We start from the raw sequence: 228,512 nt of genomic DNA on the forward strand, positions 1-228,512 counted from the left end.
CTGCTCGGTGTCGAGCCCGTCGAAGACGAAGGCGCGCACTGCGTCCATGTAGCCGGGCGCGGCCTCGACTACCTTGCGGTAGCCGTCGTCGGTCAGCGTCGCCTGCACGCCGCGGCGGCCCGCGGTGGCACTGCGCTGCGCCCACCCCATGCGCTCCAGTTTGGACACCACGTGCGACAGGCGGGATAGCGAAGCATTTGCTTTGTGGGCCAGCTCACTCATCTGGAGCCGGTGCCCCGGCTCCTCGGACAGCAGCGTGAGCACCCAGTACTCGAAGTGCGTCACCCCCGACTCGCGCTGCAACCTCGTATCGAGAGCACTCGGTAATCGCGTCATCAGGGCCACGATCGAACGCCACGATCGCTGTTCGACGGGGTCGAGCCACTTCGTCACCATGCGCCTTCTTTCGAGCTGAGTGACGCGGGTCGTCATGGCAATGTCACTCGCGACAACCGAGTTTGCCACGACTTCGCTCGACCGTCATGACGATCGGGAATGTCGTGAGTTCATTCACATTTGGTCGGCCCTCGGGGCGGGTGTCTCAGGGGCGGTCGCGGCGGGCGGCGGGGTGACGGGCTTGCCCGCCTCCAGCTGCTTCTCGGCCTTGCGGCGGCGCAGCGTGCGCCGCGTCACGAAGAAGACCGCGACCAGGAAGACGGCGGCGGCGATCAGCGCGCCCACCAGGGCGGCGCCGCGGAAGGCGGGCGCGTCGACGTCGAGGATGCGTTCACCCGCGTGCGCGGCGTTGCTGTTGCCCAGCACGATGGTGAGCGTCATCAGGTTCGGCACGGCCACCAGCAGCGCCACCACCACGGCCGCGCCGGCGAAGAAGCGGCCCGCGCGCTTGCGCCACACCACCACCGCGAACAGCAGCAGGAACAGGGAGATCGCCGTGGTCAGGCCGCCGAAGAACAGGCCCCAGCCGATGCCTTTGGAGAAGCTGCCGTTCACCATCTCCGCCAGCCGCTGCGCCCACCAGCGCGGGATGAACGCGGCCAGGATGAAGTAGGCGATGACCAGCACGACCACCAGCGCGAGACCACCGATGATCCGGTTGCGCCAGACGGTTGCCGTGGGTTTCCGATCTGCGGGAAGAACCTCGCTCGAAGTCATGAATCCAGCGTAGGTGGACCGGTCGGTTCCATGCCGGTGCCGCGTCGGCGTTTCGATCACCCGCGCCGTGGGTCAGCGGGCGCGCAGCACCTCGAGCGCCTCGTCGGCGTGGGTGTTCGCGCGAAGTTCGCTGCTGATGACCGAGAGGACCGTCCGGTCGGTATCGATGACGAAGGTCTGCCGCTTCACCGGCGCCAGCTTGCCGAGCAATCCGCGCTTCACGCCGAACTGCGCGGCCACCGCGCCGTCGCGATCCGACAGCAGCGGGTAGCCCAGTCCTTGTTTGGCGGCGAAACCGGCCTGGGTGTCCACCGCGTCGGTGCTGATGCCGACGCAGGTCGCGCCGAGGGCGGCGAATTCGGCGGACAGATCCCGGAAGTGGCACGCCTCCGCGGTGCAGATCGGGGTGTTGGCGGCCGGGTAGAAGAAGAGCACCAGCGGGCCGTCGGCGAGCAACGCGCCGAGCGAGCGAACGGTGCCGGACTGATCGGGGAGCTCGAACTCGGGAGCGAGCTGACCTTGCTGCATGAGGGGGACAGTACCGGGCATCCGTGACACCCGGTACCGCGCGCCGACGGCGCCGGACGCCCCCGACGGACGCCCGGAGACTCAGCTGTGCGCGACCAGCGCGGCGACCTCGGGGTTCTTGATCTGCATGACGTCGAGGATGCCGTGCGCGCGCAGGAACGGCTCGAGTTCGCGGATGCGGTCGCTGTTGATCGCGTACTCGTCGGGGAAGTGGTTGCGGTCCAACGACTCCAGCGCCTTGGCGTAGGTGACGAAGGAGGCGATGGCGTTGTGCGTGCCCAGTCCCTGCGGACCGATCGGGGCCGGCCCGCCCACCCGCGGATGCTGACCGAGCGTGGTGCCCGGACCGGCGGCGCGACGGCCGTCGTGCGCCACCGTTTGCGAGGGGTACATCTGTTGGTCTCCTCTCGAAAGTGATACCGCGACATGGAACGTGGCGAGTGTAGTGATGGCCGCCACAGGGGCGGGGTGGGGGTAGCCGCAAGCGGCCCGGTCGCGCTTGGAATGATGGGGAGATGCCTGGCGCGTCCACTCCCACCACCACGACCCGCGAGCAGTTCCGAGAACTGGCCGCGGAGCACCGGGTGGTCCCCGTGACCCGAAAGGTGCTGGCGGACTCCGAAACTCCGCTGTCGGCCTACCGCAAACTGGCCGCCGACCGAGCCGGCACCTTCCTGTTCGAGTCGGCGGAGAACGGGCGGTCCTGGTCGCGCTGGTCGTTCATCGGCGCGGGCAGTCCGTCCGCGCTGACCGTGGTGGACGGCGAGGCGGCGTGGCTGGGCCACATCCCCGCCGACGCGCCCTCGGGCGGCGACCCGCTCGCGGCGCTGCGCGCGACGCTCGAGCTGCTGCGCACCGAACGCCTGCCCGGCCTGCCCCCGCTGACCGGCGGCATGGTCGGCTACCTGGGCTACGACGCGGTGCGCCGCATCGAGCGCCTGCCCGAACTGGCCGCCGACGATCTGCGCCTGCCCGAGATGGTGCTGCTGCTGGCCACCGACCTGGCTGCCTTCGACCACCACGAGGGCGCCATCACGCTCATCGCCAACGCCGTCAACTGGAACGGCACCGCCGAGCGCGTCGACGAGGCCTACGACGACGCCGTCGCCCGCCTGGACCGGATGACCGAGGCGCTGGCCGCGCCCGCCCCGTCCACGGTGTCGGTGTTCGACCAGCCCGAGCCGGTCTATCGCCGTCAGCGCACCGCCGACGAGTTCGGCGCGGGCGTGCGCCGCCTGGTCAAGGAGATCGAGGCGGGCGAGGCGTTCCAGGTGGTGCTCTCGCAGCGCTTCGAGATGGACTACCGCGGCGAGCCGATCGACCTGTACCGGATGCTGCGGGCCTCGAACCCGAGCCCGTACATGTACCTGATGCACATCCCCGACGGCGACGGCGGCACCGCGTTCTCCATCGTCGGGTCCAGTCCGGAATCGCTGGTGACCGTCAAGGAGGGCGTGGCGACCACGCACCCCATCGCGGGCACCCGCTGGCGCGGGGCCACCGAAGAGGACGACCTGCTGCTGGAGAAGGGGCTGCTGGCCGACGAGAAGGAGAACGCCGAGCACCTGATGCTGGTCGACCTGGGCCGCAACGATCTGGGCCGGGTGTGCCGGCCGGGCACGGTGCGCGTCACCGAGTACCGCCACATCGAGCGCTACAGCCATGTCATGCACCTGGTGTCCACCGTGTCGGGGCGGCTGGCGCCCGGCAGGATCGCCCTCGACGCGGTGAGCGCCTGCTTCCCGGCGGGCACGCTGTCGGGCGCGCCGAAGGTGCGGGCGATGGAGCTGATCGAGGAACTGGAACCCACCCGGCGCGGCATCTACGGCGGCGTGGTCGGCTACCTGGACTTCGCCGGCGACGCCGACACCGCCATCGCCATCCGCACCGCCCTGCTCAAGGACGGCGTCGCCTACGTCCAGGCGGGCGCGGGCGTGGTGGCCGACTCCGATCCGGACTACGAGGACACCGAGTCGCGGAACAAGGCCATGGCGGTCCTCAAGGCCGTGGCCGCCGCGCAGACCGTGCGCGCGTACGGCGCGAACGGCGGCGCGTGATGGCCGAGGACCCCGACTCCGGTACCGCCCCCGCGCAGGCCGCCCCGCGCGCGCAGCGCCCGATCGGCCCGATCGTGCTGCTCGCGCTGGCCGCCGCCCTCATGTGGGGCGCGTCGCGGCTCACCTGGGTGACGGTGCGCTCGGAGGACGGCCTCACCGCGCCGCGCACCGACGAGCTCGAGGGCGCCGTCTGGTTCGGCGCGCTCACGCCGTTGGCGCTGGTGCTGCTCGCCGCCATCGCCGCCGTGCTGGCCACCAAGGGCTGGCCGCGCCGGGTGGTCGGCGTGCTGGTGGCGCTGGTCGCGGCCGTCACGGCGGTGCCCGCGTTCGCGGTGCTCACCGGATCGGGCGCCACCGACCAGCGCGCCGCCTCGCTCGCCGAACTGCCCGGCCGCGCCACCGTGATCGAGGTCACCACGGCCGCGTTTCCCGCGATCGTGACCATGGCCGCCGCGCTCGCCGCGTTCGCGGCCGGTGTGCTGCTGGCCAGGATGCCGCGCGAATCCGCCGGGCTGTCCGGCAAATACGACAATCCGGTCGCGCGCCGGGCCGCCGCCACCGAACAGGTGGCCGACCGCGGCACCGACGAACAACTCTCCGAGCGGGTGCTGTGGGACGCGCTGGACGCGGGCGCCGACCCCACCGAGGACGACCGCGACGAGGACGACGGCGCCTCCCGCGGCGGCAAGCGCGGCACCCCGGGGGCCGGTGCGCAGTGAGATGACCGCGCCCCACCCGCCCCGCAAGTTGCCGCCGGTTTGCGGCCGCTCCCAGCGAGCGGAGCCCAACCCCGGCGCGAACGCAAGAGGTAGAGCCATTTATTCTTTGTCAGCATCGGTGAGACAGCGCCTGGGGGGATTCTCAGGCAGCAAGTCCGTCTCCCCAGAAAGGATTCGAGCCAGATGACGGTACTCGACTCGATTCTCGACGGGGTCCGCGCGGATGTGGCCGCTCGGGAAGCCCTCCTGGATTTCCACGCCGTGAAGGCCGCCGCGGCCGCCGCGCCCGCCCCCCTGGACGCGCGCGCCGCACTCCTCCAGGACGGTATCGGCGTCATCGCCGAGGTCAAGCGGGCCAGCCCCTCCAAGGGGCCGCTGGCCGACATCCCCGACCCGGCGAGTCTGGCCAAGTCCTACGAGGACGGCGGCGCCCGCGTCATCAGCGTGCTCACCGAGGGCCGCCGCTTCGGCGGTTCGCTCGACGATCTGGACGCCGTGCGCGCCACCGTCGACATCCCGATCCTGCGCAAGGACTTCGTGGTGGGGCCGTACCAGATCCACGAGGCCCGCGCGCACGGCGCCGACGTCATCCTGCTGATCGTGGCCGCGCTGGAACAGGACGTGCTCGCCTCCCTGATCGACCGCACCGAATCGCTCGGCATGACCGCGCTGGTGGAGGTGCACACCGAGGAGGAGGCCGACCGCGCGCTGGAGGCCGGCGCGTCGGTGATCGGCGTGAACGCCCGCAACCTCAAGACGCTCGAGGTCGACCGCGACGTGTTCGCCCGCATCGCCCCCGGCCTGCCCACCGAGGTCATCCGGATCGCCGAGTCCGGCATCCGCGGCACCGCCGACCTGCTGGCCTACGCCGGCGCGGGCGCCGACGCGGTGCTCGTCGGCGAGGGACTGGTGACCAGCGGTGATCCGCGCGCCGCCGTCTCCGAGCTGGTGACCGCGGGCACCCACCCGTCCTGCCCGAAGCCGGCCCGGCGGGGCCGGTGAGGGGCGTGGACGCACTGCCCAGGGCCAGCGTCGGGGTCGCGCAGCCGAGCGCGCACGAACCCGATCTGGGCGGTCACTTCGGCGTCTACGGCGGCAGGCACGTGCCCGAGGCGCTGATGGCGGTGATCGAGGAGGTCACCGCCGAATACGAGAAGTGCCGGGGTGACCACACCTTCCTCGACGAGCTGGACCGCCTCCAGCGCGACTACACCGGCCGTCCGTCGCCGGTGTTCGAGTGCACGCGGCTGGCCGAGCACGCGGGCGGCGCGCGCATCGTGCTCAAGCGCGAGGACCTGAACCACACCGGCTCGCACAAGATCAATAACGTGCTGGGCCAGGTGCTGCTGGCCAAGCGCATGGGCAAGACCCGCGTGATCGCCGAGACCGGCGCCGGCCAGCACGGCGTGGCCACGGCCACCGCGTGCGCGCTGCTCGGCCTGGACTGCGTGATCTACATGGGCGCTGTCGACACCGCCCGCCAGGCGCTGAACGTGGCGCGGATGCGGCTGCTGGGGTCCGAGGTGGTCTCGGTGACCACCGGTTCGCAGACGCTCAAGGACGCCATCAACGAGGCGCTGCGCGACTGGGTGACCAACGCCGAGGAGACCTACTACTGCTTCGGCACCGCCGCGGGCCCGCACCCGTTCCCGCTCATGGTGCGTGACTTCCAGCGCATCGTCGGGCTGGAGGCGCGCGAGCAGATCCAGGATCTGGTGGGCAGGCTGCCCGACGCCGTCACGGCGTGCGTGGGCGGCGGCTCCAACGCCATCGGCATCTTCCACGCCTTCCTCGACGATCCCGGGGTGCGCCTGATCGGCTACGAGGCGGCGGGCGACGGCGTCGAAACCGGAAGGCACGCCGCCACATTCACCGGCGGCACGCCCGGCGCGTTCCAGGGCGCGTACTCGTACCTGTTGCAGGACGAGGACGGCCAGACCATCGAATCCCATTCCATCTCGGCCGGTCTGGACTACCCGGGCGTCGGCCCCGAGCACGCCTACCTCAAGGACATCGGGCGCGCCGAATACCTGCCGATCACCGACACCGAGGCGATGGACGCGCTGCTGCTGCTCAGCCGCAGCGAGGGCATCATCCCGGCGATCGAGTCCGCGCACGCCGTGGCGGGCGCGCTGAAGCTGGGCAAGGAGCTGGGCGAGGGCGCGGTCATCCTGGTCAACCTGTCCGGTCGCGGCGACAAGGACATGGACACCGCGGCCCGCTGGTTCGGGCTGTTCGACGCACCGCAGGAGACGCAGTCGTGAAGGAGCGTCAGCGAGTGAACCATCAACACAGCGTCGCTTGGCGAACGGCGGAACCGAGCGCCAGCGAGGTGAAGCCGTGAGCCAGCAGTCCCGCCTCGCCAATACGTTCGCCGCGGCGCGTGCCGAGAACCGGGCCGCGCTGATCGGCTACCTGCCCGCGGGCTACCCCGACCTGGCCGGGTCCATCGATGCGTGCCGCGCCCTGGTCGAATCCGGGTGCGACATCGTGGAAGTCGGCGTCGCCTACTCCGATCCGGTGATGGACGGTCCCACCATCCAGGCCGCCGCCGAACAGGCGCTGCGCGCCGGGGTGCGGGTGCGCGACGTGTTCGCCGTCGTGGAGGCCATCACCGCGGCGGGCGGCAAGGCCGTGGTGATGAGCTACTGGAACCCGATCCTCAAGTACGGCGTCGACCGCTTCGCGCGCGATCTCGCGGCCGCGGGCGGCTCGGGCATCATCACCCCGAATCTCATCCCGGAGGAGGCCGATGACTGGTTCGTCGCCTCCGCCGCGCACGATCTGGACCGCATCTTCCTGGTCGCGCCGTCCTCCACCGAGGAGCGCCTGGTCAAGACCCTCGAGGCCTCGCGCGGTTTCGTGTACGCGTCCTCGACCATGGGCGTTACCGGCGCGCGCGACGCGGTGTCCTCGGCGGCGCCCGCCCTGTGCGCGCGCATCCGCGCCCACTCCGACATCCCGATCGGCGTCGGTCTCGGCGTCCGCGACGGCGCGCAGGCGGCCGAGATCGCGGCCTACGCCGACGGCGTGATCGTGGGTTCGGCACTGGTGTCGGCGGTGGCGCAGGGGCTCGACGCGGTGCGCTCGCTCACGGCCGAACTGGCCGAGGGCGTGCGGTCGGCGGCGGTCGTCTCGCAGTAGCCCGGGCGATCCGCGGCACCCCGCCGCGGACGCACGGCACCGCCGGATCTCACCGTCGGCGCGTCCTCGACTACGGTTGGCCCCGTGACCTTACGAAGCGATGTGCTGGCCTACATTCCCAGCCCCCCGCAGGGCGTGTGGCAACTCGGGCCGATCCCGTTGCGGGCCTACGCCCTGTGCATCATCCTCGGCATCATTGTCGCCATCTGGTGGGGTGAGCGGCGCTGGCGCGAGCGCGGCGGACAGCAGGGCACCGTGCTCGACGTGGCGATGTTCGCCGTGCCGTTCGGATTGATCGGCGGGCGGCTCTACCACGTGGCCACCGACTGGCAGAAGTACTTCGGCGAGGGCGGCAAGCCCATCGAGGCGCTCTACATCTGGCAGGGCGGCCTCGGGATCTGGGGCGCGGTGCTGCTCGGCGGCCTCGGCGCCTGGATCGGCTGCCGTGTCTACAAGGTCCCGCTACCCGCGTTCGGCGACGCCATCGCCCCGCCGATCCTGCTGGCGCAGGCCATCGGCCGCCTCGGCAACTGGTTCAACCAGGAGCTCTACGGTCGCGAGACCACCGTGCCGTGGGGTCTGGAGATCTACCCGCGCTTCAACTCGGCGGGCGATCCCGATCCTATGAGCGGCGTCTCCAACGGCGTGGTCGAGAAGGTCGTGCATCCCACCTTCTTGTACGAGATGGTGTGGAACATCCTGGTCGTGGTGTTGCTGGTGCAGATCGACAAGCGCTGGCGCATCGGCCACGGCCGCCTGTTCGCGCTCTACGTCGCCGGTTACAGCTTCGGCCGTTTCTTCGTGGAGCTGATGCGCGACGACGAGGCCACCACCATCGCGGGCATCCGCATCAACTCGTTCACCTCGGCGATCGTCTTCCTCGCGGCCATGGCGTATTTCGTGTTCGCGACCAAGGGGCGCGAGGCCGCCGCCCTGCTGCAACCGGGTGCCATGACGCGGCCGTGGCCGTGGCAGTTCGGCAAGCTGCGCGAGGTGGGGGAAGCCGCGTCGGCGGCCGGTGCCGTGGAAGGCGCGACGCTGACGAAAACCGCTGTCTCCGAGAAGGATTCGGAGACCGGGGGAGACAGCGCGGGGAAGGACGAGTCCGGTGGCGGGAAGCCGAAGCTGGACAAGGACGAGTCGGCTTCGGCGGCAGCGGATTCCGGCGACGACGAATCGGCGGGCGAGACCGGCGATTCCGGGTCGGCGAAGGGCGACGGGTCCGACGCAGAGAAGGGTGCGGACGCCGAGTCGGGTGCGGATGTCGAGCCGAAGTCCGTAACCGAGTCGAAGTCCGAGACCGACACCAAGTCGAAGTCCGAGACCTCAGAGTCGGACGCCGAGGCGGCCGCCACCGACGACCCCAAGGCCGACGAGCCGAAGAACGGCACGGCGACCCCCGCGAAGTCCAAGGCCGCCGAGTAACCACCCGCCCGGCCGAATCGCGCGCGGACGTGAACGAATCCACGCCCGCGCGCGATAACGACTCGGAGCCCGCCGCCGGAACGTCTCGGCGGTGGACACGACAAGAACGCTCGCCGCGGCGAGAATGACTCGGGATCGCCGCCCGTCCGGCGGTGATCCCGATCGGGGCCAGCACCTGGTTGCCCGCAGGATGAGGAGGACGTGAGTGACCGACCCCTATCAGAACCAGCCGGGCGCCGGCGGCCCGCAGTACGGCCCGCCCGGTACGGGCCCGAATCTGGGCAAGGATACGAGCCAACCGCACTACGAGCAGGCCCAGTACGGCCAGCAGCAGCCGTACCCCCAGCCCGGCCCCTACGGCCAGCCGCCGCAGGGCGCGTATCCGCCCCCGTATGGTCCGCCCGGCTACAACCCGGCCGACCCCGAGGCGCCGTTCGGCCGTGACTACTACGGCGTGCCCTACTCCGACAAGCAGAAGATCATCGCGGGCATCCTGCAACTGCTGATCGGCACCCTCGGCATCGGCCGCTTCTACTTGGGCTACACCACGATCGGCATCCTCCAGATCATCACCTGCGGTGGTTTCGGCATCTGGTCGCTCATCGACGCGATCCTGATCTTGATGGGCAAGGTGCCCGACGCCAACGGGCGTCCCCTGCGGGACTGAGCACGACGCGGGCGTCGCCGGAGCGCGGCGCCCGCGGCATTTCCGGCCGGGTTTTCATTCCGCATGATTCGAATACTGGCCATTCGGCCCGCAGGGGCGTATGTTTCCCCGGTCCTGTGTGTCGCGTTGGGGGTCCCGCCCCGCGCAGAAGAGAGGGATCTCCGTGCGTCGCAAGCTGTTCGCCGCCGTGTTCGCCGTCGTCGCCGCCACCGGCCTCACCGCGTGCGGTGGTTCCGACGACCCGTCCGTCCTGAAGATCGGTACCGAGGGCACCTACGCGCCCTTCAGCTTCCAGGGCACCGACGGCGCCCTGACCGGGTACGACGTGGAAGTGGCCCGCGCCGTGGGCGACAAGCTCGGCCGCACCGTGGAATTCGTGCAGACCCCGTGGGACGCGATCTTCGCGGGTCTGGAGTCCAAGCGCTTCGACGTGGTCGCCAACCAGGTCACCATCACCGACGACCGCAAGACCAAGTACGCCTTCTCCGCGCCCTACACCGTGTCCCAGGGCGTGGTCGTGACCCGCGCCGACGACAACTCCGTCGCGAGCCTGGCCGACGTGGCGGGCAAGACCTGCGCGCAGACCGTCACCAGCAACTGGGGCGCCGCGGCCACCGAGGCCGGCGCGAACGTGGAGGGCGTCGAGGGCTGGGTGCAGGCCATCCAGCTGCTCAAGAGCGGGCGCGTCGACTGCACCCTCAACGACAGCCTGGTGGTGCGCGAGTATCTGAAGACCTCCGGTGACGCGTCGGTGAAGATCGCCACCGAGACCGGCGAGACCAGCGAGATGGCCTTCGCCGCCCGCCAGGACGACCCGGTGGTCGCCGAACTGGACCGCGCGCTGTCCGAGCTGCGCGCCGACGGCACGCTCGCGCGGATCTCGGAGAAGTACTTCGGCACCGACGTGAGCCAGTAACCGTCCGTGGACGCCGCCACCTGGGAGCTGATCCGGCGCAATCTGTGGCCGATGCTGGAGGCCACCGTCACCACGACGATCCCGCTGACCGTCATCAGCTTCTCGATCGGCTTGGTGCTGGCGCTGTTCCTCGCGCTGGCGCGGCTGTCACCGCTGTGGTGGCTGTCCGCGCCCGCGCGGTTCTACATCTCGATCATCCGCGGGACGCCGCTGCTGGTGCAGTTGTTCATCGTGTTCTACGCGCTGCCGCAGATGGACATCGTCATCGATCCGTTCCCTGCGGCGGTGATCGCGTTCAGCCTGAACGTGGGCGGGTACGCGGCCGAGGTCGTGCGCGCGGCGATCCTGAGCGTCGCGAAGGGACAGTGGGAGGCGGCGCAGGCGCTCGGTATGACCTACCCGCAGACGCTGGGGTTGATCATCCTGCCGCAGGCCTCGCGGATCGCGGTGCCGCCGCTGTCGAACACGCTGATCTCGCTGGTCAAGGACACCTCGCTGGCCTCGACCATCCTGGTCACCGAACTGCTGCGCACCGCGCAGCTGGCCGCGGCGCCGACCTTCGACTTCTTCGCGCTCTACGGCGTCGCGGCGCTCTACTACTGGGTGATCTGCCTGATCCTGGGGTTCGCACAGACCCGGCTGGAGACGAAGTTGTCCAAGCACGTCGCCGTCTGAGCCCGGCGAGTCCGCCCGGAATCCGGCCTCCGGCGTTGTTCAATGGGTGACATGTCCGGTTTCACGGCGCGCGTGCGGGTCGGGGCGGTGGTCACAGGCCTGATCGCCGCGTCGGCGGTGTGGGCGGCCGCGCCGGCCTCGGCGCAGCTGCCGGACGAATGCACGCGCGACGGCCGCACCGTCACCTGCGTCTTCGACACCCCGGGCACGGCCTACACGCGCGGCGGTGTGCTGTTCACCCTGCCGTTCCCGGTCACGAACGTGCACATCCTCGCGATCGGAGGTCGCGGCGGCGAGAGCTGCTGCCACGTGGTGGCCCCGGGCGGGCGCGCCGCCGTGGCGAGCGGGTCGGTGCTGGTGCCGCCCGGCGCGACGCTGTTCGTGGACGTGGGCGAGAACGGCGACGATCCGGTGCCCGCGAACGCCACCATGCGTGGCGGCGGGGCGGGCGGCGGCGCGTGGAGCGGTGAGGTGGTGGACGGGCGCTACGACCCGCACCCGCATTTCGAGCACCCGTTCGTGCATGGCGGGCGGGGCGGCGGAGCCTCGTCGGTCGCGGTGGCCGTCAATGCCGCTGACATCGAGGCGTACGGGGTGGCGCCGCTGGTCTCGGCGGGTGGCGGTGGCGGCGGCGCGGCGACCTGGTCGGGCATCCTGTCGCCCGGCGGGGACGCGGGCGCGCCGGGCGCCGGTCCGCGCGGCGGCGGCGCGGGGCCCAACACCTGGCCGCTCGCCAGCCTCAACCCGTTCGCGGCGGGCATCGCGCCGGGCGGCGCGGCCGGGGCACCAGACATCATCGAGCAAGGGACGACGCATACCTGCGCCGCCGGGTGCGGCAAGCCCGGCTGGGGCACGCGCGGCGGCGCGGGCGGCCTCGTCATCGCGCCCGGGCAGGTAATACCTTGGGAAGGCTCGCTTTTCGCGCCGGAGGGCGCGGCGCACGGTGCCGGCGGCGGGGGCGGAGGCGGCGGCTGGTACGGCGGCGGTGGTGGCAGCGCGGGAGGGCGGTTCAACCCGGTCGTCGACCCCGCCGACGGGGGTGTGCCGCCCGGTGGCGGCGGTGGCGGTTCGTCGGTGATCCCGGCGGGTGGCGCCCTCACCCTGGCCGCCCCTGATTCGGCGCCGCGCGTGGTGCTCACCTTCGACGTTCCGGCCTGATCACCGGTGCGCGCTCGGCGACACCGACCTGTGCGAACTGGTTTACCGAACGGTCACCCCGTCGCGGTGAGCTCTCGCGCTCCGACAGGACTAGGCTCGACGTGTGATGCGACGGACGAAGATTGTGTGCACGCTCGGCCCGGCCACTGCCACCGAGGACCGTATCCGCGAACTCGTCGAGAGCGGCATGGACGTGGCCCGGCTCAACTTCAGCCACGGTGAGCACGCCGACCACGCGGAGAACTACAAGAAGGTGCGCCAGGCCTCCGACCACGTCGGCAGAGCGGTCGGCATCCTCGCCGACCTACAGGGCCCCAAGATCCGGCTCGGCCGGTTCACCGAGGGCCGCACGATGTGGGCGACCGGCGAGGAAGTCCGCATCACCGTCGACGATGTCGAAGGCACGCGCGACCGCGTGTCCACCACCTACAAGGAACTCGCCAAGGACGCCAAACCCGGCGACCGGCTGCTCGTCGACGACGGCAAGGTCGGCCTGAGCGTCACCGCGGTCGACGGCAACGACGTGGTCTGTCGGGTGACCGAGGGCGGTCCGGTCTCCAACAACAAGGGCGTCTCGCTGCCCGGCATGGACGTGTCGGTGCCCGCGCTCTCCGAGAAGGACATCGAGGACCTCGAGTTCGCGCTGAAGCTCGGCGTCGATTTCATCGCGCTGTCGTTCGTGCGCTCGCCCTCGGACGTGGAACTGGTGCACGACGTGATGGACCGCGTCGGGCGCCGGGTGCCGGTGATCGGCAAGCTGGAGAAGCCGGAGGCCATCGACAACCTCGAGGCGATCGTGCTGGCCTTCGACGCCATCATGGTCGCGCGCGGCGACCTCGGCGTGGAGCTGCCGCTCGAGCAGGTGCCGCTGGTGCAGAAGCGCGCCATCCAGATGGCGCGCGAGAACGCCAAACCGGTCATCGTGGCCACCCAGATGCTGGAATCCATGATCGAGAACTCGCGCCCCACCCGCGCCGAGGCCAGCGACGTGGCCAACGCGGTGCTCGACGGCGCCGACGCGGTGATGCTGTCGGGCGAGACCTCGGTCGGCGCGTACCCGATCGAGACGGTGCGCACCATGGCGCGGATCGTGCACGCGGTCGAGGCCGAGTCCTCCACCCGGGTGCCGCCGCTGACCCACGTGCCGCGCACCAAGCGCGGCGTCATCTCCTACGCCGCGCGCGATATCGGCGAGCGGCTCAACGCGAAGGCCCTGGTGGCGTTCACCCAGTCCGGCGACACCGTGCGCCGCCTGGCCCGCCTGCACACGCCGCTGCCGCTGCTGGCGTTCACGCCGCTGCCGGAGGTGCGCAGCCAGCTGGCGCTGACCTGGGGCACCGAGACGTTCATCGTGCCGACGGTGGACAGCACCGACGCCATGATCCACCAGGTGGACCAGTCGCTGCTGTCCATGGGGCGATACACCAAGGGCGACCTGGTGGTCATCGTCGCGGGCTCCCCGCCCGGTACTGTCGGGTCCACCAACCTGATCCACGTGCACCGCATCGGTGAGGAGGACCATTAGAGTGAGCGCTTCGCTACGCGACACCGTCGGCACCGAGGAGCCGGCGCGGCGGTCCGATCTGGAGGTGTTGCTCGGTCTGCTCGACCTCGAGCAGATGGACGAGGACGTGTTCGTCGGACACCATCCGGAGAAGGTCTGGAGCAGGACCTTCGGCGGTCAGCTGGTCGCGCAGGCGATCATGGCGGCCGGTCGCACCGTCGGCGACCGGCCCGTGCACGCGGTGAACGCGCATTTCGTGCGCGGCGGCGACACCAAGAAGCCGATCGAGTACCGGGTCGACCGGCACCGCGACGGCCGCGCCTTCGCCAACCGCACCGTCACGGCGGTGCAGGACGACCAGGAGCTGTTCGTCATGCTGGCGGCGTTCCAGGACTGGGGCAAGGGGCTCGAACACGCCCACGCCCAGCCGGAGGTGCCCGATCCGGAGAGCCTGCCGCGCGTGGAGGAGAGCTTCGAAGGCTTGGAGGACAAGCTGGAGATGTTCGTCAACGCGCCGCACCCCATCGATATGCGGTACACGAACGATCCCGCGTGGATTCTGAAGGGCACGGGGGAGAAGCTCAATCACAATCGCGTCTGGATGCGGGCCGACGGCACCCTGCCCGACGATCCGCTGATTCACGTGGCGACGCTGGGTTATTCGTCGGACACCACGGTGCTCGATTCCATCATCACCACCCACGGCCTCTCGTGGGGCCTGGACCGGATCGTGGCGGCCACCGTGAACCATTCCATCTGGTTCCACCGGCCGTTCCGCTTCGACGACTGGGCGCTGTATTGCACGGAATCGCCGGTGGCGGCGGGCTCGCGCGGATTGGCGACGGGGCGGTTCTATTCGCGTTCGGGTGAATTGCTCGCGACCACCGTGCAGGAAGGGTTGATCCGGCACTTCCCGTCGCGGCGGTGAGTAGCGCGGCGCACCGCGGAATTCGGGTGGGCGCCGAATCACCCGGACGCTAGAGGATTTCGCGTTCGGTGTCGAAATCGAAGCTGTCGCGGCGCTGCACGCGAATCGTGCGCGGCACGTCCAGATCGGCCGTGCCGCAAGACGTTTCGAGTTCGCGTTGCAGCGCGGCAAGTCCCTGCACGGTGAGGGCGCGGGGCGCGCCGACGAGGCTGAGCGCGATCTCGTAGGTGCGCCGGGTCCCCGGGTGCAGGCCGGGATGGTCCACGCGCCACTGGGTTTCGAGCAGCGCGTGGGCGGGCGTGTCGGCGTCGACCGGCAGCGTGAAACGCCAGGCGAACACGTCGCGGTCCTGGAGGTGGTCGTCGACGACCGCGCGCACCGACTCGACGACCCGGTCGAGCGTTTCCGGTGTCACATAAACATGAAGCGAAACATCCGAAATAGTGCGTTTCGGCATGCCTGATTCCTGTCCTGTGTCGAACCATCAACGGCGGAGTTGTCGGGGAGTGTAGTGCCTCGGTGGGGTGGTGCGACACAGTTGGTGGCGCGCGTCCCCGTTACCGGACGCGCTGCGCCGCCAGGAAAGCCGACAGCGGAGCCGGTCCGCGACCGCCGGGTTGCAGCACCAGCCCCGGTCGCTCGTCGTCGGCGCGGCCCGTCTCGTGCGGGGCCAGCGCCAGCAGCAGCGGCACCAGCGCCTCGGCGATCCGGTCGCCGACCTCGCAGTACGCCGCGGGGGACAGGCCGACCGGATCGGCGATGTTCTCCCGCCCCACCAACGCCAGATCGTTGCGCGCCTGATGCAGTTCGGCCACGGTGCGGGCGCCGGTCACCTTGGCGATGCGGCGCGCCTCGAGGAGCGTGAACGTGCGCGAGGCCGCCCCGAACGCCATCTCGCTCGCCTGGTCACGGATCTGCTCGGTCATCGTCAGGACCAGGTCGGCGCGGTCGATGTGTTCCGGTTTGAGTTTGCGCGCCCGGAATCCTTCCGGGTCGGCGCCGAGGCCCGAGATCGTCTGGGCGGCAAGTGGTTCCACCGGGAAGCCGACGAGCGCGCGGGTGCCCGCGCTGTCCGCGGTGAGGCCCGGCAGGGGATGTTCGACGGCGAGGGCGCGGGCGAGCCGCTCGGCGATCGCCGAACGGCAGACGTTGCCGTTGCAGACGAACAGGACGTGCATGCGTTCACGGTAATTCGGCCGTTGCCCGTTCAGAAGTCCGAAAAGACCGGATCACACCCGCGCGGACATATATTCATCCGCGCGTCGCATGTTGTACACGAACCTCACCGGAGAATCAATCGCGCGGCGCGAGGAATATCATGTGCGAGCGCTGTGCCTATGGCGACAGTACCCGTGCGCTTCGAGCTTCAATCATCGGGGTGCGCGTGCACACGGTTATTCCTCGGACGAATAGGTGGACCCGGCAACCATCAGGGGTTTTCCGGAGCGCGGCCGAGGGCGTGATGAACCCGCAATACCCATTCGGCATGAATTGTGTTCGCTGCGACTCCTGTTCGGATCGGCGACGTTTCGTGGTTTTCGGCGGCGGATTCGACAGCGCCCGGCCGAATCGAGCAGGCCGAGTCGGCGGTTCGCGATGTCGCGGAACGAAGCCCGCGCACCGGGTCCGAGATTCCCGCGAACACCGCGACATGCGCGTGCGCCGGGGCTAGAGTGTCGTCGGTTGCCGGGTATCGGGCACTCGATCATGTTCGCGCGGAAGGGGATTCGGTGCTCGACAGGGCGAATCACCAGGGCAAGTTCGGCACCGACTACGTGCGCGTGCTGGCCTCGGCCGCCGGGCTGATCTGGTCGCAGGACGACGTGGACCTCGACGGCGTCGACCTGTGCCTGAAACTCCCCGGCCGCACCCCGAGCGGCTTCTCCCCGCGCATCGACGTCCAGGTGAAGACGGTGTCGCGGCTGCCGGTCCGCGGCGGCCACCTCGATTACGACGGGCTCGGCCGCGCCCAGTTCGACAAGTTGGCGGGCACCGGCTCGACCGTGCCGCGCTACCTGTTCGTGATCCACGTGCCGCCGCGCGCCGGTGAATACGCCGACCTGCGCACCGCCGGACTCCTGCTCCGGCACATCGGCTACTACCTGCCGCTGCACGACCGGCCCCCGCTGCCCGCGACCGACGCGCGCGGCCGAGTTCGCGTGCACATCCCGGTGGGCAACGTGCTCACGGCGGACGGGTTGCGCGCGCTGGTCGCCGGTTCCGCGATCGTCCCGGCATGACCGGCGCCCAGGTGCCCCGCGTGCGGGCGGTGACGGCGTATCTGAGCGCCCACGGCTGGACGGTCACCGCCGGCTGGCGGGACGCGCAGGTGTGGAGCCTGCGCGAATTCGACGTCCTGGTACCCGCTTCCGACGAACTGGCCGACACCCCGAGCCGGATCCGCGACCTGGCCCGGTGTGTCGCGGACGCCGAGGACCGCTCGCCGCGCGCGGTGTGGCGCGATCTGAGTTCCCCGCCCGCCGACCTCCTCTTGTTCCGCGCCCGCGACGACATCGACGCGGTGCCGCTGCCCACCGGCGCGCGCACGGTGGGCGCGCTGCGCGATCTGCTGCTGCACTGCGCGCGCGAGGCCGCCGACGAGGCGCGACCGGGGGACGCGCGCGCCCTGCTCGACCGCGCGCGGCTGTCGTGGAGCGACCGGCCGTTCGGCGTGGATGTCGCGGTGCCGCACGCCGGGCCGGACTCGCTGGGCAGGCGGACCGCCCTGCGCGTGTGGCACAGTTCGGCGGCCGCGTCGGCGGCGGCGCGCCAGGACGCCGATCCCGCCGCACACCTCGCGGACCTCTCCGATGCCGTGTGCCGCGCGCTGGCCGATCTCGCGGGCCCGGACGGGGTCAGCCTCGGATTCCGCTGGGTGGGAACGGATTCGCCCCCACCGGACACCGTGGAGCTGCCGGGCGGCGCGGGCGAGGTGCTCCGCGCGGAGGTCCGCGCGCGTGGTCGCCGAGCGGAGCCGGTCCCGGATCGCGAGCGCCCCGTCCCGGGTGTCGTGGAGGGCGTGGTGGTCGGGCTCGCCGACGACGCGGAGGGCGACCGGCGGCGGATCACGGTGCGCGGCGTCCTCCGGTACGCGGGCGCACCGCACGCGCGCCGCCGGTCGGTGCGCGTGCGCCTGCCCGGCGACGAGGACTACCGCGTGGCGCTCGACGCGCACAGCGCGGGACGGGCCGTCCGGGCCGAAGGCGAGGTCACCGGCGCCGGGCGCGCCCGCGGGATCGTCACCGTGCCGGGCGGTTTCACAGTGATCGACGAGTCACACGGGTGACAGAACGGGGACGGCCATGACCGAGGTCCGATTGAACACCGTCGAGCGGTGCGTGCTGCTCGTCCTGATGGCGCAGGCCAGGGAACTCACCAACGCGGAACTCCTCGCGCTGGCGGGTCTGAAACTCGACGGGAAGGACCGGGTGCGCCTCAACGCTCTCGGGTTGGTCGACAGCGTGAAGGTGGGCCGCGCCTACGTGCACGAGCTGACCGATCGCGGCGCGGTGTGGTGTCGCGCGGAACTGACGGCCGAGCGCCCGGCCCGCTCCGGTTCGGCGGGCGGCGCGCTCTACGTCGTGCTCGCCGCGCTGAGCCGCCATCTGGACGGCACGGGGCAGTCGCTGGCGGAACTGTTCCGGCCCGACGTGGCCGGCCAGGTCGAGGCCGCCTACGCCGCCGTCACCCAGGGCAGCGGCGCGCCGGTACGCCTGGCGGTGCTGCGGGACCGGCTCGACGGGTTGTCGCGCGGCGAGTTCGACCGCGCGGTCGAACTGCTGTCCCGGCGCCGGGGCGTGCACGTGCGTTCCGAAGCGGACCAGAAGATCCTCACCGACGCCGACCACGACGCGGCCGTGGTGCTGGGCGGCACGCGGCGGCATCTGCTCACCGTCGAGGTGCCACGGTGAACGAGGCGCAGCGGCACGCGCTGGCCTCCATCCAGTTCAGCAGCGTGCTCGGCGCGAACGAGATCTGGAGTCCGCTGAGCCATCACGTCGACGGACTGCATCCGCACGCCTTCGCCGAACTCACCCGAGCGGTCGCCGCCGCCGAGGCGCGGCCCCGCAGCACGCCGACCGGTCTGGTGCTGAGCGGGGAGAAGGGCGTCGGCAAGACGCACATGCTCGGCTGGTTGCGCCAGCACGTGCAGGATCGGGGCGGGGCGTTCTTCATGCCCAAGCTGATCGATGGCGCGTCGTTCTGGTCGGGGGCCGTGCACGGCGTGGTCACCCGGCTGCTCGGTGCGGACGGCGGGCAACTCGGGCGGATGCTCCACACCCTCACCACGCTCACCGGCTGCGACCGCGAACTGGGACTGCGCGTGCGGGGGATGATCAAGATCGACCCCGCGGGGTTGCGGGCCTTCGCGGAGAAAGTGGAGGAACTCGACGCCGAGGTCGCCGAGACCTGCCGCGACACGTTGCGCGCGCTGATCCTCTACCAGGCCAAGGGCGAGGAACGCGAGATCGGGCACAGCTTCCTCGTCTTCCCCGACGGCATCGAGGAAGCCGACCGCGCCGAGTGGGGCTTCCGCGAGCGGATCAAGCCGCCGCAGCTCATCTTTCACGAACTGTGCCGGTTGTTCGCGCTCACCGGTCCGGTGGTGCTCGCCGTCGACCAGGTCGACACCGTCATCGCCCAGTCCGCGCGCACGGTGGGCGACGGGCTGGCCGACCGGTTGGCCGACGGACTGATGAACCTGCGCGAGGAAACCGTGCGCACCCTCGTCGTCGCCGCGTGCATCCCGAAGTCGTGGGAGCTGATCACCTCGCGGGCGGTGAACTCGGCGGCCGACCGGTTCACCGTGCTCGAACTCGCCACGGCGATGCCCGACGCCGCGGTGGCCTCGGCGATCGTGGAGCGCCACCTCGGCGGTCTGTTCGGCGCCCTCGGTTTCGTCCCGCCGCATCCGACCTGGCCGGTGCTGCCCGTCGCCTTCGACGATCCGGAGGTCGCGTCCTTCACGCCCCGTCGCCTGCTGCAACGCCTGGACACCCATGTTCGCGCGTGCCTGGCGCGGGGACGAGTCGACGAGCTGACCCGTTTCGCGGGAGCGGCCGAGGACAATCCGACCCCACCGCCGGCCACCCCCTCCGACGCCGCCGTCTTGGACGCGCGCTTCGAGGCGCTGCGGGCGGCCGTGGACGTCGAGGCCCCGCTCGATCCCGCGCACGAGGACGAGCGGATGTCGGCGCTGCTCGACGCCGGTCTGCGCGCCTACGTGCACGAACAGAACCGCCAGGACCTGACGGTCGACACCGACGTGCAGCCGTCGCTGCACGCGCGCCTGCGGTGCACGCTGGACGAGGCGACGGAGTCCGAGGAGCACTGGAGCTTCCGCGCCATCGCCCACCGACACCATCGCGCGGTGCAGGCGCGGCTGCGCTCGGCGACGCTGGAGTCCGGCATCCAGCCCGGTGTGTCCGTGCGGCACCTGGTGATCCTGCGCAATATCCCGTTCTCGCGCGGGCGCGTGACCGCGGACATGCTGGAGGCGCTGGAGTCCGCCAACGGCCGCGCCCTCCCCGTCCAGACCGAAGACCTCCGCACCTTCGCCGCCCTGGGCACGATGCTCGCCGAACACGCTCCGGGACTGATCAATTGGCTCGTTTCGCGGCAGCCCGCGAGCAGGACGCAGTTGTTCACCAAGATCCTGGGTGGGGCGAACGGGGGTGTCGCGACTGCGCGCACGACGCATCCGACCGGCCCGCAGGATGGGGAGGACGCCGTCGCCACGGGGAATTCCGATGTGGGGCTTGCGGAACCGACCGGCCTTTCGCCGAACGGCGAGGCGACCGCGTCGTCCCAAGCCATCTCGGCCGGCACTGATCCGAGCTCCTCGGCGAACTCGGACCCAACCCCCCCGATGGTCCGTGAGTCGGTGTCCGCTGTCGAGCCGCCGACCACGGGAGTCGCGGAAGGCTCCCCGGTGCGGTCGTCCGTCCCGGATCGAGGAGGGGAGTTCGGGCCGGTGTCGCCGAGTGCGGGATCCGGCGCGGAAGGTCCGGCTGCTGATCAGGTGCCGACCGCCCTGGCGAACGCGGTGGGAGCGGCTGCCGCTCCGGGCAATTCGGCGCCGTCACCGACGTGGGGTCATCCGGCGTCACCCACCGCGCCGGCCGTTGCCGTCGAAGCGAAATCCGCGCACACCCCGGCACCTCCGGCGGAATCGCCCGAGCCGACGATCACCGTCGGCCGCTATCGCGACACCGGTCGCGAGTTCCGCCTCCCGCTCGTCCTGCTCCGCAAGCACGTCTCCGTCTTCGCGGGCTCGGGTTCCGGGAAGACGGTGCTGTTGCGCCGGTTGGTGGAAGAGGCGGCGCTGCACGGTGTTTCGTCGATCCTCGTCGACACCAACAACGATCTGGCCAGGCTCGGCGATCGCTGGCCCGCGTCGCCGCTCGGCTGGAATCCCGGCGATGCGGAGCGCGCCGAGCGGTACTTCGCGGAGACCGAGGTGATCGTCTGGACCCCGCGCCGGGAGGCGGGACGCCCGCTCTCGCTGAATCCGCTGCCCGACTTCTCCGGCGTGCTGGACGACCCCGACGAATTCCGGATCGCCGTCGACGCCTCGGTGGCCGGTCTGCTCCCGCGCGCCGGGCTCACGGCCAGGAAGCTCGCCACGGGGCAGGCGGTCCTCACGCAGGCGCTCACGTTCTTCGCGCGGGAGGTCGGCGGTGATCTGCACGCGTTCGTCGAACTGCTGGCCGATCTGCCCGACGAAGCGAGCACGCTGCGCGACGCCCGCCCACTGGCCGCCGCGGTGGCGACCGAGTTCACCGCGGCCATGATCAACGACCCGGTGTTCGGCGGCGCGGGCACGCGGCTCGATCCCGGTGCGCTGCTCACGCCTGCGCCGGGCAAGCGGGCCCGGGTGTCGGTGATCAGCTGCATCGGCCTGCCCACCTCCGCGCAGCAGCAGACCTTCGTCAACCAGCTCCAGTTGGCGCTGTTCGCGTGGATCAAACGGAATCCGGCGGGCGACCGTCCGCTGGGCGGTCTGCTGGTGCTCGACGAAGCGCACACCTTCGTCCCCTCGCGCGGCACCACCGCGTCGAGCGCGAGCAGCCTGCAACTCGCCGCGCAGGCCCGCAAGTACGGCCTGGGCCTGGTGTACGCGACGCAGGCGCCGAAAGCGTTGCACAACATGGTGACCGGCAACACCGCCACCCAGTTCTTCGGACGACTGAACGCCTCGGCTCATATGCAGACCGCCACCGAATTGGCGCGCGCGAAGGGCGGCACCGTGGACGACATCTCCCGCCTCGCCGCCGGACGCTTCTACGGCGCGACCGAGGGCGCCGCCTTCGGCAAGCTCGCGGTCCCGATGTGCCTGAGTCACCACCCGTCGAGCGCGCTCACGGAGGAAGAGGTGATCCGTCGCGCCATTGGCGAGGAATACTAGCCGCTGAGCGGCAGCTGCCTACGCGTGCGAGATCTGTTGCGAGGCAACGCCTTCGGATGTCCGCGGATGTCGATCAGGTGGCATCCGTCATTCGGGCGCGATTCCGGCGCTACGCGAACCGGGCCCGCGCACGCGTCGCCCCACCCGCCATGTGAGCGGCCGGGTGAACAGCGGACCGAGGCGGCGCGCACCGAATCCGAGGGCGGTGAACCACAGCACGCTGGCGACCACCTGGGTCCGGCGCGATCGACGGCGGCGTCATCCACGACGTGCCGCGAAGTGATCCGAGGGAACGCTCACCGCCCGGCTTCGGATCGAAGCGAGTCAGTCGGATTCGCTTCGGTAGTAAGCGGATTCGGTGACCACCGGCGGCGCCTTCGGCTGTTCGCCGTGCACCCGCCCGCGCGTGGAGAACATCGGTCCGCGCGAGGCGACGACGGGCGCGAAGCGGGCGAGGCCGGTGGCGGGCGCCATGTCGTCGTACATGGCGTCGATGCCGCCGCGGGCGAAGTACGCCTCGTGCCAGAACCCGGTGCCGCCGGAGTCCTTGAGGAATTGGGTCCACCACTGCCGGTGCGGGTCGGAGCGGGTCCAGCGTTCCAGGCTGTCCAGATCGCGCCAGTACTGGCGCGCGCCCCAGTGCGGTGGGAAGAGTCCCCAGACCACGTCTTCGTGCGCCAGCAACCCGTCGGGCCGGTCCTTGTGCGACCGGTACAGCTTCGGCCCGATCCCCAGGAGCCGCAACATCCCCCGCGGCTTGCGCACCCGCATGCCGAGATATACGACAACGAGGTCGGGATACCCCGCCAAATCCACGGTCGTCCTGTTCACCCGCATAGCCGCAACCTCCGCACTCGGGCTCTCTTCCACCCTACGTCCGTCCACGTCCCACACCCCGCCCCGGTTCAAAACCCCCACCCACCCCGTCCAGCCCCACTGACAAACCGGAAGGGCAATCCAGAGGCAACCGCCACCACCCCGCCCGCCGCCGGGCACCCGAACAATGGACTCTCGGCGCGGCCCACACGACACGATCGGCCTCCGCCCAGCACAATCTGCGCCATATGGAGCGGCCCCGCCATGAGATCAATGAACAAAAGCCGACAGCCATTGCCACCCGATAGGAAAGAATGCCGGCCAAAAGTCCGGAATCCGAACACTGGCGAAAGAAACGTACTAAACCGGACAGACCCACAATGGCGGTCGGAATCCAACGCCGACACCCCGACGGCGCAGATGACAATTGAGCAGTCCTGTCGGTGTTGAACAGGCGTTCGGGTGCAGTCCAGAAACGCGACTTACCCGCCAACGCAACCACCCACCAAGGGGGGTCCGGGGGCGAAGCCCCGCCGGGCGGGGCCCGGGGGTTGCACCCCCGGAGAACACGACCAGACGAGAACGGCTCGCGCTCTCCGCGAGCGCGAGCCGGCTACGAGGCTGGTGCCGAGTGTGGGACTCGAACCCACACGTCCTTTCGGACAACGGTTTTTGAGACCGTCGCGTCTGCCAGTTCCGCCAACCCGGCGCACCGGTTGAGAACTATAGCCGGTGGCGGGCCCCCGGAGCCAAACGGGTTGTGGCGCGCGCCACGGTATGGGTCTTTACGCAGGGTATATGCGTTGCGGGGTCGGGTGAACGGTACTCTCTACATCACTCGACGGCGTGCCGGGTGGGGCGAGGCGGTGAAGGAGATCGTCTCAGCCCCATTCGCGTGTGTCGGGACAGGCATCGCAACCAGAGGGGTCTACCTATGAGCACAGCAGCAGGGGGCGCCGGCACGAAGAAGGACGCCGGGGCGAAGCGGGTCGTCGTGGCCGAGGACGAGGCGCTCATCCGCATGGACCTGGTGGAGATGCTGACCGAGGAGGGCTATCAGGTCGTCGGTGAGGCGGGCGATGGCCAGCAGGCGGTGGATCTGGCGGTGGAGCATCGCCCCGACCTGGTGATCATGGACGTGAAGATGCCGCGCCGCGACGGTATCGACGCCGCGGCCGAGATCGCGTCGAAACGTGTTGCGCCGGTGGTGATCCTGACGGCGTTCAGCCAGCGCGACCTGGTGGAGCGGGCGCGCGACGCGGGTGCGATGGCGTATCTGGTGAAGCCGTTCACGAAGTCGGATCTGGTGCCCGCGATCGAGTTGGCGGCCAGCCGTTTCCACGAGATCACCGCGTTGGAGAGCGAGGTCGCCAATCTGGCCGACCGGCTCGAGACCCGCAAACTGGTGGAGCGCGCGAAGGGCGTGCTGATGCAGACGCAGGGCCTGTCCGAACCGCAGGCGTTCAAGTGGATTCAGCGCACGGCGATGGACCGCCGGACTACGATGAAGGCGGTTGCCGAGGTCGTGCTGGAGAATCTCGCACCCAAGTGAGGTGCGCCCCCTCGGCGGTGTCCGGCTGTGGTGATTTAACGCGACCGAAACCCGATCGACAAAAAGAATTCGACACGAAGCCGTCCGTATGATCCGAATGTGATGCGGAACTAACGTGCCGACGCTATGTTCTGACCGGGCCGACGTGGTCGGCCCCCTCGGGTTTGCCGGGGGAGCACAGGACGTAGAGGTGAGACGTGCTTAGTTCGACATGGCGCAGTCGTTCGACGCGGAGCGTTTTGGTCATCGGTGCCGCTGCGGCGTTGGCGTTGACGGGATGCAGCGAGAAATCGACCGGAAGCGATTCCGACGCCACGGGCTCGGGCGCCGGCGGGCTGTCCATCCAGCCGGTGGTCCAGGTGGATTCCGAGGGCAAGGAAGTCCCGGCGGCGGACGCCTCGAACGCGGCCGACCCGGCCGGTGACGGTTCGGCGACCTGCCCGGCGGGCACGTCCATCGCGATGGCGGGTGCGCTCACCGGCCCCGACGCGGCGCTCGGCATCAATATCGTCAACGGCGTGAAGCTGGCACTCGACCAGCACAACAAGGCCAATGCGGGATGTCAGATCACCCTCAAGCAGTTCGACACCGAGGGTGACCCGCAGAAGGCCACCTCGGTGATCCCCGAGATCATCAACGACCCCACCATCATCGGCCTGGTCGGCCCGGCGTTCTCGGGTGAGACGAAGGCGACCGGCAACCTGCTCAGCGACGCGGGCCTGGTGGCGGTGTCGTCGTCGGCGACCAACGAGACGCTCACCAAGAACGGCTGGACGTCGTTCTTCCGCGGCTTGGCCCACGACGGGGTGCAGGGCCCCTCGGTGGCCAAGTACCTGGTGAACACCGCGGGCTACGGCAAGGTCTGCGTCATCCAGGACAACACCGACTACGGTGTGGGCCTGGCGGCTTCGATCACCGCGGGCCTGGGCGCGGCGGCCGACGCCTCGTGCTCGGCGAGCATCAAGAAGGGTGACAAGGACTTCTCGGCGACCGTCACCAAGGTCGCGGCGGCGAATCCGGACGCGGTGTTCTTCTCCGGCTACTACGCCGAGGCGGCGCCGCTGGCGCAGCAGTTGAAGTCGGGCGGCGTGGACGCGGCGTTCGTGTCCGCGGACGGTACCAACGATCCGCAGTTCGTGGCACAGGCGGGCAATTCCGCGACGGGCGCGACGCTCTCCTGCCCCTGTGGACCGGCCCCGGAAGAGTTCACCAAGGAGTACGAGGCCCTGATCGGTCAGGCGCCCGGCGTCTACTCGGTCGAGGCATATGACCTGACCACGATCCTGGCCAAGGGCATCGACGGCGGTAAGGTCACCCGCCCCGATCTGCTCGAGTACGTCCGCACGTACCAGGGCGCGGGTCTGGCGCGCGACTACCAGTGGAACGCCGATGGCGAATTGTCGAACGCGCTGATCTGGATCTACGAAGTCAAGTAGGGACAAGGGAACTCGCGGCACGTACCGGGACGTGCGTCCCGGTACGTGCCGCTGTCTTCAGGGGCATCAGGGTGTGAGGGCGAACGACGAATGACATCGACAGCTGCGGCGAGCACGGCCTTGTTGGCCAGCTCGATCGAGTTCAACTTCCAGGGCGTGGTCGACCAGTTCTGGCGACTGACCGTGGACGGCGTGACCTATGGATCCATCTACGCGCTGGTCGCGGTGGGTTACACCTTGGTCTACGGCGTGCTGCGGCTCATCAACTTCGCCCATTCGGAAATATTCATGCTGGGCATGTTCGGGCAGCTGGTCGGCCTGATGCTGCTCGGCTTCGCCGCCGGACCCGACGTGTACGACCAGGGCGTGTTCCTGACGGTCGTGTACCTGGGCACGGCGATGATCGTGGGCATGCTCGTCTCCGGCGGCGCGGCGGTCGGCTTGGAGCGGGTGGCGTATCGGCCGCTGCGTAAACGCGGCGCGAAACCGCTGGCCTTCCTGATCACGGCGATCGGCGCGTCGTTCGTGATCCAGCAGTTCGTGCTGTTCGTGCTCCCCAAGATCAACTCGGATCTGGGCGGCCCGAACGCCCAGCAGCCGGTGCGGCTGGTGGAGCAGACCACGCTGTTCAGCTTCGGCGGCGCCGACATCACCAATATCGCGATCCTCATCGTCGCGGCCGCGGTGGTGCTCGCCCTGACCACCGAAATGCTCATCAACAGAACGAAATTCGGCCGCGGTATCCGCGCGGTCGCCCAAGACCCGGACACCGCGACGCTGATGGGCGTCTCGCGGGAACGGGTGATCATGCTGACGTTCCTCATCGGCGGTCTGCTCGCGGGCGCGGCGGCCACGCTGTACGTCATCAAGATCCCGTCCGCGATCATCTACTCCGGCGGGTTCATCCTCGGCATCAAGGCGTTCAGCGCCGCGGTGCTCGGCGGCATCGGCAACCTGCGCGGCGCGCTGCTCGGCGGTCTGCTGCTGGGCGTGGTCGAGCAGTACGGGCAGATGTTCTTCGGCACCCAGTGGCGTGACGTGGTCGCGTTCGTGGTGCTGGTGGTGGTGCTGATGGTGCGCCCGACGGGCATCCTCGGCGAGAGCCTCGGGAGGGCACGAGCATGACCGACACCACCACCGCCATCCCGGCGCCGATCGAACCCAAGCAGCCGCCGCCGCGCGGCGTCGGCGATGCCATCCGTTCCTGGTGGGACGGGCTGAGCAGGCCCGCGCAGTGGGCGGTCGGCGTGCCCGCGATCATCGCGCTCGCGCTGCTGCCGCTGTTCCCGCCGCCGCTGCTGGACACCCCCGGCTACAACTTCGGCCTGGTCATGGCGAAGGTCGCGATGTTCGCGCTCATCGCCATCGGCCTCAACGTCGTGGTCGGGCAGACCGGCCTGCTCGACCTCGGCTACGTCGGCTTCTACGCCGTCGGCGCCTACACGGTCGCGCTGCTCACCAGCCCGAACAGTCCGTGGAACCAGACCGACGGCGGCTGGCTGAACCCGAGCTGGGCGTGGCTGGCCTGCCTGCCCATCGCGATCGTGGTGACCGGCATATCCGGTCTCATCCTCGGGTCACCGGCGCTGCGCGTGCGCGGCGACTACCTGGCCATCGTGACGCTCGGCTTCGGCGAGATCGTGCGCCTCATGGCCGACAACCTGGGCGAGATCACCAACGGCAGCCTCGGCCTGTCCGAGGTCGCCTACCCGCGCATCGGCGAGTCCGAGGCACACCCCAACGGCGTGTTCTCCGCGGGCAACACCGGCGACCCCGACAGCGCGAACCTGTTGGATCGGGCCAGCTACGGCACCTACTGGTACTGGTTCGGCATCGCGCTCGTGGTGATCGTGCTGCTGGTGGTCGGCAACCTCGAGCGCAGCCGGGTGGGCCGCGCGTGGGTGGCCATCCGCGAGGACGAGGACGCCGCCGAGATCATGGGCGTGCCGACCTTCAAGTACAAGCTGTGGGCGTTCCTCATCGGCGCGGCCGTCGGCGGCATCTCCGGCGCGCTCTACGCCGGGCAGGTGCAGTTCGTGAGTCCGTCGCGGTTCGACATCATCAACTCGATGCTGTTCCTCTGCGCGGTCGTCATCGGCGGCCAGGGCAACAAGCTGGGCGTCATCGTCGGCGCGTTCCTGGTGGCCTATCTGCCCGACCGGTTGGCCTCGGTGCGCCTGGTCGACGACGAGACCACCGGCTACATCCTGTTGATCCTGGACGTGGCCGTGTTCATCGGCCTGATGGTCGTGTGGCAGCGGATGGGCCAGAAACTCAGTCCGTGGCCGAGACGCGGGGTGATAGCCGGGCTGGTGTTCACCGGTATCGCGGGCGCCTTGCTGATCGGCAGCGTGCTGCTGTTCCGGATGGGCGGCGCGCAGTCGCTCGGCGACCTCAAGTATCTGTATTTCGGTGTGGCACTGATGGTGATGATGATCCTGCGTCCGCAGGGTCTGTTCCCGGTGCGGCAGAAACTGCTCACCTACGGCAGGCAGGTCTACCAGGCCGTGCGCAAGCCCGAGGTCGAGCCGATCGGAGTGGGCAAATGACGGGGCCGGGCGCGGGTGACGCGCTGTTCGACAACGAGGACATGGCCGCCGGTTACCAGAAGCCGCCGGAGGTCGAGAGCGCGGGCGAGGTCGACGTCACCGCGGTGCTGCCGTCGCTGGCCGACGAGGAGACCGTCGCCGAGGTCGTCGCGCCGCACCGCGAGATCGAGACCGCCGTCGGTGAGCCGCTGCTGCGCACCGAGGGGCTCACGGTCAAGTTCGGCGGCCTCACCGCGCTCGACAACGTGAGCTTCGAGATCCGCCGCGGGGAGATCCTGGGCCTGATCGGGCCGAACGGCGCGGGCAAGACCACCTGCTTCAACGCCATCACCGGCGTGTACCGGCCGACGGCGGGCACGGTGATCTTCGACGGTCAGCCGCTGGGCAAGACCAAGCGCAATGTCATCACCCGCCTCGGCATCGCCCGCACCTTCCAGAACGTGCGGCTGTTCGGGGAGATGACGGCGCTGGAGAACGTGGTGGTGGGCACCGACGCCCGGCACAAGACCTCGGTGCCGGGCGCGATCTTCCGCACCCCGCGCCACCGGGCCGAGGAGCGCGACGCCATCGAGCGCGGTATGGCGCTGCTCGAGTTCGTCGGGATCGCGCCGCGCGCGGTGGAGAAGGCGCGCAACCTCTCCTACGGCGATCAGCGCCGCCTGGAGATCGCCCGCGCGCTGGCCACCGAGCCGAAGCTGCTCTGCCTGGACGAGCCCGCCGCCGGGTTCAATCCGGCCGAGAAGTCGGCGCTGATGGACCTGATCCGCAAGATCCGCGACGACGGCTTCACCGTACTGCTCATCGAGCACGACATGCGGCTGGTCATGGGCGTGACCGACCGGATCGTGGTGCTCGAGTTCGGGCGCAAGATCGCCGACGGGCTGCCCGCGGAGATCCGCGAGGACCCGTCGGTCATCGCGGCGTATCTGGGTGTGCCGGACGAGGAGGCCGAATCCGGTTCGGCGGCTGGGGAATCGGCGGGTGCCGGGAGTGAATCGGCTGGCGCCGAGGGTGATTCGCCCGAGGGCGAATCCGCTTCGGCCGACAGCGAATCGGTGGGTCCTGCCGGCGATTCCGGTACTGCGGACTCCGGCGATCAGCCCTCGAAGCCCACCGGGGGAGCGGTCAGCGTCACGAAGGAACCGTCCACCCCGGAGGAGCCGTCCACCCTCACGGAGAGCACCGGAACCCCGCTGCTCGAAGTCGAGGACATGGTCGTCAACTACGGCAGAATCCAGGCGCTGCACGGGGTTTCGCTGCGCGTGGCCGACGGCGAGCTGGTCACCCTGCTCGGCGCCAACGGCGCGGGCAAGACCACGACCATGCGCGCGCTGTCGGGTCTGCTGCCGCTCACCAAGGGCACCATCAAGTTCGAGGGCCGCGACATCACCAGGATGAAGGCCCACGAACGCGTCGGTGAGGGACTGATCCAGGCGCCGGAAGGCCGCGGGGTGTTCCCCGGCATGACGGTGCAGGAGAACCTCGACATGGGGTGCTACGGGCGCACATTCGCGCAGAAGGCCGAGTACCGGAGGACGCTGGACTGGGTGCTCGAGCTGTTCCCGCGTCTCCAGGAGCGCCGCAAGCAGGTCGGCGGCACGCTCTCGGGCGGTGAACAGCAGATGCTGGCCATCGGCCGGGCCCTGATGGCGCGCCCGCGCCTGCTGCTGCTGGACGAACCGTCGATGGGCCTGGCGCCCATGGTGATCCAGCAGATCTTCCGGATCATCGGCGAGATCAACCAGCAGGGCACCACGGTGCTGCTGGTCGAGCAGAACGCCCAGCAGGCGCTGGCCCGCAGCGACCGCGCCTACATCCTGGAGACCGGCGAGGTCACCAAGACCGGTGCGGGCAGGCACTTGCTCACCGACCCCGCGGTGAAGTCGGCCTACCTGGGCGTGGGGTAGCGAAAAGCCGGTGCCGCGGCTCGTCGTCTCGAGGGAAGATGCCCGCATGGACGACGAGCTGCGGACACTGGCCGATCGCTACTGGGACGCGACGCTGGCGGCGGCGCCGAGCCTCGCCACGCTGCTCGGCGACCACCGCTTCGACGACCGCGTCGAGGACCTGTCGGTGGACGCCGAGCGCGCTCATCTCGGCGAACTGCGGGCCGTGCTCGCGCGCGTCGACGCGCTCGACACATCCGGATCGACGCCGCAGGACCGCACCACGCACGCGCTGCTGCGGGGCGAATTGTCCACGGCCGTCGCGCATCTGGAGTGGCGGCCGGTCGAACTCGCGTCCGGCCAGATGGCGGGCGTGCACGCCGAACTGCTCACGGCGGCGCCCCAGATGAGCGCCCCGGAGCCCGAGCACGCCCGCGCGCTGGTGCGGCGGCACCGGCAGTTCGGCACCATGCTCGACCAGGCGACCGCGCGGTTCCGCGACGGACTCGCGGCGGGGCGCACACCGGCGCGGATCGCGATCGAACGCTCGGTGAACCAGCTCGACGGTTACCTCGCCACCGATCCCGCCGCCGACCCGTTCGTCACGCCGGCCGGGCCGCCGAACTGGGACGGGGAAGCGCAGTGGCGCGCCGAATTGGCCGAAGTGTCCGCCGAGGTGATCCGGCCCGCCCTCGCTCGCTACCGAGCCGTACTGGCCGGCGAACTGTTGCCCGCCGCGCGTCCCGATGAGCGTCCCGGTCTGTGCTGGCTCGGTGACGACGGCACCGACATCTACGAGCGTCAGCTGCGCCGCCACACCACCCTGTCCGACCTGGGACCGGAGCGGATCCACGAACTCGGCCTCTCCGAGATCGACTCGCTGCGTGCGGAATACGCGGCGATCGGTACGCGCGTGTTCGGCACCTCCGAGCAAGCCGAGATCTTCGCCAGGCTGCGCGAGGATCCGGACCTGCGCTACGTCAGCGGTGACGAGATCATGGCCGACGCCCGCCGCTGCCTCGCCGCCGCGGGCGCGGAGATGGGCGACTGGTTCGGGCGGTTGCCGAAGCAGGACTGCGAGATCGTCGCCGTCCCCGACTTCCTGGCCGCCGACACGCCCGCCGCCTACTACTTCCCGCCCGCCGCCGACGGATCGCGCCCCGGAACCTATTTCGTGAATCTGCACGAACCCACCGACCGGGGCCGCTTCGAAACCGCCGCCGTGGCGTATCACGAGGCGATCCCCGGCCATCATCTGCAACTCACCATCGCGACCGAACTCGAGCACCTGCCGCGTTTCCAGCGCCAGTCTTTCGCCAACACCGCGTTCGTGGAGGGCTGGGCGCTCTACACCGAACGCCTGGCCGACGAAATGGGTTTGTACGAGGACGATCTCGCGCGCATGGGCATGCTCGCCGCCGATTCGTGGCGCTCCTGCCGGCTGGTCGTGGACACCGGCCTGCACGCGATGGGCTGGAGCAGGCAGCGGGCCATCGACTTCATGGTCGCGAACACGCCGGTCGGGCTCGGCGAGATCACCGTCGAGGTCGACCGCTACATCGCCATGCCGGGACAGGCGGTGAGCTACAAGGTCGGCCAGCTGGAGATCCGCGCACAGCGGGCGGCGGCGCGCGAGCGGCTGGGCGCGGCGTTCGACATCAAGGCGTTCCACGACGCGGTGCTGGGCTCGGGATCGGTGAGCCTGCCGGTGCTGAGGGAACTGGTCGCCGCGCTCTGATGGTGTCGGCGGCGCACGGTGGTGATCCGGGTGTGGCCGGGCGAGGTGCGTGCGGTCCGCACGGGGGTGATCCGGGTGGGACGGCCGCCGGCGTTGCGCGGTCCGGCAGCGGCGGCGCGATCCCGTGCGCCGCGCGGCCCCCGGTCAGCGCACTGATCCGGACGTAGGAGTTGCGGGCCCGGGGTTCGTCCGGTTCCATATATGAAGTTTGACGCCTGACATCGGGGGGAACATGAACAGGCCGTTGACGATTCGATGGCGCAGACCCGGGCGCCCCGGGGCGCTGGTGTGGGCGGTGTGCGCCGTGGTGGGGCTGGTCGTGGCCGTGAGTGTGGTGGTGCGCGACGGCGGTCCGCCCGAGGCCGACGCGCTCGCGGCGTCGCTCGGCTCGGCCGCCGCGCAGTCCTCGGGTCCCGGTTTCCCCGGTGTGGTGTCGGATTCGGCCCCGCCCGTGGGCGACGCCGCACCGGCCGCCCCGCACGCGCCGCTGGCCGGTCCGGACGGCACCGGGGCCGCGCCCACCCGTCCGGTGTACGCGCTGGCCGACCATCCGCTCTTCGCCCAGCACGCCGGGCTCGGCCGCGTCGACTGCGCGCTGCCCGCGTGGCGCGACACCTCCGGCGCGGCGCAGGCCTTCTACACCGCGGCGCTCACCTGTCTGGACGCCGCGTGGGAACCGGCGCTGCGCGGGGCGGGCCTGCCGTTCCGCGCCCCGCGCCTGAACGTGCCCAACTCCGCCGAGGTGGCGCGCGCCTCGTGCGGCGCGGACCGGCCCGAGGCCTTCTACTGCGCGGTGAGCGAGACCATCGTCATCCCGCTCGACGCGTCCCGTCCGACGGTCGCCGGTTCGCGGCGCGGCGCGCAGCTGGCGCTGCTCGCCCACGAGTACGCCCATCACGTCCAGAACCTCATCGGCGTCGACCGCGCCTACCGGGACCACCGCACCGACCTCGGCTGGGAGGGCGGCGAGGGCGCGCTGCTCGGCCGCAGGCTGGAACTGCAGGCGGGCTGCTTCGCCGGCATGTTCTTCGGCGTCAACGACGGCCGCGGCGACCTGGACCGCCCGACCTGGCAGGAGGCGGCGCGCCACACCCGCGGCGCGCGCGACGACAACGCGTGGGGCTGGTGGAAGTGGGGCTCGGACAAGGGCGACGCCTTCGAGTGCAACACCTGGTACGCGGCCGAGCAGAACGTGGCGTGACCGGCGCGGCACACCGGTGCGGCGGCGGCGTTCCGGCTTGTCGGTGCCGGTCCCTACACTCTGGTGGGTGAGCTCACCCACAACCGCCTCGCGTCCCACCGCCGCCTCCGACGCCTCCGGCGCCTCCGGCTCGGGGGACCGGCCGACCCTGCTGTTGCTGGACGGGCATTCGCTCGCCTACCGCGCGTTCTTCGCGCTGCCCGCGGAGAACTTCAAGACCGTCACCGGCCAGACCACCAACGCCGTGTACGGCTTCACCGCCATGCTCATCAACCTGCTGCGCGACGAGAAGCCCACGCACGTCGCGGCCGCGTTCGACGTGTCGCGCAAGACGTTCCGCACCGAGGCCTACCCGGAGTACAAGGCGAACCGCTCGCAGACGCCCGACGAGTTCCGCGGCCAGGTGGAGCTCACCAAGGACGTGCTCGGCGCGCTCGGCATCCCCGTCATGGCCATCGACGGGTTCGAGGCCGACGACGTGATCGCCACGCTCACCACCCAGGCCGTGCCCGAGGGCTTCCGCGTGCTCATCGTCACCGGCGACCGCGACTCCATCCAGCTGGTCACCGACGACGTCACCGTGCTCTACCCGCGCAAGGGCGTCTCCGACCTCACCCGGTTCACCCCCGAGGAGGTCATGACCAAATACGGGCTCACCCCGGCCCAGTACCCCGACTACGCGGCGCTGCGCGGCGACCCGAGCGACAACCTGCCCGGCATCCCGGGGGTGGGCGAGAAGACCGCCGCCAAATGGATCCGTGAGTACGGGGACCTGACGAATCTGGTGGACAAGGTCGACCAGGTGAAGGGCAAGGTCGGCGACGCGCTGCGCGCCAACCTGAGCAGCGTGGTGCTCAACCGCCAGCTCACCGAGATGGTCAAGGACGTGCCGCTGCCGTACACGCCGGAGCAGCTGGCGCAGGGACCGTGGGACCGGGAGAAGATCCACCAGCTCTTCGACGACCTCGAATTCCGCGTGCTGCGCGACCGGCTGTTCGAGACGCTGGCCCCGCCGGAGCCCGAGGCCGAGTCCGGTTTCGAGATCTCCGGTGGCGCGCTGGCCGTGGGCGCGGTCGCCGAATGGCTCGCCGAGCACGCGAAAGCCGGTGCGCGCCACGGTGTCTCGGTGGTCGGCACCGGTACGCCGGTGCACGGCGACGTGAAGGCGCTGGCCATCGCCGCCGCCGACGGGGAGAGCGGCTACATCGACGTCACAGTCCTCACGCCCGAGGACGAGGCGGCGCTCGGCGCGTGGCTGGCCGATCCCGCCGTGCCCAAGGCGCTGCACGAGGCGAAGGCCGCCGGGCACGCGCTGCGCGGGCGCGGCTGGACCCTGGCGGGCCTGACCTCCGACACCGCGCTGGCCGCGTATCTGGTGCGCCCCGGCCAGCGCAGCTTCAACCTCGACGATCTCTCGCTGCGCTACCTGCACCGCGAGCTGCGCGCGGAGACCGAGGCCGAACCGCAGCTGTCGCTGCTGGACGACGAGGAGACCGTCGACGCCGAGGTGGCCAGGGGCGAGATGCTGCGCGCCCGCGCCGTCCTGGACCTGGCGGCCGCCCTGGACGAGGAACTGGAGCGCATCGAGTCGACCGCGCTGCTCACCGATATGGAGCTGCCGCTGCTGGGTGTGCTGGCCACGCTCGAGGAGGCGGGCATCGCCGTCGACGTGCCGCAGCTCGAGTCGCTGCAACGCCGTTTCGCCGACAAGGTCGGCGAGGCCGCCGAGGCCGCCTACGGCGTGATCGGCAAGCAGATCAACCTGGGGTCGCCGAAGCAGTTGCAGGTGGTGCTGTTCGACGAGCTCGACATGCCGAAGACCAAGCGCACCAAGACCGGGTACACCACCGACGCCGACGCGCTCGAGTCGCTGTTCGAGAAGACCCAGCACCCGTTCCTCGAACATCTGCTCGCGCACCGCGACGCCACCCGCCTGAAGGTCACCGTGGACGGCCTGCTCAAGTCGGTCGCCGACGACGGCCGTATCCACACCACCTTCAACCAGACCATCGCCGCCACCGGACGGCTCTCCTCCACCGAGCCGAACCTCCAGAACATCCCGATCCGCACCGACACCGGTCGCGAGATCCGCGACACCTTCGTCGTCGGCGCCGGCTACGCCGAACTGATGACCGCCGACTACAGCCAGATCGAGATGCGCATCATGGCGCACCTGTCCGGCGACGAGGGGCTGATCGAGGCGTTCAACTCCGGCGAGGACCTGCACACCTTCGTCGCCTCCAAGGCGTTCGACATCCCGCTGGCCGAGGTCACCCCAGAGCTGCGCCGCCGCATCAAGGCCATGTCCTACGGCCTCGCCTACGGTCTGAGCTCCTACGGCCTGTCGGCCCAGCTCAAGATCAGCACCACCGAGGCCAAGGAGCAGATGGACATCTACTTCTCGCGCTTCGGCCGCATCCGCGACTACCTGTACGAGGTGGTCGAACAGGCGCGCAAGGTCGGCTACACCGAAACCCTGTTCGGCCGCCGCCGCTACCTGCCCGACCTGGACTCCAGCAACCGCCAACGCCGCGAGGCCGCCGAGCGCATGGCCCTGAACGCCCCCATCCAGGGCACCGCCGCCGACATCATCAAGGTCGCGATGATCAACGTGCACAACGCGATCCGCGCGGCGAACCTGCGCTCCCGCATGCTCCTCCAGATCCACGACGAGCTGGTGTTCGAAGTAGCCGACGGCGAGCGCGAGGCCCTGGAATCCCTCGCCCGCGAGAACATGTCCTCGGCCATCGCCCTCTCCGTCCCCCTGGACGTGTCCGTGGGCACGGGCCGCAGCTGGGACTCCGCGGCGCACTAGACCGAGACGGCTCCGGGTCGGTCCCCGGAGCCGCCGCGCTCGCTCGAAATACGCGGTGGAACGGGCGCTTTCGCCTCACGGCAGGTTGGTTCAGCGTGTCGGTTGCTCCGGCGGCCGCGTAGCGGTGCTGTGCCCGGTGCTGTCGGACTTCGAATCCCTTGGGGGCCCGTCGAAGGGGTCATTCCAGGACGCAGGGGTCGGTGGGGTGAGCGGCAACGGGTTGAGTGCGTGGCCGTGGCCGGTGCGTGCGCTACAGAACTTGAACGTGCCGCGCCGGTCGAACAGTTGGCGCATGTGCGGGTCGACGTGATCCAGGAGCCAGGTGCTCACGCCGGTCTCCTCGTTCGAGCGGTGGCGGTCCCAGGCGCGCCGCAGGGAATCGAGGCGTGTCACCGCTTCGGCGTGCATCCACCACCGGGGGCACCATACGGTGTCGCCGCTGTCGAACACCTGTCGACGGTACACCTGGCTCAGATACTTCTCGACGAATTCGGCGACGTCGTCGTAGGCCGATATCGGCACCGCGGCAACGGGAATGTTCGTTTCCGATGCGTCCGCGACGGTTTCGGGCTCGGCGTGAGCGACCAGGAACATCTCCGGCGGCGGCGCCTCCACCGGCAGGGGCCTGAGCCGGTCCTGGTGGCCGGTGTGCAGGTGGCAGTATCGGAACGGACCGTATCGGTCGAGCAGCGTATTCATATGCGGGTCCGCGTGATCCAGCAGCCAGACGCTCATGCCGGGTCCACCCGTCGAGCGAAAGTGCTCCCAGGATTGCCGCATCGCCTCCAGCCGCGCCACGGCTTCGGCGTGCTTCCACCATTCGGGGCACCACCGGGTGCCGGCATCGGTGATGCGTTCCCGATACACCGGGATCAGATAGTCCACGCCGAATCTTATTGCGCCGGTGTGGATGTGGTCCTGTTCCGCATCAGGAGGGGGTGGTTTCGGCGGCACCGGCGCATCCTGGTGGCTGCCCCGGATGCCGCACAGCTTGAACGGACCCGCCCGATCGAGCAGTGCGGCCATGTGCGCGTCGGCGTGGTCCAGGAACCAGAGGCTGAGTCCCTGCGTGCGATCGTGGCGGTAGTACTCCCAGGAGCGCCACATCGCGTCCAGCCGAACGGCGGCCTCGGCATGCCGGTACCACTCGGCGCACCAGGCGGCCTCGCCGGCATCCCCGACTTTGCGCCGGTAGACCGGGCTCAGATAACCCTCGACCCACGCCATCAGATCGCCGAAGATGTCCGAATCCTGCTCCCGCACAGCGCTCGACCTCCCCATGCCCCGAACGGACACCTCTCGGACAAGTATGCCGGGCAACCGAACTCGGCGATACCGCGTGTTCTCCCGGCCCGGCCGTGGGTTGCCAGGCGCGGTGGCATCCGACCGGCGACCCCGCGCCACCGACGCGGTAGATCACGAACTCGTCGTCGTGAGGGGTAGGTCGAGTCGGGTGACCTGCCGATCGAGGGGCGCCAGGGCCGCGTAGGAGGAGTCGCTCGCCGCCGCCCTGCCGAACGCCGAAATCGCCTGGGTGGACGACAGTTACACGCTGATCCCGCTCGACCAGCCCGCCGCGCTCGCCCGCCGCCTTCGTGACTTCGTGCTCGCGCGGTCGGCATCGGGGTGAGGTCCCGTGGCGCCGGGAACATCCCCTCGCCGGTGATCGGCCTTCACGGCGTGACGATATCGAACCGCGGATCCGGCGTCTCCAGCAGCGACAGCAAGGTACTGAGCAGCTTCTCGTCCCCTTCGACCTCGATCCCGTCCATCCCCTGACCCGTCAGCGCCGCGACCAGGCTCGCTTTGGTGAGCGTGAGCGTGACGTCAGGATCGCCACGCAGGGGAGCGTTCGGGCTCGCCGTGCGGTGGGTGAGCGCGCCGTGGGAAAGCCGCAGGCGCACAACGCGATTCTCGTCGGTGAGATGCCAGTCCATGACGAATCCGGTGTCGGCGGCGCGGGGCCCGTCGATGCGCACGGCCATGGAGTCGATGATCATGTCGACGGTCAGCGCCATCATCATGGCGGGATCGGTGGTGTCGATGTCGACCGGCGTGGGCCCGGAACGCAATTCGGCCGCGCCGACGAGATAGAAGTTGCGCCAGGGGCCGTTCTCGGCGCCGTGGCCGAGCTGATCGTAGACGTCGGCCAGCGCCCGGCGGGCGCCCTCGTTGCCCGGTTCGGCGAACACCGCGTGATTGAGCAGGGTCGCCGCGAATCGTGGGTCGCCGCCGCGCGCGTACTCGGTGGCCTTGTCGATCACCGCCGGGATCCCGCCGTAGTCGGCGACGTATCGCCGCGCCGTCTCGACGGGCGGGTGCTCCCACAGGTGGGCGGGGTTGCCGTCGAACCACCCCATATACCGCTGATAGACGGCTTTCACGTTGTGACTCAACGAGCCGTAGTAGCCGCGGTTGGCCCACAGTGCGTCCAGCGCGGGCGGCAAGGTCAGCTGTTCGGCGATCTCGGGACCGGTGAGGCCGCGGTTGGTCAGGCGCAGGGTCTGGTCGTGCAGGTAGGCGTACATATCGCGTTGTCCGGCAAGCCATTGCGTCCACTCCCGCTGCCCCCACGTGGGCCAGTGGTGCGAGGCGAACGCGACGTCGGCGTGGTCGGCGAACAGCGCGATCGCCTCGTCGAGGTAGGCGGCCCACACCCGGGAGTCGCGCACCAGCGCGCCGCGCAGGGTGAGCACGTTGTGCATGTTGTGGGTCGCGTTCTCCGCCGTGCAGAGCGCGCGCCGGTCGGGGAACAGGAAGTTCATCTCGGCGGGGGCCTCCGTGCCGGGCGTGAGCTGGAAGACGATGCGCACGCCGTCGATCTCCTCCTCCTGCCCGGTGCGGGTGATGTCGAGGGTGGGCGGGATCAGCGTGACGGTGCCCGTCGAGGTGGTCATCCCGAGGCCGCATCCGATCTGGCCGTCGGGCGCCTTCGCCAGTCCCGCGCCGTACATGAAGATCGCCCGGCGGGTCATCGCGTTGCCCGCGTACACGTTCTCGCTGGCCGCGTGCTCGAGGAAGCCCGCGGGCGCCACGATCGGCACGGGCGCGTGCCCCTCCGGGACCACGCCGCGCGCGCCGCCGAAGTGATCGGCGTGCGAGTGCGTGTAGATCAAGCCGGTGACCGGCCGGTCGCCCCGGTGCCGCCGGTAGAGATCCAGCGCGGCGGCGGCGGTCTCGGCAGAGATGAGCGGATCGATCACGATGACGCCCTCGCGCCCCTCGACCAGCGTCATGTTCGACAGATCGAGGTTGCGCACCTGGTAGATGCCCTCGGTCACCTCGAACAGTCCCTGCTCGTTGCACAGTTGCGCCTGTCGCCACAGGCTCGGGTTGGCGGTGGGCGGACAGTCCCCGGTGAGGAAGTCGTAGGCCCGCACGTCCCAGATCACGCGCCCATCGGCGGCGGTGATCGCCGGGGGGTCGAAGCGCGCGACCAACCCTCTGGTGGCGTTGGCGAAATCGGTGGTGTCGCCGTAGTCCAGATTCGCGGTCATCGCTGTCTCCTGTTCAGTGTCGGGACGCTGCGCTGCTCCGTCCGCGTGCGGCGCGCCGGCGCCCGGACCGCGCGGGACCTGGTCCGGGCTCACGCTACGACCGGGCACGCGCTCCGGGATCACCTCTCACGGGTGATTTCGCGGCCGGTGGGTCCCGGCACGATGAAGTCCGTGAGCAGCCGCACCGAGGGATGGCGCGCGACGCGGAATCTGATTCCGCCGGGTCAGCGCCGCACGCTGGACGAGCTGACCGATCGCCTCGACCTCGCCGCAGGCGACACCCGGGCCAAACGGTCGGCCTTCTGGATCATGCTGGTGCTGTCGGCGGTGATCGCGATCTCGGGGGTGATCGGGGACTCGACGGCGACCGTGATCGGCGCGATGATCGTCGCGCCGCTTTCGGTGCCGATCCTGGGCGTGGGGCTCGGCATCGCCACCGGCCGCGCGTCGCTGATCGGCCGGAGCATCCTGCTGGTGGTCGCGGGGGTCCTGCTCGTGGTCGCGTTGGGCGTCCTGATGGCGCAGTTCCTGCCGAATCCGGTGCACGTGCTGTCGAACGCGCAGGTCCTCGGCCGGACCTCGCCGAAACTGATGGACCTCACCGCGGCGATCGCCACCGGACTCGTCGCGGCGGTCGCGGCCACCCGCCGCGACGTCGGCGATGTGCTGCCCGGCGTCGCGATCGCGATCTCGCTGGTGCCGCCGCTGGGCGTGGTGGGGGTGTGCCTCGGCTCGGGGGCGCCCGCGCTGGCGGTCGGCGCGTTCGTGCTGTTCGCGTCGAACGCCGTCGCGATGATCATCACCACCACGGTGGTGCTGGTGGTCGCCGGCTATCCGGGCGAGGCGGGTGCGGGCACGGCGCGGCGTGGACGGGCGTACGCGGTGCTGGCGGCGGCGTTGGTGCTGGTCGCCGTGCCGATGGTGCTGAATTCGCTGTCGACGCTGTGGGCGAGCCAGATCGCCGACGCCGCCCGCGACTGGTTGCGCGAGGCGCCCGGCGCGGAGGTCGTCGACGTGACGCTGTCCGGTGACACGGCCACCGTGTCGATCCTCGGACCCGAACCGCTGCCCCCGCTCGCCGACCTGCAAGGCGCGGTCGACGATCTGGTGCCGTGGGACCCCACGGTCGTGATCGTGCACACCGTGGGGCGGCGGGTCGGCGGGTGAGCTCACCCGATCCGGGTGAGTCCGGGCCGCGCCGGGGGGGACTACATCTGATCCGGTCGCCAGGTGGACAGCGCCCAGATCACCACGACGTCGAGCACGATCACGGTGACCGACCACCACGGGTAGTAGGGCAGCCACAGGAAATTCCCGACGATCGAGAGCGCCGCGAGCACGATCGCGATCACCCGCGCCCACGCCCGGCCCACCAGCAGCCCGGCGGCCGTCAGGATGAACAGCCCGCCGAGCGCCACATGAATCCAGCCCCACGTGGTGACGTCGAACCGGTACAGGTACCGAGGCGCCGCCGTGAAGATCCGGTCGTCCGCGACCGCCGAGATCCCCTGGAACAGTGACAGCAATCCGGCCGCCAGCAGGAACGACGCCGCCATGACCGAGACGACGGCCGCGATGCCTCGCCCCACGGGCTGCTGCTGAGGTTGCGCCGCATACGCCATGATCAGCCTTTCACCGAGGAACGGGTAGACCTCGCAGCCTCCCAGCCCCGGACGGCCCCCACCTCATCCGGCGCGGATGAAATCGGGGATCGCGGCGGGTCAGGGCGTTCCTTCCTGGATCGAGCCGTAGCGGTCAGCTGTCCTGTATACATACCGGCTCCGGCCACCTGGGATCGCGGTTCGACGCGGCCCTTCGGTTCACTGTCGCGCCTGAGCCTGGGTCAGGAAGGCCGTGTTCAGTGACCGCGCGAAGAAGGCGGAGTCGGCGGTGATGCCCCGGCCCACGTTCTGGTTGTGCTGGATCCATTCGGCTTCGCGCACCAGCAAGGTCGTGAGTTCGTCGTCGAGACGGGGTGTAGTCGTAGTTCGCCCACATCCGGGCGAGTAGCGCGGGGCTCGTGCTCGGCGCTCGGGAGGACTACCGCGCGCCCTGCTTCGCCTCGTCCGTGCGCGGGCTCAAGAAGGTGGGGCGGTGGTGATCGCGCGCCGTCGCCGTGTAGGGCTCGGGCGGGGTGGGGACGTGGCTGAACAAGGTGGTCTCGTCGTGTTCGTTCACGGTGAGTCCTTTCGGTATGGCGATTCGTGTCGCCGACTAGGTGGCCGCTCAGGGCCGGTTCGGATGCGCGGGGCATTCGAGGTGCTCCGCGGTGTGGTGCGTGTCCGCGCGGGGCGCGGAGGTGGGTCATGGTTCCCGAGGTGGTCCCCGGGTCGGCGCTGCTACGGGATTCGGCAGTGCGCTAGTCGCCCGCACGGCGATGGCGTGCGCAGTGTGGCGGGCCGGGCCGTGATATCGCTGATCCGCGGTGGAAACGAGGCGTGTATCCCCACTCGCCCCGGTCCGCGTTCCCCGTGACCGCTCGCGTCCACGCGGCGCGGTCGACGGCTCCAGTAGACACTGCTCGGCGGCGTATGTCAACGTTGTAGATCTACAACAGGAGGTAGCGCGCACCCATGGGCCAGACCGAATCGCCGAGCACATCCGTGTCGTCCGCCCGCCGTGGCGACAAGCGCGCCGCCCGTCGCCCGGTCACCCGCGACGCCGTGCTGGCCACCGCGCTGCGCCTCATCGACCGCGACGGCGTCGACGGTCTGTCGATGCGCAGGCTGGCCGAGGCCGTGGACCGCGATCCGATGGTGATCTACCGGCACCTGCCCAACAAGGCGGCGGTGCTCGACGGCGTCGCCGAACTGGTGCTGGCGGATCTGACGGTCGACGTGGACGATCCGGACTGGGCGCACCAATTGCGCGTCGTGGCAAGGGAATTCCGGCGACTGGCGCTCGCGCACCCGAACGTGGTGCCGCTGCTGGTCACCCGGCCGCTCGGCACGCCGCTGGGATTGCGGCCGCCGTCGGTGACCCGGCCCCTCGAGGGGGTGCTCACCCTGCTCGTGCGCGCGGGCTTCGAGGACGCGGCGGCGTTGCACGTCTACCGCACCCTGTTCGCGTTCCTGTACGGACACATCCTCAACGAGTTGCAGGAGGTCGTGGAGAAGCCCGAGGAGACCGACGAGGTGCTGCGGCTCGGCCTGTACCGGCTGCCGCTGGCGGAGTTCCCGACGGTGCGCAAACTCGCACCCGTGCTCGCCGTGTACGACGGCGCGGCGGAGCTCGAACGCGGCCTCGACATCCTGCTGACCGGCCTGAACGCCACGATTCCGGTCCGGGGCGCCCGGCGCCGGTAGCGGCGTCAACGTGGTTCGTCTACGCTGTTGACATGAGGGCGGTCGTGGCAGGTGCCACGACCGACGCGCATGCCGCCCCGGCCGATGCTCACCGCCGATCGCGCGCTCGCAGGACAGGAGCATCCGATGGGTATCGCCTTCGTACGCAGGATCTTCCACTCGTTCGGTGCCCGGTTGCGCGCATTGTTCGCCGCACCCGACGAGGAAAGCCGTGCCCGCGCCGACCGCGCGGGCAGACCGCCGTTCGGCGGACGACGCACCGGGGCCGCCCCGCGCGGCCGTTGACGCCACCGCACCCGGCGCTGTCGCCCCCCGAACTCACAGATCCGAGGACACGCCCGTGGCGATCACCGATATCAAGACCTACGCCCATCTCGATGCGGCCGACGTCGAATCCCTGGGACGGGAACTCGACGCGATCGAGCGTGAGGTCCGCGAGAGCCTCGGCGCCGCCGACGCCTCGTACATCCGTCGCACCATCGCGTTCCAGCGCTTCCTCGACGTGGGCGCGCGGTTGATCATCGCGCGGAGCAGGACGCGCCGCGGCTGGCTGGCGGGTACGCTGGCGCTGGCCACAGCCAAGAGCATCGAGAACATGGAGATCGGCCACAACGTCTCCCACGGGCAGTGGGACTGGATGAACGATCCCGAAATCCATTCCAGCACGTGGGAATGGGACATGGCCGGCCTGTCTTCGCAATGGCGGTACTCGCACAACTACCGCCACCACGTCTTCACCAATATCGTGGGCATGGACGACGACATCGGCTTCGGCGTCATGCGGGTGACACGAGATCAGCCGTGGCAGCCCCGTTTTCTGCTGCAACCGTTCCAAAACCTGTTGCTCGCGGTGACTTTCGAGTGGGGCATCGCGCTGCACGGCCTGTACTCCGAACTCGACCGGACCACGTCGGCGTCCGAACGGCGCGCGCATACCAGGGCGATGGTCGCCAAGATGGCGCGCCAGGCCCGCAAGGACTACGGCGTGTTCCCGCTGTTGAGCGGCAGGCGGTGGCGGCGCACGCTGGCCGCCGACGCGTCCGCCAACGTGCTGCGCAACGTGTGGGCCTACCTGGTGATCTTCTGCGGGCACTTCCCGGACGGTGCGGAGAAATTCACCCCGGAAGTCCTCGGGGCGGAGACCAGGGGCGAGTGGTTCCTGCGCCAGATGCTGGGCACTGCCAATTTCGACGCCGGCCGCGTGCTCGGTTTCCTCAGCGGGCATCTCAGCCATCAGATCGAGCACCACCTGTTCCCCGATCTGCCGAGCAACCGCTATCCCGCCATCGCCGTGCGCGTGCGGGCACTCTGCGAGAAATTCGATCTGCCTTACACGACGGGCCCGCTGGCGCGGCAATACCTGCTCACCCTGCGCACCGTCCACAAATTGGCCGCGCCGGATCGCTACCTCACGGCCACTTCGGACGACGCACCGGAAACCGCCTCGGAGCGCAAGTTCGACGGTCGCGCCATCCCCGAATCGAACGGACAAGACAGGGCCGGCCGCCGGGGACTTCTGACCGCGTTGCGGGACATGCCCGGCAGGCACAACCGGAAACGGTGACCGAAACGAGAACGACCCCGCACCGAAGTGCGGGGTCGTTCACTCTGTCACGCCGTGTCAGAGGGCGCGGACATCCTGGGCCTGCGGGCCTTTCTGACCCTGGCCGACCTCGAACTCTACGCGCTGGCCCTCTTCGAGAGACTTGTATCCCGAGCCGCTGACGGCCGAGTAATGCACGAAGACGTCAGGGCCGCCTCCGTCTTGGGCGATGAAGCCGAAGCCCTTTTCGCCGTTGAACCACTTCACACTGCCTTGAGCCATGTTGTGTGCTACTTCTTTTCTTGTAGGTGAGCCGTGCGGATCTCTGTGATGAGCACGATCTCGCTGTCCACTATGCCATGGGTCGGTCGACTCGCGCGCATCGGGGCGGCGCGGGCCCCCACGCGCAGCGAGAGCGCGCCCGGCCCGGCCGTCCTTCAGGTCGGCCGCGAACGACGCCGATCTGCCCGCCGGTGGGCGGTGGTGTCGACTCGCCGCCGCGGGCGCGACGCCGGTGCGGTCGCGTTCGCGTCAGGTAGAGACCATTGGTCCCCTGGACCATGGCCCTTCGCACGTATCGGACACTGATGCGAAGAGAGGACCGTAGGGGCATGAACGCTTCTCTTGTCCTCAGCGTCGCAGCCGTCTGGATTCTCACGGGGTTGGTGACCGGATTATGGATGGTCCGCCGCGGGCACGATCCGATGTGGATTCCCTTCGCCGTATTGTTCGGGCCGCTGTTCGTGCCGATCGCGCTGGAACGAGTGGAGCGCCATCCCAGGTTGGCCACCTCCGGGCCCGGCGGAGGACCGGCGGCGCGGTCGCGAACGCCGGACGGGCCCCGGGTGCTGGTGGGGCTGAATGGGTCGGCGGAGTCGGAACGCGTGCTGGCCGCGGCGCTACGGTTGTTCGGGTCCCGGTGCGGCGTGCTGGTGCTGGCCGAGGTGGTCGGCTACGACGCGACCTCGGACGATTCGCAGTCGGCGGTCGATGCCGCCGCCAGGCGCCTGGCCGCCGCGGCGGCGGTGGCAGGCGGCGTGGGCGAAACCGTGCGATTCGAAGTGCTGGCCGGTCCCGCGGGTGAGGCGTTGCGGCGCTTCGCGGCGGAGCAGGACATGGATGTGCTCGTCGTCGGTCGGCGCCGGCCCGGGTTGTCGACGCGGCTACTGGGCAGCGTCTCCGCTGACGTGGTCCGCCACTCTCCGGTCCCCGTACTCGTCGTCGAGCCCGGGAACAATCCGGCCCCCGCTCGTCGGACGGCATCCGCGCAGGGGGCGTCGCGATGAACCCTGGCATGAGGGACGGCGCGCGCACGACCGCCCCGCGCCGCTGATGCGGCGGGATCGCGCACACCCACCCGGCGACCGAGCCAGTCGTTCCCACCGCTGATCGGCGGCCGCACTTGCCCGCTGCCCGGCACATGCCGGCCGCGACCGGCCGGTAGAGTGACGGTGATGGCGACCGCACCGCCTCGCCGAAAGCTCGCCGTGACCGATGTGTCCGACCTGGCGGGCCGCGCCGTGTGCGGGGTGGCGCCGGTCGAGGCGCAGCACGGCACCGATCCGGTGGCCTCGTGCGTACTGCCCGCCGTGCGGGCCGCGGGGCGGGGCTGATCGTGGAGCCGCACGCGTTCCAGCTGGTCGCGATCATCCTCGTCATCGCCGCAGCGGCCGGGATGGTGGCGGTCCGGCTGCGGCAGCCCATGATCGTCGCGTTCATCGGCGTCGGGATACTGGTCGGCCCGGTCGGCACCGGCTGGGTCGACGCCGACAGCACGATCGAGCTGCTGGCCCGGCTGGGCATCGCGATCCTGCTGTTCCTCGTCGGGCTGCGGCTGGACATGCACCTGATCCGCAGCACCGGGCCCGTCGCCCTGGCCACGGGTCTCGGGCAGATCGTGTTCACGTCCGTGTTCGGCTATCTCATAGCGATCGCGCTCGGCATGGACAGCGTCACCGCGCTCTACGTGGCGGTCGCCCTCACCTTCTCGTCGACGATCATCATCGTCAAACTGCTGTCCGACAAACGTGAACTCGACCAGCTCCACGGGCGAATCGCCGTCGGTTTTCTCATCGTCCAGGACATCGTCGTGGTCCTGGTGATGATCGCGCTCACGGCCTTCGGGCAGCCGGCCGGCGACAACCTGCCTTCGAGCATCGCCGCGACCCTGGGCAAGGGGCTCGGCCTCCTGGTCGGCACTGGCCTGCTCATGCGCTACGTCCTGCCTTGGCTGCTGCACCACATCGCGCGGTCTCAGGAATTGCTCGTCCTGTTCGGGGTCGCTTATGCCGTCGCGATCGCCGCACTCAGCGAATGGCTCGGCTTCAGTTCCGAGGTCGGTGCCTTCCTCGCCGGAGTTTCGCTCGCCCAGACCGCCTACCGCGACGCCCTCGGCGCCCGGCTGGTCAGCCTGCGCGACTTCCTGCTGCTGTTCTTCTTTCTCGATCTCGGTGCCAAGCTGGAGTTCAGCAACGCCACTCAGCAGATCACCGAAGCCGCGGTCTTCTCTCTGTTCGTGCTCGTCGGCAACCCGCTGATCGTCATCGCGATCATGAGCGCCATGCGCTACCCGGTTCGTGTCGGGTTCCTCGCCGGGCTCACCGTGGCCCAGATCTCCGAATTCTCCCTCATCCTGGCCGCGCTCGGGCTCGGGCTCGGGCACATCACCAACGCCACGGTCAGCCTGATCACCGTCGTCGGGCTGATCACCATCGGCGGCTCCACCTACCTGATCACGTACTCACATCAGATCTACCAGCGCATTCACCGCTGGCTCGGCGTGTTCGACCGCACCGGGACCCGAGCCGGGGAGCTTCCCGCCGAAGCGGGGGACTACGAGGTGATCCTCTATGGGCTGGGTCGATTCGGCAGCCATGTGGCCGCTCGCCTGGCCGAGACCGGCCACCGCGTCCTCGGGGTCGACTTCGATCCTCGGACGATCGCCACGGTCAAGCGCGACGGGGTCACCGCGGTGTTCGGCAGTGCGGACGATATCCACTTTCTGGAGCACCTGCCGCTGGCCCGCGCGCGGACGGTCATCAGTGCCATCCCCACGCTGGAGATCAACCTCACGTTGCTGCACAACCTTCGCCACCACCGGTACGACGGCCTCGTCGTGCTCACCGCGCACACCCGGCACGATATCGACCAGCTCCGCGCCGCCGGCGCCGACGTGATCCTCACCCCTTTCGCCACCGCGGCGACCTCGATCGCCGACGCACTGCACCGGTTCCTCGAGACGGGTGACCACTCCCACCTGGACGAGGGCCGGTGACCCTGGGGCCGTCCCATCGCCCGGTTCGACGTGGCTGGTCGGCATGTCGTACGTCACGGCGTGCGTCTACGCCGTGGTGCGCACCGGTGTCTCCCGTGCGGCTGGTGCCCGCGGCCCGGGCGATGGCCGGTGAACAGATCAGGGCCGCGGGCGTAATCCGTCCAGCATGTGCCGGGTGGTCTCGTCGAGCAGTTCGTCGGCGGTCTCGGCCGTCACCACCCCCGACCCGACGAACGTCGCCAGACCCTGCAACGCGGCCACCGCTGAGAGCGCGATGCGGCGCGGGTCGCCCGCGACCACCTCGCCGCGCGCCTGCGCCTCGGTGATCAGCGCGACCGGCGCGGCGAACGCGCGGTCGACGGCCTGCGTCATGGCCTCGGTGGCGGCGGGGCTGTGCCTGCGGGCGAACATGACGGCCAGTAGCGCGGCGTTCTCGGTGGCGAACCGCAGGTAGGCGCGCGCCATGGCGCGGACGCGTCCACCGATCGAATCCTCCGCCTCGATCGACTCGATGGCCGCGCCGAGGCGTTCGAATCCAGAGACGGCGAGGGCGTCCAGCAGCGCCTGCTTGTCCTTGAAATGCCGGGTCGGCGCGCCGTGGCTGACGCCGATGTCGCGGGCCAGCCCGCGCAGTGACAGACCGTCCACCCCCGACTCCCGCAGCGTCGCCTCGGCGCGCGACAACAACTCGGCGCGCAGGTCGCCGTGGTGGTAGGAGCGGGTCCGGGTGATCGTCATGGTGTAGGCAGGATAACAACATGTTGGCATTGACTACTTTGTAGGCACTGCCTACATTTGCCTGCATGAAGAGTCGGATCTTCACCGCCCCCCTCGCGGTGCTGCTGGTGTTCGCGGGACTGCTCGCCACGATGTACCTCGGCTACGCGGGCAACACCGAGAAGAACCTCCACGACTTCCCGATCGCCCTGGTCAACCAGGACGTCGGCGACGTCGGTCCCGACGGCGCGTCGCGCAATGTCGGCGCGCAGGTCGCCGACGCGCTGGTGGCCGGAATCCCTTCGGACAAGGTCGATCTGCGCGTGCTCGGCCTCGGCCCGGCCCGCGCGCAGCTGGGCAGCGGCGAGGTCTACGGCGCGATCGTCATCCCGTCCGATTTCACGAAACGGCTGTCCATCCTCGGCGCCTCGGCCGTGGTGCCCGGCGACGTGGAACGCCCGATCATCACCCTGTACACCAATCCGCGCGTGGGCCCGTTCACCACGGGCATCACCCAGCGCATCGCCGACCGCGCGCTCGACCAGGTCAACACCACCGTCGGCGCGACGCTGGGCGAGCAGGTCCGCGCCGCGCTGCCCGACCGGGCTGCGGCCGACATGCCCGGCGCCGCAAGGCTTGTGCTCGCCGATCCGGTCGAGGTCGTGACCAGTCCGTACCGCCCGATGCCCGACGCGGCCGGGGAAGGGCTCGTCGCGTTCTTCTACGCGCTGATCCTGCTGCTCGCCGGCTTCACCGGCGCGATGCTCATCCACACCCTCACCGACTCCGCCCTCGGCTTCACGCCCACCGAGTACGGCCCCTGGTTCGTGCACCCGCCGGCCACCGGCATGTCCCGTTTCCGGACGCTGCTCGTGAAGTGGGCGGTGGCGGCCGTCGGCGCGCCGATCCTCTCGGGCGTATTCGTCGGTGTGGCAACGGCATTGGACATCCCGCTCGGCAACGGCCCGCTGCTGTGGCTGTACGGCACGCTGGCGATCTTCGCGGTCGGCTGCACCGCGCTGTCGGTGCTCGCGGCGTTCGGCACGGCCGGTTTGATGGTGAACCTGATCGTGTTCGTCGTGCTGGGCCTGCCCTCCTCGGCGGGCACCATCCCGCTGGAGGCCACGCCGGAGTGGATCGCGAAGATGGCCGCGTTCGAGCCGATGCACCAGATCTACCTGGCGGTGCGCACCATCCTGTTCTTCGACGCCGACTGGTCGGCGGGTCTCGGGCAGGGGCTGGGCATGACGCTCGCGGGTCTGCTCATCGGCGTCGCGCTCGGCGTCACGGCCACCGTGGGGTACGACCGGTGGGGTTGGCATCGCGGCGCGGAGGCCCCGCGTCCCCCGAAATCCGACACGCCGGAGGATTCGGACACGCCGGACAATGCGCCGAATCGCCGGAATCGGGACGAACTGGTCGCGGCGACCTGATTTCGCCCCGCGGACACCGGCGCGCCACGCACTCGTCAGGGGTGCGTGGCGCGCCGGTCGCCGGAGAGGCGCCCGTCACGCCGCCGTTCGCGGATTTCGGCCGCGAGCTGCGGCGATGGTACTCGCGAGTAGACGAACGCGGCGCGAAATGAGGTTGCTATCGGGCCCCGGAGTGCCTATTCTCGATCGCGTGCCGAATCCCGCCTACCGCCACAGCGCAGCGCTCCGTGTCGCAGACCGCGACCGCGCCGCGCTTCTTCCGCTCACCGCGATGGTGGCGCAGGCGCGACTTCTCGTAGTAACCCGCCGTAGCGGGGTCTGATTCGGACCGGCCCCCTCGCTGCGGGCTGTTTTTCTGTGTTGCCGCTGGTCCCCTCCGCCGACACTCTCTTCGGGAAGACCTGACCTGACCATGACCACCCTGACCCTTGACACCCACACCTTCCTCGCCGCCGCGCCCAAGGGGCTGCGCGCGGAAGCCGCCGGCCTGAGCCCGGCGGAGTTCTACGACCGCTACTGCGGGCACGCCGGCCCGATCCGCCTCGGCGATTTCGCCCCCGGCGCCCGCAACGCCGAATACATCGCGACGCTCGAGTTCGCCGACCGCCTGCGCACCGTGGCCACCACGGGCAGCCCGGTGGCGGCGCTCACCTCGGCGCTCTACGACGAGGGCTATCCGGTCGAGATACTGCAATTCCACCAGCGCCGCACCGCCGAGGGCACCGCGACATTCGTCCGGTGCGAGATCAACGGCAAGCGCGGCTGGGGCGCGGCCCTGGCCGGCGACGGCGCCGAATCCACCGTCCGCGCAATGCTTTCCGGGATCAACCGGCTCGGCTCCTGACACGCCGCGGGCCGCGCACCCGGTGGGGTGCGCGGCCCGCGGCGTGTCACGGTGCGGCGTTACTCCGCGGCGGGCTGCTGCTCGGCGATCTGCTTGCGCACCTCGTCCATGTCCAGGCCCTTCACCTGGGTGACGAGGTCCTCGAGCGCGGCGGGCGGCAGCGCGCCCGGCTGCGCGAACACCAGCACGCCCTCGCGGAACGCCATGATGGTGGGGATCGAGCGGATGTTCGCGGCGGCCGCGAGGCCCTGCTCGGCCTCGGTGTCCACCTTGCCGTGCACCACGTCGGGATGCTTCTCCGAGGAGGCCTCGAACGTCGGCGCGAAACTGCGGCACGGACCGCACCACGACGCCCAGAAATCGACGAGTACCACGTCGTTTCCGGTGACGATCTCATCGAAATTCTGCTGGGTCAGGGTCTGGGTGGCCATGACGTCCTCTCGTGTCGTGTGTCGCCAGCTGTAACGCCCGGCGTGTCCCTTATCTTCCACGGGCCACCGGCCAGGCGCGCCGATGGTCGCCGTCCCACCGCCGGATACCCACGATCGTGGCGGTGAAATCGCGATCCGCGGCCACGGCGTGTATCGCGTCGCCGAGCAGGCGCGCGGGCACCCGCCGCGCCAGCGTGAGGTGCGGGGTCCACGCGTCGGGCCGCAGATTCCCCGGCACGCCCGGACACGGCGCGACGATGCCGGACACCCGCCGGTGCACCGCCAGCAGCTGTTCGCTGGGCACCACCGCCCGCACCAGGATCGGGTGGCGCGCCCCGAACACCAGCACCCCGCCGATCCGCACCGGGAACGGACGGAACTCCATCCGCTCCAGCTCGGTGTCGAGGCGCGGCCAGATCTGCTTCGCCACCGCGACCGTGATGTGCGGGCGATGGGTCTCGGACTTCGTCGCCGCCAGGCTGGTGACGCCCGCCTCGGCGAGCAGGTCCCATTGGCGCCGGATCTCCGCCTCGGCCGCGTCGTCCACCAGCAATTCGACCGACTGCACCATGATGCTCACAAGGTAGCGTTTCCGGCCCGCCCCGGTGGGCCGGTTCGGTGACGCCGAGGCACGGGCGGGAGGATGACGCGGTGAGCGGTGCGAAGGGTGTCAGGCGGCTGGGCCTGATCGAGGGTGACGGGATCGGTCCCGAAGTGGTGCGCGCGACCAGGGCGGTCGTGGACGAGGCGATCGCCGTGACGGGCGCGGCGCCGATCGACTGGGTGGAGCTGCCGATGGGCTTGCGCGCCATCGAGGAGTTCGGCGACCCGCTGCCCGAGCACACCCTCACCGCGCTGGAAGACCTCGACGCCTGGATCCTCGGCCCGCACGACAACGTCGCCTACCCGCTCGAACACCGCGGCGGCGTCGCGCCCGGCGGCGCCATTCGCAAACGGTACGGGCTGTTCGCGAACATCCGCCCGGCCCGCGCGTTCGAGGGCGTGCGGGCGATGTCGCCCGATATCGACCTGGTGATCGTGCGCGAGAACAGCGAAGGCTTCTACGCCGACCGCAATATGTTCGCCGGCTCCGGTGAGTTCCGTCCGACGCCCGACGTGGCGATGTCGGTCGGCGTCGTCACGCGGCAGGCCTGCGAGCGGATCGCGCACGCCGCTCTCCGTTTGGCGGCGACGCGGCGCAAGCGCTTGACCATCGTGCACAAAGCCAACGTGTTGCCGATGACGATGGGGTTGTTCCGCGACGTCTGCTACGAGGTCGCGCGCGGTTACCCCGAGGTCGCCGTCGACGACGAGCACGTCGATGCCGTCGCGGCGCATCTGGTGCGCGCGGCCGCCGACTACGACGTGCTGGTGACCGAGAACCTCTTCGGCGACATCCTCTCCGACCTGGCGGGCGAACTGAGCGGATCACTCGGCACCGCCGCCTCGCTGAACTGCTCCGACACCCGCGCGATGGCGCAGGCCGTGCACGGCGCGGCGCCCACCCTCGCCGGGCGCAACCGCGCGAACCCGGTGGCGCTGCAACTGTCCGCGGCGATGTTGTTGCGGTGGTTGGCGACTCGCGACGACGACGCCGCGCTGCGGGCGGCGGCCGATCGCATCGACCGCGCGGTGGCCGCGACGTTCGCGGCGGGCATCGCGACGGCCGATCTGGGCGGGCTCGCCACCACGGGCGAGTTCACCGAGCACGTCCGCGCGCGGGTCCACCGGCGGTAAAACGCACTCACTATCTGAGTCACTTTCTCGCGATCCGCACGGTCGCGTCTTTCTCGTGCCTTGATCGGACCTGTTCTCGTCGATTCGGGGTAGCGGTCACACCACTGCCTTGTTATTGTCTGAGTCACATTTCTACGGTCGCGTAGCTATTGAGTACTACGGAGCCGTAGCTCCTGGGATGTCCCGCCGCGGCGCGGGCGCCCGCGTGCTCCGACGGAGGGGACTGGTCCGGTGACTGTGCCGATCTACACCGATCGCGAACGCGTGCTGAACTTCGGGCGCGACTATTGGCGCGACCATCCCCGTCGCTCGGTACGGACCGCGGGCAGGCAGCTGATCATGACGGGGCGGGCGTCGGCGGAGGTCGTCACCTCGATCGCCCGCCGTCGATTTCCCTTGCGGGAGTTCGTTAAACAGTTCGCCTTCATGGCGAACGTGGCCGCCACGCCGACGTTGCTGGTGGCCGTGCCGATCGCCGTGGTGGTCTCCATCCAGGTCGGTTCGCTGGTGAGCCAGGTCGGCGCGACCACGTTCATCGGCGCGGTCAACGGGCTGGGCATCATCCGCCAGGGCGCGCCGCTGGTGACCTGTCTGATGATCGCGGGCGCGGTCGGGTCCGCGATCTGCGCGGATCTCGGGTCGCGCACCATCCGCGAGGAGATCGACGCCATGGTCGTGATGGGCGTCGACCCGATCCGCAGGCTGGTCGCCCCGCGCCTCGCCGCGGCGGTCCTGGTGAGCGCCTTGTTGTGCGCGATGGTGGTGTTCGTCGGCTTCGCGACCGGCTACGCGTTCAACGTCTACATGCAGTCTGGGACACCTGGCTCCTATATCAGTACCTTCGCGTCGTTCGCGGTCGCCGCCGACCTCGTGGTGGCGATCGTGAAGGCGATGATCTTCGGTGCGCTGGCCGCGATCATCGCCTGCGATACGGGCCTGCACACCCAGGGCGGGCCGGGCGGCGTCGCGAACGCGGTGAACTCGGCGGTGGTGAACTCCGCGATCGTGCTGTTCGCGGCGAACATCGTCCTCACCCAGCTCTACAACACCTTCTTCCCGAGCCGGGTGATCTGAGATGGCGAATTACGTTCCGCCCGTGGCCCGTCCGCTGCGGTGGCTGCGCCCCGTGGCCGGCGTCCCGTACGGCGCCGCGGTGCGACTCGGGCACCAGGGCCTGATGCTCTGGCAGACCGTGGCGGCGATCCCGTTCGTGCTGCGGCACTACCGCCGCGAGGTGCTGCGCCTGATCACCGATGTCACCTGGGGCAACGGGTCGCTGGTCGTCGGTGGCGGCACCGCCGGAGTGGTGCTCATCCTGTGCGGGTTCGGCGGCATCACCGTCGGGATGGAGTCGCACACGGCGCTCGATCTGCTGACCATGAGCCCGCTCACCGGCGCGGTCTCCGGTTTCGCGACCACCAGGGAACTCGCGCCGCTGCTCGCGACGCTGGCGTTCGCCGCGCAGGCCGGATGCCGGTTCACCGCCCAGATCGGTTCGATGCGCATCTCCGAGGAGATCGACGCGCTCGAGTCGATCGCGATCCGCCCGCTGCCGTACCTGATCACCACCCGCATGCTGGCCGCGCTGGTCGCGATCCTGCCGCTGTACAGCATCGGCCTGGCCGTGGCCTACCTGACGACGAAGGTGGCGGTGTATTTCCTCGGCGGCACCACGCTGGGCACCTACGACCACTACTTCCACCAGTTCCTGAACCCCGCCGACATCGCCTGGTCGGCGCTCAAGGTGGTGGTGTTCGTCCTGCTCACCACGTTCATCCAGTGCTATTACGGCTTCGTCGCCGCGGGCGGGCCCGAAGGGGTCGGCGTGGCGGCGGGGCGGGCCATCAAGGTGGCGATCATCGTCGTCGTCTTCGCGAATCTTCTTCTCACGCTGTCGATCTGGGGGATCGACCCCGGTATACGGATCTCCGGATAGGGAGTGACCATGATCATCGATCCGAGCGGACGGGGCCCGTCGGCGGTCCGGCTCGCGGTGCTCGGTGTCGCCGCCGCGACCGCGCTGAGCGCGGTGGTGGCCGGACTCGGCCTGCGCTACACGGGCGCGTTCACCGACGACATCTCCGTCACCGCGGTGCTCACCGGCACCGGGGACGGACTGCCCGAGCATGCGGACGTGAAATTCCGCGGCTTGCTCGTCGGGCGCGTGGACGAGGTGGGCATCGTCGCGAAGGGGGAACGCCTCGAGGTGCTGCTCGCGCTGAAACCCGAAGTGGTGTCCTCGATTCCGGACACCGTGACGGCGCGGGTGGTGCCCGCCAACATCTTCGGCGTCACCGCGATCGAGCTGGTCGACAACGGCGCCGCCCCCGCCGGGCTGCGGGCGGGCTCGACCGTCCACGAGGACACCGGCGAGGCGACCACCCAGCTCCAGACGACGCTCACCACGCTGCGCACCGTGCTGGACAGCATCCAGCCCGAGCGGCTCGGCCGGGTCCTCGCGACGCTCGCGGACGCGCTCGATCCCGCCGCGCGGGTGCCCGGCTCCACCGTCGAGCGCCTGGACCGGTGGACCACCGAGGTCCGCGCCGCGCCCGGGATCGGTGATCTACTCGGCGATCTCGGGGCGGCCGCCGCGGCGGTGAACCGGTCCGCGCCCGAATTGATCGACGTGCTGGGCGAATCCGTCACCGCCGCCCGCACGATCACCGAACGGCGCGCGGCGGTGATCGACCTGCTCGCGACCGCGGGCGGCACGGTCGACACCGTCAACGCCCTGTTCGCCGCCAATCCCGACGCGGGCAAGGAGCTGGTCACCGGGCTGGACGAGACCTTCGGCGCGCTGGCCGCCGATCCGGACGCCCTCGCGGTGACCATGGCCAATCTCGACGACGCGCTCGGCAGGCTCGCGACGGTGTTCACGTGGGGCCCGAACAACCAGATGAACTGGTCGATCGACGTGACGTTCACGCCGTTCCGCCGCTACACCGCGGCCGACTGCCCCCGCTACGGCGAGCTGAGCGGGCCGCGCTGCGGTGGGCCGACCGTGCCGGAGACGGAGGTACCGCAGGAGTTTCCGCCGCAGTTGCTGCCCCGGCGCGTGGAAGCGGCCGGGCCGCAGGGGGTTCCGGCCATCCTCGTGCCGGGCGCGATTCCCGGATTGCCCGGGGCCCTCGCGCCACCAGGGTCCCCCGAGGCGCCCGGGGAGATTCCAGGCGCACCTGGGATGCCCGAGACGCCGAGTGCGCCCGACGTACCGGCGATTCCCGGCCTCCCGCCGATACCGGGTCTGCCCGAGATCCCCGGCCTCACCGCGCCCGTCCGCCCCGCTGCCGCCACCGGCCCGGTCCGCGGCACGGAGGCGATGACCACCTTGCTCGGCCGCCGTCCGACGACGGCCCAATGGTTGCTGCTCGCACCGGTCCTGGCCGACGGAACCCTCACCGTCGACGCCCATCGGACGGGGGAAGCCCGATGATGACCATGCGCAACGCCGTGCTCAGCATGGCCCTCTTCGTCGCCGTCGCGCTGGTCGCCGGGTACACGATCTGGTCCACGCTTCAACGTTCGGTTCCCGGCGAAACACACACCTACACCGCCACGTTCGGTGATGTGCTCGGCCTGCGCGTCGGCGACGACGTGCGGGTGGCGGGTGTGCGGGTCGGCCGGGTCGACGAGATCGGACTCGACGCCGACCGCGAGGCGCGGGTGGTGCTGCGGGTGCGCGCCGACCAGCGGCTCACCACCGCGACGAAGGCGCTGATCCGCTACCAGAACCTCATCGGCCAGCGCTACGTGGCGCTGGCGCCCGGCGACGGCGAGGGCGAGCCGCTCGCACCCGGCGGTGCGATCCCGTTGGCGCGCACCGAATCCTCCTTCGACGTCTCGACCCTGCTCGCCGGGTTCGAGCCGCTGTTCAGCGTGCTCCAGCCCGAGGAGATCAACTCGCTGTCGGAGACCCTGGTCCAGGCCTTGCAGGGCGACAACGTCTCGCTGAGCGCGCTCATCACCCAGGCGGCCGGGCTGGCGAGCACCTTCCGGGAGCGCGACGAGATCATCGGCGCGGTGATCACCAATCTCACCGGCGTCGCCACCGGACTGGCCCACCGCAGCGGCGAACTCGAAACGCTCATCACGCAGTCGCGGACCCTGGTCACCGGCCTCTACGAGCAGGGGGAGGTCCTGAAGGATGCCTTCCACCGGATCGCCGAGTCCACCGACGATCTCGCGGCACTGGTCGCGCAGATCCAGCCCGGGATGGCGCGCGCCCAGCGCGACGCCACGACCGGGGTCGAGCTGCTGCTGTCGAACGGCGCGCGACTGGACCGGGCCGCTGTCGAATTGCCGTACGTCCTGGCGGGATTGGCGCGCATCAGCGGCAACGGCGCCTACATCAACTCCTACATCTGCGGTCTGGACGTGTCGCTATGGGGCGTGCTGTTCCCGCCCGGCGTGCTCGCCCGGATCGGCGGGAACACGCACTCGGAGGTGTGCCGATGAGACAACGATTCACCGACAGGCAGTTCTGGCTCGGCATGGCCGGCGGCGTGGTGGTGCTGGCGCTGCTGATCGGCTCCGGTCTGCTCACCAGGGCGGGCATCGGGCAGCGCACCGTGTACGCGGAGTTCGCCCAGGCCGCGGGATTGCGGGTGGGCAACAGCGTGGACGTCTCGGGTGTCGCAGTCGGCACGGTGAAATCCACACGGTTGCAAGGAGACCGCATCGTGGTCGGTTTGTCGATCGACCGGGGGCTGGCGCTCGGGCCCGACGCGAGCGCCGCCATCGAGATGTCCACGATCCTCGGCAAGATGCACGTCGAGCTGGAGCCGGGGACCGGCGACGGCCTGCCCGGGGACCGTATTCCCCTGGAACGCACCAGGGTTCCGTACAACCTGTCGAAGGTGATCCGGGATCCGCGGTACAAGGACTCCTTCGAACACATCGAACGTCTCGATCCCGACGCGCTGCGCGAATCGCTGGAGGCGGTGAACCGGCAGATGGGTGATTCGCCGCGGCTCACCGCGCAGGCGCTGGACGCGGTCGGGGTGCTGGCGAAGGTGGTGGCCGACCGCCGCGACGAGGTGGACAGCCTGCTGCGCGGCATCGACGCCGTCTCGAACCTGGTGGCCGAGAACCAGAACGGGGTGTTGCTCCTGCTCACGCGCGGTCAGGCCATCGGCGACGCCATCGGCGCGCGCCAGGACCTGCTGCGCCAACTGCTCGACAACGTGGCCGCGGCGTCACAGGCGTTGCGGGACATGGGTGTCGAGAACGACGGGCAACTCGGCCCGCTCATCCAGAGCCTGAACACCATGTCGGAAGGGCTGGAGAAGAACCGCGAGAACCTGGACCGCCTCTACCAGCTGATGCCGGTCACCTTGCGGCAGTTCACCAATACGGTCGGCAACGGCCCCTACGGAGAGGTCTACATGCCGTGGCTGTTCCCCGACAACTGGTTGTGCCTGGTGCACGTGGTGGAGGGGTGCCGATGATCCGCGCGGTCGTGCTGTGCCTGGCGGCGACGGTCGCCGCAGCCTGCGCCACCCTGCCCGGCGACCTCGGCGCGGTGCTGGGACGGTCGATCCACGTGACCGCCGATTTCGACAGCGTGGCCGGGCTCTACGTCGGCAACGAGGTCGCCGTGCTCGGCCTGCCCGTCGGCGAGGTGACCGCGATCGAGCCGAAAGGCGACTACGTCCAGGTGGTGATGCGAATCGACGGTGACGTGCCGGTGCCCGCCGACGCCATGGCCGCGCTGATCTCGCCCCAGCTCATCACCAACCGGCACGTCGAGCTCAACCCGGGCTACACCGGGGACGGGCCGACCTTGACCGACGGCGCGCATATCCCGTTGGCGCGCACCAGGACTCCGGTCGAACTGGACCGCATCCTGCGGAACTTCGAAGAGCTCGGCGCGGCATTGCAGGGCAGTGCCACCGAGGGCCCGATGGCGAGCCGCGTGCTGTATCCGCTGCTCGACGGCAACGGCGACCGGATCCGGGAGACCCTGGACGCGCTCGCGTCCGCGTTCGAGGTGTCGCTGGCGAACAAGGACCAGATCTCCAACACCATCACCAAACTCACCGAGATCACCACTGTGCTGGCCGAGAACGACACCACCGTGCGGGAATTCAGCGCGCGGCTGACCGAGCTCATCACCCTGATGGCCGACCAGGCGCCGGGCCTGCGGGCGGTGCTCGCCCAGATCGACGCGTTCGTCACCAATACGAGCGCCGTCGTCGCCGAGAACCGGGTTCCGCTGACGGCGGCGCTGAATCGTTTGACCACCATCACAGCCCAGATGCGTTCCAACGCAAGGGGTCTCACCGAAGTGGTCGATGTGGCGCCGCTGTTCTTCGAGAACTTCGCCAACGCGGTGAGCACCGAGAATCGCGCCCTGCGACTGCACCTGCTGACCGATAAGTCGTTGCTGGACAACGAACTTCTCGCCCTGTTCTGCGAACGGGTGCAGATGCGGTCCGACGGGTGCCGCACCGGGAAGCTCACCGATTTCGGGCCCGACCTGGGCCTGACCCTCGCGCTGACGGGACTGCTCCGATGAGGCGCCGGGCCGCACGGGCTCTCGCGGCGCTCGGAGTGTCCCTGTCGATCGCCGGGTGCGCGGTCACCGTGGACACGGTGCCGCTGCCCAAACCCGGCGTGGAGGGGCCCAGCTATCGGCTGCGCGCCATCTTCGACAACGCGCTCAATCTCCCCGAGCGCGCCCGCGTGAAGATCGGCGGCACGGATGTCGGTGTGGTGGAAGAGATCCGGACGGTGAACTTCCTCGCCGAGGTCGATCTGGCGATCCGTGCCGACATCGCCCTGCCCGAGGGCACCCGCGCGGAGCTGCGCCAGGCCACCCCGCTCGGGGACATCTTCATCGCCCTGACGCTGCCGGAGCGCGGTCCCGACACCGAAGTCCTCGGCGACGGCGATCTCATCGACCGCGCGCACACCTCGGCGGGCGCGTCGGTCGAGGAGCTGATGTCCTCGCTGTCGATGCTCATCGGGGGCGGTGCGCTCAACCAGGCGGCGCGCATCACGAGCGAGATGAACGCGATGGTGGGCGGGCGCGGTCCGCAATTGGCGCACCTGCTCACCGAACTCACCGCCACGCTGTCGGCGCTCAACGCGCGCACCGGTCAGATCGACGGCCTGCTCGACGGGCTCGGCGCCCTGACCACCACCCTGAATCAGCGCAAGGAAGAGCTGGGACGCGCCGCCGAGACCTTCCCGCCCCTCATCGGCGTCCTGGCCGAGAACAACCGCGCCATCGCCGATCTCACGGCGAAGGTGGCGGTGACCATGGACGCCCTGGGCGATTTCACGGCGACCACCGGACCGGAGTTCGTCTCGCTGTTCGACAGCGTGCAGGCGCTGATGACCGGATTCACCCGCATGGGCGACCATCTCGCGGGGACGCTGGAAGGCCTGCACACGATCTATCCCTCGCTGCTGGCGAGCACGGAAGGCAACACGCTGGCGATCGGCGCGACCATCTCCTATCTGAGCCTGAGCGCGCTCACCGACCCGGAGGCGGGCAAAATGCCCGACGTCGGCGATGTCGGCGCGTTCGCGGGCAGTCTGGCCGAGGTGCTGGCCCGGGTGCTGGCGCGGGTGCAAGGCGGGCACCGATGAACGAGCGGCGCGAACAACTCGTGGCGCTGGCCGGATTCGCGGCCGACCTCGCCGCCGCGGCGGTGGTGGCGCTGGCGGAATGGGCGCGCCGCCACACGACGGCGTTCGCCCTGCTGGGGCTGATCGGTATGTTCCTGCTCGGCTGCGGCTACCTCGCGGTGGACGTGATCCGGGTGGACCCGTTGCGCGAGACCTACCGGGTGCGGGTGGCATTGCGCGAGTCGGGCGGTCTGTTGCCCGGCAACGATGTGACGGTGCGCGGCGTGCGCGTGGGCACGGTGCGCGCGGTCGAACTGACGCCCGGTGGCATCGAGGCGACCGCCGAGATCGACAGCCGATTCCGGATCCCCTCGGAGGGAACGGCTTCCGTGCACCGGCTGTCGGCCGCGGGGGAGCAGTACCTCGACTTCCGGCCCGCGACGGGCGGCGGCCCCTTCCTGGCGGACGGGTCGGTGATCGGTGTCGATCGCACCGCCACGCCGGTGACGATCAACTCGTTCCTCACCAACACGGGCGCGCTGATCTCGGGACTGAATCCGGAGCGGCTCAACGTGATCGTGGCCGAACTGGATCGTGCCCTCGCCGACGGGCCCGACCGGTTGCGCACGGTGATCAGCGGGATCAGCCAGGCGATGGCCGGGCTCGACGGGAGGTTGCCGCAGACGAAACAGCTGATCGCGAACCTGTCCGTCATCGCCGAGACCACCACGCACGCCCAGCCCGATCTCGGCACCCTGGTGCGGGGCTCCGGGGCGCTGTTCGAGCAGCTCACCGCCGCCGACGCCGAGGTGCGGCGCCTGCTCGAGCTGGGCCCGGGACAGCTCGCCACGCTGGGCGGGGTGGTGGCCGAGACCAGCGACCCGATCACGAACCTGGTGACCAACTTCGTCGCCATCACCCGGGCGGCGCGGTTGCGGACCCCGGCCATGCGGGCGCTGTTCCCGGCCATGCGCGCCGGATCGGCCGTGATGGGTGTGCCCGCCCACGGCAACGCCTTTCACACCATGCTCGACATCTGGCCCCGTCCCACCTGTGAGTACGAGACCATCCCGGTCTCGCCGGCGCAGGTCAGCGACGGACGGGTGCGACTGCACAACTACTGCGTCCTGGCCGATCCCGGTGCGCAGGTGCGCGGTTCGGCGAACGCGCCGCGACCCGCGCTGCCCGACAACGGTTCCGGGCCGCCGCCCGATGTGACCGGCGACGAACTGTCGGTGCCGTTGCCCGCCAAGTGAACTCCCCGACGAAAGCAGCGCGAGTGACCAGCGAATCAGATCTTCCCGAGAAGTCCACCTCCCGCCGCGCCCACGCGCTACCGGTCGCCGGTGTGGTCGCCGGACTGGCTGGCCTGGGCGCCGCCGCCTGGTTCGGCATGCAGAAGGCGCAGACCGACGCCCTGTCCGAGGCCCGGGACGCGGCCCGGCGGGCGGCCTGCGCGTACGCGCCCACCCTGGCCTCCTACGACGCGGCCAACCTGGACACCTATTTCGCCGCCGTGCTGGCCGGCGCCACCGGCGCGTGGCACGACGAATTCGACGCCACCAGCCGGGATCTGCGCGAGGTCCTGGAACAGGGCCGGGTGGTGTCGACGGTGGATTCGGTGCAGTGCGCGATCGAGTCCGCCGACGAGTCCGCGGCGCGCGCGGTCGTCGTGATCGGCCAGACCATCACCAGCGCCGGCACCGCGGGCGAGCCGCGGCCGGGACAGCTCGCGGTGGGCCTGTCGCTGCGCAAGGTCGGCGACGCCTGGCTCGTCGACGAAGTCAGCTCACCGGCCCTGCCGCGTCCGTGAAAGACGCTGCCGGGCACTCCGATTCCGCCCACCGACAACCACCGAACCGATCGGCCGCACTCATGGAGAAACGTTCACTCATGGTCAGACTCGTCATTCTCGCCCTCGTCGCCGCGGCTTTCGTGGCCGCGCTCGTCGCGCTCGTCACCGCGCTCGTGCTACGCCGCCGTGCCCAGCGGGTGGTCAGGAACGAGATCGCGCCCTTCCCGGACCGCACCGTCGCCGAATTGGCCGAGCTGCGCCCGACATTCACGATGACGACCGACGTCCACCTCGATTCCCCGCCCGAGCGGATCTGGACGGCGTTGGAGGAGGGCGCGTTCTCGTGGATTCCGTTCATCCCCGGTATCCACTACCGCGGCGCCGACCGCACCCCGGGTGCCGTCCGCACCCTCGACGCCGTGTTCTTCGCCGCCGACGAACAGGTGCTGCGCCGGGAAGAGCATCGCAGGCTCACCGTCGTCGGTATCCGCACCTCCGTGCCGCTGTTCGTGCAGAGCTACGTGGCCGACTTCCGCTTGACCGCGACATCCGACGGCGGCACCGACCTGTCCTGGACCGTCGGCGGCCGGCCCGCCCTGTTCGCGTTCCTCCCGCTGAGCTGGACCGCGCCGTTCATCCGTCCGTTCGCGAAGGTCGTCCTGCGCAGGCTGACCACCGCCCTCTGAAAATCTGTGAAAGGCAAGCCATTCCATGGACAGAACAACTCACCACCGACACGGCCCGGCCGGTCGCACCGGTGACCTGAACGAGGCGCTGCTACGCGTGAGCGCACCGGTGCGCCGGCGCTGGCGTCGCTTCCGCGCCGACCTCGTCGACGCCGCGAAACTGGCCGTGCTGGGCGCGCTCCTGCTCGGCTTCGCCGGTCTCGCGGTCCTCAGCGGCGGCTATCTGCTGGTGGGCTCGGGGATCGAGGCCCTCGCGCAGTGGATGCCGCACTGGCTCGCCACGCTGACCTGCGCGCTGGTCCTGCTGCTGACCAGCGCGGTGAGCGCGGGCCTGGGACTCCTGGCGATGAGCCGGATCCGCCGGCGGTGAGCCGCCGTGGCCCGCACCGTTCGCGCCTGTCACTGTCGCGAAGTCCTGAACTACTTCGGGCACTGCGCCGCCTGCGGGTATCCGGCCCGCGCCGACCTGGTCACCACCGTCTACACCGACGGCTCGCAGACCGCCACGCTCGTCGCCACCTGCGGTCTACCGTGCGGGTGGAGCGGCCCGGTGCCGCTCACCACCATGACGCCGCGCGATCCCTCGGTCTAGTGCGTCAAACACGCTGGGAGTCTTGGGATCCGGCGAGAGCGGCGTGGTCCAGCCGGAACACGCAGCGGGTGCCGGTGTAGATGGTCGGCATACAGCGGTTGCAGTGCGTGCACGCCGAGCGCGTGGTGGCGTCGGCGCGAATGCGGTGCAGCAGGCCCGGTTCGCGCAGCAGCGCGCGGCCCATCGCGACGAACTCGAACCCCTCGGCGCGGGCGAGGTCCATGGTGTCGAGGTCGGTGATGCCGCCGAGCAGGACCAGCGGCATCGACAGTTCGCGGCGGAACTGACGGGCGCGCTCCAGTAAATAGGCGTCGTGGTACGGGTATTCGCGCAGGAAGCCACGGCCCACGAGTCGGAAGCCCCAGCGCGCGGGTCCCGGAAGCACCGCCCCGAATTCGCGGCGCGGGGCGTCGCCGTGGAAGAGCAGCATCGGGTTGAGCAGGGAACTGCCCGCCGTGAGTTCGAGGGCGTCGAGGGACCCGTCGGCCTCCAACCACGCGGCGACGCGCAAGGATTCGGGCACGGTGAGGCCTCCGCGCACACCGTCCTCCATATTGAGTTTGGCCAGAACGGCGAGGCGCCCGCCGACGGCCTCGCGGACGGCGCGGGCGATCTCACGGGCGAATCGCGCCCGGTTCTCCGGTGATCCGCCGTACCGATCCTTACGGCGGTTCAGCAGCGGGCTCAGGAACGCGCTGGCCAAGTAGTTGTGGCCGAAATGTATTTCCACCGCGTCGAATCCGGCCTCCTCGGCGAGCAGCGCCGCGCGAGCGTGCGCTTGGACCAGCTCGCCGATCTCGGTTTCGGTGGGCACGTGCATCGCCCGCATCGAGAGCGGACTGAACATCCGGCTCGGGGAGAGCGCGGGCGCGCGGTTGGAGGCGGCGTTGGCGACCGGGCCCGCGTGGCCAAGCTGCGCGCTCGCCGCGGCCCCCTCGGCATGCACGGCGTCGGTGAGCGCGCGGAGTCCGGGTATCGCGTCCGGGCGCATCCAGATCTGTTTGCGGTCGGTGCGACCGCCGGGTGCGACGGCGCAGTAGGCGACGGTGGTCATCCCGACGCCGCCCGCCGCGACCTCACGATGGAACCGGATCAGTTCCTCGGTGACCAGCGCGCCGGGCGTGCGTCCTTCGAAGGTCGCGGCTTTGATCACCCTGTTGCGCAACGTGATCGGGCCCAGGCGGGTGGGGGTGAAGATATCGGACATCACGAATCACCTTCCGGTGCGGTCAATCCCGCGATCACGAAGTCGCGCAGTGCGGCGCGCGCCCGCTCGGACGGCCCCTCCGGTTCCGTGCCGAAACGCAGGATGATCAGGTCGAAGGCGAGCGACCAGCGCCGCCTGCTCTCCGGCTCGCGTAGTCCCGGCAGCAGTCCGGTCCAGGAGTCGAGCCGGAACCAGGGCTGTCGCCACAGCAGCGGGTGCCGCCCGAGCACCAACTGCGCCAGCAACCGCAGGTGCAGCCGCCCGGCCGGATCCGCCGCCAGTTCGGTGAACGGCGCCAGGATCGCGTCGACCACCGCCTCCACCGTGGCCGGACCCTCGGTCGCCGCCGCCAGCCGGTCCGCCCACAGCGGCCCGAGCCGATCTTCCAGCAGCGCCGCGACCAGCGCTTCCTTCGAGCCGAAGTGGTAGTGCACCGCCGCCGGATTCATCCCGGCCTCCGCGCACACCAACCGCACCGACACGTCCTCGTACCGCTCGGTGAGCAGCAACCGCTCCGCCGCGCTCAGCAACCGCTCACGGGTGCCCACCGAAACCTTCCCAGCCATGCGCCCTAGTAGAACGCGTTTCAATCGATATTTCAAGCAGTGATGGAAAATGAGTTCCTGGACTGCCGCTCACCGGCCCTGTAGGGGGCGCACCTGACCTCTCCGGCCCGCACCGAACGAGTCCGTCGCGCGGCTCACCACCGGACTGGTTCCGAGTGACGACGCCCGGCGAACCATTCCGATCACCCTGATCGTGGTGGCGGATTGTCCGCGCGCGCCCGGTGCCAGCGGCGGTTTTCCCGCGCGCCCGGTGGCGTAGCAATTTCGCGTGCCTTCGGGAAATCCGGGCGTAATGGCCGCTGCTTATAAAGTTCGCGACGCAGAAAGGTGAATGGCGTGAGCACGGAGACACTCGACGGACCGGCCGTCCTCGTACGCCCGGCCGTCCGGCAGGCGGTCGGGAGAAGATTGCGCGAGCGAGGAATTCAGCGCGGCGCGGGGAAGATCGTCTCCGCGGTGGCGGGCGTGGCGCTCGTCGCGGTGATCTGGAGCGCGATCCGGGCGGCGGGCGTCTTCCCGCCGGTGCTGTTCCCCGGACTCGCCGATGTCGGCCGCGCCGGTCTGGCCATGTGGCGCGACGGCACGCTGGCCGCCGATATCGGCACCAGCCTGACCAGGGTGGTTCGCGGTCTCGCGGTCGGGTCGCTGGCCGCCGTGGCGGTGGGCACGCTCACCGCCACCACCGCGTTCGGCCGCCTGGTGATGCAACCGGTCCTGCGGTTGTTCGCCCCGATCCCGACGGTCGCGCTGGTGCCCCTGGCGATCCTGTGGTTCGGATTGGGCGAGCAGAGCAAACAATTCGTCATCGCGCTCGGCGTATTCGTCCCGGTGTGGATCAATACCCATTCCGGGTTGTCCACCACACCGGCAGACTATTTGAAAGTCGCGCGCTGCACCGGCGCGTCCCGCACGGCCACGCTGACGCGCATCGTGCTGCCCGAGGCGCTGCCCGATATCGTCACGGGTCTGCGGGTCGGCGTCGCCACCGCGTTCGTGCTCATCGTCGTCGCCGAAATGACCGGGACCACCTCGGGATTGGGGTACCGGATCGCGCAGGCGCAGTTGTTCTCCCAGGTCGACCGGATGCTGTTCTGCCTCGCGGTCCTCGGCCTGGTGGGCGTGCTGTGCGACCAGATCGTCGCGACGGTCGCGGCCCCGTGGATCCGTTGGGCGCAGGTGCAGCGATGACCGGCGAACTGCGGGCCGAACACCTCACCGTGCGCTTCCCCGGACGGCGCGACCCGGTGCTGCGCGATGTCTCGCTGCGCGTCCCGGCCGGGTCGATCACCGTGCTGGCCGGGCCGTCCGGCTGCGGCAAATCCACGCTGCTCGACTGCTTCGCCGGCCTGCTCACACCGTCTGACGGCGCGGTCACCGAGGACGGCGTGCCCATCACCGGCCCGGATCGCCGTCGCGGCGTGGTCTTCCAGCGCGACGTGCTGTTCCCCTGGTGTAGCGTGCGCGCCAATCTCGGCTTCGCCCTCGCGGCGGCCGGCGTGCCGCGCCGCGAGCGCGCCGGGCGGGTGGCCGAGCTGCTGCGCACCGTGCACCTGTCCGCCGACGTGGCCCGCCGCCACCCGCACGAACTGTCCGGCGGGATGCGCCAGCGCGTCGGCGTCGCCCGGATGCTGGCCTGCGCCCCCGAGGTGATGCTCATGGACGAGCCGTTCGCCGCGCTGGACGCCCAAACCCGTTTGCACATGCAGGATCTGGTGCTCGAGATCTGGGCGGCCTCGGCGCGCACCGTCGTGTTCGTCACCCACGACGTGGACGAGGCCATCCGGCTCGGCGACCGCGTCGTCGTCCTCGGCGACGGCGGTGTGCGCGCCGAACTCGGCAACCCGCTGCCGCGCCCGCGCCCGGCCGACCGCCTCGCCGAACTCCCCGGGTACAGCGAAATGCGCCGCACGCTGCACCACCACATCGGCGGCGTCGCCGTCTCCTGAGTTTCCCCGGCATCCATCACACGGAGGTTGTCCCATGTCCAGATCGAAGGTCAGGGGTGTCGCCGCGGCGCTCGCCGCCGCGCTCGCCCTGCTGTCCGCGTCCGCGTGCGCGAGCGACACCGCCGGGAGCGAATCCGACACGCTCACCGTGGGTTTCGTGGTCGACCCGTCGTGGGCGCAGATCCCGGTGGCCCAGCGCGGCGGCGCGTTCGAACGCCACGGCGTGCGTGTCGAGGTGGTCAACTTCTCCACCGGCGTGCAGGCGTTGCAAGCCTTGCAGGGCGGGCAGGTCGACATCGCCACCGCCGCCGACGTGCCGTCGGCCAGTGCGCTGGCGAAGTCGCCGGAGCTGCGCGTGGTGGGCGACGGGTCGCGGTGGACCGGGTCGCGGATCGTCGCCCGGCCCGGTATCGCTGATCTGAACGCGTTGGCGGGCAAGAAGATCGGCACTCCGCTGGGCACGAGCGCCGCCTACTTCGCGGCCAGCGCGCTCGACAGCGCCGGCGTGACCGCCGAACTCGTGCAGGTCGCCCCGTCGGCCATGACCACCGCCATCGCCAAGGGCGACGTGGACGCGGTCTCGATCTTCCAGCCCTACCAGGCGCAGGTGATCGACGTGCTGGACGGCACGGGCGTCGAGATCGACGTCCCCGCCACCGGATACCGGCAGCACAGCCTCTACCTCGCCGCCGCCGACACCGCCCAGCGCAAGGCCGACGCGTTCCGGAAGTTCTTCGCCGCGCTCACCGAAGCGGGCGCGCAGTTGACCGCGCACGAGGAGGCCGCCACCGCCGCGGTGGCCGAGGCGACCGCGCTCGCGCACGATCTGGTCGGAAAGGTGTTGCGCGAGTTCGACTTCACCCTCCAGCTGCCGCCCGATCTGGCCGCGAAGCTGACGACACTGGCCGACTGGGCGCGCGCCAGGAACTACCTCGATCCCGGAGTGCCGCCCGTGGACTACGCCGCCCGGCTCGACGCGTCCGCGCTGGCGGAATCATGAGCGCGGTCACCCTTTTCGCGCTCGGCGGCACCATCGGCATGCGGGTGTCGGGCGGTCTCGCTGTGCCCGCGCTCGATGCCGCCGCCATCGCCGATCTGCTCGGCCCGGACCACGGGGTGGCGGCGGTCGACGTGGCGCGGGTCGGTGGGTCCGAGGTCGATTTCACCCACTTGCGCGCGCTGACCGAGGCCATCGCCACCGCGCTCGCGGGCGGCACGGCGGGTGTAATCGTCACCACCGGAACGGATTCCATCGAGGAGACCAGCGCATGGCTCACCTACACCGGCCCGTGGCCGGTGCCGGTGGTGGTCACCGGATCGATGCTCCCGGGCGGCGAACCCGGCGGGGACGCACCGGCGAACCTCGCCGCCGCCCACGCGGTCGCCACGAACCCGGTGACGACCGAGCCCGTGGTGGCCTTCGCGGGCAAGGTCTGGCTCGGCAGCCGCGTGCAGAAGGTCTCGGGCACCGGCGTGGAAGCCTTTGCCACACCGGGACTTCCACCGCTCGGCGGCGTGCTGAACGGCGTGGTGCGGTCGTTCACCCCGGCGCCCGCCCCGGCCCGCCCGCTCGGCCCGGCGGGGGATGCTCCGGCGCGCGTCCCGCTCCTGGTCGCCGCCCTCGGGGCGGACGGTGACGTCGTGAAGTACGCCGCGGAGAACGCCGACGCTCTGGTGCTGGCGGGCAACGGCGCGGGCAATCTGCCACCGGCCCTGGCGGATGCGGCGGTCGAGGTGGCCGCGTCCGGCACGCCGGTGGTGGTTGCCACCCGCGCCGCCGACGGCCGCACGAGTCCGATGTACGGATATCGCGGCGGTGGGGGAGTGCTCGTCGAGTCCGGCATCCTGCTCGCCGACCGCATGAGTCCGCACCAGGTGCGCGTCTTCCTCACCCTCGCCGTGTCGCGCGGCCTGTCCGGCGCGGCGCTGCGCACCGCCCTTCTCGACCACCTGGAGTCCCTGTCATGACCACCGTCGGAACACCCCGCCTGATCACGCACACCGCCGCCGAACTCACCGCACTGCTCGTGCCCGCCGGGCAGCCGTGGTGTGAGAACAGTCTCGACGGCCCGGCTCGTCCACCGGAGGAGACGCGAGCGGCCCGGTTCATCGAGCCCTTCCTCGCCGAACTCGGCTTCGACACCCGGCTCGTCGGCCGCACCGAGACGCGCGCGAACCTGGTGGCTGCCAAGGTGTTCGGTCCGGGCCCGACCCTGTTGCTCAACGACCATCTCGACACTTACCCGGCAGGACCGCCGAGCCGCTGGACCAAATGCGCCGATCCGTTCGCCCCCGTGGTCGAGGACGGGCGGGTGTACGCGCGCGGAACATCCGACACCCGGGGCAATCTCGCGACGCTGCTGCGCGCGGTGGCCGAAGTGTGCGCGGACCCACCGGAATCCGGCACCCTCACCGTCGCGCTCACCGCGGACGAGGAACGCAACGGCGTCGAGGGCGCGCTCTACCTGCTGGAGGAGCACGGACTCACCGCCGACGCCGCCATCACCGTCGAACCGACGGCGTGGACCGAGGGCGGGGCCACCGGCGTCGCGATCGCGACCAGCCACACCGGCCACGCGCTGCTCGACCTCGCCGTGCACGGCCGCTCCAGCCACATCTGGCGTCCCGACACCGGCGTGAACGCGGCCCACCTGCTGCTCGAAGTGCTCTCCGCGCTGCGCGACCTGCCCGACGGCTGGGGTGCGAGCACGGTCGGTCTCGACGCGGGGGAGCCGGGGATGGCGCAGTTCACGCCGTTGCGCGCGAGCGCGCGGGTCGCGATCGTCGGCCTCGGGCCGGACGTGACGAAAGCGCTTGTGCTCCAGCGTGTCACCGACATCGCGCGCGACCTCACCGGCGTCACCGCGACCGTCGACGTGCGGTTCGCGCCCGGCCCCACGTTCGTGCCGGGCACCGTCGCCCTGGACGCGGACGAGCCGATCGTCGCCGCGCTGCGCGACTCCTACACCGACCACGACCCGAGCCCCGCCCGCCTGTACGCGAAGCCCGCCTACTGCGACACGATCCGCTTCCGGCACGCGGGCATCCCCGCGGTGACCTTCGGGCCGGGCGACGATGGGTGGGCCGTCTACGACGAGAGCATCAGTGTGGCGGGCATGGAGTTCGCCGCCCGCGTGCTGGCCGGGGCGATACGGCGGTTCCTGCGCCGATGACGCGCGTATGCTCGGCGGCCATGACGCCACCGCCCGACCTCAGCCGCGCCCATCCGGGCCGCCGGCTGCGGTCGGACCTGGCGCGCCAGGTCGCCGACGTGCTGCGCGGGCAGATCGCGGCGGGCGCGCTCGGGCCGCGCCTGCCCGACGAGCCCGCGCTGCAACGCGAGTTCAGCGTGTCGCGCAACAGCGTGCGCGAAGCCCTCGACATCCTGCGCTCCGAGGGGCTGGTCGAGCGGTTGCCCGGGGTGGGCACGGTGGTGCGGATGCCCAAGTTCGCGCACACCGTCGACGCCATCCGCGGCCTGTCGGAATCGTTGCGCGAGCACGGGGCGCTGCGCAACGAGGTGCGCACCGCCGGACGGGTCCGGCCGCCCCGCAGCGTGGCGGCTGCGTTGCGGGCCGAGGGCGATGTGCTCTGCATCGAGCGGTTGCGCAGGCTCGACGGCGTGCCGATCGCGCTGGACCTGACCTATCTGCCGGTCGCCGTCGGCCTGCCGCTGCTCTCGGCCGACCTCGAGGACGAAGACCTGTTCACGCTGATCGAGCGCACTTCGGGCAAGCGACTGCGCGCCGACCAGGTGTCGGTGGACGCCGTCACCGCCGACGCGCCGTCGGCCCGGCTGCTGGGCGTGCGGACGGGCGCGCCGCTGCTGGTGCTGCAACGACTCACCCGGTTCACCGACGGCACGCCCGCCGACCTGGAGTTCGTGCGGATGCGCGGCGACCGCATCACGGTGCGGATGACGCCTGAGCGCAGTTAGAGGACTGAGCGCAATTGGAAGCCTGAGCGCAGTGAGAAGCCCGAGCGCGGTTAGTTGAGCCCGGTGGAGAACTTGATGACGACCTTCTCCTCCGACACCTCTTGTACGGCCACGTCGAGGCCCTCGGCCTCCCTGGTCTCCCCGGCGGGGATGTTCAGCTCCTGGCCCGCGACCCGCAGCGTCACCAGGTTCCCCTGCACCGCAACGAGTTCCGCGTCCACGCCGAGGATGCTGGCCTTCGCGTCCACGCCGCGCGTGAACGTCACCAGGCAGCCGGACACATCGCATTCGCTCCGGGTGCCCGCACCTTCGATGGTGCACGCCACCGCGCCGAACGACGCGGACGCGGCGATGAGGGCGGCGGCTATGGCCTGTCGTACTCGCACGCCGACAGTCTAGGCCGAACCGTCGCGAATCGGACATCCCCGAGCCCCGGCGCGGGTGAGCGGCCCGCGCCGGGACCCCCTCAGCTGCCCGGGAAACCCGGGGGCAGCGGCTTGAAGTCCGCCTTGAACTTCGGGCCGGGCGGCAGGCCGCGCAACAGCGCGCTGGTCCAGGCGACGCCCGGAATCCAGCCGGTCGTGGCGTTCACGATGTGCTCGGGGACCGGCACCGTGTAGAAGCGCAGATCCGCCCCACGCGCCCAATAGGATTCGACGGTCGGCAGCACCGTCGACGGCGGGATCAGCTCGTCCCATACGCCGTGCCACCACAGCACCGGCGTGTCGGGGATGTGCTTGCCGAGGCTGTTCTCGTCGAGCACCCGCAGGATCTCCGGTTCGGTCTCCAGCGACTTGCCCGGGAGGTAGTACTCGCTGACCGGGCGGTAGAAGCCGGTGAGCGCGGCGGTGTAGACGCAGCGGTTCTGCACGTCGTGCACGAGTTGGATGCCCTCGGGGGTGAGCAACTCGTCCAGCTTGAACACGTCGGGGTACTGCTTGGCGAACGAGGCCAGGCCCAGCCACATGGTGAAACTGCTGAGGCCGGTGGCGCCCGGTTGCGGTTCGGTGGCGTAGCGCGCCAGATCCACCAGGTTGCCAGGCGTGCCGCCGGCGGTGGTGCCGAGCAGGTGCACGTCGGGGGCGTAGGTGCGGCGCAACTCGGCGGCGCGGAGCGAGGCCGACCCGCCGCCGGAGTAGCCGTACAGGGCGATGCCCGAGTCCGTAAGTCCCAGCGTCGCATCGTTTTTCACGGCGCGCAGGCTGTCGAGGACCATCTTGCCCTCGTCGTAGGTGTTGAACGTGTTGAACTTGCCGTCGAAGTCGGGGACGTTGATGGCGAAGCCCTGCATCAGCCAATACACCGCCAGCGCGGACTCTTTCATGGTGCCGACCTGCAACGTGTAGGACGGATTGCACGAGGAGTCGCTGGAGTCGATCGCCTCCTGGAACGAGAGCACCGGGCGCGGGCTGCCCTGCCAGGGGATGCCGGGGATGATCACGGTGGTCGCGGTGACGATCGGATTGTCGCGAAGATCGTTGGTGCGGTACAGGATCTGCTTGGTGTAGACCGGGAACGGCAGCCCGAGCAGTCGCGTCTGCACCTCGCGGGTGCGCACGATCTGGCCGGGCGCGTACGCGGCGAGATCGGCCGGATCGTCGTACCACGGGTCCCTGTCCGGCGGCAGGATCGGCAGCAGATCGTAGAGTTGCGGCTCGGACGGCAGCCGCGGCAGCTGGTTCTGGTCCGGCGGGAACGCGGGTGGGAACCCCGGATCCGCCCCCGCGGCGCCCGCGATCGATGCCGTCAGGCAGACCGACGTGCAGAGCACGGCCATCCGCCGACGCAGAGTCTTCCTCATCGAAGCACCTGTTCGTGTCGGATCGCGGCGCCCGGTGCGGCCGCGACTGACTCTCCATTCCACTGTCCGGGACATCGGATTCCTACCGCCACGGGACCAGAGAGTGCGCGGGCGGTTTGGCGGAGTGCACAAATCGGCGCGGCGGAAAGCCGCCGGTGCCGAGGGGTTCCGAACGGTGTACAACCCGCATAATGGACGCTGTTGGGCGAAGCCCACCCGAAACTCCGCGCACGGCCGGAGCGAAGGCGGAGGTACGCATAATGTGGTTGGCGGACACCAATGTCGGTGAAAAGGAGAGAGAACGTGTCGGTGGCGACGGCGGTCAAGGATCAGATCCAGCAACTGGGCGGGGCGTTCATGTTCTCCCGGGAGGCGAAGGCGTTCGGGCAGGCGTGCGGGGCGGACGCGTTCCTCGGCCCGTATGTGCGCGGGCGCGGCGGCGTGCTCGGGGAAGTGGACGCCGACGTGGTGACCGCCGCGTTCGGGTTCTTCCCCGGCGACACGATCCGCCCGGCGTGGGAGTCGGTGTCGATGCCGGCCGCCGACGCGGCCGTGGGCTATATGGAGGCGTGTCGCGAGTTCGGCCGTCGCAAGCTCGCCGATTTCGCCGATGCGCGGCAGTTGGCGGATCTGCTGGAGAAGGTGGCGGCGGCCGCCGAACCGGCCGGTGTGCCGCTGTTCGCCGGCTGGCGCGCGCTGCCGCTGCCCGAGGACGGCCCTGCCCGTCTGAGTCAGCTCACCCACGTGCTGCGCGAACTGCGCGGCGGCCTGCACCTGATCGGCGTGCTCGCCGCGGGCCTCACCCCGCTCCAGGCCGTCCTCATCTCCGGTTCCCCCATCAAGACCGGCCCGCAGCAGGCCGGCTTCTACGGCTACCCCGAACCCTACGAGGAAGTCACCGCCGACCACCGCGCCCGCTGGGAACAGGCCGAAGCCATCACCGACGCCCTCATCGCCCCGGCCTTCGCCGCCCTCACCCCCTCTGAAGCCACCACGCTCACCGACCTTCTTCCCAAGGCCCATGCCATCGGCCTGAGCCGCTGAAGGCAGGTCGAGATTGCCTGCGCGGCAATCCTTTCCGGCTGTAGCGAGGACCATGGTGTCGTGGCTGCGGTGCCCTCGTACTCAGGCCGGGCGGGCGTCCTCGCCGGAGTGGGTCCGCGGGGTCGCGCGGCGTTCGCGTTTGCCTCGGGCGACCTCGGTGGCGAGGGCGTCGAGGGGTTGGGTGAAGGGGGCGAGGGGTTCGGCGAGATGGGTGAGCCAGGCTCGGGCGATGTCCAGGCCGGACGGGGCGAGGGCGTAGAGGCGGCGGGTGCCCTCGGCGCGGACGGTGACCAGGCCCGCGTCGCGCAGCACCTTGAGGTGCTGGGAGACGGCGGGCTGGGAAATCGGGGTGTGCGCGCGCACGCTGTCCACGAGCGCGCCCGCCGGCTGCTCACCGGTCGCCACCACCTCCAGGATGCGGCGGCGGACCGGATCGCCCAGCGCTTCGAAGATCCGTGCGGGAGAAGCCGACATCAGCCCTGCTGATCGTCCTCGGGGACGGTCGTGTAGAAGACGATCGTCTGCTCGGCGGCGGTGTGCGCGGCCTCGGGGTCGTCACCGTCGGCGACGGCGGCGTCGGCCCAGCCTTCCGCGGCGATCCGGGTGAACCGCAAGCCGTCGGGGGTGGTTGGGAAGTTCATGCCCTCTTCCGGGTCGACGGCCGCTCCGGTCTCCAGGTGCACGCCCAGCCCCATCAGCGCCAGGTCCCAGCCCACGCCGACCGCGCCGGGCCCGTACTGCGACCAGAACTCCGGATCGACGCCCGCCTCGTGCACGAGTTCCAGCGCCGTGCCGCCCTCAGCGGGGGACAGGCCGACCTCCAGCCACGAGACCTGCCCGCCGAACTCCCAGGTCACCGCGAACCGCTCCGGCTCCTCGCAGCGTTCGACCGTGCCGCCGGCGTTGCCCTCGAGCTGGTATTTCCCGCCGACCTTCAGCTCCCCGCTGACGGGCAGGAACCAGCGCGGCAGCCGTTCGGCGTTCGTCAGCGCGTCCCACAGATCCGCCTGATCGGTCGGGTAGACCCGCCGCGCCACCGCGATCCGGGTCACCTCCCCGTCGCGCTTCCCGGTCCGCACCTCGCGCGTGACCAGCCCGGCCACAGCCACGGGATCGTTCACCCATGCCATCACAACCTCCTTTAATAAGTTTGAACTTATATTAGCGCGGAGGGGTCGGGACGGCACGCCAAAGCTCCGCGCGCCGCCCGGCCGGCGAAGGACCTCAGTCGGCGAATCGGGTCTCCGGCACGATGTCGTTCGCATGAGATTCCCGCCCCAACCCCCGGATCGCCGATTCGATGTTGTCGATCCGGGACGCGAGCAGACCGAGCGCCCCGATGGCGCGGACGAGGGGATCGTCCTCGGCCCCGCCGAGCGCCTGTTCGCGCAGGTACGCCGACTTCACCTCGGCCCAGCGCCGCGCGCGCTCGGCAGTGAGGCGCCCGCGCAGCTCGGCGAGCTTGAGCAGGTTCGCCTCGGCGCCGGCCGCGAGGGTCTGCGCCTCGCCGGTGTAGTGATCGTCGATGAGCGTCTCCAGCTCGGCGTCGTTCATCACCGGGACGATGCGCTCCGACAGGGCGTTCATATCGCGGTAGGAGCCCTGGAGGCGGAACGGCGGCTCGGTGCGGCTCGCGTCGGCGGTGGCCGCGGAGGCGATGTAGGCGCGGTTGGCCGCCAGCACCACCTCTTGCACCCGCAGCATCTTGCCCAGCACCGACACCGCATCGGACAGTTCGGCCGCCGAGTACGGGTGCGCGAGCTGATCGGCGCGCGCCGACTCATCCCCGTGCGCCATTCGCAGCAGCACGTCCAGATCGCCGCGCTCGCGCGAGGAGAGCGGCGCGAGAACGGGATTCGCGGTGAGCGCGTTCTCGAGGTAGCTGAGCGCGAACAGGTCGTCGCGTCCGGAGAGCACGTCGCCGAGATTCCACACGTCGGCGCGGTTGGCGAGCATGTCCGGGATGCGGAACCGCTTGCCCTGCTCGGTGTAGGGGTTGCCCGCCATACACACGGCGAACCGCTTGCCGCGCAAATCGTAGGTGCGGGTGCGGCCCTCCCACACGCCCTCCATCCGGCGCTGCCCGTCGCAGAGGGAGATGAACTTCTGCAACAGTTCCGGCGAGGTGTGCTGGATATCGTCCAGGTACAGCAGCACATTCGAGCCCATCTCGAGCGCGAAGTCGATCTTCTCCACCTCTTGGCGCGCCGTCGCGTTGGGGGCGTCGTCGGGGTCGACCGAACGGACGGCGTGCCCGAGGGCGGGCCCGTTCACCTTGACGAATACCAGCCCCAGGCGCGCGGCCACGTACTCCATGAGCGTGGTCTTGCCGTAGCCGGGCGGGGAGATCAACAGCAGCAACCCGGACTGGTCGACACGTTTGCCGTCGCCGGTCGCGCCGAGTTGTTTGGCGAGGTTGTCGCCGATCAACGGCAGGTAGACCTCGTCCAGCAGCCGGTTGCGCACGAAGCCGTTGGGTACCTGCGCCCGGTATTCGGCCAGCCGCAGGCGATCCCGTTCGCGGGTGACCAATTCCGTGCGCCGCCGCAGATAGTCGCGGAACCCCGGCACCCGCTCGGCGCGGAACCACCGGCAGCGGGCCAGCAGCTCGTCCAGCCGGAAGGTCAACGAGCGCTTGGTGATTCGCGGGTGAGTGCCGAGCAACCCCGGCACGGTGGCGTCGAGTTCGGCGGCGGAATCGTGGCGCGGCAGGTCCGCTCCGCACAACTCCACCGCGATCGCCTCGGCCAAGTGCGGAATCAGCGACGGGTCCGCGTGCCGCTCGGCGTAGGCCGTGAGCCAGGTGGTGACCAGCTGATGCCGCAGCGGTAGATCGGTGGCCAAGGAGCGCAGGTCACGCATGTAAGTGTCACGGCCCGAGGCGGTTTCGAGGTGGTTGTGGAAGCGGTCGAGCAAGGTGCGCGCCGCCCGCGCGGTGACGAAGCCGTCCGCCCCGTCGGCGATCTCCTCGAACAGATACTCACCGGCGAGTCCGCCGTCGACACCGAGTCCCAGCGCGTCGGCGAATGCACCGATAGCCGCGCCCAATTCGTCGCGCAACGCTACGACCGACGCCGTGGTGTCGAACAGCGCCCGCGCCCGCGCGAGCGAGCCGATCCGCGTGGCCCAGCGCTCCCGCGCGGCCGGCTCGCCAGCGCCGAAACGCCACCACAGCTGCGCGGCCGCCCTTTCCGCCGGCGGGTACCGCAACAGTCCCGCACCGGCGTGCAGGCGCAACAGTGCCCCGAGAACGGCGGCGGCGTCGTGATCGTGCACGCCGCGCTCGTAACCCTCGTCGTAGCGCTGCGCGGCGGTGGCCGTCACCAGGGCGGTCAGCTCGCCCTCGGTGAGTGCGGCAGTGTGCAGGGCCGCCAGCGACCCGTCCGCCTCGGCCTCGGCCAGCATCGAGGCCGCCAGGTACTCCGCCCGATACACCTCGGGCGTCTCCGATACCACCAACTGCGACCAGTAGGGCGCGGTGTCGGCGAACTCCGCATCGGCAAGCGGCGCGCGATAGTCGGTCCCCGTGATGGTGTACGCGATCGAATCACCTTGTGGCACAAGGGCGAGATCGATCGGCCCGGTGGTGACCGCGAACCGGTGCCTGCCGAGCCGGATGGTCGCGCCTCCGTCGTCGAACAGATCCCGGCGGTCCCGCAGCGAGCGCGCCGCCTCCTGCCGCGCGGCCTTCAGCAACCCGTCGAGTTCCTCGGCGCGCACCGATTCCCCGATCGCGCGCAGTTCGCCGATCGCGGCGCGCAGCCGGGTGACCATCGGATCGGCGGCGAAGTAGGTGCCCACCTCGTCGGCCGAACCCATGCTCGCGCACCGGCGTTCGATGCTCGACAGCATCCGCCGCGCGGACTCGGCGATCCGTTCGGCCCGCCGCGAGCGCTCGTCCAGCAGCGCCTGCTTGCGCGCCGCGAACGCCTCGTACACCTCCTCGCGCTCGCCGGCCAGGCGGGCGGAGAAGTCGTCGAACTCGCCGAAGCGCGCGTCCAGGTTCTCGAGCGTCAGCAGCAGTTTGGCCAGCTGGTCGTCGCAGTCGTCGGGCGTGGTGGCCGTGGCGATCGCGCCGGTGACAGCCTGCCCGAGCAGGGCGAATTCGGCGGCGAACTCCGCGCGCCCCTCGGCGGCGGCCAGTTCGGTGCGGCGGGTCTCGAGCGTCGCCCGCGCCCGGTTGACAGCGGCCGAGACGCCGCCGATCTGCTCTAGGATGCGGGTGCGCACGGTGGCGTCGGCGATGTCGAGCGCGGCCACCACCTCGGTGATGGTCCGCAATCCCTCGGTCTGCTCGGCCAGCCACCGCTGGATCGGCTCGCTCTCGGCGACGCCCGAGATCTGATCCGCGCGCGTGGTCGCTTCGCCGATCTCGCGCTCGTAGTTCTCGAAAGCATCTGGGCCGCTGAGGAATTCGATCGCGCGGCGACCGGTGTCGGTGAGCGCGTCGCGCACCGTCCGTTCGAGTTCGTCGATGCGCGCGGTGTCGGCGTAGCGCAGCTCGCGCAGTGTCGACAGCGTGCCCTGCGCACGATGGAGTTCGGCGAGCAGGCGCACCCAGCCGTCGGCATCGGTGTGCGCGGCGGCGCGACCGGTGCGCACCAGCGTGCCGATCCCCTCGGCGGCCTCGTCCACCGCGGCGGCCGCCTCGGCGGTGCGCGCGGTGACCTTCTCGAATTCGTCCAGTACCTGCCCCGCCGTGTCGCGCAGCGCGGTGAGCGGTTCGGCGAGAGCGCCGAATTCGGCGTCGCCGAGCCAGTGGTGCTGGTCGGCGGCGCGGGTGCACGCGGCGATCAGCGCCTCGAACACCGGCGCGGCGGGCGCCATGTCCTCGACCATCCGGTTCAGCGACAGGCAGTCCGAAATGCCGCGCACCAGTTCGCGATTCCCGACCCGCGCCAGCGGCCCGGCGCCCGCGGGCCGCGCGGCCTCGTACTCGTCGGACCGGAACGGCGTGCGCCACACCTGCATCGGATGCACCCGCGTGGGCTCCTCCGACAGTGCGCGGAACACCACCATCGTGCCGTCGTCGAACAGTGAATAGCCATGGCAGACCAGGGGATTGGCCACCTGCTTGCGTATCACGTGGTAGGGCAGCAGCAGCGTGCGGCCCTCGGCGCGGGCGTGGAAGACGTAGAGCACGTCCTCGCCGCCCGCCGCGTGGATGGTCCGCTCGTACTCCAGATCGTCGATATCGGTGTCGAACGTCTTGTGCGCGCCGGTGCTCAGATAGTAGCCGCCGGGGAAGAGGATGCCCTGGTCGTCGGGCAGCAGGCGGCAGGCGCGGCCGATGCCGTCCAGCCGCACCACGCTCTTGGTGCGCGTGTTGAAAACCAGGTGCCGCCACCGGGTCTCGTTGTAGGGGAGGATGCGCAACAAGATCAGCGGGCCGATCCGCGCGTACCGGATGTCGGCGTCGGCCAGGCTCTGCAACGGCTCGTCCACCGGCTCGGAGTACACTCCCTCGCCGGTCTCGGTGTTGTTCTCCAGCTTGATGGTGAGCGTGCCGCCCAGCGTCTCGACGAACACCTCGCCCAGGATGTTCAGGTGCGGACGCCGACCGGGCACCTGGTCGTCGCGGGTGGTCTCGATCCATTCGAACTCGTGCGCGGGCGGGAACACGTGATCCTGCTCGCCCCGGTTGTCCAGGTAGCGCACGGTGCCGTCGGGCTCGGCCTGCCAGCGCAGCACTTTGATGTCGTCGGTGCGCTGGCCGGTCTGGAAGACGGCGAGCAGCCGCGCGTCCACCCACCGCAGCTGCAGCAGCTTCGTTCGCGCGTAATATCGGTAGAGCTCGTCGAAATCGCGGCGGAACCGCGGATCGTCGAGCAGATCGGCCGAATCCGCCTCGGCGAAACCGAATTCGGTGCCCTCGGCGTGGAACCGGCGCAGCGCGAACACGTCGCCGACCTCGGTCTGCGGCTTCATGCCGATGAAGACGTTGTAGCCGAACATCATCCGCCCGTCGGGCAGCGCGACGATATCGCGCGGCACGCAGTTGTTGGCGGTGCGGACGCGTTCGGTGCCCAGCAGCGTCAGCTCGATGCCGCCGAACTCCTCGACCCGGCGGTCGTTGAGATCCTCGCAGCGGCGGGCGAGTTCGGCGGCGTGCGCGCGCAGGCGAGTGCGCAACACGTCGTAGGTCGACCCTTCGAGGGCGGAGTCGGCGGGCGGGGCGGCGACCGCCCCGCCCGTCTCCTCGCGCCGCGGTGGCGCTTCGCTCATGTGGTCAGGCTGACGTCGTCGGCGGCCGCATCACCCGCCGCGTGCCCGCCGGAACCGTTGCGGGTGAGCAGGGTGCCCACCAGTTCCGTTGCCGCGGCGCCGGTTTCGGACTGGAGCAGCTTGTCGAGCCCCTTGCCCAGCCCGATCGCGCCGACCAGGCGGTCCAGGAATACCGACTCGCCGCCGACGATGTCGATGTTCGCCTTCTCCAGCCCGGCGGCCAGCACCATGGCCTGCGCCTCGGCGACCTCGCGGTGCGCGCTGACCTTGGCCAGCTCGACCTCCTTCTCCAGCTCCAGCCGCAGGCGGTACTCCTCGTGGTCGCGGGTGGCGTCGTCCAGCGCCGCCATGGCCCTGGCCTTCTCCTCGAGCCCCTCGGCCTCGCCCTTGAGCTTCTCGCGCAGGCCCTCGGCCTCGGCCAGGCTGCGCTCGCGCAGGCCCTGGGCCTCGGCGACGGTCTTCTCCCGCAGCGCGGACGCCTCGGCGCGGCCGACCTTCTCGATCGCGTCGGCCTCGCGCTCGCGCACCTGCGCCTGTCCGAGCCCGTAGGCGGCGGACTCGGCCTGCGAGGCCTCGGCCAGCCGGATCTTGGCGCGCGCCTGCAACTCCGCGGCCTGCTGTTCGGCCTCGGCCAGCGTCAGCGATTCCTTGGCGCGGAACTTGGCCGCCGCGTCGGCCGCCTCGGCCGCCTTGATGTCCTTGACCAGGTGCTCCTGCGCGTCGGCCTCGGCGCGGATGATGATCGCCTGGCGCTCGCGCTCGGCCGCCTCCACGGCGCGCAGCCGGTTGATCTGCTCCTCCTGCTCGGCCACGGTCTTGTCCACCGCGACGCGTTCGCGCACCACCTCGGCGACGGTGCGGCGCTCGGTCTCCACCTCGCGCTCGTTGGCCATCCGCGCCAGCGCGACGGCGCGGTCCCGGTCGGCCACCTCGAGCTGGCGGTCCTTCTCGATGCGCTCGGACTCGATGGCGATCACGCGCTCGCGGTTCTTCTCCGCGACCGCGATCTCGCGCTGCTTGTTCTGCTCCTGGATGCCCAGCGCTTCCTCGGTGCGCAGCGCCGCGGTGTTGGCCTTGAGATGCTCCTCGGCCTGCACGCGCAGGATCTCGGCCTCCTCGCGGGCGCGCAGCGTCTCCACCTCGCGCCGCTGCCGGTTCTCGGCGTCGGCCTGCTGGCGCTCCAGCGCCAGCACCGCCTCGCGCGCCTCCACGTTCTGGCGGGTGATCTCCTTCTCCTCGTTGCGGCGGAACTCGTTGGTGCGCACGTGTTCCAGCGCGGTGAGCTCGGTGATCTTGCGGATGCCCTGCGCGTCGAGGATGTTCTGCGCGTCCAGCTGCATCAGCGGGGTCTGCTCGAGGTAGTCGATGGCGGCGTCCTCGAGGCTGTAGCCGTTGAGGTCGGTGCCGATGACCTGAATGATGCGGTCGCGGAACTCGTCGCGGTGGGTGTAGAGGTCGACGAAGTCCAGATGTTTGCCGACGGTCTTGAGACCCTCGGAGAACTTGGCGCTGAACAGCTCCTGGAGCGTGGACTGGTCGCTGGCGCGCTGGGTGCCGATGGCCTGGGCGACCTTGATGACGTCCTCGACGGTCTTGTTGACCCGGACGAAGAAGGTGATCCGGATGTCGGCGCGGATATTGTCGCGGCAGATCAGCCCGTCGCGGCCGAGGCGGGCGATCTCGATGGTCTTGACCGAGATGTCCATGAACTCGGCCTTGTGCAGCACGGGCAGCACGACGGCGCCGGTGAACGTCACGTCCACCTTGCGCATCTTGGAGATGATCAGCGCACGCCCCTGCGTCACCTTCTTGAACAGGCGGCTGACCAGGAACAACCCGGCCAGCGCCACCAGCAGGACGACGGCGATGAGCACGCCGAGTCCGATCGCGATCGTGGACATTCAGATCCCCTCTGTCGGGGCCACCCAGAACGTCTCGGAGGCCCGGTCGTAGTCGTAGACGACGGCGGAGTCCCCGTGTTTCAGGGGAGCGGTCGCGGCGTGCCGTTCGGTCTGGCGCACCTGGATGATGGCCGACGAACCGTCGGCGGAGACGAGTTCGGCCTGCCCGAACTCCTCGTCGACCCGGCCGGTGCGGATGACGCAGATCCGGCCGACGAAATCGGTGTGCGACGGCGCGGGCTGCTCGCGGAAGAAGCGGCGCAGCGGGATCACCACCAGGCGGGTACCCGCGACGGCCGCGATCAGCGCCAGCGGCACCACGGTGATCGCCGCGGCGACGGCCACCGCACCGCCGAGGCCCGTCGCGGCGAGGGCCACCGTGCCGACGAGGCTCGCGAACCAGGACAGCGTGACCAGCCCGCTGACCGCCACCGTCACCGGTACGCCGCCCAGGCCCAGCGCGCCCAATCCTGAAGCGGTGGAGGGTGATTCGCCGCTCACGTCGCCGTCGAGGATGTCGATCTCCGTGCCGCCGACCAGCACGAGCAACCAGTACGCGATCACCACGACCAGCGCGAAGGTGAACAGCACGGTGGGAAACGACAGCGTGGCCGCGACGAATTCACCCATCGGCCCGCGCGCTTCCGGCGCGGACGAGCCCGTTGCTTGCCATGACCAGACCACCCTCCCGTTGTGCTCCGCGTCCCGCGATCGGCGCGCATGCCCGTCCCGAACGTCGATCGCGTGGATCCCCCGACCCACTTGAAGGATGCCGTAAAGATTTCTGGACCGCAACTGATATCGGTGCTATAAGCCCGCTGCGGGGCGCGTTTGCGGGGAGTTCGCGAGTCGCCGGTTCCGGGGCGCCCGGGGGAGTAGGCTGCGAAGACGGCGTAGGTTCTCGACAGCCCGGGAGCACTGTGCACGAGATGGCGATTACGCAGAGTGTCGTCGATGCGGTCTGCGAACACGCGGCGGGCCGCACCGTGTATCGCGTCGTGCTCGAGGTCGGCGCGCTGTGCGCCGTGGTTCCCGACGCGATGGACTTCTGCTTCGAGTTGGCCACCGAGGGCACGGTCGCGCAGGGGGCACTGCTGGACATCCACACCGTCGCCGCGCGGGCCCGATGCCGTTGCTGCGACAGCGAATTCGAGGTGGCGGGCTTTATCCTGCTGTGCCCGTGCGGCAGCGCCGACGTCGAGATCACCGCGGGGCGGGAACTCCGAATCCGGTCGATGGAAGTGAGCGAACAATGTGCGCCACCTGCGGATGCGAAGGCGATGGACCCGCGCTGATCACCGTGCCCAACGCGCGCGGTGCGCGCGCGGGTCGGCCGGGCGGTGCCGGCGAGTTCGGCGATGCGCGGGCCGGCGCGGGGGAGGGGCACGCGCACTCGCATCCCCACGAGCACGTCGATGCGGAGGGCCGCGTGTACACGCACGAGCATCCACACTCGCATGATCACGCACACGACCACGGTGCCGAGCACGAGCATTCGCACCCGCATCAGCACGTCGACGCGGAAGGGCACGTATACTCGCACGACCATCCCCACTCGCACGGCCACGCGCACGATCACGCTGCGGGACAAGAGTTTTCGAGCGAAGGCGCGCAGGCGGCTCCACACGGTGACGTCCACGCCCACGCACATCCCCACGAACATGTGGACGCCGAGGGCCGCGTGTACTCCCACGAACACCCGCACACCCACGACCACGCGCACGATCACGGAGATGGGCACGCCCACTCGCACCCGCACGAGCACGTGGACGCGGAGGGCCGCGTGTACTCCCACGAACACCCGCACACCCACGATCACGGGCACGAGCACGGCGAGGGCGGCGCCCCCGAGCACTCGCACGGCCACGAGCACTCGCACGGCCACGAGCACTCCCATGCCCCCGAGCACTCGCTCGACCATCCGCATTCCCACGCTCACGAGCGCTCACAGGCCAGCGACCACTCCCACGACCACACGACCACCCTCACCCTCGAACAAAAAGTGCTCGCCAAGAACGACCGGCTCGCCGAGGAGAATCGCGCCTGGCTGCGCGAGCGCGGCATCCTCGCCCTGAACGTCACCAGCTCGCCCGGCGCGGGCAAGACCACCTTGCTCGAGCGCACGATCCGCGATCTCGGCGACCTCCCGATCGCCGTGGTCGAGGGGGATCAGGCCACCCTGCTGGACGCCGAGCGCATCGAGGCGACCGGGGTGGGCGTGGTGCAGGTGAACACCGGCGCCGGGTGCCACTTGGACGCCGAGATGATGCGCCGCGCGCTGGACGCGCTCGACCCCGCCCCGGGCACGCTGCTGTTCGTCGAGAACGTCGGCAACCTGGTCTGCCCGGCCCTGTTCGACCTCGGTGAGCGCGCCAAGGTGGTGGTCATCTCGGTCACCGAGGGCACCGACAAACCGCTGAAGTACCCGCACATGTTCGCCGCCGCCGAACTGGTGCTGGTGAACAAGATCGACCTGCTGCCCTACGTCGATTTCGACGTGGCGCGCTGCGCCGAGTACGCCCGGTCGGTGCACCCGGGCGTGCGGATCATGCCGGTATCGGCCACGACGGGCGAGGGTCTGCCCGAGTGGTACGGCTGGCTGACCGGTCAGCTAACGCCCGGCGTCGTCCGGGCTTGAGGTGCCGACCCCGCACACCTAGACTGATGTGATCGAGATCACAAGAGGCCCGATCATCACTCAGCCCAGGTCGGACCCGTCTCCGCTGCGGAAGGTGGCATCCGATGCCCACTCGAGAAGCAGTCGAAGCCGAGGAAACGTTGATCCACGTCCTGTGGATCAACGCGGGACTCAGTTGTGACGGCGATTCGGTAGCACTCACCGCCGCCACCCAGCCCAGCGTCGAGGAAATCGCGCTGGGATCGCTACCCGGCTTGCCCAAGATCGCCGTGCACTGGCCGCTCATCGATTTCGAGTGCGGACCCACCGGTGGCGCCGACGACTTCCTGGCATGGTTCTTCAAAGCCGACCGTGGCGAATTGGACCCGTTCGTCCTCATCGTGGAGGGCTCGATCCCCAACGAGCAACTGCACGACGAGGGCTACTGGTGCGGCTTCGGCAACAACCCTGCGACCGGTCAGCCGATGACGACGAGCGAATGGCTCGATCGGCTGGCGCCGAAAGCGACCGCCCTGGTCGCCGTCGGCACCTGCGCTACCTACGGCGGCATCCACGCGATGGCGGGCAACCCCACCGGCGCGATGGGTGTGCCCGATTACCTCGGCTGGGACTGGAAGAGCAAGGCCGGCATCCCGATCGTCTGCGTGCCCGGCTGCCCGATCCATCCCGACAACCTGTCCGAGACGCTCACGTATCTGCTCTACATGGCCACCGGCCAGGCCCCCATGATCCCGCTGGACGACGCGCTGCGGCCCAAGTGGCTGTTCGGCGCGACGGTGCACGAGGGGTGTGATCGCGCGGGCTACTACGAGCAGGGCGATTTCGCCGAGAACTACGGTTCGCCGAAGTGCATCGTCAAGCTCGGCTGCTGGGGTCCGGTCGTGAAATGCAATGTGCCCAAACGCGGTTGGATCAACGGCGTGGGTGGCTGCCCGAACGTGGGCGGCATCTGCATCGGCTGCACCATGCCCGGTTTCCCGGACAAGTTCATGCCGTTCATGGACGAACCGCCCGGCGGCAAACTGTCCTCGACCGCCTCGGGCCTGTACGGCTCGGTGATCCGCAGTCTGCGCCACATCACCGGTCGCACCGTGGACAAGGAGCCGCGCTGGCGGCACAAGGGCCAGAAGCTGGAATCCGGCGCGACACGCACCTGGTAAGGGAGATATTCGATGACCGCGATCATCCCCGAGCCGTCGCACCGCACGATCGATCCGGACCACCTGGTGGAGATGGCGTGGGACCCCATCACCCGGATCGTCGGCAGCCTCGGCATCTACACCAAGATCGACTTCGCCAACCGGCAGGTGGTCGAGTGTCACAGCACCTCGTCCATCTTCCGCGGCTACTCGATCTTCATGAAGGGCAAGGACCCGCGCGACGCCCATTTCATCACCAGCCGCATCTGCGGCATCTGCGGTGACAATCACGCGACCTGCTCGTGTTACTGCCAGAACATGGCCTACGGCGTGAAGCCGCCGCACCTGGGCGAGTGGATCGTCAACCTCGGCGAAGCCGCGGAATACATGTTCGACCACAACATCTTCCAGGAGAACCTGGTCGGCGTGGACTTCTGCGAGAAGATGGTCTCCGAGACCAATCCCGGCGTGCTGGCGCGCGCCGAGAACACCGAGGCGCCGCACGCCGGCGAGCACGGCTATCGCACCATCGCCGACATCATGCGCGCGCTCAACCCGTTCTCCGGCGAGTTCTACCGGGAGGCGTTGCAGGTCAGCCGGTACACGCGCGAGATGTTCTGCCTCATGGAGGGCAGGCACGTGCACCCCTCCACGCTGTATCCGGGCGGCGTCGGCACCGTCGCGACGGTGCAGCTCATGACCGACTACATGTCGCGCCTGATGCGGTACGTGGAGTTCATGAAGAAGGTCGTGCCCATGCACGACGACCTGTTCGACTTCTTCTACGAGGCATTGCCCGGCTACGAGCAGGTCGGCCTGCGCCGCACGCTGCTGGGCTGCTGGGGCTCGTTCCAGGACCCGGAGGTGTGCAACTTCGCGTACAAGGACATGGAGGACTGGGGTCGCCGGATGTTCGTCACGCCCGGCGTGGTGGTGGACGGTGAACTGGTCACCACGTCGCTGGTGGACATCAACCTCGGCATCCGGATCCTGCTCGGCAGTTCGTATTACGACGACTGGACCGATCAGGAGATGTTCGTCGAGACCGATCCGCTGGGCAATCCGGTGGACCGCAGGCACCCCTGGAACCAGCACACGAATCCCCGGCCGCAGAAACGCGACATGGACGACAAGTACAGCTGGGTCATGTCCCCGCGCTGGTTCGACGGCACCGATCATCTCGCGCTGGACACCGGCGGCGGGCCGCTCGCGCGGCTGTGGTCGACGGCGCTGGCGAAGTTGGTCGACATCGGGTACGTGAAGTCCACGGGCCGCAGCGTCGAGATCAACCTGCCCAAGACCGCGCTGAAGGGCCCGGTCACCCTGGAATGGAAGATCCCGGCGCACGGCAGCAACACGATCGAGCGCAACCGCGCCCGCACCTACTTCCAGGCCTACGCGGCGGCGTGCGCGCTGCACTTCGCTGAGCAGGCGCTGGCGGAGATCCGGGCCGGGCGCACCGATACGTGGGAGCCGTTCGAGGTGCCCGACGAGGGCATCGGCTGCGGGTTCACCGAGGCCGTGCGCGGTGTGCTGTCGCACCACATGGTGATCAGGGACGGCAAGATCGCGAACTACCACCCGTATCCGCCCACCCCGTGGAATGCCAACCCGCGCGACAGCTTCGGCACGCCGGGCCCGTACGAGGACGCGGTGCAGGGGCAGCCGATCTTCGAGGAGAACGACCGCGAGCACTTCAAGGGCATCGACATCATGCGCACCGTGCGCAGTTTCGATCCCTGCCTGCCGTGCGGGGTGCACATGTACCTCGGCGACGGCGTGGTGCTCGACACCGTGCACTCGCCGACGCAGACGCTGACCGCGCAGTGACGGCGGGAGGTCGAGTCGTGCCGGATCGCCCGGGTGAACGGGAGGCGGGCGGCGAACAGTGGCGCGGTGCGGGTGAGCGCATCGACACCCTGCTCGACGCGTGCGCCGCGGGCGGCCCGGCCGCCCGCGACCGCGCCGAGCGCCTCGTGCGCGAGGTCGTCGGCCTCTACGGCGCCGGTCTGGCCCGCGTGCTGGACCGGCTGGACCCCGGCGTGGTCGACGAGCTGGCCCGCGACGATCTGATCGCGAGCCTGCTGCTGGTGCACGGCCTGCACCCGCACGACGTGCGCACCAGGGTGGCGGGCGCGCTCGACAGCGTGCGTCCCTATCTCGGGTCGCACGGCGGCGACGTCACGCTGGTCGACGTCGCCGACGGGGTGGTCCGGCTGGAGCTGGCGGGCAGCTGCCGGACCTGCCCGTCCTCGTCGGTCACGCTGGAGTTGGCGGTCGAGGACGCCGTCCGGGCCGCCGCGCCGGAGATCGAGACCATCGAAGTGGTTGCCGCCGAACCGGATTCGCCCGGCGGGGTGATCCCGGCGGAATCGCTGTTCGCGCGTGTGCACCCGGCCGAGGCGCACGCGGGCAGCTGGATCGCCGTGCCCGAACTGGCGGACCTGGCGCCCGGTGAGGTCGGCGGGTTCACGGTGGGGACGCTGGTGGTGCTGGCCTGCCGGGTCGGCGACGACCTGTTCGTCTACCGGGATCGCTGCGCCGCCTGCGGGGAGTCGATGGCGGGCGCGGCGCTGCACCGCAGGCCGGGACATCCGGTCGGCGACGCCGTACTGCGCTGCCCGCGCTGCCGCGCGCACTACGACGTGGTGCACGCGGGGGCGCGGCTGGACGGCGACGAGCACTTGGAGCCGTTCCCGGTGCTCACGCGCTCGGGTGCGCTGTCGGTGGCCGTGCCGGTGGAGGTGGCCGGATGACACGGGGTTTCGGCGCGCTGCGCCGCATCGCGACCGGCGATCCGCCACCCCTGGCGGTCGAGGAGCGCTGCGAGATGTGCGCCGATCCGATCGGCGCGGCGCATTCGCACGTCGTGAATCTCGAAGGCAGACAACTGATGTGCGTCTGCCGGATGTGCTATCTGCTGTTCACCGACCAGAACGCGGAACTGCGCTACCGGGCCGTGCCGGACCGGTACGTGTCCTTCCCGGACTGCGTGATCACCCAGGACGAGTGGGACGCGCTACAGATTCCGGTCGGCCTGGCGTTCTTCTTCACCAACTCGGCGCTGGGCCGCACGGTCGTGTTCTATCCCGGACCGGCCGGGGCGACGGAATCCGAACTGCCGCTGGATGGTTGGCACGCGATCCTGGCCCGGCACCCCGAGCTGGACATCCTCGCCGACGATGTGGAGGCGCTGCTGATCCGCATGCCGGAGCGCGGGGGCGAGGGCGCCTGCCTGCTGCTGCCGATCGACGCCTGTTACGAGTTCGTCGGCCGGATGCGCCTGCTGTGGCGCGGATTCGACGGCGGCGCGGAGGCCAGGGCCTACCTGGCGGACTTCTTCGCCTCGATGTCGGCGCGCGCCCGCCCGGAGGTGGCGTGATGCCCGCGTACTCGATGACGTTCGCCGTGTTGGAGATCCGGCCCGAACCCTACGCCGCCGGCCCGGTGCTCTCCGCACGGGTCGGCATCGCCGCGCTGGGGGAGGAACCGGTGCACGCCATCGCTTTACGCGCGCAGGTGCGCATCGAACCGTACCGGCGCTCCTACACGGACGAGGAGGGCGCGGGCCTGGTCGACCTGTTCGGCCCGCGGGAGCGCTGGCAGGAGACGCAGAAGTCGTTCCTCTGGATGCACTGCGCCACCATGGTTCCCGGCTTCTCCGGCGGCGCCGAGGTGGAGCTGCCGATGCCGTGCACCTACGACTTCGAAGTGAGCGGCTCGAAATACCTGCACGCCCTGAGGGAAGGGACGGTGCCGCTGGTGTTCCTGTTCAGCGGCACCGTTTTCATCAAGGGGCACAGCGGTTTCGCGGTGCAGCAGGTCCCGTGGGACCGGGAGGACAAGTTCGACATGCCGGTCTCGGTGTGGCGGGACCTGATGGCCGCGCACTACCCGAACGCCGGCTGGGTGCGGCTGCACCTGGAGACGGTGGAGGCGCTGGCCGCCTACAAGTCCTCGCACGGCCTGCTCGGTTTCGACGACGCCGTGAACCGCCTGCTCGCCCAGGAGGAGGTGCGATGACGGCCGCGCTCGCCCGTGCCCGCGCCGTCGCCGACGCGGTGCTCTACGAGGGCTATCTGCTCTACCCGTATCGGGCGGATTCGCGGAAGAACCGCTCGCGCTGGCAGTTCGGTGTGCTCGGACCGGTGGGTGCGGCCGAGGCCGGGGTGGGGGAGGAGCCCTCGCTCGAGGGGCAGTGCGTGGCGCGCGCGCAGGCCGGCGCGACGCTGACGCTCACGGTGCGGTTCCTGCAACTCCAGCGCCGCGCGGTGGAGCGTGGCGGGGAACCGGTGCCGGAGTTGGTCATCGGGGAGACCACGTGGATCAGCTGGGACGAAACCGTCGAGCGGGAGCTGGTTTTCGGACCGGTGCCGATCGCCGACGCCGCTTTCCCGGTGGTCGCCGAACCGGCCCGCGATGTGGAGGAGTTGCCGGGGGACGCGCGGATCGTGCGCACGCGAAGTGAGGTGACCGGTGAGCTGACGTTGACCGTACATTCCGAAGGTTCGTATCAGCGCGTCGCTGTGTCGTTGCGCAACACGGGCATTCTCCCCGAGCCCACGGACAAGTCCACCGCCGCCGCGCGGTCGTTGCTGGGCGCGCACGTGATCGCCGAAATCCACGACGGAGCCTTCATGTCGCTGCTCGACCCGGAACCCGCTGCCGCCGAAGCGGTGACGCACTGCACGCAGCACCGCTGCTTCCCGGTGCTCGCCGGACCGCCCGGTGACCACGGCGTGGTGCTGGTCTCCCCGATCATCCTCTACGACCACCCCGAGATCGCCGAGCAGAGCAAGGGACCCCTGTTCGACTCCACCGAGATCGACGAGATCCTCACCCTGCGCGTCATGACGCTCACCGAGGACGAGAAAGTGCGCGCCCGCGCCACCGATCCGCTCGCCGCGGCCGTCATCGACCGCTGCGACAGCATGACGCCCGAGGAGATGCGCGCTTTGCACGGCGTGCTGCGCGATCCGGAGCGCCGCGTGGCGGCGACCGTCCCGGTAGCTCCGGGTGGCGCGGCCACCGACGGTCTGCCGCCCGGTGATCCACCGGACTTCGTGGGCGAGCACTTCGACATCGCGGCGTTCGGTCCCGACTCCGAGGGCGTGGTGCCGCCCGAATCCGGACTCGTCGAGGGTGAAACGCCCTCTCGTGCCGAGGAATCCGCGCCGGTGCGCCTGGTGCCGGAGGTCCCGCCCGACGTGGATTGGTGGGATCCGGAGGCCGACGGCGCGGTGCGCCCGGAATCGGACGCCGTCACGGTGGGCGGTGTCGCGGTGCGGCGCGGCAGCCGGGTGCGGCTGCACCCCTCGCGCCGCGCGGACGCGCACGATCTGTTCTACGACGGCCGGGTCGCCACCGTCGCCTCCGTACACGCCGACGTGGACGGCGAGACGCACGTGGGCGTGGTCATCGAGGACGATCCGGCGGCCGACCTGCACGCGTGGTACGGGCGCTACCTGTATTTCGCGCCCGATGAACTCGAACCGATCGTCAACGGCGACAAGTGAAAGGAGCGGGTCATGGAAGTAGTGGGTGTGGTGGCGACGGTTGTCGTCGGCCTCGCCGTGGCCGCCGGGGCGTACCTCGGGCTGCGGTCGATCCCCGATCTCCGGCGCTACCTGAAGATCCGGCACATGTGAGATGAGCGCACGCGTGCTCATCGCCGGGATCGGCAACATCTTCCTCGGCGACGACGGGTTCGGACCCGAGGTGGTGCGGCGGCTGCCCGCCGATCTCGGCGGCTCGGCGCGGGTGGTGGACTACGGCATCCGCGGGATGCACCTGGCCTACGACCTGCTCGAGCCGTGGGACGCGCTGATCCTGGTGGACGCGCTGCCCGACACCGGCGAACCCGGCCGCGTCGAGGTCATCCGGGCCGAATCCGGCGGCGGCGCGGCGGGACTCGACGCGCACGCCATGAACCCCGAGGCCGTCTTCGCCGCCGTGCGCGCGCTCGGCGGACAGATGCCGCGCACCGTGGTGGTCGGCTGCCAGGTCGAAACCCTCGCCGAGGGCATCGGTCTCAGCGACACGGTGGCCGCGGCGGTCGGCCCCGCGGCCGACGCTGTGCGCGCGCTGGCCGCCGAACTCGCCGTCCCCCAGGAGGCGTGATGTGCCTCGGCATCCCCGGACAGGTCGTGGAGATCCCCGACGGGTACCACGGCCAGATCGCCGTGGTCGATGTCGAAGGGGCGCGCAGGCAGGTGAATATCGGCCTGCTGGAAGACGATCCGGCCCGGCCCGGGGATTGGGTCATCATCCACATGGGCCTGGCGGTGGAGAAGACCGACGCCGAGGGCGCGGCTCGGGCGTTGTCGGGGTTGAAACTGCTGGGGCGGGGTGAGGTTCCGTGAGTGCGCGGGTGCGCCGCCGCCTCCGTGTGCGAGGCGTGGTGCAGGGCGTGGGTTTCCGGCCGTTCGTGTACACGACGGCGGCCGAACTGGCGCTCACCGGCACCGTGGCCAACGATCCCGACGGCGTGCTCATCGAAGTCGAGGGCGCACCGGCCGCCGTGGACGAATTCGCCAGGCGGGTAACCGAACAGCCGCCGCCGCTGGCCGTGGTGGCGTCGGTCGAAGCGCAACCGATCGAGGTGCGGGGCGGTACGGGGTTCCGGATCGCCGACACCGCAGGGGGTTCCGGCCGCACGCTGGTGTCCCCGGACGTCGCGATCTGCGCGGACTGCGCGCGCGAATTGCGCGACCCGGCCGACCGACGCTATCGGCATCCGTTCGTCAACTGCACCAACTGCGGGCCGCGCTTCACCATCATCGCCGGGCTGCCGTACGACCGGGAGCGCACGTCCATGGCGGATTTCGCGATGTGCGCGCGGTGCGCGGCGGAGTACGCCGACCCTGCGGACCGGCGGTTCCACGCGCAGCCGGTGGCGTGCCCGGAGTGCGGGCCCACGGTGCGATTCTTCGAGGCTGCCGAGTCGACCGCCAACACTGCCGATCCGATCGCGGCGGCGCGCGTATTCCTCAGCGGCGGAGGCATTCTCGCGGTCAAGGGCATCGGCGGCTACCACTTGGCCTGCGATGCGGACAACGACGAGGCCGTACGCACTCTTCGAGCGCGAAAGCGGCGCGGGGACAAGCCATTCGCCGTCATGGTCGCCGATCTCGACACGGCCGCCGAACTCGTGCGGGTCGACGCGACCGCCGCCGCGTTGCTCTCCGGCGCGCAGCGCCCGATCGTCCTGCTGCCACGCGGAAGCCGTTCCGTCGCACCGTCCGTCGCCCCCGGCAACCCCGACCTCGGCGTCATGATCGCCTACACGCCCCTGCACCTGCTGCTGTTCGGCCTGCCCGGCGACCCGCCCGGCCCGCGCGTCCTGGTCATGACCTCGGGCAACCTCGGCGGCGAGCCCCTCTGCTACGAGGACGCCGACGCCCGCACCCGGCTGGCCGGGCTCGCCGACGCCTTCCTCACCCACGACCGGCGCATCCTGGTCCCCTGCGATGACTCCGTGGTGCGCGTCCTCGACGGTGCGGAACTGCCGGTCCGCCGCTCCCGCGGCTACGCACCGCTGCCGCTCGCGCTGTCGTTCCCGGTGCCGCCCACCTTGGCCGTCGGGGCCGACCTGAAGAACACCTGCGCCGTCGCCGAGGGCCGCTACGCCTGGCTCAGCCAGCACGTCGGCGATATGGACGACCTGGCGACCCTGCGCGCGTTCGACGCCGCCCACACCCACCTCGAGGAACTCACCGGCGTGCGCCCGCGCCGTCTCGTCGCCGACGCGCACCCCGGCTACCGCTCCACCGCCTGGGCCCGCGACCACGCGGGCGACCGGCCCGTGCAGACCGTGCAGCACCATCACGCCCACATCGCGGCCGTGATGGGTGAGCACGGGCTCGCGGTGCACGACACGGTCCTCGGATTCGCCTTCGACGGAACGGGTTACGGCCCCGACGGCGCGGTGTGGGGCGGGGAGATGCTCGTCGCCGGATACAAGGGATACCGGCGGATCGCGCACTTGCGCTACGTCCCCCTCGCGGGTGGCGACGTGAGCGTGCGCAGGCCCTATCGGATGGCGCTGTCGCACCTGCGCGCCGCGGGCATCGACTGGACTCCCGAGATTCCCTCCGTCGCCGTCTGCCCCGAATCCGAAAGCGCCGTGCTGGCCCACCAATTCGAGACCGGGCTCGGCTGCGCGCCGACCTCCAGTATGGGCAGGCTGTTCGACGCCGTGGCGTCGCTGGCGGGCGTGCGCCACGTCGTCGACTTCGAGGCCCAGGCCGCCATCGAGTTGGAAGGCCTGGCCCGGCGCGAGACCTGTTCGGGCGGTTACCGATTCGCCTGGCATAACGGCGATCCGGCGGCCGTGGACGCCGCACCCGTGATCGCGGCCGTGGTCGCCGACGTCACGGCGGGCGTCGCGCCCGGCGTGATCGCCGCCCGATTCCACCACGCCGTCGCCGATCTGGTCGCCGAGACGGTGCGCAGGCACGCGGCACCGCACCTGCCGGTCGCCCTGTCGGGCGGCGTCTTCCAGAACGCGCTGCTGCTCACCATGACGCGGGAGCGGTTGCGCGGCGACGGTATCCGCGTCCTCACCCATCGCCGGCTGCCACCGAACGACGGCGGACTCGCGTTCGGTCAGCTCCTGGTCGCCGGCGCGGGATGAACGGAAGGAGAAGACCATGTGCCTTGCGGTACCCGGCAGAGTGCTCAGCGTCGACGAACGCGACGGCACGCTGATGTCGGTGGTCGATTTCGGCGGCGTCCACAAGGACGTGTGCCTGCAGTACATCCCGGACGTCGCCATCGGCGACTACGTGGTGGTGCACGTCGGATTCGCCATCCAGCGTCTCGACGAGGAATCCGCGCTGCGGACCCTGGCCGAGTTCGAACACCTCGGCGTGCTGGCCGAGGAATTCGGCGACGGGTTCGCCCTCGCCGCCGCCCAGGCGGGCGTCGCGAATCCCGCCGCACCGCCGGAGGACGCGAAGCCCTCCGCCCCACCGCGACCCGGCGACGCCACAGCCCAGGCGTCCGGCCGCGCCACCGACCGGGAGGCCACGACATGAAATACCTCGACGAATTCAGCAACCCCGAGCTGGCGCGACGCCTGCTGGAACGCATCCGCTCGGCCACCAGCAGACGGTGGGCCATCATGGAAGTCTGTGGCGGGCAGACGCATTCGATCATCCGCCACGGGATCGACCAGTTGCTGCCCGACCGGATCGAGATGATCCACGGCCCCGGCTGCCCGGTCTGCGTCACACCGCTCGAGGTGATCGACAAGGCACTCGAGATCGCCGCCCAACCCGGGGTGATCTTCTGCTCGTTCGGCGACATGCTGCGGGTGCCCGGCAGCCACAAGGACCTGTTCCGCATCAAGAGCGAGGGCGGCGACGTGCGCGTGGTCTACTCGCCGCTGGACGCGCTGCAGGTGGCCAAGGCCAACCCCGACCGGCAGGTCGTGTTCTTCGGCATCGGCTTCGAGACCACGGCCCCCGCCAACGCCATGACCGTGTATCAGGCCAAGCGCCTGGGCATTCCGAACTTCTCGCTGCTGGTCTCGCACGTGCTGGTGCCGCCCGCGATCGCGGCCATCATGGAGTCGCCGGACTGCCGCGTGCAGGCCTTCCTCGCGGCCGGACACGTCTGCACCGTGATGGGCACCGGTGAGTACCCGCCGCTGGCGGAGAAGTACCGAGTTCCCATGGTGGTCACCGGATTCGAGCCGCTCGACATCCTCGAAGGCATCCGCCGCACCGTCGAACAACTCGAAGCGGGGCGCCACGAGGTGGAGAACGCCTACCCGCGCGCCGTCGCGGCGGAAGGCAACCCGGCCGCGAAAGCCATGCTGGAGGACGTCTTCGAGGTCACCGACCGCGCGTGGCGGGGCATCGGCGTGATCCCGCGCAGCGGCTGGCGACTGTCGGACGAGTATCGCGAGTACGACGCCGAGCACCGGTTCCGCGTCGGCGACCTGCACACCGCCGAATCGAGCGTGTGCCGTTCGGGCGAGGTGCTGCAAGGACTCATCAAGCCGCACGAGTGCTCCGCGTTCGGCACGCTCTGCACGCCGCGAAACCCGTTGGGCGCCACTATGGTCTCCTCGGAGGGCGCGTGCGCCGCCTACTACCTGTACCGGCGTCTGGATCTGCCCGCGGAGGTCGCTCATGCGTGAGGAGAGCACGCCGCCCACCATCGATATGGACGGCTGGGTGTGCCCGATGCCGCTGCGCGACGCGCCGAACATCGTCATGGGGCACGGCGGTGGCGGCGCCATGTCGGGCGAGCTGATCGAGCACCTCTTCCTGCCCGCGTTCGGCGCGGCGGCCGACGCCGGGATGGGCGATTCGGCCGTGCTCACGCTCGGTGGGGCGCGGCTGGCCTTCTCCACCGACTCGTTCGTGGTGAAACCGATGGTGTTCCCGGGCGGGTCCATCGGCGATCTCGCGGTGAACGGCACGGTGAACGACCTCGCCATGTCGGGCGCCCGGCCGATGGTGCTGTCGACCGCGTTCATCCTGGAGGAGGGCACGGCGCTCGCCGAGATCGCGCGGGTGGCCGAGGCGATCGGCACCGCCGCGCTCGCCGCGGGCGTCACCTTGGTGACCGGCGACACCAAAGTGGTGGACAGTGGCCACGGCGACGGCGTCTACGTGAACACCGCCGGGATCGGCCTGGTGCCCGACGGGGTGGACATCGGTCCGCGCCGGGCGCGGGTGGGCGATGCGGTGCTGGTGAGCGGCGAGATCGGGCTGCACGGCGTGGCGGTGCTGAGCTGCCGCGAAGGGCTCGAATTCGGCACCACCGTCCTCAGCGACACCGCGCCGCTGCACGGCTTGGTCGCCGCTATGCTCGCCACCGGAGCCGATGTGCACACCTTGCGCGACCCCACGCGCGGCGGTGTCGCGGCCGCGCTCAACGAGATCGCGGGCACCTCGGGCGTGGGCGTGTCGCTGGACGAGCGCACGCTGCCCGTCCCCGACGGGGTGCGCGACGCGTGCGGTCTGCTCGGGCTCGATCCGCTGTACGTGGCCAACGAGGGCAAGCTGGTCGCGTTCGTGGCGGCCGGCGACGCCGAGCGCGTCCTCGCGGCGATGCGCGATCATCCGCTCGGCGCGAAGTCGGAGATCATCGGCACCTGCGTGGCCGAGCATCCCGGCATGGTGGTGGCGAAGACGGCGCTCGGCGGGACCCGGGTCGTGGACCTGCCCGCCGGCGAACAGCTACCCCGGATCTGTTGACGGCGAAGGGATCACGGCATCGGGAGCGAGCGGTGAACACCAAGATCGAGGCGCGCGACGGCGTGGACATGTTCGCGCGTTACGCCTACGCCCCCAACCACCTCGGCTTCTGCGGGCCCGCGGACACGACGGCGCTGCGCGATGGCGACGCCGAGCGGGTGCGTGTGCTCGCGCGCGGCTTCTCCGGCGCGTGGCCGTATCTGTGTGTGCTGGCGCGGCTTACGGGCATCGCCGATCCGCTGGACAAGCGGCTGGTCGAATCGTACTGGCTTGGCGGGGGAGTGGGCGCGGAGCTGGATCGCGGTGAATTCCTCACGGCCCTACTGGATCTCATCGGGCCCGTCGCGGGGAGCTACTGGTCGCACCTCGGCCCGGAGCTGGTCGCGGAGGCGGCGGCCGATCACGCCTTCCACGTGTTCGCGGTGTATCCGTGGAGCCGGTTGCTGACCACCCGGGCACCCGAGAAGCCGCGGGAGATTCTCGACAACTGCCGCATCACGCCCGCCGAAGTGGTGGCGCGGGAGGGATCGACGCTCACCGTCGCCTTCCGGCCGCTGCGGTGGGACGGTGCGGAATTGACGCTGGCGGACGAGGTTTCGGCCGAGGTTCCGGTGACGATCGACGGCTACGCGGCCCTGCCGGACACGGCTCCCGGCGATCTGGTGGCGTTGCACTGGGGTCACCTGTGCGGCAGGCTGACCCGTGCGCAAGCGGATCGGCTCGTCGGTGAGACGGAGGATCGGTTGCGGGTGACGAGTACGCGATTGGCGGTGGGGCGCGCTCGGGCGTGACTACTCGCGCCGCCTCCTTCATCAGAATCAATATCCGAAAAGCAATGTAGTCGTAGGGTATTCAGTGATGAGCTTCGACGCGGCTCACGGATGCCGGGCGCCGATGGCGTGCAACGCCTCGTGGATGACCGGATCGGTCAGCCGGTAGGTGACCGAGCGACCGACGCGCGTCGCCTCGACGCAGCCCTCGTGCCGCAGTAGGCGCAGGGCCTGGGAGATCGCGTTCTCGGAGCGGCCGGTGGCGGTGGCCAGCTCGCCGACGCTGATGCCGGGCCAGCGGTGCAGGCACAGCAGGATCTCGAGGCGGTTCGGATCGGCCAGCAGGCCGAAGCGGCGCGCCCAGCCCCGCACGTCGACATCGCGCAGTGCATGCTGTGCGCTGTCGACCGGTGATCCCGTCAACGATCGCGGCTCTCCCATGGTGCTTTCGAGCCTAGCCGGATGTGATCTGGAGCACTATCATCTGTCTATCTGAACAGATGAATAAGTGGGTGATGCCGATGCGGCACTCGTCGAGGGCTGCGGTCCTGTTCAGCGTGGTCTGCGCGGTCGTCGCCGCGGTGACATCCTGCGGGCCCGGCCCGTCCACAGAGGCCGACGCCCTGGTGCTCGCCGACCCCTACGAGCTCGGCGGCTACAACCCGATCGCCGGATACGGTCCGGCCGGTGAGGGACGGCTCTACGAGGGGCTGCTGAAACTCTCGGGCGGCGAAGGGCTGCCGAGCTTTGAGCCGCTGCTCGCCACGGCCGCACCCGAGCCGAACACCGACGCCACGGTGTGGACCGTGCCGCTGCGCGCGGGCGTGCGCTTCACGGACGGAACGGATTTCGGCCCCGACGACGTGGTGGCCACCTACCGCGCGCTGCTCGACCCGGCGTCCGCCTCGGAACTGCGTTCCTCGTTCGAGATGATCGAGCGCGTCGACGCGGTGGACCCCGCGACGGTGCGGTTCACGCTGCGTTACCCCTACGCCGCGTTCCCCACCAAACTACTGATCGGCATCGTGCCCGCCGAATCCGTCGCGACACCCGGTCCGGCCGCCGAATCCCCGCTCAACACCGAACCAGTCGGGACCGGACCCTACCGGTTGACCCAGCTCACGCCCGACCGCGCGATCTTCGAGGTCAACGAGAACTATTGGGGCGCAACGCCGCAGGTGCGGCGGCTGACGCTGCTGCACGTCCCCGACGACAACACCCGGGCCCAGCGCATGGCCGCGGGCGAACTCGACGGCACCACCCTGCCGCCGCTGCTCGCCGCGACCTTCGCCGACCGCTCCGGCACGGCGGTGGTGGCGCACGAGTCCGCGGACTGGCGCGCGGTCTCGATGCCGGCGGCCGATCCGGTGGCGGGCGACCCCGCGATCCGGCGGGCGCTCAACCACGCCGTCGACCGGCAGGCCTTCATCGACGCCGTGCTCGGCGGGCACGGCCGCCCCGCGCACACTCCGTTCGCGTCGTTCTACGGCGCGGCCTACGACCCCGGCGCGGTGTTCCCCTTCGATCGCGCGCTCGCCGAACGCATTCTGGACGAAGCGGGTTGGCGCGCCGCCGCCGACGGTGTGCGCGAAAGAGGCGGCGTCCGAGCCGAATTCACGGTGATGTACAACGCGTCCGACACGTTGCGCCGGGATCTGGCGCAGGCGTTCGCCTCCGACGCGCGCCGGGTCGGCGTCGAAGTCGACCTCGAGGCGCTGTCGTGGGACCGGATCGAACCGCGGGTGACGTCGGACGCGATCCTGCTCGGCGGCGGCAGCGAACCGTACGATCCCGACACCCAGGCGTATGCGACGCTGCACTCGCCGTCGGCGGATCCGGGCGCGGGCAGCGTCTACGACAACGCGAGCCGCCACTCCGATCCCGAGATCGACGCGCACCTGGAACGGGCGCGGCGCAGCCTCGACCCGGACGAGCGGGCCGCCGCGTACCGGCGGGTGCAGGCCGAATACCTCGCCGATCCCTCGCTGGTGTTCCTGGTGTTCCTCGACCACGTGTACGTCGCGAAGGACAGCGGGTGGACCATGTCGGGCCCGGTGCTCGAACCGCACAGCCACGGCGTCGGATGGGGACCGTGGTGGTCCCTGCACACGTGGACGAGGCGGTCATGACCACCACCGCGACCCGCGCGCTCCAGGTCGAACCCGCGCCGCCGCGGCGGAGCCGGTTCCGCGGGCGCGGGGTGCCGAGGATGATCGGGCGGCGGGTGTTCGCGCTGGTGCCGGTGTTCGCGGCGGTGTCGGCGGGGTTGTTCGCGGCGGCCGCGGTGTCGCCGTTCGATCCGCTGGTCGGCTATCTCGGCGACCGTTACGAGTCGGTCGGCGAGGCCGACAAGGCGGCGATCACCGGCGAGCTGGGCTTGGAGGCCCTCTGGTACGAGTTGTACTGGCGATGGTTGAGCGCGCTGTTCACCGGTGACCTCGGCATGTCCCGCCGCTACGGGCAGCCCGTGAGTGACGTTCTGGCCGAACGCATTCCGTGGACGGTGCTGCTGGTGGTGCTGGCGCTGTCGCTCGCGGTGATCGTCGCGCTCGCGGTCGGCGTGTGGGCGGGCATGCATCGCGACGGGTATGTGGACCGCGCGGTCGCGGCGATCTGCGTTGTGGTGCAAGGGCTTCCGCCGTTCGTGCTCGGCCTCGCGGCGATCGGCGTGTTCGCCGTCGGGCTCGGCTGGTTGCCGCCCGCCGGGCTCACCGACGCCGGCGCGGATCCCGATGTCGGGCAGGTGGCGCGGCACCTGGTGCTGCCGGTGAGCGTGCTGGCGATCTCGCAGCTGCCGTGGCTGCTGCTCGCGGTGCGGGAGTCGGTGTCGTCCGCGCGCGGTGAGGATTTCGTGGCGGGCGCGGTGGCGCGGGGTGTGGACCCCGCGACGGTGACGCGTCGTCACATCGTGCCCATGTCGCTGGCTCCGTTCGTCACCATCCTCGGTGTGCGCCTGCCCGAGATCGTGGTCGGCGCGGTGCTGGTCGAGGAGGTGTTCTCCTGGCCGGGCATAGCGGGTGCGTTCGTCGGGGCGGCACGGGATCTGGACATGTCGCTGCTGGCGCTGCTGACCGTCGGCACCACGTGCGCGGTGTTGCTCGGCTCACTGCTCGCCGATATCGCCTGTGTGGCACTGGATCCCAGGGTGCGGGCCGATGAATGAGCGACGGCGGTTGTGGGTGGTCGGCGCGGTGCTCGCCGTCGTCGCGGCGTACGCGGTGCTGGTGCCGTGGTTGAGCGGGGTGGACGACCGGCTCACCGATTTCGCCGCGGCCAGGCGGCGACCCTCGGCCGAGCACTGGTTCGGAACCGACTCGGCTGGTCGGGACCTGTTCGTCCGGGTCGCCGCCGCCATCCGCACGTCGCTGATCGTGGCCGCCGCGGCGGCGGGCCTGGCCACCGTGCTCGGCGTGACCGTCGGCACCGTGTCTGCCCTGGTCGGCGGGCGTGTGGACCGGATAGTCATGCGGGTGGCCGACACCGCGAACGCGCTGCCGCACCTGCTGCTCGGCATTGTGATCGTCGCGATGTTCCGCGGCAACATGCTCGCGGTGGTGCTGTCCATCGGCCTCACGCACTGGGTGCAGGTCGCGCGCATCGTCCGCTCGGAATCGCTGAGCCTGCGCGAACGCGAGTACGTCGCGGCGGCTCGGCTCGCGGGCGCGGGCCGAGCGCATCTGCTGCGCACGCATCTGCTGCCCGCCGTCGCGCCGCAGGCGCTGATCGCCGTCGTCCTGCTGCTGCCGCACGCCGTCTGGCACGAATCCACCTTGTCCTTCCTGGGATTCGGGCTGCCGCCGCACGAGCCGAGTCTCGGCACGCTGCTCGAGGAAGCGCGGTCCTCGCTGCTGCTCGGCGGGTGGTGGACGCTGGTGTTCCCGGCGGGGGTGCTGGTGGTGACGACGCTGGCGGTGGCCGTGGGCGCGGCGTCGCTGCGGGCGATCGTGCTGCCGCCGAAACCGTCGAAGGCGTTGCGATGAACGGGCATTCGCGGGTGGCTGTGCGTGGCCTCGAGATCGAGCGGCTGACCGTGCGGATTCCCCGGAACGGGACGGTGGTGCACGCGGCGACCGACGTGTGTCTCACCGTGGCGGCCGGGCGGGTGATGGCGCTGGTCGGCGAGTCCGGTTGTGGGAAGTCGATTGTGGCGTCGGCCGTGACGGGTCTGCTACCACCCGGCGCGGTGGCGAGCGGGACGGTGGTGTTGCGAGTGGCGGACGGTGATCTCGACACGCTCACCACCGGCCTGCGTTTCCGGGGCAGGCACGTGGGGTTCGTGCCGCAGTCGCCGGTCACCCATTTCACACCGGTCCGGACCATTCGGTCGCAGCTGGACGAGGCGTTGGTCGCGCTCGGAACCGGTTGGACGGCAGCGGAACTCGTCGCGCGGGCGGGCCTCGCGGCCAGTGCTCTGGAACTGTATCCGCACGAACTGTCCGGGGGGATGGCGCAGCGCGCCGCCGTGGCCGCCGCGCTCGCCGGGGACCCGGAGGTCCTCGTCGCCGACGAACCGACCTCCGGCCTGGACAGCGCCCGCACCGATGACGTGCTGAACCTCCTGCGCACCTGCGCCGACGACGGCGCCGCCGTCCTGCTCATCACCCACGACCTCGCCGCCCTGCTGCGCACCGGGATCGCCGACACCCTCGCCGTGATGTACGCGTCCCGCCTCCTGGAACTGGGTCCCGCCACCGAAGTCCTCACCGACCCCTGGCACCCCTACACCCGCGACCTGCTCGCCGCGCTCCCCGAACGCGGCCTCCACCCCCTCCCGCACCTCTCCCCGGAACTGACCGACCTCACCGAACACGACTGCCCCTACACCCGCGGCCCCTCCGAACTGCGGATTGTCGGCAATCGCGCGGTGCGCGGCGGGGCGTGGACGGAGGGGGAATCATGCTGACGGCGACCCGGCTGTGCCTCGGCTATGGGCCGGGGGAGTCCGTCGTCGAGGGCGTCGACCTGACTCTCGCACCCGGCGATATCGTGGGTCTGACCGGCGAATCAGGTTCGGGAAAAACGACTCTCGTCCGCGCGCTGGCCGGGCTCATCGCGCCGCGCGCGGGTGCCGTCACGCTCGATGGCCGCGCCGTGGATCTCCGCCGTGCCGACATCGCCGTCGTCTTCCAATCACCCCGCCCCGCCACCAACCCCCGCCTCACCCTCGCGAGCATCATCGCCGAACCCCTCCGCATTCGCCGCGAACGCGCCGACCTCACCGCACTCGCCCGCGAGGTCGGCTTCACCCCCGACCTCCTCGCCCGCCGTCCCCACGAGGTGAGCGACGGCCAACTCCAGCGCGCCTGCGTCGCGCGCGCCCTCGCCCAGCGCCCCCGCTTCCTCCTCTGCGACGAACCCACCGCCATGCTCGACGCCGCCACCACCGCCGCCATCGCCCGCCTCCTGACCACCCGCGCCACCGCCGGTGACCTCGGCCTTCTCCTGGTGAGCCACGACCGCCCGCTCCTCGACGCCTGCCACGCCCACGTCCACACCCTCACCGCGGGCACCCTCACCACGTGAACGATCCGCCGCACCGCCCCCACCCCACCCCCGGGTACCCTGAACCCGACACGCCTTTCCGCCGGTGCTGAGCAACTGATCCATCGGTGTCTCGGATACGTAACGCCGACGGTCAGGCGTGTCACCTTCACCAACCACCTTCCCGACAGTGGTCGAAAACTTGGTTACCGGCCGGTAGAAGCCCAGGTCAGGAAGTGTGCTCCCCACGCACGTGGGGATGGTCCCGGAACCGTTTTGAGCTGGCAGGCCATGAATTGGTGCTCCCCACGCACGTGGGGATGGTCCGTCCCACTCCCGCTTCGAGCGGACCGACCGCAGGTGCTCCCCACGCACGTGGGGATGGTCCGCCTTGCGCATCGTTGACACCGATGGTCGTGGCGTGCTCCCCACGCACGTGGGGATGGTCCTCGACCTCGACGCCCGCAGCGCCTCCCCGGTCCGTGCTCCCCACGCACGTGGGGATGGTCCCGACATCTGGACGCGGCCCGAGCGACTGCTCCGGTGCTCCCCACGCACGTGGGGATGGTCCGGCGTAGGTCTTCGCGGCGGTATGGATGTCGGCGTGCTCCCCACGCACGTGGGGATGGTCCGTACGGCAACGAGGCCGCCCACGGCGTGCTGCGGTGCTCCCCACGCACGTGGGGATGGTCCGACGACACCGACCGCCTCGTTCGCCCAGCCCGCGTGCTCCCCACGCACGTGGGGATGGTCCTGTCTTCGAATGGCTCTAGTGCGAGAAGTGTCCGTGCTCCCCACGCACGTGGGGATGGTCCCGAGGGCAGTGGCTGAAGACGGAGGGCGCGCGGTGCTCCCACATACGTGGGGATGGGCCGGTTCCCGCGTATGCGGAAGGCGCGACAGCGGAGTGCTCCCCACGCCTGCGGGAGTATTCGGGTCACGCCGACGATCCTGAGTGGTCTGCCCTGCATCCGCGCGATCGACAACCTCAGCGCCACGTGCGGAGACCGGGCCCGACATTCGACGGTTCGCGCACGTAAGTCGCTGAGAATACTGTTGTTTCGTAGACCGCCGATCAAATACCCAGCACCCCAACAACTCTCACCGCGTCGTATACCCACCATTGGCGAAGATCGTCTGTCCCGTGATCCATTTCCCGTCGGTGACGAGGAACTCGATCAGCGGGGCGATGTCGGTGATGTCGGTGAGACGCCCGCCGAGGGCCTGGGACTTGTGGAACTCCACGCGCTCCGGAGTCTCCTGCCCGTAGAAGAACGGGGTGTCCATCGGTCCGGGCGCGACGTTGTTCACCGAGATGCCTCGGGATGCGAATTCCTTGGCGGCGGCGCGGGTGAAGTGCTCGACCGGGCTCTTGGCGCCGGCGTAGGTGGAGTACCCGTCGGTGAACGCGGCGAGCAGCGCGGTGAGCACGGTGACGACGCGGCCGTTGTCGGCGAGCCGCCTGCCCGCCTCCTTGAGGAAGAAGTACGCGGCCTTCGCGTTGATGTCGAACATCGAATCATATTCGGCCTCGGTGGTTTCCGTGATGGGCTTGCGCAATACCTTGCCCACCGTGTTCACCGCGACATCGACCGAGCCGAAGGCGGTGAGTGCGGTGTCGAACATCCGCTCCACGTTCGCGGGGACGGTCAGGTCGGCCTGGAATTTCACTGCGCGCACGCCCGCGTCCTCGACCGCCGCGACGGTCTTGTCGGCGTCGGGTTCGGTGCTCGCGCTGTTGTAGTGGACCAGGACGTTCGCGCCGCGCTGGGCGAGCCCCACGCTGACCAACCCGCCGAGGTTCTTCGCGCCCGCCGCCACGATCGCGGACTGGCCTGCCAGTGCCTTCGTCATGAATTCCTCCGTCTGCTGGTTTCGAGTGCACCTTCGACGCTAGGGACGGCAGTCACAAATGTGAAACAGAAAATTGCGGTCTATCTACAAGTTCTGGTTGTCGGAAATCGTGAGGAGGTCCCGCACCGCCGACCGGGTGTGCGGTAACCACAGCGCCTGGATCGGTGTGAGCAACGGGTCGTCGAGATCGAGGACGACGACCGCCCCGCCGAGCGCCGGACCCGCGGGTGCGGTCACGAACGCCACCGCGTCGGGATAGTCGACGACGGCGGTCACCGGCGCCGTCCCCTGCACCCGGTCCACCACCAGCTCCGGTTCGAAACCCGCACGGCGACAGGCGCTCAGGATGAAGTCGGTGTAGAACGACGACCCGGGCGGCGCCCACACCACGATCCGCTCGGCACGCAACTCGCCGATCCCGACCGTGCTCCGCCCGGCGAGGCGATGGTCCCGGGCGACGGCGACGCGCAGTCGGTGGTAGGCGATGGTCGCACTCGCCAGTGTCCGCGACGCCGCGATCCCGCGCCGCAACGCGACGTCCACCGAGCCCTCCCGCAACGCGGGCGCGAGATCGCCGGGGAACATCTGCTTCGCCAGAATCGACAGCTCCGGCAGTGCGGCCCGCACCGGCCCCAGCAGCTCGTGCACTTCCTCGCTCGTCACCGCCGGTGTGTGCGCGACGACGAACGGCCGCTGCTGCGCCGCCGCCGCGTCCCTGACCTGCCCCGTCAGCACACGGCTCGCCGCCAGCAGCGCCGTGGCCCCCTCCCGCAACGCCTCCCCGGCGGCGGTCACCGAGACCTGCCGCCCGCTCCGGTCGAGCAGCGTCACCCCGAGCTCGCTCTCCAGCTTCGCCACCGAGCTGCTCAGCGCCTGCTGGCTCACGTGCAACCGTTGCGCCGCCCGGCTGAAACCCCCGCACTCCGCCACGCACAGGAACTGCCGCAGTCGCCGCAGGTCCAGCGGCTCCTCCCACCGGAACTCCGCATCCTCCACCATGCGCGCATGGTAGCCGCGCCCACACCCGATCCCGGGGGATGCCGGGCCGCGCTTTCAACGCGTTCGGCAACCCCGCCACCTGTCTCCGCAACGCCCCCGGGCGAGACCGGCCCCCGATTCTGGATCTCCGGCGCGATCACTTCCACTCGGGACGGTGCTCGCGAATCGGAACCTCAGTCGCCCGGCCCGACTCCGGAACGGTCCCGCGTATCCGAACCAACACTGGTCGCCGACAGTTCGCGCGTGCGCCGATCGCAGGCCAGGATGACGCCGGCGACGAGTATGGGCAGCGCCGCGACGGCGAAACCCCAGGCCACGGACCACTGCAACACCAGTCCGAGGAGTGCGATCGACACCGGCTCGAACACGGCGCGCGGTAGGGCCAGCAGTGAACTGACGCGGGCCAGGAGGTGGGGTGGGCTGGTGGTCTGGATGAAGGTGGGCAGCGCGACGTCCGAGCTGTAGGCGACGCCCACGCCGAGCGGAATCAGCAGCGCGGACGCCCACCAGACGTCGTCCACCTGGCCCAGCAGGATGAAGACCACGCCCTCGGCGAGTGTCATGCCGATGATGAGCAGCCCCCAGCGCTGCGGCAGTCCGGTGATGGCGGCGGCCATCGCGCCGATGAGTTGGCCTGCGCCCCAGGATGATACGAGAATCGACAGCCCCAGCGCCGAGGATCCCAAGGACAGCGCGAGCGTCGGCAGGCCCACCGCGAACAGGCCGGAGTAACTCAGCGTCGCCGCGGAGACGACCAGCAACACCATGCGCACGCTGTGGCTGTCCCACGCGTGTTTCAACCCTTCGAGGAGATGGCCCGCGACACCGGCATGCACCGCGACGAGGGCCGCGCGGCGCGGGATGACCAGGCAGGTCGCCGCCGCGATCCCGAACGTCACCGAGTTGACCAGCATGGCCGTGCCCGCCCCGTACACCGTGGTGAGCACCCCGCCGATGAGCGGCCCCACCAGGAACGACACCTGCTCCACCATGCTCTGGATCGCGTTGCCGCGCGCGAAGTCCGCGGGCTTCAGCAACTGCGGCAGCACCGACTCGGTCGCCGGGGTGGCGAACGCTCCCGCCACGCCCATCAGCACCGACAGCACGTAGAGGTGCCACAGACTCCAGCTGCCGGTCAGCACCGGCACCGCGACGGCGGCCATCGCGACGGCCCGCGCAACGTTGCAGACGAGCAGGACGAACCGGGGCGAGCGCCGATCGGTGACCGAACCGCCGAGCAGAAGCAGCGCGCCGCGCGGAACCGCCTGCGCCACAAGGATTCCGGTCAGCGCCGCCACCGACCCGGTCTCCTGCACGACCAACCAGGCCAGCGAGATCGCGAACGCCGCGTCCCCGATCTGCGAAAGCCCTTCGCCCCCCATGACGGTGAGGAAACGGCGGTTGCGCAGCGGCGGCGCCGAGTCGTGCGCGCCGACCGCCCTATCGGGAGTCGGTGACGCCATGGCGGATGTGGATGTCGTGTCCTTCGAACGGGTGCGCCTCGGCGCCGCCCACATCGGCGACGGAGCCGTCGGAGGAGGTGACGCTGGAGAACGCACTGCCCATCTCGGGTCCTTCCTGGATATTCCCGACAGCACACAGCACGGTCGGCGATACGTCCACTCTGGCGCCGACGCACGGGCGGAACAATGCCCATCCATCGTGGATTCATGCCCGTTCGTTCAGGCGCGCGATCGTTCCCGCAGCGTTCGCCCGGGTGGTCGGCACCGGGGCGCAGGGTGCCAGGCGCCGGGGCGCCATACCTCTCGAACAGCGCTTCTCGTGACGGGTGCCAGCCTGTCCGCCGCCCCTTTGTGATCCCCTCTCCTACCTCGAAATCCCCTCTCACCACCACCTTTTGTAGTCGCACACAGATTCCTTCCACCCCCTCTGTGCACTGACGGAGTCTTCCTTCCGGGTGCCCTCTCGAGCCCGATCTCTGTGGATACGATCGCCGCCAGCCTGTGCGAGACAGTGTCGTCAAGGGGGCTGGGGCGGTGTCGGCCCCGGCGAGCGCCCCGCGTTCGGGTCTCACCTGTCGGGCCGCTGTCGCGCACAGAAAGAAGGCCCGTGGCGGCCCATCGAAGTTCGGAGGAATTCATGTCGGACATCGCGATTGTCGGGATCGGATGTCGCTTCGCCGGCGGGATCGAATCGCCGGAGTCGTTCTGGCGATTCGTGGTCGACAAGCGGGATGCCGTGGTGGACATTCCGGCCGAGCGCTGGGACTACCGCCGCTACTACGACCCCGACAAGCGCACCCCCGGCCGCGCCTACACCAAACGCGGCGCGTTCCTCACGGTCGATCCGTGGGAGTTCGACCCCGACTTCTTCGGCATGTCCCCGCGCGAGGCCACCCAGCTCGACCCCCAGCAGCGGCTGCTGCTCGAGGTGGCGTGGGAGGCGCTCGACGACGCGGGCGCGGCGAACCGGGCGGCGGGCGCGCGGGTCGGCGTCTACGTGGGCGGTTTCATCGTGGACCAGGCGGTGGTCGGGGTCATCGGCCCGGCGCTGGCGCACGCCGATATGCACACCGCGGCGAGCGCCAGCTACACGATGCTGTCGAACCGGATCGCGTTCGCGCTCAACCTCACCGGGCCCGCCCTGACCGTCGACACGGCCTGCTCGTCGTCTCTGGTGGCGCTGGATCTGGCCTGTCAGGCGCTGGATCGCGGCGACTGTGAGACCGCGCTGGCGGGCGGTGTGAACGTCATGCTCCAGCCGGAGACGTTCGTGATGATGTGCAAGGGCGGGTTCCTCGCCGCCGACGGCCGGTGCAAGTCGTTCGACGCCACCGGCGACGGGTACGGCCGCGGTGAGGGCGCGGGCATGGTGGTGCTCAAACGCCTGGCCGACGCCGAACGCGACGGCGACCGCGTCTACGCGGTGATCAAGGCGACCGGCACCAACCAGGACGGCCGCACCACCGCCATCACCGTCCCGAACGGCGATTCGCAGGAATCCTTGGCGCGCAGCGTGTGTGAGCGCGCGGGCATCCGGGCGGACGCGATCACCTACGTCGAGGCGCACGGCACCGGCACCCTGGTGGGCGACCCGATCGAACTGCGTGCGCTCGGCCGCGTCTACGGCGCCGCGAGCGGACGGACCGCCTCCCTCGGTGTCGGCTCGCTGAAGGCCACGCTCGGGCACACCGAGGCGGCGGCGGGCGTCGCCGGAGTCATCAAGTCCGCCTTGGCGATTCACCACCGCACGATTCCGCCGCAGGGCTGGTTCTGCGAACCGAACCCCGACATCCCCTTCGCCGAGCTGGGATTGCACGTCCAGCTGGACCCCGAACAGCTCCCGGCCGAGGCCGCCCCGATGACCGTCGCCGTCAACGGTTTCGGCTACGGCGGCACGAACGCGCACGCGATCCTCCAGGAGTACCGCTCGGAACCTGTTGCGGCGGAGCGGAAAAGCATCCACCTCGGCATCCTCCCGGTCTCCGGACGCGCCGCGCCCGCCGTCCGCGCGATGGCCGGCGAGCTGGCCGACCTGATCGAGGGCGGCGCCGACCCGGACCGTCTCGCCGAAGCGATGTGGGTGCGCGCCGCCCACCACCCGTTCCGCACCGGCGTCCCGCTCGGCGACGACCTGGTGGCCGAGCTGCGCCGCTACGCGGGCGGCGAGGGGCGCGAGGCGGTGCGCACGGTCGCCGCTCGTGGCAAGGAGCCGGTGTTCGTGTTCTCCGGTATGGGCCCGCAGTGGTGGGGCATGGCACGCGAATTGCTCACGGCCGACGGAACGTTCGCGGCGACAGCGCGGCGTGTCGACGCGGAGTTCCAGCGCGTGGCGGGGTGGTCGATCATCGCGGAACTGCTGCGCCCCGAGGAGGAATCGCGGGTGGCCGCGACCGAGGTCGCTCAGCCGGCGAACTTCCTCGTCCAGGTCGCGCTGACCAGCGAACTCGCCGAGCTCGGCATCGTCCCCGCGGCGGTCGTCGGGCACAGCGTCGGGGAGGTGTCGGCGGCCTACGTCACCGGCATGCTCTCGCTCGAGGACGCGGTGCGGGTGGCCTACCACCGGTCCCGGTTGCAGGCCACCACGGCGGGGTCCGGCGGCATGCTGGCCGCGGGCATCTCGGTCGCGCAGGCTCGCGAACTGATCGGCGACGACCCGTCGGTCGACATCGCCGCCGTCAACAGCCCCACCTCCCTCACCCTCGCCGGTGACGGGAACCGACTGGACGACATCGCCGAAAAGCTCACCGAGGACGGCGTTTTCGCCCGCCGACTGCGCGTCGAGGTGCCGTATCACAGCAACCTCATGGACCCCATTCTCGGCGAATTGCGCACGGCCCTGGCGGATCTCGCGCCACAAACCCCCACGCTGCCGCTGTGGTCGACGGTCACCGGCGGGCATGTCGCCACCGGCTGGGACGCCGAGTACTGGTGCTCGAACGTGCGTCAGCCGGTGCGTTTCGCCGACGCCGTCACCGATCTGATCGCCGCGGGCAGCCGGGTCTTCCTGGAGGTCGGCCCGCACCCCGTGCTGTCGGGCAATATCCGCGAGATGCTGCTCGGCGCCGACGTGCACGGCACCACGGTCGCGACCCTCGACCGCAAGCAGGACGACACGCTGAGCCTGCGCAAGACCGTCATCGGCCTCTACGCGGCGGGCGTCCTCGACACCGGCACGCTGTTCCCCGCGGGCGCGCCCACCCCGCCGCACGTGCCGCTGCCGCGCTACCCCTGGCAGCGCACCGCGCTGCGGTCGACCCAGCCGCTGTTCGAGCAGGCGCGCCTGGGCACGCCGGGTGGTTTCGCGATGCTCGGTGATCCCGACGTGGAGGGCAGGCCGGAGTGGGTGCTCCAGGTCGGCACCGAACTGCTGCCCTGGCTGGCCGACCACGTGGTGGCCGGGGCGCGGATCATGCCGGGCGCGGCGTATCTGGACGCGGCGCTGAGCGCGGCCGCGAGCCGGATGGCGGCCAAGAGCGTCGCGCTGGAACAGGTCCGGTTCGTGGCGCCACTGGTCATGAGCGGTCCGGACGTGCCCGTCCTGGCGTTCTCCGTAGAGGAGTCCAGCGGCCGGTTCCTACTGCGGTCGCGGTCGGCGACCGGGACGGTGTGGACCGTCCACGCCACCGGGCGGCTGCTCGCCGGTGCCTACGAATCCTCGAAAGTGGCGGTGCCCGAGCTGGATTCGCCCATCGAGTTCGAGCCCGCCCTGTTCTACGGCGCGCTCGCCTCGCGCGGCCTCCAGTACGGCCCGTCCTTCCAGCGGGTCACGTCGGTCCGGGCCGGTGCGGACCTCGTGGTCGCGACGGTGGACGGGACCATCGCCGCCGAGTCGGGCCACCTCGCCCACCCGGCCGTGGTGGACGCCGCGATGCAGACGGTGGCGATGCTCTTCGCCGCCGACGGCGTCGCCGAAGGCCCCGTCGTCCCGGTGGCCGTCGCCTCGGTGCGCCTGCTGGCCGCGCTGCCGGAGCGGATCACGGTGATCGCGCGCCGCGACGAGTCGGTCCGGCTCACCGCCGAGGTCGAATTGCTCGACGACGACGGCAATCTCGTCATGCAGCTGCTGGGTGTGCAACTCGGCGCGCTGAATCCGGGCCAGAGCCCGCTGCACCGCATGGCCGACTTCTACTACGCCGACACCATGGAGCGCGCCGAGGCCATCGACCCCGCCGCCCTCGCCGACGTGCCGCCCGCCGCGACGGTGTTCGTCGCGCTCAACGAGCGCGGCGGTGAACGCGCCGACCGGCTCTCGGCTGTCGTCGCGAACTCGGTGGTGGTGCGCGGCGCGGACGTGGCGGCCGACCTGACGCCGGTGCTGCGCGCCGCCGCGGCCACGGCCCCGGGACGCATCCACGTCTGTGTGGTCGCGGGCACCGTCGAGGACGACCTCGCGGACCTCTGGACGCTCAAGCGGATCGCGGTCGCGGTCGATGAGTTCGAGGAGGCCGTCACCGTCGAAAACGCCGACGCGCCAGTGGCTCTCGGTGAGGGACTGTGCCACGTCACGCTGGTGACCGAGGGCGCGTTCACCCTGCCGGACAGCCCTGTCGCACCCGCGGCCGCGCAGGCGGCGCTGGCCGGTGCGCGCCGTGTGCTGCTCAACGAGCAGACCCGCCTGCGCTGGCGGCTCATCGACGTGGACGCCGCCACCTCGCTCGCCGAGCTGGCGACCGAACTGTCGGTGCCCGGCGCGTTCTCCCACGACAACGCCGACGAGGTGCTGCTGCGCGGCGGCGAGCGCTGGGTGCCCCTCGTCACGGCGCCGCTGGCCGAGCGCATCGAACAGCTCGACGCCGTCGAATCGCTGACCGACCCGGAGGTGAACTTCGAGCTGGAGGTGCCGCGCACCAGGCTGCTGTCGGGGCTGGCGTGGCGGCGGTGCGCGCGCCGCGACCCCGGGCCGGGCGAGGTCGAGGTGCGGATGCGGGTGATCGGGCTGAACTACAAGGACCCGCTGAAAGTCATGGGCCTGCTCGGGGAGCGCGAACTCGCGGAGACGTTCTTCGGCACCTCGCCGGGCATGGAGGGGGTCGGCGAGGTGGTGCGGTTCGGCGCGGACGTGACCGATGTCGAACCGGGCGATCTGGTGGCCGTGGCCGCCCGCGGCATGATGGGCCGCTATCGCGTGGTCGACCGCAGTCGGCTGATCCCGCTGCCGAAGGGCGTCGACCCCGCACTCTGCACCAGCACAACGGCTTTCGGCACCGCCGAGTACGCCCTGCTGGACCTGGCGCGGGTGCGGCCTGACGAGACGGTGCTGATCCACGGCGCGGCCGGCGGTGTCGGTTCGGCGGCCATCCAGGTCGCGACCGTGGCGGGCGCCCGCATCATCGGCACCGCCAGCACGCCCGAACGGCGCGCGCACATCCTCGAACTCGGCGCCCACCACGCCCTGAACTCGCGGTCGCTGAACTTCGCCGACGACGTGCTCGCCCTCACCGAGGGCAAGGGCGTCGACGTGGTGATCAGCACCGCGCCGGGGGAGATCCTGCGCCAGAACTTCAAGGCCGTCACCGAATTCGGCCGCATCGTGGAGGTCGGCAAGGCCGACGTCTACACCGGCGGGCTGCTGGAACTGGCCAACTTCGACAAGAACCTCGCCTACTTCTCCGTCGATCTGGACCGCATGTGCGCGGTGCGGCCGGCGCAGCTGGCCGAGCTGCTGGGCCGCGTCTACGGCAAGTTCGGCGACGGCGTCTACACGCCGTTGCCCTACGAGCTGTTCGAAACCCACGAGGTGGCCAAGGCCTTCGACGAGGTGATCCGCTCCACCAGGATCGGGCGCATCGCCATCGACATGGGATCGCCCTCCACGCCGGTGCGTCCGGAACTGCCGGAGGTCGAGATCGACGCGGCCGGAACCTATCTCATCACCGGCGGATTCGGCGGGTTCGGAATGGCCACCGGGCGTTGGCTGATCGCGAAGGGGGCGCGGCGGCTGGTGCTGGTGGGTCGCGGTGGCGCGGCCGACGAGGCGACGCGGCGCCAGCTCGAGGCGTGGCGGACCCTGGGCGTCGAAGTGGTCGAGGAGCGCGCCGACGTGGCCGATAGCGTCGCCGTGGCCGCCCTCGTCGACCGCGCGCACCGCCCCGACCGGCCGCTGCGCGGCATCTTCCACGCGGCGGGCGCGGTGGCCGACAACCGGATCGCCGAGATGGACCTCGACCAGCTGACCAAGGTGTACCGGCCGAAGGTGCACGGCGCGCTCGCCCTGCGCCGGGCCGTGGCCGAGGCGGGCATCGATCTGGACCTGTTCGTGCTGTACTCCTCCGGCGGCTCGATGTTCGGCATCTTCGGCCAGTACAACTACAGCGCCGCGAACGTGGCGGTGGAGGCACTGGCCGAGCGGTGGTCGCGCGAGGGCCTGCGCACCGTGTGCATAGGCTGGGGACACATGTCCGGCGCCACGGGCGGTATGGCGGCCGACGAGAAGGTGGCCAAGTATCTCCAGGTCGCGGGCTTCGCGCCGATCGACATGGCCGAGGGCACCGCGTATCTGGAGCAGACGCTGCGCCTGGGCGTCACCCGCGCCGCGATCATCCCGACCGACTGGTCCGCGCTCACCGCCGCCTTCCCGCAACTGGCGCGCACCGGACGGCTCACCGCGCTGGTGGCGGCGTCGGTGGCGGACAACTCGGCACTGGCGAAGATGAAGGCCGAGCTGGCGGCGCTGGACGAGGGCAAACGCGGGCAGGCCGTGGCCAGGATGATGGCCGAGGAGCTGGCCGTGGTCATGGGCGTCACCCCGGACTCGATCGACCTCACCATCCCCGTGCCCGAACTCGGCCTGGACTCACTGATGGCGGTGGAACTCGGTGCGCGCGTGACGAAGTCGCTCGGCGTCGACCTCATGTCCTTGCAGATGGGGCGCTCGTTCAGCCTGGAACAGGCGGGCCCCAAGGTGGCCGAGCTGATCCTCGCCACCGAGGACCGTCCCGGCGCGATCGCGACCTCCCGCAGCGGCATCGTGCCGCAACCGCAAGCGGCGGAACCGGAACCGCAGGCCGCGCCGGAACCGGTCGGGGTGTAGGCGGTGGCTCAGGTCGGCGCGCCCGCCCGGAGCACCGGCGAACTGGGGGCCTGGCTGGCCTTCGCCGGCTGCCTCATCGGCGTGTTCATGCAGATGATCGACGTGACGATCGTCAATGTCGCGCTGCCGGACATCACCGCCGAGCTCGGGGCGTCGCGCGCCCAGCAACTGCTGGTCATCTCGGGGTACTCGCTGGCGTTCGCGTGCACCCTGCTCCCGGCGGCGCGGCTCGGCGCGCTGACGGGCCGCCGGGTGATGTTCCTGGCGTCGGTGCTCGCGTTCACGGCCGCGTCCGTGTGGTGCGGAATCGCGGACGGGGCAACGGAACTGGTGGTGGCGCGCGTCGTGCAGGGGGTGGCGGGCGCGGGGATGGCGGCGCAGACCATCGCCATCCTCACCGCGAGTTTCCCCCGGGAACGGCACCCCTTGGTGTTCGCGCTGTACGGCGCGTGCGCGGGGTTCGCGGGCATGCTCGGCCCCCTGCTCGGCGGTTTGCTGATCAGCGCCGACTTGTTCGGTCTCGGATGGCACGTCATCTTCCTGATGAACGTCCCGCTCGGGGTGGCCGCCTTCGCCCTGGCATGGCGGTATCTGCGCATCGGGAAGCCCGATGTGCGTGGACGATTCGATGTGCGCGGCGCGGTGCTCTCGGCGATGGGATTGTTCCTGTTGCTGTTCGCGCTGGCCGAGGTGCACAACCGGGGTTGGCGGCTCGACCTCGTCGCGATGATGGCGGTAGCGGTGGCGATCGGGGCGGGGTTCCTGGTCTCTCAGCGCCGCCTGTTCCAGCGCGACGGCAGTGCGCTGGTGCGGCTGGATCTGTTCGCCGACAAGGGGTTCCGCATCGGTTCGGTCCTGGTGGCGGTGTTCTTCGGCTTGTTCACCGCGTTCGTGTTCGCGGTGTCGATCACCATGCAGGACATCCTGGACTGGTCGCCGCTGCGCACGGGCCTGTCCATGACGCCGTTCGCGCTGGGTGCGGGCGCGGGTGCGCTGGCGTCACCGTTCCTGGTGCCGCGCTTCGGGATTCGCGCGCTCGCGTTCGGCATGGCGCTGTTCTCCGGCTGTATCGGGTCGGGCGCGGTGTATCTGTGGCTGACCTCGGGCGTGGTGAACCCGCTCGTCGCGATCGGTCCGGTGGTGGCGTCCGGATTCGGCGTCGGGCTGTTCGGCGTGCAGTTGCAGCCGATCATGCTGTCGGGCCTGGATCTGGACCGGATGGGGGAGGCGTCGGGCGTGCTGCCCACCGTCGAGCAGATCGGCAACGCGGTCGGGCTGGCCGCGCTCACCGCCGTGTTCTTCCGCGCGCACACCCTGGACGGGGCGGTGGTGATGCTGGCCGCCGTCGCGGCCGTGGCGTTGTGTCTGGCCGTCGCGACGCTCACGCTGCCCGAGCCGTCGCACCGTCCGTGACTTCCGCCGGGCACCGGCGCCCGGCACCCCGCGAACGAAGGAACTACCAGTGGTCGACTACGGACTGATCGATGAGTGGAATCCGGCGCCCGGCCGATTGGTGAGCTGGGCGGCCTCGCCCGAATCCCTGCGGCGCGCCGCGCACGCGCCCGCCCACCCCGTGCCGCCCTCGCACCAGCAGGAGGTGTATCTGCAAGCGGCGCACCGCAATGCGGCCGCAGACTTCCGATTCTCCGGATTGTGCGTGGTGACCGCCGAAGTGCCCGCCGCGCTCGACCGGGACGCCATGACGCGCGCGGTGCGCCGATTCCTGTTGCGCCACGACACCTTCCGCAGCTGGTTCGCGATCGAGGACGGCCGGGTGGTGCGGCACGTCGTCGAGCCGGAGGTGCTCGACTTCGTCCCGACCGATCACGGCGAGGTGGACAACGCGGAGGCGGTGCGCCAGCACGTGCAGAAGCAGACGCCGGGGCCGTTCCAATGGGACTGCTTCACGTTCGGCGTCCTCGAGCACGAGGAGTCGTCCACGGTGTACCTCGCGGTCGACCACCTGCACACCGACGGTGTGGCGCAATACATCTCGTGCTACGAGCTGGCCCACCTCTACGCCCACGAGGTGGGCGCGGAACCGGGGCCCATGCCCGAACCCGCGAGCCATCTCGAGTACTGTGCGCGCGAACGCGAGCAGTCGGCGCGGCTGTCCCTCGCGTCCCCGGGCGTGCGGCGGTGGCTGGAGCTGGTCCGCGGCAACGACGGTGTGCTGCCTTCGTTTCCGCTGGATCTGGGCAAGCGCAGCGACGGCTACACCAGGGGCGCGCACCTCACCGTGCCGCTGCTCGACGCCGAGGAGTCCGAGCGATTCGAGCAGCTGTGCACCGAGCGCGGCGCGGCGTTCGTGGGCGGCGTGTTCGCGGCGGCGGCGATGGTGGAGCGGGCGGTGGCCCGGCGCGACTACTACTTCTGCATGACGCCCATCAGCGCGCGATCCTCGGTGGCGGAACTGATCTCTGTGGGCTGGTACGCGACGCTGGTGCCGGTGGCGTTCCCCGTAGGCGCGACAGCGGATTTCGGGCGGCTCGTGCGCAGCGCGCAGCGCGCGTACGACAGCGGAATGCGGTTGACGGGGGTGTCGTTCCATCGGGTGCTCGAGCTGGTGCCGCCCGATGTGGGAATCGACGTGGAGCCCGGTTGGTCGACGCCGATGATCTCCTACGTCGACGCGCGCGATTTCGCGGGCAACGAATACTTCGACATGGTGAACGGCGGCATCTACGGCAACCGGGCGGCCTCGGAGGAGGTGCTGATCTGGGTGAACCGGCTGCCGGGCGGCACGTCGCTGAGCGTCATCCACCCCGACACCCCCGTCGCGCACGAATCCGTGCGCACCTACGTCACGACGCTGCGGTCGATCATGGTGGACGCCGTGCGCGGAGCGACCGCCCCGTGACACGGCCCGCGATCGAACTGGCCGATGTCGTCAAGGAATATCGCATCGGCGCGGGCGTCGTGCGCGCGCTCGACGGCGTGACGTTGCGCATCGAGGCGGGGTGCTTCGCCGCGATCACCGGACCGTCGGGGTCCGGGAAGAGCACGCTGCTGCACCTGCTGGGCGCCCTGGACTCGCCCGGCGCGGGAACGGTCACGGTGGCGGGGGAGCGGATCGACGGGCGCGACGAGCGGTGGCTCTCCGAATTCCGCAGGACGCGCGTGGGTTTCGTCTTCCAGTTCTTCAATCTGGTGCCGTCGCTCTCGGCGTGGGAGAACGTCGCCGTCCCCGCGCTGCTGGGCGGCACGCCGCTGCGCCGGGCGAAACCCCGTGCGCGGCACCTGCTCGACCGCGTCGGCCTCGCCGACCGCGCGCGCCACCGCCCCGCCGAACTGTCGGGCGGGCAGATGCAGCGCGTCGCGATCGCGCGCGCCCTGATGATGGATCCGGCGGTGATCCTCGCCGACGAACCCACCGGAAACCTCGACTCCGCCTCGGGCGCCGCGATTCTCGACCTGCTCCGCGGACTCGCCGACGACGGCGCGGCCGTGGTGATGGTGACCCACGACGGCGACGCGGCGAGAGGATGCGACCGGGTGATCACATTGCGGGACGGGAGAATCGCGGCGCGAACGGAGGAGAGTCCCGGCGGCGAGCACTCGATCCGGCCGGAGCCCGAGGCGCGTGCCGGGCGAGCCGCCGAACACGCCGCGCGGGAAGACCCGGGAGATTCGACCCGCACCCTGCGCGACAGGTCGTCCGAACAGGTCGTCTCCCCGTGATCCGAGCGGGTTGGGACAGGTGGCGGCTGTTCACGTTCGGTGAACTGATCGCCCACCCCGCGCGCTCGGCCCTCTCGACGGCGGTGCTGGCGCTCTCCTGCGCGCTGCTCGTCGCCGTGCTCAGCATGGCGGGCTCGGTCACCGGGTCGGTCGCGGCCCTGACCGACGCGATCGGGGGTGACGCGTCGCTGGAGGTCACCGGCGTCACCGAGAGCGGATTCGATCAGGACCTCCTGCGCGAGGTCTCGGACGTGCCCGGCGTCCGGGCCGCGGTGCCGATGCTGCGCACCCGGATCGGCCCGTCCGACCAGCGCGCGCTGCTGGTCGGCGCGGACGCGCGGGTGGCGGCGCTCGGCGGCGACCTCGACGGCGCGCTCGGCGGCACGGGCGCGAACCTGCTGACCGTGCCCGACGGCGTGGTGGTCGGCGCGGCACTGGGCAGGCGACCAGGCGAGCGGTTTCCTCTGGGGCACACCACCGTAACGGTCGCGGGGGTGCTCGACGACGCGGCGTCGAAGGACCTCAACAGCGGCTACATCGTCCTCGCGCTGCTCCCCGTGGCGCAGAAGATCGCCGGGCGCGCGGGCTCTCTCGACTCGATCCAGATCGTCACCGACCCCGGCGCGGACGCGGCGCGCGTGCGCGCGGACCTCACCGCCGTAGTCGACGGCCGCGCGGTCGTCGCCGACCCGAGCCTGCGCGCGCTCCAGGCGAGCGGATCGATCCGGGTGGTCGAGTACTCGACCATCATGGCCGCCGCCGCGGCCCTGGTGGTGTCGAGCTTCCTCGTCTACAACGTGATGAGCATGGCTGTGGCGCAACGCAGGCCGGTGCTGTCGCTGTTGCGGGCGGTCGGTGGACGCCGAAACGCCTTGGTGCGCGACCTCATCGCCGAAGCCGTCCTGATCGGCATGCTCGGCGGCGTGCTCGGCGCGCTGCTCGGCGTCTTCCTCGGCCGCTTCGCCATCGACGGCATTCCGACGGCGATGATCGCGGCGGCCGAGGTGCGCCCGCGCTATATGGTTCCGCCGCATGCGATTCCGGCGGGGATCGTGTCCTGCGTGCTGGCGAGTGTCGCCGCGACGGTGCTGGCCGCGCGCCAGGTCTATCGCGTGGAACCGGTGGAAGCGCTCGCGCCGGTGGCGGGTTCGCGCGTACCCCCGGTCGGTCCGGTCGCGAAGGGCTTCGCACTGGCGGGCGGTGTGGTGATGCTCGCTGGTGCGGTGTATCTGACTTACGCGGGGGTGGGCCAACTTTCGGTCGCGACGATCGCACTGTCCATCGCCGGAGCCATCTGCCTGTGCTTCGCGGGGATGCGACCGATGGTCCGGCTGGCGGCGGCGACCACGGGATTGTGCGGATCGGCCGGTGCGCTGGGCGCGACCACCGTGCACCGCGCGCCGCGGCGGGTGTGGGCCACCGCCATGACGGTGATGATCGCGGTCACCGCCACCGTCGCCGTGGGGGGCGCGTCGCGCAACCTGGTCGACTCCGCGGCGGATTCGTTCGGGGCGCTCGGCGGGCGCGACGCCTATGTCAGCCCGGCCACGCTCGCCGAATTTCCCACGGGCCCGGTGCTTCCCGCCGGTCTGAAAGACCGGCTGCGGGCGGTTCCCGGTGTGCGCGAGGTCACTTCGGCGCAGATGGCCTTCGCCACGCTCGGCCGCGACCGCGTTCTGCTGCAGGCGTTCGAGGCCGGGCTGCCCGCGGTGGGCGTGGGCGAACTCGCGCCGTGGGTGGTGCGGCGAATGGCCTCCGGCGAAGGCGTGGTGCTCTCCCGCGACGTCGCCGATCGGCTGTCCGCCGACATCGGCACGCTGATCGACCTGCCGACGCCGACCGGCGTGCACCGCGTGCGCGTCCTCGCCATCGTCCCCTACTTCTCCGCGGTGTCGGGCATCGTGCTGCTCGACCTCGACATCCTGCGCGACTGGTTCCAGCGGCCGGGGGAGACGATCCTCGGCCTCGCGTTCGCCCCGGACGCCGACCCGGCCGTCGTACTGGAGGAGATCCGCCGCACGGTGCCGCCCGGTCTCCAGGTCGAGACCGGCGCGGGCGCGGTGCGCGCCGTCACCGACGGGGTGCGGCAGGGCACCGCGCTCTCCGGCGCGATCCTCTGGATCGTGGTCCTGGTCGCGACCGCCGCCCTGCTCAACACCGCGATGCTGTCCATGCTGGAGCGCCGGCGCGAACTCGGCGTCCTGCGCGCGATGGGGGCCGCGCGCGGGTTCCTGCTGCGCACCGTGCTCGCCGAATCGGCGGGGATCGCGGTGTCCGGGGCCGCTGTGGGGCTCGTGACGGGCGCGGTCATCCAGCATCTGGCCACCACCGCCATGGGCCAGGCCATGACCCTGGACGTGGCCTACGAGCCGAGCCCGATCCAACTCGGCTACGCCCTCGCGGCCCTGCTCCTGGCCCTGGCGGGGTCGGTGCCGCCCGCCCTGCACGCCGCTCGCCTGCCGGTCGTGGAGGCCATCGCCCTGGACTGAGCCGGATAACGAGAAGGATCGGCCCTGATATGTGCGCACGTGCGCACGTAAAGTCGTATAGTGGTGGCGCCCTGTCGAATAAGGGAGGGATGCGGTCGTGCTGGATGTACTGCGGAATCGGACGTTCCGGAAGTTGTTCGCCGCCCAGGTCGTCGCGCTGGTCGGCACCGGGCTGCTAGCCGTCGCACTGGGCTTGCTGGCCTACGACCTGGCCGGGGGCTCGGCCGGGGCGGTCCTGGGAACCGCGCTCGCGATCAAGATGGGGGCGTACGTGGGGCTCGCCCCGGTGATCGCGGTCGTGGTCGCCGGTCTGCCGAAGCGGGCGGTGCTGGTGGGGGCCGATGTGGCGCGAGCGACCGTGGCGCTCCTGCTCCCGTGGGTCTCGGAGGTTTGGCAGATCTACGTGCTGGTGTTGATCCTGCAGTCGGCCTCGGCCACCTTCACGCCCGCTTTCCAGTCGTTGATCCCGTCGGTGCTGACCGACGAGCACCAGTACACGCGCGGCCTGTCACTCTCGCGCCTCGCCTACGACCTGGAGGCGGTGCTCTCGCCCCTGCTGGCGGCGGTGGCGCTGCTGTTCGTCAGCTACTCGGCGTTGTTCGCGGGCACCGTCGCCGGATTCGTCGGGTCGGCACTGCTGGTGCTGGGCACCTCGCTGCCCGCGCTGCCACCACCGGATCGGTCGCGACCGTTCCTCACGCGAGTTATGCAGGGCGCCAAGGTGATGTGGGAGCGGCCGGTGCTGCGTTCTTTGCTCGCAATGAATCTCGCAGTCGCGGCGGCGACCGGCGCGGTGGTCGTCAACACCGTGGTGTATGTGCGAGACCTGTTGGGGAGCAACGATATCGGCGTCGCCATAGCCCTCGGCTGCTTCGGCGCGGGTTCGATGGCGGTGGCACTGACCCTCCCGCGCCTGCTCACCCAGGTCCCCGATCGCGTGCTGATGCTCGGCGGCTGCGCGGTCGCCTCCCTCGGACTGGCGGCGTTGAGTGTGCTGTTGTTCGCCGATCCCGGGCGCGGCAACGGTTGGCTGGTGCTCGGCGTGACGTGGTTGGTGCTGGGGGCCGGGACATCCCTGGTCAACACGCCGACGGCGCGATTGCTGCGCTACCGGACCGACGAATCGGAGCGCTCTTCGGTGTTCACCACCCAGTTCTCCCTGTCGCACGCCTGCTACCTGCTCACCTACCCCCTCGCGGGATGGGCGGGCGCGCGACTCGGGCACGTCGCGGCGGCGGTCGCGCTCACCCTCCTGGCTACACTGGCATGGATCACAGCCACCCGCCTGTGGCCGGCGCGCCTACCCGCCACCCAGGCCGCGACGACCGGATGAGAGGTGACGGGCGATGCCCGAGCGCGCAGCCTCCGACCCCGCAGGCGCCCCCGCGAGCCTCGCCCACGTCCACACCCCCGACGACGCCCGCCTGGCCGTCGCCACCAGCATCTTCCAGATGCTCTCCGACCCCACCCGCCTCCACCTCCTCTGGCTGCTCACCCACGGCGAATCCGACGTCACCGCTCTCACCGAAGCCTGCGGCGCCTCCCGCACCGCCGTCAGCCAACATCTGGCCAAACTCCGCTTCACCGGCCTGGTCGACGCCCGCAAAGAGGGCCGCCACGTGATCTACCGCCTCCGCGGCGGCCACGTAACCCGCCTGGTCCGCGAAGGACTGAGCCACGCCGACCACATTGTCACCGGCGAACCACCCCACGAGTGAACCGGATCGGGGGTGATCGTTTCGACGAAAAGTGAAGGAAATTCGCCGCTTCGGCCCGGAAACACCCAGGTCAATCAGTGGTGCTCCCCGCGCACGCGGGGATGAGCATCCCCGCAAGTGCCCAAGTCTGACTCCACCTCACCGGCTGACTTCATCTGGCCTGCGCAGTCGGCGCTCTTCCAGACCGTGTCGCGAGAAGCCCTCATGCCGTGGGCGTCCTGGACAACGTCGAGTCGGCAACGGTCGGTGGGTTGTCGGCGGAGTCGGCGGATACCAACTGCTCCAACTCCGCGCGCCGGAATCCCATTGCGGTGGTGATCATTCCGGCGATAGCGAGCACGGCGATGGCGGTGAAGGCGGTGTGGAACCCGGGGAGGCCGGTTCCGGACACGAGCACGGTGGATACGGCGGCGACGCCGGCTGCCGCGCCGATCTCGCGCACGGTTTCGACAAGGCCCGAGGCCAGTCCCGACTCCGAGGCGGAGACGCCGGAGAGGGCGACGATTTGCAGGGAGGGGACGCACAATCCGAAGCCGAGGCCCGCGAGAAGGAACGCCGGCAGGAGATGGGTGGTGTAGGAGGCGTCGGCGGGGAGTTGGGTCAGCCAGAGCATGCCGGTCGCCAGAAGAGACAGGCCGGTGATCAGCAGGGGGCGGATGCCCAGGCGGGTGGCGAGGCGGCCCGCAGTGGCGGCGGCCGCGAATTCTGTTGTGGTAGTGGCCAACCAGGCCAGTCCGGCCTGGCTCGGTGTGTAGCCGAGCTGCTGCTGCATGAGCAACGACCCGAGGAAGATGAAGGCAAAGAACGCGCCGAACGCCAGGAAGTTCGTCAGGTTCGCCGTGACCAGGGGGCGGTGTCGCACGGTCGCGAGGGGGACGAGCGGTGCCGGTGAGCGCGCTTCGATCCGCACGAACGCCACCAGCAGGCCGGCGGCCGTGAGGAACCACCCCAGCGTGGAGACGGCGAGCCAGCCGTGGGTGGCGGCGTGGTGCAGCGCGTAGACGGACATCAGGAGTCCACCGGTGACAGTCGTCGCGCCCGCGACATCGAGACGCGCTGGACCTTCGCGGGGCCGATCGGCGACCACGTGGATCGCGGCGAGCGTGATGAGCAACAGGCCCACGGGGATATTGATGAGGAACGCCCAGCGCCAGCCGGGACCGTCGGCGATCAGACCGCCGGCGACCACGCCGACCGTGCCCGCCACGCCGCCCACGGCTCCGAAGATGCCGAGTGCGCGGATGCGGTGCTTGCCTTCGGGGAAGGTCACGGCCAGCAGTGACAGCGCGGCCGGTGCCGTGAGCGCGCCACCCAGGCCCTGAAGTGCGCGGGCGGTTCTGCCCCACCTACGAACGAAGTCGCACCGGATCGACATCGATCCGAGAAGAATCTTCGGCCGACAGCCTCGGTCAGGTTCCGGCGTTCGGTCTCACTCCCACACGGGACGGACCTCGACGCACCCGCGTTGCGCGTAGGGATGGCGGGCCGCGATGGCGAGCGCCTCGTCCAGATTCGCGCACTCGATGATGTCGACGCCGCCGACGAAATCCTTGGTCTCCGCGAACGGCCCGTCGGACACCAGCGTTTCCCCGTCCCGGACCCGGACCGTCCTGGCCTCCGCCACCGGACGCAACCGTGCGCCCGCCAGACTGGTCCCCCGGCGATCCACCTCGTCGTCGTACGCCTTGAACGCCGGGTCCGCCGTGATCTCCTCCATACTCGGCGACGCGGTCTCGTCGTCACAGATCAGCAAGACATATTTCATGGACCCACTATGCGCCTGACGGGGGGAGGGATGAGGGCGTTGTGAACATGAAGGGGTACAGCGAGTCATCAGCTGGGTCCGTTGCCTTTCGGCACCCGAGCGGAGGTGAGGTGATCGTCGAAAGTGCAGGTAGAGTGGTGGTCCGGCTCGAAACCACAGGTAGATCAGGGGCTCCCCGCTCTCGCGGGGATGAGCCCGTGGACTTGGTCTCCGCCTACAAGGCCCTGCCGTGCTCCCCGCGCATGCGGGGATGGTTCCGTCGCCGACTACGTCGGCGTGTGATTACCGTTTGGCAGGACAGTTCGGTGAGCCCTGGATCGCCATGTCCGCGAGGGCATGCCGTACCCGGGACTTCCGAGCCGACGACAAACAACTCGGGGACGGCGCTGTCATCGCAGTCCACTCGGCCACGCCCGACCTCCCGTCCACGCGGACGCCACTGTCCGAACGCGCCCGTGCTGGAATGTTGCTGCGGCAGTGGGGGAGTCGTCGCGCCGACCGTCTCCGACCTGCTGCGCCCCACGTGCCCCGCACCGCCTCCACCCACCCCACACCCAACGTGACCAGCGAATATACCCACCCCCCGTGTGCTAGGGTGTCGCGCCGGTGGTCGGGTTGCTGTGCGCGGTGGCGGGATTACGGATCGGATTAATCTTCGGTTACTGTCCAGCGCCGGGTGGCGTGGTCGCTTAGATTGCCAAACGGGTGGTGACACCCGGGTTTCCCTTATCCGAAATGTGGAGGGCTGCTGTGTCTGTTCGATCCGTGCTTGGCAGGCGTGCCCTGCAGGCGATGTGTGCGCTCGCCGGTGGCGCACTCGTCCTGACGGGGTGTACCAATACCGAGGAAACCGGGACGGAAGCGGAGAAGGTTCAGGTCGACAAGGTCGACACCATCGCCGCGCAGTTGCCGGACAAGATCGCGCAGGCCGGCAAGCTGGTGGTCGGCGTGAATGTGCCCTACCAGCCGAACGAGTACAAGGATGCGAGCGGCAAGATCGTCGGGTTCGACGTGGACCTGATGGACGCCGTGGCCGATGTCCTCGGTATCGAGGCCGAGTACGTCGAGTCGGCGTTCGAGAAGATCATCCCCGCCGTGCAGGCCGGGACCTACGACGTGGGCATGTCGTCGATCACCGACACCAAGGAGCGCGAGGAGCAGGTCGACTTCACCACCTACTTCAGCGCCGGTATCCAGTGGGCGCAGCCGGTCGGCAAGCCGATCGACCCGAACGACGCCTGCGGCAAGAAGGTCGCCGTCCAGGCCACCACCATCGAGCACACCGACGAGGTGCCCGCCAAGAGCGCCGAATGCGTCGCGCAGGGCAAGCCGCCGATCGACATCAAGGCGTTCGAGGAGCAGTCCGCCGCCACCAACGCGCTGGTGCTCGGCCAGGTGGACGCCATGTCCGCCGACTCCCCGGTGACCGCCTACGCCATCAAGCAGAGCGACGGCAAGATCGAGCCCGCAGGCCCGGTCTTCGATTCCGCCCCCTACGGCTGGGCCGTCGCCAAGGGCAGCCCGCTGTCCGCCGCCCTGCAGGCCGCGGTGAACCACCTCATCCAGAACGGCCAGTACCGCGAGATCACCGAGGCGTGGGGCGTGCAGGAAGGTGGCATCACCGAATCCGTCATCAACGGAGCCGTGAGCTGACACATGCCCGATCTGGAGAAGTCCGCCGCGCCCGGTGATCCCGGGCGCGGCGCCGCGCCGAGCGAGCCGGAACCCATCAAGGCGGTCCCGCTGCGCAAACCGGGCCGCTGGATCGCGGCGGCCGCCATCCTCGTCCTGCTGGGCCTGTTCATCTACGGCGCCGCCACCAACCCGGCCTACCAGTGGGACACCTACGCCCGCTACCTGTTCGACAGCCGCATCCTGTCCGGCGCGGTGGTCACCCTCGAGCTGACCGTGCTCGCCATGGCGATCGCCATCGCGCTGGGCACGGTGCTGGCGGTGATGCGCCTGTCGCCGAACCCGGTGCTGCGCGCCACCGCGTGGGTGTATCTGTGGATCTTCCGCGGCACACCGGTGTTCGTGCAGTTGGTGTTCTGGGGACTGTTCCCGTCGATCTACCGGCAGATCCAGCTGGGCGTGCCGTTCGGACCCCAGTTCTTCGAACTCGACGTGCAGGGTTTGCAGGCGGCGTTCACGTTCGCCGTGATCGGCCTGGGCCTCAACGAGGCCGCGTACATGGCCGAAATCGTGCGCGCCGGCATCAATTCCGTGGGTGAGGGGCAGCGGGAGGCGTCGGTCGCGCTGGGCATGTCCTGGTCGCAGACCATGCGCCGCACCGTGCTGCCGCAGGCCATGCGGGTGATCATCCCGCCCACCGGCAACGAGCTGATCGGCATGCTGAAGACCACGTCGCTGGTGACGGCGATCCCGCTGAGCACCGACCTCTACGGCCGCGCCCGCGACATCTACGGCGTGAACTTCCAGCCGATCCCGCTGCTGCTGGTCACCGCCACCTGGTACCTGGCCATCACCAGCGTGCTCATGGTGGGCCAGTACTACCTGGAGCGGCACTACTCGCGCGGCGTCTCCCGCCAGCTCACCGCGAAACAGTTGCAGGAGCTGGCCGACGCGCAGAGTGTGGTGAAGGCGAAATGACCGTGGCGAAGGACGAAGCCGCGCCGCCGATGATCGTCGCGGACCGGGTATGCAAGAACTTCGGTGCGCTGCAAGTGCTCAAGGGCATCTCGCTGGAGGTGGCGCGCGGGGAGGTGCTGTGCCTGATCGGCCCGTCCGGGTCGGGCAAGTCGACATTCCTGCGCTGCATCAACCACCTCGAGCAGGTCAACGCGGGCCGGCTCTACGTGGACGGCGACCTGGTCGGCTACCGCCAGAAGGGCGACAAGCTCTACGAGCTGCACCCGCGCGACGCGGCCAAACAGCGCCGCGACATCGGCATGGTGTTCCAGCACTTCAACCTGTTCCCGCACCGCACGGCGCTGGAGAACATCATCGAGGCGCCCACCCAGGTGAAGAAGGTGCGCAAGGCCGACGCGGTCGCGCGCGCCAAGGAACTGCTCGACCGGGTAGGCATGGGCGACAAGGCGAACGCCTATCCGGCGCAGCTGTCCGGCGGGCAGCAGCAGCGGGTGGCGATCGCGCGGGCGCTGGCCATGGACCCCAAGCTGATGCTGTTCGACGAGCCCACCTCGGCGCTGGACCCCGAACTCGTCGGCGAGGTGCTGGCGGTCATGCGGGAGCTGGCGGGCACCGGCATGACGATGGTCGTGGTGACCCACGAGATGGGTTTCGCGCGCGAGGTGGCCGACCAGCTGGTGTTCATGGACGGCGGCGTCGTCGTGGAGGCGGGTGTCCCGCGCGAGGTGCTGGCGGACCCGAAACACGAACGCACGAAAGCGTTCCTGTCGCGACTGCTCTGAGCGCGCAGGCGAAGGCCGGGCGACCCGAGGGGTGCCCGGCCTTCGTTCTGGGGTGGGTGACGGTCGCGCCGTCACCGGAACTGTCGCCGTCGATCACGGGCCGGGGATGAAGAAGAAACCGACCGTCGCACCGATGGCCGCACCGACAGCGCAGCCGACGAACGCGCCGACGATGAAGAACCAAATGCCGATCGCGGCGCCGATGACGCAGCCGATACCGGCGGCCACACCGATGGTGACGGGTCCGCCCGCCTCGTGCACGCCGGGCATATCCTGCGACATCACGGCCGCGGGGCTGGGCCCACCGACCGGGGTGAGGGTCAGGACGGTGCCGGAGGCGTCGATCCTGGGCGCTACCGCGTGTGCGTCGATGCGCAGCGGGATGGCGCCGATGAAGGTGCCGTCTTCGGCGACGACCGCGACCGCGTCGGGTGCGGGCACGAACTTGCCGGAGGCGAGCGTCACTTCCATGCTCGAGTGGTCCGCCGCGAAGCTGGTGGTGTAGGCGACGGGGCCGTCCTGGCCGCTGAAGCCCGCGAGCGTCCCTTGGCCGTGGCCGGTGGCCGCGGCGATGCCGGTGGCGGCTACCGCTATGAAGGCGGCCGCTACCAATTTCCTGATGAACATTGCACTTCCAATCCTTGCCGAATTCCATGACGTTCCCCCGACGAACGGCACCGGATAAGAATTATGATGCTCCTCGGGAATGGTGGATGTCCACACCGATGGGAGGGAATTCTGCAATACCGACCGGAGGTTGGTTGAAGCCCCCAACCAGGGGATGGAGAGTGCGCTGACAAGTGTACTGAACAGTGTCTTTGCTGGTGAATCGGGCCGCATATTTCGTGAAAACGATACCGGTTGTTTCCGCCGGGCGCGACATTTCCGGTAAGTGGAGTTCGTTACTCCGCAGTATATTCGGAGAGGGGTTGTTCTGGTCTTTTGATCTATTGTTCCGAGTCGCTCGATCCGTTTCCGAGGGCGAGCCGCAATTGCCCGAGAAGGACCTTCGTGGCGGGCGCCGGTGTGCGGTCGGTGCGCCACACCAGCGCGAGCCTGCCGCGCAGCGCCGGCCGCTCGATGGGCACCACCCGCACGCCGTGCGCGGCCGCCTCCGAACCGGTGAGGCCGGGCACCACGGCGACGCCGAGGCCGTGGGCGGCCAGCCGCAGCAGCAGCGGGGGCGCGGCCGCCTCGAACGCCACCTGAGGCTCGAAACCGGCGGCGGCACAGGCGAGTTCGAGCACGCCGCGCACCCCGGAGCCGCGCGGCAGGCAGATCAGCGGGCGATCGCGCAACTCGGCGAGCGCGACGGAATCACCGAGCTCGGGGTCGCCCGCGGCGACGGCGGCGACGACCGGCGTGTCCAGGACGATCTGCGCGCCCAGCCCGGCGCCGGACTCCGCGCCGGTCAGGCCGACGACCGCGATGTCGAGCTCGCCGCGATCGAGCGCGGCCAGCATCCGTTCGGACGTGTCCTCGACGAGGCTGATCGCGACGGCGGGATGGTCGGTGTGGAAGGCGGCGAGCACGGCGGCCACGTCGAACTCCTCGCCGGCCGCACCGGAGATCAGGCCGACGCGCACGTGGCCGCGCAGCAGTCCGGTGAACTCGGCGACCACGCCCGCGACGCGGTCGGTGGCGGCCAGCGCCGCCCACGCGTGCGGCAGCACCGCCGCGCCGACCTCGGTGAGCGTCACCGTCCGGCCGCCGCGATCGAGCAGCGGCTGGCCGAGTTCGCGTTCGAGCTGCCGGATCTGGGCGCTCAACCCCGGCTGGGCCAGGTGCAGGCGGGCGGCGGCGCGGGTGAAGTTCCCCTCCTCCGCGACGGTGACGAAGTAGCGCAGCTGCCGCAGTTCCATAACCAATGATTCTAGATCCGAGAAAAACTATCTGTTGTACTTCTGGCTTCGGCGCGGGAATCGTCGAAGCCATGACGAACGAACTTCCCGCATTCGACGGCCCGGTGTTCCGTCCGGGCGACCCCGGCTACGACGACGAGATCGCCGGATTCCAGACCGCTTACACCCACCGCCCCGACGTCGTGGTCGGCGCGCGGCGCACCGAGGACGTGCGCGCCGCCGTGGAATACGCCGCGCGTCGAGGGCTTCCGGTGGCCGTGCAGGCGACGGGGCACGGACTGTCGGTGGCGGCCGACGGCGGCGTGCTCATCAGCACCGCGCGGATGGACGCCATCGCCATCGACCCCGACGCGCGCACCGCGCGAATCGGTGCGGGCGTGCGGGCGGGCGCGTTGGTGGCCGCGGCCGCCGAGTACGGATTGGCTCCGCTGAACGGTTCCTCCCCCTCGGTGGGCTTCGTCGGTTACACGCTGGGCGGCGGAATCGGCTTGCTCGCAAGGAAATTCGGATACGCCGCCGACCATGTGCGGGAACTCGAGATGGTCACAGCGGATGGCCGGGTGCGCACGCTGCGCCCCGGTGACGTGCTGTTCGGCGCGGCGCTCGGCGGCGGCGGCAACTTCGGCGTGGTGACCGCGTTGACGACCGGACTCGTCCCGGTCCGCGCGGTCTATGGAGGGCAACTCGTATTCGACGCGTCCCGGGCCGCGGCCGCGCTGGAAGCGTGGCGGCACTGGACCCGGACGGTGCCCGACGAGGTGACCTCCACCGTCGCGATGCTGACCTACCCCGACATCCCGCAACTCCCGCCCGCGCTGCGCGGCCGCTTCGCACTGTCGATCCGCGTCGCGTTCCTCGGGTCGGCGCAGGAGGGCGACCGGCTCGTCGCACCCCTGCGCGCGGTGGGGGACGGCGTGCGCGACGACCTACGCGAGATGCCTTACACCGAGACGCACACGATCCACGCCGACCCGCCCGACCCGCACGCCTACTCGGCCACCAACGCGCTGCTCGACGACCTGAGCGAGGACGCGATCGCGGCGCTGTGGCGGGTGGCCGGACCCGAGGGCGCGGTGCCCGCCGTGCTCGACATCCGGCATCTCGGCGGTGCGCTCGGTGCGCCCGGGTCGGCGGGCAGTGCCGTGGACCATCGCGACGCGGCGTATGTGGTGCGCGCGATCACCATGGCCGCACCCGGTGACGACACCGCACCCGAGGGGCACGCCCTGATCCGGGAAGCGTTGGCGCCGTGGACGATCGGGCACAGTCTCGCGTTCCTCTACGGCGCGGGCGCGTCGGCCGGCGAGGCGCAGACCCGAGCCGGATACCGCGCCGCGACTTACGCCCGGTTGGCGGCGCTGAAGGCGGAATGCGACCCGCGCAATGTCTTCCGCTGCAATCGCAATGTCGCGCCCCTGGCCGGGGCCCGGAGCGTGTGCTAGCGTAGTGATATCACTCTGATACCGGGAGGATGTCATGCAACTCAGGCCCGCTCGTCACGTCAACGGCTTTCTCGTCCTGTTGGCCTGGCTGGTGCTCACCCTGTTCTTCGGCGCGGTCGCCGCGCTCGGATTCGTCGCCATGGCCAGGGACGGCAACGTCTCCGCGCTGATCGCGGCGATCGCGGCGACGGTGATCGTCGTCGTGCTTGCCCTGCTGGCGACGGGCCTGATCATCGTGAATCCCAACGAGGCCAAGGTCATCCAGTTCTTCGGCCGCTACATCGGCTCGGTGAGCGAACCGGGATTCTTCTCGGTCGTGCCGCTCACCGACCGCAAGAGCATCTCGCTGCGGGTGCGCAACTTCGAAACGCAGAAGCTCAAGGTCAACGACGCCGACGGCAACCCGGTGGAGATCGCCGCCGTCGTCGTCTACCGGGTGGTCGACAGCTTCAAGGCCGCCTTCGCCGTGGACGACTACGAGGAGTACGTGGAGACCCAGTCCGAGGCCGCGGTCCGGCACCTGGCCACCACGCACCCCTACGACGCGCACGACAAAGGCCGCACCAGCCTGCGCGACGGCGCCGAAGTGGCCGAGGAACTCACCGTCGAGCTGCGTGACCGCACGGAGACGGCGGGTATCGAGGTGATCGAGGCCAGGATCACCCACCTCGCCTACTCGCCGGAGATCGCCCAGGCCATGCTGGTGCGCCAGCAGGCGGCGCAGGTGGTGGCCGCGCGCGAGCAGATCGTGGACGGCGCGATCGGCATGGTCGGGCACGCGCTGGACCGGCTCGCCGAACAGGGCATGGTGGAACTCGACGAGGAACGCCGGGCCGCGATGGTGTCGAACCTGCTGGTGGTGTTGTGCAGCGACCGAGCCACCCAGCCCGTCGTGAACACCGGCACGCTCTACCACTGAGCCGCTGATCATGGTCGAACGCAAGAAGCTGCTGCTGCGCCTCGACCCGGCCGTGCACGAGGCCATGGCGCGGTGGGCCGCCGACGATCTGCGCAGCATCAACGCGCAGATCGAGTACGCCCTCCGCCAGGCGCTCGAACAGGCGGGCCGAAAGCCGACGAAGGACTGACCGCGTCGAAACCCCTGGGCCGCATCACTTTCGAGTGGTGCGGCCCTTTCGATGTCCTCAGCGCGCGAGTTCGGCGACCAGCGCGACGCTGTCCTCGTAGAGCGCGCGCTGGGTGTCGCGGTCGTAGGACGCCGTCGAGGAAGGGCGCTCGGCGCGGCCGACGAAGTGGCGGCCGGTGGTGCCGGCAAGGGCCGGATCGGTCACCAGCCGGGCGAGGTCCGCGCCCGAGCGCGCGGGAGTGCGGACGCCGGGGAGTGCGACCAGCGCGCGGGCGACGGTGCGCCACAGGGCGCGCGTGATCGGGCTCGCGTCCCTGGCCAAGCCGGTGCCGGGCATCAGGCCGGGGTCGAACGCGTTGACCGTCACGCCCTCGTCGGCCAGGCGGCGCGCCAGTTCGTAGGTGGTCAGCAGGTTGGCCAGTTTCGAGGTGCTGTAGCGGCGGCGGCCGTCGACGTGCGCGGGCTCGGTCGGGGCGGGCGGCCGGGCCAGGTCGCGGGCCGACACCGGCAGCGGGTGCGGCATTCCGGTGAACCGGCCGGGATCGTGCGTTCCCGAGGTGACGAATACGACGCGGGCCGGCGCCACCAGGTCGGGCAGCAACGCCTGGACGAGCGCGAAGTGCCCGAGGTGATTCACTCCGAACGTGGCCTCCACGCCGTCGGCCGTGTGGACGCGGCGCGTGAACTGCACGCCCGCGTTGCACACGAGCGCGCGCAGCGGTGGGAGGTCCGCTGTGCGCAGGGCGGTGGCGAACTCCGCGATCGAGGCGAGTGAACCCAGGTCGAGTGGCAGTCCGCGCACGCCGATCGCGGTCGCCTCCCGTGCGACGTGCTCCGGATCGCGGCCGGTGATCACGACCGTCCATCCGGGGTCGGCGGCCAAGGCGGTGGCGCAGGCGCGGCCGAGACCGCTTGTGCCGCCGACGATCACGACAGTTCTGGCATCAGGTGTCATATGGCATAGTCTGCCATTTTATGCCATGCGTGACAATGCTGGCATGTCGACGGCACCCCTGTCCCTGCGGGACCGCAAGAAGCAGCGCACGCGCCGGGCGATCGCGGACGCGGCGCTGCGGTTGTTCGCCGAGCGCGGCTACGACGCGGTGACCGTCGCCGACGTCGCCGCCGCGGCCGAGGTCGGCACCCGCACGCTGCACCGGTACTACAGCGCCAAAGAGGAACTGCTCTTCGCCGAGGACGACGAGCTGCGCGCCGAACTCGCCGAGTTGCTGGCCGCGCGCCCGCGCGACGAGACCGTGGAGGCCACGCTCGGCGCGGTCGTCGGCCCGCTGACCGCCCGGTTCGCCGACCACCTCGACGCCCTGCGCGTGCGCGACGCGATCATCGCCGCCCATCCCGCGCTGCGGGCCCGCGACCTGGCCAAGCGCGCCGCGATCGAGGAACTGCTGGCCGCGCACCTCGCGAGCCGGACCGGCGGGGACCGGCGCGATGTGGGCGCGCGGCTGTGGGCGAAGGTCGGCCTGGCCGTGTTCTTCGCGGGCTATGAGACCTGGCTGGAGCGAGGCGGGGACCTCGCCGCGCGGGTGCTCGAGGCCCGCACGGCGTTGCTGGACGGGTTGGCGGCGGGTTAACCGGCCGGCTTCTCCGTGACGAAGATGGCGGTGCCGGGGAAGATCTCGCCGCGCAGCGGGCTCCACTGGCCCCACTCGCGGTCGAGCCATTCCGGCCAGTCGGGTTCGACGATGTCGAGCAGCGTGAGGCCGGCCGCGACGATCTCGCGGACCCGGTCGCCGATCGTGCGATGGTGCTCGACGTAGGTCGGCACGCCGTCGGCGTCCACCTCTACATAAGGGGAACGGTCGAAGTAGGAGTTGGTCGCGACCAACCCTTCGGGGCCCGGGTCGTCGAGGAAGATCCAGCGCATCGGGTGATTGACCGAGAAGACCCAGCGCCCGCCCGGCCGCAGCACGCGCGCCACCTCCCGCATGACCAGCGCCGAATCCGCGACGAACGGCACCCCGCCGAACGCCGAGCAGGCCAGGTCGAACGAGGCGTCGGCGAAGGGCAGCGACTCCGCGCCCGCCTGCACCAGCGGCACCCGCGGCCCGCCCGCCGCCATCGCGGCGCGACCGCGCTCGAGCATGGCCCGCGACAGATCCAGCCCGACCGGGTGCGCGCCCTGCCCGGCGAGCCAGCGCGCGCACGGCGCCGATCCGCAACCCACCTCGAGAATCCGCTTGCCCGCCAGGTCCTCGCCGAGCAGACGCATATCGCCCTCGTGCAGTCCCTCCGGGCACCAGATGAACTCGCCCTCGGGGGAGTCGACGCCGAGGAAGTCGGCGTGGGTCTGGTGGTACTGGTCCGCGTCGGCGTCCCACCAGCGACGGCTGGCCGACTCGCTGGCCGCCGAATCCACCCGTACGCGGGCCGGACGGGAGGCGCCCAGCACTTCATATGCCTGCGCGTGACGATCTTCGGACACGGCCGAGAGCTTATCGGCGGCGCGGGTGCGCGGGTCCTCCGGCGTGGCGCGCGAATCCCCCGGCGTGGCGTGCGGACCGGTTTGCCCGCGCGGACCAAGGTCGCGTACGCTGAACGCGCGAGTGTCTGCTGTGCCACGTCACGCCGTGCCGAAGTATCGATCTACCGACGTTCAGCGTACTGAAACAACAAGGCGCCCGTGCTGGGTTTCACCGGCAGGCGAGTGCGGTACGTTCCTATGTGTCCGTCGTCGCATCGTCGCGGTGATCTCGCAGCGTACCGAAAGTTCCAATGTCCGCAACCGACCACAATCCGTCCGGAGCAAACCGACACATGCCCACCACCGTCACCTCGCCGCAGGTAGCCGTCAACGACATCGGCTCCGCCGAGGACTTCCTCGCCGCCATCGACGCCACGATCAAGTACTTCAACGACGGCGACATCGTCGAAGGAACCATCGTCAAGGTCGACCGCGACGAGGTCCTGCTCGACATCGGTTACAAGACCGAAGGCGTCATCCCCTCTCGCGAACTCTCCATCAAACACGATGTCGACCCGAACGAGGTCGTTTCCGTGGGTGATGAGGTCGAGGCCCTCGTTCTCACCAAGGAGGACAAGGAAGGCCGCCTGATCCTGTCGAAGAAGCGGGCGCAGTACGAGCGTGCGTGGGGCACCATCGAGGAGCTCAAGGAGAAGGACGAGGCCGTCAAGGGCACCGTCATCGAGGTCGTCAAGGGCGGCCTGATCCTCGACATCGGCCTGCGCGGCTTCCTGCCCGCCTCGCTCGTCGAGATGCGCCGCGTCCGCGATCTCCAGCCCTACGTGGGCAAGGAGATCGAGGCCAAGATCATCGAGCTGGACAAGAACCGCAATAACGTGGTCCTGTCCCGCCGCGCCTGGCTCGAGCAGACCCAGTCCGAGGTCCGCAGCGAGTTCCTGCACCAGCTGCAGAAGGGCCAGGTCCGCAAGGGTGTGGTCTCCTCCATCGTCAACTTCGGCGCATTCGTCGATCTCGGCGGTGTCGACGGCCTGGTGCACGTCTCCGAGCTGTCCTGGAAGCACATCGACCACCCGTCCGAGGTCGTCGAGGTGGGCAACGAGGTCACCGTCGAGGTCCTCGACGTCGACCTGGACCGCGAGCGCGTGTCGCTGTCGCTCAAGGCCACCCAGGAAGACCCGTGGCGCCAGTTCGCCCGCACCCACGCGATCGGCCAGATCGTGCCGGGCAAGGTCACCAAGCTCGTTCCGTTCGGCGCGTTCGTCCGCGTCGAGGAGGGCATCGAGGGCCTGGTGCACATCTCCGAGCTGGCCGAGCGCCACGTCGAGGTGCCGGACCAGGTCGTGGCCGTCGGCGACGACGCGATGGTCAAGGTCATCGACATCGACCTGGAGCGTCGCCGGATCTCGCTGTCGCTGAAGCAGGCCAACGAGGACTACCACGCCGAGTTCGACCCGTCGAAGTACGGCATGGCCGACAGCTACGACGAGCAGGGCAACTACATCTTCCCCGAGGGCTTCGACCCCGAGACCAACGAATGGCTCGAGGGCTACGACAAGCAGCGCGAGGAGTGGGAGAACCGCTACGCCGAGGCGGAGCGTCGCCACAAGATGCACACCGCGCAGATGGAGAAGATGGCGGCCGACGCCGCGGCCGAGGCCGCGAACGGCGGCGGCGCGTCGAACTACTCCTCCGAGAGCGGCGCGCAGACCAGCTCCTCCTCCCAGGCCGAGCCCGCCGGCGGGTCGCTCGCGAGCGACGCCCAGCTGGCCGCCCTGCGGGAGAAGCTCTCCGGCAACGCCTGATTCGGGCAAAGCATCACCGAAGGCCCCGGTCCCACGCGGACCGGGGCCTTCGGGCTTTCTCGGGTAGGGTGCTCCGGGGATCGAGTGAAGGGGAGGGTCGTCGTGAACTACGCGGGTCCGCAGTGGGGAGCGCAACCGGGATACCCGCCGGGGGCGTATCCACAGCAGCCGGGTTATCCGGGCGCGCCACGGATGCCGGGCGGTGCACCGTATCCGCCGCGGCGGGGGTCGACGGGAAAGACATTGGCGCTCATCGTGATTCCGCTGGTGTTGGTGCTGCTCGCCGGGGTGGGCGTGGTCGCCGCGGTGCTGGCCGCGCCATTCGGACGCGGCTGATCCGTCACGATCCGCGCGCCCGGCCCGTGAAGCTCGGTCCGCAGCGATGAGCCTGCCGACGACGCCGAACACTCCGAGTTCATCTCTGAACCCAGTGCATAAACTACACGCCGTTCAGTAACTGCACCGGTGGTAGTAGTCGCACACTGTAGAGTGTCAAGGGTGGTCGAAGTGAAGAACCGCAGGGAGCGGTTGCGCGCCGAGGCGACGCGCGAGATCAAGGACATCGGCCTGCGCCTGCTGGCCGAGGGCGGGCCGGACGCCATCACACTGCGCGCCATCGCCCGCGAGATGGGCATGACGGCCGGGGCGCTCTACGGCTACTTCGCCACCCGCGACGACCTGATCACCACCCTCATCGCCGACGTCTACGCCGGCCTGGTGGACCGGCTGGAGGCCGCACGCGACGCGGTGCCCGAAGCAGATCCCGCCGGGCGCATCGTGGCGTGGGGTGAACAGGTGCGGGTGTGGGCGGTCGCGCACCCGGCCGAGTTCCGGTTGATCTATGGCGATCCGGTGCCGGGCTACCATCCGCCGCCGGGCGGGCCCGCGCGCGAGGCGGAACTGCGCGCGTGCGAAGGTCTGGTGGGACTCGCGGCCGCCGCGTGGCCCACGGCCGCCGCCACGCAGACCCTCGGCGACCCGCGGTGGACCGATTTCGACGAGAGCTTGGCCGAGCACGTGCGCGAGGCCTTTCCCGGCCTGCCCCCGGCCGGGCTGGCCCTGGCGTTGCGCATGTGGGGACGGATGCACGGACTGGTCGCACTGGAGGTGTACGGACACTTGACGCCGCAATCGCAGGATCCGGCGAAGCTTTTCCGCGCGGAGATGCTCGACCTGGTCCGGGGGATGGGACTGTGACGACCGTGCACCGTCAGATGCCGGCGACGCTGTGGGAGCGCCGCAAGATCGAGGCGATGAGCCGCATCCAGCGGGTGGCGCTGGACTTGTTCGAGGAGCACGGCTATCGCGAGGTCACGGTGGAGCGGGTGGCCGCCGCCGCGGAGGTGTCGCCCAGCTCGATCTACCGCTACTTCGGCACCAAGGAAATGCTCGTCCTCTACGACGAATCCGATCCTCGGGTGCTCGAGGTGCTGCGCACCACCGGTGACGGCGAAGTCCTTCCCGTCGACGAGATGATCGCGCTCGCCAAGCCTCTCGTGGCCCCGATGCTGGCCGCGCTGCTCACCCCCGACGCCGAGCGTCGCATCGCGCGCCGCCTGCGGCTGATGCGCGCCTTCCCGGAGGTGAAGGACGGGCAGGCCAAGCAGATGCGCGAACTCGAAGAGCAGTTCCGCGCGCTGTTCGCCGAACGCAGCGGGCGCGAGGCCAACGATCTCCAGGTCCGGATGATCGCCTCGATCGTCGTGTGGGGCGGCGTCTCGGCGCTGGAGCATTGGGCCGCAAAGGATTTCGACGGCCGGCTCAGCGATGTCTACGCCGAGGCGGTGGATTCGATCATCCGGGCGATCGAAGCCGTCATCGGCTGACGGCGGGTGTGCGCAGGGTGGGCAGCCACCAGTTCCAGCGGCCGAACAGTCGCATGAACGCGGGTACCAGCACCATGCGCACCACCACCGCGTCGATGGTGATGGCCACCGCCAGCGCGAACCCGATCTGCTTGAGCTCCAGCACATCCGCGGTGACGAAGCTGGCGAACACCGCCACCATGATCGCGGCCGCCGCGGTGATGGGGCGGGCGGTGCGCTGCATGCCCTCGGCGACGGCGGCGGTGTTGTCGGGCTCGCGGTCCCACGCCTCCTTCATGCGGCGGATGAGGAACACCTCGTAGTCCATCGACAGCCCGAACAGCACCGCGAACACCAGCATCGGGAGGAATACCTGCACGAAACCCGTGCTCTGGAACCCGAGGACGGATTCGCCGATGCCGTTCTGGAACACCGCGACCGTGATGCCCAGGGCCGCGCCGGTGGCCAGCAGGTTCAGCGCGATCGCCTTGACCGCGAGCACGATACTGCGGAACGCGACGATCAGGAAGGCCAGCGACACCGCGAGCACCAGCGCGATGAGCAGCGGGAACCGTTCGGTGATGCGGTCGGACACGTCGGCGAACACCGCGGGCGTGCCGCCCAGGAGGATCTCGGCGCCCTCGACTTCGGTGGCGCGCGAACGGATGTCGTCGACCAGCTGCGAGACCGACGGCGAGTCGAACGATTCGGTGGGCACGACCGTGAGCATCCAGCGGCCCGCCGACGGCAGCGAGATGACGGTCTCGACGCGCGGGTGGTCGGACAGTTCCCGGGTGAACGCCTGGATGTGCGGCTGGGCTTCGGCGGTGAGGGCCGTGTCGCCGGGACCCGTCGCGACGACGGTGATCGGGGCGAGCAACCCGGGCCCGAATTCCTCGCGTACGAGTTCGGTCGCCTGGCCGCTGGGGCGCTCCGCCAGCGCCCCGATGCCCATATCGATGCCGTACTTGATCCCCGTGAGCGGCAGCGCGGCCGCGGCGAGCAGCGCGACGCCGAGCGTGCCGAACAGGACCGGCTTGCCCATCACGGTGCGCGTCCAGCGGGCCCAGGAACTGGCGGCCGCCGCCGACGGGGTGAGGGCCGGGCGCAGGCGGGCGGGCAGCGCGCCCTTGTGCACGGCGGGGCCGAACATCGCGAGCAGCGCGGGCAGCAGCGTGACGGCGGCGGCGAGCGTCCCGCTGACGGCGGTGATCACGCCGATCGCGATGCCGTTGAGCATCGTCAGGCCCACCACCGCCAGTGAACTCAGCGAGATCATGATGATCAGGCCCGACGCGAGCACGGTGCGGCCGGTGGTGTCGAGGGCCAGGCCCACGGCGCGGTCGATCTGCGCGCGGTCGGCGCGGTTCCGCACGCCGAGCGCGGCCATCTCCTCGGCGAACCGGCTGACGATGAACATGGCGTAGTCGATGGCCGTGCCGGTCGCGATCATGACCGCGACCGAGAGCGTCAGCGTGTCGAACGCCAGGAACGTCGACAGTCCGAACAGCGCGCCGATCGCTGCCGCGATACCGGCGGCGGTGACCGTGATGGGCAGGGTGGCCGCGGCGACCGCGCCGAGCGCGAGCACCAGCACGACGGCCGCGACGGGCAGGCCGATGGCTTCGGCGCGGCTCATATCGGCGGTCTCGGTGGCCATCAGATCGGCCTGGATGGGGCCGTAACCGGTGACGGCCAGGGTGATATCGCCGCCGGAGAGCGCGGTGACGGCGGACTGTAGTTCGGTCGCGGTCGCGACCCGCGCGGCGATATCGCCCTCGAGGCCGAGCAGGGCGAGCGCGGTGTGCCGGTCCTCGGAGATCTGGCGGGCGGCGTCGCCCTGGAACGGGCCGAGGGTGGCGACCACGCCCGGGGTCGCGCGGGCGGCGTCGAGGGCGCGGTCCACCGCCGCGCGGAACTCCGGCGCGTCGGCGGTGTGGGTCGGGGAGTGGACCACGATCACGTCCTGCTCGACGCCGTACTGCGAGAAGTGTTGCGCCACAAGCTGATCGGCTTGGTCAGAGACCGATCCGGGCACCGCGTAATCGGGTGCGCCGAGCCGGTCGTGCAGCAGGGGATAGGCCGCGCCGCCGAGCACCACCAGCAGCAACCACACCGCGACGACGATCCGCCGGTGCCGCGCCATCATCTGGCCCCACCGACCGAGGGCGCCGAGAGGGTGCGGCTCCGACCGCGTCGGTTCTTCGATCAAGGTCGGCTGCGACATGATTCCCCTCCGGTAAGGCATTTCTGATAGTGACTATCAGGTCATTGGTCAGAGTATGTGTGTCGAGTAACAACAGGCAAGAGCGTGGGCGTTGTGACGGGCAGCACTTGATGCCAGGTGGGGCATCACCGCACGTGGGGTCCGTGGCGCGAGGCGGGCGGGGGTCCTCGGTGGTGAGGAAGTCGAGATGACCGCCTGCCGGTCCATCGGATCGGGTGGGTTCGGAGTCGGCGAGCGCCGGATGTTCGCCGGGCATGCATGGTCAGTGCCGGAGGGCGCTCGGGTGCGCAGAGCCGAACCGGTCGTCGGGATCGCGGCCTGTCGGCTCGCGCACGGTCCGCGCGCGGAGGGAGCGTGGGGTGACGGTCGGGATCGCGACCGGGGGTCGGGCACGGTCCGCGCGCGGGTGGAGCGTGGTAGCGAAACCGTATGGACCACGGGTTGCCCGGCCGTGAAATCTGTTGGGAGCGCATAGGTTTGCCGGTAGTGTGCGCTCATGGGGAATCCGGGTAAGAACACCTATCTCGACCAGGTCGTCGCGCAGCAGTCGGCGTTGGAGGACGACTTGCGGGCGCGTCGGTCGCCGAGCGGCACGTCGGTGGCGGTCGCGGCGCCGGCGGCGGCTCCCACGCCCGCCGGTGCGCCGCCGCCGCGACCGCGGGGCGCGCTGGGCAAGCGCGCCGAGCGGATCGGGGCGGCGCCGCAGCAGGCCGGCGGGGCGGGGCCCGTCGAGGTATGGGTGACGGGATACTGGCGCCGGCGCACGGTCCTGGTGCCGCCCAACGCTTTCGTGGTGCACACCCGGCGCGGCCGCAAGGAGCCGCTGCACATCGGGCTCGGCGTCTCGTTCCGCTACAACCCGTCCACCGACGCGTACCTGGTGGTGCCGGGTGCGATGCAGACCATCCTGATCAACGCCTACTGCATCTGCCGCGAACTGCAAGGCGTGCTGGTCCAGGGCTACGTGCAGTGGATCATCGAGGATTTCGCCACCGCCTACCGCAAACTCGACTTCTCCGACGCCGAGGAGCCCATGCGGCTGGTCAATATCCAGCTGCGCGAACAGGCCGAGGCCGCCATCAAGGACAAGGTGTCCACGATGGGCGTGCGCGATGTGCTCAGCGACAAACAGCCCATCATCGAGGAGCTCACGGCGCGGCTGCGCGAGGTCGCCGAGGGCAGCGCGGACGGCGACCGCGGGCTCGGGCTGCGCATCGTCACCGTGCAGATCAAGGAGGCCGTGGTCAGCTCCGGCACACTGTGGGAGAACCTCCAGAAGCCCTACCGCACCGAACAGAACCAGCTCGCCCGGCTCGCGGAACTGCAAGCGCAGGAAGTCATTTCGGCGCGCGAGACGCAGGCGCACCGGGCCGCCGAGGAACGCCGCATCGAGAACGAACGGGAACTGGCCGAGCTGCGTGCCCGGCACGAGTCCGCGCGCTTCGACCGCGAGACCGCCGAACGGATGCGCCGCACCACCCGCGAACACGACGACGAACGCGCCGTCGCCGAACTCGCCAACCAGACCGCGCTGCACGCCCTGCGCCTGGAACGCGAGAAGCACGCCGAGCAGGTCGAGAACCTGCGGTTGCGCGAGGAACTGCGCAGGCTCGAACTCGACGCCGAACTGGCGCTCGACGAGGCGCGGCAGCGTTCCGAGCACGAGGGCAAGATGCTGGCGCTGGACCGCGCCCGGCGCCGCGTCGACAACGACAACGCGCAGAACGAGGCCAATGTGCGGGCGGCGCTGGTGGCGAATCTGCCGGAGATCGTGTCCAAGCTGCCCGCGCCCGCGGAACTGAAGACCTACCAGCTGGGTGGTGACCTGTCCGGCCTCGGCGCGCTGCTGGCGCAGTTCACGGCGCTGCTGGAATCGTGGTCGGAGCCCGGGAAGGGCGAAGAACGCGCCGGCTGAGCGGGGCGGGGGTGACGGCCACCAGGTTGATTGCGCACAATGGAATGGGTGGTTACCGTCGAGTAGGAGGTGGTGTCGTGTCGGGGCTCGAGGAACTGCAGCTCGACAACCAGGTGTGCTTCGCGCTGTACGCCGCCTCGCGCGCCCTCACGCGGCTCTATCGTCCGTTGCTGGACGACTTGGGCCTCACCTATCCGCAGTACTTGGTGATGCTCGTGCTCTGGGAGCGGGACACGGTGACGGTGAAGGGGCTGGGGGAGGCGCTGGACCTCGACTCCGGCACGCTCTCCCCGTTATTGAAGCGCCTCGAATCGACCGGATTGATCACCCGCGTGCGGTCCTCGGAGGACGAGAGGTCGGTCATCGTGCAGCTCACCGAGGACGGTGTGGCGTTGCGCGACCGGGCCCAGCACGTGCCGAGGCGGCTGGCCGAGGCCACCGGCCTCGAGCGGGACGAGCTGGCCGATCTGCGGGCGCGGTTGCGCGGACTGGCCGACACGGTCGGCGGCGCCCGCCACTGAGCCGGGACGCACGAGAATGGCCCAGCCGGGGCGGCTGGGCCACTGCGTGCGGACAGCTCAGTTGGCGGCTGCCGGTACCCACGAGGTCGCGGCCACGGCGGACCGTTTGCGCATGGCCGCGAAGCTGTGCCGGGCCGGACTGATCAGCGCGGTGAACCACGAGCGGCGGTGCTCGGCGAGCGCGGCCGCGACGGCGGGGATCTCGATGCAGTGCACACCGCCCGCCATACCCAGGCGGTGGCGACCCGTCTGGTTGATTCTGGTGCCCAATGGTGTTCCTTTGCTTGCTGGTTCTGGCCTCGCCACGGCGAAGATTAGCCGAACGAAAGTGCTGTGCCGTGTATTTTGCGGAAGTAATTGCCTCGGCGTGTCGGAAAGTTACCGTGCGCGAGGGGTGCCGCGCCGGAAATGTTGCGAATCGGTCTCGGCCGCGTCACGGATCGGGCAAACAGGGGCAGCGGAGGTGAATTTGCCGGTGCGACTGGGTAATCCGCCCGGTTGTAGCCGTCGCGGTGCAATTCGCGCCGGGCGGCCGGGCGCGGTGGCCCCGGTCGGGGGCGCGCCCGGCCGCCCGGCGAGCGTCGGCCGACGGGTGCGCGGCGGGGGCGCGGCGATGGATGCGAGACTGGGCCGATGTTGCGGATCGGCCTCACGGGAGGCATGGGAGCGGGCAAGTCGACGGTGGCACGTGTTCTCGCCGAATGCGGTGCGGTGCTCATCGACTCGGATGTGATCGCCAGGGAGGTCGTCGCGCCGGGCACCGACGGCCTCGCCGCGCTCGTGGAGGCGTTCGGCCGGGGCATCCTGGCCGCCGACGGCAGCCTGGACCGGCCCGCGCTGGCCGCCGTGGCGTTCGCCGACGACGAGGCCCGCGCCACACTGAATTCCATCACCCATCCGCGCGTCGGAAAACGCACGGCGGAATTGATTTCGGCGGCGCCCGCGGATGCCGTGGTGGTGCAGGATATTCCGCTGCTGGTGGAAAACGGGTTGGCGCCGTTGATGAATCTCACCGTGATCGTCGACGTGCCCGCGGAAACGCGAATTCGGCGGCTCGTGGAATTCCGCGGAGTCGCCGAAGCCGATGCGCGCGCGCGAATTGCCGCGCAGGCCACCGACGAACAGCGGCGCGAGGTGGCCGACGTATTGCTCGACAACAGCGGCGAGCCCGGCGCGGTGGACGCGGCGGTGCGGGAGCTGTGGGAGCGGCGCCTGGTGCCGTTCGAACGCAACCTGCGCTCCGGGACGGTCGCGGCGAGCGGCGGGTACCGGCTGGTGCCGCACGACCCGGAGTGGGAGGCGCAGGCGCGCCGGCTGATCGCGCGGCTGTGGGTGGCGTGCGGGCCCGCCGCGCGCGGCATCGAGCACATCGGTTCCACCGCGGTGCCCGGGTTGCCCGCCAAGGACATGCTCGACATCCAGATCACCGTGGCCGATCTCGACGCCGCCGACGGGGTGCGCGACGCGCTCGGGGCCGCTGGCTTCCCGCTGAAACCGGATGTCACCCACGACAACCCGAAGCCGACCGCGGACGACCCCGACGGCACCGACCGCGCGCTGTGGGCCAAGCGCCTGCACGGCAACGCCGACCCGGGCCGTCCCGCCAACGTGCACATTCGCGTCGACGGCACGCCGGGGCAGCGCTTCGCCCTGGCCTTCCGCGACCGCTTGCGCGCCGACGCCGACCTGCGCGAGGAGTACCTGGCGGTGAAGCGGGACGCCGAGGCGAAGGCGAGCGGACTCACGGGCGAGGCCGCGGGCGACGCGTATTACGCCGTGAAGGAGCCGTGGTTCGACGAGGTATACCGGCGTTTGCTCGGCTGAGAATCCGGTGGCGCGCCGGGGAATTGCGCGCGGCTTGCGCGTAATTCCTTGGCGGCGGCCCGCTCCCGGATGCGCACCGGCGACAGTTGTTTCAGTGGAATGGATTCGGTGCGCGCGAGTGGTCCCGATCACGATCGCGGTCGTGGACGCATGATCAATTCCGCGGGTGTCCGGTGAGTGGCGCGGAATCTGTCGGCGGGTGGAATTCGCCGGCGCGGACGGGGAGTGGCGCGGCCGGTGCGTCGGCCCGGGTCTCGGCTCCTGCGTGCTGTGGCCGCCACTCGCGCGCCGCTGCCGAGGTTGCAGAGTGATCCCGCCCGGGGACAGCGGGCCGAAGGCGAGCGCGACACCGCGGACGGCCGCGCGCTCGTCGCCATCTCGGCCCCGGGAGCCCTGCCGGCGTCGTGGCCTGCCCGCCCGGGGGTTGCGCCGCGCTCGCCCGTCTCCGTGTCGCCAGACCGCGTGGTCTGCGATCTCGGCCGCACCGCGCTCCCCATACCCCCTGATCAGCGCCGTGAAACGCGGATATTTCAGAAATTGCCGTGCGGTTGCGTTCGACTGTGTACCGTTGCGCCCACCCACGGTGAAAGTGGGTAGGGAGCACAGGAAGTTCGATGAGCATGACAGCACCACACCGCCCGTTGCGCCGCGCCGGTTTCGGCCTCACCGCCTTCGGCGCGATGACCGCCGTCGCGGTCCTCACCGCACCGCACGCCTCGGCGTGGGTCGGCAACCTCGAGGTGTCCGGCAAGGATCACACCGTGGGTTGCACCTACACGCTGACCGCGTCGGTCGAGGTGGACCGGGTCTCCACGGTGAAGTTCACCGACAACGGCAAGGAGATCCCCGGCAGCCCCGTCGCCCCGTCGCTGCTCAGCAACAAGGTGAGCATCAAGTGGACCCCGTCGACCCCGGGCGCCCACAAGCTCGAGGCCAGGCAGATCCTGATCAGCGACTCGATCACCGTCCAGGTGGCCGAGGGCGCCAGTTCCGGCAGCGCGGGCGGCTGCGGTGGCCTGCTCGGCGGGCTGATCCCCGGGTCGTCGTAGCGGCACCGCGCGCAGTCGAGGGCGATCGCCCGGCGGAACCCCTTGCCGCCGGGCGATCGGCGTGTCAGCGCCAGGTCAGCGTCAGGCCCAGCGATTCGGTCCAGCGGTCGAAGGAGTGGCCGTGGGCGGCGATCCCATCGATGGCCGCGGTGGCGTGCTCGATCGCCGCCTGCGCCTCGGCAGCGCCGAGCAGGCCCTGGGCGTGCGCGGCCAGCAACTCGTCCACGTCGAGCAGTTCGGTCTCGCGTTCGGAGCGCACCACGATGTCGAGGTAATGGTCGATCGAGCGCCAGCGTTTCGGCTCGATCTCGGTGAACTCGCCGATGTCGAGGTAGTAATCCTGATCACGGTGGTGGATCGGGTTGTAGTGGAAGACCGTGGCGCGCAGCGAGAGTTCGGGCAGCAACCAGGACTCCATGTAGTGGAACTGCGGATGATCGGCGGTCCGTGCCATGTACAGGCCCCACGGCTCGACGTGATAGCGCTCGACCTCCCGCACGAAGCCCTTGGGGTCGGTGTTGGTCAGGCTTGCGACATCGAAGTATTCGACTTTGGGCCGGTGGACGTCCGGTGCGGGTGCCTGTGTCATGTCATCAGAATCTACCGTCGCGCCCGCCGCGTCGAGCGGTGCGCGGATCGGATCCCCGCCGCGTGCGCCCGGTAATTGAAAATTGCAATTTCTTGATTTGCCAATTGGTAGCTGATGTCGATAGCCTGTGCGCGGCCCAGGCACGCGTGTTCCTCATCGGTATCCGCTCCGCCGCGAGTGGGGCCGGGCGGGAGGGGAGTTCGGCCCCACTCGCCGGGTGTGTCCCGTGGTCACGAGGAATCTGTCGGTGCCCGCGCCTACCCTGGACGACATGGCTTTCGCTACCGAGATGCCCGCTGGTGGGCAGACACCGCTCGCGCACTCCGAGTTCCGCCCCGTCGGCGACGTGGAGCGCGCCGACGGGCAGTTCCGCGTGGTCAGCGAACACGAGCCCGCCGGCGACCAGCCCGCCGCCATCGCCGAACTCGAGCGCCGGATCACCGCGGGCGAACGCGACGTGGTGCTGCTCGGCGCCACCGGCACCGGCAAATCCGCCACCACCGCCTGGCTCATCGAACGGTTGCAGCGCCCCACGCTGGTGATGGCGCCGAACAAGACGCTGGCCGCGCAGCTGGCCAACGAACTGCGGGAGATGTTGCCGCACAACGCCGTCGAGTACTTCGTCTCGTACTACGACTACTACCAGCCCGAGGCCTACATCGCCCAGACCGACACCTACATCGAGAAGGACAGCTCGATCAACGACGACGTCGAGCGCCTGCGCCACTCGGCCACCTCGAGCCTGCTGTCGCGGCGCGACGTGGTGGTGGTCGCGTCGGTGTCGTGCATCTACGGCCTCGGCACGCCGCAGTCCTACCTGGACCGGTCGGTGCAGCTCGAGGTCGGCACCGAGGTGGATCGCGACGCCCTGCTGCGCCTGCTGGTCGACGTGCAGTACACCCGCAACGACATGGCGTTCACCCGCGGCTCGTTCCGGGTGCGCGGCGACACGGTGGAGATCATCCCGTCCTACGAGGAGCTCGCGGTCCGCATCGAGTTCTTCGGCGACGAGATCGAGGCGCTGTACTACCTGCACCCGCTGACCGGCGACGTGGTGCGCAAGGTCGACATGGTGCGCATCTTCCCGGCCACCCACTACGTGGCGGGCCCGGAGCGCATGGCGCGCGCGGTGGGCGATATCGAGGCCGAACTCGAGGAGCGGCTGGCCGAACTGGAGCGCCAGGGCAAACTGCTCGAGGCGCAGCGGTTGCGCATGCGCACCCAGTACGACCTGGAGATGATCCGCCAGGTCGGCTTCTGCTCCGGCATCGAGAACTACTCGCGCCACATCGACGGCCGCCCGGCGGGCTCGGCGCCCGCGACGCTGCTGGACTATTTCCCCGAGGACTTCCTGCTCGTCATCGACGAGTCGCACGTCACGGTGCCGCAGATCGGCGGCATGTACGAGGGCGATATGTCGCGCAAGCGCAACCTGGTCGAATACGGGTTCCGGCTGCCCTCGGCGGTGGACAACCGCCCGCTCACCTGGGAGGAGTTCGCCGACCGCATCGGGCAAACGGTGTACCTGTCGGCCACGCCCGGCCCGTACGAGCTGGGGCAGACCGGCGGCGAGGTGGTCGAGCAGGTCATCCGCCCGACCGGCCTGGTCGACCCGCAGGTGGTGGTCAAGCCGACCAAGGGGCAGATCGACGATCTGCTGCACGAGATCCGGCAGCGCACCGAGCGCGACGAACGCGTACTCGTCACCACGCTCACCAAGAAGATGGCCGAGGACCTCACCGACTACCTGCTCGGCCTGGGCGTGCGGGTGCGGTACCTGCACTCCGAGATCGACACGCTGCGCCGCGTCGAACTGCTGCGCCAACTGCGGCTGGGCGAGTACGACGTGCTGGTCGGCATCAACCTGCTGCGTGAGGGTCTCGACCTGCCGGAGGTCTCGCTGGTCGCGATCCTGGACGCCGACAAGGAGGGCTTCCTGCGCAGCAGCACCAGCCTCATCCAGACGATCGGCCGCGCGGCGCGCAACGTGTCGGGTGAGGTGCACATGTACGCCGACACCGTCACCGACTCCATGCGTCACGCCATCGAGGAGACCGAGCGCCGCCGCGCCAAGCAGATCGCCTACAACGAGGAGCGCGGCATCGACCCGAAGCCGTTGCGCAAGAAGATCGCAGACATCCTCGACCAGGTGTACCGGGAGGCCGAGGAGACCGAGGTGGAGGTCGGCGGCTCGGGCCGCAACGCCAGCCGCGGCAGGCGCGCCCAGGGCGAGCCGGGCCGCGCGGTGAGCGCGGGCGTGTACGAGGGCCGCGACATCAAGTCGATGCCGCGCGCCGAACTCGCCGACCTGGTCACCGAACTCACCGCGCAGATGATGAACGCGGCCCGCGAACTCCAGTTCGAGCTCGCGGGGCGCCTGCGCGACGAGATCGCCGACCTGAAGAAGGAACTGCGCGGCATGGACGCCGCCGGACTGAAATGAGCGCCGGGGGACCGGCCGGGTGCTCAGCCCTGGCCGGCCATCCACTCGGTGACCCGCCGGTCGGCCTCCTCGCGGGAGACGTCCTCGACGCGGGTCATCACGGCCCAGCGGTGGCCGAACGGGTCGATGATCACGCCGTAGCGGTCACCGGTCACGAAGGTCTGCACCTCTTCGGCCAGTCGCGCCCCGCGTTCCACGGCGCGCTGCACCGCGGCGTCCACGTCGGGGCAGTAGTGCACGATCGAGGTGTGCACCCAGCCGTCCTGCGGCGCGCGAACACCGTTGTCGGGCATCGGCACTCCGAGCTGGAGCGTCGAGTCGCCGAGCTTCAGCTCGGCGTGGGCGGGCTGGCCGTCGGGCAGGTCGAAGCGGCTGATCACCTCCGCGCCGAACACCTCGGCGTAGAACTCGATCGCCTTCGCGGCCTCGGCGACCGCCAGGAAACACGTGATCGAGTGGTAGCCCTCGGGGATCGGATTCACACTTGCTGTCATGGGATCGACTCTCGCAGGATGCCCGCCGCCGATCTTGTAAGAACGCGACAACCGGGGCGGCGCCCGTGACGGCCGACGACCGCACCGCGCGCGAGAGCGACAAGGGCATCCTGCATCCGGGCGAGCAGGCCCGGCACCGCAGCCTGCACCGGCTGGCGCCCGGCCCGGTCGTGGGCGAGTTCGTCGAGTGGTACTGGGTGGTGCGCTGGGATCTGCGCGGGCAACCGCTCTATAGGGCCGAGGTACTGCCGTTCCCGTGCGTCAACGTGAGTTTCGAGAGTTCCGAGCAGCGCACCGGCGGCTTCGTGAACGGCGTCTACACCACCAAGTTCACGCGGGAGCTGACCGGACTGGGCACCACGTTCGGCGTGCGGTTCCGCGCGGGCGGGTTCGGGGCGTTCACCGGCGTGGACGTGGGGTCGCTGCGCGACCGGGCGGTGCCGCTGGGCGAGGTGTTCCCCGACGCGGGTGACCTGGTCGGAGAGGTGCTGTGCGCGGAGTCCGACGAGCGTAAACGCGCGCTGGTGGAGGCGTACCTGGGCGGGCGCATCGGGCGCGCCGAGGACGACACCTATCGCCTGGTGCGGCGCATCGTGTACGCGATGGAGCACGATCGCGCCCTCACCCGCGTCGACCAGGTCACCGAGCGGTTCGGCGTCCCGGTGCGCACGGTGCAGCGCATGTTCCGCCGCTACGTGGGCGCGGGGCCCAAGTGGGTGCTGCGCCGCTACCGATTGCAGGACGGGGCGCAGCTGCTCGCGCGCGGCCGGGTCGCCGATCTCGCCGCGCTCGCCGTGGAGCTCGGCTATTTCGATCAGGCCCATTTCTCGCGCGAGTTCACCGCGGAGATCGGAATGCCGCCGCTGGAGTACGCGCGGCATTCCCTGGCGGCCGCGCGGGATTTGCCGGTGCGCGCCGAGGCGGTGTCCTGAATCCCGCGATAAAGGGGCCGGGCGAATTCCGTTCCCCGCGCCGACTCGGTAAAGCCCGCGGCAACGCGACTGGTCAAGGGCCCAGGAGCCCCGTTCGTCAAGGCCCTGCGACCCTTCGTGTGATGAATATCCCAGGGGCGCAAGAACGTTCGCCTCGCTTGTGAAATATCACAGGAATCGGCGCCGGAATTGGAATCGGCGCAGGTAGTCGTGGCCACGCGCCAATGCGGCCCACCCCGGGCGCGGCGAATGCCCGACATCGCGGAGTGTGATGTGTTGCGATTTCTGCTGTTTCCGGTCCGTTTGCCGCTATGGTCGGACCAGTCGCCGCGCCGGTGCCCGACTTCGCTCGACGCCGGACGCAGGCACCCGACCCGCACAGTTGGAGGAGAGATGACCGCCTACCGGACGATTGTCGTCGGCACCGATGGCTCGGATTCGTCGTACGTAGCCGTCGAGAAGGCCGGGGCGCTGGCAGCCGACGCGGACGCCACCCTGATCGTGGCCTGCGCCTACTACCCGACCGACGACCGTGACGTCGCCGCCGCGGCCGACGTGCTCAAGGACGAGGCGTACCAGGTGCGCGGCTCCGCGCCCACCAACGAGATCCTGCGCACCGCGCGCGACAAGGCCACCGCCGTGGGCGCGAAGAACATCGTGGAGCGCTCCATCGTCGGCGAGCCGGTCGAATCGCTGCTGAACCTGGTCAAGGAAACCGAGGCCGACCTCCTGGTCGTCGGTAACCGCGGCCTGAACACCCTGGCCGGCCGCCTGCTCGGCTCGGTCCCGTCCGACGTGGCGCGCAAGTCGCGCTCGGACGTGCTGATCGTTCACACGGTCCGCTAACCGTCACCGCCGAAGGCCCCGCGCCGCACGCCGAGTGCGACGCGGGGCCTTCGTGCGTTCTCACCGCAGCGCGGCCAGCACCTCCGGCAACTCCTCGGAGTGCACCACCGCGAGCCGCTGGGTGGCGCGGGTCAGCGCGACGTACAGGTCGTTGAGCCCGCGCGGCGACTCCGCCAGGATCTGCCCCGGCTCCACCAGGTACACCGCGTCGAACTCCAGGCCCTTGACGTCGTGCACGGTGAGCACGCGCACCGATTCGCCCGCCACGTCGCCCAGTTCGGCCACCAGCGGGTGCGGCGCGATGACCGCCGTGGTGCCCGGCCCGCGCTCCTGCGCGACCAGGCGCGTGACCGTCTCGCGCACCCGCTCGGCCGGGACCCGGTGCGCGCGCGGCGGATTGCCGGTCTCGCGCACCGACCGCGGTGCCGACGCGCCGGGGTCGATCGCGGCGAGCACGTCGGCCGCGACCGCCATGATCTCGGCGGGCGTGCGGTAGTTCACCGTGAGTTCGGTGAGCTTCCAGCGTTGCGCCACATAGGGTTCCAGCATCCGCTGCCACGACGACGCGCCCGCCGGATCGCCCGTCTGCGCGACATCGCCCACCACGGTGATCCACCGGTTCGGGATGCGGCGCATCACCATGCGCCACGCCATCTCCGACAGCTCCTGCGCCTCGTCCACGATGACGTGCCCGTAGGTCCAGGTGCGGTCGCCCGCGGCGCGTTCGGCGGTGGTCTGGCGGGCGCGCACGTCCTGGCGCTCGGCGAGCTGGCTCGCGTCGATGAGGTCGTAGGCCATCAGGATCTCGGGGTCGAGTTCGTCCTCGAGATCCTGCGGTGCGGAACCGGTGAGGATGTCCAGGGCGTCCTGCGCCTCGGCCAGCTGCGCGCGCCAGCGGCGGCGGGCGCGCTCGCGCTCCTCGGTGTCGTCCACGCCGAGCAGTTCGGCCAGTTCGTCCAGCAGCGGCGCGTCGGCGGCGCTGAACTCGCCGCTGGCGGGGCGCACGAGTTCCGCGCGGTCCTGCTCCGGCATCGACCCGGCGACCCGGGTCAGGCGCTCGGGATCGGCGAACAGGTCGCTGAGCACCTGCTGGGGCGACAGGATCGGCCAGAGCCGCCCGATCGCGGCCTGCACCTCGGGATCGGACTTCATCTCGTCGCGGATCTCGGCCAGATCGGTGCGGCTGAGCAAACTCGGGCCGCCGGAGAGGTCGGCGCCCATGGTCTGGGCGAGCTGGTCGGTGAGCGCGTCGATCACCGAACTCGCGAAGATCGGGCGGGCCAGGTTGTGCGGGCGGCGCGAGGAGCGGGCCCGGCCGCGCGCCTTGGTGGCGATCTTCTTGTCCAGCGTCACCGGGTAGCCGTCGAAACTGAGCCGGATCGGCTGGGCGGGCACTTCCTGACGGTCGCGCACCGCCTGTTTGAGCACGTCCACGATGGCCAGTGAGCCCTTGATCTCGCCGGCCCGCAGCGAATCCTCGCGGGTCGCCTTCACCCCCGGATACAGATCACCGATGGTGGACAGCAGTACACCGGTCTCGCCGAGCGAGGGCAGCACCTGGCCGATGTAGTCGAGGAAGGTGGCGTTGGGGCCGATGATCAGCACGCCGCTCTTGGCCAGCTGCTGGCGGAACGTGTAGAGCAGGTAGGCGGCGCGGTGCAGCGCGACGGCGGTCTTGCCGGTGCCTGGCCCGCCCTGCACGACGAGCACGCTCTTGTGCTCGGAGCGGATGATGGCGTCCTGCTCGCTCTGGATGGTCTCCACGATGTCGTTCATGTGACCGGTGCGCGCCGCGTTGAGCGCCGTGAGCAGCGCGCTCTCGCTGCCGACGCCGGCCGCGCCGTCGGCGATCCCGGCCCGCCGCGCCGCGTCCAGGTCCAGGTACTCGTCGTTGACGGCGGTGACCTTGCGGTTGCGGGTGCGCAGGTGACGGCGCCGGGTGACGCCGTCGGGCGCGGCGGTGGTGGCCAGGTAGAACGGGCGGGCCAGCGGCGCGCGCCAGTCCAGCAGCAGGGTGGCGTAGTCGTCCTGCTCGTCGAGAATGCCGAGCCTGCCGATGTAGCGGGGTTCGTCGTCGCCGTCGAGGTCGATGCGGCCGAAACACAGGCCGTGTTCGGCGGCGTCGTATTTGGCCAGGTCCTCGGTGTAGAGCTGGGTGAACGATTCGCGTTCGCTGCGGGCCTGCGGGGTGCCACCGTTCTCCAGCAGCACGGTGCGCAGCCGGTTCTCGGCGTAGCTGCGCATCCCGTCGAGGCGGTCGTAGAGCACCGTCAGGTAGTCCTGCTCGGCGTCGATCTCGCGGTTCCGCTCGGCGGTGCCCTCGGTCGCGGCACGGTCCCTGGTGAAGCGGTCGGGCAAACTGAACTCCTTGTCACCGCGATGAGCCGGGCGTGCGCCGATCCTTGCGCACGCGCGAAAACAGAACTGTCGAGTCTACTGCGCCGCGGGCGGGTGCGCCGTCGTCGCAGGTCCGGTGGGTGCGTCGGCGAGACGCACCGGGGCGTAGTGGCGGACGTCGGGGAACGGGTCGTAGAAGTGGTGCAGCAGTTCCTTCCAGCGCCGGTACTGCGGGGAGCCGCGGAAGCCGACCACGTGATCGGCGAGCGTGTCCCATTCGACGAGCAGCAGGTAGTGGCCGGGTTCCTCCACGCACCGCGACAGCGAGAGCGACCGGAATCCGGGCATGCCCGCGATGATCGGGCGCGCCTCGGCGAACGCGGTTTCGAAGGCGTCGGCGAGCTCCGGCCGGACCGGCAGCAGCGCCTGTTCGATGATCATCCGGTCGAGCCGGTGCGCGCTTTGGCCACGCCGCTCTCCCGGTGGCCGGGCGGTTTGGCCTGGTACATGGCCTGATCGGCGTCGTGCAGGACGGCCTCGGGCGTGCGGCGGTCGCCGGGGGTGAGTTCGGTCACGCCGATGGAGGCGTCCACGGCGATGCGATGGCCGCGCGCCACGATCGGCTCGGACATGGTGGTGCGCAGACGCGTGACCAGGGTGTCCACGTCGACGCGTCGCCCGCGCCCGGCCAGCAGCACCAGGAACTCGTCGCCGCCCAGCCTGCCGACCAGGTCGTCGCCGCGCAGCGCGCGCTGGAGCCGCTGCGCCACGATCTGCAGGACGGTGTCGCCGATGGCGTGGCCGAGGGTGTCGTTGATCGCCTTGAATCCGTCCAGGTCGATGAACAGCACCGTCGAGTAGGGCAGGTCCGAATCGGTGGCCAGGGTCGCCGCCAGCCGCGACAGCACCAGCGACCGGTTCGCCAGCCCGGTGAGCGAATCGTGGGTGGCCTGGTATTCGAGTTGCCGCCTGCTGGCGCGGAATTCGGTGATGTCGGCGAACGACGACACCGCGGGGGAGTGCGGATCGCCCGGGTTGAGCAGGCGGCTGCTGCCCGAGAGCCAGCGCCGCTGCCCGTCCAGGCGATCTATGCCGAAAATGTATCCCGAGACGGTCTCGCCGGTGGCCAGCGTGCGCGCCATCGGGTGGCGGGCCGGCGGCAGCGGCTGGGCGTTGGCGTCGAGCAGGGTGAGCGGCAGATCCTCGATGGAACGCCCGACGATGACGTCGTCGCGCTCGTGCTCGCCGCCGAAGATCCGGCGCGCCGCCGGGTTGGCCGACTCGATGCGCCCGGACCGGTCGATCACGACCACGCCCTCCTCCAGCTGCGACACCACGGTGGTGAAGTGCTGTTCGGCGCGGCGCTGGGCGTCCTCGGCGGCGCGCTGCGCGGTCAGATCGTGGATGACGACCTGGTAGGCGTGGTGGTCGTGCCACGGGGTGAGCACCGACACCGTCTCCACCGGCACCGATTCGCCGTCCAGGCGCAGCAGCCGCATCTCGGTGGGCGCCGAGGCCGCGCCCGAGGTGGTGAGTTTGGCGATGCGGTCGAGCATGGCGGGCACCGAGTCGGGGTGCACGAACCGGGTGAGGGGTTTGCCGACGATCTGCTCCGCGCGCTCGGCGGCGAGCAGGCGGACGGTGGCCTGGTTGACGTAGACGACGATGCCGTGCTCGTGCACGCAGATCCCGTCGGGGGTGTGTTCGACCAGGGAGCGGTAGCGCTGAGCGAGTTGCTCGGCGTCCGCGATGCCGTCGGTCCTCTCACCCACTCGTCAACCCCCGATCGTCGACAGTCCTACTGCTATCTCAACACGGGTCTATTGTTGTGTCGACGCGCGAGAAATCACATCGTCGACGCGTTTGCTCGGATCACGGTTCGGGCACTTCATCGGGTCCGGTCCGGTGATCATTACAGACCGGGTTCCCCGGGGAGCAGGTCGGACCGAGGGGGTCCGGCCCGGGAGCCGCCGAAGGAGCGATGATATGCCGGGCGCTCATCCGCCGCAGCAGGATTCTATGTCGATCGCCGGTGTCGGCGTGGTCACCGGGTACGGGTGGGGGCGCGAGTCCCTGTGGGATGGTTTGCTGAGCGGGAAGGCCGCGGCGCAATTGGAACCCGGTTACGGGCCGGGACGCGACGAACAAGCGTGGGTCGCCCTGGTCTCCGACGGCGGCGATCCCGCGATCAGCACCAGCCGGTACGGGCGCGCCGTGCACGAGGCCGCGCGCGAGGCGATCGCCGACGCCCACGACCGCGGCTGGCGGCCGGGCCGCACCGTCGGCCTGCTGCACGCCATCGTGCTGGGCGACGTGGTGAATTGGCGCGATTTCTACCTGATCGACGAGGGGCACCGCCGCTCCCGCGATTACATGCGGCTGCTGCCGTCCACGCCGATCTCGGTGGTGATGCAGGAGTACGGATTCCACGGACCGTCGATGAACGTGTCGGCGGCGTGCAGCTCGGCCAACGTCGCGCTCATCACCGCGAAACTGTGGCTGGACAGCGGCATCGCCGACGACGTGATCTGCGTGGCCACCGATATGTCGGCCACCCCCGACATGGTCGAGCACTTCGTGCGCCTCGGCGCGGCCGTCACCGACAGCGATCCGCTGGAGGCGTGCCGTCCCTTCCAAGAGGGCAGCCGCGGGTTCGGCTTCGCGGAGGCGTCGGTGGCGTTCGTGCTCACCCGGCGCGCCGAGAGACCGTACGCCGCCGTGCTCGGCGGCGGCATGACCAACGACGCTTATCACGTGGTCTCGGTGGACCCCGGCCACACGCACATCCTCGACTGCGCCGCGCGGGCGCTGGCCGCGGCCGGCGTCACCGCCGACGACATCGCCTATCTGAACGCGCACGGCACCGGTACCGCGCAATGCGAAGCGGCCGAACGAGCCCTGCTCACCGGGGTGCTCGGCGACCGCGCGCGCCCGTACGCGCTCAAGCCGCTCACCGGCCACAGCCAGGGCGCGGCCGCCGCCGTCGAGGTCGCGGTCGCGGCGATGGCCTACGAACGGGGCGTACTACCGGCCCCGCCGATCGTCTCCCCGGTGCACCACCCGCTGCTCCTGGATGGGCCGACGCCGCTCGAGGGGGGCTTGACGCTGAAGTCCTCGCTTGGCATGGGCGGGCACAACTCGATGCTGGTGCTCGGGCCGTCCGGCTACTCGCGGGGCTGATGGTGCTCGGTCCGTTCGGCCAGCCGGGCGGCTGATGGCGCTTGGTCCGTTCGGCTACCGGCGCGGCTGACCGTGCTTCGGTCTGTTGGGCTACTCGCGGTTGACGGTGCTCGGGCTGTCGGGCTGTCGGCGCGGGCGACGGCGCCTCGGACCCCCGACTCTCGCTCGACCCCCGCGCTCAGTCCGCGGGCAGCGGCACCGTCCAGCACAGCCGTGTCCCGGGCAGCCCGGTGCCCTCGGCGGGACGGTCGGCGGCCGTGAGGGTGAACTGCCCGCCGGCCTTCTGCGCGCGCTGTTCCAGATTGCGCAGCCCGCTGCGAACCACGTGGTGCGGCACGCCCCAGCCGTTGTCGGTGACCACGATGGTGAGGTCGTCGGCGACGGTGATCTCCACCCCGACGATATCGGCCCCGGAATGGCGCACCGCGTTGCTCACCGCCTCGCGCACCACCGCCTCGGCGTGGTCGGCGAGTTCGGCCTCCACCACCGACAGCGGGCCGCTCACCTGCACGGTCGCGCGCAGCGAGGTGTCGGCGGTCTGCTGACGCACGGCATGTTCGATGCGCTGCTGCAAGGTCGGCCCGTCGCCGCCGCTGTGCAGGTCGAAGATGGAGCTGCGGATCTCCTCCACCACCTCCTGCAACTCGTTGATCGAACCCGAAAGGCGCTGGCGCACTTCGGGAACCATCGCCTTGGGCAGCGCGCCCTGCAAGGTCAGGCCGATGGCGAACAACCGCTGGATGACGTGGTCGTGCAGGTCGCGGGCGATGCGGTCGCGATCGGCGAACAGGTCCAGCTCCCGCATCCGGCGCTGGGTGTCGGCGAGCTGCATGGCCAGCGCGGCCTGATCGGTGAACGCGGCCGTCAGCTCCACCAGTTCGTCCGGATAGGGCGCCGAGTCGGCCGGGCGCACCGCGACGAGCACGCCCAGCGTGGCGTCGGGCGTGCACAGCGGCAGGATCAGCACCGGACCCACGTCGGCGAGCGGGACGCCGAGGTCGATGCGCGCCGCGTCGTCGAACCGCAGCGGCGTGCGGCGGGTGAACGCCTCGCCGAGCGCGGTGGCCTCGGTGGCGATCAACCAGCCCTCGTGTCCGGAACCGGGCCCCGACCAGTGCGTGAGCACCAGTTCGTCGGTGTCCTCGTCGGCGTCGCAGCCGGCCAGGAAGCAGCGGTGCGAGCCGGTCAGCGCGCGGGCGTGGTCCACCACGTGGGTGAGCACCCGGTCGGAGGCGGTGCCCGCCAGGAACTCGGTGGCGATATCGCGGGTGGCCTCGATCCACGCCTGCCTGGTGCGCGCCGACTCGTAGAGGCGCGCGTTGTCCACCGCGATGCCCGCGGCGGCGGCCAGCGCCTGCACCAGCACGTCGTCGTCCTCGGTGAACGGGTGCCCGCCCGCCTTCTCGGTGAGGTACAGGCTGCCGAACACCTCGTCGCGGATGCGCACCGGCACGCCGAGGAACGTGTGCATCGGCGGATGCCCCTCGGGGAAGCCGACCGACTCCGGATGACGCGTGAGATCGTCCAGGCGAAGGGGTTTCGCGCGGCTGAACACCGCGCCGAGCACGCCGTGCCCGGCGGGCAGCTTCCCGATGCGCTCCCGGGTGATCTCGTCCATGCCCTCGTCGAGGAACTGCACGACCTGTCCGTCGTGGCCGCGCACCGCCAGCGCGCCGTAGCGGGCGTCGACCAGGCTGGTCGCGGTGCGCACGATGGCGCGCAGCGTGTCGTCCAGGTCCAGTCCGGAGGTGACGGTGAGCATGGCCTCGACCAGGCCGTCCATCCGGTCGCGGGAGTCGATGATCAGCTCGACCCGCTCCTTGACCTCGCTCAGCAACTCGCGCAGGCGCAGTTGCGAGAGCGTGTCACGCACCGAGTACAGCCCGTTACCGCTGTCTTCGGTCATCCGGTGTGTCCTGTCCGTGGGCGCGTGATCGGCGCGCCCACCAGTCTAATTCGCGAGTCTGTTCCCGATCAGAGGACTTTCGGCCCTGTTCGCGACGGCGTCACGGAGGTGGGATATGCGCACTGGGTGATTTGAGAGTAGAGGTGTCCTATGTATTCATCGCGCTCGCTGTACTCCTCGGAACACTGGTCCAGCGCCGCCGACCCCGATCTGGCGGTGACCACCCGCGGTGCGGTGCCGCCCGCCGATGTGACGAGGGCGGTGCGCGCGATCGGCCGCGTCCTGCGCCGCCACCACCTCGATGTGCCCGCCCGCGTCCGGGTGACCGCGCCGCCCGAGCCGGACGCGCCCACCGTGGTGCAGGCCAACGTGCGCCTGCACGACACCCCGGCGCGCGTGCAGGTCACCGGGCCGCGCGGTTTCGCGGTGACCTTCGCGGTGGAGCGGCTGGACCGCCAGCTCACTCGCCTACTGGCCAGGCAGAGCCGGGACTGGCCCGATCCGGCGCGCCCGCCGCTGGCCGAGGTCACCGAGGAGCGCCCGATCATCCGGCGCAAGGAGTGCGAGCTGCTCACCGGCACCCCGTCGGAGGCCACGTCGGTGATGGACGCGATGGACTACGATGCCTACCTGTTCACCGACGCGCAGACCGGCGAGGACGCCGTCGTGCACTGGTCCGAACCGCTCGGCGTGCACCTGGTGCGCCAGCGCAGTGCGGTGCACCCGCTGGCGGCCGCCGACCGGCCGCTCACCGTGAGTTCCCTTCCGCTGACCGTGGATTCGGCGCCCGCGCCGCAGCTCACCGAGGACGAGGCCGCGCTGCGCCTGTGCCGCAACGGATTGCCGTTCCTGTTCTTCACCGAACGCGCCACCCAGCGCGGAAACCTGCTCTACCGCCGTTACGACGGCGATCTCACGCTCGTCACGCCCGCCGAGAACGCCTGAGCGGCAGTCGGTCTCAGCGCTCGCGCAGCTTCGACGCGAGCACCGCCGCCTGCGTGCGCCGCTCCATCCCCAGCTTCGCCAGCAGCCGGGACACGTAGTTCTTGACGGTCTTCTCCGCCAGGAACATGCGCGCCGCGATCTGCCGATTGGTCAGCCCCTCGCCGAGCAGCGCGAGCAGCCTGCGCTCCTGTTCGGTGAGACCGGCCAGCGGCCCGTCCTCGGTGACGCCGCCGCGCAGGCGCGCCTTGAGCGCGGTCGCGGCGCGGGTGTCCAGCAGCGAGCGGCCCGCGCCCACCGCCTTGATCGCCTCGGCCAGCTCCATGCCCTTGATGTTCTTCACCACGTAGCCGCCCGCACCGGCCAGGATCGCGTCCAGCATGGCGTGCTCGTCGGTGTAGGAGGTGAGGATCAGGCAGCGCAGGCCGTCGATCTCGGCGAGCAGGTCCCGGCACAGCTCGATGCCGTTACCGTCGGGCAGGCGCACATCGAGCACCGCCACGTCGGGGCGCAGCGACCGGATGCCCGACATCGCCTGTGCCACATCGCCCGCCTCGCCGATGACGGTGAGTTCGGGATCGCTCTCGAGTAGATCGATCAGGCCGCGTCGCACGATCTCGTGGTCGTCCACCAGGAATACCCTGAGCACCCCGGCCCTCCTCGCCGTCATCCCCCGAGCCAACCTAGCGCGTGCGCGCGCACCGCGTCCCGTGAACGGCCGCGCGAAAGCCGGTGGGCTTGTTGATCTTTCCGAGTATGCTGGACATCCGGTATCGCACGCACGGAAGTTGTAGCCGATGGTCCACTCGGCGGCAGGGGGTTCCACGGGGTCGGGTGGCGTGCGCGGGGCGCGATCACATGAGGTACCGGCATGAGCGCGCCGTCGGTGATGCTGGTCGAGGGGTCCACATTCTGCCTCAGCCGCGGCGGTGGCACGATCGCCGCCGACCGTGCCGAGGGACTGTTCGTCCGTGACACCCGCGTGCTGTCGGGCTGGCGGCTCACGGTGAACGGCCACGCCCCGCAACCGCTCGGCGTGCGCCCCGCCGAACCGTTCAGCGCCACCCTGCTGCTGCGCACCCCGCCGCCCGAGGGCCGGGCCGACAGCGCCGCCCTGGTCACCGTCGCGCGACACGTCGGCGACGGCATGCGCGAGGACCTCACCGTCCGCAACCTCGCGGGCACCGCGTTCGACTGCGTCCTCGCCCTAGAAGTGGACGCCGACTTCGCCGACCTCTTCGCTGTCAAGGACGGGCGCGACGCCGCCTGCGCCACCGAGATCCGTTGCGGCGAAGGCGCACTCGACATCGCGGCCGCACCGGGGCTCGCCGTCACCGTCCGCGCGGCCGGCGCCACCGCCGTGGGCCGCGCGCTGCGCTGGCGGTTGCGGCTCCCGCCGCGCGGCACCTGGACCGGCTGCGTCCAGTACCTGCCGCACCTCGGTGACGAGGAGATCACCCCCGGCCACCCGTGCGGCGTCGCCGTGGCCGACAGCGCGCCGGCGCGCCGGTTGCGCGACTGGTACGCATCCGCCCCGGTCGTCGGCACCGCCGACCACACGCTGTCGGCCGTGCTGCACCGCACCCTCGCCGATCTCGGCGCGCTGCGCCTCGCCGACGGCGACCGCACCGCCGTCGCGGCCGGCGCGCCCTGGTACATGGCGCTGTTCGGCCGCGACTCGCTGCTCACCTCGTGGATGTCACTGCCCCTGGACACCGCGCCCGCGCTCGGCACCCTGCGCACCCTCGCCGATCTCCAGGGCACCCGCGCGGACCCCGTCACCGAGGAACAGCCCGGACGCATCCCGCACGAGGTGCGCGTCGGGCGCGCCGCGGCCCGGCTGCCCGGGGGCGCGCCGGTCTACTACGGCACCGCCGACGCCACGCCGCTGTTCGTGATGCTCCTCGGCGAACTGAACCGCTGGGGCCTGGACCCGGCCGACCGCGACGCGCTGCTCCCGCACGCCGACCGCGCGATCGATTGGATCGAACGCTACGGCGACGCGGACGGCGACGGCTTCGTCGAATATCGCCGCACCGGCGACACCGGGCTCGGCAACCAGGGCTGGAAGGACTCGTGGGACGGCGTCACCTTCGCCGACGGCTCCCTGCCCGAGGCGCCCATCGCGCTCGCCGAGGTGCAGGGCTACGCCTACGCCGCCTACCTCGCCAGGGCCGCGCTCGCCGACGACACCGGCGACACCGCGACCGCCACCCGCCTGCGCGCCGCCGCCGCGCGCCTGAAGGAGGCGTTCGACGCGGCGTTCTGGCTGCCCGACCGCGGCTGGTACGCCCTGGGCCTGGATCGCGACAAGCGTCCCATCGACGCTCTCACCTCGAATATCGGCCACTGCCTGTGGACCGGCATCGCCGACGAGGACAAGGCCGCGCTCGTCGCCGACCGGCTGCTCGCCCCGGACATGTTCAGCGGCTGGGGCATCCGCACCCTGTCCGCGGAGATGGGCGCCTACAACCCCGTCAGCTACCACAACGGATCGGTGTGGCCGCACGACAACGCCCTGTGCGCCGCCGGGCTGGCCCGCTACGGATTCACCGCGCACGCGGCCCGCGTCGCCGAGGCCGTTCTCGACGCGGCCGCCCACTTCGACCACCGGTTGCCGGAACTGTTCTGCGGTTTCGATCGTTCGGAATTCGACGCACCCGTGCCGTATCCCACCTCCTGTTCGCCGCAGGCGTGGGCGGCCGCCGCGCCCCTGCTGTTCCTGCGCGCGCTGCTGCGGCTGGAACCCGAGGCCGACGGGGTGCGCGTCGCTCCGGCCGTGCCCGACCGGTACCTGCCGCTGCGCATCCGCGGCGTGCGGGTGGGGGCGGGCACGGTGCACGTCACCGTGGACGAGCGCGGCACCCGGGTGCGCGGCACCGCCGACGGGGTCCGCCGGGCCGGGTGAACCGGCGCCGGATCGTGCGCTTCGCCTCGCGCCGCGAAACTTGTCGGTGGTCGGGCCTAGCATGGCCAGCGGGGGTGTATCTGCACGTTCGACACACGATCGAGAAGGGACTGACCAGGTGGCGGAACGCCTCACTGTGCGCGGAGCTCGGGAGCACAACCTCAAGGGGGTCGACCTCGATCTGCCCCGCGACAGCCTGATCGTGTTCACCGGACTCTCCGGCTCCGGCAAATCCAGCCTCGCCTTCGACACCATCTTCGCCGAGGGCCAGCGCCGCTACGTCGAATCGCTGTCGGCCTACGCCCGCCAGTTCCTCGGCCAGATGGACAAACCCGACGTCGACTTCATCGAGGGGCTCTCGCCCGCGGTGTCCATCGACCAGAAGTCCACCAACCGCAACCCGCGGTCCACCGTCGGCACCATCACCGAGGTGTACGACTACCTGCGCCTGCTCTACGCGCGCGCGGGCACCCCGCACTGCCCGGTCTGCGGCGAGCTCATCGCCAAGCAGACCCCGCAGCAGATCGTCGACCAGGTGCTGGCCATGCCCGAGGGCACCAAATTCCAGGTGCTCGCGCCGGTGGTGCGCACCCGCAAGGGCGAGTTCGTGGACCTGTTCGACCAGCTCAACACCCAGGGCTACTCGCGCGTGCGGGTCGACGGCGTGGTCTACCCCCTCACCGATCCGCCGAAGCTGAAGAAGCAGGAGAAGCACGACGTCGAGGTGGTCGTGGACCGCCTCACCGTCAAGCCCACCTCCAAACAGCGCCTCACCGACTCGATCGAGACGGCGCTGCGCCTGGCCGACGGCATCGTCGTGCTGGACTTCGTGGACCGCGACGAGCACGCCCACGACCGGGAGCGCCGCTTCTCCGAGAAGCTGGCCTGCCCCAACGGCCACCCCCTCGACATCGAGGATCTCGAACCGCGCTCGTTCTCCTTCAACTCGCCCTACGGCGCCTGCCCCGACTGCACCGGACTCGGCATCCGCAAGGAGGTCGACCCCGACCTGGTGGTCCCCGACCCCGACCTGAGCCTGGCCGAGGGCGCCATCGCGCCGTGGTCGCGCGGGCAGACCGCCGAGTACTTCAACCGCCTGCTCGCCGGCCTGGCGGAGGCGGTCGGGTTCTCCATGGACACCCCGTGGCGGGACCTGCCGCTCAAGGCGCGCAAGGCCGTGCTCGAGGGCAGCGCCGACCAGGTGCACGTCTCCTACACCAACCGCTACGGCCGCAAGCGGTCGTACTACGCCGATTTCGAAGGCGTGATGCCGTTCCTGCAGCGGCGCATGGAGAACACCGAGTCCGAGCAGATGAAGGAGCACTACGACGGGTACATGCGCGATATCCCGTGCCCCGTCTGCAACGGCGCGCGGCTGCGCCCGGAGATCCTGGCCGTCACCATCGCCTCGGGCGGGGAGCGCAAGTCCATCGCCGACGTGAGCGATCTCTCCATCGGCGACTGCTCGGCGTTCCTGAACGCGCTCACACTGGGGGAGCGGGAGGCCGCGATCGCGGGCCAGGTGCTCAAGGAGGTGCAGGCGCGGCTCGGCTTCCTGCTCGACGTCGGCCTCGAGTACCTCACCCTGTCGCGGGCGGCGGCCACGCTGTCCGGCGGTGAGGCGCAGCGCATCCGCTTGGCCACCCAGATCGGGTCCGGTCTGGTCGGCGTGCTCTACGTGCTGGACGAGCCCTCCATCGGCCTGCACCAGCGCGACAACCGCCGCCTCATCGAAACCCTCACGCGCCTGAAGAATCTCGGCAACACCCTGATCGTGGTCGAACACGACGAGGACACCATCCGCGCCTCGGACTGGGTGGTCGACATCGGCCCGCTCGCCGGCGAACACGGCGGCCGGGTGGTGCACAGCGGTCCGTACCAGGAACTGCTCACCGACCCGGACTCGCTCACCGGCGCCTACCTCGCGGGCCGCGAGCGCATCGAGGTGCCGATGGTGCGCCGCCCGGTCGACAAGAAGCGCAAGCTCACCGTCGTCGGCGCCACCGAGCACAACCTGAAGGGCATCGACGTGTCCTTCCCGCTGGGCGTGCTCACCGCCGTCACCGGCGTCTCCGGATCGGGCAAGTCCACGCTCGTCAACGACATCCTCGCCACCGTGCTGGCCAACAAGCTCAACGGCGCGCGCCAGGTGCCCGGCCGCCACACCCGCGTCAACGGGCTCGACCACCTGGACAAGCTGGTGCAGGTCGACCAGTCGCCCATCGGGCGCACGCCGCGCTCCAACCCGGCCACCTACACCGGCGTGTTCGACAAGATCCGCACCCTGTTCGCGGCCACCACCGAGGCGAAGGTGCGCGGCTACCAGCCGGGCCGGTTCTCGTTCAACGTCAAGGGCGGGCGCTGCGAGGCGTGCTCCGGCGACGGCACCCTCAAGATCGAGATGAACTTCCTGCCCGACGTGTACGTCCCGTGCGAGGTGTGCCAGGGCGCGCGCTACAACCGGGAAACCCTCGAGGTGCACTACAAGGGCAAGACCATCGCCGAGGTGCTGGACATGCCCATCGAGGTGGCGGCCGAGTTCTTCGAGCCGGTCACCTCGATCCACCGCTACCTCAAGACCCTGGTCGACGTCGGTCTCGGGTACGTGCGCCTCGGCCAGAGCGCGCCCACCCTGTCCGGCGGCGAGGCGCAGCGCGTGAAGCTGGCGGCGGAGTTGCAGAAGCGCTCCACCGGCCGCACCGTCTACATCCTGGACGAGCCCACCACCGGCCTGCACTTCGAGGACATCCGCAAGCTGCTGGGCGTGATCAACGGCCTGGTCGACAAGGGCAACACGGTGATCGTCATCGAGCACAACCTCGACGTCATCAAGACCGCCGACTGGGTGGTGGACATGGGGCCCGAGGGCGGTTCGGGCGGTGGCACCGTCGTCGCCGAGGGCACACCGGAAGACGTCGCCGCCGTCGCGGACAGCTACACGGGGCAGTTCCTGAAGGAAGCGCTCGCCGAGGGCGCCCGCGCCGTCCCCGCGAAGGCGCCGGCGAAGAAGGCGCCCGCCAAGAAGACGGCGGCGAAGAAGGCCCCGGCCAAGAAGGCGGTGGCCAAGGCGCCCGCCGAGACGGCGGTGGCGAAGAAGCTCGCGCGGAAGGCCGCCGCCTTGCGCTGAGGTTCGCCGCGTCGACTGTGACTGTGCCGCATCGGATCACCGGTGCGGCACAGTGCTTTTCGTGGCGCGCGGTTGGGTGGCGGGGTGGTGCTGGACGGGGCGGCCGGACCGGGTTGCCGAAAAGCTGGACAGAAGTGAAACAAGCGTGTGTAAGATCGGCTCACCGTGTCGGGTTGCGTCCCGGACAGTTGCGGTAAGTGAACACGGCCCGGGTTGTCGTCATGCCCGAAAGCCGTTGGGAAGGAAAGGAACACCCCCATGGAAGGCGTGGATATCGCCGCGCTGGTCGCGCAGATCTTGGCATTTCTGAGCGGCGGCTCGTCCCTCAACTACACCCCCGGCGCCTGAGCGCCCAGCGAAAGGAACCACCACCATGGACACCGGCAGCTCCGGCCTGACCAGCCTTTTCCAGGCGCTGGCCCAAGCCATCGCCACCGGCTCATCGATCTCGGTCACCCCGGGACTCTGAGCGGGTCACCGACCCGGGGGCGGGGTGCGGCCGAACGGCCCACCCCGCCCTTGTCGTCGGCTCACTCCACCGTGGCGGCGTCGATGAGGTCGGCCAGCTTCTTCGCCTCCGACCACATCGGCCAGTGGCCGGTGGGGAGGTCGAGGAGGGTGACGTCGGCGAGGCGGTCGATCTCCTCGAAGGCAGGCGCTTCGCCGCTCGCGCTGAGCTGGCGGACCAACTCGGCCGTGATGCTGGTGCACACGACGGTCGTCGGCACCCGGAGGCGGGCGGGTGAATCACTCAGGCGCAGTGGGGCTCCCGCGATGCTCGCCGGCTCCGACACGGCCCGCTCGCGGAACCGCGCCAGCGCGGCCTCGTCCAAGCCGTCGAGGCTGGTGCCCTCGGACTCGAACAGCTCCCAGTCCGGCAGCGGGTATTCCGTGGCGTCGCCGAGGTCGCCCTTGATGACGAACCCGTCACGCACCGGCGCGGCGTCCACGTACACCGCGCGGCGGAACCGGTCCGGCGCGTAGTCGGTGGCGAGGTAGGCGGCGGATGCTCCACCCGAATGCGCCACCACCACAACGTCTTCCGCGTCGCCGGCGGCGTCCAGGATCGCGCGGGCCTGCTGCTCGAAGGTCGCCGTGAAGCGATCGGGGTCGGCCGGGTCCCGGCCGGGCGGGGTCAGCGCGACCACGTCGTGCCCGCGCCCGCGCAGGTCGGCCGCGACCTCGTCCCACGCCCACGCGCCGAGCCAGAATCCGGGTACCAGAACGATCCGCGCCATCCCTACAGCATGCCGGAGGATCTACCGCCCGGGCGACCGAGGACACGGCCCTCGAGGTGACGGGCTCAGTTCCCGCCGTCGTCGCGAGCCGAGTGTGGGCCGACGGACCGAAGGGGCGGCCGCAGCGGGCCGCCCGCACAGTGCGGTCGCGGACACCTCCGGCGCGCAGACGCTCCGCCGCTGCCCTCGCCGCTCGAATGCGCATCCGCCGTGGGTCTCGGCGGCGCGATCCTGGGCCGACCGTCAGCGCGGTGCCGTCGTCTCGGACGGCGCGGTGCGCCAGGGGATTCGGGGCTGTCCCGACCTCGAGCCGGTCTCACCGAGCCGGCATCCCTTGGGGTGCCGCCGACCACAACGTCCGAAGTCGCAGTGGCCGCGGTGTCGGCCCACCAGATCGCGGAATGGCCCGACAGTCCCTCAGTACACCGGCCCGGTGTACTTCTCACCCGGTCCCTGCCCCGGCGCGTCCGGATGCGCCGACGCCTCCCGGAACGCGCGCTGCAACGACTGCAACCCTTCCCGGATCGGACCGGCGTGCGGCCCCAGGTACTCCACGGACGCGGTGACCAGCCCGGCGAGCGCGGTGATGACGCGGCGCGCCTCGTCCAGGTCGCGGTAGGGGCTGTTGTCGGGATCGGCGTCGCCGAGCCCCAGCTTCTCCGCCGCGGAACTCATCAGCATCACGGCCGCGCGGCTGATCACCTCGACGGAGGGGATGTCGGCCAGTTCGCGCACGGAGGTGTCGGGCTCGTCAGTCATGCCCTCAGGCTAGCGAGGCCGTTCGCAGCAGCCGGAGCTGCCCGATCTCGGCGACGTTCTTCATCAGTTCGGCGTTCACCCATCCGGCGAGGTGGGTGCCGGTGAGCCCGGCGTCGGCCGGCCACGGGTAGGCGGACGGCCGGTCCGGATCCGCCTCCGCCAGCGCGGCGACCCACGCGTCGCGCAACGCGTCGAGCCGGGCGACAGCCGCCGCGCCGCTCCCGGCCCAGTACACGTCTTCCCGCTCGGGTGGCGTCTCGCCGCGCAGGTGCGCGAGCGCCGTGCTCCACCACCAGTCGATGTGCCAGGTGAGCCAGGCGATCGTGGGCACGGGGATCGGGTCGGGCTCCACCTCGGCCCAATCCGGCCGCCAGCGGCCGTCCGCGCCACGGTGTACCGTCCAGACGAGACCGGCCGGTTCCCACAGGACGTCGTCCTCGGTCAATACGTCGAGGTGATAGCGCGCCAGCGCCCAGGTCAGCTCGAATTGCCAGGTCAACAGGTCGCGCGGGGGAGTGGGCACCGGGCGATCCTGGCACCGCAGCCGACCGTGGGCAACGGGATTTCGACCCGATTCGGCTATAGCGGTCGGCAATGCTAAACTTTTCGCCGACGACCGCCCCGGGGCGTCTGATGGAACTTGACATCGAACGACCACGGGGCCGATAAGTGGAGCCCGACTCCCACCGTTACCCGGCGAGCGATCGCACAGGGACAACGGTCCGGTCATCCGCCCTCCGGGGCCGGATTTCGCCCGCGGGACGCATCTCGCGCGGGCGAACCGATGCGGCGCATCGGTGATCGGTCGACTCGGGCCCCGTCACGGCGAAATACCGTGGCGGGGCTTCTGTGTTGAACAAGGGGTTGCAGTTATTGCGGGGGTCGTCACGACGACACCGCTTGACCTAGGAGGCCCCATCAGCACTGAGACCCGCATCAACGATCGCATCCGCGTTCCCGAGGTCCGACTCATCGGACCTGGCGGTGAGCAGGTTGGGATCGTGCGTGTTGAAGATGCGTTACGCGTCGCCCTCGAGGCCGATCTCGACTTGGTCGAGGTGGCCCCCGATGCCCGTCCGCCGGTCTGCAAGATCATGGACTACGGCAAGTTCAAATACGAGACGGCGCAGAAGGCGCGCGAGTCCCGGAAGAACCAGCAGCAGACCGTGATCAAGGAGCAGAAGCTCCGTCCCAAGATCGACGACCACGACTACGAGACCAAGAAGCGCAACGTCGTTCGCTTCCTCGAGGCCGGGTCCAAGGTCAAGGTGACGATCATGTTCCGCGGCCGCGAGCAGTCCAGACCCGAACTGGGTTTCCGGTTGCTGCAGCGCCTGGCCTCCGACGTCGCGGATCTGGGTTTCGTGGAGACCTCGGCCAAGCAGGACGGCCGCAACATGACCATGGTCCTCGCCCCCCACAAGGGCGCGAAGACCCGCGTGAAGGCGCAGCAGGAGTCGGGCCGCCCGGCGCCCGCGAACGCCGCACCGGCCGGTGAGACCCCGGCCGCGGGCCCGGCCGAATAGGTCGCGCTCGCGTAGCCATGACGAAGACACCGGCCGCCGATCCCGGCGGCCGGTACGACAGAACTGAGGAATCCATGCCGAAGCAGAAGAGCCACAGCGGCGCCTCGAAGCGTTTCAAGGTTTCGGGCCGGGGCAAGCTGCTGCGTCAGCAGGCGAACCGTCGCCACCTGTTCGAGCACAAGCCCTCCCGCCGGACGCGCCGCCTGGACGGCACGGAGGTCGTCGCGGCCGCCGACGTCCGCCGCGTGAAGAAGCTGCTCGGCATCTGACGGCGCCGCGACCGGATCTCCGGTCCGCCTCCCCGACCCACCCGGGCGCCGCACGCGCCCCCTATTCGATCAAGGACTGACCAGTGGCACGCGTCAAAAGGGCCGTCAACGCTCAGAAGAAGCGCCGTTCCATCCTCGAGGCCTCCAAGGGCTACCGGGGCCAGCGCTCGCGCCTGTACCGCAAGGCCAAGGAACAGCAGCTGCACTCGCTCACCTACGCCTACCGGGACCGCCGGGCGCGCAAGGGTGACTTCCGCAAGCTGTGGATCGCCCGCATCAACGCCGCGGCGCGCCTCAACGACATCACCTACAACCGCTTCATCCAGGGCCTGAAGGCCGCGGGTGTCGAGGTGGACCGCAAGATTCTGGCCGAGCTGGCCGTCTCCGACGCCGAGGCCTTCGCCGGCCTGGTAGCCGTGGCCAAGGCCGCGCTGCCCGCCGACGTCAACGCGCCCGCCGCCTGAGCTTGACCACGAGGCATCTCCCGGAACGACCCGCGGACGCGCTCTCCGAGCGCAATCCGCGGGTCGTTTCGGCTGTCAAGCTGCATCGCGCCGCGCAGCGCCGCAAGACCGGACAGTTCCTGGCCGAGGGCGCGAACGCCGTCACCGCCGCGCTGGAGACCGGGCGGGTGCGCGAGCTGTTCTACTCCGCGGCCGCCGCCGCGCGCGAGCACGAATTGGTCGCGGGCGCGGCGGCGTCGGGCGTGCGCACCACGCTGGTGAGCGACCGCGCCGCCGAGCATCTCGGCGAGACCGTCACCGCGCCGGGCCTGATCGCGGTCTGCGACGTGGTCGACGTGCCGCTCGCCGACATCCTGGGCACCGGTCCGCGCATGCTCGCGGTGCCCGTCGAGATCGCCGAACCCGGCAACGCGGGCACCCTCATCCGGGTCGCCGACGCGGTCGGCGCCGACGGCGTGCTGCTCGCGGGCGACACCGTCGACCCGCACAACGGCAAATGCGTCCGCGCCAGCGCGGGCAGCCTGTTCCACGTCCCGATCGCCCGCGAGCGCGACGTCACCGCCGCCCTCGACGCGCTCGCCGCGGCCGGGGTCACCCTGCTGGCCACCACCGCCACCGGCGAACTGGATCTCGACGACGCCGACGAGGTGTTCGCGGGCCCCGTGGCCTGGCTGTTCGGCAACGAGGCGCACGGGCTGGACCCGGCCGTCGCCGCCCGCGCCGACCACCGCGTCCGCATCCCCATCCACGGCCGCGCCGAGAGCCTCAACCTGGCCGCGGCGGCCGCGATCTGCCTGTACGCGGGGGCCAGGGTCCGGCACGCGGGGTAATCCGCGTGAAACGGGCGAAGGCGATCCCATAGGATTCCACCAGCAGCAATGTGGGTAGGCCATGAGCCGGACCCGCGCACCGATCCCCAGGGGAGAGACGAACGATCGTGGCCGACGACAGTACGGGAGTCGAGCAGCAAGACACGGCGCTGACCGAGGAGGCGCTGGCCGCCGCCGCGGCCGAGGCCGAGAAGGCGTTCGCCGCGGCCGCCGATCTGGACGCCCTCGCGGCGGCCAAGACCGAGCACATCGGCGGCAAATCCCCGATCGCGCTCGCCCAGCGCGCCCTGGGCGGCCTGCCCAAGTCGGAGAAGGCCGACGCGGGCAAGCGCGTGAATGTGGCCCGCACCCGGGTGTCGGAGGCGTTCGAGGCCCGCCGCGCCGTGCTGCTCGCCGAACGCGACGCCGCCGTGCTGGTCGCCGAGGCCATCGACGTCACGCTGCCCGCGCGGCGCACGGCGGTGGGCGCCCGGCACCCGATCACCGTGATCTCCGAGCAGGTCGCCGACGTGTTCGTCGCGATGGGCTGGGAGGTCGCCGAGGGTCCCGAGGTGGAGACCGAGCACTTCAACTTCGACGCGCTCAACTTCCTGCCCGACCACCCGGCCCGCACCATGCAGGACACCTTCCACATCGCGCCGGAGGGGTCGCGCCAGGTGCTGCGCACCCACACCTCGCCCGTGCAGGTGCGGTCGATGCTGGAGCGCGAGCTGCCGATCTACGTGGTGTGCCCCGGCCGCACGTTCCGCACCGACGAGCTGGATGCCACGCACACGCCGGTGTTCTCGCAGGTCGAAGGTCTGGCCGTCGACAAGGGCCTCACCATGGCGCATCTGCGCGGCACGCTGGACGCGTTCGCGCGGGCGCTGTTCGGCCCCGACACCCGCACCCGCATGCGGCCCAACTACTTCCCCTTCACCGAGCCGTCCGCCGAGGTGGACGTGTGGTTCCCGGACAAGAAGGGCGGCGCGGGCTGGGTCGAGTGGGGCGGCTGCGGCATGGTCAACCCGAAGGTGCTGATCGCCAGCGGCATCGACCCCGAGGTGTACAGCGGCTTCGCGTTCGGCATGGGGCTCGAGCGGACGCTGCAGTTCCGCAACGGCATTCCCGATATGCGCGACATCGTCGAGGGCGACGTGCGTTTCACGCTGCCCTTCGGCGTCCGGTCCTGACCTCACCCTTCGATCGAGAGAGCGAAACGTCAAGTGCGAGTAGCGCAGTCCTGGCTGACCGAGATCATCCGGCGGACCACGCCCGAGTGGTCGGTGACGCCGGAGGAGCTGGACGCCGGTTTCGTCCGCGTCGGCCTCGAGGTCGAGGAGGTCGACCGGCTGGAGCGGGTGACCGTCGCCCCCGGGGCGGAGGTGGACAAGCCGCTGGTCGTCGGCCGCGTCCTCGAGATCACCGAACTCACCGAGTTCAAGAAGCCGATCCGCTTCTGCAAGGTCGACGTCGGCAACCCCGACCCGCAGGAGATCGTCTGCGGCGCCACGAATTTCGCCGTCGGCGATCTGGTCGTCGTGGTGCTGCCCGGCGGTGTGCTGCCGGGCGGGTTCGCGATCTCCTCGCGCAAGACCTACGGGCACGTGTCGCACGGCATGATCTGCTCGGTGGCCGAACTCGGCATCGGCAAGGACCACTCCGGCATCCTGGTGCTGGAGCCGGGCACCGCCGAACCGGGCACCGACGCCAACGAGGTGCTCGGTCTCGATGACACGATCATCGAGCTGAACATCACGCCCGACCGCGGCTACTGCTTCTCGGTGCGCGGCCTCGCGCGCGAGCTGGCCTGCGGTTTCGATCTCGAGTACGCCGATCCGGCGGTGCGCTCGCTGCCCGACGACGAGCCCGACGCCTGGCCGGTGAAGGTGGAGCCGTCCTCGCTGTGCACCCGTTTCGGCGTGCGCCGCGTCACCGGCATCGACCCGGACGCGGTGAGCCCGTGGTGGTTGCAGCGCAGGCTGCTGCTCGCGGGTGTGCGCCCGATCTCGCCCGCGGTCGACGTCACCAACTACGTCATGCTGGAGCTGGGCCAGCCGCTGCACGCCTTCGACGAGGCGAAGCTGACCGGCGGCCTGGTGGTGCGCACCGCCAACAAGGGCGAGACCCTGCGCACCCTGGACGAGACCGAGCGGGTGCTCGACGCCGAGGATGTGGTGATCGCCGACGATTCCGGCGTGATCTCGCTGGCCGGCGTGATGGGCGGCGCCAGCACCGAGGTGGGTCCCGAGACCACCGACGTGGTGCTGGAGGCGGCCGTCTGGAATCCGCTGCTGGTCTACCGCACGGCGCGCAGGCACAAGCTGGTGTCGGAGGCCGGTAAGCGCTACGAGCGCGTGGTCGATCCCGAGATCAATATCGTCGCGCTGGACCGCGCCGCCACCCTGCTCGCCGAGATCGCCGGCGGCACCGTCGAACCAGTGCTCACCGACGTGCGCGTGCCGCTGCCGCCGACCGAACCGATCCGCATCGATATCGACCTGGCCGATCGCGTCGCGGGCGTGACCTACCCGACCGGCACCAGCGCGCGGCGGCTCGCCCAGATCGGGTGCACCGTCGAGGTGTCGGTGGACGAGGCGACCGGGCACGGCCAGCTCGTGGTCACCCCGCCGAGCTGGCGGCCGGACCTCACGCAGCCCGCCGACCTGGTGGAGGAGGTGCTGCGGCTGGAGGGCCTGGAGCAGATCCCGTCGGTCGTGCCGACCGCCCCGGCCGGGCGCGGGCTCACCGCCACCCAGCGGCGCCGTCGCGCGGTGAGCCGCGCGCTGGCCTTCGCCGGCGGCGTGGAAGTGCCGCCGCCGGTGTTCCTGCCCGCCGGCGTATTCGATGTGTGGGGTCTGGACGCCGACGATCCGCGACGCGTCACCACCCGCGTGCTCAACCCGCTGGACGTGGAACGCGCCGAGCTGGCCACCACGCTGCTGCCCGGTCTGCTGGAAGTGGCCGCCCGCAACATCTCTCGCGGCGCGCGCGACCTCACCCTGTACGGCATCGCGCAGGTGGTGCTGCCCGGCCCCGGCACCAGGGCGGTCGAGGCGCTGCCGGTGGATCGCCGTCCCACCGACGAGCAGATCGCCGAGCTCCTCGACTCGCTGCCCGCGCAGCCGGTGCACATCGGCGCGGTGCTGACCGGTCGCCGCGAGCCGCGCGGTCCGTGGGGTGGGGGCCGCCAGGCCGAGGCCGCCGACGCGTTCGCGCTCGCCGACGAGATCGCCGACGCCGCCGGCGTCACGATCGAGCGCCGTGCCGCCGCGTACCTGCCCTGGCATCCGGGCCGCTGCGCCGAACTGGTGGTGGAGGGCGAGGTCGTGGGTCACGCGGGCGAACTGCACCCGGCCGTGCTGGAGCGGGCGGGCCTGCCGCCGCGCACCTGCGCGCTGGAGCTGGACCTCGACGCACTGCCGCTGCGCGAATCCCGGCCGGTGCCGGTGGTGTCGCCGTTCCCCGCCGTCCTCCAGGACGTGTCGGTGAGCGTCGAGAAGGGCGTACCCGCCGCCGCCGTCGAGACCGCGCTGCGCTCGGGCGGCGGCGAGCTGCTCGAGGACGTCGCCCTGTTCGACGTGTACGAGGGCGCGCAGGCGGGGGAGGGGCGCAAGTCGCTCACCTACGCCCTGCGCTTCCGCGCGACCGACCGCACGCTCACCGAGGACGAGGCCAGCGCGGCGCGCGACGCGGCCGTCGCCTCGGCTGCCGACGCCGTCGGCGCGGTGCTGCGTAGCTGAGAGTTCCTGCGCTCCAACGGGTCCGGGTGGCGATCGCGCCGCCCGGACTCGTTGCCGTCCGGCCCGGGCGCGGAGGATCCTGTTATCGTCGGCGAGACGAACCCTCGCGCCCACGGCGGTCGCGATCCAGGCAGGAGCGGATATGTCGGACACTCTGGTGCTCGTCGAGCGGGACGGGCCCGTGACGACCATCGGCATCAACCGGCCCGAGGTGCGCAACGCGGTGAACCGGGCCACCGCCGAGGCGCTGGCCGACGCGTTCCGCGCCTTCGACGCCGACGACACCGCCTCGGTGGCCGTCCTCTACGGCGTCGGCGGCACGTTCTGCGCCGGCGCCGACCTCAAGGCCGTCGCGTCGGGTGAGCCGAACCGCCTGGACCCCGAGGGCGACGCGCCCATGGGCGTCTCCCGGATGCGGCTGTCCAAACCGGTGATCGCGGCGATCGCAGGCCACGCCGTCGCGGGCGGGCTCGAACTCGCGCTGTGGGCCGATCTGCGGGTGGCCGAGGACGACGCCGTGCTCGGGGTCTTCTGCCGCCGCTGGGGCGTGCCCCTCATCGACGGCGGCACCGTGCGCCTGCCCCGGCTCATCGGCGCGAGCCACGCCATGGACCTCGTGCTCACCGGCCGCGCGGTGCCCGCCGACGAGGCGCTGCGCATCGGGCTCGTCAACCGGACCGTCCCCACCGGCGAAAGTCTCAGCGCCGCGCGGCAACTCGCGCACGAACTGGCCGCCTTCCCGCAGACCTGTCTGCGCCACGACCGGCTGTCGCTGCTCGAACAGGAAGGGCTCGGCGAAGGGGACGCGCTGGCCAACGAGTTCCAGCACGGCCTTTCGTCGATCGCGGCCGATACCCTCACGGGCGCAACCCGTTTCGCGGAAGGCGCGGGGCGGCACGGTTCGTTCACGGAACACTCGATCATCGAACCACGCGGCTGAGCGCGCCGACAGGGGAGCGGCCACCGACAGACCTCTCACACCGGGGTAAGAAGGGACTATGCGACACCCGGCCACCCCGATCCTGCACGCGTTGACCTACCTGCCGCAGCACCGGGAACTCCTTCAGACACCCGCCGTGCTGGGGCTGGACTTCACCGAGGTCACACCGCGCACCGAGGACGGGGAAACGCTGCACGGCTGGTGGGTGCGGGCGCGCGAGCCGATCGGGCACGTGCTGTTCGCGCACGGCAACGCGGGCAATATCGGCGACCGGGTCGCGATCTTCGCGCTGCTCGCCGAGGCGGGCTTCGATGTGCTCGCCTTCGACTACCGCGGCTACGGCCGCAGCACCGGCCGTCCCACCGAACTCGGCACCTACCTCGACGCCCGCGCCGCCCGCAAGGCTCTCCTCGCGCAACCCGGCGTCGACCCGGAGCGCGTTCTCTACCTGGGCAAATCGCTCGGCGGGGGAGTGCTCACCGAACTGGCCACCGTCCACCCGCCGGCCGGGCTGATCCTCATGTCCACCTTCACCGGCCTGCGCGACGCCGCCACCTCGATCTACCCCTTCCTGCCCCGGCCCCTCGTCCCCGACGCCTACCCCACCCTGCGCCGCATCCCCACCCTGACCACCCCGGTCCTCATCGTCCACGGCGACCAGGACGAACTCCTTCCGCTCCGCCACGCCCAACGCCTGCACGCCGCCGCCCACCACCCCAAACGCCTCCACATCGTCCCCGGCGCCGGCCACAACGACGTCATCCCCCTGCTCGGCGCGGACTGGACCACCCTCCTACGCACCTGGACCGAGGAGATCCTGCCGGACCGCCGCGGTGCGTAGCCTGGATTCCGGAGGCCGGTTCGGTGCGGGTCGGCCCACAGTCAGGGAGGCGCGGAGATGAGTGAGGCTGCCGAGATCGAGGCGCGGTTGCGGGCGCTGACGGACCAGGAGCTGGTGGCGGTGCTGCGGGGCGCGGTCGAGGGGCGTGCCGCGCTCTGGGCGGTGCGCACCGCGCTCGACGAACTGGCCGGTGTCGGTCATGCCGACTCCGAGAAGAATGTGAGTCCCGACACGTCCGGTTCGGAGGCCGCGCAGGCGGATCCCGCATCCGGGCAGGTCGGGGGCATTTTTCCGGTACCGGCGGTACCGGTACCGCCGACCGGTATCCCGACGCCCGCCGCCGACCCCGGATATTCGCCCTCGGGGGTGCCGACTTTCGATTCGGTTCGCGATAAGGTCGAGCAGCGCTTCGGCGTCGCGCAGGGCATGGGTGAGCTGGACCGGCAGACCCCGGCGGGCCGCGGCGTCGAGGAACAGTTCGCCGCGCGTGAGAAGGCCGCGCGGGAACGCCTGGACCGGATACGGAAATCGTTGCGCGACACCGACTGACGTACCCCGGTCCGGCGTGCCGGAGCCAGTGGATGGGGTGCAGTGGTATGAGCGAGCCGCGTGAGATCGCCGAACGGCTACTCGACGCGCAGGTCGAATTCCTGCTCGCGGAGGTGACCGGCGACCGCTTCGCCGAAGTGGTCGCCCGCGATGTCGACACCGTGCTCGGCGTCGCCGACACGTTGATCTTCCGCGACGTGGTCGAGCTGGATCAGGCCAAGCAGACCGTCGCCACCGTCATCGACCTGATCGGCGGTAGTCCGGTGCTGGCCGACACCGTCGGCGTCTTCTCCGACACCATCTACGACCACATCGCCGAGAACGAGAGCTACACCCTCGGCCAGGTGGTGGACCGCGAGCCGGTGGAGGCGCTGCTGGAGAAGATCCTCGGCATGCACCAGGCCCAGGAACGCATCCTGGACCGGCTCACCGAGAGCCCGCTGGTGGCGACCGTCGCCTCGCGGTTCGTCGACAAGCTGGTCGGCGACTTCATGCAGGCCAATCTGGAGCGCGCCGAGAAGATCCCGGGCGTCTCCTCGCTGATGTCGCTGGGCCAGTCCGCGGCGAACCGGGCGAAGAAGGCCGCCGACGGCACCTTCGTCGGGGATCTGGCGGGCAAGGGTGCGCTGTTCGCGCTCAAGCGCACCAATAACGCGATCCGCGAGATGCTGCGCGACGCCCCGGTCCACTCGGCCGCCATGGAGTTCTGGGACCTGCACGCCGACGAGCCCGTCAGCGGCCTGCGCGACTACCTCACCAAGGCCGACCTGAACGAACTCGTGGTGCTCTGCTACGAGATCGCGGTCACCACCCGCGAGAAGGAGTACCTCGGCCTGCTGGTCGAGGAGTGCGTCGAGGTGTTCTACGCCAAGTACGGCGACTACACGCTGGCCGCGATGCTCCCCGAACTCGGGCTCACGGGCGAGGACATCGCCGCCGAGATCCTGCGCTACGGCCCGGCCGTGGTCGAGGGCGCCAAGCGAAACGGCGTGCTGGCCAAGCTGATTCGCGAGCGCCTGGAGCCGTTCTACCTGTCCGAGCCGGTGCTGTCGATCCTGGGCGAGGCGGCGAAGGGGTAGGCGGATCGGCCCGGCCGAACCGAAGGCCGGTCTCGCCTCGGGGGAGTGCGCCGCGCCGGTCGCGCGGTGCACCGCGTCCCGCGCCGCGCGGTGAGCGGAACGAAATCTCGAAAATTGTTGATTACCAGCGTGTTGACAACCCGCGAGATGTCCGGATTGTCGCTTTTTCGCGTTGACGCTCCCGAGGCCCTGTGGCAGTTTGCTCGTGAATCCCGTGGGGGCCGGTTCGGGCCGTCGCGGCGAACGCGCGAGGAGCTTCCGTGGTGCGAATGCGGTCCGGACCCCGGCCGTCCGGCGTGGCGACCGGTCCGTCCGGGCGCGCCGGCTTTGTCGGCGGTCTCGTGCGTCCGCGCACCATTCGCGGGCGGCTCGCCCGGATTCTCGCCGTGTCGCTCGCGGTGGTTTTCGCGCTGCTGGCGGTCACCGCCGCCGCGCAGGTGCGGGCGTACCAGCGCGCCGGCGCGGCCGCCGAGTCGGTGTCGCTCGCCCTGGCGGTCCAGGACGTCCTGCACGAGGCGCAGCGCGAACGCGGTTTGAGCAACGGCATGCTCGGCGGGGACGCCGGCCTGGCGGGCGCGGTGGCCGACCAGCGGGGCGCCACGGATCGAGCCCTGCGCGCGCTGGACGGCGAATCATCCTCCGGCGCACCGGGTTCGGATCAGGTGCGGGCGGCCGTCGGGCGTTTGGCCGCGTTGCCCGCGGTGCGCGCCCAGATCGACGAGCGCCGCCTCGGCAGGCAGGCCGCGTTCCAGTTCTACACCGACGCCATCGACACCCTGAACCACCTGCGCCTCGGCCTGGACCACGCCGACGACGCCGCCGTGTGCCGCGGGCTGCTCGCCCTGTCCGCGCTGGGTGAGGCGAAGGAACAGACCGCCCGGGAACGCGGATTCCTCAACGGTGTCTTCGCGGCGGGCGGATTCGGGCCCGGCGAGTACGTGCAGTTCCTCGACATCCGCGCCGCGAAGACGATCGCGCTCGCCGCCTTCACCCGCGATGCCACCCCCGCGCACCGGGACCTGCTCGCCGCCGCGCTGGCCGGCGAGAACGCCACGCGCGCGGCGGAATCCGAGCGGGTCGCGGTGGACTCGGCGGCGGGGCCGCTGGTGCGCCCGGTCGATCCCGGTGACTGGTGGGCCCGGATGACGGCGGTGATCGACGAGCAGCGCGTCGTGCAGCAGGCGGTCGGCGACGCCGTGCGCGACCGCGCCGACGACCTGCGCGACCGTGCCGCCCTGGTGCTGCTGATCTTCGCGCTCGCCGCGCTGGCCGCCGTCGCGGCGGAGGTCGCGCTGGTGGTGGCGAGTATGCGCGCGATCGTGCGTCCCCTGGCCGAGCTGGCCGACGTGGCCGACGACGTGGCGAGCCGCCGCCTGCCCGAGGTGATCGCCGCCTGGCACGCCGACCCCGAGACGACGCCGGATCGACCGGCGCCGGTCCGCACCCCGCCCGGCGCGTCGGTCGAGATCGAGGCCGTGGCAGGCGCTTTGGACCGCGTCCAGGACACCGCGTACGCGCTGGCCTCGGAACAGGCGCTGCTGCGGCGCAATTCGACCGAGTCGATGGCGAACCTGGCCCGCCGCAACCAGAATCTCGTGCGCAGGCAGCTCGGCCTGATCAGCGAGTTCGAGCGCGAGGAACTCGACCCGAAGGCATTGTCGAACCTGTTCGAGCTGGATCACCTCGCCACCCGCATGCGCCGCAACGCCGAGAGCCTGCTCGTGCTCGTCGGCGAGGGCAGCCCCCGGAGCTGGGCCGCACCGATCGCCCTCACCGATGTGATCCGCGCGGGCCTGTCCGAAGTGGACGACTACCGTCGCGTGGTGCTGCGCCGGGTGGACGAGGTCGCCATCGCGGGCGCGGCGGTGAGCGAACTGGCGCACATCCTCGCCGAACTCATCGAGAACGGGCTCGCGTTCTCCCCGCCGGACCTCGAAGTCGAGATCTACGGCCGCAAGACCGCCGACGGCTACCTCCTCGCCGTCGTCGACCACGGGATCGGCATGGCGGAGGACCAACTCGCCGAGGCCAACGCCCGCCTGCGCGGCGAGCGCGACTTCCTCGTCGCCCCGACCCGCTACCTCGGCCACTACGTCGTCGGCCGTCTCGCTCGCCGCCTGGGCGTCGAGGTCGTGCTCGCGGTCGCCCCGGTGAGCGGTATCGCGGCGCGCCTGCGGTTGCCCGCCGCCCTGCTCGGCGGTGAGACGCCGGCCGCGGTCGCCCCGACGGCGTCGAGCGCGGTGGCTGCCCACGTCACCGGGGAAACTCGCGCACTCGCGGCCGGTCCGGTGCGGGCGCTCGAGGGTGGCGAAACACCGCGCACCGCAACGAATTCCGCCCCTGTGCCGCGTGCGACGAACAGTTCCGAGTTGTCTCCGTGGTTCCGCTCCGCGACGCCCGCTCCGGCATCGCCGCCCGCCGCAACGCCCACCGAACCGGAGCGCACCCGCAATGGACTCGTCAAGCGCACCAGGGGATCTAGACCCGCGCGCCCCGCGTCCACGCCCGCGCGGCCACCCGCCGCGCCGCCCGTCGAACGCTCACCCGAGGAGGTGCGCGGCATGCTCGCGGCCTTCCGCGCCGGGCACCAGCGCGGCGGCCCACGCACCGAGAACACCACGCCCGACGGCGATCTGGCCCGATCCAGCGCCGACCACTGAGCACAAGGGGAGTCCGTGACCACCGATCTGCGACCGACCGCCGACCCGCACACCTTCAACTGGATGCTGGCCAATTTCGTCCGCGACACCGACGGGGTGCGTGACACCGTCGCGGTGTCCTCCGACGGCCTGCTCATCGCCATGTCCGACGGGCTGGACCGGGCCGGTGCCGACCGGTTGGCCGCCATCGTGTCCGGACTGTCCGGCCTGGCCAGGAGCGCCTCGCGCAGCTACGCCTTCGACGGGCTGAAGCTCATCATGATCGAGATGCGCCGCGGGTTTCTGCTGGTGTCGGCGCTCGGCGACGGCAGCTGCCTGGGCGTGATCGCCGACGGCGGCTGCGATGTGGGCCTGGTCGGCTACGAGATGGCGGTGCTCGCCGACCGCGCGGGCGCGCTGCTCGACCCGGCGCTCATCTCCCGGCTGCGAGAGTCGTTGCGCAGATGAGCGATCCGGACCTGCCGCGACTGCCGGACCCGCGCATGATCCCGGTGACCCGTCCCGGCGGGTGGTTCGACCCGGCGAATCCGAGCCACGACACTGCCGAAAAGCCCACCGACGGTGCGGATTCCGTGGTCCGGCCGTTCGTCGTGACGGCGGGCCGCACCCTGCCGCTGCGCGACGATCTGCGCATCGAAACACTCGTGCACGCCACGCCCGCCGCGCTGTCGGCGCCGTTGCGCTTCGAGGAACGCACGGTCGTCCTGCTGTGTCAGCGGCCGCATTCCATCGCCGAGATCGGCGCGGCGCTGCGCGTTCCGGTGGGCGTGGCGAAGGTCGTGGTGAGCGATCTCGCCGCCGCGGGACACGTGACGGTGCGCGCCGCCGAGGAGCTCTCCACCGCCGCCATCGAGAGGATCAGGGATCTTGTCCGCGCACTCTGACACCCCAGCATCGCCCCAGTCGTCGGTGAAGATCGTCGTGAGCGGCGGATTCGGCGTCGGCAAGACCACGTTCATCGGCGCCATCTCCGAGATCGAACCGCTCGTCACCGAGGCCGCCATGACCGAGTTCTCGGTGGGCGTGGACGACGCGGGCCACCGCGCCGACAAGACGCAGACCACCGTCGCGCTGGATTTCGGCCGGATCACGCTGGACAGCTCGCTGCTGCTCTATCTGTTCGGCACACCGGGCCAGGATCGGTTCGTCTTCCTCTGGGACGATCTGTCCGATGGCGCGCTCGGCGCGGTGATCGTGGTCGACACCGACCGGGTGGAGGACTGCTACCCGGTGCTCGACTACTTCGAGGAGCGCGCCATCCCGTTCGTGGTGGTGGTGAACCGCTTCGAAGGCGGCGCGCACTTCGCCCTCGACGAGGTCCGCGAAGCCCTCGATCTCGACGAGTGGATCCCGCTGCTCGAATGCGATGCGCGGCAGCGTGATTCGGTGAAGGAGGTGCTGGTCGCGCTGCTCGAACAGGTGCTGGCGCACCGCGTCGCCCCATCCGCCGCCCACCGGGCGGGCTGACGCCCACGGCTACCGTGGGCCCGGTGGGAGAACAGAAGCGGCGAATGCTGAGCGGGGAGCTCTACAAGGACAGCGACCCGGAACTGGTGGCCGAGCGACGGCGGGCGCAGGCGCTGTGCGACGAATTCAACCGGACGGGACCGGACGAGACCGGCCGCCGCGAGGTCCTGCTGCGGCAGTTGCTCGGCAAACTGGGCGAGGGGTCGTGGATCATGCCGCGATTCCAGTGCGACTACGGCCATCTCATCGAGATCGGCGCGAACAGCTTCCTCAACTACGACGCCATCCTGCTGGACTGCGCGCCGATCACGATCGGTGACGACGTGTCGATCGGCCCGCGCTGCCAGCTGCTCACCGCGCTGCATCCGGTGGCGGACCACGAGGCCCGGCGGCAGCGCTGGGAGTCGGCCGCGCCGATCACGATCGGCGATAACGTCTGGTTCGGCGGCGGCGTCATCGTGTGTCCCGGCGTGACGGTGGGGTCGAACACGGTGGTCGGCGCGGGCAGCGTGGTGACCCGCGACCTGCCCGAGCGCGTGTTCGCCGCGGGCAACCCGGCCCGGGTGATCCGCGCGCTCTGAGCCGCCTGGCTAGCCTGGGGCCATGCTGACCACCCTCGCCGTCGAGAACTACCGCTCGCTGCGCAGGCTGGTGTTGCCGCTGGGCCGGCTGACCGTGATCACGGGCGCGAACGGCAGCGGCAAGTCCAGCCTGTACCGGGTGCTGCGGTTGCTGGCGGGGTTCGCGCGCGAGGGCGCGGTGGCGGCGCTCGCGGCCGAGGGCGGGCTCGACTCGACGCTGTGGGCCGGTCCGGGGCGCACGGCGCGCGACGAATCGCTGGCGCTGCGACTGGGTTTCGCGGGGGAAGATTTCGGTTACGCCGCCGACCTGGGCATTCCGATCCCCGGCGGCCCGGGGACGCTGTTCGGCCGCGATCCGGAGATCAAGGCGGAGGCGGTGTGGGCGGGGCCGGTGCTGCGCCCGGTCACCACGCTCGCCGAACGCGGTGGTCCGGTGGTGCGGCTGCGCGCCGACGACGGCGACTGGTCGCTGGTGCCGCACACCCTGCGGCCCTACGAGACCATGCTCACCGAACTCGCCGACCCGCAGCGCGCGCCCGACCTGCTGGTGCTGCGCGAACGCATCCGCTCCTGGCGCTTCTACGACCACCTGCGCACCGACGCCGACGCACCCGCCCGCACCCCGCGCCTGGGCACCAGGACCATGGCGCTGGCCCACGACGGCGCGGATCTGGCCGCCGCGTGGCAGACCATTCGCGAGATCGGCGACGACGAGAAGTTGAGCGAGGCCGTCGATCACGCGTTCCCCGGTAGCCGGGTCGACATCGTCGCCAGGGATGGGCGGTTCGAACTGCTGCTGCACCAGCCGGGCCTGCTGCGCCCGCTCGGCGCGGCGGAGGTGTCCGACGGCACCCTGCGCTACCTGCTGCTGGTCGCCGCGCTGCTCACGCCCCGGCCGCCGGAGCTGCTGGTCCTCAACGAGCCCGAGACCAGCCTGCACCCCGACCTGCTCGCCCCGCTCGGCGAACTCGTCGCCACCGCCGCCGAATCCACCCAGGTCGTGGTCGTCACCCACGCCGACGCCCTGCGCCACGCCATCACCGCGCACGACCCCGCCGCCCACACCCTCGAACTGGTCAAGGAATCCGGCGCGACCACCCTGCGCGGGCAGGGATTGCTGGACGAACCCGCCTGGTACTGGCCGGAACGTTGAGCCCGACGAACCACCGCGCGGTTGTGACCCCGATCGTGTCGGGCGCGCGGCACGGGGTGCCGGCAGTAGGGTCGGACCCATGACTGAGGCGCGGATCGAGACGGCACAGGACGCGACGCGGCCGCTGCGCGACGACATCCGGTTCCTGGGTGGCGTGCTCGGCGACACGATTCGCGATCACGAGGGCCCTGAGGTGTTCGACCTCATCGAGCGGGTGCGGGTGGAGGCGTTCCGGGTGCGGCGCGAGGAGGTGGAGCGCAGCGCGGTCGCGGAGATGCTCGAAGACGTCGACATCGCCGTCGCGCTGCCGCTGATCCGGGCGTTCAGCTATTTCGTGCTGCTGGCCAACCTCGCCGAGGACATCCAGCGCGACCGCCGCCGCGCCGTGCACGTGGGCGCGGGGGAGCCGCCGCAGGATTCGTCGCTGGCCGCCACCTACGGCAAACTCGACGCCGCCGCGCTCGACGCCGACCGCGTGGCCGATCTGCTCACCGACGCGCTCGTCTCGCCGGTCATCACCGCGCACCCCACCGAGACCCGGCGGCGCACCGTCTTCGACGGCCAGACCGCCATCACCGATCTGATGCGCCGCCGCCAGCGCTACACCGACGCCGAACCCGAGCGCGCCGCGATCGACCTCGATATCCGCCGCCAGGTGCTGTCGCTGTGGCGGACGGCGCTGATCCGGTTGGCGCGCTTGCGGATTCAGGACGAGATCGCCGTCGGCCTGCGCTACTACGAACTCACCCTGTTCGACGTGATCCCCGCGATCAACGCCGAGGTGCGGGCGGCGCTGCGCGCGCGCTGGCCCGACGCCGGCCTGCTGCCGCGCCCGATCCTGCGGCCCGGCTCGTGGATCGGCGGCGACCGCGACGGAAACCCTTACGTCACCGCCGATGTCGTGCGGCACGCGGCGCGCCAGGCCGCCGCCGTGGCCTTCGGCCGCTACCTGCGCGAGCTGGTGGAGCTGGAGAAGTCGCTCGCGCAGTCGGCGCGCCTGGTGACGGTGACGCCCGAGGTCGCGGCACTGGCCGAGGCCGGGTATCCCGACCCCGCCACCTTCGCCGACGAACCGTATCGCCGTGCGCTGCACCGCATCCGGGCCCGGCTCACCGCGACCGCCACGGCGGCGCTGGGCGCCCCGCCCGCCGACGGTGTCACCGATATCGCGGCCGAGCCCTATCCGACGCCGCAATCGGTGCTCGACGATCTCGACGCGATCGACGCCTCCCTGCGCGCCACCGGTGACGGCTTGATCGCCGACGACCGCCTCGCCGCGCTGCGCCACGCCCTCGAGACCTTCGGCTTCCACCTCCAAGGCCTCGACATGCGGCAGAACTCGGAGGTGCACGAACAGGTCGTCGCCGAACTGCTGGCCTGGGCGGGCGTGCACGCCGACTACGCGAACCTGTCCGAGGCCGAGCGGGTGGAGCTGCTCGCCGCCGAATTGCGCACCCGCCGTCCGCTGTTGGGCGCGAACGCCCGGCTCAGCGAGCTCGCCGCCAAGGAGGTCGGCATCGTCCGCGCGGCGAAGGAAGTCGTGGACACCTTCGGCGAGGAGGCGGTGCCGAACTACATCATCAGCATGTGCACGTCGGTGAGCGACATGCTGGAGGCGGCGCTGCTGCTGAAGGAGGGCGGGCTGCTGGATCCCGGCGCGCCGGAGGGGGCGGCGCGCTGCCCGGTGAACATCGTCCCGCTGTTCGAGACCATCGAAGACCTCGGCGCGGGTGCGGCCACGCTGTCGGCCGCGCTGGAGGTGCCGGTGTACCGGGATCTGGTGTCCGCCAACGGTATGCGCCAGGAGGTCATGCTCGGCTACTCCGACTCCAACAAGGACGGCGGCTACCTCGCCGCCAACTGGGCGCTGTACCGGGCCGAACTCGATCTGGTCGAAGTCGCGCGCAAGACCGGAATCCGGTTGCGGCTCTTCCACGGTCGCGGCGGCACCGTGGGCCGCGGCGGCGGCCGCAGCTACGACGCCATCCTCGCCCAACCGGCCGGGGCGGTGCGCGGGTCGCTGCGCCTCACCGAACAGGGCGAGGTGATCGCCGCGAAGTACGCCGAATCCCGTGCGGCGCACCGCAATCTGGAATCCTTGATCGCGGGCACCCTGGAATCGACGCTGCTGGACGTGGAAGGTCTCGGCCCCGACGCCGAGCCCTCCTACGAACTCATGGACGATCTCGCGGCCCGCGCCCGCGCCGCCTACGCGCGGCTCGTGCACGAAACACCCGGATTCGTCGCGTATTTCCGCCAGTCCACCCCGGTCGCGGAGGTGGGCGATCTCAATATCGGCAGCAGGCCCGCCTCGCGGAAACCGACCAACTCGGTCGCCGACCTGCGCGCCATCCCGTGGGTGATGTCGTGGAGCCAGGCCCGCGTCATGCTCCCCGGCTGGTACGGCACCGGCACCGCCCTCGAGGAGTGGGTGGGCGGCGATCCCGGCCGCCTCGCCACCCTCACCGACCTGTATCACCGGTGGCCGTTCTTCCGGACGGTGCTGTCGAACATGGCGCAGGTGCTCGCCAAGAGCGACCTCGACATCGCCGCCCGCTACGCCGACCTCGTCACCGATCAGGCGTTGCGCGACAACATCTTCGGCATGATCCGCGACGAGCACGCCCGCACCCTGCGCATGCACGCCGCCATCACCGGCAACCCCGAACTGCTGGCCGACAACCCCTCCCTCGCCGAGTCCATCCACAACCGCTTCCCCTACCTGGAGCCCCTCAACCAGATGCAGGTGGAGCTGCTGCGCCGCCTGCGCTCCGGCGACGACTCCGAACTCGTCAAACGCGGCATCCTCCTCACCATGAACGGCTTGGCCACCGCGCTGCGCAACTCGGGATAGGGCAACTCGGGACAGGGCAACTCGGGACAGGGCGAGCCCGCGAGATCCCGACCGTCACGTGCGCCAGATGAAGTGGTGGACGACGCCGCTCGGGCTAGGGACCCGCTCCGGATGGAACCGGTCGGTGAGATCGTCGGGGCTGGTCCACAGGCGTTCGCCGCGCCCGAGTTCGATCGGCGCCACCGCGACGTGCAGCGTGTCGACCAGGTCGGCGTCGAGGAATTCGCGCACGGTGGCGACACCGCCGCCGATCCGCACGTCCTTGCCGTCGGCATGCCCGAAGGGACGCTCCGCGCTCTGTCCCTCCCCGGAGCCGTACCCGTCCCGGGAGACGGTGAAGTTCTGAACGCGGGCCAACGGCGCCATCGGAATAACCCTTCTGATCGCGAGGTACGGACAGGGGACGCTAACCGAGCCGTACGCGCGAGACAATCACCCTCAGGCGGCCACGTCGGGCCGGGGCGCGGTGAGGGAGTCGAGCAGGGTGCTGCGGAGTTCGTAGAAGGTCTGGTCGCGGTTGAGGTCGGACTGGTTGCGGGGGCGGGCGAACGGCACGCGGATGTCCTGGGTGATGGTGGCGGCGGGCCCGTGCGACATCACCAGGATGCGATCGGACAGCACGATGGCCTCGTCGACGTCGTGGGTCACCATGACGACGGTGCGGCGCTCGGACTCCCACAGCCGCAGCAGTTCGCCCTGGAGGTCCACGCGGGTGAGGGCGTCGAGCGCGCCGAACGGTTCATCGAGCAGCAACACCTCGGGCTGCAACGCGAACGCCCGCGCGATGCCCACCCGCTGCTGCATGCCGCCCGACAGTTGTGCCGGCTTCTTGTCCTTGTGCGCGGCCAGTTTCACCATATCGAGGTAGTGATCGGCGAGGTCGGCGCGCTCCCGCTTCGGCAACTCGGCGCGGGCGCAGTTCAGCGCGAACAGCACGTTCTCGCGCGCGGTCAGCCACGGCAGCAGCACATGTTGCTGGAATACCACGCCCCGGTCGTGGCCGGGGCCGGTGATGGGGCGCCGGTCGAGCCAGAGCAGACCGCCGTCGGGCTCGGTGAGCCCCGCGATCATCGACAGCACCGTCGACTTCCCGCACCCCGAGGGGCCGATCAGCGTGACGAACTGTCCTTCGTCGACGGTGAGCGAGGTGGGCGCGAGCACCTGATTCCAGTGAGGTTTGGCCGGATACCACTTCTCGACGTTCTCCAGAGCGAGAGAACCGGCGCGCGGATCGTCCGAATCCTGGTGGGTGGTCATGATATTCACTTCCTGGTCGAAGAACGGTCAGCCGTGCGGGATCTGTTTCGCGCCCCACACCACGAGCCGGTCGAGGACGAACCCGACCGCGCCGATGAGCAGAATCGCGACCACGATGGCCGGGACGGACAGCCGATTCCATTGGTTCCAGACGAAATAGCCCATCCCGCGGCTGCCGACGAGCATTTCCGCCGCGATGATCACCAGCCACCCCGTCGACAGCGACAGGCGCAGCCCGGTGAGAATCGAGGGCAGTGCGGCGGGCAGCTGGATACTCCGGATCACCTGGGCGCGTGAGGCTTCCAGCGTGCGCGCCAACTGCATGTAGAGCGGGTTCACCTTCTGCACGCCGTCGATGGTGTTGAGCAGGATCGGCCACAGCGAGGCCATCACGATCACGAAGATCGCCGTGTTCTCCGAATCCCGCAGCAGCGCCAAACCCAGCGGCAGCCAGGCGAGCGGCGAGACCGGGCGCAGCACCTGCACGAAAGGTTCGGTGGCCCACCGGATCCGGGCCGAGTTCCCGAGCAGGAATCCGAGCGGAATGGCGATCACCGCGGCGAGGAGGAAGCCGGTGAGCACCCGCTGCAAGCTGGCGACCAAGTGCCAGAAGATGCCGACACTGGCCGGGCCGGTCACGTAGAACGGATCTTTCAGGATGGACACCAATTGGTCCCAGGTGCCGCCCGGGGTCGGCGCGAGACCGTCGGCGCCTTGGTCGGCGGTCGCCACCGACCAGATCCCGATGCCCACCACCGAGATCGCCAGGAAGAGCAGCACCGCACCGGCCACCTGGGCGCGCAGTGCCGCCCGGTCGGCGGCGATCTTCGCGAGCACGCTCGGCGCGGTGTCCGGTGGGGCGCTCGCCTTTTCGGCGGGCGAAGCGATGGTCTTGTCCAGGGTGAGGTCTCGGGTCATGTCGTCGATACCTGCTTCACGGTCCAGTGCGAGGGATGGTCGGGGTCGAATCGGCGGCCGTTGATGAGCAATTCGGTCGCCGGGGCGGGCGGCGGGACGCCCAGCGCGGTGAACGCGGCGCGCGAGGCGTCGGCGTCGAACACCGAGCGAACCGTGTCGCGATACTCTTGCGCCGTCGTCCAGCGGCCGGCGCCGGCCAGCCCCCACCGCTGGAACTGCGTCAGCATCCAGATCCCGAACGCCTCCTGCGGATACGGCTCGAACCGGACCCGGTCGGGCACCCGGCGGGCGATCCCGGTGCCGTCCTGGAACTCGCCGGTGAGGATCGCCTCGAGCAGTTGCGGTTGCTGGTTCAGGAACTGCTCCGGTGCCATGGAACGTGCTGCGGCGGCGCGGTTCTCGGCCTTGTCGCTCCACAGCGCGGCGTCGTGGACGGCGCGGGTGAGCGCCTGGTAGGTCACCGGATTCGCTTGCGCGAACTCGTCGTTCACGCCGAACCCGCAGCACGGGTGCCCCGCCCACAGGTCACGCGTGAGCGTGAACAGGTACCCGGCGCCGGTCGCGACGGCGCGCTGGTTGAACGGATCGGGCCCGAGATAGCCGTCGACGCCGCCGGTCATGAGGTTGGCGACCATATCCGGCGGCCGCAGCACCCGCAGCTCCACATCGGTGTCGGGATCGAGTCCGCCCCGGCTGAGGTAGTCGCGGATCAGCAGGTTGTGCACCGAGTAGTCGAACGGCACGCCCAGCCGCATCCCCGCGAAGTCCTCCGGGCCGCGCACCCGTCCGAAGTGCTTGCGGTGCAAGGTGATCGCCTGACCGTTGGTGTTGGTGATCAGCGGCAACCGGGTGCGCATCCGTCCGGAGGCCAGCCCCTGGTCGATGGCCAGCGGCATCGGGGCGAGCATGTGCGTCGCGTCGATCTCGCCCGTGGCGTAGGCCGCCCACACCTCGGCCCAGCCGGAGAACTTCTTCAGCGTCACGTCCAGGCCGTGCTTGGCGTATATCCCGAGCGCCTTGGCGTTCACGATCGGCGAGGAACAGGTGATCGGAATGAATCCGACGGTGATCTTCGGCTTTTCGATACCCGGCAACGGCTCGAGGGCGACGCCGGGCACGGTGGTGCCGGACGCCGGTGCGGCGGCGGGCGGCGGGGGCGCGATGGGCGCGCACGCCGCGGTGGCGTACGCGCCGGCGACCGCGGCGCCGATACCCAGGAACCGCCTGCGGGGCAGCGGGCCCGGCATCCTCACGCCTCTCTCGGCGCGCGGGATGTGTTGCGGCCCCGTGCGAATGGTTGGCTGGCGGTCGGCATCATTCATCTCCGATACGGTGTGCGTCGCGAGAACGGGTGTTCTCGGATCGCGAGAGCGGTCAGAACTTGTAGTCGAGGAATTTCCCGTCGAGGGTCACCACCACGCGATCGCCGTCGGGATCGGGGCGGCGTTCGACCGTGAGGGTGAAATTGATGGCGCTCATGATGCCGTCGCCGAACTCCTCGTGAATCAATTCCTTGATCGCGGGCCCGTAGACGTTGAGCGCCTCGTAGAAGCGATAGATCGTCGGGTCGCTGGGCACCGGATTGTCGAACGTGCCGCGGTAGGGCTGGGTGCGCAGCGCCTCGACCACGGCGTCGTCGAGATCGAGCAGCGCGCCCACCGCGCGGGCCTCGGGTTCGGGCATCGGATGCTGCCCGTGCAGGGCGGCGATCGTCCACGCCGCGGGCCTGCCGATTTCCGCCGCGATCTCGCGCCAGGTGACCTTCTTCCTGATGCGTTGCGACACGACGTGTTTCGTGGCTTCGGCTTTGTCCATGATGGCGTCCATCGGCACTCCTCTCACCCGCACCACCGTCGGTGCGCTGCGTTCAGTCGACCATTTCGCGCGGGTCGCGCAGAAGCGAAAAGGGCGCACGGGAATGGGCAATTCGCGCACGGTTCCGGATGGCGGAATCGATTAACGGCGGCGTAACGGAATGCGCCGGAGACGTAACAATCGCGGACCTACACTGGCCTTTTCGGTACGGAAGCGCGAACAACGATGAGTACAGCCGCAATCGCCGTGGCGCGGCAGGTGGTCCATTCGATGGATCAGGCCGCGTGGGTCGTGGACCAGACCGGGCGGATCGTGATGATCAACCGCTCGGCGCTGTCGGTCCTCGGCTATCGCGGCGACGACGACGTGGTGGGCTGCTGTAGTCACGCCGCCTTCCATCATCACCACATCGACGGCGCGCCCTACGACCGCTCGACCTGCCCGATCCTGCGCGCCGCCGGGGGCACGCTGCCGTCGCGGGGCGGCACCGAGTGGATGATCCGGCGCACCGGCGTCGCGCTGCCGGTGTCGTGGTCGGCGTCGGAGCTGCGCCTCGACGCCGCGCGCATGCAGCTGATCACGCTGACCGTGCTGGACCGGTTGGCGGTCGAGGACGAACTCCGCCTCGCCCGCGAACGCATCTCGGTGCTGGAGCGGCGCGCGCTGTTCGAGAAGGCGCGCGATCTGATCGCCATCCGCGCGGGGGACCCGGACCTCACCCCGGTGACGCTCGCCCGCGAATTGCACGTCTCCCTGCGCTACCTCCAGGCCGCGTTCGCCGAGTCGGGCAGTTCCCCCGCCCGCGGCATCCGCGTGGCGCGACTGACCCGGGCGGCGAGCCTGCTCGAATCCGGGCTGACCGTGTCGGACGTGGTGGAACAGTCCGGATTCTCCGACCCGTCCACGTTCCGTCGGGCGTATCGCAGGCACTTCGGCACCACGCCGGGTGCCGGGCGTCAGAGCGTCGCCAAGCCGAACGACATGATGCTGCCGTAGAGAATCGGCACGACCCCGGAACCTGCCAAGAACAGCAGGTGATCGAGGGCGCGGCTCCGACCCCTCGTGCGGATCGCGTAGATCGCACTCGCGAGGGTCCAGATCGCCAGTGTCAGAACCGATCCCAGGGCGATCGCGAACCACGCGAACGGCCAGCACGCGACGACACACAGCACCCACAGCACGAACCCGGCGGCCAGCCCCGCCAGCAGGTGACTCGCGGCTTTGAGCCACCGCACGGAGGAGTGCCGCGCACCTGCCCTCGTGCTCATGGTGACCACCTTGTCGCCGGAAAGATCCTGGTCGGAGTCTATTCCGGCGGGACCCGCCCGGGGTCGATGTGCGAGCGGCATCACTACCGGGGGAACACAAGCGGGACTGTTGCGCGTTGTGCCGAATGCCGCTACCGTTGATGCGGTCTGCAGCTCGTGGTCGCAGGTGATACCTCCCACGAGAATCCATGTTCGCCCCGGCGGTCTCATCCGTCGCGGTATCCGCACATCGCCGGCGTAGCTCGGCAGTCGCCGCCCCTCTCGACGGGCGGTGTTCGCGGCGATCCGCCGCACCCTCACTCACTTCAGGAGGAATCATGCAGGACAACACTATTCAGAATCGGGACGCCGACGACCGGGAAACGGTCACCGGCATCCTCGACATCACGGGCAACACCCCCGCGCTGCGTGTGGAGGGCTACCTGCCCGGACCCGGCGACGCGCACGTGCCGACGCGGTTGATCCGCGAGCACGGGCTGCGCCGGGGCGACACCGTCGTCGGCACCCTCGGGCCCCGGCGCGACAACGCGAAACTCCCGCCGCTGGCCCGCGTCGACAGCGTCAACGGCCTGCCGCCCGAGAAGGCCCGCAACCGGCCGCATTTCGGCGATCTGGTGCCGATCTACCCGCGCGACCGCCTGCGGCTGGAAACCGAATCGCACGAGATGATCACGCGGGCAACAGATCTGGCCATGCCGATCGGCAAGGGGCAGCGCGCCCTTGTCGTCGCGCCGCCCAAGGCGGGCAAAACCACGGTGCTGCAATCGATCGCGCACGGCATCGCCAAGAACCACCCCGAATGCCACCTGATGCTGGTGCTCGTCGGCGAACGCCCGGAGGAGGTCACCGACCTGTCCCGCGCGGTGCCCGCCGACGTCGCCGCCGCCACCTTCGACCTCCCCGCCCCGGACCACATCGCCCTGGCCGAACTCGCCATCGAACACGCCAAGCGACTGGTCGAGATGGGCCGCGACGTGGTGGTGCTGCTGGACTCGCTCACCCGCCTGGCCCGCGCCTACAACCTGGCCGCCACCGGCTCCGGTCGCATCCTCTCCGGCGGCGTCGACGCCGGCGCGCTGGCCCCGCCGAAGAAGTTCCTCGGCGCCGCCCGCAATATCGAGCACGGCGGCTCGCTCACCATCATCGCGACCGCGCTGGTGGAGACCGGCTCCCTCGCCGACACCGTGATCTTCGAGGAGTACAAGGGCACCGGCAATGCCGAACTGAAGCTCGACCGCCAGCTCGCGGATCGCCGCCTCTTCCCGGCGATCGACCTCAGCCGTTCCAGCACCCGCAAGGAGGAACTGCTGCTCACCGTCGACGAACTCGCCGCCACGCATTCCCTGCGCAAGACCCTCTCCGGCCGCGAGCCGCAACAGGCCCTCGAACTGCTGCTCACGGGTCTGCGTCAGACCGAGACGAACGCCGAATTCCTCGCCCAGATCATCCGCGCCGGATAGTTCCGCTTGACCTTGACACTGTGACAAGGTCTTGAGTGGTGGGCGAAGGAGGTGGTTGTCGTGAACACAACCCATCGCGGCGGGCCGGACGCCCGCCTCGCCACCGCTCTGGCCGCCCCGGATGCGTCGGCCCGGCTGCGGGCGGCGCTCGAGGTGGGCACGCTGGGCGATCCGCGCTTCGCCGAAACCCTGGTGGCGCGCTGCGCCGTGGAGCCGGACTTCTTCGTCCGGGACATGCTGACCTGGGCGTTGTGCCGGCTGCCCGCGGACATCACCGTGCCCAGGCTGCTGGCCGAACTCCGGTCGGAGCGGGCGCAGGCGCGCAGCCAAGCGCTGCACACCCTGTCGAAGATCGGGGACCGCGGCGCCTGGCCTGCGGTGTCGGGCCTGCTGCACGACGAGCACGACGAGGTCGCGCTCAGCGCGTGGCGGGCCGTGGTGGTGCTCGTGCCGCACGGCGCGGCGGAAGGGCTTGCCGCCGATTTGGCCGCCGCCCTCGGCCGGGGCGATCGGGAGATGCACCTGAGTCTGAGTCGCGCGCTGGCGGCGCTCGACGAGGCCGCCGCGCCCGTGCTCGCCGCCGCCATGGCGAGCCCGGATCCGCGCGTGCGCGCCCACGCCGAAGCCACCGAACGACTCCGGCTCGACCCCGAGAGCGGGTTCACCCTCGCGGTCGAGGCGGCCAAGCGTGTCGCCGTAATCGGCTCGAACACAATCGGTTCGGACACTTAGGGAAGGGCGTTCGGATGTTGATCGGTGAGGTGTCGCGGCAGTCGGGCGTCAGCACCAGGATGCTGCGCCACTACGACCGGCTGGGGTTGGTGCAGCCCACGCTGCGCACCTCCGGCGGGTATCGCGAGTACTCCGCCGACGACATCCGCCGCCTGTTCCGCGTCGAATGCCTGCGCAGCCTCGGACTCTCCTCGAGCGAGGTCGGCCGGGCCCTGGACGAGCCGGGCGCCACACCCGGCGCCCTGGTGGGCGAACTCATCCGGCACACGCGGGCCCGCATCGCCGCGCAGGAGGAACTGCTCAGGAAACTCGAGCGCGTGGAGGCGGCCGCGCCCGCGCAGTGGAGTGACGTGATCGGCGTGGTGACGTTGCTGCGCGCGCTCGAATCCGAATCCGGGGCCCGCCGCCAGCAAGCGGTGCTCGCGCAGCACGGCGGCGCGTCGCTGCCGGTCGAATCACTGGTCGAGGCGGCACTCGCCGAAGACGACCCGAACGTGGCCGGGGCACTGCGGTGGTCGCTGGCGCGGGCCGAGGGGGAGGGGTTGGCGGAACTGGCCGCCGGCCTGGACTCGCCGACGGTCCGGGTCCGCCGCCGCGCCGTCGCCGCCATCGCCGAACTGCGCACCCCGGAGGCTACGGCGTTGCTGCGCAAGGCTTTCGACGATGGTGCGGTGACGGTCCGCGACCGCGCGGCGTTGGCCCTGGGCGTGCGCGGCGTGGTCGACGTGGTGCCCGCTCTGCTCGAAATGGTCACCGACGGAAGGTCCGACGTCGAAGCCGCCGAAACCCTCGGTGCGCTGGCCTGTGGATCGATCCCCGCCGCCGACCTGGTCCGGACCATGTGGGACAAGCTTCGGAAGACCACCTACGCACCGGCCCGCTCGCGAATCACCCAGGCGCTGGCGGAGATTCCGGGGGCGGAGGCGCGGGAGGTGCTCGTCGCGTTGTCCGGGGATGGGGATCGGACGGTTGCCGCCACGGCGGAGGGGATCCTGCGGACGCGGGACAGCTCAGCGAGCTGAACGAAACGTCCGTAGTGGAAGGTGTTGGGCTCCAGGTGATCGCGGTCGGTGCCCTCAGCGAATACGCCCCAACCCCTCGCTCAACTGTTCGGCATAGGCGATCGCGTCCCTCCGCTGCGTCAGCCGGGCCATGAGTCCCGGTGCCAGACCAGCGGATTTGGCCGCGATGCGGACCGGCAGGTCGGCGACATCTATTTCCGCGCGGTCCTTGTCGACGGCCGTGACCACGGCGCGTCCGACGGCGTCGGACGTCGTTCCCTTCGCCCCCGGTGACACGCCCAGCCGCGCGTCGGCCAGCATTCCGGCGTCCACGACCGACTCGGGAAACACCACCGACGCGCTGACACCGGTGCCGCGCAGATCCTGGCGCAGCGACGCGCAGAACCCGCGCAGCCCGTACTTCGTCGCCGAGTACACGGGCAGCCGGGCGCTGGGGATCTTGCCCGCGATCGACGCGATATACACGAAATGGCCGCGCCCCCGGCCCACCATTGCCGGTAGCAATCGCAGCGTCATCAGCATCGGCACCCGCAGATTCACGTCGAGCGCCCGGTCCAATTCTTCCTGCGTGAAGTCCTCGAGTCTCCCTGTGGCGGGCAGCGCCGCGTTGGCGACCACGATATCGGCGCCGGCCGATCGGTCCAGGAGTTCGTCGACCTGTCGGCGATCGGCGAGATCGCAGATCACGACTTCGGCCCCGCCCAACTGCGCGGCCAGCGGCGCGAGCGCCCCCTCCCGCCGATCGGTGAGGACGAGTTCGGCTCCCCGGCCGTGCAGGGCGCGGGCGATCGCGCCACCGAGTCCACCGGAAGCGCCCGTCACCACCGCTTTCGCATCGTTGACCTCCATGGCGAGCTCCGCACTCATCGTAGAGCCGGGCCGCGCCCTTCTCGGTCACGCCGCGATAGGAATCCGCGCGGCTGTCGATTCCCGTCGTTCCCGACCTCGACCGGCCCTTCTTCCACATGAGCGCGGACATGATCGGGGCGATGCGTTCGCCAACTCGCACGCACGAACTCGATGACACCACCCTCGCCGCAGTCCTTCGGCGAACTCGCGCGGGATTCCATCGAGCGGTCGCCGCGATGGCCTCGGCAGGCAACGACGTCATCGTGGATCACGTGCTCAGCGAACCCTGGCGGCTTCGCGACTGCCTCACCGTCATGGCCGGCATCGACGTGGTTTTCGTCGGGGTTCACTGCTCCCTCGAAGAATTGCAACGTCGTGAACAACAGCGTGGCGATCGCCCGCTCGGTACCGCCGCCGGGCAAATCGGCCAGGTGCACGCACAGGCGATGTACGACCTCGAGGTCGACACCGGCACCGGCAGCATCGAAGCTTGCTCTGCCCGGATCAAGGCATACGTCGAGGGCGATCCATCTCCCCGCGCATTCGACCGGCTCCGCGCGGCCGCGAGACATTGACTCACCGCCGCGAATCTCCTCGCCCCCCGTTCAGGAACTTCGAAAATACATCTGCACCAACGGATCCTCGGACGCCGAGAGTTCCTCCAAGGTTCCGTCGGCGACGATTCGCCCTTGCTCATGATCACCAGGCGGTCGGCGTAGCCGATGGTGGTGAGGAGGGGGATGTCGTGGGTGAGGGTGAGGACGGCGGCGCCGGAGTCGGCGTATTCGCGGAGGGATTTCCATACGCCGTAGGCGGTGCCCTGGTCCAGGGAGGCGGTCGGGCTGTCGGCGACGAGGATGGTGGGGGCGGCGGCGCGGGCGGCGCGTTGGATCTGGCCCGCGGAGTTGTGCCGCGGCAGCAGGTTCCGCGCCTCGGCGGGGTAAAAGGCTGCGGCGCAAGCTTGTTCGACGGTCCATGATCCGTGTCGGCGTTCTATGTCGCGCAATTGCGCGCCGACCGTTCGGTCCCGCGTGAACGCATCGATGCCGTCTGGGGGACGTCGCCGACGGGTGCCGTCGAGCAGGACTTCGCCGGTCGTTTCAGCGGATTCGGGCAGGCGAATTACCCCGACTCGTCGCGCCGCCGTCGCAGGTAGGCGATCTCGGCGGAATTCCCCGCCAACTCGATGGCCCGGTCGTAGGCCGCGCGCGATTCCCCGCCGCGACCCACGCGGCGCAGCAGATCCGCGCGGGTCGCGTGGTAAGCGTGATACGCGCTGAGCGGTTCCGCGAGGCGGTCGAGGGCGGCCAAACCCACCTCCGGCCCGTCTAGTTCGGAGACCGCGATGGCGCGGTTGAGGGCGATGAGGGGCGACGGGTCGAGGTGGGTGAGTTGGTCGTAGAGGGCGACGATCTGCGACCAGTCGGTGTCGCGCATCGCGCGGGCGGAGGTGTGGACGGCGTTGACGGCGGCGAGGATCTGGTAGCGGCCCGGCGCGACGCCCGAAGCCAGCCGCTCGCGCACCAGCCGATGTCCCTCCGCGATCAGTTCCGGATCCCACGCCGCGCGGTCCTGTTCGTGGATCGGCACCAGTTCGCCGTTCGCCGACACCCGGGCGGTACGGCGAGCGTCGGTGAGCAGCATCAGCGCGAGCAGCCCGGCCACCTCGCCGTCGTCGGGCAGCAGGGTGCGGACGAGGCGGGTGAGCCGGATCGCCTCGGCGGTCAGGTCGTGGCGGACCGGATCGGTCCCGGGGCCGGTCGCCAGATACCCCTCGTTGAAGACCAGATACAGCACGGCCAGCACCCCCGAGACCCGCGCGGGCAGATCCTCGGCCGACGGCACCCGATACGGGATGCGCGCGGCCGCTATCTTGTCCTTCGCGCGGGTGATCCGCCGCGCCATCGCGCTCTCCCGCACCAGGAACGCGCGGGCGATCTCGGGCACGGTCAACCCACCGACCATGCGCAGCGTCAGCGCCACGCGTGCCTCCGGCGCGAGTGCGGGATGACAGCACGTGAAGATCAGCCGGAGCCGGTCGTCGTCGATGGCGCCGGGCGATGCGGGCGGGTCGTCGTCGGACACGATCCGGGCCTCCCGGTGTTTGTCGTCGCGCTTGTGCTCGCGCCGGATCCGATCGAGGGCCTTGCGGGTGGCGGTGGTGGTGAGCCAGGCGCCGGGATTGGGCGGCACGCCGTCGGACGGCCAGCGTTCGACGGCGGTCGCGAACGCCTCGGCCGCCGCCTCCTCGGCGATGTCGAGATCCCCGAAACGCTTGGTGAGCGCGGCCACCACCCGGGCCCACTCGGCGTGGTGCGCCCGGGTGATCGCCTCCCGCGCGTCGGTCACTCCGGGTCGCTCAGGAACGGCCGGACCTCCACCGGCCGCCGGCAGACCTTCGATCCTTCGGCGGCGAGGGCGAGCGCGGCGTCGAGATCGGGCGCCTCGAGGATCCAGAAACCCGCCATGTATTCCTTCGACTCCACGAACGGGCCGTCGGTGAACAGCGGCGTGCCGTCCCGGTTGTCCACGACGGTGGCCGTGGCGGGCGCGGCGAGACCGCCCGCGAAGACCCAGTTGCCCTGCGCCCGGAGCCGGTCGTTGTAGGCGCGGATGTCGGTCATCTCGTCGGGGGTAGCGGAGCCGGTCTTGTCGTCGATCACGGAAACCAGATATTGCATGTCCACTCCTGTGGTCGGGGCCTCCGGCAGAACACCGCCGGACGGCGACGGTCTCGAGTCTTCCAGCGCCCCTCAGGACACGCGGTTCGTTTCGTCGGTGAGGGTGGCGTACCGGGGGCGGCCGTGCGGCCGGTAGGTCTGGAGCGTGATACCGCGGGCGAAGGTCCCGGATTCGACCAGGTCGAGCGCCACGTCCGGCCCGTCGGCGGGGAACAGCCGCGTGCCCTGCCCGACGATCACGGGGTAGGTGAGCAGGGTGATCTCGTCCACGAGGTCGTTGGCCAGCAGCCAGCGGATCGTCGCACCGCCGCCGTGCACCTGGATCTCACCGTCCCGCTCGGCCTTCAGCGCGCGGACCGCCTCCGCGACGTCGCCGGAGAGGACGGTCGTGTGCGCCCACCGCGGATCGGTGAGGGTGGTCGACACGACGTACTTCGGGCGGCTGTTCAAGGGGCCCGCGATCGGGTTGTCGCCGGGATCCGGCAGCACGCCCCAGGAGTCGGCGAAGATCTCGTAGGTCCGGCGGCCGAACAGGAACGCGTCGGCGCGCTGGTAGATCGCGCCGAGGCGCGCCTCGGCGTCGCCGTCGAACAGCGGCAGCGCCCAGCCGCCGCGCGTGAACCCGCCCCTGGTGTCCTCGTCGGAGCGGCCGAGTCCCTGCATCACGCCGTCGAGGGAGATGTTCGTGACGGTGGTCAGTTTCATGATCGTGCGTCCTCACCGGGCCGTGGGCCCTTCGGTGGCGGCCCTGCGTGGGCGGCCTCTCACCGACTCCACGAACGGGACCGCCCCGATCGGACACCGGCGGACGAACTTTCTCGAGATTTTTTCCGAGTCGAGCCCTGCGCGCCGCAGCCGCGACCCTGTCGCGGCTGGCGTCAGTCCCCGAGGACGGCGAGGGCGTCGATCTCGACCAGCATCTCCTCGCGCGGCAACCCGGTGAACACCGTGGTGCGGCTGGGCAGCACGCCGCCGGGCGAGTGCGCCGTGACGAACTCCCCGTACGCCTCGTTCATGGTGGCGAAATCGTCGCGGGTGGTGAGGTAGACGCGCAGCATCACCACGTCGTCGAACGTCGCGCCGCCCGCCTCGACGATCGCCTTCACGTTCTCCAGCGTGCGGCGGGTCTGGGCCGCCACGTCGCCGGGGTACAGGTACTCGTTGGTGGCGGGGTCGACCGGGCCCTGACCCGACACCTGCAGAATCGGGCCCTTGCGCACGCCTTGGGAGAACGTGTGGGCGGGCGCGGGCGCGCCGGTGGTGCGGATCGCGGTCTTCTCGCTCATCGTCAACCTTTCGTTGCGGATCGGCCGGGGTGCCAGCCGAGCTCGGCGGAAACGGCCTCGGCCGCCGCGCGCACGCGCGGCAGTTCGGCCAGCACCTGCTCGTGGTCGAGCAGTAGATCGGGGACCGACATCGACAGCGCGGCCACCACGGCTCCGGTGCCGTCGCGCACCGGCACGCCCACGCAGTTCACGAAGCTCTCATGCTCCTCGTGATCCTCCGCATACCCTTGCGCCGCAACCTTTTCCAACTCCTCGAGGTAGCGCTCCGGAGTGGTGATGGTGCGGTCGGTGAACGGGTGGTAGTCGAGGCGTTCGGCGACGGCACGCCATTCGGCGCGCGGCAGCCCGCTCACCAGTACCTTGCCGACGGCCGTGCAGTGCAGCGGCGCGGGCCGCCCCACCCGCGAGTACATGCGCACGCTCTGGGTGGCGTCGATCTTGTCGATGTAGAGGGCCTCGCCGGATTCGTAGACCGCCAGGTGCACGGTCTGCCCGGTGGCGGCGTTGAGAGCGCTCAGGTGCGGGCGCGCCAGGGTGCGCACGTCCCGCTGCTCGAGCGCGTGGTTGGCCAGTTCGAACAGCCGCGAACCCAGCACGTACCGGTGGTGGCTGTCGTGGGTGACGAAGCGCTGCGCCTCCATCGTCTGCAACAGCCGCAGCACCGTCGACTTGTGCACGCCGAGATGGGCCGCCAGCTGGTCCAAGGAGTGCGAATCCTCGCCCAGCAGAACGAGAATCGTGAGGGCGCGCGACAAACTCTGACTCATGACGGTCCATTCTCGGCCATGACCACCGACGGGTATTCCGTTCGGGCCCAATCGGACTCGTCCAGTTCCGCCGCGAGGGCGAGCACCGGGGGCGGCGGCAGCTCCGCGATATCGCCCGTGCCGGTGAGCGCGGCCGCCGCGCACAGGTGCCCGAAACGCAGGCGCCGCACCAGCGGAGCGCCGTGCAGCAGCGCCGCGAGATAGCCGCCGGCGAAGGCGTCGCCCGCGCCGATGCGCTCGGTCACGGTGAGGCGCAGCGCGGGAACCTCGACGCGTTCGCCGCCGTCGAAGCCGGTGACGGAGTTGCCGTCGTTCTTCACGATCAACTGCCGGGGCTCCGGGAACAGGGCGCGCAATGCGTCGGGGTCGCCGACGCCGAACACCTCCTGCGCCTCGTCGGCCCCGAGGAACACCACATCGCCGCCGCGGACCAGCCGCGCGAGCACGTCGGCCGCCGGACGCGAACTCCACAGGGCGGGACGGTAATTCAGATCGAAGCTGATCAAGCGGTCCGCTCGCGACAACCGAGTCAGCGCCTCGGTGAGCGCGGTGGCCGACTCCGACAGGGCAGCCGTGATTCCCGTGTAGTGCACGAGCGCGGCGCTGTCCAGCAAGCCCCGTGCGCCGGGAGTCTCGAGGTCGGCGGCGGAGAGGGCGCTGGCGGCGGAACCGTTGCGGTAGTACAGCATTCGGCTCGTGCCCGCCGCCAGGTCGGTGGGGGAGCCGGACCCGGCGCCGCGTTCCTTGACGTAGAGCCCGGTGGGGCGCGACGGGTCGACGACCACGGCCGACACGTCCACGCCGCGCGCGCCGAGCTGCGCGGTGAGGTAGCGGCCGAACCCGTCGTCGCCGACCCGCGACAGCCACGCCGCGTCCACGCCCAGCCGGGCGAGCACCGCGGCGACGTTCGCCTCCGCGCCGCCCGCCGTCCGGTCGAAGACGGGCGAGTCCTCGAGGGGGCCGGGACGCGCGACGAGCACGGCCAGCCCCTCGCCGACGGTGACGGCGCGCGGACGGTTCGTCGTGGGACGCGTCACAGCGAACTCCCTTCGGCTCTTGCGGCACAGCTCACGTCTGTGCACAATAACCAGACCGAACACAATACGCAACATGCGTTGCAAAATGTGCAATGCATGACTGATGTGAAGAGAGCACTAGCCGATAGGGGTCGCGATGAGGCGGCTCCGCACCGGAAGGAATGCCGTGCCCACAGACGAGAAGCCCACGCGTGAGGCGACCGCGAGCGAAGGCGGCGGCCCGGTGCACGTCGACGGCATCGAACACCCGCACGATGTCGACGCACCACGGGGTGGGGTCACCTCGCACCGCGGCGTGGTGTCGCCGGATCGGCGCACCGGCGACAGCGCGGGGCAGGCGGGGAACGGCACCGGCGGTGCTGCGGCGCGTGTGCCGGATCGTCCGGTTCGGATCGGCCGCGCCGCCGTCGAGGACTTCGCCCACCGCACCCTGGGCCCTGAGCACAAGAGTCTGCCGCCCGCGGCGTGGGGCGCCACGGTGCGCGAATTCCTCGCGACCAACCCCTGCCTCGACGACTTCCAGACCCCACTGCTCACGCTCGACCGCGCCACCCTGGACGCCAACCTCGCGGTGATGGGGGAGTGGGCGCGCCGGGCCGGGGTGCGACTCGCCCCGCACGGCAAGACGACGATGGCTCCCCAACTGTGGGCGGAGCAGGTCGCGGCGGGCTGCTGGGGCATCACTCTCGCGACGCCGTGGCAGGTGCAGGCGGCGCGGGCGTTCGGCGTCTCGCGGATCGTGCTCGCCAACTCGCTGGTGGACCCGGTGGCGCTGCGCTGGCTCGCCGGCGAACTGGCCCGCGATCCGGAGTTCGAATTCTGCTGCTGGGTGGACGATCTCGCGAGTGTCGCGCTGATGGACGCCGCGCTCGCCGATACGCCGGGTGGTGTGCGCGTGCGCGTGCTCGTGGAACTCGGTGGCGCGCACGGGCGTACGGGGGTTCGTCGTGTCGAAGACGCTCGGGCGCTGGCCGAGGCTGTGCGGAGCTCCCGGAGGTTGATCCTGGGGGGTGTCGCCGGATACGAAGGCGCGCTGGCGCACGATCGCGGCGCGGACGGTGTCGCGGCGGTGCGCGGTTACCTGGACGAAATGGCGCGCCTGCACCGCGATCTCACCGACCTCTACGAGGACTTCGCCGTGGTGACGGCGGGCGGCAGCGCGTTCCAGGATCTCGTGGTCGAACGCCTGGCCCCGCTCGCGGACGAGACCGGAAGCGCCGGTGCGCCGACGGCGGTGGTGCTGCGCAGCGGCGCGTATGTCGTGCACGACGACGGCTTCTACGCGGGCATCTCGCCCTTGGCCGCCGGCCGCGCCGACCGTCCGCTCCGTTCGGCCATGCACGGCTGGGCGCGCGTGATCTCCCGTCCGGAACCCGAACTCGCCCTGCTCGACGCGGGCAAGCGCGACTTCCCGTTCGACGAGGGACTGCCCGTGCCGCAATACGCGGGCGGACAACGATTCTCGGACGTGAACCCGGCCGCCCAGGTGACCGCGCTCAATGATCAGCACACTTTCCTGCGCCTGCCCGGCGCGGCGGCGGGCGACCTGCAGATCGGCACCGTGGTGCGTCTCGGCCTCTCCCACCCCTGCACCGCCTTCGACAAATGGCGGCTCATCCCCGTGATCGACAGCGCCGACGCCGCCGACCCGCGCGTGGTCGACCTCGTGCACACCTTCTTCTGACGGACGTGATCCCATGACCGACTTGCTGTTTCGCGATATCGACGTCCTCGATGGCACCGGCGCGCCCCGCGTGCGCGCGGACGTCCTGGTCTCGGACGGGCGCATCGCCCAGCTGACCGGGCCCGGCGCACTGCGCACGGAGGTGCCCGCCGTGGCCGTCGCACCCGGCAGTGTGCTCGCCCCGGGTTTCATCGATATGCACGCGCACTCCGATCTGCACCTGCTCACCGAACCCGGCCACTTTCCCAAGGTCAGCCAGGGTGTCACCACCGAGGTGATCGGCCAGGACGGACTGTCCTACGCGCCGATCGACGAACCCACGCTCGCCGTGCTGCGCCGCCAGATCGCGGGGTGGAACGGCAATCCCACCGACCTCGACTTCGCCTGGCGGACCGTCGCGGAATACCTCGACCGGCTGGACCAGGGGATCACGCCCAACGCCGCGTATCTGGTCCCGCAGGGCACCCTGCGGCTGATGGTGGTGGGCAGCGAGAAGCGGGACGCGACGCGCGCCGAAATCGACAGGATGCGTGAGCTTTTGGCGCAGGGCCTGCGTGAGGGCGCGGTGGGCATGTCGAGCGGGCTCACCTACACACCCGGAATGTACGCCGACACTGCGGAATTGGCCGCGCTGTGCGAGGTGGTCGCCGACTTCGACGGGTTCTACGCCCCGCACACCAGGTCCTACGGCGCGGGCGCGCTGGAAGCGTACGCCGAGATGATCGAGCTGTCCCGCCGCACCGGCTGCGCGCTGCACCTCACCCACGCCACGATGAACTTCGGCGTGAATCGCGGGCGCGCGGGCGAATTCCTCGCGCTGGTCGACGCGGCCCGCGCCGACGGGTGCGACATCACCCTCGACACCTACCCGTACCTGCCCGGCTCCACGACGCTGTCGGCGCTGCTGCCGAGCTGGGCGATGTCGGGCGGCCCGGACGCGGCGCTGGCCCGCCTGGACGATCCGGCCGAACGCGCCCGCATCGCCCACGACGTGGATGTGGCGGGCTCGGACGGCTGCCACGGCGTGACCGTCGAATGGGAGACCATCCAGATCAGCGGCGTCGGCGATCCCGACCTGGCCGACCGCGTGGGCAGCACGGTCGCCGATCTGGCCGCGGCGGCGGGTGTCGCGCCGGTGGAGGTGTTCTTCGACCTGCTGCGCCGCGACCAGCTCGCCACCACCATCCTCCAGCACGTCGGGCACGAGGAGAACGTGCGCGCGATCATGGCGCACCCCGGGCACATGGGCGGCAGCGACGCGCTCCTCGTGGGCGCGCGTCCGCACCCGCGGGCGTGGGGTACGTTCCCGCGCTACCTCGGCCGGTACGCGCGCGACCTCGGCGTGCTCGAGCCGGCCGAGTGCGTGCACCATCTCACCGGCCGCCCCGCCCAGCGGCTCCGGCTGCGCGACCGCGGACTCGTGCGCGCGGGGTACGCCGCCGACCTGGTGGTGTTCGACCCCGAAACCGTCCTCGACACCGCCACGTTCGAGAACCCGAAACAGCAGGCGCGCGGCATCCAGCACGTGATCGTCAACGGGGAGTTCGCGATTCGCGACGGCGCTCCCACCGGGCGGCTCGCGGGACGGGCGTTGCGACGCGCAGACACCGGGACCGCACCGGTTTCCGGTGTCGGTCGCCTCGAGGTGCGGCGATGACCCCGACAGAAAGAGAACCGATGACCACCCCCTTGGACGTCCTCCGCGCCGATCGCGTCCTCACCGTCGTGCGCGCACCGGAGATCCCGGACGCCGCCACGCTGGTGAAGACCTTGGCCGACAGCGGAATCCGCACGGTCGAACTCACCTTCACCACGCCCGGCGTGCTCGAGCATCTGCGGGTCGCCGCCACCGTCGAGGGCGCGGTGGTCGGCGTCGGCACCGTCACCACCGGCGAACAGGCCCGCGCCGCCATGGATCACGGCGCGCGCTTCCTGGTGACGCCGGGTGTGCGCGCCGATGTCGCCGAAGTCGCTGCCCGCCAAGATATCCCGGTGATCATGGGGGCGTTCACCCCGACCGAGGTGATGGCCGTGCGCGATCTGGGCGCGGTGGCGGTGAAGATCTTCCCCGCCAAGGCACTCGGCCCCGGCTATCTGAAGGACCTGCACGGTCCGTTCCCCGATGCCGAACTCATCCCGTCCGGCGGTGTGCACGCGGGCAACGCCGCCGAATTCCTCGCCCACGGTGCCGTCGCGGTCACCGCGGGCACCGATGTCGTCGCCCCCGCCGACGTCGCCGCCGGGCGGTGGTCCGAGATCGCCGCCCGCGCCGCGACATTCCTTCGATCCGTGAACTGAGAGGTCCCCCATGGGCGCCACCGTCGACTGGCTGCGCACCACCACCCCCGGGCTGCTGGTGCTCTGCGGACTCGCGATCGCTGTGCTGCTGATCGCCATCATCAAGGTGAAGCTGGAGCCGTTCGTCGCGCTGCTGCTCACCGGACTCGCCCTCGCCCTGGCCGCGGGACTGCCCGTCGAGGAGATCGTCGGCACCCCGCTCAAAGCGGGAGAATCCCTGCTGGAGACCGGGTTCGGCGGCATACTCGGGCATATCGCGGTGATCATCGGCCTCGGCACGGTGCTCGGCGCGATCCTGGAACGTTCGGGTGGGGCCGACGTGCTCACCGGGAAACTGCTGGGCGCGTTCGGGGAGAAGGGCGCGCCCATCGCCATGGGCGTGCTGGGGCTGATCTTCGGCATCCCGGTGTTCTTCGATATCGGCATCTTCGTGCTCGCACCGCTGATCTACGTCGCGGCCAAGCGCGGCGGCCGGTCCCTCGTGCTCTACGCCATGCCGATGCTGGCCGGCCTGTCCATGACGCACGCGTTCCTGCCGCCGCACCCCGGGCCCGTCGCACTCGGCGGCCTGCTCGGCGTGAGCCTCGGCTGGCTGATCGTCATGGGATTCGTCTGCGGCATACCGGGTTTCATCGCTGCCGGCCTGGTGTGGGGCACCTACATCGGCAAGCGCGTGCACGTGGAGGTGCCCGACGAATTCCTGGTGCGCCCCAAGGTAGGCGCGGGCACCGGTGATGGACCGGGCACGTTGCAGGAGGGCGGCGAGACCGAGGCGGAGCCCCTCGCTCCGCCCTCGACGTGGACGATCGCGGCGATCATCGCGATCCCGCTCGTGCTGATCCTCGGCGCGACCTTCGGCAGCCAGATCCTGGACGAGGGCACGAGTGCGCTGGCCGTGCTCACCTTCCTCGGCACACCGGCCGTGGCGCTGCTCATCGCCGTGCTTGTCGCGTTCTACGTGCTCGGCGTGCGGCGCGGGGCGACCGTGCAGGAACTCGGCTCGATCACCGCCGAATCGCTGCGACCGGTCGGCATGGTGCTGCTCGTCGTCGGCGCGGGCGCCTTCTTCGGAAAGGTCATCTCCGCCACCGGAATCGGCGCGGCGCTGGCCGACACCATGTCGGCGGCCGGACTGCCGGTGATCGTGCTGGCCTACCTGATCAGCTGCGGTCTGCGCATCGCGCAGGGTTCGGCCACCGTCGCCATCGTCACCACCGGTGGCATCGTCGCCCCGCTCGTCGCGGGCAACGGCTATTCGCAGATGGCGATCGCGCTCATCGCGATGGCGATCGCGGCGGGCTCCATCATCCTCAGTCACGTCAACGACGGCGGGTTCTGGATCATCGCCAAGTACTTCAACATGACCGTGAAGCAGACCCTGCAAACCTGGACCGTGCTCGAAACCGTGCTCTCCGTGGTGAGTTTCGCGGTCGCGGCGGCGTTGTTCGCGATCGTGGTCTGAGCGTCCGCGGCCACACACCGCGGCGGCGGGATCGGCTCGCGGCGGACCGTTCCCGCTCCCGGCGGCGAAAGGGGTGGGTGCGGAGCCCTCCGGAGCAGCTCCGCAACCCCCTCCCTCGTCGCAGTATGTCCCGCGAGGTTTCACCGTGGGGCGCTCGGTCGTAGCCGAGTGCCCCACGGGCCTGTCCACGACGTCACGTCGGCGCGGGCGGGTGCCCGAGCAGCGCGCGGACCATCCTTCGCAGTGCCGGTTCCGGATCGAAATCCTCGGCGGGACTGATCAATTGGTGCAGGATCAGTCCGTCGAGGTGGTCGACGAGGATCTTCGGCAAGGTGGGATCGGGGTCCAGCTCGCGCAGGAGTTCGGCGGCAGGCGGGCCTGCTGGCCGCCGCCGATCCCGCCGCGGTGCTGCGCCACGACATCGAGGAACTGCCGCCGTTGCAGACCTTCGTGGCGGACCGGATCGCGCTGCTCGGCGACGCCGCGCACGCGATGACGCCGACCCTCGGCCAGGGCGCGTGCCAGGCGATCGAGGACGCCGTGGTGCTGGCGCGGGTGGCCGAGGCTGGTCGCGATCTCGCCGAGTACGACCGGGTGCGCAGGCCGCGCACGCGCATGATCACCAACCGTTCCGCGCGACTGGGCACGGTCCTGCAATTCCGCGCGCGCCCGCTCGCTGCCGCCCGTGACGCGTTGCTCCGCTCGAGCCCGTCCTCCGTGCAGCTGAAATCCCTCGCGACAGTTCTCGACTGGGCGCCGTGAGCCCGCGCGCCTGATCCGGCCTCGCCGTTCCTGGCGGGACGCGACCGCGAACCTCACGCGGTCCGCCCCCGCACCGCGGCCGTGCACCGCTCGCCGATGGCCCGGATCGCCGTGGTGAACTCCGGCGGACCACTCTCCACGGTGAAATCCAGATCGAGCGAGGTCACCATCCAGCTCAGCGCCTCGGGGGTGTCCGCTCCGACGTGCAGCCGGCAGGTGCGGTCGTCGACGGCTTCGACCACGCCCATCCCCGGCCACAACCGCGTCCGCGCCTCCTCGATCGGCGCGTGCACCAGCACCGCCGCCCGGAACGGCCACGCGCGCGAGGACAACTGCATGGACAGGTACGCCGCGGGGTCGCCGCCGGGCAGCTCGCGCGGGGTGAAGCGGGGGCCGGTCGGAATGCGCGGGGTGAGGCGGTCCACGCGGAACGTGCGCCAGTCGGCGCGCTCCACATCCCAGGCGATCAGGTACCAGTACCGGCTGAAATGCACCAGGCTGTGCGGCTCCACCTTGCGGATCGTGGATGAGCCGTGATGCGAGCGGTAATCGAAGCGCAAACCTTCGCGCCGCTGGCAGGCGTCGGCCACGGCCATCAGCGTGTCCGGCTCCACGGTCGCGGCGGGCGCGCTCACCCGCACGGTGGCCGCGCGCAACGTGCGCACCCGGTGGCGCAGGCGGGGCGGCAGCACCTGTTCGAGTTTGGTGAGCGCGCGCAGCGCCGGTTCTTCGATGCCCGCGACCGTGCCGTCGGAGGCGTTGCGCAAACCCACCGCGACCGCCACCGCCTCCTCGTCGTCGAGGAGCAGGGGCGGCAGCGACGCGCCCGCGCCCAGCCGGTAGCCGGCCGTGCCCTGCGTGGCGTGCACGGGATAGCCGAGTTCGCGCAGGCGATCCACATCGCGCCGCACCGTGCGGGTGGTGACCGCGAGCCGATCGGCCAGCTCGCTCCCGGTCCAGTCCCGATGGGTCTGGAGCAGTGCGAGCAGTTTGAGCAGCCGCGCCGAGGTTTCCAGCATGGTGTCGAGAATGCCACGCACTTAGGAATGAGACTGTCCTAATCGCGCCGTGTCACCCCAGGGCGTGGACGGCGGCGCGGGTCGCCTCGGCGAGGAGTGCGCTGTCGGCCTCCGCATCCTGTTCGGATTTCGTGGACAGGACCGCGATGACGATCGGCGCGCGGCCGGGCGGCCACGCGACCGCTACATCGAGTGCCGAACCGTAGGCGGGCGTGCCCGTCTTGTCGCCGACCTTCCAGTCGTCGGGCACCCCCGCGCGGATGCGGGTGTCGCCGGTGGTGTTCGCGACCAGCCACGCGGTCAGCTGGGCGCGTTCGGGTTCGGCGAGCGCGTCGTCCACCACGAGGGCGCGGTAACCGGCGACGAGGGCGGCCGGTGTGGTGGTGTCGCGCTCGTCGCCGGGGATGGCGGTGTTCAGCTCGGTCTCCCAGCGGTCCAGGCGCGAGGTGTCGTCGCCGAGGGCGCGCAACGACGCGGTGAAGCCCTCGGGGCCGCCGAGCAGTTTCAGCAACTGGTTGCCCGCCGTGTTGTCGGAGACGGTGATGGCGGCGTGACACAGCTCCGCGACCGTCATCCCCGTGTCGACTCGTGTCTCGGTCACCGGTGAGTATTCGACGAGTTCGTCGGCGGAGAAACGGACCACCTGGTCGAAGTAGCCCGTCGCGAGCGGATGCCGAACCAACAATGTGCCGCAGGCGAGTCCCTTGAAGGTGGAGGCCATGGGGAATCGCTCGTCGGCGCGGTGGGCGACCGAGCGTCCCGAGCCGGTGTCCACGGCGAAAACGCCCAGCCGGGCGTCGTGTCGCGCTTCCAGGTCGGCGAACTCGGGTGCCGCGACCGCCGAGGTGGTCGCGGCGGTGGTGCCCGAGGTCGCGGTGACGCCGGAGTCGGAACCGCAGGCCGCGGTCCATGCCAGTGCCGACACCAGCAGAGCGGCGGCGAATGCCCGCCTTCGGTCGGCGGGAACGTGGTGGCGCACAGAGATCTTCATGACCGGAACAACATCACCGCCGCGGCGTCTCCGGCCAATAGCGGGCACCGGCATTCGCGAGTCGGCCTCGATATCGTCGCAGGTAGGAGTGCTTGTTCGGCCGCGGAGACAGGGTGCTCGCAGGCGGTGCGACCGCGGCGGTGCGCCCGGCTGGTTCAATGACCGCCATGGACCTGATCCGCCACCTCCGCTTCTTCGTCGCCGTCGCGGACGAGGGGCATTTCGGGCGGGCGGCGACAGCGCTCGATATGACCCAGCCGCCGCTGTCGCAGGGTCTGCGGCGGCTGGAACGATTCCTCGGCGTCGAACTCGTGCATCGCACGCCCCACGGCGCGGTCCTCACCTCGGCGGGTAGGCAACTGCTGCCGCGCTCACGGCTGCTGGTCGACGACGCCGGACAGCTGCTCGCGGAATCACAGCGCATCGCCCAGGCGCGCGGTGATGTGCACTGGGGTGCGGCGGGCCCGGTGCCGGATCCGCTGGTCACGGCGTGCGTCACCGCGCTGCGCAGTTCGGCGGGCGCGGGCGCCACGGTGTCCACGACGGTGGGATCGACCGTCGACCTGCTCGGCAGTCTGCGTGCGGGCCTGTGCGATGTGGCGGTGATCGAGCATCCGGCGCTCGTTGACGGCGTCGAGGCCGGGCCGGTGGTCAAGATTCCGCGTCGGCTGGTCGTGCCGTCGGATCATCGCAGCGCCACCGCCGAACGCCCCACCTTCCGCATGCTCGCGGATCTGACGTTCGCGCATCCGCCGCGCGCCGCCAACCCACCCGCCTACGACACCGTGCTCGACCTGCTACGCGAGCGTGGTCTCGATGTGCGGGTCCACACGGCGCGCGACGATCGCGCGGTTCTGGCCGCGGTCGCCGCCGGGACCAGCTTCGGTCTCACCGCCGTGACACCGTCGCCGACGCCGGGGGTGGCATGGCTGAAGATGGCCCCGCAGGCCCTCGCTTTGCGGGTGCGCGTGGCCGGTCGGCCGGAGGCCCGGTCGCATATGGCCGCACTGGATCGGGTGCTGTACCGGGAGCGGTTGCGGTGAGCCTGTCGCGCGCCTCGGCGGGCGGTGCGGCCGGAAGCGAGACCGTCGATCGGATTCGCGCCGTGTTCGCCGACGCGGGCTGCACGGGCTGGTTGCACGCCCGCCGCTGCGGGACGGCGGCGGACATCTCGGTCGGCGGCCTGGACCGGGTGGTCACCGCGTCGGTGTACAAACTGGTGCTGCTCCTCGCGTTCTGCCGGCGGGTCGATGCCGGGCTGATCGATCCGCGGGCCCGGCTGACCGTGCATCCCGCCGACTGCACGCCGGGGCCGACCGGAATCGCCGCCCTGCACGACTCGGTGACCGTGAGTCGCCGCGATCTGGCGACCTCCATGATGACGGTCTCCGACAACGCGGCGGCCGACATCCTGCTCGGCGAGATCGGCCTGGGCGCCGTCGAGGAACTGCTGACCGAACTCGGGCTCACCGAGACCCGGATCGTGGGCGGCACCGCCGATGTCCACCGGAGTCTGGTGCGCGACACCGACACCCACACCACCGCCGAGGCCTTCGCGGCGTTGGCCGACAACGACGAGGCGTGGTCGGTGTCGGCGTACGACCCCTCCTACACCAGCGCGACCACCCCGGAGGAGATGACCCGCCTGCTGGATCTCGCCTGGGGCGGCGGCGTGCTCTCCGCCGAGCAGACCGATTTCGTGCGTTCGGTGATGCGCAAACAGGTGTGGCCGCATCGCATCGCCGCGGCGTTCCCGCATCGAGGTGTGCTCGTGGCGGGAAAGACCGGCACCATCGGCGTGATCCGCAACGAGGTGGCGGTGGTGGAATTCCCGGGCGAGTATCCGGTGGCGGTCGCGGTGTTCACCCGCGCCGCCCGCGCCGACCCGCAACTGTCCGCCGTCGACGCCGCCATCGCCGAGTCCGCGCGCATCGCCGTCACCGAACTACGTCGTCCCCGCGCTCGGGACTGACGTTCTCGGGCGGGCGGTGGCAGACAGGCCCGCGGGTTGCTCGAGACTCTGGATCTTAGGAACGCAATTGTCCTAACTGGCGACTAGCGTGGTATTCATGACGACCACACCGAACATCCGGCCTTTCCGTATCGAGATCCCGCAGGAGAGGATCGACGGGCTGCGCGCACGGCTCGCCGACGCTCTCTGGCCCGACGACCGGCCCGAGGTGGGGTGGACCAAGGGCACGCCGATCTCGTATCTGAAGGAGTTGGCCGAGTACTGGCGCACCGAATTCGACTGGCACGCCATCGAGAAGCGGCTGAACGAGCTGCCGCACTTCGTCACCGAGATCGACGGTCAGCCGCTGCACTTCGTACATGTCCGCTCGCCGGAGCCGGACGCCGTACCACTGCTGCTGTGCCACGGCTGGCCGTCCTCGTTCGTGGAGTTCCTCGACGCCGTCGGTCCGCTCAGTGATCCGCGCGCGCACGGCGGTGACCCCGCCGACGCCTTCCACCTCGTGATTCCGTCCTTGCCCGGTTTCACCTTCTCCGGGGTGGATCCCGCGGACGGCAAGGGTTCCACCGACGAGTACGCCCGGACGCTGGCCCGGTTGATGGCCGAGCTCGGCTACGACCGCTACGGCGCACAGGGCGGGGACGCCGGGTTCTTCCTCAATGCCGAACTCGGGCGCGTGGACGCCGAGCACCTGATCGGCATCCACGCCAACGGCCTGATCACCATGCCGTCGTGGGACGAGAACTCCTGGAACGATCAGTCGTCCGGTGGCGAAGCCGGTCGGGATGGTGCGGAATCGGTCGGCGGCGACTCGGCGTGGCAGGGAGCATCCGGCGAATCATCCTGGGCGGGAACGGAATCGGGTAGCGGTGAATGGTCGGCGGAAACCGGCGGCTACGATCCTACGGCGCTCGGATACGCCATGGTGCAGGCGGGCCGGCCGCAGACCCTGGCCATCGCCATGCACGATTCTCCGGTCGCGCTGCTGTCGTGGATCACCGATATGTTCCAGCGCTTCAGTGATCCGGCGATCGAATCTCCCGACGATGCGATCGGCCGCGACATCCTGCTCACCCACGTGAGCCTGTACTGGTTCACCCGCTGTTTCGCGTCGTCCATCCGGATCTACGGGGAGAGCGAATCATGGGGCGCGGGCCGCCCGAGTTCCGGGGTCCCGACCGCCGCCGCGGTGTTCCCGGGCGACAGCACCGATCGCGCGATCGCGGAGAAGGAACACAACCTGGTGCGTTGGACCGAGTACGACCGCGGCGGTCATTTCGCCGCCACCGAAGCGCCGGATCTGTTCACCGACGATGTGCGCGAGTTCTTCCGAACGCTGCGCTGAGCCGGCGCGCCGACGGTCCCGGACGAGAGTGCGGGACCGTCTCGCGTCCCGGATGAGGCACCACCGGCAACCACCGTTCGCTGGACCGAGCACGGCCGCGGTGACCATGCGGTCGCCTGACCTGCCCACGGGCGACGTGCGCGAGATCCCGCACAGTGCGCCGAAGCTGTCGCACCGCAGAGGTTCTCGCTGTCATATGACGTCGGGCATCGAGACGACCGGCGGACCGGATCCGCCGCCGAGCCCGGCCGGCGCCGGTTGCGATCACCTGTCCGGCCGAGCCGGCCGATCGCGCGGCGAATGTCGCCAGGGAGTGTACGGCGCTCGATCACGCCGGTTCAGCCGCCGTACCGCGCCGCCATCTCCCGCGCGGTGCGCGCCAATCGCTCGCGCAGAGGGGGTGGGTCCAGGATTTCGGCGTACTGGCCGAGCGGCAGGATGCCGTGGGCGAGCACGTCATAGGATTCCGAGGCCAGCGTGACCGTCACCCAGCCGTCCGAATCCGGTTCGCCCATGGACTCTTTCGCCTCGGCGACCGCCGCGGGCTCGAATCCCAGGCGCAGATAGCGGACGTGGTCGGCGTGGATGCGGCAGCGGGCGCGCACCCGCAGCATGGAGCGCGCGAACTCCTCCTGTGCGGCGGCCCAGTGCGTCGCGAGATCGAAATCGTCCGGCCGGACGAAGGATCCGCCCGTCGGCGCGGCCGAACGGATCCGGCTCACCCGGTACGAGCGGATCGCGCCGTCGACGCGGGCCACGAGGTACCAGGTGCCGGCCTTGGACACCAGCCCGAGCGGGTCCACGAGGCGGCGCACCTCCCGCTCGCGGCCGTAGCGGAGGTCGAGCCGCCGGTCGTGCCACAGCGCGTCGGCGACGACGGCCAAGGTGGGGGTCTCCTCGGGCTGGTGGAACCAGCCGGGCGCGTCCAGGTGCACGCGCTCGGCGATCCGGGTGGCGCGGCCCCGCAACTCGGGCGGCAGCGCGGCCAGCACCTTGAGCTGCGCGGTCGCCAGCACCGTGCCCAGCCCCAGGTCGGCCGCGGCCGTGGGCAGCCCGGCGAGCAGCACCGCGTCGGCCTCCTCGGAGGTGAGCCCGGTCAGCCGGGTGCGGTACCCGTCCACCAGGCGGACGCCGCCGCCCCGGCCCGGCTCGCTGTACACCGGCACGCCGGCCGCCGACAGCGCCTCCACGTCCCGGTAGACCGTCCGCACCGACACCTCCAGCTCCTCGGCCAGCTCCGGCGCGGAGATCCGGCCGCGGGTCTGGAGCAGCAACAGCAGCTGGACCAGTCGACTCGCGCGCACCCGCCGAGCCTATCGGCGAAACTTGACGTCAGGTGTCAAGTTTGCGGCGTAGCGTCCCCGCCATGACCGAATGGAGCACGTTCACCGAGGAAGCGCCGAAGATCGCGGAGGTGTTCCTCCGCAGGCATCGGGCCACCGGCAACCTGTGCATGCTGGGCACCCTGCGCGCCGACGGGTCGCCCCGCATCAGCCCGGTCGAGCCGATGATCTTCGAGGGCAGGCTGGTCATCATCGGCATGCCGGACACCACGAAGTTCAAGGATCTGGCCAGGGACCCACGATTCTGCATCCACACCGCCACCGTCGACACCACGGTCGGCGACGGTGACGCCAAGCTGTTCGGCACGGTCGTCGACGACACCGACACCGAACTGCACGCGCGGTTCGCGCAGTATCTGTTCGACCTGAGTGGTATGGATCTGCGCGGGCAGGAGTTCGACCACTTCTACGTGGGCCGGCTCACCGGCGCGTCGTGTATCGAGGCGGGCGAGGACCGGCTGACCATCACCATCTGGAAGCCGGGCGAAGGGGAGCGGGTCGTCTACAAGGGCTGACCGCGCGAACGCCGACGGCCCCCGTCACCCGAGAAGGAGAGGTGCGGGGGCCGCCGAGATTCCGGTGTACCGGAAGCGGGGTGCGTCAGAAGTACGCGCCGCAGGTCGGCCAGGCGCCGATGCCCTGGGTGCGCAGCACGTTCTCCGCGACGCGGATCTGCTCCTCGCGGCTGGCGTTGTGCGCGTAGCCGGTGCCACCGTTGGCGGTCCAGGTGCTGTGCGAGAACTGCAGACCGCCGTAGTAGCCGTTGCCGGTGTTGATGCCCCAGTTGCCACCGCTCTCGCACTGCGCGACGGCGTCCCAGTTGCCGCTCGCGGCGGACGCGGTGGCGGTGGACAGACCGAACGGCGCGGCCACGAGGGCGCCGGCGACGGCGGTGAAGGCGGCGGCGCGGATGCTGAACTTGCGGGTCTGAGTCATGAGGGTTCCTTGCTGCGCCCGCCGGCCCGGCCCGCGGGCCGAGTCCCTGTCCCCAGTGCGATGTCGGGGGTCTCGAACCGCGGGACAGGGTTGCCGGTGTTCGGCGGCTCGAGCTCGTGCCCGTCGTTCGACCGGGCCGGTTGCCGACGATAACGAAAAGATCTCGCCGAATCACGTCGCGATAACGGGGCAATGGCGTGCCAGTGCGGTCGAGAATTCCGGACTTCGCGCAGTTGAGCGCGGCGAAATCTGGAATTGCGGGCGTGTGATTACCAAACGTAGATGTGGTTCAGATCACGAAAATGCGGGTGTAACGAACGGTGTTCGTGGGCGATTCGCGAGGATTCGCGCGCGGGAGGATTGGCGAACCGCAATGCCTGATCGCGATATTTTCCCAGCTAGATGGGCGTAACTGGGCGTCAATCGAGCGGTTTCGGGGATTCTCGAGTCGATTTTCTGTGGCGTGGCACACCATTGTTTGCAGGTTTGTACTGCGTCAATATTCCGGACGCTTCCCGGCCGGCATCGCGCCGGATCAGGGACCTCGAAGCGCGTCGCGGCGGGCGGTCAGGAATTGCCGTTCCGATTCGTTACCGGCTCGCTCGATCGCCGCGTCGAACGCGGTTCGCGCTTCTTCCGTGCGGCCCAGCCGGGCCAGGAAATCACCCCGAATCGCGTGGTACAGATGGAAATTCGGCAATTCGATATCGGCGAGGTCGGCCAGACCCGCTGCGGGACCGTCGATTTCGGCCCGCGCCACGGCGCGATTCAGCGCGACCACCGGCGTCGGGGTGAGCGCGTACAACTGGTCGTACAGCGCGAGGATCTGCCACCAGTCGGTCGCCGCGGACGAGGGCGCGTCGGTGTGCACGGCGGCGATGGCGGCCTGGATCTGGTACTGGCCGGGTCTGTTGTGCCGCAAGCACTTTCGCACCAGCGCGTGCCCCTCCGCGAGGAGGTCGCGATCCCACCGGGAGCGGTCCTGATCCGGCAGCGGGATCAGCCCGCCGTCCGGGCCGGTGCGGGCCGGACGGCGGGCCTCGGTCAGCAGCGTGAGGGCGAGCAGTCCCCAGACTTCGGGCTCGTCCGGCATCAGCTCGGCCGTCACCCGGGCGAGGCGCACCGACTCCGCGCCGAGGTCCGCGCGCACCAGCTCCGCGCCCGAGGGTGCGTCGTGTCCCGCGGTGCAGATCAGATACAGCACGGCCAGCACGGCGGGCAGCCGCTCGGGCAACTCGGCGGCGCTCGGCACCCGATACGGGATGCGCGCCGCCTTGATCTTGTTCTTCGCGCGCACCAGCCGCTGCGCCATCGTCGCCTCCGGCACCAGGAAGGCGCGGGCGATGTCCGCGGTGCTCAGCCCGCCGAGCAGCCGCAGGGTCAACGCCACCCTGGCATCGGGCGCCAGCGCGGGGTGGCAGCAGGTGAAGAGGAGGCGGAGCCGGTCGTCGGGCACCGGCCCCGTCTCGGTCGCGGGTGATTCGGGGACGTGGAGCAGCGCGGCCGCCGCGTACTTGTCGGCGCGCGCGGCCTCCTTGCGCAGCCGGTCCACGGCGGCGTTGCGCGCGGTGGTGATGATCCACGCGGGCGGACTCGGCGGCAGTCCGTCGTCGGGCCAGCGCCGCACCGCCGCGACGAACGCGTCCTGCACCGCGTCCTCCGCCAGGTCGATATCGCCGAACGCGCGAATCAGACTCGCCACCGCGCGTCCGTGCTGCGCGCGGAACACGTCCTCGATCACCCGCGTCTGCACCGCTCGCGCCCGCTATCCGGCCACCGGCCGCACCTCGATCGCCAGCGGGGTGAGCACCGCCGCGACCTTGCCCGCCCAGGCCAGCGCCTCGTCCAGATCCGCGGCCTCGATGAGGGTGAACCCGCCGATCTGCTCCTTGCTCTCCAGGTACGGCCCGTCGGTGGTGAGCGGCTCGCCGCCGCGCACCCGCACTACCGTCGCCGTGCTCGGCGGATGCAGCCCGGCCGCGAACACCCAGGCGCCCGCCGCGCGGATCTCGTCGTTCACGGCTTCCAGATCGCGCATGATCTCGTCGAGGTTCTCCGGCGGCGCCTCGTCGGCCGGCTGGTAGATGCTCAACAGGTACTGCGTCACGGTGTCCTCCTCGGTCGCGCCGGCCCGTCGCCGGCTCTCACCTCCTGTACGAACGGGTTCCCCGGAGATCGACAGAACCCGCGAACTTCTTTCCGCCGCCGTCGCACCCCGTTCATGAATGGGATTGCACGGTCATGCATAATCATTTCATGGCTGATACGGATGCGCCCCCGTTGCGGGTAGCTGTTGCCGGTGCGAGCGGGTACGCGGGCGGCGAAGTGCTGCGCCTGCTGCTCGGGCACCCGCGATACCGATCCGGGCGCCTCGAGATCGGGGCGCTGACCGCGGGCGCCAATGCCGGCTCGACCCTGGGCGAGCATCAGCCGCATCTGCTTCCGCTGGCCGACCGGGTGCTCGCGCCCACCACCGCCGAGGAGCTGGCCGGGCACGACGTGGTCTTCCTCGGCCTGCCGCACGGCCAGTCCGCCGTCATCGCGAACGCGCTGCCCGAGTCGACCGTCATCATCGACTGCGGCGCCGACTTCCGGCTCCGTGACGCCGGCGCCTGGCAGAAGTACTACGGCACCGACCACGCGGGCACCTGGCCCTACGGTCTGCCCGAACTGCCCGGCGGTCGCGACGCCCTGCGCGGCGCGACCAGGATCGCGGTCCCCGGCTGCTACCCGACGGTGGCCAGCCTCGCGCTGGCCCCCGCCGTCGCGGCCGGGATCGTGGCGCCCTCGGTGCACGTCGTCGCGGTGAGCGGCACGTCGGGCGCGGGCCGCAAACTCGACGTCGCGCTGCTCGGCTCCGAGGTGATGGGGTCGGCCCGCGCCTACGGCATCGCCGGCGCGCACCGCCACACCCCAGAGATCGCGCAGAACCTGAAAGCCGCGGGCGGAACGGATGTTTCGGTGTCCTTCACGCCTGTGCTGGCGCCGATGCCGCGCGGCATCCTGGCCACCTGCACCGCGCCGGTCACCGTAGACGCCGCGCAGGCCCGCGCCGTCTACGAGAAGGCCTACGCCGACGAACCTTTCGTGCACCTGCTGCCCGAAGGCGTGCTCCCGCAGACCGGTTCGGTGCTCGGCTCCAACGCCGTCACCCTCCAGGTCGCGGTGGACGCCGACGCGGGACAGCTCGTGGTGATCGGCGCGATCGACAACCTGACCAAGGGCACCGCGGGCGCCGCGGTGCAATCCATGAACCTGGCCGTCGGATTCGACGAGACCGACGGACTTTCCACCGTAGGAGTGGCACCGTGACGACTTCCGCCGACACCGCGAGCGGCAAGCTGGTCCGCACCCAGGGCGTCACCGCCCCGCTGGGCTTCCGCGCCGCGGGTATCGCCGCGGGCATCAAGGCCAGCGGAAAGCTGGATCTGGCACTGGTTTTCAGCGAGGGCCCGGAGTACTCGGCCGCGGGCGTGTTCACCGGCAACAAGGTGAAGGCCGCGCCGGTGCTGTGGTCGCAGCAGGTGCTGAAGAGCGGCCGGCTGCGCGCTGTGATCCTGAATTCCGGTGGGGCCAACGCCTGTACGGGTCCGGGCGGTTTCCAGGACACCCACCGCACCGCCGAGGAACTGGCGAAAGCGTTGAGCAACTGGGGCACCGAGACCGGCGCGGGCGAGGTCGCCGTCTGCTCCACCGGTCTCATCGGCGACCGGCTGCCGATGGACAAGCTCATCCCCGCCGTCACCGAGATCGTGCACGAGATGGGCGGCGGCCTCTCCGGTGGACTGGACGCCGCGCACGCCATCATGACCACCGACACCGTGCCCAAGGAAGCCGCCTTCCACCACCGCGACAAGTGGAATGTGGGCGGGATGGCCAAGGGCGCGGGCATGCTCGCGCCCTCGCTGGCGACCATGCTCGTGGTGCTCACCACCGACGCCGTCGCCACGCCCGAGCAGCTCGACAGCGCGCTGCGCAAGGCCACCCGGCTCACCTTCGACCGCCTCGACGTCGACGGTTCCTGCTCCACCAACGACACCGTGCTGCTGCTGGCCAACGGCGCCAGCGAGGTGACCCCGAGCCAGGAGGACCTGGACGCGGCCGTGCTCGCCGTCTGCGACGACCTGGCCGAGCAGCTGATGGCCGACGCCGAGGGCGTCACCAAGCGCGTGCACGTCACTGTCGCCGGCGCGGCGTCGGAAGACGAGGCGCTCGTCGCGGCGCGCGCCATCGCCCGCGACAGCCTGGTCAAGACGGCACTGTTCGGTTCCGACCCCAACTGGGGCCGGGTGCTCGCCGCCGTCGGTATCGCCCCGATCACCCTCGATCCCGACCGGATCACGGTGTCGTTCAACGGGAATCCGGTGTGCGTCGACAGCGTCGGCGTGCCGGGCGCGCGCGAGGTCGACCTGTCGGGCGCGGACATCGCGGTGCGCGTCGAGCTGAATGTCGGCTCCGGCGAGGCGACGGTGCGCACCACCGACCTGTCGCACGGCTACGTCGAAGAGAACTCGGCCTACAGCTCATGACCACGCCCGCGATCCACGAACTCAGCGCGCTGGACAAGGCGCACGTGCTGGCCGACGCGCTGCCCTGGTTGCAGAAGTTCCGCGACAGGATCGTCGTGGTCAAGTACGGCGGCAACGCCATGATCGACGACGAACTCAAGCGCGCCTTCGCCGCTGACATGGCGTTCCTGCGCACGGTCGGCGTGCACCCGGTGGTGGTGCACGGCGGCGGCCCGCAGATCAGCGCGATGCTGAAAAAGCTCGGCTTGCAAGGGGAATTCCGCGGCGGCTTCCGTGTGACCACACCCGAGGTGATGGAGGTGGTGCGGATGGTGCTGTTCGGTCAGGTCGGGCGCGAACTCGTCGGGCTGATCAACGCGCACGGCCCCTACGCCGTCGGCATCTCCGGTGAGGACGCGCACCTGTTCACCGCGACCCGCCGCACCGTCGACGTGGACGGCGAGGCCACCGACATCGGCCTGGTCGGCGACGTCACCTCGGTGAACCCCGACGCGGTACTGGATCTCATTGCCGCCGGGCGCATTCCGGTGGTGTCCACCATCGCGCCCGACGCCGACGGCGTGGTGCACAACATCAACGCCGACACCGCGGCCGCCGCGCTGGCCGAGGGCATCGGCGCGGAGAAACTGGTGGTCCTCACCGATGTCGAAGGGCTGTATACGAACTGGCCCGACCGGTCGTCGCTGACCAGTCGCATCGACGCCGCCGAACTCGCCGCCTTGTTACCGAGCCTGGACGCGGGCATGGTGCCCAAGATGGAGGCGTGCCTGCGCGCCGTCGTCGGCGGGGTGCCCACGGCGCACGTCATCGACGGACGGGTACCGCATTCGGTACTGCTGGAACTGTTCACCGGAGAAGGAATCGGAACGATGGTGACCCCCGCCCCCGCCGGGCCGGGCGCGCCGGACGGAACGAAATCATGAGCACTGTCGAAGAATTGCAGCAGCGGTGGTCCGCCGCGATGATGAACAACTACGGCACTCCGAAGGTCGCGCTGGTGCGCGGCGCGGGCGCGGTGGTCTACGACGCGGACGGCAACCGTTACGTCGACTTCCTCGGCGGCATTGCGGTGAACAGCCTCGGGCACGCCCACCCGGCCATCCTGGAGGCGGTCACCCAGCAGCTCGGCACCCTCGGGCACGTCTCGAATCTGTATGCGAGCGAACCGGTCATCGAGCTGGCCGAGAAGCTGCTCGCGCATTTCGGCGACGGCGAGGGCCGCGCGTTCTTCTGCAACTCGGGCACCGAGGCCAACGAGGCGGCGTTCAAGATCGCCCGGCTCACCGGCCGCACCAAGATCGTCGCGTGCGAGGAGGCGTTCCACGGCCGCACCATGGGCGCGCTGGCGCTCACCGGGCAGCCGTCCAAGCGGGCGCCGTTCGAGCCGATGCCGCCCGGCGTGGTGCACGTCCCCTACGGTGACGCCGAGGCGCTGGCCGCCGCCGTCGACGACGAGACGGCCGCGGTGTTCCTGGAGCCGATGATGGGGGAGAGCGGCGTCGTGGTGCCGCCGATCGACTACCTGGCCAAGGCGCGTCAGATCACCGCCCGGCACGGCGCGCTGCTGATCCTGGACGAGGTGCAGACCGGCATCGGCCGCACCGGAAAGTTCTACGCGCACCAGGCCGCCGGCATCGTGCCCGACGTGATCACCCTCGCGAAGGGACTCGGCGGCGGACTGCCCATCGGTGCGGTACTCGCCAACGGCCGAGCCGCCGAACTGCTCACCCCCGGCCTGCACGGCACCACGTTCGGCGGGAATCCGGTCTGCGCGGCGGCGGCGCTGGCCGTGCTGCGCACGCTGGACCAGGAGGACCTGCTCGCCCACGTCGAGTCCGTCGGCAAGCGGCTCAGCGACGGTATCGAACTGCTCGAGCACCCGTTGATCGATCACGTGCGCGGCGCCGGGTTGCTGCTGGGAGTCGTGCTGACGCAAGATCTTTCGGCGCAGGTGGAGAGCCGGGCGCGGGCGGCGGGCTACCTGGTGAACCCCGCCAAGCCGAACGTCATCCGGTTGGCGCCGCCGCTGGTGCTCACCGCGACCCAGTCCGACAATTTCGTCGCCGATCTGCCCGCCATCCTGGACGGGGCGATCGAGGACGCGAAGGGGGAGAACCCGTGACCGAGCTGCGGCACTTCCTGCGGGACGACGACGTCTCGCCCGCCGAACAGGCCGAAATCCTCGCTCTCGCCGAGGAGTTGAAGAAGAGTCCGTTCGCGCACCGGCCGCTCGAAGGCCCGCGCGGGGTCGGGGTGATCTTCGAGAAGAACTCGACGCGCACCCGCTTCTCCTTCGAGATGGGCATCGCCCAGCTCGGCGGGCACGCGGTGGTGGTGGACGGACGCGACACCCAGCTCGGGCGCGAGGAGACCCTCGCCGACACCGGGCGGGTGCTCTCCCGGTACGTGGACGTCATCGTGTGGCGCACCTTCGAGCAGTCGCGGCTGGACGAGATGGCCTCGGCCGCAACGGTTCCGATGGTGAACGCGCTGTCCAACGAGTTCCACCCCTGCCAGGTGCTCGCGGACCTGCTGACCCTGCGTGAGCGGTTCGGCGACCTCACCGGCCGCACACTGGCCTACTTCGGCGACGGCGCGAACAACATGGCGCACTCGCTGCTGCTCGGCGGCGTGACGGCCGGGATGAACGTGATCGTCGCCGCGCCGGAGGGTTTCGAGCCGCTGCCCTGGATTCTCGAGGCGTCGCGCAAGCGGGCGGCCGAGACCGGGGCGTCGATCACCGTGACCACCGATCCGGTCGCCGCCGCGACGGGGGCGGACGCGTTGGTGACCGACACGTGGACGTCGATGGGGCAGGAGAACGACGGCAAGGACCGGGTGGGGCCCTTCGTGCCGTTCCGGTTGAACGCCGAGCTGCTGTCGCTCGCGTCGGCGGATTCCGTTGTGCTGCACTGCCTTCCGGCGCACCGTGGGGAGGAGATCACCGACGAGGTGATCGACGGGCCGCACAGTGCGGTGTGGGACGAGGCGGAGAATCGGCTGCACGCGCAGAAGGCGTTGCTGGTGTGGTTGCTGGCCAGACGCGGGGGTGCGTCGTGAGCGGGGCGAACGCGTGGTGGTGTGTGGTCGGCGAGGTGAGAGCGTGAGCGGGCGACGATCGGCGCGTTCGGCCGTGTCGTCTGCGGCCGGGCGCACCTTGACCCGAGCGGGTCGGGGAACATCGGACCGCCGGACGCCGGGGGCGCACCGATGAACGCCCCGCCCGCCGACGGCAAGGGTCCCGCCATCGCGCGGACCCGCGCCGGCCGCCAGTCCCGCATCATCGAGCTCCTCGCCGCCCACGCGGTCCGCAGCCAGTCCGAACTGCAAGCCCTGCTGGCCGCCGAGGGCATCGACGCCACCCAGGCCACCCTGTCGCGTGACCTCGACGAACTCGGCGCGGTGAAACTGCGCGCGGCCGACGGCGGCGCGGGCGTCTACGTCGTCCCCGAGGACGGCAGCCCCGTCCGCGGCGTCATCGGCGGCACCGACCGCCTCTCCAAACTGCTGGGCGACCTGCTCGTCTCCACCGACGCCAGCGGCAATATCGCCGTCCTGCGCACGCCACCCGGCGCGGCCCACTACCTGGCCAGCGCCCTGGACCGCGCCGCCCTCCCCTACGTGGTGGGCACCATCGCGGGCGACGACACCATCGCCGTGATCGCCCGCGAACCCCTCAGCGGCGCGGAACTGGCCGCGAAGATCGAAGAACTCGCCTGAGGTTGGGTCGCCCGCAGGCGCGCCGCTGACCGACGATCGTTGTCGATCGTCCGGGCCACTGAGTTTCGTGTGGTGGGCGGATCGCCGTGCCGAGTCGGGCGAAGACTTCCTGGATATCGGTGGCGGTGAGAACCCGGGTGGTCCAGGCGCGCAGCTGTTCGGGCTGCGCGGTGCGGATCGTGTTGGCGGTCGTGGTGGGCAAGGGCCCGAACCGGGCGGTGAGCAGATCGATCAATGCCTCGGCTCGACCCTCGGCCCGGCCTGTGTCGCGGCCGCGTGCTTCGATCTGTTCGGCGGTCGTCAGATGTGGGTCCCGGACTGTAGTTGCAGGTTGTCGAGGCCGCCAGGTGCATGAATTCACTTGTGACGCACCCACGGCCACGTCATCAAGGCCCACACGGTCATCAGCACGAGCGCCACCGTGCCCAGGTACCAGGGCCAGGGGCCGAGCACGTCGAGAAGGGATGGCGTCGAGGGCTTTCCGTTGACGAACCCGTAGTTGGTTCCGGCCGCGGTGTTGAACACGTACGTCACCGCCACCCACACCACGGTGACGCCCACGGCGAAGCGGTAGCTGCGCCAGTCCGGGCGCATCCCGATGCCCCAGGTCAGGTAGATCGCCGCCCAAACCACGGCGAGATGGATCGCCCAGAACCCGAGGAACTCTTTGCTCGGGAAGTCCGGGCCCTCCAGCGCCGGCGAGATGAGCGCCTGCGTACTCAGCGTGAGACACCAGTAGTACGTCACCGCGTACGCCCACCGCCGATGCGACCACAGCGCGTACCCGGCCACCAGCGTGGCGAGGTCGGTCAGCCGCAACGGCACCGACCGCTCGACGGCGAACGGCACCATCGCCACCAGATAGATCACCGCGTAGGTCAGCAGCGTCGCGGCCCCGAACACCCGGCTGAACCGCCGCCCGGCCTCCGGGCTCCCCTGCGTCCGCCCCACCCACACCACGACAACCGCCCCCACGACGAACACCACCAGGGCAACCCAGTGCGACAGTCCGTAGGCGGCGAACTCCCGCTGCACCGCGAGGGTGTTCATAGTGTCCGATTCTAGGGTTCGCGGGTGTGTCCGCAGGCCATCTGTTCGCGGAGTGGCACGATGCGTTGACAAGCGCCGTACCCACGGCGGGGTGAGGGGGCCATGAGCGCGTTCGAGTGCTGGGGGAATCCCCTCGGTAGATTCGAGGGGATGGCGCCGCGTTCGCAGGATTCTGGTCTTCCCGGGGTCGCACCCGGGGAAGTTGGTGCGGCTCTGCGTGTTTCGGGGTTGATCGGGGCGGGGACCGAGGTGGTGGGGGTCGAGCCCGTCGAGGTAGGCGGGTTCGGGTCGGTGGGGGCGGTGCGCAGGGTGCGGATCCGGTACGCGGGGCGGGCGGGGCCGGAAACGGTGGTGGTGAAGTTGGCCGGGGGTGTTGCGGGTGAGTTCGGCGAGGTCGAGGCACAGTGGTATCGGGAGCGTCTCGCGGAGCGGTCGGGAATTCGCACACCGCGATTGCTGGCCGAGCACCGTGACGGTTGGTTCTTGTTGGAGGACCTCGGCGACCGGGGATTCGTGCGTCAACTCACCGGATGCGGTGTCGCGCAGGCCGGGGCGGCGCTCGAGGAGATCGCGGTGCTGCACGCACGGAGGCCGCGGACGACCTGCCCGGATGGATACGCGCACCGGATGGGTCGGCGCCGACGCGGTTCTGCCGGCGCTGGCTGCACGCCTAGCGCGGCGAGTGGCCGGCGGAGCTGGCCGAAGTCGCGCGATTGCTGGTCGACCACATGGATGCGCTGACGGACATTCTCGGCCGCGCACCGGCAACCGTCGTGCACGGTGACTTCCATTGCCAGAACATCTCTTTCGACGAGTCCGGCGCCGCGCGACTGATCGATTTCCAGTTCGTCCAACGCGGCGCCGCCGTGCTCGTCGTGGCGCGTTTCCTCGCCACCAGCCTCACCACCGAGGTTCGGCGCGCCGAGGAGCGTGATCTGTTGCGCCGCTACCACCTTCGCCGCGCGGCGTTGGGCGCGCCGGAAGACGAGCCGGACGCCGAACTCACCGCGCTGCGGGCGGGCCTGCTGTGGAATATCGCCATGCCGTTGTCCCTGCACGTCAGGCGCGTCATGATGCAGGGCAGGCCGTGGCCGGAGAAGTTCCCGATCCTCACCCGCTGCCTGGACGCCGCACGCGATTGGGACGCACTGGCTGTCTTGGACTGATTCGAGCCCCCATGCGGCTACGCACCGGCTCGAGGACGCGCGGACCTGGTCATGACCCGTTGGCCGCGTGGGCCATATAGGCCGTCGATGCCGCCGCGAGAACCAGATACACCCCGGGGAACGCGATGTTGTAGAACACTCGCGCCCGGACATGGGCGCCGACAGCGCCGACGAAGAACAAGACCAGGCCGATCCCGGCGGCGACGCCGAGCCAGGGCGCGGTGGCGAGCCCGGCCGCGAGTCCGACCGCTCCGGCCAGTTTCAAAGTCGCGAGGTACGGCAGGGAGCGGGCGGGAACGTGCACCTCGGCGGAGTTCCGCAACACGAAACCCGCCCGCGCGTAGTCCGCGGCGGCGATGAACACGTTGGCCGCGATACACAGCACGGTGGCAATCAGCAGCGGGGTCATGCCCGGCACCTCCTCGAACCGGTGACCGGATTCGCTGGTCGACCGGCCCTCGCTCGCGCGGCTGCGCGGCACGCTGGTGCTGATGAGTGCGGCCCGTCGTTCTCGATCCGTGTGTTCGGCGCGTCGACCTGTTCGGCAGCGGGGTGTCCGGATCGGAATCGGACAGCTTGTAGGCTCATCGGCAGGTCCCTTCCTCGGGATGTGAACTTTCGGGTGCGAGATCGGTCGTCTCATCTGCCCCGACGTTTCTCACCTCGGAAAGGTGACACCCCGTGGTAACCAGTGCGGAGTTCGAAGCAGCCCGGCCGCAGCTGACGGCGCTGGCCTTTCGGTTTCTCGGCTCCCTGCACGACGCCGAGGACGTCGTGCAGAGCACGTGGATCAAGGCCTCGACCACCACCGGTGATCTGCGCAATCCGGCGGCATGGCTCACCACCGTCCTCACCCGCCTGTGCCTCGACCAACTGCGGACGCGGCGACGGGGAGGCCGGGAGCCGCTGCTCGCCGACGACCTGCCGTCCGAGGAACTCACCGCAGACGAGCACTATCTGCGGCGCGAGAACATCTCCCGGGCGCTGATGGTGGTCCTCGACCGGCTGACCCCCGCCCAGCGCGTTGCCTACGTTCTCCACGATCTCTTCGACATCCCGTTCCGGGACGTGGCCGACACGCTGGGCACCACCCCCGACAACGCGAAGAAGCACGCCAGCCGCGCCCGCCGGCGAATCGAACACGCCGAACCCGCCCCCGCCGCGCCCGACAGCGCGGTCGTGGACGCGTTTCTCGCCGCGGCGGCGGGAGGCGACATCGACCGGATGGTCGCTCTGATGACCAGCGATTGCGTGCGCACCGCCGACACCACCCTGGTCCCGCCGGGGATCCGGCCCGTGGTCACCGGCGCCCGCGCGGTCGCCGAGGAGACGACGTTGTTCGCCGCCCGGATCCGCGCCAGCACACCGATGATCGTCGATGGTCGTCGCGTGCACGTCATCGCTCCGGGCGGGCACCTGCTTGCCGTCATCGACATCGAGATCATCGGCGGTCTGGTCAGCCGGATCGACATCGCTCGAGCCTCCGCGCGCACTCCGATCGAACTGGCACCGAAGACCGAGTCGGTCAGCTGGTGAACAGCTCTCCGGCGAACGGTCGCCCGCGAGATGTGCAGGGGGCCACACGGTTCGGTGGTGTCACTTGCTCGCGCCGAGCGACCACCGTCGTCAAGCCTGGGGCGGCTCAGGCGCGGGGCGGCCGACACGTCCGGCACATGAACGGTCCGGTAGTGCCCCGGAGTCACCGGCCTGCCACCCGACACGGCTGGCGTGCTCGCGCGCGATCGGTCCCGGTCCGGTTGTCACGGCATCGCACCGTCGTCGCCTCCGTTGCGCGCCGTATGGTGGACGCGGCCGAGAGAAGGGGTTGCGATGGAGTTGGTCAAGGGTGCGAACGCGCCGATCGCCGCGGGGGAGGTGCTGGTGGCAGTGGACGCCACCACACCGGTGGATATCGCCGCGCTGCTGCTGACCGGGGCCGGGAAGGTGCGCTCCGACAGCGACTTCGTGTTCTACAACCAGCCGGTGGCGCCCGGTGTGGAGGTGCGCCCGCCCGACGCGATCCGGGTGGTGCCGGGCGAGGTGCCCGCCGATATCGAGAAGATCGTGGTGACAGCGAGTCTCGACGGTTCCGGTCCCGCGAACTGGGGGCAGGCGGGGCCGCTGCGGATCGCGCTGACCGACGCCGCGAGCGGCGCGCTGCTGGCGAGTTTCGCGCCGTCCGGGTTGGGGGCGGAGACGGCGTTGATCGCCTGCGAGCTGTATCGGCGCAACGGCGCCTGGAAGGTGCGCGCCGTCGGGCAGGGGTACGCGCAGGGATTGGCCGGGATCGCCACGGATTTCGGCATCACCGTGGACGACGAGCCGGAAACGCTGGACGCGCCGCAGCCGCCCGCTCCCGCGCAGGGCACGCCGCAACCCGTTGCACCGCAAGAACCTCCGACTCCCACCGCACCCCCACGCTTCGGCGCACCGACCATCGACCTCACCAAAGGCCGTGTCACCCTGCGCAAGAACGAGACGGTTTCGCTCACCAAACAGGGCGAACCACCGCTCACCCGCGTGCGGATGGGCCTGGGCTGGGACCCCGCCACACACGGGCGCAGCGTCGACCTCGACGCCTCCGTCATCGCCTACAACGCCCAG

Annotated in this window: 209 protein-coding genes, 1 tRNA gene, 5 pseudogenes and 1 CRISPR repeat array (2 of these 216 running past the window's edge); of the genes and pseudogenes, 144 read left to right on the forward strand and 71 right to left on the reverse strand. The window is 70.4% G+C overall.

The window, feature by feature from the left end; all coding sequences use genetic code 11:
• The 4 genes from DFR74_RS18970 to DFR74_RS18985 all read right to left on the reverse strand — a co-directional run.
• Positions 1–396: the 5' portion of a MarR family winged helix-turn-helix transcriptional regulator gene (locus DFR74_RS18970; protein ID WP_084538199.1), read on the reverse strand. The gene continues 93 nt to the left of window position 1, outside the view; 396 of the gene's 489 nt are visible here — the first part of the coding sequence; it begins with the start codon at positions 394–396; its stop codon lies beyond the left edge, outside the window.
• A gap of 114 nt (positions 397–510) precedes the next feature.
• Complete coding sequence (locus DFR74_RS18975) at positions 511–1,113, reverse strand: permease (RefSeq protein ID WP_067514181.1); 603 nt, start codon at positions 1,111–1,113, stop codon at positions 511–513.
• A 72-nt stretch (positions 1,114–1,185) separates the two neighbouring features.
• On the reverse strand, positions 1,186–1,641 hold the full coding sequence (locus tag DFR74_RS18980) for a peroxiredoxin (protein WP_067514159.1): 456 nt from the start codon (positions 1,639–1,641) through the stop codon (positions 1,186–1,188).
• 81 nt (positions 1,642–1,722) lie between these two features.
• Positions 1,723–2,034 (reverse strand): hypothetical protein, encoded by a 312-nt coding sequence (locus DFR74_RS18985; protein ID WP_067514158.1) that lies wholly within the window; start codon positions 2,032–2,034, stop codon positions 1,723–1,725.
• A gap of 122 nt (positions 2,035–2,156) precedes the next feature.
• Between DFR74_RS18985 and DFR74_RS18990 the strand changes: the two genes are divergently transcribed.
• From DFR74_RS18990 to DFR74_RS19045, 12 genes and pseudogenes are all read left to right on the forward strand, one after another.
• On the forward strand, positions 2,157–3,698 hold the full coding sequence (locus tag DFR74_RS18990; RefSeq protein WP_067514157.1) for an anthranilate synthase component I: 1,542 nt from the start codon (positions 2,157–2,159) through the stop codon (positions 3,696–3,698).
• A complete protein-coding gene (locus DFR74_RS18995; RefSeq protein WP_084538198.1) occupies positions 3,698–4,417 on the forward strand; it encodes a TIGR02234 family membrane protein in 720 nt (239 codons plus the stop codon). The genes DFR74_RS18990 and DFR74_RS18995 overlap by 1 nt, the downstream gene beginning before the upstream one ends.
• A 183-nt stretch (positions 4,418–4,600) precedes the next feature.
• Complete coding sequence (trpC, locus tag DFR74_RS19000) at positions 4,601–5,419, forward strand: indole-3-glycerol phosphate synthase TrpC (RefSeq protein WP_067514155.1); 819 nt, start codon at positions 4,601–4,603, stop codon at positions 5,417–5,419.
• A gap of 5 nt (positions 5,420–5,424) precedes the next feature.
• Positions 5,425–6,681: a tryptophan synthase subunit beta gene (gene trpB / locus DFR74_RS19005; protein WP_407675014.1), complete on the forward strand. Its 1,257-nt coding sequence runs from the start codon at positions 5,425–5,427 to the stop codon at positions 6,679–6,681.
• A gap of 76 nt (positions 6,682–6,757) precedes the next feature.
• The gene (gene trpA / locus DFR74_RS19010; protein WP_067514153.1) at positions 6,758–7,561 is read left to right on the forward strand and encodes a tryptophan synthase subunit alpha; all 804 of its coding nucleotides are present in this window, start codon (positions 6,758–6,760) and stop codon (positions 7,559–7,561) included.
• An 84-nt stretch (positions 7,562–7,645) separates the two neighbouring features.
• Positions 7,646–8,788: pseudogene (gene lgt / locus DFR74_RS19015) on the forward strand (prolipoprotein diacylglyceryl transferase); the annotation flags it as partial.
• A 403-nt stretch (positions 8,789–9,191) separates the two neighbouring features.
• Positions 9,192–9,653: a TM2 domain-containing protein gene (locus tag DFR74_RS19020; protein WP_067514152.1), complete on the forward strand. Its 462-nt coding sequence runs from the start codon at positions 9,192–9,194 to the stop codon at positions 9,651–9,653.
• Positions 9,654–9,816: 163 nt separating this feature from the next.
• Positions 9,817–10,569 carry an amino acid ABC transporter substrate-binding protein gene (locus tag DFR74_RS19025; protein WP_067514151.1) on the forward strand — a complete coding sequence of 251 codons (753 nt, stop codon included), beginning with the start codon at positions 9,817–9,819 and terminating at the stop codon, positions 10,567–10,569.
• Positions 10,570–10,575: 6 nt separating this feature from the next.
• Complete coding sequence (locus DFR74_RS19030) at positions 10,576–11,244, forward strand: amino acid ABC transporter permease (RefSeq protein WP_113975189.1); 669 nt, start codon at positions 10,576–10,578, stop codon at positions 11,242–11,244.
• 51 nt (positions 11,245–11,295) lie between these two features.
• The gene (locus DFR74_RS19035; protein WP_113975204.1) at positions 11,296–12,402 is read left to right on the forward strand and encodes a hypothetical protein; all 1,107 of its coding nucleotides are present in this window, start codon (positions 11,296–11,298) and stop codon (positions 12,400–12,402) included.
• Between the two features lie 103 nt (positions 12,403–12,505).
• Complete coding sequence (gene pyk, locus DFR74_RS19040) at positions 12,506–13,927, forward strand: pyruvate kinase (RefSeq protein WP_195125831.1); 1,422 nt, start codon at positions 12,506–12,508, stop codon at positions 13,925–13,927.
• Between the two features lie 94 nt (positions 13,928–14,021).
• Positions 14,022–14,834: an acyl-CoA thioesterase gene (locus tag DFR74_RS19045; protein WP_113975205.1), complete on the forward strand. Its 813-nt coding sequence runs from the start codon at positions 14,022–14,024 to the stop codon at positions 14,832–14,834.
• A gap of 49 nt (positions 14,835–14,883) precedes the next feature.
• On the opposite strand, the gene DFR74_RS19050 is transcribed toward DFR74_RS19045, so the two are convergent.
• Positions 14,884–15,249 carry a hypothetical protein gene (locus DFR74_RS19050; protein WP_232331699.1) on the reverse strand — a complete coding sequence of 122 codons (366 nt, stop codon included), beginning with the start codon at positions 15,247–15,249 and terminating at the stop codon, positions 14,884–14,886.
• 142 nt (positions 15,250–15,391) lie between these two features.
• Positions 15,392–16,012, reverse strand: a complete 621-nt coding sequence (locus DFR74_RS19055; protein ID WP_067507152.1) for an arsenate reductase/protein-tyrosine-phosphatase family protein — start codon at positions 16,010–16,012, stop codon at positions 15,392–15,394.
• Between the two features lie 552 nt (positions 16,013–16,564).
• Between DFR74_RS19055 and DFR74_RS19060 the strand changes: the two genes are divergently transcribed.
• From DFR74_RS19060 to DFR74_RS37225, 4 genes are read left to right on the forward strand one after another with little or no spacing between them, the layout of a single operon-like run.
• On the forward strand, positions 16,565–17,074 hold the full coding sequence (locus DFR74_RS19060) for a DUF4365 domain-containing protein (protein WP_067507149.1): 510 nt from the start codon (positions 16,565–16,567) through the stop codon (positions 17,072–17,074).
• A complete protein-coding gene (locus DFR74_RS19065) occupies positions 17,071–18,120 on the forward strand; it encodes a hypothetical protein (protein ID WP_067507147.1) in 1,050 nt (349 codons plus the stop codon). The genes DFR74_RS19060 and DFR74_RS19065 overlap by 4 nt, the downstream gene beginning before the upstream one ends.
• Positions 18,121–18,136: 16 nt before the next feature.
• Positions 18,137–18,745, forward strand: coding sequence for a hypothetical protein (locus DFR74_RS19070; RefSeq protein ID WP_067507135.1), 609 nt, complete (start codon positions 18,137–18,139; stop codon positions 18,743–18,745).
• Entirely contained in the window at positions 18,742–22,242 is a 3,501-nt protein-coding gene (locus DFR74_RS37225) for a helicase HerA domain-containing protein (protein ID WP_067507133.1), read from the forward strand. Before DFR74_RS19070 ends, DFR74_RS37225 begins: the two co-directional genes overlap by 4 nt.
• 324 nt (positions 22,243–22,566) lie before the next feature.
• Here DFR74_RS37225 and DFR74_RS19080 read toward each other — a convergent pair whose 3' ends face one another.
• Both DFR74_RS19080 and DFR74_RS19085 read right to left on the reverse strand, forming a co-directional pair.
• Positions 22,567–23,079: a monooxygenase family protein gene (locus DFR74_RS19080; RefSeq protein WP_067507131.1), complete on the reverse strand. Its 513-nt coding sequence runs from the start codon at positions 23,077–23,079 to the stop codon at positions 22,567–22,569.
• A 601-nt stretch (positions 23,080–23,680) separates the two neighbouring features.
• Positions 23,681–23,767: transfer RNA gene (locus DFR74_RS19085), tRNA-Leu, on the reverse strand.
• A 225-nt stretch (positions 23,768–23,992) separates the two neighbouring features.
• Between DFR74_RS19085 and DFR74_RS19090 the strand changes: the two genes are divergently transcribed.
• The 9 genes and pseudogenes from DFR74_RS19090 (at position 23,993) to polA (ending at position 36,235) form a co-directional block, all read left to right on the forward strand.
• On the forward strand, positions 23,993–24,610 hold the full coding sequence (locus tag DFR74_RS19090) for an ANTAR domain-containing response regulator (RefSeq protein WP_067507129.1): 618 nt from the start codon (positions 23,993–23,995) through the stop codon (positions 24,608–24,610).
• A 239-nt stretch (positions 24,611–24,849) separates the two neighbouring features.
• On the forward strand, positions 24,850–26,046 hold the full coding sequence (locus DFR74_RS19095; protein WP_067507127.1) for a branched-chain amino acid ABC transporter substrate-binding protein: 1,197 nt from the start codon (positions 24,850–24,852) through the stop codon (positions 26,044–26,046).
• Positions 26,047–26,136: 90 nt separating this feature from the next.
• Entirely contained in the window at positions 26,137–27,171 is a 1,035-nt protein-coding gene (locus DFR74_RS19100; RefSeq protein ID WP_067507125.1) for a branched-chain amino acid ABC transporter permease, read from the forward strand.
• Entirely contained in the window at positions 27,168–28,595 is a 1,428-nt protein-coding gene (locus DFR74_RS19105; protein WP_067507122.1) for a branched-chain amino acid ABC transporter permease, read from the forward strand. Before DFR74_RS19100 ends, DFR74_RS19105 begins: the two co-directional genes overlap by 4 nt.
• Positions 28,592–29,542, forward strand: a pseudogene (locus DFR74_RS38210) (ABC transporter ATP-binding protein); the annotation flags it as partial. The gene DFR74_RS19105 and the pseudogene DFR74_RS38210, both read left to right, overlap by 4 nt.
• 264 nt (positions 29,543–29,806) lie before the next feature.
• On the forward strand, positions 29,807–30,502 hold the full coding sequence (locus DFR74_RS38215; protein ID WP_228791473.1) for an ABC transporter ATP-binding protein: 696 nt from the start codon (positions 29,807–29,809) through the stop codon (positions 30,500–30,502).
• 46 nt (positions 30,503–30,548) lie between these two features.
• Positions 30,549–32,219: a DUF885 domain-containing protein gene (locus DFR74_RS19115; protein WP_067507120.1), complete on the forward strand. Its 1,671-nt coding sequence runs from the start codon at positions 30,549–30,551 to the stop codon at positions 32,217–32,219.
• Positions 32,220–32,451: 232 nt separating this feature from the next.
• Entirely contained in the window at positions 32,452–33,420 is a 969-nt protein-coding gene (locus tag DFR74_RS19120; protein WP_084537472.1) for a neutral zinc metallopeptidase, read from the forward strand.
• Between the two features lie 67 nt (positions 33,421–33,487).
• Complete coding sequence (polA, locus tag DFR74_RS19125) at positions 33,488–36,235, forward strand: DNA polymerase I (RefSeq protein WP_067507115.1); 2,748 nt, start codon at positions 33,488–33,490, stop codon at positions 36,233–36,235.
• 90 nt (positions 36,236–36,325) lie between these two features.
• Here the strand turns inward: polA and DFR74_RS37240 are convergent, their stop codons facing one another.
• A complete protein-coding gene (locus tag DFR74_RS37240) occupies positions 36,326–37,516 on the reverse strand; it encodes a DUF4913 domain-containing protein (RefSeq protein ID WP_232331698.1) in 1,191 nt (396 codons plus the stop codon).
• Positions 37,517–37,908: 392 nt separating this feature from the next.
• Entirely contained in the window at positions 37,909–39,732 is a 1,824-nt protein-coding gene (locus DFR74_RS19145; protein ID WP_067507202.1) for an alkyl/aryl-sulfatase, read from the reverse strand.
• A 171-nt stretch (positions 39,733–39,903) separates the two neighbouring features.
• On the opposite strand from DFR74_RS19145, the gene DFR74_RS19150 reads away from it, so the two are divergent.
• Complete coding sequence (locus DFR74_RS19150) at positions 39,904–40,899, forward strand: DUF389 domain-containing protein (RefSeq protein WP_232331697.1); 996 nt, start codon at positions 39,904–39,906, stop codon at positions 40,897–40,899.
• A gap of 41 nt (positions 40,900–40,940) precedes the next feature.
• Here DFR74_RS19150 and DFR74_RS19155 read toward each other — a convergent pair whose 3' ends face one another.
• The 3 genes from DFR74_RS19155 to DFR74_RS36050 all read right to left on the reverse strand — a co-directional run bounded on the left by DFR74_RS19155 (position 40,941) and on the right by DFR74_RS36050 (position 41,910).
• Positions 40,941–41,354: a DUF7144 family membrane protein gene (locus tag DFR74_RS19155; RefSeq protein WP_067507103.1), complete on the reverse strand. Its 414-nt coding sequence runs from the start codon at positions 41,352–41,354 to the stop codon at positions 40,941–40,943.
• A gap of 198 nt (positions 41,355–41,552) precedes the next feature.
• Entirely contained in the window at positions 41,553–41,675 is a 123-nt protein-coding gene (locus tag DFR74_RS37660) for a hypothetical protein (protein ID WP_267898910.1), read from the reverse strand.
• 97 nt (positions 41,676–41,772) lie between these two features.
• Entirely contained in the window at positions 41,773–41,910 is a 138-nt protein-coding gene (locus tag DFR74_RS36050; protein WP_157115816.1) for a hypothetical protein, read from the reverse strand.
• A gap of 395 nt (positions 41,911–42,305) precedes the next feature.
• On the opposite strand from DFR74_RS36050, the gene DFR74_RS19160 reads away from it, so the two are divergent.
• The 3 genes from DFR74_RS19160 to DFR74_RS19170 all read left to right on the forward strand — a co-directional run bounded on the left by DFR74_RS19160 (position 42,306) and on the right by DFR74_RS19170 (position 44,601).
• Positions 42,306–43,037 (forward strand): TetR/AcrR family transcriptional regulator, encoded by a 732-nt coding sequence (locus DFR74_RS19160; RefSeq protein ID WP_067507100.1) that lies wholly within the window; start codon positions 42,306–42,308, stop codon positions 43,035–43,037.
• 126 nt (positions 43,038–43,163) lie between these two features.
• Complete coding sequence (locus tag DFR74_RS36055) at positions 43,164–43,322, forward strand: hypothetical protein (RefSeq protein WP_157115815.1); 159 nt, start codon at positions 43,164–43,166, stop codon at positions 43,320–43,322.
• A 55-nt stretch (positions 43,323–43,377) separates the two neighbouring features.
• Positions 43,378–44,601 (forward strand): fatty acid desaturase family protein, encoded by a 1,224-nt coding sequence (locus tag DFR74_RS19170; protein WP_067507093.1) that lies wholly within the window; start codon positions 43,378–43,380, stop codon positions 44,599–44,601.
• A 57-nt stretch (positions 44,602–44,658) separates the two neighbouring features.
• Here DFR74_RS19170 and DFR74_RS19175 read toward each other — a convergent pair whose 3' ends face one another.
• Positions 44,659–44,862, reverse strand: coding sequence for a cold-shock protein (locus DFR74_RS19175; protein ID WP_084537471.1), 204 nt, complete (start codon positions 44,860–44,862; stop codon positions 44,659–44,661).
• 329 nt (positions 44,863–45,191) lie between these two features.
• Here DFR74_RS19175 and DFR74_RS19180 point away from each other — a divergent pair, with 329 nt between their 5' ends.
• The 3 genes from DFR74_RS19180 to DFR74_RS19185 all read left to right on the forward strand — a co-directional run bounded on the left by DFR74_RS19180 (position 45,192) and on the right by DFR74_RS19185 (position 47,854).
• Complete coding sequence (locus tag DFR74_RS19180) at positions 45,192–45,866, forward strand: universal stress protein (RefSeq protein WP_067507086.1); 675 nt, start codon at positions 45,192–45,194, stop codon at positions 45,864–45,866.
• 168 nt (positions 45,867–46,034) lie between these two features.
• A complete protein-coding gene (locus DFR74_RS36060; RefSeq protein ID WP_157115814.1) occupies positions 46,035–46,193 on the forward strand; it encodes a hypothetical protein in 159 nt (52 codons plus the stop codon).
• Positions 46,154–47,854, forward strand: a complete 1,701-nt coding sequence (locus DFR74_RS19185; RefSeq protein ID WP_324192136.1) for a cation:proton antiporter — start codon at positions 46,154–46,156, stop codon at positions 47,852–47,854. The genes DFR74_RS36060 and DFR74_RS19185 overlap by 40 nt, the downstream gene beginning before the upstream one ends.
• A 138-nt stretch (positions 47,855–47,992) precedes the next feature.
• On the opposite strand, the gene DFR74_RS19190 is transcribed toward DFR74_RS19185, so the two are convergent.
• Positions 47,993–48,592 carry a TetR/AcrR family transcriptional regulator gene (locus DFR74_RS19190; protein ID WP_067507083.1) on the reverse strand — a complete coding sequence of 200 codons (600 nt, stop codon included), beginning with the start codon at positions 48,590–48,592 and terminating at the stop codon, positions 47,993–47,995.
• Positions 48,593–48,657: 65 nt separating this feature from the next.
• On the opposite strand from DFR74_RS19190, the gene DFR74_RS19195 reads away from it, so the two are divergent.
• Both DFR74_RS19195 and DFR74_RS19200 read left to right on the forward strand, forming a co-directional pair.
• A complete protein-coding gene (locus tag DFR74_RS19195) occupies positions 48,658–50,004 on the forward strand; it encodes a YhgE/Pip domain-containing protein (RefSeq protein WP_067507080.1) in 1,347 nt (448 codons plus the stop codon).
• Between the two features lie 412 nt (positions 50,005–50,416).
• Positions 50,417–50,848 carry a 2-isopropylmalate synthase gene (locus DFR74_RS19200; protein ID WP_067507077.1) on the forward strand — a complete coding sequence of 144 codons (432 nt, stop codon included), beginning with the start codon at positions 50,417–50,419 and terminating at the stop codon, positions 50,846–50,848.
• 59 nt (positions 50,849–50,907) lie between these two features.
• Here DFR74_RS19200 and trxA read toward each other — a convergent pair whose 3' ends face one another.
• Positions 50,908–51,279: a thioredoxin gene (gene trxA, locus DFR74_RS19205; protein ID WP_067507075.1), complete on the reverse strand. Its 372-nt coding sequence runs from the start codon at positions 51,277–51,279 to the stop codon at positions 50,908–50,910.
• A gap of 49 nt (positions 51,280–51,328) precedes the next feature.
• On the reverse strand, positions 51,329–51,850 hold the full coding sequence (locus tag DFR74_RS19210) for a 2'-5' RNA ligase family protein (protein ID WP_067507193.1): 522 nt from the start codon (positions 51,848–51,850) through the stop codon (positions 51,329–51,331).
• 80 nt (positions 51,851–51,930) lie between these two features.
• On the opposite strand from DFR74_RS19210, the gene DFR74_RS19215 reads away from it, so the two are divergent.
• The 13 genes from DFR74_RS19215 (at position 51,931) to DFR74_RS19275 (ending at position 63,667) form a co-directional block, all read left to right on the forward strand.
• Positions 51,931–53,016 carry an isocitrate/isopropylmalate dehydrogenase family protein gene (locus DFR74_RS19215; protein ID WP_067507071.1) on the forward strand — a complete coding sequence of 362 codons (1,086 nt, stop codon included), beginning with the start codon at positions 51,931–51,933 and terminating at the stop codon, positions 53,014–53,016.
• 231 nt (positions 53,017–53,247) lie between these two features.
• On the forward strand, positions 53,248–54,090 hold the full coding sequence (locus DFR74_RS19220) for an MlaE family ABC transporter permease (RefSeq protein WP_067507067.1): 843 nt from the start codon (positions 53,248–53,250) through the stop codon (positions 54,088–54,090).
• 1 nt (position 54,091) lies between these two features.
• Entirely contained in the window at positions 54,092–54,952 is an 861-nt protein-coding gene (locus tag DFR74_RS19225; protein WP_067507064.1) for an MlaE family ABC transporter permease, read from the forward strand.
• Between the two features lie 9 nt (positions 54,953–54,961).
• On the forward strand, positions 54,962–56,452 hold the full coding sequence (locus tag DFR74_RS19230) for an MlaD family protein (protein WP_067507192.1): 1,491 nt from the start codon (positions 54,962–54,964) through the stop codon (positions 56,450–56,452).
• The gene (locus tag DFR74_RS19235) at positions 56,452–57,474 is read left to right on the forward strand and encodes an MlaD family protein (protein WP_067507061.1); all 1,023 of its coding nucleotides are present in this window, start codon (positions 56,452–56,454) and stop codon (positions 57,472–57,474) included. The genes DFR74_RS19230 and DFR74_RS19235 overlap by 1 nt, the downstream gene beginning before the upstream one ends.
• Positions 57,471–58,466, forward strand: a complete 996-nt coding sequence (locus tag DFR74_RS19240; RefSeq protein ID WP_067507058.1) for an MCE family protein — start codon at positions 57,471–57,473, stop codon at positions 58,464–58,466. The genes DFR74_RS19235 and DFR74_RS19240 overlap by 4 nt, the downstream gene beginning before the upstream one ends.
• Positions 58,463–59,536 (forward strand): MCE family protein, encoded by a 1,074-nt coding sequence (locus DFR74_RS19245; protein WP_067507189.1) that lies wholly within the window; start codon positions 58,463–58,465, stop codon positions 59,534–59,536. Before DFR74_RS19240 ends, DFR74_RS19245 begins: the two co-directional genes overlap by 4 nt.
• A 35-nt stretch (positions 59,537–59,571) precedes the next feature.
• On the forward strand, positions 59,572–60,615 hold the full coding sequence (locus DFR74_RS19250; protein WP_325050984.1) for an MCE family protein: 1,044 nt from the start codon (positions 59,572–59,574) through the stop codon (positions 60,613–60,615).
• The gene (locus DFR74_RS19255) at positions 60,612–61,850 is read left to right on the forward strand and encodes an MCE family protein (protein ID WP_084537469.1); all 1,239 of its coding nucleotides are present in this window, start codon (positions 60,612–60,614) and stop codon (positions 61,848–61,850) included. The genes DFR74_RS19250 and DFR74_RS19255 overlap by 4 nt, the downstream gene beginning before the upstream one ends.
• A gap of 23 nt (positions 61,851–61,873) precedes the next feature.
• Positions 61,874–62,407: a hypothetical protein gene (locus tag DFR74_RS19260; protein WP_067507052.1), complete on the forward strand. Its 534-nt coding sequence runs from the start codon at positions 61,874–61,876 to the stop codon at positions 62,405–62,407.
• Between the two features lie 80 nt (positions 62,408–62,487).
• Complete coding sequence (locus DFR74_RS19265) at positions 62,488–63,075, forward strand: SRPBCC family protein (protein ID WP_170160777.1); 588 nt, start codon at positions 62,488–62,490, stop codon at positions 63,073–63,075.
• Between the two features lie 25 nt (positions 63,076–63,100).
• On the forward strand, positions 63,101–63,445 hold the full coding sequence (locus DFR74_RS19270; protein ID WP_084537468.1) for a phage holin family protein: 345 nt from the start codon (positions 63,101–63,103) through the stop codon (positions 63,443–63,445).
• 6 nt (positions 63,446–63,451) lie between these two features.
• The gene (locus DFR74_RS19275; RefSeq protein WP_067507042.1) at positions 63,452–63,667 is read left to right on the forward strand and encodes a hypothetical protein; all 216 of its coding nucleotides are present in this window, start codon (positions 63,452–63,454) and stop codon (positions 63,665–63,667) included.
• 4 nt (positions 63,668–63,671) lie between these two features.
• On the opposite strand, the gene DFR74_RS19280 is transcribed toward DFR74_RS19275, so the two are convergent.
• Positions 63,672–64,874 (reverse strand): NADH:flavin oxidoreductase, encoded by a 1,203-nt coding sequence (locus tag DFR74_RS19280; protein WP_067507039.1) that lies wholly within the window; start codon positions 64,872–64,874, stop codon positions 63,672–63,674.
• Complete coding sequence (locus DFR74_RS19285; RefSeq protein WP_067507036.1) at positions 64,874–65,440, reverse strand: TetR/AcrR family transcriptional regulator; 567 nt, start codon at positions 65,438–65,440, stop codon at positions 64,874–64,876. Before DFR74_RS19285 ends, DFR74_RS19280 begins: the two co-directional genes overlap by 1 nt.
• A gap of 336 nt (positions 65,441–65,776) precedes the next feature.
• Here DFR74_RS19285 and DFR74_RS19290 point away from each other — a divergent pair, with 336 nt between their 5' ends.
• Genes DFR74_RS19290 through DFR74_RS19315 form a run of 6 tightly spaced genes read left to right on the forward strand, consistent with a single transcriptional unit; the run spans position 65,777 to position 71,323 of the window.
• Positions 65,777–66,628 carry an ABC transporter permease gene (locus tag DFR74_RS19290; protein ID WP_232331696.1) on the forward strand — a complete coding sequence of 284 codons (852 nt, stop codon included), beginning with the start codon at positions 65,777–65,779 and terminating at the stop codon, positions 66,626–66,628.
• Complete coding sequence (locus tag DFR74_RS19295; RefSeq protein WP_067507030.1) at positions 66,625–67,386, forward strand: ABC transporter ATP-binding protein; 762 nt, start codon at positions 66,625–66,627, stop codon at positions 67,384–67,386. The genes DFR74_RS19290 and DFR74_RS19295 overlap by 4 nt, the downstream gene beginning before the upstream one ends.
• A 34-nt stretch (positions 67,387–67,420) precedes the next feature.
• Positions 67,421–68,386 carry an ABC transporter substrate-binding protein gene (locus DFR74_RS19300; RefSeq protein WP_067507026.1) on the forward strand — a complete coding sequence of 322 codons (966 nt, stop codon included), beginning with the start codon at positions 67,421–67,423 and terminating at the stop codon, positions 68,384–68,386.
• Positions 68,383–69,354: an asparaginase gene (locus DFR74_RS19305; protein WP_067507023.1), complete on the forward strand. Its 972-nt coding sequence runs from the start codon at positions 68,383–68,385 to the stop codon at positions 69,352–69,354. Before DFR74_RS19300 ends, DFR74_RS19305 begins: the two co-directional genes overlap by 4 nt.
• Complete coding sequence (locus DFR74_RS19310; RefSeq protein WP_067507021.1) at positions 69,351–70,559, forward strand: M20 family metallopeptidase; 1,209 nt, start codon at positions 69,351–69,353, stop codon at positions 70,557–70,559. The genes DFR74_RS19305 and DFR74_RS19310 overlap by 4 nt, the downstream gene beginning before the upstream one ends.
• Positions 70,560–70,579: 20 nt before the next feature.
• Positions 70,580–71,323 (forward strand): GntR family transcriptional regulator, encoded by a 744-nt coding sequence (locus tag DFR74_RS19315; RefSeq protein ID WP_067507019.1) that lies wholly within the window; start codon positions 70,580–70,582, stop codon positions 71,321–71,323.
• 50 nt (positions 71,324–71,373) lie between these two features.
• Here DFR74_RS19315 and DFR74_RS19320 read toward each other — a convergent pair whose 3' ends face one another.
• Both DFR74_RS19320 and DFR74_RS19325 read right to left on the reverse strand, forming a co-directional pair.
• Entirely contained in the window at positions 71,374–71,709 is a 336-nt protein-coding gene (locus DFR74_RS19320; protein ID WP_067507017.1) for a hypothetical protein, read from the reverse strand.
• An 80-nt stretch (positions 71,710–71,789) separates the two neighbouring features.
• Positions 71,790–73,124: a lipase family protein gene (locus DFR74_RS19325; RefSeq protein ID WP_067507014.1), complete on the reverse strand. Its 1,335-nt coding sequence runs from the start codon at positions 73,122–73,124 to the stop codon at positions 71,790–71,792.
• Between the two features lie 303 nt (positions 73,125–73,427).
• Here DFR74_RS19325 and DFR74_RS19330 point away from each other — a divergent pair, with 303 nt between their 5' ends.
• Positions 73,428–74,168 (forward strand): SCO6745 family protein, encoded by a 741-nt coding sequence (locus DFR74_RS19330; RefSeq protein WP_084537467.1) that lies wholly within the window; start codon positions 73,428–73,430, stop codon positions 74,166–74,168.
• 81 nt (positions 74,169–74,249) lie between these two features.
• Here the strand turns inward: DFR74_RS19330 and DFR74_RS19335 are convergent, their stop codons facing one another.
• The 5 genes from DFR74_RS19335 to DFR74_RS19355 all read right to left on the reverse strand — a co-directional run bounded on the left by DFR74_RS19335 (position 74,250) and on the right by DFR74_RS19355 (position 82,924).
• Positions 74,250–74,642, reverse strand: coding sequence for an ArsR/SmtB family transcription factor (locus DFR74_RS19335; protein WP_067507011.1), 393 nt, complete (start codon positions 74,640–74,642; stop codon positions 74,250–74,252).
• Positions 74,642–75,298, reverse strand: coding sequence for an SRPBCC family protein (locus tag DFR74_RS19340; RefSeq protein WP_067507009.1), 657 nt, complete (start codon positions 75,296–75,298; stop codon positions 74,642–74,644). The genes DFR74_RS19335 and DFR74_RS19340 overlap by 1 nt, the downstream gene beginning before the upstream one ends.
• Before the next feature lie 94 nt (positions 75,299–75,392).
• Entirely contained in the window at positions 75,393–80,393 is a 5,001-nt protein-coding gene (locus DFR74_RS19345; protein WP_067507001.1) for a DNA repair ATPase, read from the reverse strand.
• The gene (locus DFR74_RS19350; protein ID WP_198161710.1) at positions 80,390–82,294 is read right to left on the reverse strand and encodes a flotillin family protein; all 1,905 of its coding nucleotides are present in this window, start codon (positions 82,292–82,294) and stop codon (positions 80,390–80,392) included. Before DFR74_RS19350 ends, DFR74_RS19345 begins: the two co-directional genes overlap by 4 nt.
• The gene (locus DFR74_RS19355; RefSeq protein WP_067506998.1) at positions 82,295–82,924 is read right to left on the reverse strand and encodes a hypothetical protein; all 630 of its coding nucleotides are present in this window, start codon (positions 82,922–82,924) and stop codon (positions 82,295–82,297) included.
• A 290-nt stretch (positions 82,925–83,214) separates the two neighbouring features.
• Here DFR74_RS19355 and DFR74_RS19360 point away from each other — a divergent pair, with 290 nt between their 5' ends.
• The 16 genes and pseudogenes from DFR74_RS19360 to DFR74_RS19430 all read left to right on the forward strand — a co-directional run bounded on the left by DFR74_RS19360 (position 83,215) and on the right by DFR74_RS19430 (position 98,075).
• Positions 83,215–83,589, forward strand: a complete 375-nt coding sequence (locus tag DFR74_RS19360) for a hydrogenase maturation nickel metallochaperone HypA/HybF (protein WP_067506994.1) — start codon at positions 83,215–83,217, stop codon at positions 83,587–83,589.
• Between the two features lie 488 nt (positions 83,590–84,077).
• Complete coding sequence (hypB, locus tag DFR74_RS36695; RefSeq protein WP_198161711.1) at positions 84,078–84,932, forward strand: hydrogenase nickel incorporation protein HypB; 855 nt, start codon at positions 84,078–84,080, stop codon at positions 84,930–84,932.
• A gap of 104 nt (positions 84,933–85,036) precedes the next feature.
• Positions 85,037–86,092 (forward strand): NADH-quinone oxidoreductase subunit B family protein, encoded by a 1,056-nt coding sequence (locus tag DFR74_RS19370; protein WP_067506991.1) that lies wholly within the window; start codon positions 85,037–85,039, stop codon positions 86,090–86,092.
• A gap of 12 nt (positions 86,093–86,104) precedes the next feature.
• Positions 86,105–87,901, forward strand: a complete 1,797-nt coding sequence (locus DFR74_RS19375; RefSeq protein WP_067506988.1) for a nickel-dependent hydrogenase large subunit — start codon at positions 86,105–86,107, stop codon at positions 87,899–87,901.
• A gap of 17 nt (positions 87,902–87,918) precedes the next feature.
• Entirely contained in the window at positions 87,919–88,827 is a 909-nt protein-coding gene (locus tag DFR74_RS19380) for a NifU family protein (protein ID WP_067506984.1), read from the forward strand.
• Positions 88,824–89,453, forward strand: coding sequence for a DUF5947 family protein (locus tag DFR74_RS19385; RefSeq protein ID WP_067506978.1), 630 nt, complete (start codon positions 88,824–88,826; stop codon positions 89,451–89,453). Before DFR74_RS19380 ends, DFR74_RS19385 begins: the two co-directional genes overlap by 4 nt.
• The gene (locus DFR74_RS19390) at positions 89,453–90,094 is read left to right on the forward strand and encodes a DUF6084 family protein (protein WP_067506975.1); all 642 of its coding nucleotides are present in this window, start codon (positions 89,453–89,455) and stop codon (positions 90,092–90,094) included. Before DFR74_RS19385 ends, DFR74_RS19390 begins: the two co-directional genes overlap by 1 nt.
• On the forward strand, positions 90,091–91,587 hold the full coding sequence (locus DFR74_RS37245) for a hypothetical protein (protein ID WP_067506972.1): 1,497 nt from the start codon (positions 90,091–90,093) through the stop codon (positions 91,585–91,587). The genes DFR74_RS19390 and DFR74_RS37245 overlap by 4 nt, the downstream gene beginning before the upstream one ends.
• Before the next feature lie 12 nt (positions 91,588–91,599).
• The gene (locus tag DFR74_RS38010; protein ID WP_407675017.1) at positions 91,600–91,719 is read left to right on the forward strand and encodes a DUF6893 family small protein; all 120 of its coding nucleotides are present in this window, start codon (positions 91,600–91,602) and stop codon (positions 91,717–91,719) included.
• A 1-nt stretch (position 91,720) separates the two neighbouring features.
• Positions 91,721–92,191 carry a hydrogenase maturation protease gene (locus DFR74_RS19400; protein ID WP_067506960.1) on the forward strand — a complete coding sequence of 157 codons (471 nt, stop codon included), beginning with the start codon at positions 91,721–91,723 and terminating at the stop codon, positions 92,189–92,191.
• Positions 92,191–92,433 (forward strand): HypC/HybG/HupF family hydrogenase formation chaperone, encoded by a 243-nt coding sequence (locus tag DFR74_RS19405; protein ID WP_067506956.1) that lies wholly within the window; start codon positions 92,191–92,193, stop codon positions 92,431–92,433. The genes DFR74_RS19400 and DFR74_RS19405 overlap by 1 nt, the downstream gene beginning before the upstream one ends.
• The gene (gene hypF / locus DFR74_RS19410; RefSeq protein WP_067506953.1) at positions 92,430–94,706 is read left to right on the forward strand and encodes a carbamoyltransferase HypF; all 2,277 of its coding nucleotides are present in this window, start codon (positions 92,430–92,432) and stop codon (positions 94,704–94,706) included. The genes DFR74_RS19405 and hypF overlap by 4 nt, the downstream gene beginning before the upstream one ends.
• Before the next feature lie 16 nt (positions 94,707–94,722).
• Positions 94,723–95,007: pseudogene (locus tag DFR74_RS19415) on the forward strand (HypC/HybG/HupF family hydrogenase formation chaperone); the annotation flags it as partial.
• A 98-nt stretch (positions 95,008–95,105) separates the two neighbouring features.
• Positions 95,106–96,218: a hydrogenase formation protein HypD gene (gene hypD / locus DFR74_RS19420; RefSeq protein WP_067506942.1), complete on the forward strand. Its 1,113-nt coding sequence runs from the start codon at positions 95,106–95,108 to the stop codon at positions 96,216–96,218.
• Positions 96,211–97,284, forward strand: coding sequence for a hydrogenase expression/formation protein HypE (gene hypE, locus DFR74_RS19425; RefSeq protein ID WP_067506939.1), 1,074 nt, complete (start codon positions 96,211–96,213; stop codon positions 97,282–97,284). Before hypD ends, hypE begins: the two co-directional genes overlap by 8 nt.
• 32 nt (positions 97,285–97,316) lie before the next feature.
• On the forward strand, positions 97,317–98,075 hold the full coding sequence (locus tag DFR74_RS19430; protein ID WP_267898911.1) for a DUF6390 family protein: 759 nt from the start codon (positions 97,317–97,319) through the stop codon (positions 98,073–98,075).
• Positions 98,076–98,159: 84 nt separating this feature from the next.
• Here the strand turns inward: DFR74_RS19430 and DFR74_RS19435 are convergent, their stop codons facing one another.
• Entirely contained in the window at positions 98,160–98,495 is a 336-nt protein-coding gene (locus DFR74_RS19435; RefSeq protein WP_067506936.1) for an ArsR/SmtB family transcription factor, read from the reverse strand.
• Positions 98,496–98,569: 74 nt separating this feature from the next.
• Between DFR74_RS19435 and DFR74_RS19440 the strand changes: the two genes are divergently transcribed.
• Genes DFR74_RS19440 through DFR74_RS19460 form a run of 5 tightly spaced genes read left to right on the forward strand, consistent with a single transcriptional unit; the run spans position 98,570 to position 103,577 of the window.
• Positions 98,570–100,183 carry an ABC transporter substrate-binding protein gene (locus tag DFR74_RS19440; protein ID WP_407675259.1) on the forward strand — a complete coding sequence of 538 codons (1,614 nt, stop codon included), beginning with the start codon at positions 98,570–98,572 and terminating at the stop codon, positions 100,181–100,183.
• Positions 100,180–101,217 (forward strand): ABC transporter permease, encoded by a 1,038-nt coding sequence (locus DFR74_RS19445; protein WP_407675018.1) that lies wholly within the window; start codon positions 100,180–100,182, stop codon positions 101,215–101,217. Before DFR74_RS19440 ends, DFR74_RS19445 begins: the two co-directional genes overlap by 4 nt.
• Complete coding sequence (locus DFR74_RS19450) at positions 101,210–102,034, forward strand: ABC transporter permease (protein WP_067506930.1); 825 nt, start codon at positions 101,210–101,212, stop codon at positions 102,032–102,034. Before DFR74_RS19445 ends, DFR74_RS19450 begins: the two co-directional genes overlap by 8 nt.
• Positions 102,031–102,957: an ATP-binding cassette domain-containing protein gene (locus DFR74_RS19455; protein ID WP_067506927.1), complete on the forward strand. Its 927-nt coding sequence runs from the start codon at positions 102,031–102,033 to the stop codon at positions 102,955–102,957. Before DFR74_RS19450 ends, DFR74_RS19455 begins: the two co-directional genes overlap by 4 nt.
• The gene (locus tag DFR74_RS19460; RefSeq protein ID WP_067506918.1) at positions 102,951–103,577 is read left to right on the forward strand and encodes an ABC transporter ATP-binding protein; all 627 of its coding nucleotides are present in this window, start codon (positions 102,951–102,953) and stop codon (positions 103,575–103,577) included. The genes DFR74_RS19455 and DFR74_RS19460 overlap by 7 nt, the downstream gene beginning before the upstream one ends.
• 196 nt (positions 103,578–103,773) lie before the next feature.
• A CRISPR array of direct repeats spans positions 103,774–104,350; the repeat unit is 28 nt; unit sequence GTGCTCCCCACGCACGTGGGGATGGTCC.
• A 286-nt stretch (positions 104,351–104,636) separates the two neighbouring features.
• Here DFR74_RS19460 and DFR74_RS19465 read toward each other — a convergent pair.
• The 4 genes from DFR74_RS19465 to DFR74_RS37665 all read right to left on the reverse strand — a co-directional run bounded on the left by DFR74_RS19465 (position 104,637) and on the right by DFR74_RS37665 (position 107,954).
• Positions 104,637–105,389, reverse strand: coding sequence for an SDR family oxidoreductase (locus tag DFR74_RS19465; RefSeq protein WP_067506914.1), 753 nt, complete (start codon positions 105,387–105,389; stop codon positions 104,637–104,639).
• Between the two features lie 84 nt (positions 105,390–105,473).
• Positions 105,474–106,388 carry a LysR family transcriptional regulator gene (locus DFR74_RS19470; protein WP_067506908.1) on the reverse strand — a complete coding sequence of 305 codons (915 nt, stop codon included), beginning with the start codon at positions 106,386–106,388 and terminating at the stop codon, positions 105,474–105,476.
• Between the two features lie 173 nt (positions 106,389–106,561).
• A complete protein-coding gene (locus DFR74_RS19475; protein ID WP_067506904.1) occupies positions 106,562–107,851 on the reverse strand; it encodes an MFS transporter in 1,290 nt (429 codons plus the stop codon).
• Entirely contained in the window at positions 107,829–107,954 is a 126-nt protein-coding gene (locus DFR74_RS37665; protein WP_267465216.1) for a hypothetical protein, read from the reverse strand. Before DFR74_RS37665 ends, DFR74_RS19475 begins: the two co-directional genes overlap by 23 nt.
• A 534-nt stretch (positions 107,955–108,488) precedes the next feature.
• Between DFR74_RS37665 and DFR74_RS19485 the strand changes: the two genes are divergently transcribed.
• From DFR74_RS19485 to DFR74_RS19515, 7 genes are all read left to right on the forward strand, one after another.
• Positions 108,489–114,881 (forward strand): type I polyketide synthase, encoded by a 6,393-nt coding sequence (locus DFR74_RS19485; RefSeq protein WP_067506895.1) that lies wholly within the window; start codon positions 108,489–108,491, stop codon positions 114,879–114,881.
• Between the two features lie 3 nt (positions 114,882–114,884).
• Positions 114,885–116,294 carry an MFS transporter gene (locus DFR74_RS19490; RefSeq protein ID WP_067506892.1) on the forward strand — a complete coding sequence of 470 codons (1,410 nt, stop codon included), beginning with the start codon at positions 114,885–114,887 and terminating at the stop codon, positions 116,292–116,294.
• 49 nt (positions 116,295–116,343) lie between these two features.
• The gene (locus DFR74_RS19495; RefSeq protein ID WP_067506889.1) at positions 116,344–117,741 is read left to right on the forward strand and encodes a condensation domain-containing protein; all 1,398 of its coding nucleotides are present in this window, start codon (positions 116,344–116,346) and stop codon (positions 117,739–117,741) included.
• A complete protein-coding gene (locus tag DFR74_RS19500) occupies positions 117,738–118,562 on the forward strand; it encodes an ABC transporter ATP-binding protein (protein ID WP_084537464.1) in 825 nt (274 codons plus the stop codon). Before DFR74_RS19495 ends, DFR74_RS19500 begins: the two co-directional genes overlap by 4 nt.
• Complete coding sequence (locus tag DFR74_RS19505) at positions 118,559–121,051, forward strand: ABC transporter permease (RefSeq protein WP_067506887.1); 2,493 nt, start codon at positions 118,559–118,561, stop codon at positions 121,049–121,051. Before DFR74_RS19500 ends, DFR74_RS19505 begins: the two co-directional genes overlap by 4 nt.
• Before the next feature lie 97 nt (positions 121,052–121,148).
• Positions 121,149–122,384 carry an MFS transporter gene (locus DFR74_RS19510; RefSeq protein ID WP_067506885.1) on the forward strand — a complete coding sequence of 412 codons (1,236 nt, stop codon included), beginning with the start codon at positions 121,149–121,151 and terminating at the stop codon, positions 122,382–122,384.
• A gap of 13 nt (positions 122,385–122,397) precedes the next feature.
• Positions 122,398–122,769, forward strand: coding sequence for an ArsR/SmtB family transcription factor (locus tag DFR74_RS19515; protein ID WP_067506883.1), 372 nt, complete (start codon positions 122,398–122,400; stop codon positions 122,767–122,769).
• A gap of 202 nt (positions 122,770–122,971) precedes the next feature.
• On the opposite strand, the gene DFR74_RS19520 is transcribed toward DFR74_RS19515, so the two are convergent.
• Both DFR74_RS19520 and DFR74_RS19525 read right to left on the reverse strand, forming a co-directional pair.
• Entirely contained in the window at positions 122,972–124,144 is a 1,173-nt protein-coding gene (locus DFR74_RS19520; RefSeq protein ID WP_084537463.1) for an MFS transporter, read from the reverse strand.
• A 54-nt stretch (positions 124,145–124,198) separates the two neighbouring features.
• A complete protein-coding gene (locus DFR74_RS19525) occupies positions 124,199–124,534 on the reverse strand; it encodes a YciI family protein (RefSeq protein ID WP_067506881.1) in 336 nt (111 codons plus the stop codon).
• A 792-nt stretch (positions 124,535–125,326) separates the two neighbouring features.
• Between DFR74_RS19525 and DFR74_RS19530 the strand changes: the two genes are divergently transcribed.
• From DFR74_RS19530 to DFR74_RS19540, 3 genes are read left to right on the forward strand one after another with little or no spacing between them, the layout of a single operon-like run.
• Entirely contained in the window at positions 125,327–126,187 is an 861-nt protein-coding gene (locus DFR74_RS19530; RefSeq protein ID WP_228791500.1) for an ABC transporter substrate-binding protein, read from the forward strand.
• A 3-nt stretch (positions 126,188–126,190) separates the two neighbouring features.
• Positions 126,191–127,144 (forward strand): amino acid ABC transporter permease, encoded by a 954-nt coding sequence (locus tag DFR74_RS19535; protein WP_067506874.1) that lies wholly within the window; start codon positions 126,191–126,193, stop codon positions 127,142–127,144.
• Positions 127,145–127,173: 29 nt separating this feature from the next.
• Positions 127,174–127,926 carry an amino acid ABC transporter ATP-binding protein gene (locus DFR74_RS19540; RefSeq protein WP_170160778.1) on the forward strand — a complete coding sequence of 251 codons (753 nt, stop codon included), beginning with the start codon at positions 127,174–127,176 and terminating at the stop codon, positions 127,924–127,926.
• A 93-nt stretch (positions 127,927–128,019) separates the two neighbouring features.
• Here DFR74_RS19540 and DFR74_RS19545 read toward each other — a convergent pair whose 3' ends face one another.
• Both DFR74_RS19545 and DFR74_RS19550 read right to left on the reverse strand, forming a co-directional pair.
• The gene (locus tag DFR74_RS19545; protein WP_067506869.1) at positions 128,020–128,553 is read right to left on the reverse strand and encodes a hypothetical protein; all 534 of its coding nucleotides are present in this window, start codon (positions 128,551–128,553) and stop codon (positions 128,020–128,022) included.
• Between the two features lie 320 nt (positions 128,554–128,873).
• Positions 128,874–129,788, reverse strand: a complete 915-nt coding sequence (locus DFR74_RS19550) for a LysR family transcriptional regulator (RefSeq protein WP_067506866.1) — start codon at positions 129,786–129,788, stop codon at positions 128,874–128,876.
• A gap of 71 nt (positions 129,789–129,859) precedes the next feature.
• On the opposite strand from DFR74_RS19550, the gene DFR74_RS19555 reads away from it, so the two are divergent.
• The 3 genes from DFR74_RS19555 to DFR74_RS19565 are packed head-to-tail and all read left to right on the forward strand — an operon-like array spanning position 129,860 to position 132,318.
• Positions 129,860–131,230: an FAD-binding oxidoreductase gene (locus DFR74_RS19555; protein ID WP_067506864.1), complete on the forward strand. Its 1,371-nt coding sequence runs from the start codon at positions 129,860–129,862 to the stop codon at positions 131,228–131,230.
• 34 nt (positions 131,231–131,264) lie between these two features.
• Positions 131,265–132,149 carry an SPFH domain-containing protein gene (locus DFR74_RS19560; protein WP_067506862.1) on the forward strand — a complete coding sequence of 295 codons (885 nt, stop codon included), beginning with the start codon at positions 131,265–131,267 and terminating at the stop codon, positions 132,147–132,149.
• 10 nt (positions 132,150–132,159) lie between these two features.
• The gene (locus DFR74_RS19565; RefSeq protein ID WP_113975194.1) at positions 132,160–132,318 is read left to right on the forward strand and encodes a type II toxin-antitoxin system antitoxin; all 159 of its coding nucleotides are present in this window, start codon (positions 132,160–132,162) and stop codon (positions 132,316–132,318) included.
• 57 nt (positions 132,319–132,375) lie between these two features.
• Here the strand turns inward: DFR74_RS19565 and DFR74_RS19570 are convergent, their stop codons facing one another.
• Entirely contained in the window at positions 132,376–133,272 is an 897-nt protein-coding gene (locus DFR74_RS19570; protein ID WP_067506859.1) for an SDR family NAD(P)-dependent oxidoreductase, read from the reverse strand.
• 43 nt (positions 133,273–133,315) lie between these two features.
• Between DFR74_RS19570 and DFR74_RS36065 the strand changes: the two genes are divergently transcribed.
• Positions 133,316–133,909, forward strand: coding sequence for a TetR/AcrR family transcriptional regulator (locus DFR74_RS36065; RefSeq protein WP_067506856.1), 594 nt, complete (start codon positions 133,316–133,318; stop codon positions 133,907–133,909).
• Here DFR74_RS36065 and DFR74_RS19580 read toward each other — a convergent pair.
• On the reverse strand, positions 133,906–134,760 hold the full coding sequence (locus DFR74_RS19580; RefSeq protein WP_067506852.1) for a class I SAM-dependent methyltransferase: 855 nt from the start codon (positions 134,758–134,760) through the stop codon (positions 133,906–133,908). The two genes, DFR74_RS36065 and DFR74_RS19580, sit on opposite strands and share 4 nt — an antisense overlap.
• Positions 134,761–135,092: 332 nt before the next feature.
• Here DFR74_RS19580 and rpsA point away from each other — a divergent pair, with 332 nt between their 5' ends.
• The 4 genes from rpsA to DFR74_RS19595 all read left to right on the forward strand — a co-directional run bounded on the left by rpsA (position 135,093) and on the right by DFR74_RS19595 (position 138,388).
• Positions 135,093–136,562 carry a 30S ribosomal protein S1 gene (gene rpsA / locus DFR74_RS19585; RefSeq protein ID WP_067506850.1) on the forward strand — a complete coding sequence of 490 codons (1,470 nt, stop codon included), beginning with the start codon at positions 135,093–135,095 and terminating at the stop codon, positions 136,560–136,562.
• A gap of 102 nt (positions 136,563–136,664) precedes the next feature.
• On the forward strand, positions 136,665–136,898 hold the full coding sequence (locus DFR74_RS35460) for a hypothetical protein (protein ID WP_147265855.1): 234 nt from the start codon (positions 136,665–136,667) through the stop codon (positions 136,896–136,898).
• 162 nt (positions 136,899–137,060) lie between these two features.
• Entirely contained in the window at positions 137,061–137,759 is a 699-nt protein-coding gene (locus DFR74_RS19590) for a TetR/AcrR family transcriptional regulator (protein WP_067506847.1), read from the forward strand.
• Positions 137,756–138,388 carry a TetR/AcrR family transcriptional regulator gene (locus DFR74_RS19595; RefSeq protein WP_067506844.1) on the forward strand — a complete coding sequence of 211 codons (633 nt, stop codon included), beginning with the start codon at positions 137,756–137,758 and terminating at the stop codon, positions 138,386–138,388. Before DFR74_RS19590 ends, DFR74_RS19595 begins: the two co-directional genes overlap by 4 nt.
• Here the strand turns inward: DFR74_RS19595 and DFR74_RS19600 are convergent.
• Entirely contained in the window at positions 138,378–140,594 is a 2,217-nt protein-coding gene (locus DFR74_RS19600; protein WP_067506841.1) for an MMPL family transporter, read from the reverse strand. The genes DFR74_RS19595 and DFR74_RS19600 overlap by 11 nt on opposite strands.
• Before the next feature lie 496 nt (positions 140,595–141,090).
• Between DFR74_RS19600 and DFR74_RS19605 the strand changes: the two genes are divergently transcribed.
• Together DFR74_RS19605 and DFR74_RS19610 are read left to right on the forward strand one after the other, a co-directional pair.
• On the forward strand, positions 141,091–142,509 hold the full coding sequence (locus tag DFR74_RS19605; protein ID WP_113975195.1) for an SPFH domain-containing protein: 1,419 nt from the start codon (positions 141,091–141,093) through the stop codon (positions 142,507–142,509).
• A 77-nt stretch (positions 142,510–142,586) separates the two neighbouring features.
• Complete coding sequence (locus DFR74_RS19610; protein WP_067506772.1) at positions 142,587–143,030, forward strand: MarR family winged helix-turn-helix transcriptional regulator; 444 nt, start codon at positions 142,587–142,589, stop codon at positions 143,028–143,030.
• Between the two features lie 57 nt (positions 143,031–143,087).
• Here the strand turns inward: DFR74_RS19610 and DFR74_RS35465 are convergent, their stop codons facing one another.
• Positions 143,088–143,300, reverse strand: coding sequence for a hypothetical protein (locus DFR74_RS35465; RefSeq protein WP_147265856.1), 213 nt, complete (start codon positions 143,298–143,300; stop codon positions 143,088–143,090).
• Positions 143,301–143,663: 363 nt separating this feature from the next.
• Between DFR74_RS35465 and coaE the strand changes: the two genes are divergently transcribed.
• Positions 143,664–144,854, forward strand: coding sequence for a dephospho-CoA kinase (coaE, locus tag DFR74_RS19615; RefSeq protein WP_067506769.1), 1,191 nt, complete (start codon positions 143,664–143,666; stop codon positions 144,852–144,854).
• A 614-nt stretch (positions 144,855–145,468) separates the two neighbouring features.
• Complete coding sequence (locus DFR74_RS19620; RefSeq protein WP_228791446.1) at positions 145,469–145,903, forward strand: hypothetical protein; 435 nt, start codon at positions 145,469–145,471, stop codon at positions 145,901–145,903.
• 64 nt (positions 145,904–145,967) lie between these two features.
• Here the strand turns inward: DFR74_RS19620 and DFR74_RS19625 are convergent, their stop codons facing one another.
• Complete coding sequence (locus tag DFR74_RS19625; RefSeq protein WP_067506765.1) at positions 145,968–146,492, reverse strand: ribonuclease FAU-1 family protein; 525 nt, start codon at positions 146,490–146,492, stop codon at positions 145,968–145,970.
• A gap of 271 nt (positions 146,493–146,763) precedes the next feature.
• Between DFR74_RS19625 and uvrB the strand changes: the two genes are divergently transcribed.
• Positions 146,764–148,935 (forward strand): excinuclease ABC subunit UvrB, encoded by a 2,172-nt coding sequence (gene uvrB / locus DFR74_RS19630; RefSeq protein WP_067506837.1) that lies wholly within the window; start codon positions 146,764–146,766, stop codon positions 148,933–148,935.
• A 23-nt stretch (positions 148,936–148,958) separates the two neighbouring features.
• On the opposite strand, the gene DFR74_RS19635 is transcribed toward uvrB, so the two are convergent.
• The gene (locus DFR74_RS19635; RefSeq protein ID WP_067506763.1) at positions 148,959–149,429 is read right to left on the reverse strand and encodes a VOC family protein; all 471 of its coding nucleotides are present in this window, start codon (positions 149,427–149,429) and stop codon (positions 148,959–148,961) included.
• 65 nt (positions 149,430–149,494) lie between these two features.
• Between DFR74_RS19635 and DFR74_RS19640 the strand changes: the two genes are divergently transcribed.
• Complete coding sequence (locus tag DFR74_RS19640; RefSeq protein ID WP_067506761.1) at positions 149,495–150,361, forward strand: AraC family transcriptional regulator; 867 nt, start codon at positions 149,495–149,497, stop codon at positions 150,359–150,361.
• A 393-nt stretch (positions 150,362–150,754) separates the two neighbouring features.
• Entirely contained in the window at positions 150,755–151,207 is a 453-nt protein-coding gene (locus DFR74_RS19645; protein WP_067506759.1) for a universal stress protein, read from the forward strand.
• A 60-nt stretch (positions 151,208–151,267) separates the two neighbouring features.
• Here the strand turns inward: DFR74_RS19645 and DFR74_RS19650 are convergent, their stop codons facing one another.
• The 3 genes from DFR74_RS19650 to DFR74_RS19660 all read right to left on the reverse strand — a co-directional run bounded on the left by DFR74_RS19650 (position 151,268) and on the right by DFR74_RS19660 (position 155,316).
• The gene (locus DFR74_RS19650) at positions 151,268–153,565 is read right to left on the reverse strand and encodes a HelD family protein (protein ID WP_067506756.1); all 2,298 of its coding nucleotides are present in this window, start codon (positions 153,563–153,565) and stop codon (positions 151,268–151,270) included.
• Positions 153,566–153,640: 75 nt separating this feature from the next.
• On the reverse strand, positions 153,641–153,985 hold the full coding sequence (locus tag DFR74_RS19655) for an antibiotic biosynthesis monooxygenase family protein (protein WP_067506753.1): 345 nt from the start codon (positions 153,983–153,985) through the stop codon (positions 153,641–153,643).
• Entirely contained in the window at positions 153,982–155,316 is a 1,335-nt protein-coding gene (locus tag DFR74_RS19660) for a diguanylate cyclase domain-containing protein (RefSeq protein ID WP_067506750.1), read from the reverse strand. The genes DFR74_RS19655 and DFR74_RS19660 overlap by 4 nt, the downstream gene beginning before the upstream one ends.
• Before the next feature lie 214 nt (positions 155,317–155,530).
• Between DFR74_RS19660 and DFR74_RS19665 the strand changes: the two genes are divergently transcribed.
• Entirely contained in the window at positions 155,531–156,724 is a 1,194-nt protein-coding gene (locus DFR74_RS19665) for a beta-ketoacyl synthase N-terminal-like domain-containing protein (protein ID WP_228815435.1), read from the forward strand.
• Positions 156,725–156,902: 178 nt separating this feature from the next.
• On the opposite strand, the gene DFR74_RS19670 is transcribed toward DFR74_RS19665, so the two are convergent.
• The gene (locus DFR74_RS19670) at positions 156,903–158,630 is read right to left on the reverse strand and encodes a sensor histidine kinase (protein ID WP_067506743.1); all 1,728 of its coding nucleotides are present in this window, start codon (positions 158,628–158,630) and stop codon (positions 156,903–156,905) included.
• 150 nt (positions 158,631–158,780) lie between these two features.
• Here DFR74_RS19670 and DFR74_RS19675 point away from each other — a divergent pair, with 150 nt between their 5' ends.
• Positions 158,781–159,575: a sigma 54 modulation/S30EA ribosomal C-terminal domain-containing protein gene (locus DFR74_RS19675; RefSeq protein WP_084537456.1), complete on the forward strand. Its 795-nt coding sequence runs from the start codon at positions 158,781–158,783 to the stop codon at positions 159,573–159,575.
• A gap of 13 nt (positions 159,576–159,588) precedes the next feature.
• Here the strand turns inward: DFR74_RS19675 and DFR74_RS19680 are convergent, their stop codons facing one another.
• The gene (locus DFR74_RS19680) at positions 159,589–160,221 is read right to left on the reverse strand and encodes a response regulator (RefSeq protein WP_067506740.1); all 633 of its coding nucleotides are present in this window, start codon (positions 160,219–160,221) and stop codon (positions 159,589–159,591) included.
• Between the two features lie 222 nt (positions 160,222–160,443).
• On the opposite strand from DFR74_RS19680, the gene DFR74_RS19685 reads away from it, so the two are divergent.
• Together DFR74_RS19685 and uvrA are read left to right on the forward strand one after the other, a co-directional pair.
• On the forward strand, positions 160,444–162,480 hold the full coding sequence (locus tag DFR74_RS19685; RefSeq protein WP_067506736.1) for an amylo-alpha-1,6-glucosidase: 2,037 nt from the start codon (positions 160,444–160,446) through the stop codon (positions 162,478–162,480).
• Positions 162,481–162,598: 118 nt separating this feature from the next.
• A complete protein-coding gene (uvrA, locus tag DFR74_RS19690) occupies positions 162,599–165,607 on the forward strand; it encodes an excinuclease ABC subunit UvrA (protein WP_067506733.1) in 3,009 nt (1,002 codons plus the stop codon).
• 530 nt (positions 165,608–166,137) lie between these two features.
• Here uvrA and DFR74_RS19695 read toward each other — a convergent pair.
• From DFR74_RS19695 to DFR74_RS19705, 3 genes are all read right to left on the reverse strand, one after another.
• Positions 166,138–166,845 carry an alpha/beta fold hydrolase gene (locus DFR74_RS19695; protein WP_067506731.1) on the reverse strand — a complete coding sequence of 236 codons (708 nt, stop codon included), beginning with the start codon at positions 166,843–166,845 and terminating at the stop codon, positions 166,138–166,140.
• 417 nt (positions 166,846–167,262) lie between these two features.
• Positions 167,263–167,604 (reverse strand): DUF1844 domain-containing protein, encoded by a 342-nt coding sequence (locus tag DFR74_RS19700; protein WP_067506726.1) that lies wholly within the window; start codon positions 167,602–167,604, stop codon positions 167,263–167,265.
• Between the two features lie 4 nt (positions 167,605–167,608).
• Positions 167,609–168,127, reverse strand: a complete 519-nt coding sequence (locus DFR74_RS19705) for a DinB family protein (RefSeq protein ID WP_067506724.1) — start codon at positions 168,125–168,127, stop codon at positions 167,609–167,611.
• 349 nt (positions 168,128–168,476) lie between these two features.
• On the opposite strand from DFR74_RS19705, the gene infC reads away from it, so the two are divergent.
• From infC to ppc, 17 genes are all read left to right on the forward strand, one after another.
• Positions 168,477–169,130 (forward strand): translation initiation factor IF-3, encoded by a 654-nt coding sequence (infC, locus tag DFR74_RS19710; RefSeq protein WP_084537460.1) that lies wholly within the window; start codon positions 168,477–168,479, stop codon positions 169,128–169,130.
• Positions 169,131–169,204: 74 nt separating this feature from the next.
• A complete protein-coding gene (rpmI, locus tag DFR74_RS19715) occupies positions 169,205–169,399 on the forward strand; it encodes a 50S ribosomal protein L35 (protein WP_067506831.1) in 195 nt (64 codons plus the stop codon).
• Positions 169,400–169,482: 83 nt separating this feature from the next.
• Positions 169,483–169,863: a 50S ribosomal protein L20 gene (gene rplT, locus DFR74_RS19720; RefSeq protein WP_067506715.1), complete on the forward strand. Its 381-nt coding sequence runs from the start codon at positions 169,483–169,485 to the stop codon at positions 169,861–169,863.
• A 2-nt stretch (positions 169,864–169,865) separates the two neighbouring features.
• Positions 169,866–170,693 (forward strand): TrmH family RNA methyltransferase, encoded by an 828-nt coding sequence (locus DFR74_RS19725; protein WP_067506712.1) that lies wholly within the window; start codon positions 169,866–169,868, stop codon positions 170,691–170,693.
• 107 nt (positions 170,694–170,800) lie between these two features.
• Positions 170,801–171,865, forward strand: a complete 1,065-nt coding sequence (pheS, locus tag DFR74_RS19730) for a phenylalanine--tRNA ligase subunit alpha (RefSeq protein ID WP_067506709.1) — start codon at positions 170,801–170,803, stop codon at positions 171,863–171,865.
• Positions 171,866–171,898: 33 nt separating this feature from the next.
• Positions 171,899–174,415 (forward strand): phenylalanine--tRNA ligase subunit beta, encoded by a 2,517-nt coding sequence (gene pheT, locus DFR74_RS19735; protein ID WP_067506705.1) that lies wholly within the window; start codon positions 171,899–171,901, stop codon positions 174,413–174,415.
• Between the two features lie 142 nt (positions 174,416–174,557).
• Positions 174,558–175,355 carry a crotonase/enoyl-CoA hydratase family protein gene (locus DFR74_RS19740; RefSeq protein WP_067506702.1) on the forward strand — a complete coding sequence of 266 codons (798 nt, stop codon included), beginning with the start codon at positions 174,558–174,560 and terminating at the stop codon, positions 175,353–175,355.
• 58 nt (positions 175,356–175,413) lie between these two features.
• Positions 175,414–176,196, forward strand: coding sequence for an alpha/beta hydrolase (locus DFR74_RS19745; protein ID WP_067506699.1), 783 nt, complete (start codon positions 175,414–175,416; stop codon positions 176,194–176,196).
• A gap of 57 nt (positions 176,197–176,253) precedes the next feature.
• Positions 176,254–176,745: a hypothetical protein gene (locus DFR74_RS19750; protein WP_195125859.1), complete on the forward strand. Its 492-nt coding sequence runs from the start codon at positions 176,254–176,256 to the stop codon at positions 176,743–176,745.
• 47 nt (positions 176,746–176,792) lie between these two features.
• A complete protein-coding gene (locus DFR74_RS19755) occupies positions 176,793–177,824 on the forward strand; it encodes a hypothetical protein (RefSeq protein WP_067506696.1) in 1,032 nt (343 codons plus the stop codon).
• 269 nt (positions 177,825–178,093) lie between these two features.
• Complete coding sequence (locus DFR74_RS19760; RefSeq protein ID WP_084537459.1) at positions 178,094–180,484, forward strand: sensor histidine kinase; 2,391 nt, start codon at positions 178,094–178,096, stop codon at positions 180,482–180,484.
• Positions 180,485–180,499: 15 nt separating this feature from the next.
• A complete protein-coding gene (locus DFR74_RS19765) occupies positions 180,500–180,931 on the forward strand; it encodes a roadblock/LC7 domain-containing protein (RefSeq protein WP_067506693.1) in 432 nt (143 codons plus the stop codon).
• Positions 180,928–181,368: a DUF742 domain-containing protein gene (locus DFR74_RS19770; RefSeq protein WP_067506689.1), complete on the forward strand. Its 441-nt coding sequence runs from the start codon at positions 180,928–180,930 to the stop codon at positions 181,366–181,368. Before DFR74_RS19765 ends, DFR74_RS19770 begins: the two co-directional genes overlap by 4 nt.
• A complete protein-coding gene (locus DFR74_RS19775; protein ID WP_198161708.1) occupies positions 181,349–181,951 on the forward strand; it encodes a GTP-binding protein in 603 nt (200 codons plus the stop codon). Before DFR74_RS19770 ends, DFR74_RS19775 begins: the two co-directional genes overlap by 20 nt.
• Positions 181,952–181,995: 44 nt before the next feature.
• On the forward strand, positions 181,996–182,532 hold the full coding sequence (locus tag DFR74_RS19780; RefSeq protein WP_198161707.1) for a sugar O-acetyltransferase: 537 nt from the start codon (positions 181,996–181,998) through the stop codon (positions 182,530–182,532).
• Between the two features lie 22 nt (positions 182,533–182,554).
• A complete protein-coding gene (locus DFR74_RS19785; RefSeq protein ID WP_067506682.1) occupies positions 182,555–183,685 on the forward strand; it encodes an AAA family ATPase in 1,131 nt (376 codons plus the stop codon).
• 79 nt (positions 183,686–183,764) lie between these two features.
• Positions 183,765–186,539, forward strand: coding sequence for a phosphoenolpyruvate carboxylase (gene ppc, locus DFR74_RS19790; protein WP_067506679.1), 2,775 nt, complete (start codon positions 183,765–183,767; stop codon positions 186,537–186,539).
• 54 nt (positions 186,540–186,593) lie between these two features.
• On the opposite strand, the pseudogene DFR74_RS19795 reads toward ppc, so the two are convergent.
• From DFR74_RS19795 to cynS, 5 genes and pseudogenes are all read right to left on the reverse strand, one after another.
• A pseudogene (locus DFR74_RS19795) lies at positions 186,594–186,815 on the reverse strand (dihydrofolate reductase family protein); the annotation flags it as partial.
• A 162-nt stretch (positions 186,816–186,977) separates the two neighbouring features.
• Positions 186,978–187,796: an ABC transporter ATP-binding protein gene (locus tag DFR74_RS19800; protein ID WP_067506819.1), complete on the reverse strand. Its 819-nt coding sequence runs from the start codon at positions 187,794–187,796 to the stop codon at positions 186,978–186,980.
• A gap of 27 nt (positions 187,797–187,823) precedes the next feature.
• Positions 187,824–188,714 carry an ABC transporter permease gene (locus tag DFR74_RS19805; protein WP_084537454.1) on the reverse strand — a complete coding sequence of 297 codons (891 nt, stop codon included), beginning with the start codon at positions 188,712–188,714 and terminating at the stop codon, positions 187,824–187,826.
• Positions 188,711–189,961 (reverse strand): ABC transporter substrate-binding protein, encoded by a 1,251-nt coding sequence (locus tag DFR74_RS19810; RefSeq protein ID WP_067506671.1) that lies wholly within the window; start codon positions 189,959–189,961, stop codon positions 188,711–188,713. The genes DFR74_RS19805 and DFR74_RS19810 overlap by 4 nt, the downstream gene beginning before the upstream one ends.
• A gap of 127 nt (positions 189,962–190,088) precedes the next feature.
• Positions 190,089–190,541: a cyanase gene (cynS, locus tag DFR74_RS19815; protein WP_067506668.1), complete on the reverse strand. Its 453-nt coding sequence runs from the start codon at positions 190,539–190,541 to the stop codon at positions 190,089–190,091.
• Between the two features lie 213 nt (positions 190,542–190,754).
• Here cynS and DFR74_RS19820 point away from each other — a divergent pair, with 213 nt between their 5' ends.
• Positions 190,755–191,525 carry a helix-turn-helix transcriptional regulator gene (locus DFR74_RS19820; protein WP_084537452.1) on the forward strand — a complete coding sequence of 257 codons (771 nt, stop codon included), beginning with the start codon at positions 190,755–190,757 and terminating at the stop codon, positions 191,523–191,525.
• Here the strand turns inward: DFR74_RS19820 and DFR74_RS19825 are convergent.
• The gene (locus DFR74_RS19825) at positions 191,486–191,797 is read right to left on the reverse strand and encodes a hypothetical protein (RefSeq protein ID WP_147265857.1); all 312 of its coding nucleotides are present in this window, start codon (positions 191,795–191,797) and stop codon (positions 191,486–191,488) included. The two genes, DFR74_RS19820 and DFR74_RS19825, sit on opposite strands and share 40 nt — an antisense overlap.
• 317 nt (positions 191,798–192,114) lie before the next feature.
• Here DFR74_RS19825 and DFR74_RS19830 point away from each other — a divergent pair, with 317 nt between their 5' ends.
• Genes DFR74_RS19830 through DFR74_RS19840 form a run of 3 tightly spaced genes read left to right on the forward strand, consistent with a single transcriptional unit; the run spans position 192,115 to position 195,011 of the window.
• Positions 192,115–193,257 (forward strand): transcription termination factor Rho, short form, encoded by a 1,143-nt coding sequence (locus tag DFR74_RS19830; RefSeq protein WP_067506658.1) that lies wholly within the window; start codon positions 192,115–192,117, stop codon positions 193,255–193,257.
• A gap of 51 nt (positions 193,258–193,308) precedes the next feature.
• Positions 193,309–193,989 carry a HEAT repeat domain-containing protein gene (locus DFR74_RS19835; RefSeq protein ID WP_198161703.1) on the forward strand — a complete coding sequence of 227 codons (681 nt, stop codon included), beginning with the start codon at positions 193,309–193,311 and terminating at the stop codon, positions 193,987–193,989.
• A 14-nt stretch (positions 193,990–194,003) separates the two neighbouring features.
• On the forward strand, positions 194,004–195,011 hold the full coding sequence (locus DFR74_RS19840) for a MerR family transcriptional regulator (protein WP_067506650.1): 1,008 nt from the start codon (positions 194,004–194,006) through the stop codon (positions 195,009–195,011).
• A 54-nt stretch (positions 195,012–195,065) separates the two neighbouring features.
• Here the strand turns inward: DFR74_RS19840 and DFR74_RS19845 are convergent, their stop codons facing one another.
• The gene (locus DFR74_RS19845; protein WP_067506647.1) at positions 195,066–195,860 is read right to left on the reverse strand and encodes an SDR family NAD(P)-dependent oxidoreductase; all 795 of its coding nucleotides are present in this window, start codon (positions 195,858–195,860) and stop codon (positions 195,066–195,068) included.
• 77 nt (positions 195,861–195,937) lie between these two features.
• On the opposite strand from DFR74_RS19845, the gene DFR74_RS19850 reads away from it, so the two are divergent.
• Positions 195,938–196,435: a chloramphenicol phosphotransferase CPT family protein gene (locus DFR74_RS19850; protein WP_267898912.1), complete on the forward strand. Its 498-nt coding sequence runs from the start codon at positions 195,938–195,940 to the stop codon at positions 196,433–196,435.
• A gap of 547 nt (positions 196,436–196,982) precedes the next feature.
• Here the strand turns inward: DFR74_RS19850 and DFR74_RS19855 are convergent.
• The 6 genes from DFR74_RS19855 to DFR74_RS19880 form a co-directional block, all read right to left on the reverse strand.
• Positions 196,983–198,209: an RNA polymerase sigma factor gene (locus DFR74_RS19855; RefSeq protein WP_067506643.1), complete on the reverse strand. Its 1,227-nt coding sequence runs from the start codon at positions 198,207–198,209 to the stop codon at positions 196,983–196,985.
• Complete coding sequence (locus DFR74_RS19860; protein WP_067506813.1) at positions 198,206–198,541, reverse strand: YciI family protein; 336 nt, start codon at positions 198,539–198,541, stop codon at positions 198,206–198,208. The genes DFR74_RS19855 and DFR74_RS19860 overlap by 4 nt, the downstream gene beginning before the upstream one ends.
• Before the next feature lie 72 nt (positions 198,542–198,613).
• Positions 198,614–199,246: a dihydrofolate reductase family protein gene (locus DFR74_RS19865; RefSeq protein WP_067506640.1), complete on the reverse strand. Its 633-nt coding sequence runs from the start codon at positions 199,244–199,246 to the stop codon at positions 198,614–198,616.
• Positions 199,247–199,419: 173 nt separating this feature from the next.
• Entirely contained in the window at positions 199,420–199,827 is a 408-nt protein-coding gene (locus DFR74_RS19870; RefSeq protein WP_067506637.1) for a RidA family protein, read from the reverse strand.
• Positions 199,828–199,829: 2 nt separating this feature from the next.
• Complete coding sequence (locus DFR74_RS19875; protein WP_067506634.1) at positions 199,830–200,594, reverse strand: IclR family transcriptional regulator; 765 nt, start codon at positions 200,592–200,594, stop codon at positions 199,830–199,832.
• Positions 200,591–201,631 (reverse strand): sugar kinase, encoded by a 1,041-nt coding sequence (locus DFR74_RS19880; protein ID WP_232331694.1) that lies wholly within the window; start codon positions 201,629–201,631, stop codon positions 200,591–200,593. The genes DFR74_RS19875 and DFR74_RS19880 overlap by 4 nt, the downstream gene beginning before the upstream one ends.
• Positions 201,632–202,022: 391 nt before the next feature.
• On the opposite strand from DFR74_RS19880, the gene DFR74_RS19885 reads away from it, so the two are divergent.
• From DFR74_RS19885 to DFR74_RS19900, 4 genes are read left to right on the forward strand one after another with little or no spacing between them, the layout of a single operon-like run.
• Positions 202,023–203,315, forward strand: coding sequence for a type III PLP-dependent enzyme domain-containing protein (locus DFR74_RS19885; RefSeq protein WP_067506807.1), 1,293 nt, complete (start codon positions 202,023–202,025; stop codon positions 203,313–203,315).
• 13 nt (positions 203,316–203,328) lie between these two features.
• On the forward strand, positions 203,329–204,972 hold the full coding sequence (locus DFR74_RS19890; protein WP_067506631.1) for an N-acyl-D-amino-acid deacylase family protein: 1,644 nt from the start codon (positions 203,329–203,331) through the stop codon (positions 204,970–204,972).
• A gap of 20 nt (positions 204,973–204,992) precedes the next feature.
• Positions 204,993–205,613: a bifunctional 4-hydroxy-2-oxoglutarate aldolase/2-dehydro-3-deoxy-phosphogluconate aldolase gene (locus DFR74_RS19895; protein ID WP_113975196.1), complete on the forward strand. Its 621-nt coding sequence runs from the start codon at positions 204,993–204,995 to the stop codon at positions 205,611–205,613.
• Between the two features lie 10 nt (positions 205,614–205,623).
• Entirely contained in the window at positions 205,624–207,075 is a 1,452-nt protein-coding gene (locus DFR74_RS19900; RefSeq protein ID WP_067506624.1) for a GntP family permease, read from the forward strand.
• A gap of 193 nt (positions 207,076–207,268) precedes the next feature.
• On the opposite strand, the gene DFR74_RS36070 is transcribed toward DFR74_RS19900, so the two are convergent.
• Entirely contained in the window at positions 207,269–207,406 is a 138-nt protein-coding gene (locus DFR74_RS36070) for a hypothetical protein (protein WP_157115812.1), read from the reverse strand.
• A 74-nt stretch (positions 207,407–207,480) separates the two neighbouring features.
• Between DFR74_RS36070 and DFR74_RS19905 the strand changes: the two genes are divergently transcribed.
• Entirely contained in the window at positions 207,481–207,837 is a 357-nt protein-coding gene (locus DFR74_RS19905; RefSeq protein WP_067506620.1) for an FAD-dependent monooxygenase, read from the forward strand.
• A gap of 53 nt (positions 207,838–207,890) precedes the next feature.
• Here DFR74_RS19905 and DFR74_RS19910 read toward each other — a convergent pair whose 3' ends face one another.
• Both DFR74_RS19910 and bla read right to left on the reverse strand, forming a co-directional pair.
• Entirely contained in the window at positions 207,891–208,856 is a 966-nt protein-coding gene (locus DFR74_RS19910) for a helix-turn-helix transcriptional regulator (protein WP_067506616.1), read from the reverse strand.
• A gap of 52 nt (positions 208,857–208,908) precedes the next feature.
• A complete protein-coding gene (bla, locus tag DFR74_RS19915) occupies positions 208,909–209,847 on the reverse strand; it encodes a class A beta-lactamase (protein ID WP_067506613.1) in 939 nt (312 codons plus the stop codon).
• A gap of 158 nt (positions 209,848–210,005) precedes the next feature.
• On the opposite strand from bla, the gene DFR74_RS19920 reads away from it, so the two are divergent.
• The 3 genes from DFR74_RS19920 to DFR74_RS19930 all read left to right on the forward strand — a co-directional run bounded on the left by DFR74_RS19920 (position 210,006) and on the right by DFR74_RS19930 (position 213,164).
• A complete protein-coding gene (locus DFR74_RS19920) occupies positions 210,006–210,890 on the forward strand; it encodes a LysR family transcriptional regulator (protein ID WP_195125878.1) in 885 nt (294 codons plus the stop codon).
• Positions 210,887–211,819 carry a serine hydrolase gene (locus DFR74_RS19925; RefSeq protein ID WP_232331692.1) on the forward strand — a complete coding sequence of 311 codons (933 nt, stop codon included), beginning with the start codon at positions 210,887–210,889 and terminating at the stop codon, positions 211,817–211,819. Before DFR74_RS19920 ends, DFR74_RS19925 begins: the two co-directional genes overlap by 4 nt.
• A 97-nt stretch (positions 211,820–211,916) precedes the next feature.
• Complete coding sequence (locus DFR74_RS19930; RefSeq protein ID WP_067506609.1) at positions 211,917–213,164, forward strand: epoxide hydrolase family protein; 1,248 nt, start codon at positions 211,917–211,919, stop codon at positions 213,162–213,164.
• Between the two features lie 338 nt (positions 213,165–213,502).
• On the opposite strand, the gene DFR74_RS19935 is transcribed toward DFR74_RS19930, so the two are convergent.
• Positions 213,503–214,468, reverse strand: coding sequence for a helix-turn-helix transcriptional regulator (locus tag DFR74_RS19935; RefSeq protein WP_067506606.1), 966 nt, complete (start codon positions 214,466–214,468; stop codon positions 213,503–213,505).
• Between the two features lie 62 nt (positions 214,469–214,530).
• Here DFR74_RS19935 and DFR74_RS19940 point away from each other — a divergent pair, with 62 nt between their 5' ends.
• Positions 214,531–215,022 carry a pyridoxamine 5'-phosphate oxidase family protein gene (locus DFR74_RS19940; RefSeq protein WP_067506603.1) on the forward strand — a complete coding sequence of 164 codons (492 nt, stop codon included), beginning with the start codon at positions 214,531–214,533 and terminating at the stop codon, positions 215,020–215,022.
• A gap of 91 nt (positions 215,023–215,113) precedes the next feature.
• Here the strand turns inward: DFR74_RS19940 and DFR74_RS19945 are convergent.
• From DFR74_RS19945 to DFR74_RS19955, 3 genes and pseudogenes are all read right to left on the reverse strand, one after another.
• Positions 215,114–215,443 (reverse strand): annotated as a pseudogene (locus tag DFR74_RS19945) (transglycosylase family protein); the annotation flags it as partial.
• Between the two features lie 535 nt (positions 215,444–215,978).
• Complete coding sequence (locus DFR74_RS19950) at positions 215,979–217,196, reverse strand: RNA polymerase sigma factor (RefSeq protein WP_067506596.1); 1,218 nt, start codon at positions 217,194–217,196, stop codon at positions 215,979–215,981.
• A gap of 12 nt (positions 217,197–217,208) precedes the next feature.
• Entirely contained in the window at positions 217,209–217,550 is a 342-nt protein-coding gene (locus DFR74_RS19955) for a YciI family protein (protein WP_067506593.1), read from the reverse strand.
• Between the two features lie 149 nt (positions 217,551–217,699).
• Here DFR74_RS19955 and argC point away from each other — a divergent pair, with 149 nt between their 5' ends.
• From argC to DFR74_RS19985, 6 genes are all read left to right on the forward strand, one after another.
• Positions 217,700–218,755, forward strand: a complete 1,056-nt coding sequence (gene argC / locus DFR74_RS19960; RefSeq protein ID WP_067506589.1) for an N-acetyl-gamma-glutamyl-phosphate reductase — start codon at positions 217,700–217,702, stop codon at positions 218,753–218,755.
• Positions 218,752–219,972, forward strand: a complete 1,221-nt coding sequence (argJ, locus tag DFR74_RS19965) for a bifunctional glutamate N-acetyltransferase/amino-acid acetyltransferase ArgJ (protein ID WP_067506585.1) — start codon at positions 218,752–218,754, stop codon at positions 219,970–219,972. Before argC ends, argJ begins: the two co-directional genes overlap by 4 nt.
• The gene (gene argB, locus DFR74_RS19970) at positions 219,969–220,895 is read left to right on the forward strand and encodes an acetylglutamate kinase (protein ID WP_067506582.1); all 927 of its coding nucleotides are present in this window, start codon (positions 219,969–219,971) and stop codon (positions 220,893–220,895) included. The genes argJ and argB overlap by 4 nt, the downstream gene beginning before the upstream one ends.
• A complete protein-coding gene (locus DFR74_RS19975) occupies positions 220,892–222,094 on the forward strand; it encodes an acetylornithine transaminase (protein ID WP_067506579.1) in 1,203 nt (400 codons plus the stop codon). The genes argB and DFR74_RS19975 overlap by 4 nt, the downstream gene beginning before the upstream one ends.
• Positions 222,091–223,032 (forward strand): ornithine carbamoyltransferase, encoded by a 942-nt coding sequence (argF, locus tag DFR74_RS19980; protein ID WP_067506576.1) that lies wholly within the window; start codon positions 222,091–222,093, stop codon positions 223,030–223,032. The genes DFR74_RS19975 and argF overlap by 4 nt, the downstream gene beginning before the upstream one ends.
• A gap of 150 nt (positions 223,033–223,182) precedes the next feature.
• On the forward strand, positions 223,183–223,692 hold the full coding sequence (locus tag DFR74_RS19985) for an arginine repressor (RefSeq protein ID WP_067506572.1): 510 nt from the start codon (positions 223,183–223,185) through the stop codon (positions 223,690–223,692).
• 357 nt (positions 223,693–224,049) lie between these two features.
• Here the strand turns inward: DFR74_RS19985 and DFR74_RS19990 are convergent, their stop codons facing one another.
• Positions 224,050–224,742, reverse strand: coding sequence for a YwaF family protein (locus tag DFR74_RS19990; RefSeq protein WP_067506569.1), 693 nt, complete (start codon positions 224,740–224,742; stop codon positions 224,050–224,052).
• Between the two features lie 695 nt (positions 224,743–225,437).
• On the opposite strand from DFR74_RS19990, the gene DFR74_RS20000 reads away from it, so the two are divergent.
• A complete protein-coding gene (locus DFR74_RS20000; protein ID WP_267465228.1) occupies positions 225,438–225,908 on the forward strand; it encodes an oxidoreductase family protein in 471 nt (156 codons plus the stop codon).
• A gap of 49 nt (positions 225,909–225,957) precedes the next feature.
• On the opposite strand, the gene DFR74_RS20005 is transcribed toward DFR74_RS20000, so the two are convergent.
• Complete coding sequence (locus DFR74_RS20005) at positions 225,958–226,317, reverse strand: DoxX family protein (RefSeq protein ID WP_067506797.1); 360 nt, start codon at positions 226,315–226,317, stop codon at positions 225,958–225,960.
• A gap of 272 nt (positions 226,318–226,589) precedes the next feature.
• On the opposite strand from DFR74_RS20005, the gene DFR74_RS20010 reads away from it, so the two are divergent.
• The gene (locus DFR74_RS20010; RefSeq protein WP_067506560.1) at positions 226,590–227,444 is read left to right on the forward strand and encodes a sigma-70 family RNA polymerase sigma factor; all 855 of its coding nucleotides are present in this window, start codon (positions 226,590–226,592) and stop codon (positions 227,442–227,444) included.
• A gap of 294 nt (positions 227,445–227,738) precedes the next feature.
• Positions 227,739–228,512, forward strand: partial view of a TerD family protein gene (locus DFR74_RS20015; RefSeq protein WP_067506556.1) — the 5' portion only. It continues 414 nt past the right edge of the window; 774 of the gene's 1,188 nt are visible here — the first part of the coding sequence; its start codon is at positions 227,739–227,741; the stop codon falls past the right edge of the window.

This window comes from Nocardia puris (assembly GCF_003315035.1).
Lineage (GTDB): Bacteria > Actinomycetota > Actinomycetes > Mycobacteriales > Mycobacteriaceae > Nocardia > Nocardia puris.

What these genes read in the sequence shown, in the direction of transcription:
- hypE (WP_067506939.1), top strand. Translation starts at nt 96,211, where the DNA reads ATGCGTGAGGAGAGCACGCCGCCCACCATCGATATGGACGGCTGGGTG.
- DFR74_RS19120 (WP_084537472.1), top strand. Translation starts at nt 32,452, where the DNA reads ATGAACAGGCCGTTGACGATTCGATGGCGCAGACCCGGGCGCCCCGGG.
- DFR74_RS36060 (WP_157115814.1), top strand. Translation starts at nt 46,035, where the DNA reads ATGGCGACCGCACCGCCTCGCCGAAAGCTCGCCGTGACCGATGTGTCC.
- bla (WP_067506613.1), bottom strand. Translation starts at nt 209,847, where the DNA reads ATGAAGATCTCTGTGCGCCACCACGTTCCCGCCGACCGAAGGCGGGCA.
- DFR74_RS19845 (WP_067506647.1), bottom strand. Translation starts at nt 195,860, where the DNA reads ATGGAGGTCAACGATGCGAAAGCGGTGGTGACGGGCGCTTCCGGTGGA.
- DFR74_RS19465 (WP_067506914.1), bottom strand. Translation starts at nt 105,389, where the DNA reads ATGACGAAGGCACTGGCAGGCCAGTCCGCGATCGTGGCGGCGGGCGCG.
- DFR74_RS19235 (WP_067507061.1), top strand. Translation starts at nt 56,452, where the DNA reads ATGACCATGCGCAACGCCGTGCTCAGCATGGCCCTCTTCGTCGCCGTC.
- DFR74_RS19780 (WP_198161707.1), top strand. Translation starts at nt 181,996, where the DNA reads ATGCTGAGCGGGGAGCTCTACAAGGACAGCGACCCGGAACTGGTGGCC.
- DFR74_RS19930 (WP_067506609.1), top strand. Translation starts at nt 211,917, where the DNA reads ATGACGACCACACCGAACATCCGGCCTTTCCGTATCGAGATCCCGCAG.
- DFR74_RS19545 (WP_067506869.1), bottom strand. Translation starts at nt 128,553, where the DNA reads ATGTTCATCAGGAAATTGGTAGCGGCCGCCTTCATAGCGGTAGCCGCC.
- DFR74_RS19550 (WP_067506866.1), bottom strand. Translation starts at nt 129,788, where the DNA reads ATGGAACTGCGGCAGCTGCGCTACTTCGTCACCGTCGCGGAGGAGGGG.
- DFR74_RS19080 (WP_067507131.1), bottom strand. Translation starts at nt 23,079, where the DNA reads ATGCGGGTGAACAGGACGACCGTGGATTTGGCGGGGTATCCCGACCTC.
- DFR74_RS19435 (WP_067506936.1), bottom strand. Translation starts at nt 98,495, where the DNA reads ATGGGAGAGCCGCGATCGTTGACGGGATCACCGGTCGACAGCGCACAG.
- DFR74_RS19475 (WP_067506904.1), bottom strand. Translation starts at nt 107,851, where the DNA reads ATGGCGTCACCGACTCCCGATAGGGCGGTCGGCGCGCACGACTCGGCG.
- DFR74_RS19405 (WP_067506956.1), top strand. Translation starts at nt 92,191, where the DNA reads ATGTGCCTCGGCATCCCCGGACAGGTCGTGGAGATCCCCGACGGGTAC.
- DFR74_RS38010 (WP_407675017.1), top strand. Translation starts at nt 91,600, where the DNA reads ATGGAAGTAGTGGGTGTGGTGGCGACGGTTGTCGTCGGCCTCGCCGTG.
- DFR74_RS19065 (WP_067507147.1), top strand. Translation starts at nt 17,071, where the DNA reads ATGACCGGCGCCCAGGTGCCCCGCGTGCGGGCGGTGACGGCGTATCTG.
- DFR74_RS19820 (WP_084537452.1), top strand. Translation starts at nt 190,755, where the DNA reads ATGAGTACAGCCGCAATCGCCGTGGCGCGGCAGGTGGTCCATTCGATG.
- DFR74_RS19230 (WP_067507192.1), top strand. Translation starts at nt 54,962, where the DNA reads ATGATCATCGATCCGAGCGGACGGGGCCCGTCGGCGGTCCGGCTCGCG.
- trxA (WP_067507075.1), bottom strand. Translation starts at nt 51,279, where the DNA reads ATGGCCACCCAGACCCTGACCCAGCAGAATTTCGATGAGATCGTCACC.
- DFR74_RS19445 (WP_407675018.1), top strand. Translation starts at nt 100,180, where the DNA reads ATGACCACCACCGCGACCCGCGCGCTCCAGGTCGAACCCGCGCCGCCG.
- DFR74_RS19105 (WP_067507122.1), top strand. Translation starts at nt 27,168, where the DNA reads ATGACCGACACCACCACCGCCATCCCGGCGCCGATCGAACCCAAGCAG.
- DFR74_RS19350 (WP_198161710.1), bottom strand. Translation starts at nt 82,294, where the DNA reads ATGTCCACGATCGCGATCGGACTCGGCGTGCTCATCGCCGTCGTCCTG.
- DFR74_RS19390 (WP_067506975.1), top strand. Translation starts at nt 89,453, where the DNA reads ATGCCCGCGTACTCGATGACGTTCGCCGTGTTGGAGATCCGGCCCGAA.
- DFR74_RS19070 (WP_067507135.1), top strand. Translation starts at nt 18,137, where the DNA reads ATGACCGAGGTCCGATTGAACACCGTCGAGCGGTGCGTGCTGCTCGTC.
- DFR74_RS19655 (WP_067506753.1), bottom strand. Translation starts at nt 153,985, where the DNA reads ATGATCATCGAACAGGCGCTGCTGCCGGTCCGGCCGGAGCTCGCCGAC.
- DFR74_RS19115 (WP_067507120.1), top strand. Translation starts at nt 30,549, where the DNA reads ATGGACGACGAGCTGCGGACACTGGCCGATCGCTACTGGGACGCGACG.
- DFR74_RS20005 (WP_067506797.1), bottom strand. Translation starts at nt 226,317, where the DNA reads ATGACCCCGCTGCTGATTGCCACCGTGCTGTGTATCGCGGCCAACGTG.
- DFR74_RS19625 (WP_067506765.1), bottom strand. Translation starts at nt 146,492, where the DNA reads ATGACACAGGCACCCGCACCGGACGTCCACCGGCCCAAAGTCGAATAC.
- DFR74_RS19830 (WP_067506658.1), top strand. Translation starts at nt 192,115, where the DNA reads ATGCAGGACAACACTATTCAGAATCGGGACGCCGACGACCGGGAAACG.
- DFR74_RS19560 (WP_067506862.1), top strand. Translation starts at nt 131,265, where the DNA reads ATGCAACTCAGGCCCGCTCGTCACGTCAACGGCTTTCTCGTCCTGTTG.
- DFR74_RS19605 (WP_113975195.1), top strand. Translation starts at nt 141,091, where the DNA reads ATGGGGAATCCGGGTAAGAACACCTATCTCGACCAGGTCGTCGCGCAG.
- DFR74_RS19665 (WP_228815435.1), top strand. Translation starts at nt 155,531, where the DNA reads ATGCCGGGCGCTCATCCGCCGCAGCAGGATTCTATGTCGATCGCCGGT.
- DFR74_RS37240 (WP_232331698.1), bottom strand. Translation starts at nt 37,516, where the DNA reads ATGGGGAGGTCGAGCGCTGTGCGGGAGCAGGATTCGGACATCTTCGGC.
- DFR74_RS19785 (WP_067506682.1), top strand. Translation starts at nt 182,555, where the DNA reads ATGCTGACCACCCTCGCCGTCGAGAACTACCGCTCGCTGCGCAGGCTG.
- DFR74_RS19940 (WP_067506603.1), top strand. Translation starts at nt 214,531, where the DNA reads ATGACCGAATGGAGCACGTTCACCGAGGAAGCGCCGAAGATCGCGGAG.
- DFR74_RS18980 (WP_067514159.1), bottom strand. Translation starts at nt 1,641, where the DNA reads ATGCAGCAAGGTCAGCTCGCTCCCGAGTTCGAGCTCCCCGATCAGTCC.
- DFR74_RS37245 (WP_067506972.1), top strand. Translation starts at nt 90,091, where the DNA reads ATGACGGCCGCGCTCGCCCGTGCCCGCGCCGTCGCCGACGCGGTGCTC.
- DFR74_RS19685 (WP_067506736.1), top strand. Translation starts at nt 160,444, where the DNA reads ATGAGCGCGCCGTCGGTGATGCTGGTCGAGGGGTCCACATTCTGCCTC.
- rpsA (WP_067506850.1), top strand. Translation starts at nt 135,093, where the DNA reads ATGCCCACCACCGTCACCTCGCCGCAGGTAGCCGTCAACGACATCGGC.
- DFR74_RS19180 (WP_067507086.1), top strand. Translation starts at nt 45,192, where the DNA reads ATGAACGCTTCTCTTGTCCTCAGCGTCGCAGCCGTCTGGATTCTCACG.
- DFR74_RS19035 (WP_113975204.1), top strand. Translation starts at nt 11,296, where the DNA reads ATGTCCGGTTTCACGGCGCGCGTGCGGGTCGGGGCGGTGGTCACAGGC.
- DFR74_RS37665 (WP_267465216.1), bottom strand. Translation starts at nt 107,954, where the DNA reads ATGGGCAGTGCGTTCTCCAGCGTCACCTCCTCCGACGGCTCCGTCGCC.
- DFR74_RS19635 (WP_067506763.1), bottom strand. Translation starts at nt 149,429, where the DNA reads ATGACAGCAAGTGTGAATCCGATCCCCGAGGGCTACCACTCGATCACG.
- DFR74_RS19255 (WP_084537469.1), top strand. Translation starts at nt 60,612, where the DNA reads ATGAACGAGCGGCGCGAACAACTCGTGGCGCTGGCCGGATTCGCGGCC.
- DFR74_RS19805 (WP_084537454.1), bottom strand. Translation starts at nt 188,714, where the DNA reads ATGACCCGAGACCTCACCCTGGACAAGACCATCGCTTCGCCCGCCGAA.
- DFR74_RS19745 (WP_067506699.1), top strand. Translation starts at nt 175,414, where the DNA reads ATGCGACACCCGGCCACCCCGATCCTGCACGCGTTGACCTACCTGCCG.
- DFR74_RS18985 (WP_067514158.1), bottom strand. Translation starts at nt 2,034, where the DNA reads ATGTACCCCTCGCAAACGGTGGCGCACGACGGCCGTCGCGCCGCCGGT.
- DFR74_RS19695 (WP_067506731.1), bottom strand. Translation starts at nt 166,845, where the DNA reads ATGGCGCGGATCGTTCTGGTACCCGGATTCTGGCTCGGCGCGTGGGCG.
- DFR74_RS19175 (WP_084537471.1), bottom strand. Translation starts at nt 44,862, where the DNA reads ATGGCTCAAGGCAGTGTGAAGTGGTTCAACGGCGAAAAGGGCTTCGGC.
- DFR74_RS19800 (WP_067506819.1), bottom strand. Translation starts at nt 187,796, where the DNA reads ATGACCACCCACCAGGATTCGGACGATCCGCGCGCCGGTTCTCTCGCT.
- DFR74_RS19535 (WP_067506874.1), top strand. Translation starts at nt 126,191, where the DNA reads ATGCCCGATCTGGAGAAGTCCGCCGCGCCCGGTGATCCCGGGCGCGGC.
- DFR74_RS19670 (WP_067506743.1), bottom strand. Translation starts at nt 158,630, where the DNA reads ATGACCGAAGACAGCGGTAACGGGCTGTACTCGGTGCGTGACACGCTC.
- DFR74_RS19195 (WP_067507080.1), top strand. Translation starts at nt 48,658, where the DNA reads ATGAAGAGTCGGATCTTCACCGCCCCCCTCGCGGTGCTGCTGGTGTTC.
- DFR74_RS19825 (WP_147265857.1), bottom strand. Translation starts at nt 191,797, where the DNA reads ATGAGCACGAGGGCAGGTGCGCGGCACTCCTCCGTGCGGTGGCTCAAA.
- DFR74_RS19450 (WP_067506930.1), top strand. Translation starts at nt 101,210, where the DNA reads ATGAATGAGCGACGGCGGTTGTGGGTGGTCGGCGCGGTGCTCGCCGTC.
- DFR74_RS19240 (WP_067507058.1), top strand. Translation starts at nt 57,471, where the DNA reads ATGAGACAACGATTCACCGACAGGCAGTTCTGGCTCGGCATGGCCGGC.
- DFR74_RS19090 (WP_067507129.1), top strand. Translation starts at nt 23,993, where the DNA reads ATGAGCACAGCAGCAGGGGGCGCCGGCACGAAGAAGGACGCCGGGGCG.
- DFR74_RS19145 (WP_067507202.1), bottom strand. Translation starts at nt 39,732, where the DNA reads ATGACCGCGAATCTGGACTACGGCGACACCACCGATTTCGCCAACGCC.
- hypD (WP_067506942.1), top strand. Translation starts at nt 95,106, where the DNA reads ATGAAATACCTCGACGAATTCAGCAACCCCGAGCTGGCGCGACGCCTG.
- DFR74_RS18975 (WP_067514181.1), bottom strand. Translation starts at nt 1,113, where the DNA reads ATGACTTCGAGCGAGGTTCTTCCCGCAGATCGGAAACCCACGGCAACC.
- DFR74_RS19045 (WP_113975205.1), top strand. Translation starts at nt 14,022, where the DNA reads ATGGACGAGGACGTGTTCGTCGGACACCATCCGGAGAAGGTCTGGAGC.
- DFR74_RS19975 (WP_067506579.1), top strand. Translation starts at nt 220,892, where the DNA reads ATGAGCACTGTCGAAGAATTGCAGCAGCGGTGGTCCGCCGCGATGATG.
- trpC (WP_067514155.1), top strand. Translation starts at nt 4,601, where the DNA reads ATGACGGTACTCGACTCGATTCTCGACGGGGTCCGCGCGGATGTGGCC.
- DFR74_RS19485 (WP_067506895.1), top strand. Translation starts at nt 108,489, where the DNA reads ATGTCGGACATCGCGATTGTCGGGATCGGATGTCGCTTCGCCGGCGGG.
- DFR74_RS19325 (WP_067507014.1), bottom strand. Translation starts at nt 73,124, where the DNA reads ATGAGGAAGACTCTGCGTCGGCGGATGGCCGTGCTCTGCACGTCGGTC.
- DFR74_RS19335 (WP_067507011.1), bottom strand. Translation starts at nt 74,642, where the DNA reads ATGTCGGCTTCTCCCGCACGGATCTTCGAAGCGCTGGGCGATCCGGTC.
- DFR74_RS19160 (WP_067507100.1), top strand. Translation starts at nt 42,306, where the DNA reads ATGGGCCAGACCGAATCGCCGAGCACATCCGTGTCGTCCGCCCGCCGT.
- DFR74_RS19700 (WP_067506726.1), bottom strand. Translation starts at nt 167,604, where the DNA reads ATGACTGACGAGCCCGACACCTCCGTGCGCGAACTGGCCGACATCCCC.
- DFR74_RS36055 (WP_157115815.1), top strand. Translation starts at nt 43,164, where the DNA reads ATGGGTATCGCCTTCGTACGCAGGATCTTCCACTCGTTCGGTGCCCGG.
- DFR74_RS19530 (WP_228791500.1), top strand. Translation starts at nt 125,327, where the DNA reads ATGTGTGCGCTCGCCGGTGGCGCACTCGTCCTGACGGGGTGTACCAAT.
- DFR74_RS19305 (WP_067507023.1), top strand. Translation starts at nt 68,383, where the DNA reads ATGAGCGCGGTCACCCTTTTCGCGCTCGGCGGCACCATCGGCATGCGG.
- ppc (WP_067506679.1), top strand. Translation starts at nt 183,765, where the DNA reads ATGACTGAGGCGCGGATCGAGACGGCACAGGACGCGACGCGGCCGCTG.
- DFR74_RS19525 (WP_067506881.1), bottom strand. Translation starts at nt 124,534, where the DNA reads ATGAAATATGTCTTGCTGATCTGTGACGACGAGACCGCGTCGCCGAGT.
- DFR74_RS36065 (WP_067506856.1), top strand. Translation starts at nt 133,316, where the DNA reads ATGTCGACGGCACCCCTGTCCCTGCGGGACCGCAAGAAGCAGCGCACG.
- DFR74_RS19520 (WP_084537463.1), bottom strand. Translation starts at nt 124,144, where the DNA reads ATGTCGATCCGGTGCGACTTCGTTCGTAGGTGGGGCAGAACCGCCCGC.
- DFR74_RS19840 (WP_067506650.1), top strand. Translation starts at nt 194,004, where the DNA reads ATGTTGATCGGTGAGGTGTCGCGGCAGTCGGGCGTCAGCACCAGGATG.
- cynS (WP_067506668.1), bottom strand. Translation starts at nt 190,541, where the DNA reads ATGGACGCCATCATGGACAAAGCCGAAGCCACGAAACACGTCGTGTCG.
- DFR74_RS19860 (WP_067506813.1), bottom strand. Translation starts at nt 198,541, where the DNA reads ATGCAATATCTGGTTTCCGTGATCGACGACAAGACCGGCTCCGCTACC.
- DFR74_RS19315 (WP_067507019.1), top strand. Translation starts at nt 70,580, where the DNA reads ATGACGCCACCGCCCGACCTCAGCCGCGCCCATCCGGGCCGCCGGCTG.
- DFR74_RS19755 (WP_067506696.1), top strand. Translation starts at nt 176,793, where the DNA reads ATGAGCGAGCCGCGTGAGATCGCCGAACGGCTACTCGACGCGCAGGTC.
- DFR74_RS19600 (WP_067506841.1), bottom strand. Translation starts at nt 140,594, where the DNA reads ATGTCGCAGCCGACCTTGATCGAAGAACCGACGCGGTCGGAGCCGCAC.
- DFR74_RS19400 (WP_067506960.1), top strand. Translation starts at nt 91,721, where the DNA reads ATGAGCGCACGCGTGCTCATCGCCGGGATCGGCAACATCTTCCTCGGC.
- DFR74_RS19295 (WP_067507030.1), top strand. Translation starts at nt 66,625, where the DNA reads ATGACCGGCGAACTGCGGGCCGAACACCTCACCGTGCGCTTCCCCGGA.
- uvrB (WP_067506837.1), top strand. Translation starts at nt 146,764, where the DNA reads ATGGCTTTCGCTACCGAGATGCCCGCTGGTGGGCAGACACCGCTCGCG.
- DFR74_RS19455 (WP_067506927.1), top strand. Translation starts at nt 102,031, where the DNA reads ATGAACGGGCATTCGCGGGTGGCTGTGCGTGGCCTCGAGATCGAGCGG.
- DFR74_RS19740 (WP_067506702.1), top strand. Translation starts at nt 174,558, where the DNA reads ATGTCGGACACTCTGGTGCTCGTCGAGCGGGACGGGCCCGTGACGACC.
- DFR74_RS19920 (WP_195125878.1), top strand. Translation starts at nt 210,006, where the DNA reads ATGACCGCCATGGACCTGATCCGCCACCTCCGCTTCTTCGTCGCCGTC.
- DFR74_RS19675 (WP_084537456.1), top strand. Translation starts at nt 158,781, where the DNA reads ATGTATTCATCGCGCTCGCTGTACTCCTCGGAACACTGGTCCAGCGCC.
- DFR74_RS19440 (WP_407675259.1), top strand. Translation starts at nt 98,570, where the DNA reads ATGCCGATGCGGCACTCGTCGAGGGCTGCGGTCCTGTTCAGCGTGGTC.
- DFR74_RS19910 (WP_067506616.1), bottom strand. Translation starts at nt 208,856, where the DNA reads ATGCTGGAAACCTCGGCGCGGCTGCTCAAACTGCTCGCACTGCTCCAG.
- DFR74_RS19875 (WP_067506634.1), bottom strand. Translation starts at nt 200,594, where the DNA reads ATGAGTCAGAGTTTGTCGCGCGCCCTCACGATTCTCGTTCTGCTGGGC.
- DFR74_RS19645 (WP_067506759.1), top strand. Translation starts at nt 150,755, where the DNA reads ATGACCGCCTACCGGACGATTGTCGTCGGCACCGATGGCTCGGATTCG.
- DFR74_RS19760 (WP_084537459.1), top strand. Translation starts at nt 178,094, where the DNA reads ATGCGGTCCGGACCCCGGCCGTCCGGCGTGGCGACCGGTCCGTCCGGG.
- DFR74_RS19890 (WP_067506631.1), top strand. Translation starts at nt 203,329, where the DNA reads ATGACCGACTTGCTGTTTCGCGATATCGACGTCCTCGATGGCACCGGC.
- DFR74_RS19370 (WP_067506991.1), top strand. Translation starts at nt 85,037, where the DNA reads ATGCCCACTCGAGAAGCAGTCGAAGCCGAGGAAACGTTGATCCACGTC.
- DFR74_RS18990 (WP_067514157.1), top strand. Translation starts at nt 2,157, where the DNA reads ATGCCTGGCGCGTCCACTCCCACCACCACGACCCGCGAGCAGTTCCGA.
- DFR74_RS19285 (WP_067507036.1), bottom strand. Translation starts at nt 65,440, where the DNA reads ATGGCTGGGAAGGTTTCGGTGGGCACCCGTGAGCGGTTGCTGAGCGCG.
- DFR74_RS19385 (WP_067506978.1), top strand. Translation starts at nt 88,824, where the DNA reads ATGACACGGGGTTTCGGCGCGCTGCGCCGCATCGCGACCGGCGATCCG.
- DFR74_RS19565 (WP_113975194.1), top strand. Translation starts at nt 132,160, where the DNA reads ATGGTCGAACGCAAGAAGCTGCTGCTGCGCCTCGACCCGGCCGTGCAC.
- DFR74_RS19620 (WP_228791446.1), top strand. Translation starts at nt 145,469, where the DNA reads ATGAGCATGACAGCACCACACCGCCCGTTGCGCCGCGCCGGTTTCGGC.
- DFR74_RS19570 (WP_067506859.1), bottom strand. Translation starts at nt 133,272, where the DNA reads ATGACACCTGATGCCAGAACTGTCGTGATCGTCGGCGGCACAAGCGGT.
- DFR74_RS19190 (WP_067507083.1), bottom strand. Translation starts at nt 48,592, where the DNA reads ATGACGATCACCCGGACCCGCTCCTACCACCACGGCGACCTGCGCGCC.
- DFR74_RS38215 (WP_228791473.1), top strand. Translation starts at nt 29,807, where the DNA reads ATGGTCGTCAACTACGGCAGAATCCAGGCGCTGCACGGGGTTTCGCTG.
- DFR74_RS19300 (WP_067507026.1), top strand. Translation starts at nt 67,421, where the DNA reads ATGTCCAGATCGAAGGTCAGGGGTGTCGCCGCGGCGCTCGCCGCCGCG.
- DFR74_RS19985 (WP_067506572.1), top strand. Translation starts at nt 223,183, where the DNA reads ATGAACGCCCCGCCCGCCGACGGCAAGGGTCCCGCCATCGCGCGGACC.
- DFR74_RS19865 (WP_067506640.1), bottom strand. Translation starts at nt 199,246, where the DNA reads ATGAAACTGACCACCGTCACGAACATCTCCCTCGACGGCGTGATGCAG.
- DFR74_RS19460 (WP_067506918.1), top strand. Translation starts at nt 102,951, where the DNA reads ATGCTGACGGCGACCCGGCTGTGCCTCGGCTATGGGCCGGGGGAGTCC.
- DFR74_RS19155 (WP_067507103.1), bottom strand. Translation starts at nt 41,354, where the DNA reads ATGGCGTATGCGGCGCAACCTCAGCAGCAGCCCGTGGGGCGAGGCATC.
- DFR74_RS19900 (WP_067506624.1), top strand. Translation starts at nt 205,624, where the DNA reads ATGGGCGCCACCGTCGACTGGCTGCGCACCACCACCCCCGGGCTGCTG.
- DFR74_RS19540 (WP_170160778.1), top strand. Translation starts at nt 127,174, where the DNA reads ATGATCGTCGCGGACCGGGTATGCAAGAACTTCGGTGCGCTGCAAGTG.
- DFR74_RS19770 (WP_067506689.1), top strand. Translation starts at nt 180,928, where the DNA reads ATGAGCGATCCGGACCTGCCGCGACTGCCGGACCCGCGCATGATCCCG.
- DFR74_RS19340 (WP_067507009.1), bottom strand. Translation starts at nt 75,298, where the DNA reads ATGGCATGGGTGAACGATCCCGTGGCTGTGGCCGGGCTGGTCACGCGC.
- DFR74_RS19225 (WP_067507064.1), top strand. Translation starts at nt 54,092, where the DNA reads ATGGCGAATTACGTTCCGCCCGTGGCCCGTCCGCTGCGGTGGCTGCGC.
- DFR74_RS19470 (WP_067506908.1), bottom strand. Translation starts at nt 106,388, where the DNA reads ATGGTGGAGGATGCGGAGTTCCGGTGGGAGGAGCCGCTGGACCTGCGG.
- DFR74_RS19555 (WP_067506864.1), top strand. Translation starts at nt 129,860, where the DNA reads ATGACGAACGAACTTCCCGCATTCGACGGCCCGGTGTTCCGTCCGGGC.
- DFR74_RS19210 (WP_067507193.1), bottom strand. Translation starts at nt 51,850, where the DNA reads ATGGTGCAGTCGGTCGAATTGCTGGTGGACGACGCGGCCGAGGCGGAG.
- DFR74_RS18995 (WP_084538198.1), top strand. Translation starts at nt 3,698, where the DNA reads ATGGCCGAGGACCCCGACTCCGGTACCGCCCCCGCGCAGGCCGCCCCG.
- DFR74_RS19750 (WP_195125859.1), top strand. Translation starts at nt 176,254, where the DNA reads ATGAGTGAGGCTGCCGAGATCGAGGCGCGGTTGCGGGCGCTGACGGAC.
- argB (WP_067506582.1), top strand. Translation starts at nt 219,969, where the DNA reads ATGACCACGCCCGCGATCCACGAACTCAGCGCGCTGGACAAGGCGCAC.
- DFR74_RS19345 (WP_067507001.1), bottom strand. Translation starts at nt 80,393, where the DNA reads ATGAGCGAAGCGCCACCGCGGCGCGAGGAGACGGGCGGGGCGGTCGCC.
- DFR74_RS19895 (WP_113975196.1), top strand. Translation starts at nt 204,993, where the DNA reads ATGACCACCCCCTTGGACGTCCTCCGCGCCGATCGCGTCCTCACCGTC.
- DFR74_RS19515 (WP_067506883.1), top strand. Translation starts at nt 122,398, where the DNA reads ATGCCCGAGCGCGCAGCCTCCGACCCCGCAGGCGCCCCCGCGAGCCTC.
- rpmI (WP_067506831.1), top strand. Translation starts at nt 169,205, where the DNA reads ATGCCGAAGCAGAAGAGCCACAGCGGCGCCTCGAAGCGTTTCAAGGTT.
- DFR74_RS19355 (WP_067506998.1), bottom strand. Translation starts at nt 82,924, where the DNA reads ATGGGTGAATTCGTCGCGGCCACGCTGTCGTTTCCCACCGTGCTGTTC.
- DFR74_RS19055 (WP_067507152.1), bottom strand. Translation starts at nt 16,012, where the DNA reads ATGCACGTCCTGTTCGTCTGCAACGGCAACGTCTGCCGTTCGGCGATC.
- DFR74_RS19100 (WP_067507125.1), top strand. Translation starts at nt 26,137, where the DNA reads ATGACATCGACAGCTGCGGCGAGCACGGCCTTGTTGGCCAGCTCGATC.
- DFR74_RS19990 (WP_067506569.1), bottom strand. Translation starts at nt 224,742, where the DNA reads ATGAACACCCTCGCGGTGCAGCGGGAGTTCGCCGCCTACGGACTGTCG.
- DFR74_RS19870 (WP_067506637.1), bottom strand. Translation starts at nt 199,827, where the DNA reads ATGAGCGAGAAGACCGCGATCCGCACCACCGGCGCGCCCGCGCCCGCC.
- DFR74_RS19270 (WP_084537468.1), top strand. Translation starts at nt 63,101, where the DNA reads ATGGACAGAACAACTCACCACCGACACGGCCCGGCCGGTCGCACCGGT.
- DFR74_RS19810 (WP_067506671.1), bottom strand. Translation starts at nt 189,961, where the DNA reads ATGCCGGGCCCGCTGCCCCGCAGGCGGTTCCTGGGTATCGGCGCCGCG.
- DFR74_RS19265 (WP_170160777.1), top strand. Translation starts at nt 62,488, where the DNA reads ATGGTCAGACTCGTCATTCTCGCCCTCGTCGCCGCGGCTTTCGTGGCC.
- DFR74_RS19310 (WP_067507021.1), top strand. Translation starts at nt 69,351, where the DNA reads ATGACCACCGTCGGAACACCCCGCCTGATCACGCACACCGCCGCCGAA.
- argC (WP_067506589.1), top strand. Translation starts at nt 217,700, where the DNA reads ATGGCTGATACGGATGCGCCCCCGTTGCGGGTAGCTGTTGCCGGTGCG.
- coaE (WP_067506769.1), top strand. Translation starts at nt 143,664, where the DNA reads ATGTTGCGGATCGGCCTCACGGGAGGCATGGGAGCGGGCAAGTCGACG.
- DFR74_RS19375 (WP_067506988.1), top strand. Translation starts at nt 86,105, where the DNA reads ATGACCGCGATCATCCCCGAGCCGTCGCACCGCACGATCGATCCGGAC.
- DFR74_RS19200 (WP_067507077.1), top strand. Translation starts at nt 50,417, where the DNA reads ATGACCACCCTGACCCTTGACACCCACACCTTCCTCGCCGCCGCGCCC.
- DFR74_RS19280 (WP_067507039.1), bottom strand. Translation starts at nt 64,874, where the DNA reads ATGTCCGATATCTTCACCCCCACCCGCCTGGGCCCGATCACGTTGCGC.
- DFR74_RS19245 (WP_067507189.1), top strand. Translation starts at nt 58,463, where the DNA reads ATGATCCGCGCGGTCGTGCTGTGCCTGGCGGCGACGGTCGCCGCAGCC.